This is a genomic window from Shinella zoogloeoides (genome assembly GCF_020883495.1).
GTDB classification, from domain to species: domain Bacteria; phylum Pseudomonadota; class Alphaproteobacteria; order Rhizobiales; family Rhizobiaceae; genus Shinella; species Shinella zoogloeoides.
Window position 1 is genome coordinate 533,299 of sequence record NZ_CP086610.1, and the last position, 226,095, is coordinate 759,393.

General features: G+C 64.8%; 214 protein-coding genes, 1 tRNA gene and 2 pseudogenes (2 of these 217 cut by a window edge). 117 read left to right on the forward strand and 100 right to left on the reverse strand.

Annotated elements, in window-relative coordinates:
- Positions 1-845 carry the end of a conjugal transfer protein TraG gene (locus K8M09_RS02640; protein WP_160787814.1) on the forward strand. 1,144 nt of this gene lie to the left of the window's left edge, so 845 of the gene's 1,989 nt are visible here — the last part of the coding sequence; the start codon falls outside the window, past its left edge; the stop codon is at positions 843-845.
- A 14-nt stretch (positions 846-859) separates the two neighbouring features.
- A complete protein-coding gene (locus K8M09_RS02645) occupies positions 860-1,294 on the forward strand; it encodes a ribbon-helix-helix domain-containing protein (protein WP_160787815.1) in 435 nt (144 codons plus the stop codon).
- Between the two features lie 435 nt (positions 1,295-1,729).
- On the opposite strand, the gene K8M09_RS02650 is transcribed toward K8M09_RS02645, so the two are convergent.
- Complete coding sequence (locus tag K8M09_RS02650; protein ID WP_160787816.1) at positions 1,730-2,602, reverse strand: LysR family transcriptional regulator; 873 nt, start codon at positions 2,600-2,602, stop codon at positions 1,730-1,732.
- A gap of 160 nt (positions 2,603-2,762) precedes the next feature.
- Here K8M09_RS02650 and K8M09_RS02655 point away from each other — a divergent pair, with 160 nt between their 5' ends.
- Positions 2,763-3,482 (forward strand): hypothetical protein, encoded by a 720-nt coding sequence (locus tag K8M09_RS02655; protein WP_160787817.1) that lies wholly within the window; start codon positions 2,763-2,765, stop codon positions 3,480-3,482.
- Between the two features lie 1,009 nt (positions 3,483-4,491).
- Here the strand turns inward: K8M09_RS02655 and K8M09_RS02660 are convergent.
- Positions 4,492-4,908 (reverse strand): winged helix-turn-helix transcriptional regulator, encoded by a 417-nt coding sequence (locus K8M09_RS02660; RefSeq protein ID WP_160787818.1) that lies wholly within the window; start codon positions 4,906-4,908, stop codon positions 4,492-4,494.
- An 85-nt stretch (positions 4,909-4,993) separates the two neighbouring features.
- Between K8M09_RS02660 and K8M09_RS02665 the strand changes: the two genes are divergently transcribed.
- Positions 4,994-5,842: an SDR family oxidoreductase gene (locus K8M09_RS02665; RefSeq protein WP_160787819.1), complete on the forward strand. Its 849-nt coding sequence runs from the start codon at positions 4,994-4,996 to the stop codon at positions 5,840-5,842.
- 322 nt (positions 5,843-6,164) lie between these two features.
- Here the strand turns inward: K8M09_RS02665 and istB (K8M09_RS02670) are convergent, their stop codons facing one another.
- Both istB (K8M09_RS02670) and istA (K8M09_RS02675) read right to left on the reverse strand, forming a co-directional pair.
- Positions 6,165-6,923: an IS21-like element helper ATPase IstB gene (gene istB, locus K8M09_RS02670; protein ID WP_133037269.1), complete on the reverse strand. Its 759-nt coding sequence runs from the start codon at positions 6,921-6,923 to the stop codon at positions 6,165-6,167.
- Positions 6,920-8,416: an IS21 family transposase gene (gene istA / locus K8M09_RS02675; RefSeq protein ID WP_456154551.1), complete on the reverse strand. Its 1,497-nt coding sequence runs from the start codon at positions 8,414-8,416 to the stop codon at positions 6,920-6,922. The genes istB (K8M09_RS02670) and istA (K8M09_RS02675) overlap by 4 nt, the downstream gene beginning before the upstream one ends.
- A gap of 222 nt (positions 8,417-8,638) precedes the next feature.
- Between istA (K8M09_RS02675) and K8M09_RS02680 the strand changes: the two genes are divergently transcribed.
- Complete coding sequence (locus tag K8M09_RS02680; protein ID WP_229342107.1) at positions 8,639-9,274, forward strand: helicase-related protein; 636 nt, start codon at positions 8,639-8,641, stop codon at positions 9,272-9,274.
- On the opposite strand, the gene arcC is transcribed toward K8M09_RS02680, so the two are convergent.
- The 11 genes from arcC to K8M09_RS02735 form a co-directional block, all read right to left on the reverse strand.
- Positions 9,258-10,184 (reverse strand): carbamate kinase, encoded by a 927-nt coding sequence (gene arcC / locus K8M09_RS02685; RefSeq protein WP_040672458.1) that lies wholly within the window; start codon positions 10,182-10,184, stop codon positions 9,258-9,260. The genes K8M09_RS02680 and arcC overlap by 17 nt on opposite strands.
- 1 nt (position 10,185) lies before the next feature.
- The gene (argF, locus tag K8M09_RS02690) at positions 10,186-11,187 is read right to left on the reverse strand and encodes an ornithine carbamoyltransferase (RefSeq protein ID WP_009450513.1); all 1,002 of its coding nucleotides are present in this window, start codon (positions 11,185-11,187) and stop codon (positions 10,186-10,188) included.
- 12 nt (positions 11,188-11,199) lie between these two features.
- Positions 11,200-12,426, reverse strand: a complete 1,227-nt coding sequence (gene arcA / locus K8M09_RS02695) for an arginine deiminase (RefSeq protein ID WP_009450512.1) — start codon at positions 12,424-12,426, stop codon at positions 11,200-11,202.
- An 11-nt stretch (positions 12,427-12,437) separates the two neighbouring features.
- Positions 12,438-13,871: a YfcC family protein gene (locus K8M09_RS02700; RefSeq protein WP_009450511.1), complete on the reverse strand. Its 1,434-nt coding sequence runs from the start codon at positions 13,869-13,871 to the stop codon at positions 12,438-12,440.
- 361 nt (positions 13,872-14,232) lie between these two features.
- On the reverse strand, positions 14,233-14,883 hold the full coding sequence (locus K8M09_RS02705; RefSeq protein WP_009450508.1) for a CBS domain-containing protein: 651 nt from the start codon (positions 14,881-14,883) through the stop codon (positions 14,233-14,235).
- A 37-nt stretch (positions 14,884-14,920) separates the two neighbouring features.
- Positions 14,921-15,961 carry an alcohol dehydrogenase AdhP gene (gene adhP / locus K8M09_RS02710; RefSeq protein WP_040672457.1) on the reverse strand — a complete coding sequence of 347 codons (1,041 nt, stop codon included), beginning with the start codon at positions 15,959-15,961 and terminating at the stop codon, positions 14,921-14,923.
- Positions 15,962-16,046: 85 nt separating this feature from the next.
- Entirely contained in the window at positions 16,047-17,159 is a 1,113-nt protein-coding gene (locus K8M09_RS02715) for an ABC transporter permease (RefSeq protein ID WP_009450506.1), read from the reverse strand.
- A 3-nt stretch (positions 17,160-17,162) separates the two neighbouring features.
- Positions 17,163-19,949 carry a ribosome-associated ATPase/putative transporter RbbA gene (gene rbbA / locus K8M09_RS02720; RefSeq protein WP_009450505.1) on the reverse strand — a complete coding sequence of 929 codons (2,787 nt, stop codon included), beginning with the start codon at positions 19,947-19,949 and terminating at the stop codon, positions 17,163-17,165.
- Complete coding sequence (locus tag K8M09_RS02725) at positions 19,946-21,013, reverse strand: HlyD family secretion protein (RefSeq protein ID WP_160787896.1); 1,068 nt, start codon at positions 21,011-21,013, stop codon at positions 19,946-19,948. The genes rbbA and K8M09_RS02725 overlap by 4 nt, the downstream gene beginning before the upstream one ends.
- Before the next feature lie 440 nt (positions 21,014-21,453).
- A complete protein-coding gene (locus tag K8M09_RS02730; protein WP_160787895.1) occupies positions 21,454-22,488 on the reverse strand; it encodes an Lnb N-terminal periplasmic domain-containing protein in 1,035 nt (344 codons plus the stop codon).
- A gap of 44 nt (positions 22,489-22,532) precedes the next feature.
- Complete coding sequence (locus tag K8M09_RS02735) at positions 22,533-22,925, reverse strand: HdeD family acid-resistance protein (RefSeq protein WP_206366707.1); 393 nt, start codon at positions 22,923-22,925, stop codon at positions 22,533-22,535.
- Positions 22,926-23,326: 401 nt separating this feature from the next.
- On the opposite strand from K8M09_RS02735, the gene K8M09_RS02740 reads away from it, so the two are divergent.
- The 23 genes from K8M09_RS02740 to K8M09_RS02850 all read left to right on the forward strand — a co-directional run bounded on the left by K8M09_RS02740 (position 23,327) and on the right by K8M09_RS02850 (position 46,077).
- Entirely contained in the window at positions 23,327-23,983 is a 657-nt protein-coding gene (locus K8M09_RS02740; protein ID WP_009450501.1) for a TetR/AcrR family transcriptional regulator, read from the forward strand.
- Positions 23,984-24,529: 546 nt separating this feature from the next.
- Positions 24,530-25,657 carry a sodium/glutamate symporter gene (gene gltS, locus K8M09_RS02745; RefSeq protein WP_324256110.1) on the forward strand — a complete coding sequence of 376 codons (1,128 nt, stop codon included), beginning with the start codon at positions 24,530-24,532 and terminating at the stop codon, positions 25,655-25,657.
- Positions 25,658-25,694: 37 nt separating this feature from the next.
- Positions 25,695-26,864: an HlyD family secretion protein gene (locus K8M09_RS02750; RefSeq protein ID WP_009450498.1), complete on the forward strand. Its 1,170-nt coding sequence runs from the start codon at positions 25,695-25,697 to the stop codon at positions 26,862-26,864.
- Positions 26,865-26,873: 9 nt separating this feature from the next.
- Complete coding sequence (locus K8M09_RS02755; RefSeq protein WP_160787894.1) at positions 26,874-27,896, forward strand: FUSC family protein; 1,023 nt, start codon at positions 26,874-26,876, stop codon at positions 27,894-27,896.
- A 188-nt stretch (positions 27,897-28,084) separates the two neighbouring features.
- On the forward strand, positions 28,085-28,702 hold the full coding sequence (locus K8M09_RS02760; RefSeq protein ID WP_229342110.1) for a TetR/AcrR family transcriptional regulator: 618 nt from the start codon (positions 28,085-28,087) through the stop codon (positions 28,700-28,702).
- On the forward strand, positions 28,699-30,480 hold the full coding sequence (locus K8M09_RS02765; protein WP_160787893.1) for a PHA/PHB synthase family protein: 1,782 nt from the start codon (positions 28,699-28,701) through the stop codon (positions 30,478-30,480). Before K8M09_RS02760 ends, K8M09_RS02765 begins: the two co-directional genes overlap by 4 nt.
- Before the next feature lie 7 nt (positions 30,481-30,487).
- Entirely contained in the window at positions 30,488-31,897 is a 1,410-nt protein-coding gene (locus K8M09_RS02770) for a bifunctional enoyl-CoA hydratase/phosphate acetyltransferase (RefSeq protein ID WP_160787892.1), read from the forward strand.
- A complete protein-coding gene (locus K8M09_RS02775; RefSeq protein WP_009450493.1) occupies positions 31,894-33,069 on the forward strand; it encodes an acetate/propionate family kinase in 1,176 nt (391 codons plus the stop codon). Before K8M09_RS02770 ends, K8M09_RS02775 begins: the two co-directional genes overlap by 4 nt.
- 3 nt (positions 33,070-33,072) lie before the next feature.
- A complete protein-coding gene (gene fabI / locus K8M09_RS02780) occupies positions 33,073-33,846 on the forward strand; it encodes an enoyl-ACP reductase FabI (RefSeq protein WP_009450492.1) in 774 nt (257 codons plus the stop codon).
- 118 nt (positions 33,847-33,964) lie between these two features.
- Entirely contained in the window at positions 33,965-35,083 is a 1,119-nt protein-coding gene (locus K8M09_RS02785) for an alpha/beta hydrolase (protein ID WP_009450491.1), read from the forward strand.
- Between the two features lie 48 nt (positions 35,084-35,131).
- Positions 35,132-35,719: an HdeD family acid-resistance protein gene (locus tag K8M09_RS02790; RefSeq protein WP_009450490.1), complete on the forward strand. Its 588-nt coding sequence runs from the start codon at positions 35,132-35,134 to the stop codon at positions 35,717-35,719.
- A 350-nt stretch (positions 35,720-36,069) separates the two neighbouring features.
- On the forward strand, positions 36,070-36,918 hold the full coding sequence (locus K8M09_RS02795) for a universal stress protein (protein WP_009450489.1): 849 nt from the start codon (positions 36,070-36,072) through the stop codon (positions 36,916-36,918).
- A gap of 76 nt (positions 36,919-36,994) precedes the next feature.
- The gene (locus tag K8M09_RS02800; RefSeq protein ID WP_009450488.1) at positions 36,995-37,525 is read left to right on the forward strand and encodes a DUF1269 domain-containing protein; all 531 of its coding nucleotides are present in this window, start codon (positions 36,995-36,997) and stop codon (positions 37,523-37,525) included.
- A gap of 71 nt (positions 37,526-37,596) precedes the next feature.
- Positions 37,597-38,844 (forward strand): Na+-translocating NADH-quinone reductase subunit A, encoded by a 1,248-nt coding sequence (locus K8M09_RS02805; protein ID WP_009450487.1) that lies wholly within the window; start codon positions 37,597-37,599, stop codon positions 38,842-38,844.
- Positions 38,841-39,647 (forward strand): RnfABCDGE type electron transport complex subunit D, encoded by an 807-nt coding sequence (locus tag K8M09_RS02810; protein ID WP_009450486.1) that lies wholly within the window; start codon positions 38,841-38,843, stop codon positions 39,645-39,647. The genes K8M09_RS02805 and K8M09_RS02810 overlap by 4 nt, the downstream gene beginning before the upstream one ends.
- Entirely contained in the window at positions 39,640-40,458 is an 819-nt protein-coding gene (gene nqrC / locus K8M09_RS02815; protein WP_009450485.1) for an NADH:ubiquinone reductase (Na(+)-transporting) subunit C, read from the forward strand. The genes K8M09_RS02810 and nqrC overlap by 8 nt, the downstream gene beginning before the upstream one ends.
- Positions 40,455-41,114, forward strand: coding sequence for an NADH:ubiquinone reductase (Na(+)-transporting) subunit D (locus K8M09_RS02820; protein ID WP_009450484.1), 660 nt, complete (start codon positions 40,455-40,457; stop codon positions 41,112-41,114). The genes nqrC and K8M09_RS02820 overlap by 4 nt, the downstream gene beginning before the upstream one ends.
- Positions 41,111-41,713, forward strand: coding sequence for an NADH:ubiquinone reductase (Na(+)-transporting) subunit E (gene nqrE / locus K8M09_RS02825; protein WP_009450483.1), 603 nt, complete (start codon positions 41,111-41,113; stop codon positions 41,711-41,713). Before K8M09_RS02820 ends, nqrE begins: the two co-directional genes overlap by 4 nt.
- The gene (gene nqrF / locus K8M09_RS02830; protein WP_009450482.1) at positions 41,710-42,930 is read left to right on the forward strand and encodes an NADH:ubiquinone reductase (Na(+)-transporting) subunit F; all 1,221 of its coding nucleotides are present in this window, start codon (positions 41,710-41,712) and stop codon (positions 42,928-42,930) included. Before nqrE ends, nqrF begins: the two co-directional genes overlap by 4 nt.
- 4 nt (positions 42,931-42,934) lie before the next feature.
- Positions 42,935-43,909 (forward strand): FAD:protein FMN transferase, encoded by a 975-nt coding sequence (locus K8M09_RS02835; RefSeq protein WP_009450481.1) that lies wholly within the window; start codon positions 42,935-42,937, stop codon positions 43,907-43,909.
- 162 nt (positions 43,910-44,071) lie between these two features.
- The gene (locus K8M09_RS02840) at positions 44,072-44,467 is read left to right on the forward strand and encodes a CBS domain-containing protein (protein ID WP_009450480.1); all 396 of its coding nucleotides are present in this window, start codon (positions 44,072-44,074) and stop codon (positions 44,465-44,467) included.
- A gap of 31 nt (positions 44,468-44,498) precedes the next feature.
- The gene (locus K8M09_RS02845) at positions 44,499-45,161 is read left to right on the forward strand and encodes a nitroreductase family protein (RefSeq protein ID WP_009450479.1); all 663 of its coding nucleotides are present in this window, start codon (positions 44,499-44,501) and stop codon (positions 45,159-45,161) included.
- A 70-nt stretch (positions 45,162-45,231) separates the two neighbouring features.
- A complete protein-coding gene (locus tag K8M09_RS02850) occupies positions 45,232-46,077 on the forward strand; it encodes a calcium/sodium antiporter (protein ID WP_229342113.1) in 846 nt (281 codons plus the stop codon).
- On the opposite strand, the gene K8M09_RS02855 is transcribed toward K8M09_RS02850, so the two are convergent.
- Positions 46,062-47,281, reverse strand: a protein-coding gene (locus K8M09_RS02855) for an IS3 family transposase (RefSeq protein WP_160788270.1) whose coding sequence is annotated in 2 segments (ribosomal slippage) — positions 46,062-46,939 and positions 46,939-47,281 — 1,221 coding nt in all. Because the reading frame shifts where the segments join, the coding sequence is not laid out codon by codon here. The genes K8M09_RS02850 and K8M09_RS02855 overlap by 16 nt on opposite strands.
- Before the next feature lie 778 nt (positions 47,282-48,059).
- Between K8M09_RS02855 and istA (K8M09_RS02860) the strand changes: the two genes are divergently transcribed.
- The 8 genes and pseudogenes from istA (K8M09_RS02860) to K8M09_RS02895 all read left to right on the forward strand — a co-directional run bounded on the left by istA (K8M09_RS02860) (position 48,060) and on the right by K8M09_RS02895 (position 57,542).
- Positions 48,060-49,556, forward strand: a complete 1,497-nt coding sequence (istA, locus tag K8M09_RS02860) for an IS21 family transposase (RefSeq protein ID WP_456154552.1) — start codon at positions 48,060-48,062, stop codon at positions 49,554-49,556.
- The gene (gene istB / locus K8M09_RS02865; protein WP_229341919.1) at positions 49,553-50,311 is read left to right on the forward strand and encodes an IS21-like element helper ATPase IstB; all 759 of its coding nucleotides are present in this window, start codon (positions 49,553-49,555) and stop codon (positions 50,309-50,311) included. Before istA (K8M09_RS02860) ends, istB (K8M09_RS02865) begins: the two co-directional genes overlap by 4 nt.
- A gap of 155 nt (positions 50,312-50,466) precedes the next feature.
- A complete protein-coding gene (locus tag K8M09_RS02870; RefSeq protein ID WP_229342115.1) occupies positions 50,467-50,739 on the forward strand; it encodes a glycine cleavage T C-terminal barrel domain-containing protein in 273 nt (90 codons plus the stop codon).
- A gap of 22 nt (positions 50,740-50,761) precedes the next feature.
- Positions 50,762-51,511: an electron transfer flavoprotein subunit beta/FixA family protein gene (locus tag K8M09_RS02875; RefSeq protein WP_229341925.1), complete on the forward strand. Its 750-nt coding sequence runs from the start codon at positions 50,762-50,764 to the stop codon at positions 51,509-51,511.
- Positions 51,512-51,533: 22 nt separating this feature from the next.
- Positions 51,534-52,463 carry an electron transfer flavoprotein subunit alpha/FixB family protein gene (locus K8M09_RS02880; protein ID WP_229341923.1) on the forward strand — a complete coding sequence of 310 codons (930 nt, stop codon included), beginning with the start codon at positions 51,534-51,536 and terminating at the stop codon, positions 52,461-52,463.
- Between the two features lie 99 nt (positions 52,464-52,562).
- Positions 52,563-53,090: pseudogene (locus K8M09_RS02885) on the forward strand (formyltransferase family protein); the annotation flags it as partial.
- A 90-nt stretch (positions 53,091-53,180) separates the two neighbouring features.
- Positions 53,181-54,319, forward strand: a protein-coding gene (locus tag K8M09_RS02890) for an IS3 family transposase (RefSeq protein ID WP_229342049.1) whose coding sequence is annotated in 2 segments (ribosomal slippage) — positions 53,181-53,439 and positions 53,439-54,319 — 1,140 coding nt in all. Because the reading frame shifts where the segments join, the coding sequence is not laid out codon by codon here.
- Between the two features lie 97 nt (positions 54,320-54,416).
- The gene (locus K8M09_RS02895) at positions 54,417-57,542 is read left to right on the forward strand and encodes an autotransporter domain-containing protein (RefSeq protein ID WP_229342118.1); all 3,126 of its coding nucleotides are present in this window, start codon (positions 54,417-54,419) and stop codon (positions 57,540-57,542) included.
- 104 nt (positions 57,543-57,646) lie between these two features.
- On the opposite strand, the gene K8M09_RS02900 is transcribed toward K8M09_RS02895, so the two are convergent.
- Together K8M09_RS02900 and prmB are read right to left on the reverse strand one after the other, a co-directional pair.
- Positions 57,647-58,261 (reverse strand): histidine phosphatase family protein, encoded by a 615-nt coding sequence (locus tag K8M09_RS02900; RefSeq protein WP_160787849.1) that lies wholly within the window; start codon positions 58,259-58,261, stop codon positions 57,647-57,649.
- 14 nt (positions 58,262-58,275) lie between these two features.
- Positions 58,276-59,187, reverse strand: coding sequence for a 50S ribosomal protein L3 N(5)-glutamine methyltransferase (gene prmB, locus K8M09_RS02905; RefSeq protein WP_160787853.1), 912 nt, complete (start codon positions 59,185-59,187; stop codon positions 58,276-58,278).
- Positions 59,188-59,280: 93 nt separating this feature from the next.
- Here prmB and K8M09_RS02910 point away from each other — a divergent pair, with 93 nt between their 5' ends.
- The 8 genes from K8M09_RS02910 (at position 59,281) to greA (ending at position 71,922) form a co-directional block, all read left to right on the forward strand.
- The gene (locus tag K8M09_RS02910) at positions 59,281-60,081 is read left to right on the forward strand and encodes a pseudouridine synthase (protein ID WP_160787848.1); all 801 of its coding nucleotides are present in this window, start codon (positions 59,281-59,283) and stop codon (positions 60,079-60,081) included.
- Positions 60,082-60,206: 125 nt separating this feature from the next.
- A complete protein-coding gene (locus K8M09_RS02915; protein ID WP_160787847.1) occupies positions 60,207-61,478 on the forward strand; it encodes an efflux RND transporter periplasmic adaptor subunit in 1,272 nt (423 codons plus the stop codon).
- A gap of 10 nt (positions 61,479-61,488) precedes the next feature.
- Positions 61,489-63,432: a MacB family efflux pump subunit gene (locus K8M09_RS02920; RefSeq protein WP_160787846.1), complete on the forward strand. Its 1,944-nt coding sequence runs from the start codon at positions 61,489-61,491 to the stop codon at positions 63,430-63,432.
- Positions 63,433-63,502: 70 nt separating this feature from the next.
- Complete coding sequence (gene bcsN, locus K8M09_RS02925; RefSeq protein ID WP_160787845.1) at positions 63,503-64,456, forward strand: cellulose biosynthesis protein BcsN; 954 nt, start codon at positions 63,503-63,505, stop codon at positions 64,454-64,456.
- Positions 64,457-64,539: 83 nt separating this feature from the next.
- On the forward strand, positions 64,540-66,708 hold the full coding sequence (gene bcsA / locus K8M09_RS02930) for a UDP-forming cellulose synthase catalytic subunit (protein WP_160787844.1): 2,169 nt from the start codon (positions 64,540-64,542) through the stop codon (positions 66,706-66,708).
- Positions 66,705-69,047 (forward strand): cellulose biosynthesis cyclic di-GMP-binding regulatory protein BcsB, encoded by a 2,343-nt coding sequence (locus tag K8M09_RS02935; protein ID WP_229342121.1) that lies wholly within the window; start codon positions 66,705-66,707, stop codon positions 69,045-69,047. Before bcsA ends, K8M09_RS02935 begins: the two co-directional genes overlap by 4 nt.
- A gap of 159 nt (positions 69,048-69,206) precedes the next feature.
- Positions 69,207-71,384 carry a cellulose synthase gene (locus tag K8M09_RS02940; RefSeq protein WP_160787843.1) on the forward strand — a complete coding sequence of 726 codons (2,178 nt, stop codon included), beginning with the start codon at positions 69,207-69,209 and terminating at the stop codon, positions 71,382-71,384.
- A 55-nt stretch (positions 71,385-71,439) separates the two neighbouring features.
- Positions 71,440-71,922: a transcription elongation factor GreA gene (gene greA / locus K8M09_RS02945; RefSeq protein WP_160787842.1), complete on the forward strand. Its 483-nt coding sequence runs from the start codon at positions 71,440-71,442 to the stop codon at positions 71,920-71,922.
- A gap of 19 nt (positions 71,923-71,941) precedes the next feature.
- Here the strand turns inward: greA and K8M09_RS02950 are convergent, their stop codons facing one another.
- From K8M09_RS02950 to K8M09_RS02960, 3 genes are all read right to left on the reverse strand, one after another.
- A complete protein-coding gene (locus tag K8M09_RS02950; protein WP_160787841.1) occupies positions 71,942-73,198 on the reverse strand; it encodes an amidohydrolase family protein in 1,257 nt (418 codons plus the stop codon).
- A 65-nt stretch (positions 73,199-73,263) separates the two neighbouring features.
- Entirely contained in the window at positions 73,264-74,502 is a 1,239-nt protein-coding gene (locus tag K8M09_RS02955) for a saccharopine dehydrogenase family protein (RefSeq protein ID WP_160787840.1), read from the reverse strand.
- 36 nt (positions 74,503-74,538) lie between these two features.
- Positions 74,539-75,639 carry a carboxynorspermidine decarboxylase gene (locus K8M09_RS02960; RefSeq protein WP_160787839.1) on the reverse strand — a complete coding sequence of 367 codons (1,101 nt, stop codon included), beginning with the start codon at positions 75,637-75,639 and terminating at the stop codon, positions 74,539-74,541.
- Positions 75,640-76,166: 527 nt separating this feature from the next.
- Here K8M09_RS02960 and K8M09_RS02965 point away from each other — a divergent pair.
- Positions 76,167-78,446, forward strand: coding sequence for a heavy metal translocating P-type ATPase (locus K8M09_RS02965; protein ID WP_160787838.1), 2,280 nt, complete (start codon positions 76,167-76,169; stop codon positions 78,444-78,446).
- A gap of 101 nt (positions 78,447-78,547) precedes the next feature.
- Here K8M09_RS02965 and K8M09_RS02970 read toward each other — a convergent pair whose 3' ends face one another.
- Positions 78,548-78,964: a MerR family transcriptional regulator gene (locus K8M09_RS02970; RefSeq protein ID WP_160787837.1), complete on the reverse strand. Its 417-nt coding sequence runs from the start codon at positions 78,962-78,964 to the stop codon at positions 78,548-78,550.
- Between the two features lie 324 nt (positions 78,965-79,288).
- On the opposite strand from K8M09_RS02970, the gene K8M09_RS02975 reads away from it, so the two are divergent.
- Together K8M09_RS02975 and K8M09_RS02980 are read left to right on the forward strand one after the other, a co-directional pair.
- Positions 79,289-80,332 (forward strand): murein L,D-transpeptidase family protein, encoded by a 1,044-nt coding sequence (locus K8M09_RS02975; protein ID WP_206366705.1) that lies wholly within the window; start codon positions 79,289-79,291, stop codon positions 80,330-80,332.
- A 115-nt stretch (positions 80,333-80,447) separates the two neighbouring features.
- Positions 80,448-81,641 (forward strand): amidohydrolase family protein, encoded by a 1,194-nt coding sequence (locus K8M09_RS02980; protein WP_160787836.1) that lies wholly within the window; start codon positions 80,448-80,450, stop codon positions 81,639-81,641.
- A gap of 61 nt (positions 81,642-81,702) precedes the next feature.
- Here the strand turns inward: K8M09_RS02980 and K8M09_RS02985 are convergent, their stop codons facing one another.
- Positions 81,703-84,264 carry a GcvT family protein gene (locus K8M09_RS02985; RefSeq protein ID WP_160787835.1) on the reverse strand — a complete coding sequence of 854 codons (2,562 nt, stop codon included), beginning with the start codon at positions 84,262-84,264 and terminating at the stop codon, positions 81,703-81,705.
- A gap of 184 nt (positions 84,265-84,448) precedes the next feature.
- Positions 84,449-85,018: a helix-turn-helix domain-containing protein gene (locus K8M09_RS02990; protein ID WP_160787834.1), complete on the reverse strand. Its 570-nt coding sequence runs from the start codon at positions 85,016-85,018 to the stop codon at positions 84,449-84,451.
- 64 nt (positions 85,019-85,082) lie between these two features.
- Here K8M09_RS02990 and K8M09_RS02995 point away from each other — a divergent pair, with 64 nt between their 5' ends.
- The 5 genes from K8M09_RS02995 to modC all read left to right on the forward strand — a co-directional run bounded on the left by K8M09_RS02995 (position 85,083) and on the right by modC (position 89,908).
- Positions 85,083-86,219: an aminotransferase gene (locus K8M09_RS02995; protein ID WP_160787833.1), complete on the forward strand. Its 1,137-nt coding sequence runs from the start codon at positions 85,083-85,085 to the stop codon at positions 86,217-86,219.
- 163 nt (positions 86,220-86,382) lie between these two features.
- Positions 86,383-86,529 (forward strand): DUF1127 domain-containing protein, encoded by a 147-nt coding sequence (locus K8M09_RS03000; protein ID WP_160787832.1) that lies wholly within the window; start codon positions 86,383-86,385, stop codon positions 86,527-86,529.
- A 504-nt stretch (positions 86,530-87,033) separates the two neighbouring features.
- Complete coding sequence (gene modA / locus K8M09_RS03005; RefSeq protein WP_160787831.1) at positions 87,034-87,807, forward strand: molybdate ABC transporter substrate-binding protein; 774 nt, start codon at positions 87,034-87,036, stop codon at positions 87,805-87,807.
- A gap of 329 nt (positions 87,808-88,136) precedes the next feature.
- The gene (gene modB / locus K8M09_RS03010) at positions 88,137-88,838 is read left to right on the forward strand and encodes a molybdate ABC transporter permease subunit (RefSeq protein ID WP_160787830.1); all 702 of its coding nucleotides are present in this window, start codon (positions 88,137-88,139) and stop codon (positions 88,836-88,838) included.
- Complete coding sequence (gene modC / locus K8M09_RS03015) at positions 88,835-89,908, forward strand: molybdenum ABC transporter ATP-binding protein (RefSeq protein WP_160787829.1); 1,074 nt, start codon at positions 88,835-88,837, stop codon at positions 89,906-89,908. The genes modB and modC overlap by 4 nt, the downstream gene beginning before the upstream one ends.
- 3 nt (positions 89,909-89,911) lie before the next feature.
- On the opposite strand, the gene K8M09_RS03020 is transcribed toward modC, so the two are convergent.
- Both K8M09_RS03020 and K8M09_RS03025 read right to left on the reverse strand, forming a co-directional pair.
- Positions 89,912-90,271 carry a winged helix-turn-helix domain-containing protein gene (locus K8M09_RS03020; RefSeq protein ID WP_160787828.1) on the reverse strand — a complete coding sequence of 120 codons (360 nt, stop codon included), beginning with the start codon at positions 90,269-90,271 and terminating at the stop codon, positions 89,912-89,914.
- A 59-nt stretch (positions 90,272-90,330) separates the two neighbouring features.
- Positions 90,331-91,668: an aspartate aminotransferase family protein gene (locus K8M09_RS03025; protein ID WP_160787827.1), complete on the reverse strand. Its 1,338-nt coding sequence runs from the start codon at positions 91,666-91,668 to the stop codon at positions 90,331-90,333.
- A 144-nt stretch (positions 91,669-91,812) separates the two neighbouring features.
- Here K8M09_RS03025 and K8M09_RS03030 point away from each other — a divergent pair, with 144 nt between their 5' ends.
- Complete coding sequence (locus K8M09_RS03030) at positions 91,813-92,361, forward strand: cupin domain-containing protein (RefSeq protein ID WP_160787826.1); 549 nt, start codon at positions 91,813-91,815, stop codon at positions 92,359-92,361.
- 46 nt (positions 92,362-92,407) lie between these two features.
- Here K8M09_RS03030 and K8M09_RS03035 read toward each other — a convergent pair whose 3' ends face one another.
- From K8M09_RS03035 to K8M09_RS03055, 5 genes are all read right to left on the reverse strand, one after another.
- A complete protein-coding gene (locus K8M09_RS03035; protein ID WP_160787825.1) occupies positions 92,408-92,590 on the reverse strand; it encodes a YegP family protein in 183 nt (60 codons plus the stop codon).
- Positions 92,591-92,818: 228 nt separating this feature from the next.
- Positions 92,819-93,085: a hypothetical protein gene (locus tag K8M09_RS03040; protein ID WP_160787824.1), complete on the reverse strand. Its 267-nt coding sequence runs from the start codon at positions 93,083-93,085 to the stop codon at positions 92,819-92,821.
- A 10-nt stretch (positions 93,086-93,095) separates the two neighbouring features.
- Entirely contained in the window at positions 93,096-93,620 is a 525-nt protein-coding gene (locus tag K8M09_RS03045) for a hypothetical protein (RefSeq protein WP_160787823.1), read from the reverse strand.
- 23 nt (positions 93,621-93,643) lie between these two features.
- Entirely contained in the window at positions 93,644-94,753 is a 1,110-nt protein-coding gene (locus K8M09_RS03050; protein WP_160787822.1) for a hypothetical protein, read from the reverse strand.
- A 111-nt stretch (positions 94,754-94,864) separates the two neighbouring features.
- The gene (locus K8M09_RS03055; protein ID WP_229342124.1) at positions 94,865-95,977 is read right to left on the reverse strand and encodes a hypothetical protein; all 1,113 of its coding nucleotides are present in this window, start codon (positions 95,975-95,977) and stop codon (positions 94,865-94,867) included.
- A gap of 19 nt (positions 95,978-95,996) precedes the next feature.
- Between K8M09_RS03055 and K8M09_RS03060 the strand changes: the two genes are divergently transcribed.
- The 3 genes from K8M09_RS03060 to istB (K8M09_RS03070) all read left to right on the forward strand — a co-directional run bounded on the left by K8M09_RS03060 (position 95,997) and on the right by istB (K8M09_RS03070) (position 99,653).
- Positions 95,997-97,208 carry an IS256 family transposase gene (locus tag K8M09_RS03060; RefSeq protein ID WP_160788268.1) on the forward strand — a complete coding sequence of 404 codons (1,212 nt, stop codon included), beginning with the start codon at positions 95,997-95,999 and terminating at the stop codon, positions 97,206-97,208.
- Positions 97,209-97,324: 116 nt separating this feature from the next.
- Positions 97,325-98,851 (forward strand): IS21 family transposase, encoded by a 1,527-nt coding sequence (gene istA / locus K8M09_RS03065; protein ID WP_160788247.1) that lies wholly within the window; start codon positions 97,325-97,327, stop codon positions 98,849-98,851.
- Entirely contained in the window at positions 98,841-99,653 is an 813-nt protein-coding gene (gene istB / locus K8M09_RS03070) for an IS21-like element helper ATPase IstB (protein ID WP_160788246.1), read from the forward strand. Before istA (K8M09_RS03065) ends, istB (K8M09_RS03070) begins: the two co-directional genes overlap by 11 nt.
- A gap of 39 nt (positions 99,654-99,692) precedes the next feature.
- Here istB (K8M09_RS03070) and K8M09_RS03075 read toward each other — a convergent pair whose 3' ends face one another.
- From K8M09_RS03075 to K8M09_RS03080, 3 genes and pseudogenes are all read right to left on the reverse strand, one after another.
- A complete protein-coding gene (locus tag K8M09_RS03075) occupies positions 99,693-100,490 on the reverse strand; it encodes a hypothetical protein (RefSeq protein ID WP_229342129.1) in 798 nt (265 codons plus the stop codon).
- 69 nt (positions 100,491-100,559) lie between these two features.
- Positions 100,560-100,739, reverse strand: a pseudogene (locus K8M09_RS23770) (DUF6538 domain-containing protein); the annotation flags it as partial.
- Between the two features lie 54 nt (positions 100,740-100,793).
- A tRNA-Gln gene (locus K8M09_RS03080) sits at positions 100,794-100,867 on the reverse strand.
- Between the two features lie 236 nt (positions 100,868-101,103).
- Between K8M09_RS03080 and K8M09_RS03085 the strand changes: the two genes are divergently transcribed.
- The 3 genes from K8M09_RS03085 to K8M09_RS03095 are packed head-to-tail and all read left to right on the forward strand — an operon-like array spanning position 101,104 to position 103,744.
- The gene (locus K8M09_RS03085) at positions 101,104-102,645 is read left to right on the forward strand and encodes a Ppx/GppA phosphatase family protein (RefSeq protein WP_160785354.1); all 1,542 of its coding nucleotides are present in this window, start codon (positions 101,104-101,106) and stop codon (positions 102,643-102,645) included.
- A complete protein-coding gene (locus K8M09_RS03090) occupies positions 102,642-103,361 on the forward strand; it encodes an RlmE family RNA methyltransferase (protein ID WP_160785355.1) in 720 nt (239 codons plus the stop codon). The genes K8M09_RS03085 and K8M09_RS03090 overlap by 4 nt, the downstream gene beginning before the upstream one ends.
- Positions 103,361-103,744, forward strand: coding sequence for a VOC family protein (locus tag K8M09_RS03095; RefSeq protein WP_160785356.1), 384 nt, complete (start codon positions 103,361-103,363; stop codon positions 103,742-103,744). Before K8M09_RS03090 ends, K8M09_RS03095 begins: the two co-directional genes overlap by 1 nt.
- 4 nt (positions 103,745-103,748) lie before the next feature.
- Here the strand turns inward: K8M09_RS03095 and K8M09_RS03100 are convergent, their stop codons facing one another.
- The gene (locus K8M09_RS03100; protein ID WP_160785357.1) at positions 103,749-105,158 is read right to left on the reverse strand and encodes a DHA2 family efflux MFS transporter permease subunit; all 1,410 of its coding nucleotides are present in this window, start codon (positions 105,156-105,158) and stop codon (positions 103,749-103,751) included.
- A 233-nt stretch (positions 105,159-105,391) separates the two neighbouring features.
- Here K8M09_RS03100 and K8M09_RS03105 point away from each other — a divergent pair, with 233 nt between their 5' ends.
- From K8M09_RS03105 to K8M09_RS03120, 4 genes are all read left to right on the forward strand, one after another.
- Positions 105,392-106,387 carry an MBL fold metallo-hydrolase gene (locus K8M09_RS03105; RefSeq protein WP_160785358.1) on the forward strand — a complete coding sequence of 332 codons (996 nt, stop codon included), beginning with the start codon at positions 105,392-105,394 and terminating at the stop codon, positions 106,385-106,387.
- A 358-nt stretch (positions 106,388-106,745) separates the two neighbouring features.
- Positions 106,746-108,242 (forward strand): IMP dehydrogenase, encoded by a 1,497-nt coding sequence (gene guaB / locus K8M09_RS03110; protein ID WP_160785359.1) that lies wholly within the window; start codon positions 106,746-106,748, stop codon positions 108,240-108,242.
- A 136-nt stretch (positions 108,243-108,378) separates the two neighbouring features.
- Positions 108,379-108,741, forward strand: a complete 363-nt coding sequence (locus tag K8M09_RS03115) for a hypothetical protein (protein WP_160785672.1) — start codon at positions 108,379-108,381, stop codon at positions 108,739-108,741.
- 96 nt (positions 108,742-108,837) lie between these two features.
- Positions 108,838-109,257, forward strand: coding sequence for an MAPEG family protein (locus tag K8M09_RS03120; protein WP_160785360.1), 420 nt, complete (start codon positions 108,838-108,840; stop codon positions 109,255-109,257).
- A 16-nt stretch (positions 109,258-109,273) separates the two neighbouring features.
- On the opposite strand, the gene K8M09_RS03125 is transcribed toward K8M09_RS03120, so the two are convergent.
- On the reverse strand, positions 109,274-109,849 hold the full coding sequence (locus tag K8M09_RS03125) for a GNAT family N-acetyltransferase (RefSeq protein ID WP_160785361.1): 576 nt from the start codon (positions 109,847-109,849) through the stop codon (positions 109,274-109,276).
- Positions 109,843-110,796: a LysR substrate-binding domain-containing protein gene (locus K8M09_RS03130; protein WP_160785362.1), complete on the reverse strand. Its 954-nt coding sequence runs from the start codon at positions 110,794-110,796 to the stop codon at positions 109,843-109,845. The genes K8M09_RS03125 and K8M09_RS03130 overlap by 7 nt, the downstream gene beginning before the upstream one ends.
- A 274-nt stretch (positions 110,797-111,070) precedes the next feature.
- Between K8M09_RS03130 and K8M09_RS03135 the strand changes: the two genes are divergently transcribed.
- Positions 111,071-111,367, forward strand: coding sequence for a DUF1127 domain-containing protein (locus K8M09_RS03135; protein WP_160785363.1), 297 nt, complete (start codon positions 111,071-111,073; stop codon positions 111,365-111,367).
- A 141-nt stretch (positions 111,368-111,508) separates the two neighbouring features.
- Here K8M09_RS03135 and K8M09_RS03140 read toward each other — a convergent pair whose 3' ends face one another.
- From K8M09_RS03140 to K8M09_RS03165, 6 genes are all read right to left on the reverse strand, one after another.
- Positions 111,509-112,357, reverse strand: a complete 849-nt coding sequence (locus tag K8M09_RS03140; RefSeq protein WP_160785364.1) for a DUF937 domain-containing protein — start codon at positions 112,355-112,357, stop codon at positions 111,509-111,511.
- A 148-nt stretch (positions 112,358-112,505) separates the two neighbouring features.
- Positions 112,506-113,879, reverse strand: a complete 1,374-nt coding sequence (locus K8M09_RS03145; protein ID WP_160785365.1) for a glutamate--cysteine ligase — start codon at positions 113,877-113,879, stop codon at positions 112,506-112,508.
- A gap of 135 nt (positions 113,880-114,014) precedes the next feature.
- A complete protein-coding gene (locus K8M09_RS03150) occupies positions 114,015-114,752 on the reverse strand; it encodes a 16S rRNA (uracil(1498)-N(3))-methyltransferase (protein WP_160785366.1) in 738 nt (245 codons plus the stop codon).
- 10 nt (positions 114,753-114,762) lie between these two features.
- The gene (locus tag K8M09_RS03155; protein WP_160785367.1) at positions 114,763-116,265 is read right to left on the reverse strand and encodes an inorganic phosphate transporter; all 1,503 of its coding nucleotides are present in this window, start codon (positions 116,263-116,265) and stop codon (positions 114,763-114,765) included.
- Between the two features lie 69 nt (positions 116,266-116,334).
- Positions 116,335-116,847 carry an NUDIX hydrolase gene (locus tag K8M09_RS03160; RefSeq protein ID WP_160785673.1) on the reverse strand — a complete coding sequence of 171 codons (513 nt, stop codon included), beginning with the start codon at positions 116,845-116,847 and terminating at the stop codon, positions 116,335-116,337.
- A gap of 92 nt (positions 116,848-116,939) precedes the next feature.
- Entirely contained in the window at positions 116,940-117,734 is a 795-nt protein-coding gene (locus K8M09_RS03165; protein WP_160785368.1) for a FadR/GntR family transcriptional regulator, read from the reverse strand.
- Positions 117,735-117,877: 143 nt separating this feature from the next.
- Between K8M09_RS03165 and K8M09_RS03170 the strand changes: the two genes are divergently transcribed.
- On the forward strand, positions 117,878-119,155 hold the full coding sequence (locus K8M09_RS03170) for a DUF3422 family protein (RefSeq protein WP_160785369.1): 1,278 nt from the start codon (positions 117,878-117,880) through the stop codon (positions 119,153-119,155).
- A 6-nt stretch (positions 119,156-119,161) separates the two neighbouring features.
- Here the strand turns inward: K8M09_RS03170 and K8M09_RS03175 are convergent, their stop codons facing one another.
- A complete protein-coding gene (locus tag K8M09_RS03175) occupies positions 119,162-120,058 on the reverse strand; it encodes a LysR family transcriptional regulator (RefSeq protein WP_160785370.1) in 897 nt (298 codons plus the stop codon).
- Positions 120,059-120,222: 164 nt separating this feature from the next.
- Between K8M09_RS03175 and K8M09_RS03180 the strand changes: the two genes are divergently transcribed.
- The 4 genes from K8M09_RS03180 (at position 120,223) to K8M09_RS03195 (ending at position 124,851) form a co-directional block, all read left to right on the forward strand.
- Complete coding sequence (locus tag K8M09_RS03180) at positions 120,223-121,659, forward strand: FAD-linked oxidase C-terminal domain-containing protein (protein ID WP_160785371.1); 1,437 nt, start codon at positions 120,223-120,225, stop codon at positions 121,657-121,659.
- Positions 121,656-122,855: an FAD-binding protein gene (locus tag K8M09_RS03185; RefSeq protein WP_160785372.1), complete on the forward strand. Its 1,200-nt coding sequence runs from the start codon at positions 121,656-121,658 to the stop codon at positions 122,853-122,855. Before K8M09_RS03180 ends, K8M09_RS03185 begins: the two co-directional genes overlap by 4 nt.
- A gap of 180 nt (positions 122,856-123,035) precedes the next feature.
- Positions 123,036-124,334 carry a glycolate oxidase subunit GlcF gene (glcF, locus tag K8M09_RS03190; protein WP_160785373.1) on the forward strand — a complete coding sequence of 433 codons (1,299 nt, stop codon included), beginning with the start codon at positions 123,036-123,038 and terminating at the stop codon, positions 124,332-124,334.
- A 76-nt stretch (positions 124,335-124,410) separates the two neighbouring features.
- On the forward strand, positions 124,411-124,851 hold the full coding sequence (locus tag K8M09_RS03195; RefSeq protein WP_160785374.1) for a hypothetical protein: 441 nt from the start codon (positions 124,411-124,413) through the stop codon (positions 124,849-124,851).
- Positions 124,852-124,905: 54 nt separating this feature from the next.
- Here the strand turns inward: K8M09_RS03195 and K8M09_RS03200 are convergent, their stop codons facing one another.
- Together K8M09_RS03200 and K8M09_RS03205 are read right to left on the reverse strand one after the other, a co-directional pair.
- The gene (locus tag K8M09_RS03200; protein ID WP_160785375.1) at positions 124,906-125,616 is read right to left on the reverse strand and encodes a L,D-transpeptidase; all 711 of its coding nucleotides are present in this window, start codon (positions 125,614-125,616) and stop codon (positions 124,906-124,908) included.
- Positions 125,617-125,791: 175 nt separating this feature from the next.
- Positions 125,792-126,532 carry a L,D-transpeptidase gene (locus K8M09_RS03205; RefSeq protein ID WP_160785376.1) on the reverse strand — a complete coding sequence of 247 codons (741 nt, stop codon included), beginning with the start codon at positions 126,530-126,532 and terminating at the stop codon, positions 125,792-125,794.
- 220 nt (positions 126,533-126,752) lie between these two features.
- On the opposite strand from K8M09_RS03205, the gene K8M09_RS03210 reads away from it, so the two are divergent.
- Complete coding sequence (locus K8M09_RS03210; RefSeq protein WP_160785377.1) at positions 126,753-127,382, forward strand: DNA-3-methyladenine glycosylase I; 630 nt, start codon at positions 126,753-126,755, stop codon at positions 127,380-127,382.
- Positions 127,383-127,541: 159 nt separating this feature from the next.
- The gene (locus K8M09_RS03215; protein WP_160785378.1) at positions 127,542-127,757 is read left to right on the forward strand and encodes a hypothetical protein; all 216 of its coding nucleotides are present in this window, start codon (positions 127,542-127,544) and stop codon (positions 127,755-127,757) included.
- Positions 127,758-127,805: 48 nt separating this feature from the next.
- Here K8M09_RS03215 and copM read toward each other — a convergent pair whose 3' ends face one another.
- Positions 127,806-128,186 carry a CopM family metallochaperone gene (copM, locus tag K8M09_RS03220; RefSeq protein WP_160785379.1) on the reverse strand — a complete coding sequence of 127 codons (381 nt, stop codon included), beginning with the start codon at positions 128,184-128,186 and terminating at the stop codon, positions 127,806-127,808.
- A 69-nt stretch (positions 128,187-128,255) separates the two neighbouring features.
- Positions 128,256-128,594, reverse strand: a complete 339-nt coding sequence (locus K8M09_RS03225; RefSeq protein WP_160785380.1) for a hypothetical protein — start codon at positions 128,592-128,594, stop codon at positions 128,256-128,258.
- Between the two features lie 164 nt (positions 128,595-128,758).
- On the opposite strand from K8M09_RS03225, the gene hisS reads away from it, so the two are divergent.
- The 5 genes from hisS to K8M09_RS03250 all read left to right on the forward strand — a co-directional run bounded on the left by hisS (position 128,759) and on the right by K8M09_RS03250 (position 134,517).
- Entirely contained in the window at positions 128,759-130,273 is a 1,515-nt protein-coding gene (hisS, locus tag K8M09_RS03230) for a histidine--tRNA ligase (RefSeq protein WP_160785381.1), read from the forward strand.
- A gap of 4 nt (positions 130,274-130,277) precedes the next feature.
- On the forward strand, positions 130,278-131,411 hold the full coding sequence (locus K8M09_RS03235; RefSeq protein ID WP_160785382.1) for an ATP phosphoribosyltransferase regulatory subunit: 1,134 nt from the start codon (positions 130,278-130,280) through the stop codon (positions 131,409-131,411).
- Positions 131,408-132,103, forward strand: coding sequence for an ATP phosphoribosyltransferase (hisG, locus tag K8M09_RS03240; protein WP_160785383.1), 696 nt, complete (start codon positions 131,408-131,410; stop codon positions 132,101-132,103). The genes K8M09_RS03235 and hisG overlap by 4 nt, the downstream gene beginning before the upstream one ends.
- A gap of 99 nt (positions 132,104-132,202) precedes the next feature.
- Positions 132,203-133,420, forward strand: coding sequence for an NAD(P)/FAD-dependent oxidoreductase (locus K8M09_RS03245; RefSeq protein ID WP_229342131.1), 1,218 nt, complete (start codon positions 132,203-132,205; stop codon positions 133,418-133,420).
- A gap of 179 nt (positions 133,421-133,599) precedes the next feature.
- Positions 133,600-134,517, forward strand: coding sequence for a glycosyl transferase family 90 (locus tag K8M09_RS03250; protein ID WP_160785385.1), 918 nt, complete (start codon positions 133,600-133,602; stop codon positions 134,515-134,517).
- Positions 134,518-134,570: 53 nt separating this feature from the next.
- Here K8M09_RS03250 and K8M09_RS03255 read toward each other — a convergent pair whose 3' ends face one another.
- From K8M09_RS03255 to groES, 3 genes are all read right to left on the reverse strand, one after another.
- Positions 134,571-135,017: a hypothetical protein gene (locus K8M09_RS03255; RefSeq protein ID WP_160785386.1), complete on the reverse strand. Its 447-nt coding sequence runs from the start codon at positions 135,015-135,017 to the stop codon at positions 134,571-134,573.
- 466 nt (positions 135,018-135,483) lie between these two features.
- Entirely contained in the window at positions 135,484-137,121 is a 1,638-nt protein-coding gene (groL, locus tag K8M09_RS03260) for a chaperonin GroEL (protein WP_160785387.1), read from the reverse strand.
- A 53-nt stretch (positions 137,122-137,174) separates the two neighbouring features.
- Positions 137,175-137,471, reverse strand: coding sequence for a co-chaperone GroES (groES, locus tag K8M09_RS03265; RefSeq protein ID WP_119254427.1), 297 nt, complete (start codon positions 137,469-137,471; stop codon positions 137,175-137,177).
- Positions 137,472-137,793: 322 nt separating this feature from the next.
- Between groES and K8M09_RS03270 the strand changes: the two genes are divergently transcribed.
- From K8M09_RS03270 to K8M09_RS03290, 5 genes are all read left to right on the forward strand, one after another.
- Positions 137,794-138,642 (forward strand): TIGR01459 family HAD-type hydrolase, encoded by an 849-nt coding sequence (locus K8M09_RS03270; protein WP_160785388.1) that lies wholly within the window; start codon positions 137,794-137,796, stop codon positions 138,640-138,642.
- A gap of 19 nt (positions 138,643-138,661) precedes the next feature.
- The gene (locus K8M09_RS03275) at positions 138,662-139,642 is read left to right on the forward strand and encodes a bifunctional riboflavin kinase/FAD synthetase (RefSeq protein WP_160785389.1); all 981 of its coding nucleotides are present in this window, start codon (positions 138,662-138,664) and stop codon (positions 139,640-139,642) included.
- Positions 139,643-139,930: 288 nt separating this feature from the next.
- The gene (ileS, locus tag K8M09_RS03280) at positions 139,931-142,822 is read left to right on the forward strand and encodes an isoleucine--tRNA ligase (RefSeq protein WP_160785390.1); all 2,892 of its coding nucleotides are present in this window, start codon (positions 139,931-139,933) and stop codon (positions 142,820-142,822) included.
- Positions 142,823-142,997: 175 nt separating this feature from the next.
- Complete coding sequence (locus tag K8M09_RS03285; RefSeq protein WP_160785391.1) at positions 142,998-143,612, forward strand: hypothetical protein; 615 nt, start codon at positions 142,998-143,000, stop codon at positions 143,610-143,612.
- A 4-nt stretch (positions 143,613-143,616) separates the two neighbouring features.
- Positions 143,617-144,102: a GNAT family N-acetyltransferase gene (locus K8M09_RS03290; protein WP_160785392.1), complete on the forward strand. Its 486-nt coding sequence runs from the start codon at positions 143,617-143,619 to the stop codon at positions 144,100-144,102.
- Between the two features lie 5 nt (positions 144,103-144,107).
- Here the strand turns inward: K8M09_RS03290 and K8M09_RS03295 are convergent, their stop codons facing one another.
- Both K8M09_RS03295 and K8M09_RS03300 read right to left on the reverse strand, forming a co-directional pair.
- Positions 144,108-144,407: a hypothetical protein gene (locus tag K8M09_RS03295; protein WP_160785393.1), complete on the reverse strand. Its 300-nt coding sequence runs from the start codon at positions 144,405-144,407 to the stop codon at positions 144,108-144,110.
- The gene (locus K8M09_RS03300) at positions 144,404-144,853 is read right to left on the reverse strand and encodes a nucleoside deaminase (RefSeq protein WP_160785394.1); all 450 of its coding nucleotides are present in this window, start codon (positions 144,851-144,853) and stop codon (positions 144,404-144,406) included. Before K8M09_RS03300 ends, K8M09_RS03295 begins: the two co-directional genes overlap by 4 nt.
- Positions 144,854-144,923: 70 nt before the next feature.
- On the opposite strand from K8M09_RS03300, the gene K8M09_RS03305 reads away from it, so the two are divergent.
- From K8M09_RS03305 to K8M09_RS03315, 3 genes are read left to right on the forward strand one after another with little or no spacing between them, the layout of a single operon-like run.
- The gene (locus K8M09_RS03305) at positions 144,924-146,918 is read left to right on the forward strand and encodes a pseudouridine synthase (protein WP_160785395.1); all 1,995 of its coding nucleotides are present in this window, start codon (positions 144,924-144,926) and stop codon (positions 146,916-146,918) included.
- 6 nt (positions 146,919-146,924) lie between these two features.
- Entirely contained in the window at positions 146,925-147,485 is a 561-nt protein-coding gene (rsmD, locus tag K8M09_RS03310; protein ID WP_160785396.1) for a 16S rRNA (guanine(966)-N(2))-methyltransferase RsmD, read from the forward strand.
- 27 nt (positions 147,486-147,512) lie between these two features.
- Positions 147,513-148,382, forward strand: a complete 870-nt coding sequence (locus K8M09_RS03315; protein WP_160785397.1) for a patatin-like phospholipase family protein — start codon at positions 147,513-147,515, stop codon at positions 148,380-148,382.
- Here the strand turns inward: K8M09_RS03315 and K8M09_RS03320 are convergent.
- Positions 148,379-150,166 carry a monovalent cation:proton antiporter-2 (CPA2) family protein gene (locus tag K8M09_RS03320; protein ID WP_160785398.1) on the reverse strand — a complete coding sequence of 596 codons (1,788 nt, stop codon included), beginning with the start codon at positions 150,164-150,166 and terminating at the stop codon, positions 148,379-148,381. The genes K8M09_RS03315 and K8M09_RS03320 overlap by 4 nt on opposite strands.
- Before the next feature lie 110 nt (positions 150,167-150,276).
- Here K8M09_RS03320 and K8M09_RS03325 point away from each other — a divergent pair, with 110 nt between their 5' ends.
- The 6 genes from K8M09_RS03325 to lpxK all read left to right on the forward strand — a co-directional run bounded on the left by K8M09_RS03325 (position 150,277) and on the right by lpxK (position 156,098).
- Entirely contained in the window at positions 150,277-151,623 is a 1,347-nt protein-coding gene (locus K8M09_RS03325) for a TldD/PmbA family protein (RefSeq protein WP_160785399.1), read from the forward strand.
- Between the two features lie 4 nt (positions 151,624-151,627).
- On the forward strand, positions 151,628-152,434 hold the full coding sequence (locus K8M09_RS03330) for a 3'(2'),5'-bisphosphate nucleotidase CysQ (RefSeq protein ID WP_160785400.1): 807 nt from the start codon (positions 151,628-151,630) through the stop codon (positions 152,432-152,434).
- 91 nt (positions 152,435-152,525) lie between these two features.
- Positions 152,526-152,762 (forward strand): DUF4170 domain-containing protein, encoded by a 237-nt coding sequence (locus K8M09_RS03335; RefSeq protein ID WP_160785401.1) that lies wholly within the window; start codon positions 152,526-152,528, stop codon positions 152,760-152,762.
- Between the two features lie 113 nt (positions 152,763-152,875).
- Entirely contained in the window at positions 152,876-154,192 is a 1,317-nt protein-coding gene (gene waaA, locus K8M09_RS03340; RefSeq protein ID WP_160785402.1) for a lipid IV(A) 3-deoxy-D-manno-octulosonic acid transferase, read from the forward strand.
- Between the two features lie 24 nt (positions 154,193-154,216).
- Positions 154,217-154,951 carry an HAD family hydrolase gene (locus K8M09_RS03345; RefSeq protein WP_160785403.1) on the forward strand — a complete coding sequence of 245 codons (735 nt, stop codon included), beginning with the start codon at positions 154,217-154,219 and terminating at the stop codon, positions 154,949-154,951.
- Positions 154,952-155,057: 106 nt separating this feature from the next.
- Entirely contained in the window at positions 155,058-156,098 is a 1,041-nt protein-coding gene (gene lpxK / locus K8M09_RS03350) for a tetraacyldisaccharide 4'-kinase (protein ID WP_160785404.1), read from the forward strand.
- Between the two features lie 115 nt (positions 156,099-156,213).
- On the opposite strand, the gene K8M09_RS03355 is transcribed toward lpxK, so the two are convergent.
- From K8M09_RS03355 to K8M09_RS03380, 6 genes are all read right to left on the reverse strand, one after another.
- Entirely contained in the window at positions 156,214-156,450 is a 237-nt protein-coding gene (locus tag K8M09_RS03355; RefSeq protein ID WP_160785405.1) for a DUF2093 domain-containing protein, read from the reverse strand.
- A 70-nt stretch (positions 156,451-156,520) separates the two neighbouring features.
- A complete protein-coding gene (gene mutL, locus K8M09_RS03360; protein ID WP_160785406.1) occupies positions 156,521-158,314 on the reverse strand; it encodes a DNA mismatch repair endonuclease MutL in 1,794 nt (597 codons plus the stop codon).
- A gap of 188 nt (positions 158,315-158,502) precedes the next feature.
- A complete protein-coding gene (gene apbC, locus K8M09_RS03365) occupies positions 158,503-159,714 on the reverse strand; it encodes an iron-sulfur cluster carrier protein ApbC (RefSeq protein WP_160785407.1) in 1,212 nt (403 codons plus the stop codon).
- A 108-nt stretch (positions 159,715-159,822) separates the two neighbouring features.
- Positions 159,823-160,578 (reverse strand): helix-turn-helix transcriptional regulator, encoded by a 756-nt coding sequence (locus K8M09_RS03370; protein WP_160785408.1) that lies wholly within the window; start codon positions 160,576-160,578, stop codon positions 159,823-159,825.
- 91 nt (positions 160,579-160,669) lie between these two features.
- On the reverse strand, positions 160,670-161,401 hold the full coding sequence (locus K8M09_RS03375) for a helix-turn-helix transcriptional regulator (protein ID WP_160785409.1): 732 nt from the start codon (positions 161,399-161,401) through the stop codon (positions 160,670-160,672).
- A 264-nt stretch (positions 161,402-161,665) separates the two neighbouring features.
- Positions 161,666-162,454: an IclR family transcriptional regulator gene (locus tag K8M09_RS03380; protein WP_206366655.1), complete on the reverse strand. Its 789-nt coding sequence runs from the start codon at positions 162,452-162,454 to the stop codon at positions 161,666-161,668.
- Between the two features lie 118 nt (positions 162,455-162,572).
- On the opposite strand from K8M09_RS03380, the gene K8M09_RS03385 reads away from it, so the two are divergent.
- The 5 genes from K8M09_RS03385 to K8M09_RS03405 all read left to right on the forward strand — a co-directional run bounded on the left by K8M09_RS03385 (position 162,573) and on the right by K8M09_RS03405 (position 166,662).
- Positions 162,573-163,334 (forward strand): SDR family NAD(P)-dependent oxidoreductase, encoded by a 762-nt coding sequence (locus tag K8M09_RS03385; RefSeq protein ID WP_160785410.1) that lies wholly within the window; start codon positions 162,573-162,575, stop codon positions 163,332-163,334.
- The gene (locus tag K8M09_RS03390) at positions 163,334-164,263 is read left to right on the forward strand and encodes a 2-dehydro-3-deoxygalactonokinase (RefSeq protein WP_160785411.1); all 930 of its coding nucleotides are present in this window, start codon (positions 163,334-163,336) and stop codon (positions 164,261-164,263) included. Before K8M09_RS03385 ends, K8M09_RS03390 begins: the two co-directional genes overlap by 1 nt.
- 13 nt (positions 164,264-164,276) lie before the next feature.
- Positions 164,277-164,915 (forward strand): 2-dehydro-3-deoxy-6-phosphogalactonate aldolase, encoded by a 639-nt coding sequence (locus K8M09_RS03395; RefSeq protein ID WP_160785412.1) that lies wholly within the window; start codon positions 164,277-164,279, stop codon positions 164,913-164,915.
- A complete protein-coding gene (locus K8M09_RS03400; RefSeq protein WP_160785413.1) occupies positions 164,912-165,796 on the forward strand; it encodes an SMP-30/gluconolactonase/LRE family protein in 885 nt (294 codons plus the stop codon). Before K8M09_RS03395 ends, K8M09_RS03400 begins: the two co-directional genes overlap by 4 nt.
- Before the next feature lie 200 nt (positions 165,797-165,996).
- Positions 165,997-166,662 (forward strand): PRC-barrel domain-containing protein, encoded by a 666-nt coding sequence (locus tag K8M09_RS03405; RefSeq protein ID WP_160785414.1) that lies wholly within the window; start codon positions 165,997-165,999, stop codon positions 166,660-166,662.
- A 70-nt stretch (positions 166,663-166,732) separates the two neighbouring features.
- Here K8M09_RS03405 and K8M09_RS03410 read toward each other — a convergent pair whose 3' ends face one another.
- The 3 genes from K8M09_RS03410 to K8M09_RS03420 all read right to left on the reverse strand — a co-directional run bounded on the left by K8M09_RS03410 (position 166,733) and on the right by K8M09_RS03420 (position 170,411).
- The gene (locus tag K8M09_RS03410; protein WP_229342132.1) at positions 166,733-167,068 is read right to left on the reverse strand and encodes a PilZ domain-containing protein; all 336 of its coding nucleotides are present in this window, start codon (positions 167,066-167,068) and stop codon (positions 166,733-166,735) included.
- Between the two features lie 115 nt (positions 167,069-167,183).
- Positions 167,184-168,539, reverse strand: a complete 1,356-nt coding sequence (locus tag K8M09_RS03415; RefSeq protein WP_160785415.1) for a putative bifunctional diguanylate cyclase/phosphodiesterase — start codon at positions 168,537-168,539, stop codon at positions 167,184-167,186.
- Between the two features lie 135 nt (positions 168,540-168,674).
- A complete protein-coding gene (locus K8M09_RS03420) occupies positions 168,675-170,411 on the reverse strand; it encodes a response regulator (protein ID WP_160785416.1) in 1,737 nt (578 codons plus the stop codon).
- A gap of 333 nt (positions 170,412-170,744) precedes the next feature.
- On the opposite strand from K8M09_RS03420, the gene K8M09_RS03425 reads away from it, so the two are divergent.
- The 8 genes from K8M09_RS03425 (at position 170,745) to K8M09_RS03460 (ending at position 178,134) form a co-directional block, all read left to right on the forward strand.
- Positions 170,745-171,728: a magnesium transporter CorA family protein gene (locus K8M09_RS03425; RefSeq protein ID WP_380734509.1), complete on the forward strand. Its 984-nt coding sequence runs from the start codon at positions 170,745-170,747 to the stop codon at positions 171,726-171,728.
- 14 nt (positions 171,729-171,742) lie between these two features.
- Positions 171,743-173,644 carry a potassium transporter Kup gene (locus K8M09_RS03430; RefSeq protein WP_160785417.1) on the forward strand — a complete coding sequence of 634 codons (1,902 nt, stop codon included), beginning with the start codon at positions 171,743-171,745 and terminating at the stop codon, positions 173,642-173,644.
- A gap of 299 nt (positions 173,645-173,943) precedes the next feature.
- Positions 173,944-175,104: a cell wall hydrolase gene (locus tag K8M09_RS03435; protein ID WP_160785677.1), complete on the forward strand. Its 1,161-nt coding sequence runs from the start codon at positions 173,944-173,946 to the stop codon at positions 175,102-175,104.
- Between the two features lie 278 nt (positions 175,105-175,382).
- Entirely contained in the window at positions 175,383-175,778 is a 396-nt protein-coding gene (locus K8M09_RS03440; RefSeq protein WP_160785418.1) for an AtpZ/AtpI family protein, read from the forward strand.
- 61 nt (positions 175,779-175,839) lie between these two features.
- Entirely contained in the window at positions 175,840-176,592 is a 753-nt protein-coding gene (locus K8M09_RS03445; RefSeq protein ID WP_160785419.1) for a F0F1 ATP synthase subunit A, read from the forward strand.
- Positions 176,593-176,658: 66 nt separating this feature from the next.
- Positions 176,659-176,886, forward strand: a complete 228-nt coding sequence (locus tag K8M09_RS03450; RefSeq protein ID WP_024270186.1) for a F0F1 ATP synthase subunit C — start codon at positions 176,659-176,661, stop codon at positions 176,884-176,886.
- Positions 176,887-176,976: 90 nt separating this feature from the next.
- Positions 176,977-177,636, forward strand: a complete 660-nt coding sequence (locus tag K8M09_RS03455; protein ID WP_160785420.1) for a F0F1 ATP synthase subunit B — start codon at positions 176,977-176,979, stop codon at positions 177,634-177,636.
- 12 nt (positions 177,637-177,648) lie between these two features.
- The gene (locus K8M09_RS03460; protein WP_160785421.1) at positions 177,649-178,134 is read left to right on the forward strand and encodes a F0F1 ATP synthase subunit B; all 486 of its coding nucleotides are present in this window, start codon (positions 177,649-177,651) and stop codon (positions 178,132-178,134) included.
- A 165-nt stretch (positions 178,135-178,299) separates the two neighbouring features.
- Here K8M09_RS03460 and K8M09_RS03465 read toward each other — a convergent pair whose 3' ends face one another.
- The 3 genes from K8M09_RS03465 to K8M09_RS03475 all read right to left on the reverse strand — a co-directional run bounded on the left by K8M09_RS03465 (position 178,300) and on the right by K8M09_RS03475 (position 180,903).
- The gene (locus K8M09_RS03465; RefSeq protein ID WP_160785422.1) at positions 178,300-178,731 is read right to left on the reverse strand and encodes a DUF4440 domain-containing protein; all 432 of its coding nucleotides are present in this window, start codon (positions 178,729-178,731) and stop codon (positions 178,300-178,302) included.
- A gap of 92 nt (positions 178,732-178,823) precedes the next feature.
- Positions 178,824-179,492, reverse strand: coding sequence for a ribonuclease HII (locus K8M09_RS03470; RefSeq protein ID WP_380734514.1), 669 nt, complete (start codon positions 179,490-179,492; stop codon positions 178,824-178,826).
- Positions 179,493-179,745: 253 nt separating this feature from the next.
- Positions 179,746-180,903, reverse strand: a complete 1,158-nt coding sequence (locus tag K8M09_RS03475) for a PA0069 family radical SAM protein (RefSeq protein ID WP_160785423.1) — start codon at positions 180,901-180,903, stop codon at positions 179,746-179,748.
- Between the two features lie 150 nt (positions 180,904-181,053).
- Here K8M09_RS03475 and K8M09_RS03480 point away from each other — a divergent pair, with 150 nt between their 5' ends.
- Positions 181,054-181,575 (forward strand): glycosyltransferase family protein, encoded by a 522-nt coding sequence (locus K8M09_RS03480; RefSeq protein ID WP_160785424.1) that lies wholly within the window; start codon positions 181,054-181,056, stop codon positions 181,573-181,575.
- On the opposite strand, the gene moaB is transcribed toward K8M09_RS03480, so the two are convergent.
- The 4 genes from moaB to K8M09_RS03500 form a co-directional block, all read right to left on the reverse strand.
- Complete coding sequence (gene moaB / locus K8M09_RS03485) at positions 181,572-182,120, reverse strand: molybdenum cofactor biosynthesis protein B (RefSeq protein WP_160785425.1); 549 nt, start codon at positions 182,118-182,120, stop codon at positions 181,572-181,574. The two genes, K8M09_RS03480 and moaB, sit on opposite strands and share 4 nt — an antisense overlap.
- On the reverse strand, positions 182,107-183,003 hold the full coding sequence (locus tag K8M09_RS03490) for a 4-(cytidine 5'-diphospho)-2-C-methyl-D-erythritol kinase (protein ID WP_160785426.1): 897 nt from the start codon (positions 183,001-183,003) through the stop codon (positions 182,107-182,109). The genes moaB and K8M09_RS03490 overlap by 14 nt, the downstream gene beginning before the upstream one ends.
- Before the next feature lie 4 nt (positions 183,004-183,007).
- Complete coding sequence (locus K8M09_RS03495; RefSeq protein ID WP_160785427.1) at positions 183,008-184,849, reverse strand: tetratricopeptide repeat protein; 1,842 nt, start codon at positions 184,847-184,849, stop codon at positions 183,008-183,010.
- 166 nt (positions 184,850-185,015) lie between these two features.
- The gene (locus K8M09_RS03500) at positions 185,016-186,032 is read right to left on the reverse strand and encodes a polyprenyl synthetase family protein (protein WP_160785428.1); all 1,017 of its coding nucleotides are present in this window, start codon (positions 186,030-186,032) and stop codon (positions 185,016-185,018) included.
- Positions 186,033-186,139: 107 nt separating this feature from the next.
- Between K8M09_RS03500 and K8M09_RS03505 the strand changes: the two genes are divergently transcribed.
- The 6 genes from K8M09_RS03505 to K8M09_RS03530 all read left to right on the forward strand — a co-directional run bounded on the left by K8M09_RS03505 (position 186,140) and on the right by K8M09_RS03530 (position 190,661).
- Entirely contained in the window at positions 186,140-186,361 is a 222-nt protein-coding gene (locus K8M09_RS03505) for a putative signal transducing protein (RefSeq protein WP_160785429.1), read from the forward strand.
- Positions 186,358-187,164, forward strand: a complete 807-nt coding sequence (locus K8M09_RS03510; RefSeq protein WP_229342134.1) for a tRNA1(Val) (adenine(37)-N6)-methyltransferase — start codon at positions 186,358-186,360, stop codon at positions 187,162-187,164. The genes K8M09_RS03505 and K8M09_RS03510 overlap by 4 nt, the downstream gene beginning before the upstream one ends.
- A gap of 78 nt (positions 187,165-187,242) precedes the next feature.
- The gene (locus K8M09_RS03515; protein ID WP_160785430.1) at positions 187,243-188,118 is read left to right on the forward strand and encodes a S49 family peptidase; all 876 of its coding nucleotides are present in this window, start codon (positions 187,243-187,245) and stop codon (positions 188,116-188,118) included.
- A 31-nt stretch (positions 188,119-188,149) separates the two neighbouring features.
- Positions 188,150-188,341 (forward strand): hypothetical protein, encoded by a 192-nt coding sequence (locus K8M09_RS03520; protein WP_160785431.1) that lies wholly within the window; start codon positions 188,150-188,152, stop codon positions 188,339-188,341.
- Between the two features lie 198 nt (positions 188,342-188,539).
- Positions 188,540-189,610, forward strand: coding sequence for a dTDP-glucose 4,6-dehydratase (locus K8M09_RS03525; RefSeq protein WP_160785432.1), 1,071 nt, complete (start codon positions 188,540-188,542; stop codon positions 189,608-189,610).
- Between the two features lie 88 nt (positions 189,611-189,698).
- A complete protein-coding gene (locus tag K8M09_RS03530) occupies positions 189,699-190,661 on the forward strand; it encodes a glycine--tRNA ligase subunit alpha (RefSeq protein WP_160785433.1) in 963 nt (320 codons plus the stop codon).
- Between the two features lie 67 nt (positions 190,662-190,728).
- Here the strand turns inward: K8M09_RS03530 and K8M09_RS03535 are convergent, their stop codons facing one another.
- Positions 190,729-190,926, reverse strand: a complete 198-nt coding sequence (locus K8M09_RS03535; RefSeq protein ID WP_160785434.1) for a hypothetical protein — start codon at positions 190,924-190,926, stop codon at positions 190,729-190,731.
- 185 nt (positions 190,927-191,111) lie between these two features.
- Between K8M09_RS03535 and K8M09_RS03540 the strand changes: the two genes are divergently transcribed.
- Both K8M09_RS03540 and K8M09_RS03545 read left to right on the forward strand, forming a co-directional pair.
- Positions 191,112-191,660: a LemA family protein gene (locus K8M09_RS03540; RefSeq protein WP_160785435.1), complete on the forward strand. Its 549-nt coding sequence runs from the start codon at positions 191,112-191,114 to the stop codon at positions 191,658-191,660.
- Positions 191,661-191,674: 14 nt separating this feature from the next.
- A complete protein-coding gene (locus K8M09_RS03545; protein WP_160785436.1) occupies positions 191,675-193,609 on the forward strand; it encodes a DUF2207 domain-containing protein in 1,935 nt (644 codons plus the stop codon).
- Between the two features lie 8 nt (positions 193,610-193,617).
- On the opposite strand, the gene K8M09_RS03550 is transcribed toward K8M09_RS03545, so the two are convergent.
- Complete coding sequence (locus tag K8M09_RS03550) at positions 193,618-194,715, reverse strand: glycoside hydrolase family 25 protein (RefSeq protein WP_160785437.1); 1,098 nt, start codon at positions 194,713-194,715, stop codon at positions 193,618-193,620.
- Between the two features lie 133 nt (positions 194,716-194,848).
- Here K8M09_RS03550 and K8M09_RS03555 point away from each other — a divergent pair, with 133 nt between their 5' ends.
- Positions 194,849-195,601, forward strand: a complete 753-nt coding sequence (locus tag K8M09_RS03555; RefSeq protein WP_160785438.1) for a TlyA family RNA methyltransferase — start codon at positions 194,849-194,851, stop codon at positions 195,599-195,601.
- Positions 195,598-196,851 carry a class I SAM-dependent RNA methyltransferase gene (locus tag K8M09_RS03560; protein ID WP_160785439.1) on the forward strand — a complete coding sequence of 418 codons (1,254 nt, stop codon included), beginning with the start codon at positions 195,598-195,600 and terminating at the stop codon, positions 196,849-196,851. The genes K8M09_RS03555 and K8M09_RS03560 overlap by 4 nt, the downstream gene beginning before the upstream one ends.
- Here K8M09_RS03560 and K8M09_RS03565 read toward each other — a convergent pair.
- From K8M09_RS03565 to K8M09_RS03635, 15 genes are all read right to left on the reverse strand, one after another.
- Entirely contained in the window at positions 196,848-197,276 is a 429-nt protein-coding gene (locus tag K8M09_RS03565; RefSeq protein WP_206366661.1) for a type II toxin-antitoxin system VapC family toxin, read from the reverse strand. The two genes, K8M09_RS03560 and K8M09_RS03565, sit on opposite strands and share 4 nt — an antisense overlap.
- A complete protein-coding gene (locus K8M09_RS03570; protein WP_160785441.1) occupies positions 197,273-197,527 on the reverse strand; it encodes a type II toxin-antitoxin system Phd/YefM family antitoxin in 255 nt (84 codons plus the stop codon). Before K8M09_RS03570 ends, K8M09_RS03565 begins: the two co-directional genes overlap by 4 nt.
- Before the next feature lie 115 nt (positions 197,528-197,642).
- Complete coding sequence (mcpU, locus tag K8M09_RS03575; protein WP_160785442.1) at positions 197,643-199,733, reverse strand: methyl-accepting chemotaxis protein McpU; 2,091 nt, start codon at positions 199,731-199,733, stop codon at positions 197,643-197,645.
- Between the two features lie 177 nt (positions 199,734-199,910).
- Positions 199,911-200,672 carry a crotonase/enoyl-CoA hydratase family protein gene (locus tag K8M09_RS03580; RefSeq protein WP_160785443.1) on the reverse strand — a complete coding sequence of 254 codons (762 nt, stop codon included), beginning with the start codon at positions 200,670-200,672 and terminating at the stop codon, positions 199,911-199,913.
- Between the two features lie 9 nt (positions 200,673-200,681).
- Positions 200,682-202,454, reverse strand: coding sequence for an acyl-CoA dehydrogenase (locus K8M09_RS03585; RefSeq protein ID WP_160785444.1), 1,773 nt, complete (start codon positions 202,452-202,454; stop codon positions 200,682-200,684).
- Between the two features lie 212 nt (positions 202,455-202,666).
- Positions 202,667-204,586 (reverse strand): 1-deoxy-D-xylulose-5-phosphate synthase, encoded by a 1,920-nt coding sequence (dxs, locus tag K8M09_RS03590; protein ID WP_160785445.1) that lies wholly within the window; start codon positions 204,584-204,586, stop codon positions 202,667-202,669.
- A gap of 259 nt (positions 204,587-204,845) precedes the next feature.
- Positions 204,846-205,250 carry a DUF1801 domain-containing protein gene (locus K8M09_RS03595; protein ID WP_160785446.1) on the reverse strand — a complete coding sequence of 135 codons (405 nt, stop codon included), beginning with the start codon at positions 205,248-205,250 and terminating at the stop codon, positions 204,846-204,848.
- Between the two features lie 15 nt (positions 205,251-205,265).
- The gene (locus tag K8M09_RS03600; RefSeq protein WP_160785447.1) at positions 205,266-205,688 is read right to left on the reverse strand and encodes a DUF1801 domain-containing protein; all 423 of its coding nucleotides are present in this window, start codon (positions 205,686-205,688) and stop codon (positions 205,266-205,268) included.
- 9 nt (positions 205,689-205,697) lie between these two features.
- On the reverse strand, positions 205,698-205,904 hold the full coding sequence (locus tag K8M09_RS03605; RefSeq protein ID WP_160785448.1) for a hypothetical protein: 207 nt from the start codon (positions 205,902-205,904) through the stop codon (positions 205,698-205,700).
- Positions 205,901-206,335 (reverse strand): SRPBCC family protein, encoded by a 435-nt coding sequence (locus K8M09_RS03610; protein WP_160785449.1) that lies wholly within the window; start codon positions 206,333-206,335, stop codon positions 205,901-205,903. Before K8M09_RS03610 ends, K8M09_RS03605 begins: the two co-directional genes overlap by 4 nt.
- The gene (locus tag K8M09_RS03615) at positions 206,332-206,655 is read right to left on the reverse strand and encodes an ArsR/SmtB family transcription factor (protein WP_160785450.1); all 324 of its coding nucleotides are present in this window, start codon (positions 206,653-206,655) and stop codon (positions 206,332-206,334) included. Before K8M09_RS03615 ends, K8M09_RS03610 begins: the two co-directional genes overlap by 4 nt.
- Positions 206,656-206,858: 203 nt before the next feature.
- A complete protein-coding gene (locus K8M09_RS03620; RefSeq protein ID WP_160785451.1) occupies positions 206,859-207,782 on the reverse strand; it encodes a pirin family protein in 924 nt (307 codons plus the stop codon).
- A 98-nt stretch (positions 207,783-207,880) separates the two neighbouring features.
- Positions 207,881-208,129, reverse strand: coding sequence for an exodeoxyribonuclease VII small subunit (locus K8M09_RS03625; RefSeq protein WP_119254494.1), 249 nt, complete (start codon positions 208,127-208,129; stop codon positions 207,881-207,883).
- A gap of 2 nt (positions 208,130-208,131) precedes the next feature.
- A complete protein-coding gene (locus tag K8M09_RS03630) occupies positions 208,132-209,058 on the reverse strand; it encodes a histone deacetylase family protein (RefSeq protein WP_160785452.1) in 927 nt (308 codons plus the stop codon).
- Positions 209,059-209,127: 69 nt separating this feature from the next.
- Positions 209,128-210,078: a zinc-dependent alcohol dehydrogenase family protein gene (locus K8M09_RS03635; protein WP_160785453.1), complete on the reverse strand. Its 951-nt coding sequence runs from the start codon at positions 210,076-210,078 to the stop codon at positions 209,128-209,130.
- 20 nt (positions 210,079-210,098) lie between these two features.
- On the opposite strand from K8M09_RS03635, the gene K8M09_RS03640 reads away from it, so the two are divergent.
- On the forward strand, positions 210,099-210,500 hold the full coding sequence (locus K8M09_RS03640; RefSeq protein WP_229342135.1) for an acyl-CoA thioesterase: 402 nt from the start codon (positions 210,099-210,101) through the stop codon (positions 210,498-210,500).
- On the opposite strand, the gene K8M09_RS03645 is transcribed toward K8M09_RS03640, so the two are convergent.
- The 6 genes from K8M09_RS03645 to K8M09_RS03670 are packed head-to-tail and all read right to left on the reverse strand — an operon-like array spanning position 210,486 to position 215,412.
- Entirely contained in the window at positions 210,486-210,881 is a 396-nt protein-coding gene (locus K8M09_RS03645) for a GFA family protein (protein WP_160785454.1), read from the reverse strand. The genes K8M09_RS03640 and K8M09_RS03645 overlap by 15 nt on opposite strands.
- Positions 210,878-212,071, reverse strand: a complete 1,194-nt coding sequence (locus tag K8M09_RS03650) for a thiolase family protein (RefSeq protein WP_160785455.1) — start codon at positions 212,069-212,071, stop codon at positions 210,878-210,880. Before K8M09_RS03650 ends, K8M09_RS03645 begins: the two co-directional genes overlap by 4 nt.
- Entirely contained in the window at positions 212,049-213,536 is a 1,488-nt protein-coding gene (locus K8M09_RS03655) for a class I adenylate-forming enzyme family protein (RefSeq protein WP_160785456.1), read from the reverse strand. The genes K8M09_RS03650 and K8M09_RS03655 overlap by 23 nt, the downstream gene beginning before the upstream one ends.
- Entirely contained in the window at positions 213,536-214,099 is a 564-nt protein-coding gene (locus K8M09_RS03660) for a biotin transporter BioY (RefSeq protein ID WP_160785457.1), read from the reverse strand. The genes K8M09_RS03655 and K8M09_RS03660 overlap by 1 nt, the downstream gene beginning before the upstream one ends.
- Positions 214,100-214,132: 33 nt before the next feature.
- The gene (locus K8M09_RS03665; RefSeq protein ID WP_160785458.1) at positions 214,133-214,738 is read right to left on the reverse strand and encodes an energy-coupling factor transporter transmembrane component T family protein; all 606 of its coding nucleotides are present in this window, start codon (positions 214,736-214,738) and stop codon (positions 214,133-214,135) included.
- Positions 214,732-215,412 carry an energy-coupling factor ABC transporter ATP-binding protein gene (locus K8M09_RS03670; protein ID WP_160785459.1) on the reverse strand — a complete coding sequence of 227 codons (681 nt, stop codon included), beginning with the start codon at positions 215,410-215,412 and terminating at the stop codon, positions 214,732-214,734. Before K8M09_RS03670 ends, K8M09_RS03665 begins: the two co-directional genes overlap by 7 nt.
- A 146-nt stretch (positions 215,413-215,558) precedes the next feature.
- On the opposite strand from K8M09_RS03670, the gene K8M09_RS03675 reads away from it, so the two are divergent.
- The gene (locus K8M09_RS03675; protein ID WP_160785460.1) at positions 215,559-216,758 is read left to right on the forward strand and encodes a winged helix-turn-helix domain-containing protein; all 1,200 of its coding nucleotides are present in this window, start codon (positions 215,559-215,561) and stop codon (positions 216,756-216,758) included.
- Positions 216,759-216,761: 3 nt separating this feature from the next.
- Here the strand turns inward: K8M09_RS03675 and K8M09_RS03680 are convergent, their stop codons facing one another.
- The 4 genes from K8M09_RS03680 to K8M09_RS03695 all read right to left on the reverse strand — a co-directional run bounded on the left by K8M09_RS03680 (position 216,762) and on the right by K8M09_RS03695 (position 223,215).
- Positions 216,762-217,721 carry a hypothetical protein gene (locus K8M09_RS03680; protein WP_160785461.1) on the reverse strand — a complete coding sequence of 320 codons (960 nt, stop codon included), beginning with the start codon at positions 217,719-217,721 and terminating at the stop codon, positions 216,762-216,764.
- Between the two features lie 85 nt (positions 217,722-217,806).
- Entirely contained in the window at positions 217,807-218,907 is a 1,101-nt protein-coding gene (ribB, locus tag K8M09_RS03685) for a 3,4-dihydroxy-2-butanone-4-phosphate synthase (RefSeq protein ID WP_160785462.1), read from the reverse strand.
- Between the two features lie 10 nt (positions 218,908-218,917).
- A complete protein-coding gene (gene aroC, locus K8M09_RS03690; protein ID WP_160785463.1) occupies positions 218,918-220,015 on the reverse strand; it encodes a chorismate synthase in 1,098 nt (365 codons plus the stop codon).
- A gap of 77 nt (positions 220,016-220,092) precedes the next feature.
- Positions 220,093-223,215: a bifunctional diguanylate cyclase/phosphodiesterase gene (locus K8M09_RS03695; protein WP_229342137.1), complete on the reverse strand. Its 3,123-nt coding sequence runs from the start codon at positions 223,213-223,215 to the stop codon at positions 220,093-220,095.
- 272 nt (positions 223,216-223,487) lie between these two features.
- Between K8M09_RS03695 and K8M09_RS03700 the strand changes: the two genes are divergently transcribed.
- Positions 223,488-223,748, forward strand: coding sequence for a DUF1344 domain-containing protein (locus tag K8M09_RS03700; RefSeq protein ID WP_160785465.1), 261 nt, complete (start codon positions 223,488-223,490; stop codon positions 223,746-223,748).
- Positions 223,749-223,764: 16 nt separating this feature from the next.
- Here K8M09_RS03700 and K8M09_RS03705 read toward each other — a convergent pair whose 3' ends face one another.
- The 3 genes from K8M09_RS03705 to K8M09_RS03715 all read right to left on the reverse strand — a co-directional run.
- On the reverse strand, positions 223,765-224,346 hold the full coding sequence (locus K8M09_RS03705; protein WP_160785466.1) for a histidine phosphatase family protein: 582 nt from the start codon (positions 224,344-224,346) through the stop codon (positions 223,765-223,767).
- Positions 224,347-224,365: 19 nt separating this feature from the next.
- Positions 224,366-225,184: an enoyl-ACP reductase FabI gene (fabI, locus tag K8M09_RS03710; RefSeq protein ID WP_160785467.1), complete on the reverse strand. Its 819-nt coding sequence runs from the start codon at positions 225,182-225,184 to the stop codon at positions 224,366-224,368.
- A gap of 186 nt (positions 225,185-225,370) precedes the next feature.
- Positions 225,371-226,095: the 3' portion of a DnaJ C-terminal domain-containing protein gene (locus tag K8M09_RS03715; RefSeq protein WP_160785468.1), read on the reverse strand. It continues 358 nt past the right edge of the window; 725 of the gene's 1,083 nt are visible here — the last part of the coding sequence; its start codon lies beyond the right edge, outside the window; the stop codon is at positions 225,371-225,373.

Sequence of the window (226,095 nt, forward strand, 5' to 3'; positions counted from 1 at the left end):
TCAATCAGGTCGGACGGCGGTTGACGGAGGAACTAGAAAACTCCGGCAAACGGCACCGCCTCCTGTTGATGCTGGACGAGTTTCCTGCGCTCGGGCGGCTGGATTTCTTTGAATCGGCGCTGGCGTTCATGGCCGGTTACGGCCTGAAAGCGTTCCTGATTGCGCAATCGCTCAACCAGATCGAGCGGGCCTATGGGCAGAACAACGCCATTCTCGACAACTGCCATGTGCGTGTTGCCTTTGCCGCCAATGATGAGCGCACCGCCAAGCGCATCAGCGATGCACTCGGCACGGCGACAGAAATGCGTGATTCTACAAACTATGCGGGTCATCGTCTGGCCCCCTGGCTCGGACATCTCATGGTCTCGCGACAGGAAACGGCGCGGCCGCTCCTGACGCCCGGTGAGATCATGCAACTCCCGCCCACCGACGAAATCGTGATGGTGGCAGGCGTGCCGCCGATCCGTGCCGCCAAGGCGCGCTACTATGCTGATAGTCGGTTTCAGGATCGGGTGTTGCCGCCGCCGGATGTGCAAAAACAGTCGATGAAGATCGTTGCGTCGGCATCAGATGACTGGACGAGCCGCGTTGTTGCAGCCGCGGCCGATCACGAACCTGCGGCAATTCCGTCCGACGGCGACCCGGACAACGCCGGTATCCGCCGTGAACCGGAGCTTCCCGAGCAAGAGGAAGTCCTTCCGCCGCCACCGCCGCCAGCGCAGGAGTTCGACATTCTCGATGATGAGCCGGACGTCGATGCAGCCAAAGCTCGTGCCATGCGCCAACGGATGCGCATGGTGGCGCGACAGGCGTCCCTCGATCCCAATGACGGCATCGAACTTTGAGAAGGCAGACAGGCATGACGACGCGCACCCGCATGAATGTCTACTTCTCCCCCGATCTGCTGAAGCAGGTCGAAGCCCTGGCGCTGCGCCGCAATGTTTCCAAATCCGCCGTGATCGAGGCGGCGGTCGCGTCCTTCCTGTCCGGAGATACGTCCGAACGGCTGGAAGCCGCCATGTCGCGTCGTCTCGGTAAGCTTAGTCGCCAGTTCGACATGCTCGACGAAGATGTCGCCATCCTCGGTGAGACGCTTTCGGTATTCGTGCAATTCTGGTTGACTATGACGCCGCCGCTACCAGATAGCGCGAAACAGTCGGCGCGGATCAAAGGGAATGAGCGATTTGAGGGCTTCATGCAGACCCTCGGCAAGCGTCTTGCCACCGGCGACAGGTTTCTGAAGGAAATCTCGCGCGAGATACCGGGTGGCCTGCAAACCGGCGAATTTGAATAAAGCTACGTCTTCTCCCGACTCCATTGCCGCCGTTCGGAGCGCCGCGTTCGGCGCCCGAAACCTGCCGTTCATTCACTTCCACCCGACGGCAAAGTCGGGGCCGTCTGCTGAAGAGGTCATCAGGGAAATCAAGCGGCTCTTCAAGATTGAAAAGAACCCACCCACTGTTACCCGCGCCGAAGGTCGCCTCACGCGGCGCGGTGGCTTCTTAAAGAGTACGGCCTCGTCACCGACGACTATCACCGCACACAATGGGTGTGGTTCGCTGTGACCTTCACCGCAATCTGGCGCAATTTCTCCAGCGCTAAGTGGCGGATTGCGGGCGAGATCTCGAAGAAAAGTAGAACGGACGTTCGAGCGTGATGCCGCGAAAGTCTGGTCTGAGCCCAAAGTGACGAATGCTGCACGATGGGCGTATGTCGATTACCGACCTCACTACGCCCGCGTTCGCATAATCTCGCGGATCAGATCATTTGTCTCTGGTCTCGTCGTTTGGTGCCTATACCGAAGGGCAAAAACAGTTCTTGATATTTCAAGGCCATCGATGGGTTTCGACACCAGGCCCATGTCCGAAGGAATAGCGGTGGCTGGCAGGATCACCGCACCTGACCCTTGCCGAGCAAGTTCAACTAACCAATCCACGCGATTTGACCGATAGGCCGCGTAGAGTTCGTGACCATGATCCGCGCAGGCCCCATGCAAAACATCCCGCATTTCGCAATTTAGGCGGTCAAGCATGTCAGTTTTAGCAAGAGCCGAAAGAGAGATCGCATTTAGTTCAGACAACGGATGCGACTTTGACACCACGACCTTGTAGTCCTCTTCATAGAGATGGTCTATACGATAGAGGTCTTCACTGACCTTCTCTGCGGTGACTACAACGTCAAATTCACCATCTCGTAACCCGGCAAGAAGCTCGGAGGTTGACGCAACGATCAATTCGATTTCGGCTTGCGGCAATCGCGTACGAGTACGCTCCATAGCTGCCGAAATCCTGTTGTGGCCAATCGTTTCGCCGACACCGACAGAGATTGGAACCCGCTCCAAGCGCATATGACGGACCGCCTGTGCCTTAGCCTGTCGCGTCTCATCGTGAACCTTCTGCAACCTTGGCTGCATTAGTTTACCGAGGGACGTAGGCCTGCATCCCGCACGGTCCCTGACAAACAGGTCACCTCCAAGCTCGTCTTCAAGTTTCTTGATCGCAGTCGTCAAGGAAGGTTGGGAGACATTGGAGGCACTGGCTGCGTGGGTGAAGTTTCGGTGCTCGCAGACGGCAAGAAAATACCTGATCTGGTTCATTTCCATCGCCACATTCTCCGTCACATCTCATTTCAGGCCATCAAAACAAGTTCGATAGTCCACGTCTATCAAAGAATAGAATTTCGGAATTGGGTTCGGGCGCATTCGGCATGGGACAAGAGTGCATCAAAACCAAACCTGAAGCACTTCAAATCAGGAGACGACCATGAAAACGCAAATCCTTCAGACAGTCGCCGCACTGGCGCTGATCACAACTTCTGCAACTGCACAGGACAACCCAATGGTAAATCATACAGCCAGCTACATCGCCATGCCGGCCGCCGAAGGCCAGACCGGAGCTTTCGCGGAGTTTCTGGCTGGTGCCGCAGCGATCGTGCGGGACACAGAGCCGGGCACCGTCCTTTGGTTTGCTCTGCAAGCCGATGACACGCTCGCAATCTTTGACATCTTCGCAGACGAAGAAGCACGCGACGCTCACTTCTCAGGAGCGGTTGCGGCGGCTTTGAACCAAAACGCCGACGCGCTGGTCGACGGCGGATGGGACGACGGTGTTGTCGCGAATATCAACAACTCCGATGTCCTGTCGGTCAAGGCGCCGGTTGATCTCTCCACGGCAACGACCGCAACTTACATCAAGCTCAAAGCTGCTCCAGGTAAAGGCCCCGAATTGGCAGCCTTGCTGACCGCCGCCGGCCCCATCGTCGCAGAAACTGAACCCAAGACATTGTTCTGGGCGGCGCTGCAGATTGACGAGACCAACTTCGCCATCTTCGACATCTTTGCCGACAACTCTGGCCGCGAAGCGCACTTTGCCGGACAAGTCGCCGGACTCCTGAATGAAAAGGCTTCAGAATTGATCTCAGGTGGATGGGACGACGGTGTGGTGGCAAACGTCCACAATTTCGACATCCTCGCTACCAAGTAATCTCGAGGTGACTTGAGAAAGAAGTGCCCGGTGCAACCCATCGGGCGCTTTGCTGTTTGAATTTAGATTCACGCCAAAGCGACCGTGCCGGAACTGGCAAGCGAAACTCGCACTCGCCTCCGGCTTGGAAAGGCCGGCTATCGGCGGAAACATGTCCGCGCCTTCGCCCAACACGCCGAGATCGCGGACAACGCGATCTACATCAAGGGCAGCAAAAAACACTCTATTGAGGACGCCGGTAGCCACCAAAGGAGGGAAGTCGGCGGGAATCGGCGTTCCCGGTTTTTACCAAAGGGGCGGACCGGGTGGGATTCGAACATACTTCGAAGTAGTCGGCTTGCGCTTGGCTACGCCGTGAGCAATGTCGGCTTTCGGGACGCCGCAAGCGGCAGTCGAACGGCCGGAAAGGGGGCGCATTGCGGTCGAAGTACAGTAGCCTGCTCAACGGCCGCTTTCCCGGCTTGGACGCCCAGAAGCGGTCGAGCAGCTTGCCACCCCAAATAAGCCATTCCTTAAGAAGAGGAACAACATGTTTGCCGGAGGCGGAACGTCATGAAAGTGCCCAAAAACCGGGGATTCAAACGTTACATGCACGACTGATGATGTGCCCTGACCTTCGAGCGGTTGTGTCCCAGCCAGGCGCAATGATCTGAATGACTTAAGGTCGGGGCGACCTATCGGTCAGCGTCGGAAAACTAGCCCATCTCTGTCAATCCAAGGTCACGGAAAGCTTCTCGAAAGCCGTCGTTCCAAGCCTCGAAGTAAGTCGCTACTCAGCACCCGGACGGCAGCCCAGCAGAAACGTGCCGGAAAGCTCAATATTGATCGAAACGTATCCCTGGTTCCTGCCGTCGAAACGATTGGCGCAGCAACCGAGCAAACCATCGCATTGGCGTACGTGTGGCTAGACAGGTCTCAGGGCGCTGGCCCGCCCAAGGGGCTCCGAACCGGTGAGGCGGAGGTTTCAGGGCCGAATCTCTGCCTCTATTGACTTTCCGCCAATGGTGGATCAGCGCGGTGCTGCTCCGGGCTTGGCCTCGGCAACGGTCCGGCGTGCGGGAACGCGGTGGAAGTTGACCTCGATCCAGTCGGCCAGAAGCCGCACCTTCTCCGCCACTTCCTCGCCCAGGGGGGTCAATGAATATTCCACATGCGGCGGCACGACGGGAAAGGCGCGGCGAGCCACGAATCCGTCCGTTTCCAGCATTTGTAGCGTCTGCGCCAGCATCCGCTCACTGACGCCGCCGATGCGGCGCCGCAATTCCGAGAAGCGGTGCGTTCCCCGTTGCAACGCGATCAGAACCAGAACGCCCCACTGGCTCGTCACATGCTTGAGCACCTCCCGAGAGGGGCATCCCGCCGACAGAACTTCGCCATGCAGCTTGTCAGAAAGTCCCATTGCGTCGTTTTGTTCGAGATAATCCATACTTACCTTTCTGTGCGTACTTACTATCGGTTAGTTGCAACCTATATCGTGACTTTGGGCTATCAAGACAAGGAGTATGCCAGCCATGACCATCGCCGTAACCGGAGCAACGGGCCAGTTGGGCCGCATGATCATTCAAAAACTGAAGCAGAAGATCGCGCCGGGGGAGATCGTCGCGCTCGCTCGCACCCCTAGTAAGGCGGCAGCCCTTGGCGTTGAGGTGCGCGAGGCCGACTATGAAAAGCCAGAGACGCTCGACCGGGCGCTCAGGGGCGTGGAGACACTGATGCTCGTCTCGTCGAGCGAGGTCGGCAAGCGGGCCAGTCAGCATGCAAACGTCATCGCCGCCGCGAAGGGGGCGGGAGTGAAACGGATCGTCTATACGAGCCTGCTTCACGCTGATACGTCGCCGATGAGCCTCGCCCCCGAACATGTGCAAACTGAAGCTGCCTTGAAGACGTCTGGCATCGCCCACACGATCATGCGCAACGGCTGGTACACGGAAAACTACACTGTCCCGGTTCCGGGCGCGGTGCAGGCCGGCGCATTGGTCGGCAGCGCGGGCGAAGGCCGGATCGCGTCCGCGACCCGCAATGACTTTGCCGAAGCCGCTGTCTCTGTGCTGACAGGCGACGGTCACGACGGCAAGGTCTACGAACTCGCCGGCGACGAGGCCTATACGCTTGCCGACCTTGCGGCGGAGATTTCCAGGCAGACCGGCAAGGACATTCCCTACCGGAATTTGCCGCAAGACGAATATGCCGCTGTGCTGAAGGGCATAGGCGTTCCCGAGGGATTTGCCGGGGCGGTAGCGGCATTTGACATCGACGCTTCCAACGGCGCGCTGTTAGATGACGGGCGCCAGCTCTCGGCGCTGATCGGGCGTCCGACCACGCCGCTGTCGGATGCGGTGGCCGCCGCTCTGAAATCGTAGCTGGGCCATCAGCCTGGGTTCGAGCCTGCGGCTCACGACAAGCGCTGAGCCTCGATTTCGGGCTCGGCGCGATTCGGCCATTTGCGCGTTGCGGCGCGATCACTGGCGCAGAAGAATTATCTATCTGACGAAGATGTCGTGCCATCACTCCAGAGGCGAAAATTCGGATATCAGATGCACGCATCGCGATGTCAACGGCGGAGTAAAAACCGGCCACGGGGCGGAGCAAAAGTCGGCCACTGCGGCGCCGGCCTGAGACCGCCGGGAGGGCTTAAGCCCGAGCGGGGGTCTCGGGCCGGCGTAGCGATTTTTCGGGAGGTTTTCAGCCTGCCTTTCGGGCGCGGCTTTGGGCGAGACGATAGCTGTCGCCGTTCATCTCGAGGATGTTGACATGGTGGGTGATGCGATCGAGCAGGGCACCAGTTAGACGCTCGGACCCCAGGGTTTCCGTCCATTCATCGAAAGGCAGATTGCTGGTGATCAGAGTAGCGCCGCGCTCGTAGCGTTGCGAGATCAGTTCGAACAGCAACTCCGCACCGGTCTTCGACAGCGGCACAAAGCCCAGCTCATCGATGATGAGCAGCTTGTAGGCTGCCATCTGCTTCTGGAACCGAAGCAGACGCCGCTCATCACGCGCCTCCATCATCTCACTGACCAGGGCGGCGGCCGTCGTGAAGCCGACGGACAAGCCTTTCTGGCATGCGGCCAGGCCGAGGCCGAGAGCCACATGCGTCTTACCCGTGCCGCTGGGGCCCAGGGCGATGACGTTCTCGCGGCGCTCGATCCATTCGCATCGGGCCAGTTCCAGCACCTGCATCTTGTTCAGCTTAGGTATGGCGGTAAAGTCGAAGCTATCCAAGCTTTTGACGACCGGGAATTTGGCCGCCTTGATCCGGCGTTCGACCTTGCGGCGATCGCGTTCGATCATCTCCCGCTCGGCAAGCCGGAAGAGATATCCGACATGATCGACACCTTCAGTGGCACATAGCCGGGCCAGCTTCTGGTACTCCCGCTGGAAGGTCGGCAGCTTCAGGGTCTTGAGATAATGGGCGAGCAGGATCTCTGGTGCTTCGGTGCTCATGCCGCTTCTCCCGCATCCGACGACAGGAGGCGCATGTACGCCTTCGCAGAGGTCTTCTCGACCGTCGCCCTTGGCAGGTAGGGATAGATCGCCAGGTCCAATCGCGGCGGCCGGCGCTCGACCCGGCACAGGATCAGATGCTTGACCGCATCGAAGCCGATCGCACCGAGCTGTATCGCCTGCTTTACCGCCGCATGCAGGTCCGCAAGCTCGAAGCTCTCCAGAAGACGGAGAACCTGCACATATTCCCGCCGCCCATGCTTGGCCATGCGGCCTTCCATCAGCCGGCGCAGCGTCGCGAACTCCTCCGGCAGGTCCCAGCCCTGGAGTGGCGCTGCCTGATCCAGCGCATTGATCTTCTGCTCGATCAGCGGCAGGTAATGGACAGGGTCGAATATGACGTCTTCGCATTCCCAGCATCGCGGATGACGCGCGATAATCTCGCCGCGGCAGCCGATCACCACCTTGTCCACATAGCCCCGAACCCAGACGTCCTGATGGCCGTAGGCGACCGGCACGGAATAGTCGTTCGTCTTGTAGCGCACCAGCGACTGGGCAGTCACAACAGCGCTGGCCTGGTCGCAGGCATCAAACGACGACGCCGGCAAGGGACGCATGGCCGCAAGATCGCGCTGCAAGCGCTCGCCGATCGTCTCGCTCTCACCGCGTAGCCTGTCGCGCTGACGTTTGCGGCATTGCTCTTCCAGAAAGGCGTTGAACGCATCCCATGTCGGAAATTGCGGGATCGGCACCATGAAATTGCGCCGGGCGTAACCCACGAGGCCTTCGACATTCCCCTTGTCATTGCCTTTGCCGGGACGGCCGTAGCGATCCCGGATCAGGTAGTGGGACAGGAAGCCACTGAACAGCGTCGCCCGCTTGCGCGTGCCGTCGGGCAGGATCTTCGCCACAAGGCAGCGGTCGTTGTCATAGACGATCGACCGCGGTACGGCCCCGAGGAACGCGAACGCATGGATGTGGCCATCGACCCAGGCTTCGGCCACCGCCGCCGGATAGGCCCGCACATAGCACCCGTCGCTATGCGGCAGATCGAGCACAAAGAAGCGCGCCTTCTGCTCCACGCCGCCAATCACGACCGTCGCCTCACCGAAGTCCGCCTGCGCATGGCCGGGCGGATGCGACAGCGGCACGAACACCTCCTGGCGGCGCTGATCACGCTCGCGCATATAATCCTTGATGATCGTGTAGCCGCCGGTGAACCCGCATTCGTCGCGCAGGCGGTCGAACACCCGCTTGGCCGTATGGCGCTGCTTGCGCGGCACCTTCAGGTCTTCATCGAGCCAATGGTCGATCGTCGAAACGAATGCATCCAGCTTCGGACGCCGGATCGGTGATCGCCGCTGATAGCCGGGCGGCGTCGAATAGGCCACCATCTTGGCCACGCTGTCGCGCGATATGTTGAAATGCTTAGCTGCCTGGCGCTTCGTCATTCCTTCTGAAACAGCCAGCCGAACCCTCAGATAAAGTTCCACGGTGTAGATCCCCTGTCCCCCCTGCACTCGTTGCAGAAAGGAAATAGGTGGCCGGATTTTACTCCGCCCGCAGCAGCATTATGCCGCCGCTACCGTGGCCGACTTTTGCACCGCCGCTCTCAGCGCCATGAGGACGGCAAACAAGACCTTCAATTCGGGGCATTGCTCGAGGCACTTGGTGGCAGGCGGGAAGTTGCGGGCGCTTCCTGGACGGGGCGGGAAATGCTCGGGCTGTTCGAAAAACTGCTCATGGAGCTTGCCGGGGATGATGAAGCAGAGAACAACGATACGCAGAAAGCCAGGCTGGATGCCTGGCTGAACGATTATTCCGGGCGCGAGGGCAACTTCGCCAGGATGATGTCAGGCGCAACCGCACCGCAAACGCGGCGTATGCTGCAATCTGCATTCAACCGGTCGTCCAGTTGGCCGATGGTGCTACTCGCGCAATCCCGCGTCGGGCGTGAGGGCCTGAATCTGCATGAGGCCTGTCGCACAGTGATTCTACTGCACGCGGAGTGGAATCCCGGCATTGTCGAGCAGCAGATTGGGCGTGTGGATCGCAAGAACAGTCTTTGGCTTCGCGAATGGCGGAAATGGAGGGATCATGGTGATGGTCTCCCGCCCCGCATTCGGGTTCACCCTGTTGTCGTCAGTGGCACATACGACGATCACAACTGGCAGGTTCTCAAGGCGCGTTGGCTGGAACTGAGGGCGCAGTTGCATGGCGATGTCCTGCGTCCCGTTCCAGGTCGGTCAGAGGTGATAGATGACAAACGAACCTGCGCTGACCGCGTTCGGCGCGCAGTGCCGGATTTTTCGCCGCCGCTCTCAGCTTGCGATATCAGCTCGCTGGATTGATCGCCTGAAGCGTCACCAACGTGCCTTGCCGCCCTTCTAGAATCCCGCGCGCATCTTCAAGCCGGCCTATTCCAGCAATCCCGCCCGCGTTCGCAAAATCGCACGCCGCTTCGACTTTCGGTCGCATGGACCCGGCCGCGAACATATCGCTGGTCAATTCGGCAGGCGTTACTTTGCGGATCGGCCGCCTATCCACCGTTCCCCACCCCTCATAAACGGCGTCCACGTCGGTCAGCATCAGGAAAGCGTCGGCCCCGAGCGCCCTGGCGAGAAGCCCGGCTGCTTTGTCCTTGTCGATCACCGCTTCCAGTCCCCGAAGCGTCCCATCGGCTTCGCGCATGACCGGGATACCTCCACCGCCGGCGCAGATGACAGTGACGCCAGCCTCCACAAGGAGCCTGATCGTCTCGATCTGGGTAATATGCTGAGGTAGTGGTGACGGGACGACCCGGCGCCAGCGGCCCTGCGCTTCTTCTACCATCGGCCAGCCATATGCCTCTTTCGCCTTTAGCGCCTCGTTCTGCGTGTAGACCGGACCTATCGGCTTTTCCGCGCGAGCGAAGGCGGGATCGTCCCGGTCCACCTCGATCTGGGTCAGCAGTGTCGCGATCCTTGAACCCGCAGGCATCGCATTGGTCAGCTCCTGCTCGACCAGATAGCCGATCATGCCGACGCTCTCTGCACCCAGGACATCGAGCGGATAGGGGTCGACGTCTTTGTAGGCCGCCGCCTGCAAGGCGAGGAGACCGACCTGTGGTCCGTTTCCATGGGCGACCACGATGTCATGGTCGCGCGCCAGATCGGCCATCGCTGCGGCCGCCTTGCGAACGTTGGTGCGTTGCGCATCGGCCGTCATTGGCTCGCCGCGCTTGAGGAGCGCATTACCGCCCAGTGCTATCACGACCCTCATGTCACGACCCCAAGGTTGCGACCAGCAGGGCCTTGATCGTGTGCATTCGGTTTTCCGCCTGGTCGAAGACGATGGACGCTTCGGACTCGAAGACCTCTTCGGTCACTTCCATGCTGTCGATGCCGTATTGCTGGAAGATCTTCTCGCCGACCTCGGTCTCGCGATTGTGGAACGCGGGCAGGCAGTGCATGAATTTCGCATGCGGATTGCCCGTCGCCGCCATGATGCCAGCGGTGACACGATAGGGTGTGAGCAGTTCAATGCGTTCCTTCCAGACCGAGTCCGGCTCCCCCATTGACACCCACACATCGGTGTAGACGAAATCGCAGCCGTTGACGGCCTCGTAAGGATCTTCGGTCAGGGCGATCTTCGCACCGGTCCTGGCTGCGATCTCCTGGCACTGACGCACCAAATGGTCCTCAGGCCAGCAGGCTTTCGGCGCGCCGAGGCGCACATCCATGCCGATCTGCGCGGCGCCTGCCAGCAGCGAGTTGCCCATGTTGTTTCCGGCGTCACCGAGGAAGGCGAAACTTACCTGGGACAGGTGCTTGCGCGTGTATTCCCGCATGGTCAGGAAATCGGCGAGAATCTGCGTCGGATGGAACTCGTCGGTCAGTCCGTTGTAGACCGGAACGCCGGCATAGGCCGCCAAGGTTTCCGCCTGTTCCTGTCCGAAGCCGCGATACTCGATGCCGTCATACATCCGCCCGAGAACGCGGGCGGTATCCTTCATCGACTCCTTCTTGCCGATCTGGGTGCCGGTTGGCCCGAGATAGGTAACGTGGGCGCCCTGGTCATAGGCGGCCACCTCGAAACCCGTGCGTGTGCGCGTCGAATCCTTCTCGAAGATCAGCGCGACGTTCTTGCCTTTCAGGCGTTGCTCCTCGTAGCCGCCATATTTCGCCTGCTTGAGCGAAGCTGACAGTTTGAGCAGGAAACGGATCTCGTCCGGCGTGAAATCGAGCAGCTTCAGGACACTGCGACCTCTCAGGTTAACGGGCATGATAGACCTCCTTTAAACCGGATCCCGGATGAGGGGGCACGTCATGCAATGACCGCCACCCCTGCCGCGGCCGAGTTCGGCGCCCGGCACGGTGATGACCTCTACGCCTGCCTTGCGCAGTTGGGTGTTGGTGTAGGTGTTGCGGTCGTAAGCGACGACGACGCCAGGCTCGAGCGCCACGACGTTGTTGCCGTCATCCCATTGCTCGCGTTCAGCGACATAGGCATCGCCGCCCGTCTCGACCACGCGCAACTGCTTCAGCCCCAGCACCTCGGCCGCGACCTCTACGAGCGGCCGCTCTTCCTTGCGTACATCGATCGTGCCTTCGCGCTCGCCCGGACGAATGGAATAGGGCTCGATCTTGTGGGCGACATCCGCAAACAGCGTCACGAGATCGCGGTCGCAGAAGCTGAAGACGGTGTCGAGGTGCATGGAGGCGCGCTCGATAGGCAGTTTGCAGGCGATCACTCTTTCCGCGCCGCCCTGTGCGAACAGCGACCGCGCGAGCTGACCGACGGCCTGTGGTGTCGTCCGCTCGCCCATGCCCACAAGAACCGTTCCGTTGCCGATCGGCATGACGTCGCCCCCCTCGAGAGTGGCAAGGCCGTGGTCCTTGTCGGGATCGCCCCACCAGACCGGGAAGCCCATGTCGCGGAAATCCGGGTGGAAGCGATAGATGGCGGCGATGTTGACGGTCTCGAGCTTGCGCGCGTTCCAGCGCATCGGATTGAGCGTGACGCCGCCATAGATCCAGCAGGTCGTGTCACGGGTAAAGAGGTGATTGGGAAGCGGCGGCAGGACAAAATCCTCCGGCCGCAGCGTTTCGGCGAGAAGGCCGGCGCTTTTGATCGGTAACTCCGTCTTGCTCAGTCCGCCCAGCAGGATCAGGGAAAGGGCGTCCGCCTCGATCTCCATCAGATGCGCCCTGAGATCATCGGCGAAGCCGACGCCAACCGTGTCGTCATTGACCCGCCGTTCAAGAAGCCATCGGCGAGCCTCGGGAATCTGTAGCGTTTCTACCAGCATCTCGCGCAGAAACACGACCTCGACGCCGCGATGGCGCATGGCGTCCACGAAGGTCAGATGCTCGACGCGGGCCTGCTTGACCCAGATGACGTCGTCGAAGAGCAGTTCGTGGCAATTCGACGGGGTGAGCCGGGCAAGCGCTGCCCCAGGTCGATGGACCAGAACGCGCCGAAGCTTGCCGACCTCGGAATGGACTCCGTAGGCGTGGGGCATGACAATCTCCTTCAGACGATGATGGCGGCGATGCTGAGGCTCGCCATGATGATGACGGTGAGGATCACGAGAAGCGGCCACATGAAGCGCAGCCACCGTTCGTATGGGATGCGACCTATGGCGAGCGCACCCATGACCACGGCGAAGGTCGGATTAATGAGATTCACGATGCCATTCGCCGACTGATAGGCAGTGACCACCAGATCGCGGCCCACGCCGGCAAAATCGGCGACCGGGGCCATGATCGGCATCGACAGGACTGCAAGACCCGACGACGACGGCACGAAGAACGACAGCAGGATCTGAAGCCAGTACATCACGTTGATAAAGGCGACCTTGCCGAGGCCTGCGACCGAACCTTCGGCCCAATGCAGTATGGTGTCGGTAATCTTGCCCTCATCCATGATGACAACGATGCCGCGCGCCAGACCTATGATCAGGGCAACACCGAGAAGGTCGCGTGCTCCGTTAACGAAGGCATCCGTGAAGTTCTTCTCACCCGTTCGCGCAATGACGCCTATGACAATGGCGGAGGCGAGGAAGAGACCGCTCATCTCGCCCATCCACCAGCCGCCCTTGAGCACACCCCAGATCATCACCACGAAGGTGATGCCGAAGACCGCAAGCACGACCTTGTGTACCAGGGTGAAGTCGATCGTCCCCTCGTGATGAGCGCTGAGGAAAAGCTTCTCGTTGTCGGCTTTCATGTCGTAGACGAGCGATTTGCTCGGATCGAGCCGAACCCGTTCCGCATAGCGCATGACGTAGGCAACGCAGGCGAGCCAGCTCAGCCCGAGAATGACGACGCGCAAAACCAGCCCTTGCGTGAACGGCACGCCGGCCGCGTCAGAGGCGATAACGGTGGCAAATGCGTTGACCGTGGACCCCAAGACACCAACGCCTGCTCCAAGGAGGATGATGGCGACGGCGGTAACCGCGTCATATCGCGCGGCGATCATAATCGGGATCAGCAGCATATAGAAAGCGAGCGTTTCTTCGGCCATTCCATAGGTGGTGCCGCCGAAGGCAAACAGCGCCATCAGGAACGGGATCATCCACTTTTCCCGTCCCTTGAGCTTGGCCATAGCGCGCTCGATTCCGGCATTTATCGCGCCTGTCGAGGTGACGACCCCGATGAACCCGCCAATCACCAGGACGAAAAGAGCGACATCGATGGCGTTTGCGGTGCCGGCTGCGGGGTCGTAGAACCCGCGGATTGGCGCCATGATGATGTCGACTATCCCCTGCGGCGCCGGCTCAGCGACCGCATAGGTCCCGGCGACGGGCACTTGCTTGTTCAGGGCCGCATTCTGAACACGGTCGTACTGCCCGGCCGGTATGATCCATGTGAGTGCGGCGACTAGAACGATCAAGCCAAAGAGGATGGTGAATGCGGTTGGGAACTGAAAACGTCGTTCCTCCGGTGCTTCAGAAACAGTGCTCATACCCCCTCCCAGGAAATAGTTGACAAGCTAAGCTGGCATCTGACCGCAAGCGAATGCTCCGGAACAGAGAAAGGCTTCTCCATCGAGCCAAAGTGACCATTGCTTATTTTCTAGGCCAGGGAATTGATCTGAGTCAACAGATGATGACTAGTAGAATTCAACGCTATGGCACTTTCCCGAAGGCTGATTCCTGGGCTGTTGTGTTCAACCAAAGCGTCGGTCAACGATCTCGCGCTGCATTGTCTGCTTGCTGACCGAATTCTGGGAAAGGAGCCGCGCTTCGATATCCGGCGCAGTCAGGTAAGGTATACCGGATGCCAAGCGTAGATATCGATCAACATCGGTTTGGGCGAAGACAATATCAAGTCGGTTTGCCGGAGAAGCTCGCACCCGGTATGCCCTCGATGACACATTTCACGGCCCGGAGTTGAAGATCTGTCAAATGTACTCCGGTGACCGCGACCGTCCCGCCGTGCACGTCGATCTTCAGCCTTTCCGGATCAAATCCGAGGTCATTGCGGATACGCGCCGAAGCTGCAAGCCTGATACCTTCGTCTCCACGCGCAATGTGTTCGATACCCGAAAAGGAGGTCGCCTTTAAAAGGTCGCGGCGGCTGACGATCCCGATAACCGCACGGTCGGACGTTACCGGAATACGCTTGATGTTGCGGCTCAGCATCATCTCGGTCACCGTCGCCAAGGAGGTGGTATCAGCTACTGTCACAACTTCCGGGGACATGACATCACCAACGCGCCAGCTGTTGCAATGAATGTAATTTTTAAGATCGTTCTCATCGGTCATCGGATGGTCCTGCCGATCGAGCAAAGACCTTCCGATCTCCTTGCGGGACATCAGATCGCCTTCCGTAATGATCCCAACGAGCTTTCCGTCGCTATCCGTCACCGGCAGACCGCTGACGCCACGCTCCAGCATGACTGAAACAGCGTGACGCACATGAGCATCCACACTGATCGTGGCAACGTCCCGCGTCATGATGTCGGATGTGATCATGTCTAACCCCTTTTCAAAAACCGCAGCGCCAAACTGATCAGGCTGCCTTGCCTGTCATGTCGAGAACCACACGGCCGTCGACGCGGCCGGCTTTCAGCTCCTGAAATATCCGGTTGATGTCCTCAAGCGGCGCCGGCGTGACCTGAGCCTTGATTTTGCCTTCGGCAAAAAAGGCGATGGCCTCGTCAAGATCCCGGCGCGTGCCGACGATTGAGCCCCGCACGGTTATGCGCTTCAGGACGACATCGAAAATAGGGGTCGCGAATTCGCCTGGCGGCAATCCGACCAAAGCAACGGTGCCTTTTCGTCGAACGAGCTGGAGCGCCTGCGAGAACGCCGGAGGCGATACCGCGGTGACGAGCACTCCGTGTGCTCCGCCGCCTGTTGCTTCGAGGGCCTCGGCGATGGCGTCCGGGGACCGCGCGTCAAGCGCCAGATCGGCTCCGGTTCTTCTGGCCAATGTGAGCTTCTCAGACGCCAAATCCAGTGCAACGACCTTCAGTCCCATTGCTTTGGCGTATTGGATGGCTACCTGGCCCAGGCCGCCGATGCCGGAGATTGCGACCCATTGCCCGGGTCGCGCTTCGGTTTCCTTGAGCCCTTTGTAAGTCGTGACCCCGGCGCAGAGAATAGGCGCGACCGCCGCGAAATCAACGTCGTCAGGCAGTCTTGCGGCGAATGCAGCATTGGCAATCGCGTATTCCGCGAAGCCTCCATCGCAGCTGTAGCCCGTATTGTGTTGATGCTTGCAAAGCGTCTCCCAGCCGGTTTCGCAATGTTCGCACCGCATGCAGGCGTCATGGAGCCATGCGATGCCGACGGCATCGCCGATTACAAAGTCCGTGACACCTGGACCGAGTGCCGCGACGGTGCCTGCTACCTCATGGCCGGGAATGAAGGGCAGGGATGGCTTGACCGGCCAGTCGCCGGAGGCGGCATGCAGATCGGTGTGGCACACGCCACAGGCGGCCACTTTCACCAGCAGTTCGCCCGGGCCGGGTACGGGTATCGGAACGTTTTCGATCAACAGTGGCTTTCCGAATTCATGAACAATTGCAGCTTTCATAAGTCCTTGCATGACGACAAACCTCCCGTTCGAATAAATCGCTGCTGTATTTCGATCGATTACCTGGATAAGGCTGCGCGGATCACCGCGGCCTCACTTATTGCAAGAAGGTTCGGAAGCGGCGGAGCGCAAACACAAAGAGCGCCGCGCCGATCAGCACGAGAGCCAGCAGCTGTGGCCAGACCACATCGAGGCCCGCGCCGCGAAACAGGATCGATTGTGCAAGGATCACGAAGTGGGTGTTTGGCGCCGCGAGCATGATGTCCTGAATGATCTGCGGCATGCTTTCGCGCGGTGTGAGGCCGCCCGAAAGGACCTGAAGAGGAAGCAGGACCAGCATCAGCAGCAGGCCGAACTGCGGCATCGAGCCGGCGATGGTGGCAAGGAAAATTCCCATGCATGTGGTGGCGATGAGCTGCAACGCTGCACCCGCCAGAAAAAGGCCGACGGAACCCTGGATCGGCACCTGAAGAACCCCCTGCACGACGAACACGATCGACACGGCGCAGGCAACAAGCACGACCAGCCCCATCGACCATATTTTGCTCAGCATGATCTCTGTCGGCGTCACCGGCATCACGAGAAGATGCTCGATGGTGCCATGCTCGCGTTCACGTATGAGCGCCGCGCCCGTGAGCACGATCGAAAGCATCGTGATCGATGAGATCACATTGGAAATGGCGCCGAACCAACCCTTGTTGAGCTCCTGGTTGAAGCGAGAACGCAGAGCGAGATCCACAGGAACCTCGGTGGTTCCACGGTAGCGGTCGAGATACTCGTTGACTTCGCTGGAAACGATGGACTGGATATAGCCGCCGCCGCTGAAGGCCTGCGACATGCGGGTGGCGTCGACATTGAGCTGGATCGTCGGCGTTCGACCGGCAAGCAGATCACGCTGGAAATTCGGGGGAATGTCGAGGGCGAAGGTGTCGAGCCCCGCATCCATGCGACTGTCCATCTCATGCTGCGATATGATCTTGGGAATGGAAAAATAAGGCGGATAGAACGCGGTCAGGATCCGGGAGGAGACAGGCGACTGGTCCTCGTCGACGACGGCGATGGCTGCCTTGTTGAGCGTCTCGGGCATCGAGGTCGAGGCCGTGTAGATCGACAGGGTGAAGGCATAGAGGATAAGGACGACAAGCATAGGGTCCCGGGCGAGACCGCGTAGCTCCTTGACGCCGAGTTGAAGGATATTGGCCAAGCGCATGGATCACCCCGCCTGTTTCTTGAGGAGCGCCGCGCTGCTGGCGAGAAGAACCGGGACAGCGATCAGGAGCGGGATGAAGGACGCTGCGAGATCGCGGAACTCCAGCGCTTTGGAGAACGTACCGCGGGCGATTGTGACGAAGTAGGTCGCCGGATAGATCTGTCCGATAAATGCGCCGGCCCCCTCCAGGGAGGAGACCGGATCGATCATTCCGGAATACTGGACGGCCGGAATGAGTGTGATCAGCGCGGTCCCGAAGATCGCAGCGATCTGGCTGCTCATGAAGGTGGAAATGAGAAGTCCCAGCCCGGTCGCCGCCGTGACGTAGAGAAGTGCAGCACCGGTCAGCGTCAGGAAGCTGCCTGTCACCGGCACCCGGAACACGAAGATCGCGAAGGCCGTCAACATGAAGAAGTTGAGCATGGCAAGCGCGGTATAGGGTAACTGCTTGCCGAGGAGGAACTCCACCCGAGTGACGGGCGTCACGTAGAAATTGATGATAGAGCCGAGTTCCTTTTCGCGCACGACGCTCAGAACGGCGAGCATGGCGGGGATCATCATCAACAGCATCGGGATGACGGCCGGCACCATGGCCTTGAGGCTCTCGACGCTCGGATTGTAGCGGTATCGAAGGGCGATCTGGAAGGTGCCGGTGGTTGCCGCGTCGCCATAGAGTTCACGTGCCTTCTGGGTGAGCCATGTCTGATGCATGCCTTGCACATAACCCCGCACAGTCTCGGCCCGCGAAGGCATTGCACCGTCGATCCAGGCGCCGATTTCGACCTTGGTGCCCCGCGCGACATCGCGCCCGAAGCCTGGCGGGATCTCCAGTGCGAGGCTGAGTTCGCCATTGCGCATGCGTCGATCGAGGTCGTTGTAATCGACGATCGGCGCCTTCTCCGTGAAATAGCGGGATCCGGCGATCTGGAGTGTGTAGTCGCGGCTGATCGTGGTGTCGTCCCGGTCGAGCACGGCAAAGGACAGGTTCTCGATATCCATGTTGATGCCGAAGCCCACGACGAACATCAAAATGACGCTGCCGAGAATGGCGAGCGTCGCGCGGATCGGATCCCGGCGCAATTCGAGCGATTCCCGCCGCGTATAGGCGAGCATACGGCGTAGGTTGAAAGTCGAGCTGGCGGATGAAGCCGGCGGGGGCGCGGCGGCTTCATCCGCCTCTTCACGCTGCGCGATTGGGGCGGACGCAGGTGAAGTCTTGTCGCCGATAGCCTCCTCCAGATAGGAAATGAAGGCTTCCTCCAGCGTCCCAGCTGAACGCTTTTCGATGATGCCGCGTGGCGTGTCGCTGACAAGCACTTTGCCGGCATGCATGAGTGAAATACGGTCGCAAAGCTCGGCTTCGTTCATGAAATGGGTCGAAACGAAGATCGTCACGCCATCCTTGCGCGACAGGTCGGAGAGGATCTGCCAGAACCCGTCGCGCGCCACCGGATCGACGCCCGATGTTGGTTCGTCCAGGATCAGAATGTCGGGCGCGTGGATCATCGCTACGGCGAGCGACAATCTCTGCCGGATGCCGAGCGGCAACGCATCCGGCAACGTATCCATGATTTCATCGAGGTCGAAACGTTCGGCCATGTCTGCAATGCGCGCCGGGATTTTATCGGGCGGCAGGTTGAAGAGCCTGGCGTGCAAGTCGAGGTTCTGGCGAACCGTAAGCTCGGTGTAGAGCGAGAAGGCCTGGCTCATATAGCCGACCTTCCGCCTGACCTCGATATCTTTCGGATCGACCTCGTGGCCGAACAGCTTTGCGGTTCCCTCGCTCGCCGGCAGGAGGCCGGTGAGCATCTTCATGGTCGTGGTCTTGCCGCAGCCGTTCGAGCCGAGGAACCCGAAGATTTCGCCGCGCGGAATCTGGAAGCTGACATTGTCGACGGCGGTGAAGTCGCCGAAACGCATGGTCAGGTGTTCGGCTTCGATGGCGAAGTCCGACCCTCCCTCATCGGATCGGGGCGGTATGACCACCTCGTGGTGACCGGAACGCCTTTCTTCAGGAAGAAGGGCGACGAAGGCGGCATCGAGATTGGCCGCTCCGGTGCGGGCGAGCAACTCCTGCGGCGTACCCGTGGCAAGGATCTTGCCGTCATCCATGGCAACCAGCCAATCGAAGCGCTGCGCCTCTTCCATATAGGCGGTCGCGACGACGACGCTCATCGACGGGCGGTCGCGGCGGATATCGTCGATCAGCTCCCAGAATTGCCTGCGTGACAGGGGATCCACGCCTGTCGTCGGTTCGTCGAGGATCAGCAGATCCGGGTCGTGGATCAGGGCGCAGCAAAGTCCGACCTTCTGCTTCATACCGCCCGACAGTTTGCCGGCCGGGCGGTCGGGGAAGGGGGCCAACCCGGTACGCCGGAGCAGGTCGTCGATGCGGAGTTCACGCTCGCGCTTGTCCTGGCCGAACAGGCGCGCGAAAAACTCGATGTTCTCGAACACCGACAGTGTCGGGTAGAGGTTCTTTCCGAGACCCTGGGGCATGTAAGCGATCTGCGGGCAGGTCCGGTCGCGGTGCTTCTTGTCGGCGATGTCGCCGCCTAGCACATCAATATGGCCGTCCTGGATCTTGTGGGCGCCCGCAATCAGGCTGAGCAGACTGGATTTTCCGACGCCGTCCGGGCCTATCAGCCCGACCATGATGCCGGCGGGAATGTCTAGGCTGACAGCATCAAGGGCGCGCGTCTTGCCGTAAGACAGGCTGACGTCCTTAATTCTTACCACTGCGGCAGAGGGCTCCTGCGCGTCGTGCACTCCCGACGACAGGCTGCTCATTTCACCAGGGCCTCGGTGAGATGTGCAGGCCATTCGGCATCCTGCGCAATGCGGACATAGGCCATCCCGGGGAGCCCCGTCTTGACGTACTGAATGTGCTCGCGCAGCAGTTCCGGCGATATTTTCGCCCTGATGCGGAACATCAGCTTCTGGCGTTCCTCCTCGGTCTCGACGGTCTTGGGGGTGAATTGCGCGACGTCCGCCACAAAGCTTGCGGTGGCGGGTATGACGTATTGAGGAGCGGCGTCGAGAACCAGACGAACCTCAGATCCCATCTGAATGCGGCCCGCTTGCTCGGTTGGCAGGAAGAAAGTCATGTAAACGTCGCTCAGGTCGACAATGTTGAGGACGCGGCCTCCCGACGACAGCACTTCGCCCGGCTGGGCTACGCGGTACTGTACGCGCCCTTCGCGGGGTGATCTCAGCGTGCTGTCATTGATATCCGCAACGATGCTTTCGATGGCCGCCTGGGCGGCCACGACAGAAGCTTCTGCATCAGTGATCTGGGCCTTGGCGGCACCGATGGCAGCATCGGAGGCGGAAAGTGAAGCCTTCGCAGCCGCGACGGCTGCCCGTGCTCTCTGTGCCGATGCCCTGTCGTCATCAAGTGTTTGCAGCGATGTCGTATTGGTTCTGATCAGTTGCTCGGTGCGTGCGAGTTTCCGCTCGGCAGCCTCCTGCTCGGCTTCGTGCTGGCCGATGACCGCAGCGGCAGCTTCACGCTCCGCTTGGCGCTGGGACAGAAGGCTTCTTGCGGTATCGACGCTGATGACGGCGCGCTGCAGCGAGGCTTCGGCCTGTTTTTTCTGAGCCTCCAGCTGCTGTGTGTCCATGGTAGCGAGCACCTGACCGGCGCTCACGAATGCGCCTTCCTCGACCAGGATCTCCTTGATCCGGCCCGCGGTCTTCGTGGAGATATCGATTTCCGTGGCCTCGATCCGACCGTTTCCGCCGGCGATCCCGGCCGGCAGCCCCGATGCATCATAAATGCGCAAGCCGTAATAGGCTCCGGCGACCACGGCAATGACGACGATCGCGACTATCCAGTTCTTGAGCGATTTCACGCGCGGACCTCCCCTTGCGGAGCGGCCGCACGAGCGTACCGCGGATGGCTATGGAGACTATCTGAGGTCATCATGCGAAATTTCATTGTCATGGAAAAGACCCTGTGTTGGTCACGGAAAGCGGCGCTCGGGTAAACACGAGACGGTCCCGCTTCCTTTCCCGGGTGCGAACGAGCGATTGATTGCGCGCGATAATCGAGAGAGCGTGGAAGTCGGGTGAGAATGAGCCGTCGCGGCGCTCTGCTGCCTTCGCACGGCCTGCAACTAATCTGCCTTGTGGTCTCGAGATTCAAACCTAATAGAAAGCTCGTCGTAGACGGGTTTTTTTGCACGTTCTTCATGGCTCACCAGAGTGTTTGCGTGAAGAACTGCTACTCGCCCCAGCCTCATCAACGCTTGTCTTGAAATCGCGAGCATATCATCACTCGATGACTAGAATGTCAACGGTGGACGCCGATTTGTCGTGAGCGGATGGTTCGGGAGTAGTCGGCCAAGGAAGAGGTCTGCCGGGCGATGTCGCTGATCACGGCCTCCCGTTTCAGTTCCTGTAGCGGACGATCTGTCCGGATGACCCCGAGATCATGGAGATAGTCGGGAAGATAGCCCGAGAAAAGGATGCGCCAGTCCGTGGGAATGCGCGGCTCCAGAAGCTGTGCCAGCTGGAAGATCACCGTCGTGCAGTTGGTCGTGATCGTGTGGTAGAATCGTGGTTCGGCGGCCAGTTCATTCGCCTTTCCGAGATAGGACAGGAACAGCGCCCTGGCCTGCTCGGGTGTCACCTCGAGAGGGAAAAGGGAAACCTCCTCCTTGCGGATATTGGTGCGCAAGCGGACGATGTCGTTCTCCTCTGCCGCGATCATGACCAGTTCGAACTCGCGGAAAAATCCGCCGATTTCGGAAAACGACTCATGCTCTTCCCGCCGGATCTCGGCAGAGAACACCAGATGCCGGCCGTCGGAAAAGCCGAAGCTGATCAGGGTGTGCGCGATGGCGGGGTTCGCCCATACGGAGCTGATCAGATCAACTTGGCCGATTTCGTTAAGGTCGTAGCGGCGCGTCTCCCAGCGCGGCATGAAGTCCTCGGCGCTACGCCATTCGAAGTTCCGGACGTTGCGGAGCGTCACCTGCGATCCGCTGATTTCGCCGGTCACGCCATGAGCCACATCGGCCGCCCAGTTGCGATCATTCAATGGCGTGATCGAACTCCACCAGACCGCGATGATGAAGACTTCGAGGACGAGCAGGAGCCAGGGCGACAGCCGCCGGCGCCTTCCAACGACAAGGATGGCGAGCGCTGCCGCCGCAGCGGCTGCTAGGGAGGGCCAGGTGAATGGTGGCTCAACCTGATGCCAGATCGCCAGCATCCTCCAGATCGATACCGACATGACGGCGAGGGCCAGCAAGGCACGGCCGACACGCGAGCGTGAGCGGCTTTCGGTCGTGAGGGCGAGGTCTGGCCTGACGCGGTCGCTCATTGTCTCCCCATGGCACGCGCCCTCCCAAAGGTGGCGAAAGAAACTCAAGCGGGTGACTGTGGTCGCCGCCTCAGCGCAAAGGCAAAAATGATCATGGCCAAGCCGTTGAAAAGGAGATCGAACGCCAGCAGCGCCCCGATCAGCCACAGGCTATTGACAGGCCATCCGGCAATCACGATCGCCCCGGCGACGAATGCAATAATACCCGCCGGCACTAGCCAGCCCCATCCTTGCGCGGGTCGCAACGCAAAGCCGGTAACGATACGCATAGCGCCCGCCGTGATGATGCTCAGAGAAAAAAGCAGCGTCAGGATCGTCGAGGCGAGAAGCGGGTTGGCAAATGCGAACAGACCGGCGACGATGTAAAAGGCACCGATCAGCAGCCAGCCGGCGAACTGTCTCCAACCTTTGACGTTGAAGGCGCAGATGACCTGCACGGAGCCTCCGACGAGCATCATCGCACCGACGAAGAAAACTGGCCGTGAGGACATTGGCGAGCGCCAGTACTCCAACTGCCGCAAGGGCGATGCCTGCGCCGCTCAGCACCTCCCATCTCGATCGCAGACGTTCGAGATCGTCCCGAGTGAGCTTCAATGAGTTCAATGCTGCCATGCAGCTCTCCTTATGTCTGTGCGGCGCAGAGCGATTCGCGATCGCCGCACCCAAGCCGTAAACCCCGGATGCAAAACGGTTGAAATTCTATATAAAACAAAGTAAACGAAACCGTATCGTTTAACTAGCCAGCTCGTCAAGGAGCGGCATCTGAAGGAATGTTCCGTCTCCGGAGGCATTCCCTGCCAATCCCTGTTCATAAGGCAACGTAGCAAAAAGCGCTTCAATGACGCCGACCGACAAGATCAATCATGCGCGTGTGGCGAGCCACCACGGCGGACGGCCGACACCGGCGGAGTCTGAACGCATATCGGCCCGGATCATGGCGGCTGCGCGCAAGCTGTTCCTGCGAGACGGGTTTGCGCAGACGAGCATGGACGCGATCGCCGCGGAAATTGGAATTTCCAAGCGGACTCTTTATTCGCGCCATCCAGGCAAGGCCGCACTTTTCGAAGCGATTGTCCTCGATGTTGTAAACACGGGCCTATCGAATATCGTCACGGAGCAGTTGTCGGGCAAGACTCCGCGGGACAAGCTGCTGGCTTTGTCGTTGCGCATTCTAGAAGTAGCGACTGATCCGCTCATCATTTCCCTGGAAAGAGTTGTTGTTGGCGAGTCGTGGCAGTTTCCGAAGTTGGCGAGTCTCGTCGGCCAGTATGGAATGCCGCCGATCCGCGAGGAGGTAATGGCCGTGCTGCGCGACCACGGTGCAAGTGAACCCGGTCTGGCCCGTGATGCGGAGATATTCCTGTCCATCACGATGATACCGCAACTGCGGCAGGCCGTTCTTCAGCGGACGCCGCCGGGGATCGCGGGGATAGACCGGGCCGCCCTTGAACGCACCATCGATATCTTCGTCCGAGGAATTGAGATGGAACTATGAGTGGCATCCACACGATCGGAAAACGCCGCGCAATAACACGCTGGCTGCCTGTTTCGGACTGTGCTTCCCGATCTCAGGACACAATGGTTCCGAGCAGAGCCACGGTTGAAGGCGTCACGCAGGTGGGTGCGCTGGGGGCGGCGACGAGACACGCGAGCATCGATGCCGACGTTGGTCTGGGGGACCACCTCGGGGCGGGGGCGATGCAAGCAGCGCAGACCGTCGGCGTAGCGGCGAGCGTGGCCGTCAGTGCGCCGATCACTGTTTTCGAATCGACTATGCGGCGCAGCATCGGCGAGCAGGTCGAAAGACTTGGCCGCGCGGCAGGTAACGCGCTCGGATCGGCAGTAAGCCGATGACCCGAGCCTCTTCTGCAAACGCATGGAATCGAAAGGCCACCACTGGAATGGGTTGTCTGCGCACGCTCAGGGATGGTCCCGCCAGAAATCAATCAATGGAAGTCCGCCGAAAAAGATGATTCAAGTTAGCCCCTTTCTATCTTTCACGATTGCGGTCCTGCTCCTCATCGTGGGCAAGATCTTGACGATGAACATCGCGGTGCTGCGAAAGTACTCGATACCGGAGCCTGTTGTCGGCGGCATTTTGTGCGCCTTGCTAGTGGCTTTGGCCTACTGGATTGCGGGCTGGAGAATCCAGTTCGAACTCGGCGTGCGTGACCACCTGCTGCTGCTGTTCTTCGCCAGCATCGGTCTGAAGTCGGATACGGCCACCCTTTTGCAGGGCGGCAGGCCGCTCATCGTGCTGCTCGCGCTCGCAACCGCGTTCATGCTCATCCAGAACGTCACGGGGATGGGGATCGCCGCATTGTTCGGGCTCGATCCGAAGGCCGGCCTGATGGTCGGGTCCGTCTCGCTGACGGGCGGGGTCGGCACCACGGTCGCCTGGGCGCCGATCTTCGTCGGGGACCTCGGGATCGCCAACGCGATGGAGCTCGGCATCGCCAGCAACACGGTCGGGCTGATCGCGGCATGTGTGATCGGCGGCCCCATGGCCGCCCTGCTGATCCGCCGCAATGGAATCGTCACCTCGGGCGACGCAGATATCGACGTCGGCGCCGCCCATGAGGAGCCGGAGCCGAAGATGGACTATTTCTGCCTGCTCTGGGCGATCCTGGCGCTCAATGTCGCGGTCATGCTCGGCATGGCGCTCGACTCCCTGATCGCGCTGACGGGCTTCAGACTCCCGACCTTCGTCAGTTGCCTGCTGGCCGGCATTGCAATCCGCAATCTGATGCCGCTGGCAGCCGGGGCGGCCATCACCCGCATCTGGCCCGGCGTGCGACAAGGATTGTCGCTTCTGTCCGACCTCTCTCTCGGCCTGTTCCTGACGATGGCGCTGATGGGCCTGCAACTGTGGCAGTTGAGCGGCGTCTTCACCTTTGTCGTCGCCGCGCTCGCGGTGCAGATCGCGCTCACGATCGTCTACACGGTTTTCATCGTCTTTCCCGCCATGGGGCGTGACTACGAAGCGGCCGTGATATCTGCCAGCTTCGGAGGCATCACGCTCGGATCCACTGCCACTGCCATCGCCAACATGACGGCCGTCACCCAGCAATATGGCGCGGCGCACAGGGCCTTCATCGTCGTGCCGCTCGTCTGCGGCTTCTTCATCGACCTCGTCAATGCGGTCGTGATCGCCATATTCGCAGGATAGCGCCGGCTACGTTTCGTCCGAACCCCAAGAGAAAAAAATGGATGATAAGAACCAACATGACCTGCCGACAGGCTCTTCTGAGGACAGGCCCGCCGACCGTGCCCCCGAAGCGTTGGCTGACGCTCCGGTCGAGGCGGGGCCGACCAGGACGGGAGTCCGGGTCGGCGTGCTCGTTATCGGGCTCATGGTCGCCTTCGTAGCCTGGTACGCCGTTTCCGACAAGCTCGCCCCCTATACCGACCGCGGCACGGTCAGCGGCTACATTGCCCGACTAGCGCCCCGTGTTTCAGGCCCGGTAATCAGCGTCCACGTTGAGGACAATACGATTGTCCAGGAGGGCGATCTTCTTTACGTGGTCGACCCGCGCCCGTTCGAGATCGCGGTCCAGCAGGCGGAAGTCGAACTCGAACAGGCGACCCAGTCAATCAACGCCTCGTCGGCGGCGCTGATCGCTGCACAGGCCAAGGTGTCGCAGGCCAGGGCCAAATTCGAAAACGCCAAGACCTCGAACGCCAGGACGCAAAGCCTTGTACAGCGTGGTGTTGCCGCGCGGAAGCAGGAGGAAGCATCTCGCGCGGAACTCGAGGTCGCGCAGGCGGAGGTCGATGCGGCGGAGGCTGATCTGTCTAGCGCGGAAGCCGAGTTGGGGGCGGCGGGCGCCAGCAATCCGCGCATCAAGGCCGCTCGACTCAAGCTGGAAAGGGCGCAGCTCGACCTGATCTACACACGGGTCGTGGCACCGACGCTCGGCGTGGTCACGAATCTCGATCTAGCAGTCGGCCAGTACGTGAGCGCGGGTTCGGCCGCTCTCACCTTCATCGACGGAAGGGGAGCCTGGATCACGGCCGATATGCGCGAGAACCAGCTCGCCAATATCGAGCCGGGCAACAAGGTGGGCCTGCTTTTCGATGCCTTGCCGGGGCAGATTTTTACCGGGACCGTACACAGCGTCGGCTGGGGCATCGATACCGGACGGACCGCATCCAGCGGTCTGGTGCAGAACGAGCCGGAAACGCGCTGGTTCGAGCCGGCCCGCCGGTTTCCCGTGCGCATTGAACTCGATCGAGCGCTTTCGGAATGGCCTCGCACCGTCAGGGTGGGCGCGAAGGCCACCGTCGTGGTCTACGCCGCAGGCGAAAGCAATCCGTCAGCGTGGATCGCAATGGCCCTGCACCGCGCCCAGTCGCTTCTGTCCTATCTGTATTGAGGTGGGGCCATGTATGTTTCGCCCCGGCCGAGCTTTCGCGACGACCCAAATTTTCCTTTGCGCATGGCGCTGCTTGCGGTGATCTCGGTGGGCGCGATACCCTTTGTCATGCCCTCTATGCCGGCGCTGATGGCGGCCCTGCCGTTTGGCCTGATGGCCGGCATGCGCAAGGCCTTCGATCCGAAGAAAGCCATAGGAGGTCCTCTGGCGCTCATCATGATGATTTGGTTGGCAAGCGGCGTGCTCACCCTTCTCATGTCTTGGCCGGTGGCGTTCCTGATCGCGGTCGGCAGCCTCTATTTCGTCGCGTTCTATCTCATCCAGAGCACCGGCAACCCGATGGGGATGCTGATCCTGGTGTCCGTTGGCCTCGCCTCTATCCTGGGTATGAACTCCATCACTGCGCTCGACGCCCTAAGTGATTCGGTGGTCGAGGCGGGCATCCTCGCATTGATCGCGATTCCGGTCCTTTACCTCCTCATTCCGCCGGCTACCCAGGAGAAAATGATCGACGAATATACGCCCGCACCGGGCAATCACGTGCGATCGGCGCTCATCCGGGCGGTCGTCCTGCTCGGGCTCAGCTTCTGGCTCTACAGCTTCATCGATATGTCCAACATGATGATGGCGATCGCCGCGATATTCGTGCTGTGTTTCCCGACACGCGAGCAGTTGTTTGCAGAGGCCCGGGAACGGATCTTTGCGACGGTGCTAGGTGCATCCGCAGCGGGTGTCGCCCTGTTCCTGATGACCCTGAACGCCCATTTCTTCATGCTGGTCGGTCTGGTCTTTCTCACGGTGCTATATTTCGCCACCATGATGATGATCGGCCGCCATCCTCCGATGGTCTACCAGTTCAGCGCATCGGCCGCTCTGTCACTGATCGTTGGTGCCCTTACCACGCAGGAACCTTCCTATGCAGCGTTAACCCGCCTGGCACTGACCTTCGTCGGAACCGCAGTCGCAGCGCTGATGACGGCGACGCTCGAAAGCATGGCCAATGCGTGGGAACGACCAACCCGGCGGCGCTGAACGAAAGCAAGGGTTTGAACATTTTTAATGACTCGCGATCAAGCGCTCCTCTCTCAAGGTAATTTGGCGCGATTACTCCGAGTTTGTGAAAAAACGCGAAACGAAGAGCACATCACAGCGTCGGTCATCGGCTGTTGACTGCCTTTCGTTGCGCCGATAGACTGGACAACCGTTTATTTGGAGAAATTATGCCCAACCGAATGATCCGGCCCGTCCCGGAAGACACCACCCGTGAGCGCATCCTGAAAGCCGCGATACTTCGCTTCTCCACCCACTCCTATGAGGAAACCGGGTTGCGAGACATTGCCGCCGATGTCGGTGTCGACATGGCCTATGTTCATCGTTCCTTCGGTTCGAAGGAGAAGCTGTTCCGGGAGGCTGTCAAGGCAATCGTTCGTCCCGAGGTCTGGCTGGTCGGCGAGGCGAGTGAGTTACACGTAACGTTGGCAAAAGAGGTTCTAGCCGAGAAGGGCGCCAACGAGATCCGATCTTTTGACGTCCTCGCTAGATCTTTTTCCAGTCCCGAGGCTTCGCGTGTTTTTCGCGAACTCATTGACGAGGGGCTCGTCAAGCCAATGGCTTCCAAATGTCCGGTTGTGTCCGAACAGCGCGCCTCCATGGTCGCCGCGTTCCTGGCCGGCGTCAGCATCCTTCGTGACGTCATCGGTACGCCAGCGCTGCAGAGTGGTGGAAATGATCGTGAACTGATGGCTCTGGTCTCCCAGGTCGTCGAGTTCATCATGAACGAAGACAAGGGATGTCAAACCATGACGACCGCCGTGCCGATCAGTCGGGAGCCGCAATGAATGATTTGAGCCGGCGAGACATCAAGGCGGCGGACGCCCGCCACGACACTTTCGACACGGAAACCTACCGCGCAATCGATCGGATGCGCGAGGCGCTGAGCGCGCGGATGACTGGCGGGCTTTCTCCGGCGGCACTGGCGCTGGCCTTGTTCGACTGGTCGATCCATCTGGCCTCGGCGCCTGGAAAGCGTCTGGAACTTACCGACAAGGCCGTGCGGAAAAGCGCCCGGCTGTCGGGTTATCTCTGCGCCGCCAGTCTCGATGACGACACTCCATGCTGCATCGAGCCCTTGCCGGGCGACTACCGCTTCACCGGGGAGGCGTGGAAGGAACTCCCCTATGCGGCCTATGCTCAGGCGTTCCTGCTCGCCCAGCAGTGGTGGCACAATGCGACACGGGAGGTGCCAGGCGTCGCTCCTCACCACGAGGACGTGGTCTCCTTCGCCGCGCGGCAAGTGCTCGACATGTTCTCGCCATCCAACAATCCGTTCACCAATCCCGAGGTGATCAACAAAACCATCGCCACTGGTGGGGCAAACTTCCTCGCGGGGTTTCAGAACTGGTTCGAAGATATCAACAGGCTTGCGGGCGGTCGCCCGCCCGCGGGCACGGAAGGGTTCGTACCGGGGCGGGATGTCGCGGTCACTCCCGGAAAGGTCATCTTCCGAAACCATCTGATCGAACTGATCCAGTACAGTCCCACAACCGACACCGTTATGGCGGAGCCGGTGCTGATCGTGCCTGCCTGGATCATGAAATACTACATCCTTGACCTGTCGCCGGAGAATTCCCTGGTGCGCTATCTGGTCGGGCAGGGGCACACGGTCTTCGCCGTTTCCTGGCGAAACCCTGGGGCAGACGATCGCGATCTCACGCTGGACGATTATCGCCGTTTGGGTGTCATGGCCGCGCTCGACGTGATCGCCGCCATCGTTCCCGACAGCAGGATCCATGCGACGGGCTATTGCCTGGGTGGCACGCTTCTCGCGATCGCGGCGGCTGCGATGGGGCGCGCCGGCGACGGGAGGCTGGCAACGCTCACCCTTTTCGCAGCCCAGACGGATTTTTCCGAACCCGGCGAACTGGCGCTCTTCATCGACCCGAGCCAGATGCATTTCCTCGAAAGCATGATGTGGGATCGGGGTTATCTGTCGGCGGACCAGATGGCGGGTGCCTTTCAGATATTGAAGAGCAACGACCTCGTCTGGTCGCGACTGGTCCACGACTATCTCATGGGCGAACGCACGCGGATGAACGACCTTATGGCGTGGAATGCCGATTCCACGCGCATGCCCTATCGGATGCATGCTGAATATCTGCAACGCCTCTACCTCGACAACGAGCTTGCAACCGGCCGCTTCATGGTCGATGGCCGTCCGGCGGCGCTGCAAAATATCCGCGTGCCGATGTTCGTCGTGGGAACGGAACGCGATCATGTCGCGCCATGGAGATCGGTCTACAAGATCCACCAGCTAGCCGATACCGATGTTACCTTCGTTCTCGCCAGCGGCGGGCACAATGCAGGCATTGTCAGCGAGCCGGGCCATCGCGGTCGCCGTTATCGCATCGCGACCAGACTGGCAGTCGACATCTGCCTTGGCCCCGGCGAATGGGCAGCAGAGGCTGAGGCCCGGAACGGTTCCTGGTGGGAGGCCTGGCTGCCGTGGCTTGCCGCGCACTCAGGTAAGGTTCGGGTAGCCCCGCCTCAGCTTGGTGCCGCCGAGAGGGGCTTTCCTGCTATTGCCGAGGCGCCCGGTGCCTACGTGTTCCAGAAGTGAGAGTGCGATGGCGGAAAAACTACTGACAAATCATACCTTCGCCGATTTACAGGTTGGCGATACCGCAAGCCTCACACGGGTGGCAGGTGATACCGACATCGATCTGCTGGCAGCGATGCTCGGCAAAAGGCCGGCAGTTGGTGACGGGGCAGCGGAGGCAACGACGTTCTTCAACGATATCGTTGCCAACGGGCTTTGGACAGGCGCGCTGGTCTCTCTGGTGATCGGCACAAGGCTTCCGGGGCCAGGGACGATCTATCTGGGACAGGATTTTCGCTTCGTGAAGCCGGTCGCCTCCGGCGACACGATCACGGCAACCGTGCGGGTTGTTCGCAAGAACCCCGAAAACCGGACGGTTGCGCTGGAGACAATCTGCGCCAATCAAACAGCGGAACTTGTCCTGACTGGTAACGCCATGGTGATCGCGCCCGACAAGTTGGTCGAATGGACCGCAACACCCTCCGTCGCATTGCAGGATACACGGCGAGCAAGCCGATATGAAGCTTTTGTTGCCGAAGCTCGTCGCCTCCCTCCGGTTCGGGCCGCCATCGTCCACCCATGCTCTGCCGGAGCAATCCTGGCTGCGGTCGAGGTCCGCCAACAGGGCCTGTTCGACCCGCTGCTGGTCGGGCCGGAAGCGAAGATCCGCGCCGCGGCCGAAGCCGCAGGGATCGATCTCGGCGACATGGCGATCGAGGACGTTCCCCATAGTCATGCCGCAGCCGCGCGCGCTGTCGAACTTGCGGTCGGCGGCGCGGTATCGGTTCTGGTCAAGGGCAGCCTCCATACCGACGAGCTTCTAGGCGCCGTCCTCGCCACCGGGTCCGGTCTCAAGACGGAGCGGCGCATCAGCCATGTCTTCGCGTTCGACGTCCCGGCCTATGGTAAGCCGCTTATCGTCACGGATGCCGCGATCAACATCCAGCCGACACTCGACCAGAAACGCGACATCTGCCAGAACGCGATCGACCTTCTTCGCGCTCTCGGCGTCGATGAGCCCCGAGTGGCGGTGCTCGCAGCGGTCGAGACCGTCAATGCGAAGATGCCGTCGACTCTCGACGCCGCCGCGCTGACAGTGATGGCGGCGCGTGGTCAGATCACGGGCGGGCGTGTCGATGGCCCGCTTGCCTTCGACAACGCCATCGACCTTGATGCGGCGAAGACGAAGGGCATTGTCTCCCCGGTCGCGGGTGAGGCCGACATTTTGCTCGTGCCGGATCTTGAAGCCGGCAACATGCTCGCCAAGCAACTGATTTATTTCGCGGGGGCGACGGCGGCTGGCATCGTGCTCGGCGCCCGTGTGCCGATCGTACTGACCAGTCGCTCCGATCCGCTTTCGGCACGCATCGCCTCGGCAACGCTCGCAAGACTGCTCGTCGCCCGCAACCAGGTGCCCGGGGCGGGGGCCATCTCATGAGCCGGCAACTGCTTGTCACCTTCAATGCCGGCTCCTCCACGGTCAAGATCGGCCTGTTCGCCATTGAAGGCGGTGGCCTCACGCGAGTCGGCAAGGGAATGATCGATTTCCGCAAGGCCCCGTTGCGCTTCGAGCTTTCCGAAGGCCCGGATCGCTTCGATGTCGAGCTGGAAGCCAAAGCGGAGGAAGAATTGGACGAGGTCTTGCGCGAAGCGTTCGATCGGCTGTCCTGGCACTATGATTTGTCCGGCATCGCCGCTATCGGCCACCGCGTTGTGCACGGCGGTGACTTGTTTGACGGACCGGTGCTCATCAACGATCAGGCGATGTCGCAGATGGAAGCGCTGATACCGCTTGCGCCGCTCCATCAGCCCCAGGCGCTGCGCCTTGTCCGGGCGATCGCGCGCCTTCGTCCGGAAATCAGGCAGACCGCCTCCTTCGACACGGCTTTCCATCGCACGCATGCCGAGGTCGTCCGCCGCTTCGCCCTGCCGAGGCGGCTCTACGAAGAGGGTATCAAACGCTATGGCTTCCACGGCCTTTCTTATCGATCGATTGCCAACCAGCTTATCAGCAAATGGCCGGAGCAGGCGGCGGGCAAGGTCATCGTCGCCCATCTCGGTTCCGGCGCCAGTCTTTGCGCGATGCACAACTGCGTCAGCCGCGACACCAGCATGGGTTTCTCGACGCTGGACGGGGTGCCGATGGCGACGCGTTGCGGGGCGCTCGACGCCGGCGTGGTCATACACCTCTTAAAGGCCGGGCGAGATCCCGGCGAAATCGAGGATCTCCTCTATCACCGTTCGGGTCTGCTGGGCGCTTCCGGCATCAGCGCCGACAGCCGCGTGCTTCTGGAGAGTGATGAGCAGCAAGCCAAGGAAGCAATCGAGCTGTTCACCTTCAGGGTCGCCGGTGAGATTGCCCGGCTTGCCTCGACGCTGGGCGGCCTCGACACTCTCGTATTCACCGCCGGGATCGGCGAGCATCAGCCGACGATCAGAGCTGATATCTGCACCCGGCTGATGTGGCTCGGCATTGATCTCGATCCTGGAGCGAACGCCGGGAGCGGTCCCGTCATCAGCAGTCCTGCCAGTCGTCTTACCGTCCTTGTCATCCCGACCGATGAGGAGCAGGTGATCGCCACTGACGCCTTGAGAATCTCGGGAGGCTGAGCGATGGCTGCGATCGTTGATATATTCGGAAGACGTGGCCTCGTCGTCGGCATCGCCAACGATTCCTCCATCGCAGCCGGCTGTGCAACCGCGTTCAAGGCTGCCGGCGCCGATCTGGCGGTCACCTATCTCAACGATAAGGCTGTCCCGTTCGTACGCCCGGTCGCCGATGCCCTGGGCGCGTCGCTGTTCATGCCCTGTGACGTTCGCATTGATGGGCAGCTCGAGGCGGTTTTCGACACCATAGCAAATGAATGGGGCCGCCTCGATTTCTTGCTTCATTCGATCGCCTTCGCGCCACGACAGGACTTGCAGACGAGCATCGTCAACTGCTCCGCTGACGGTTTCGCGCAGGCCATGGATATATCGTGCCATTCCTTTATCCGAATGGCGCGGCTCGCCGCCCCGCTGATGAAGGAAGGCGGATCCTTGATAACCGTCAGCTTTTTCGGGGCTGAGCGCGTCGTCGACAACTACAATCTGATGGGACCGGTGAAGGCGGCCCTGGAAGCAAGCGTACGCTACCTGGCCGCCGATCTCGCAGCGCGGGACATCCGCGTCCATTGCCTGTCCACCGGGCCGATCGCCACCAGGGCAGCTTCCGGAATCGAGCGTTTCGATGAGCTCATCGACACGGTGCGTGAGAGAACACCATCGCGACGCCTCGTGAGCATCGCTGAGGTTGGGCGTATCGCCGCATTCCTGGCAAGCGAGGCGGCAACGCCTCTGTCGGGGTCGGTGGTATACGCCGACAACGGTTTCCACATCACGGCCTAGCCAGAAGGCGGGCTGATGCAAACTAAGTCGGGGTCGCCGCTCGCGCGGCGACAGGGTGAACTCTGTCATATCGAGAGCGCGATGCTTCGAATGCATAAGTAAGAAATCGGTTCAGTCAATGCGTGAATTCAGTCTACGCCTTACGCTACTTCTTCTCACAAGCCTGCTTGCAGCCTGTGCCGGCCGCCCCGGCCCGGAACTGCTCGCCCAGAGGGCCGAAGCCGTTCCGGGGGCCAAGCTCACGACGGTTTATGTGGCGACCACGCGCAAGCGTGATGAGAACGGTATCTACACGTCGGGTCGTAGCCGCGAGGTTAGCTATATCCGCTACAGGGTCTCCATCCCGCCAGGTCACAAGACGGGCAATGTCGAATGGCCGAAATCGAAGCCGAACCCGAAGACGGATTTTGTCACCGTCGACCAGCACATTCTCGACGCGGCGACATTCGAGGCGGAAGTCACGCGTAAACACAACGGCAAACCGCCGAGTGTCGGCGTGTTCGTGCATGGCTACAACACCAATTTCACCGAGGCCGTGTATCGCATAGCCCAGATGACAGCTGACGCCGGCGTCGATGCCGCCCCGATCCTGTTTGCCTGGCCGTCCGAAGGCGCTTTGAGCGGCTACGTCGCCGACAAGGACGCGGTGACGTTCTCGCGGGACCAGTTGGCGGATCTGCTCAGCACCCTGGCGCGCAAACAGACCCAGGGTCCCATCACGCTCGTCGGCCACAGCATGGGGGGATGGCTGACGACGGAAGCCGTGCGCCAACTGCGGCTTACCGGCAAGGACGCGGCGATCCGTCGACTGCAGGTCGTGCTTGCGGCGCCCGATATCGATGTCGACGTGTTCCAGGCACAGCTTGCGACGATCGGGACACTGAACCCGCCGATGACAATCCTTGTTTCCAAGGATGACAGGGCGCTGAAGGTCTCGGAATTTCTATCCACAGAACGTCAGCGCCTGGGCAGGATTGACGTGACGGATCCGAAAATCGAGGAGGCGGCGCGCAGGGCGAATGTGCAGGTGATCGATATATCGGATATCGAGGCCTCAGACAGCTTCCGCCACAATCGTTTCGTCGGTCTCGCTGCCTACTATCCGAAGCTTTCGGGCCGGGATGGAACGAGCGACCCCCGAAATCTCAGGCAAGCCGGAGCGTTTGTATTCAATTCGGCTGGCGCGGTCCTTTCCAGCCCGTTTGTCCTTGCCGGCAAGATCGTCGGCGGAAACTGACACGACGCGAAGCAGCTTTCTTCACGCAACTATCGCAGGAGAATACTTATGATATTCAATTACACCGCAAGCCTCGACGCCGCCGACCTGCAACTGTTGCGATCGCGATGGCGATGGCTGCTGGTCGCCGGCATCGTGCTCGTGTTGATAGCTCTTGTCGCCCTCTCCAACCTGTTGCTGGCCACGGTCGTTTCCGTCCTCTTTGTCGGTGTCACGATGCTACTGGCGGGTGCGGCGCATATCGTCTTCGCATTTCAGATGAAGCGATGGGGCCAAACTGTCGGTTTGCTCGTTGTCGGTGTGCTTTATGTCGCGGCCGGTGTGATGACATTCTGGAACCCGGTCCTGGCATCCACTTTCCTGACACTACTGATGGCTCTCAGCATGCTCGTCGCAGGCATTGTCAGGACTGCCGCCGGTCTGGCGATCCGCCCGGCTTCCGGTTGGCTATGGCTCGCGGCGGCCGGCGCCGCGACGGTGCTTGTTGCACTTGTCATCCTTGCGGGCTGGCCGGTCAACAGTTTGTGGATCATCGGCGCACTGCTGGCGATCGACGTCATGGTGACCGGCTGTGCCCTGAGCGCATTGGCGCTCGCGCTGCGACGGTCCCTCAGGATCGACCGCAATCACGAATAAGAACCGGAGGTTGGAAACGACAATGAAGCAAACAACACCGTTCACCGTGGAGGTCCGAAAGAAACGCCGGATGCAACAGCACGAACTCTCTCCAAGCCGCGCCCTGAAAAAGACAGACGAGACCAGATCCGCGCCGGAAGGGGAAAACACAGCCCCGAATGAAATCACGCCTCAGAACGACCCTGCGGCCCACCGTCCCCGCACACGGTAAGGCTGAACGCTGGCCCGCCGGACTCCCTGACACAATCGTGAGGCACAAGAAAAAGGATTTTCGCCCTCTCAATCATCAGCTGTTGACTCACGGAGTATGTTCATTAGGGTAAAGCTGATGTTTGGTGACGAGGGGGGGAATGAAGACGCCAAAAGATATTGTCGTTTATATCGATACAGCCGATGTTTCTGTTTGTCGGGTTTATATTGATTATGCTGTCTCACTCGCAAGCGCATGGGATGCGCATGTCGTTGTGGCCTTCGTGCCGGAAGATTTAATCGCCACTCCCTCCCATGGCTTCGCCCGAGGGCAGGCGATCAACAGCATGATAACCTCCTTCGAAGGGCGCCGGCATGACGCCGAAGAGCAGCTGCGGGGGCTCCTTTCGGATGTAGCGTCCGCTACCGGCGTGAATTGCGAGCTTCGCATATGTTCCGGTGAAACGGGCGAGGCGCTGATGCTGCACGCCCGCCACGCAGCCTTGGCGATCGTCGGAACGGGGCGTGACCCGGACCGCGCTGAGACGGCTCTCACCGTCTCGGAGGATATCATCTTCGCCTCCGGTCGCCCTTCGATCCTTTTGCCCACATTCTGGCAAAGCGATGGCGCCGTGCCCGAGACGATCGTGGTTGGATGGAATGCCAGCCGGGAAGCGGCCCGCGCCATTGCCGATTCGATGGCGTTCCTGGCCACCGCTCGCGCCGTCCACGTCGTCGTTGTTCCCGAGCCCAAGGTCGCGCGGCTTCTGGGGGAGGACCCCGGAAGCGATATCTCTCTCCATCTCGCGCGCCATGGGATCAGGGTGACGCTTGACCGCCTGGAAGGCAGCAATGCCGGTGATCTGATCCTGTCGCGCGCGGAAGAGGTTGGCGCCGACCTGGTGGTCATGGGCGCCTATGGGCAGTCCCGGATCACCGAGTTCGTTTTCGGCAGCGCAACACGCACCATTCTGGCCAATCCGAAAATCCCGATCTTTCTTTCGCGATAAGACGTGATCGTCCAACAGGGTGGGTGGGCCCCGCAGGCCGTCGGCAAAAAGAGATTACAACACAGGAGAAGAAAACATGTCCGATCTGGTCGTCGTCGGTTTCGATACGGTTGATGAAGCCGACAAGGTGCTTCTCAAGCTCGCTGCTCTCAGAAAAGAATATCTGGTCGATCTGGAAGATGCCGTCGTCGTCGTTCGTGACGGCGAAGGCAAGGTCCATCTCAAGCAGAGCCTTAACCTGGCGGCTCTCGGCGCCACATCGGGCCTTCTCTCGGGAACGATCTGGGGCGGCCTTGTGGGCCTGCTCTTTCTCAATCCGCTTGCCGGCATCGCCATTGGCGGCCTGACGGGAGCGGGTGTCGGCGCCTTGTCCGGCTCCCTTGCCGACTATGGCATCGACGATACGTTCATCAAGTCTCTGGGCGAGACCATTCCAAGCAATTCGTCTGCGCTGTTCGTTCTTGTCCGCAAGGTCCAGCCGGAAAAGGTGCTGGCGGAGTTCGAAGGCCTGCGTGGTCGAGTTCTCAAGACGTCCCTGTCGCCAGAGCAGGAAGAGAAGCTGAGGATCGCCTTGTCCGAAAATGTAACCGGGTCAGGCAACGCCTAGGTGGCCACGCCCGGTTGATGTCCGATCGGGAAGGGAAACGTCCAGCATCGCTTACGTGGGAGGGGTATTTTTTGCAGGTACATATCAGGGGCGGGATCGATCTTCGATGGGAAGGCAAGCCGATAGACACGATTGAAGATGCGGTCGTGGCTCGCTCGGTTGCGCTTATGGGAGAAGATTACCCGCGCCTGCGCCCGGTTATCGATGTCGCGATCGGACAAGCCGTGCGAGCCGGCGAGCGGCTGTTTACGGATCGTCACCGCCCTCATCTGACGTTTACAGCCCCTGTTGCTGGAACAATCCGCGCAATCTCGCGCGGCGCGCGTAGAAGCCTCGATTCCATTATTATCGACGTCGAGGACGAAGCCGCCGTCGAATTCGACAGGCCCTCACGGCCAGATCGCATGACCATGCAGTCGCTCCTGCTCCAAAGCGGTTGCTGGCAGTCATTTCGCACCCGGCCATTCGGTCGGCTCGCCGATCCCCGGCAGGCTCCTGATGCGATTTTCGTAACAGCCACCGATACCGCGCCGCTCGCAGGTGATCCGGCCCCCGTCATAAGGCGCTTCGAATCATGGTTTCGTCTCGGCGCGGAGGCGCTGCGTCACCTGACCGACGGTCCCGTTTACGTCTGTCACGGGGCCGATGCCTCCCCGGCCGTTCCCGAAGCCGTCAAGGCTGTCTGTTTCGCGGGCAGGCATCCGGCGGGTCTGGTTGGAACCCATATCCATCATCTCAATCCTGTCGGTGTAAACAGGATGGTTTGGCACATCGGCTATCAGGACGTAATCGCGCTGGGATGCCTGCTCGATACGGGCCGGATATGGACACGGCGCGTCGTTGCGCTGACCGGACCGGGGACGTGCAGTCCGCGCCTCGTTGTCGCTCCCGCAGGCGCGAATCTGAAAGATCTTTTCGGCGCCTCGCTCACCGGTCCCTCGGTTCAGTTGCTTTCGGGCTCTCCGCTCGGCGGAACGGTCGAGCATTTCCTGCGGCGTTATGACGTGCAGGCCACCGCCATCCCACACAGGCATCCGCTCCGGCGCTCCTTTCTCATGCGCTACCTGACCTCATTCAACGAGCAATTTCCGGCGCCGCTCATTCCCAATGCCGTTCATGAACGGGCCGCGCCTTGCGGGATCCTGCCCGCGCCGTTCCTGCGCGCCATCAGCACGGGCGATGTGGAAACCGCCGCGAAACTTGGTGCGCTGGAACTTGTGGAAGAGGATCTGGCGCTCCTGAGCCATGTCGACGGGTCGGGCACGGATTATGGCGCCCTGTTGCGTGCGACGCTCGATGAGTTGGAGGAAGCGATATGATCGCCTTCTTCCATGACCTGCAGGCGGGCCGCGTCGGCCGCACCTTGTTGTCCGACAGCGCCACGCCCGCGCTGCTCGGCGTGATCGTCCCGGTCGTGTCCGCGCTTGTCGCAGATACGGAACAGTTCGCAGCGCGGCTGCTGATCTCTGTCAGCCTGACCCTTGCGTGGCAGCATGTCTTCACACGTGTCCGGGGTCTCAGGCCGGGACTTGACGGTATTGTCGCCGCCACGCTGATCGCCCTTCTTGTCCCGGCCGATGCGCCGCTCTGGCAGCTCGCTTTGGGCGTCAGCTTCGGCGTGGTGATCGCCGAACAGGTGTTCGGTGGGCGCGGGCGCAATTTCGTGCATCCTGCCGTCGCCGCCCTTGCCTTCGTGATGTTCTCCTTCACTGAAATCGACTATCGAGCCGGGCCAAACATTCCTCTGGCGGCATTGCTTCCGGCTTTGGTTCTCCTGCTCCTCAGCGGCCAGGCGTCATGGCGATTGCTGCTTGCGGCCTACTGCACGATGGCCCTCATGGTTTGGGCGCAGGGAAGCGATCCGTCGGTCAACCTGCTTTCGGGTGCGATCGGCTGCGCGATCCTCTTTCTGGCGGCAGATCCTGTATGTTCCTGCACGACAAATCCAGGTCGTTTTGCACAGGGCATTCTGACCGGCGTGCTCATCGGCCTGTTCTCGCAGGCCGGATCGACTTTTGGAGCCGCGATCTTCGCGATCCTGATGAGCAGCATTTTCGCACCATTGATCGATTACGTGGTCGTGGCGATCCATGTAAGGCGGAGGGCAAGGCGACATGGCTGACGCTCGTCCTCCCAGCCCGCGCCCGGGCATGTGGCGCCGCTTTCTGAACCGTCCGAACACCGATGGCGTCAAGACGATCGGCATGTCGCTTCTGGTGGCCATTGGCTGCGGCTTTACCGTCTCCATCGCAGCGGTCGTCCTGCGGCCGATCCAGCAGGCCAATATCGTCGCCCAGCAACAGGGCCGCATGGTGCAGATGCTGGAAAACGTTCCGGGCATCGGGGAGATATTGAAGGAATCTGGCGCAAGCGGCGTCGAAACGCTCGTCATCGACCTCGCAAGCGGAACGGTCGCCGCCGATGTCGATCCGGGAAGCTTCGATCAGCGAGCGGCGGCGGCGGACGCAGAGCGAAGTTCGGCCCTGCCGCGCGCTGACGACCTCGCTGGTCTCAGCCGCCGCGAAAACCACGCGCTTGTCTATCTTCTGCGCCGCGGCGAGGAACTGGCGCTCGTTGTGCTTCCGGTCCGCGGCGCCGGCTACCAGTCGACCATCCGGGCCTATCTGGCGCTGGAGGCCGATCTCGACACCGTTGCCGCCTTCACGGTTTATGAGCAGGGTGAGACGCCCGGCCTCGGCGCCCGCGTCGCCGAGGACGGTTGGCAGGCGCAATGGGCAGGCAAGCGCATCTTCGACGATGGCGATTTCGCCATTTCCGTGGTGCGCGGCAATGCCAGCGGCCCCAATGAAGTCGACGGCATCTCCGGCGCCAGCGTCACGAGCTATGCGATCTCGGACATGCTCGAATTCTGGATGGGCGAGCACGGCTTCGGGCCGTTTCTCGACAGGCTGAAGAAAGGCGAGATCGAATGACTATCCCTTTCCGCAACCTGACAGATCCGCTCATCGACAAGAACCCCGTCACCGTCCATATCCTCGGCATCTGCTCGGCACTGGCGGTCACGACATCGATGTCCACCGCTCTCACCATGTCGATCGCCCTGACCGTCGTGCTCGGCCTGTCGGCAGGCGTCATCAGCGCCATCCGCCGACACATCCCGTCCTCCGTGCGCATCATCCTGCAGATCACCATCATCGCCTCGCTGGTCATCGTCGCCGACCAGATGTTGCAGGCTTTTGCCTATGAGATGAGCCAGCGGCTGACGGTGTTTGTCTCGTTGATTGCCACGAACTGCATCGTGCTCGGGCGCACCGAAGCCTATGCGCTGCACAATCCGGTCGTTCCCAGCATCGTGGATGGCGTCGGCAATGCACTCGGCTACAGCCTGGTGCTGCTCACTGTCGCCGCCATCCGCGAGTTGTTCGGCGCCGGAAGCCTGTTCGGCGTCGGCCTGCTGCCACTCGTGGCCGACGGTGGCTGGTACCAGCCACTCCGTCTTATGCTGCTCGCGCCGAGCGCATTCATCATCCTTGGCCTTCTGGTCTGGGCTGTTCGCAGCCTGCGCCGGGGCCAGAGGGAAGCGCCTGAATTCGAGTTGCGCGAGCAGCAAAGGACGACTGAGACATGATCGAACTGTTCCAGCGCTCCATTTTCGAAGAAAACCTCGCGCTGTCCTTCTTCCTCGGCATGTGCACCTTCCTCGCCGTCTCCAAGCGCGTGGAAACAGCCTTCGGCGTGGGTGTTGCGATGATCGTCGTGCAATCGCTCAGCGTGCCGGTGAACTACCTGCTGCACGCCTATATCCTGAGTGCCGGGGCGCTCGCGTGGATGGGGCTGCCGGATGTCGATCTCGGTTTCATGCGGCTGATCACCTTCATCGGCATCGTCGCGGCGATGGTGCAGATCATCGAGATGCTGCTCGATCGTTACGTGCCCGCCCTCTACGGCGCGCTTGGCATCTACCTGCCGCTGCTCGCCATCAACTGCGCCATTATCGGCGGCAGTCTGTTCATGGTCGAGCGGCAATATGATCTCACTGAAAGCACGGTCTATGGGATCGGCACCGGGATCGGCTGGGCGCTGGCCATCGTCGCGCTCGCGGCGATCCGCGAGAGGCTGCGCTATGCCAATGTCCCCGAAGGATTGCAGGGCCTCGGCATTGCTTTCATCGTCACCGGTCTCCTGTCCATGGCGTTCTCCGCCTTTGTGGGAGTGCGCGTGCTATGACGGAGATCCTGCTCGGCATCGGCTTCATTTCCTTGCTGCTCGTCGCGCTGGCAGCCGTTGTCCATAAGGTTCGGGAGTATCTGCTGCCGTCGCGACCCGTGGCGGTCACCGTTAACGGCGGGCGTGAGATTGGCGCTCTGGCGAATTTCAAGCTTCTCGATATTTTGAATTCCAACGGCATCGCCGTGCCCTCGGGCTGCGCCGGCGCGGGAACGTGCGGCCTGTGCCGCGTCAGCGGCGTCACGGGTACGGGAGAGCCGTTGCCGACGGAACGCGCCCGGCTTTCTCCTGCCGACGTTCGGGCTGGAATGCGGCTCGCCTGCCAGATCGTGGTGCGAAACGACCTCGCCGTCACCGTCCCGGACGAGGTGCTCGGCATCACCACGATGAACTGCCGCGTGGCATCGTCGCGCAGTGTCACGCCTTTGATCAAGGAAATCGTGCTCGCCTTGCCGGAGGGCGCGGAATTCGACTTTCGTGCGGGCAATTTCGTGCAGGTCACCGCACCGGCCTATCGTCTCGACTTCTCCGGCATCGCGCTTGAACCGCAGCATGCCGCCGAATGGAAAAAACTCGGAATTGACAAGCTCTCGTCGCAAAGCCCTCAGCCCGTCTCTCGCGCCTATTCGGTTGCCAGCCGACCCAAGGATGTCGGCATGATCGTGCTCAACATCCGTCTGGCCACGCCACCGCCAGCCAAACCGCATGCACCTCCCGGCATCGTCTCGTCATGGCTGTTCGGTCTGCGCGAGGGCGACCCGATCGAAGTGGCGGGCCCGTATGGTCACTTCGGGGCGCAGGATACCGGGCGCGAGATGGTGTTTATCGGCGGCGGCGTCGGCATGGCGCCCTTGCGCGCCATCATAACGGACATGCTCGAGCGTCAGGGAAGCCGCCGCAAGATCAGCTTCTGGTACGGCGCGCGAAGCCGTGGCGAACTGTTCTACGCCGACGAATTCGACGAGCTTGCCCGGCGTCATGAGAACTTCCGCTGGGTGCCAGCCCTCTCCGAACCAGCCAGAAACGACCCCTGGGACGGTGAGTTAGGCTTTGTCCATGATGTCGTCTTCCGCGCCTATCTGAAGGATCACCCGGCGCCGGAGGACTGCGAATATTATCTGTGCGGCCCTCCGCTCATGATCGAGGCCATCTACGCGATGCTCGATGAATGCGGTGTGGAGAGCGAGAGCATCTTCAATGACGATTTCGGGATCTAGGAGCATGACGACAAGGCGCGAGATCGTATTTGGACTGGGAGCCCTGGCCGGACTGATGTCCTTGCCGTCTTTGGCCCGAGCCGGTGCCGATGATCTCACGCGCATCTCCGGGCGCGCTTTCGGCACACGATGGCAGGTCACCGTTCCGGCCGATGCCGATGCCCGCAAGATTGGCGCGGATCTCCGGCACTTACTGGCCGGGATCGATCATTCGATGAGCCCGTTTCGTGCGGGTTCGGAGCTTTCGCGCTTCAACAGCCGTTCGGAAATCACACCGTTCGCAGCCTCCGAGCCGCTTCGGACGGTTGCTAGCAAGGCACTCGAGATTGCGCGATTGACCGGCGGCGCGTTCGATCCGGCCGTCGGGCCCGCTGTCCATCGTTACGGTTTCGGGCCGATCGCTGCCGGGCGGTCCGGTCGCTACACCGCTTTTGCCGTCAGTGCCGAAGGCCTCTCCAAAGCAGAGCCGGAACTTTCGCTCGATCTGTGCGGCATAGCCAAGGGCTACGCCGTCGACCGGCTTGCAGGACACCTGAGAGATCAAGGGCTGCCGAGTTTCCTGATCGAGGTGGGTGGCGAAGTCTATGGTTTCGGTGCGCGCCCTGACGGCCGTCCATGGCGCGTCGGCATTGCGGACCCGCTTCGCACCGGTGTCCACACGACGCTTCCCCTGACAGGCGTGGCGATGGCGACCTCGGGCGATGCGATCAATGCCTATGAGATCGCGGGCCGCCGCTACAGTCATACGATCGATCCCGCAACCGGAGAGCCGGTTCGCAACAGCGTCGCCTCGGTTTCCGTTCTGGCCCCGACAGCGCTGGAGGCCGACGCGTTTGCGACCGCCCTTCTGGTAATGGGTCCTGAAGGCGGCCTTGCATTCGCCTCCGCCAACCGTCTGCCCGCGCTTTATCTGCTTCGCGAGGCGGGAGGTCTTAAGGCCAGAGCCAACAGGTTGTTCATCGACCAGGGGAGGGCATAAAGCCATGCAGACCATTTTCGCCGCTGTTCTTCTGACCGGGCTTGCCATGCTCGCGCTGGCCGCCGGCCTTTTTGCCGGCCGCGCACCGCTCAAGGGATCGTGCGGCGGCGCGGCCTGCGGCGGCAAATGCCATGCTTGCGAACGATCCGAAGGAAGCGGGACATGAAACTCGACACGGTCGCCGATCATATGCGCACGGACCTGATCACGCTAACGCCGGACATGGAGATAGTACGGGCCGTGTCCGTGCTCATGCAAAACGGCGTGTCGGGTGCATGCGTCATCGACGGCGCCGGCGATCTCGTCGGCGTTCTGTCCAAACGCGATTGCCTGAAGGCCGCACTCAACGCCTCCTACTACAAACAATGGGGTGGCAGTGTCGCCGACTATATGAGCACCGAACTCGAGACGCTCGATGCGGGTATCGACATCGTCGAAGCGTGTGAGCGCTTTGTCGCAAGCTCGTACCGGCGGTTCCCCGTCACCCGCCATGGCCGACTTGTCGGCCAGATCAGCCGTACCGACGTCCTCAACGCCCTTTCACGGCAGTGGACATAACAAAGCCCCGGAAAAGAAAAGGACCGATATCATGACACGACAGCTCTCCAGAAGATTGTTTCTCGCAGGAACCAGTGCGGCAGCGTCCGCAGGTATCGTCGGGACAGCCAATGCGCAGGTGGCCTCCGGCGGCGCTGCAACCGTCTCCGTGCAGGAAGCCCTGAAACAGCGCCGCTCTACCAAGCGCTTCGGGCGTGGTGACGTTGCGCGCGAAAAGGTGCTCGAAGCACTGTGGGCGGCCAATGGTGTCAACCGCGCGGACGGTGATGGACGCACAGCGCCCGCCTGGCACGGTGCGAAGAACGTCGATATCTACGTCGCGCTGGAAGATGGCGTCAGTCTCTACGACCCCGTGGCAAACGCTCTCAACAAAGTGGCCGATACAGATATTCGCGCGGATGTCAGCCCCACGGCTTTCGTACGCAGGGCGCCCGTGGTGCTGATCTATGTCTCTGATGCCGAGAAACTTGCCGCTGCCGCCGGTGACCTGGCCAAGTCTGCGCCCGAAGAACTGGTTATCGCCGCACGCGTCAACTCAGCCATCATGGCCCAGAACGTCTATCTGTTCTGCGCTGCCGAAGGGCTCGGCACATGCCTCCTCGGTACGGTGGACCGCGAAGCTATTAAAACAGCGCTGAAGTTCCCGGATCATCTTTCGGTGACATATATCCAGCCCTTAGGCGAAATCGGCTGATCCGGAGCGTGGTCATAGAGCGGCATGCAGGCCTTGCCGCATATCCGGTGCTTCTGCAGAGACACAAGCCTTGACGGCCGCAATTCTCTGGTGCGCGCTTGGCCTCCTCGCTTTGGTCGGCGGAGCGGATATACTGGTGCGCAGCGGGTCGACGCTCGCGCGCCGGCTGAGCATATCCCCGCTCGTCATCGGGCTCACATTTGTTGCGATCGGGACAAGCACACCTGAGCTGGCGGTGGGCATCAATGCCGCGTTGACGGGAGAAGGAGGGTTGGTCGTCGGGAACATCGCCGGCACCAACACCTTCGGTCTGCTGTTCATCCTTGGACTATGTGCTATCGCTCGGCCCGTTGTTTTGGAACCGGTCTCCGTTGGGCTTGAACTCCCTGCAATGATAGCCGCCGCACTGGCGTTCTGGGTGTTTGCAGCTGATGGTTATCTGTCGAGAGCCGAGGGCCTTGTGTTCCTGCTTGGTGGTATCGGCTATATCGTCCTGGTCGTTCGAAGCGCGCGCTTAAGAAGTTCGCCACCCGACAAAGAGTTGCCAGTCCTGCCACGCCCGATGCGCGACGCTCCGCGGAGCGGATGGTTGAACGTCGCCGTCATGATTGGTGGTATTGCGGTCATCACAATAGGCGCGGATTGGCTCGTATGGGGATCCTCCGATCTTGCTCGCAGGTTGGAGGTCTCCGAAGCTCTTATCGGACTGACCATAGTTGCAATCGGCACATCGAGCCCTGAACTGATCACGACAATCGTCTCGACCGTACGCAATGAGCGCGAGATCGCGGTAGGCAATCTTTTGGGCAGCAGTGTCTATAATATTGCAGTCATTCTTGGGCTGACGATGCTGGTTCCGAGCGAAGCGATCTGGAGTTGCCCCATAAAAACCGGCCAGGATCAGATTTCTGTTTGACGGTTTAAGAACTCACGCGGGGATCGATATCCCAAAGCCTTGTGCGGGTGAAGGGTGTTATAGTGCTCGAACCACAATGGCAGTTGGGCGATGACGGTTTCTGCGTCGGGAATGGGATTGACCGAGACGTAGTCGCGCTTGAATGTTTTGACAAAGGCTTCGGCCATTCCGTTGGACTGAGGGCTGCGAACCGGCGTCGTGCAAGGCTCCATTCCGATGTCCATCAGCAGCGATTTAGTGTCCTTTGCAATGAAGCACGAGCCGTTGTCGGTGAGCCATTCAATCGGCTTGGGAAGGGTGTTGATGCGACCGAAGCGGTTCTCGACTGCTGTGATGACAAGGTCCTGAACGTCTTCGCTCTTGATGCCTTGGGTGGTTGCGACATGGGCGATGGCTTCACGATCACAGCAGTCGAGAGCAAAGGCAACGCGGACCTTCTCTCTGTTGTCGCAGCCAATTTCGAAGCCGTCGGAACACCAACGCAGGTTCGAGTGCTCCACGGCAACACGGCCGTCATGGCGACGGCTATCAATGGCACCTGTGTGGCGTTGGAGAAGCATGCCGTGCACCTTCATCACCCGATAGACGCGTTTAGCGTTCGGCCATGGGCGGCTTTCGCTGCGGGCTCTACGACGTAAGATCGCGTGAACCCGGCGATATCCGTAGGTCGGCATCTCGGAGATGATCGCTTTGATTTCATCAACGAGATCATCATCCGCGAGCGGCGGCCGACCACGGGCTTTGGAAGGACGCTGTTTCACTCGCTCAGCCATGTTTGACCGGGCAACACCAAAAGTCTCGCACACAGCAGTCATCGGGAACTTCCCTTCGGCAACGACAGCGAGCGCAACAGGTGTTTTTTTGGGCCTGTGGCGATCTCAAGCGCCTCTTTGAGAATCTCGCCTTCCATCGTCTTCTTACCAAGCAGACGCTGCAACTCTTTCACCTGGTTTTGAAGGGCACGATATTCGGACGCCGGGACAACATCCTCCTCCGCAGCCGTGGCCGTCAGAGCGCCTTGAGTAGCGAGCTTACGCCAGGTGAACAACTGGTTCGGCTGAATGCCATAGCGGCGAGCAACAATGCTCACCGTAGCATCCGGCTCATATGTCTCCTGAATGATGGCAAGCTTCTCTGCCGTCGACCAGCGACGGCGGCGCTCAGGACCGGACAGGACTTCCATCTTCGGATTGTGACTAGTCATAATGGGCACATTACCTCGCACACTTACTAAGTGGGAGATCCTGTCCAGATATTTATGGGGCCATTACACGATCACCGTGGAAAGAACGCTCATCGCCGTCGACATTCCTGTTATGGCTGCGGCAACTGTGCTTTGCGTTCCAGCCTTCCTCACGGGCAGAACTCTGTCGCGGGCCGAAGGGGCAGCATTTGTCGGTTGCTACATAGCTTACTTCGCCTACCTTATGCTCGCTCGGACTTAACTCTGGCGCAGGCAGGGTAATGAAACTGGACGCATCGATTTGCTCCGCGAAGGTTGTCGCTTCCGTTCGAAAAATTGACGGATACAGCGCGCAATAGGTCACCCACGAGTAGGTTATGCAGCTGTTTCGAATAGCAAGTTATGATGGCTGCCCGTCCCCGCAACCATCTTTACTTGCTCGGGCAGCAAGTAAAGATTAGATCCTGCCCCCGCAACCAAACAAACAAAAGCCCCCGATGCAGAAATGCTCGGGGGCTTTTGGCGTTCTACCAATAGCCTCAGAATGCCCGCGAGGCCGACCTCAACGTCGCCACCCTTTACACGTCGCGTGTAGTTGTCGACGAAATCCGCACGTGTGGAATCCCGTCATCGAGGCAAGGATCGTTGCGAGACGGTTGTGGATCGTCAGGCCCGCCTGAGAGCGGCGGTGGAAAAGTCGGCCACGGTAGCGGCGGAATAATCCAGCCGCGGGCGGAGTAAAATCCGGCCACCTATTTCCTTTCTGCAATGATCGCAGGAGGGACAGGGGATCTACACCGTGGAACTTTATTTGAGGGTTCGCCTGGCTGTTTCCGAAGGGATGACGCAGCGTCAGGCAGCAAAGCATTTCAACATATCGCGTGACAGCGTTGCCAAGATGGTGGCCTATTCGACACCGCCCGGCTATCAGCGACGAACACCAATCCGACGGCCGAAGCTGGATGCGTTTGTGTCAACGATCGAGCAGTGGCTGGAAGCTGACATTGTGATGCCGCGCAAGCAGCGGCATACTGCCAAACGGGTATTCGACCGGCTTCGTGACGAGTGCGGCTTCACCGGCGGCTACACGATCATCAAGGACTATATGCGCGAGCGGGATCAACGCCGCCAGGAGGTGTTCGTGCCGTTGTCGCATCCGCCGGGCCATGCGCAGGCCGATTTCGGCGAGGCGACGGTGGTGATCGGCGGCGTCGAGCAGAAAGCTCGCTTCTTCGTCCTCGATCTGCCGCATAGCGACGGCTGCTACGTGCGGGCCTATCCGGCGGCGGTGGCTGAGGCCTGGGTGGATGGCCACATCCATGCGTTCGCGTTCTTTGGAGCCGTGCCGCAGTCGATCGTCTACGACAACGACCGTTGCCTGGTGGCAAAGATCCTGCCCGACGGCACACGCAAGCGGGCAGCGCTGTTCAGCGGCTTTCTGTCCCACTATCTGATCCGGGATCGCTACGGTCGTCCGGGGAAAGGCAACGACAAGGGGAATGTCGAGGGTCTCGTGGGCTATGCCCGTCGCAACTTCATGGTACCGATCCCACAGTTCCCGACATGGGATGCGTTCAACGCTTTTCTGGAAGAGCAGTGCCGCAAACGCCAGCGCGACAAGCTGCGGGGCGAGAGCGAGACGATCGGAGAACGGCTGCAGCGCGATCTTGCGGCCATGCGTCCCTTGCCGGCGTCGTCGTTTGATGCCTGCGACCAGGCCAGCGCTGTTGTGACTGCCCAGTCGCTGGTGCGCTACAAGACGAACGACTATTCCGTGCCGGTCGCCTACGGCCATCAGGACGTCTGGGTTCGGGGCTATGTGGACAAGGTGGTGATCGGCTGCCGCGGCGAGATTATCGCGCGTCATCCGCGATGCTGGGAACGCGAAGACGTCATATTCGACCCTGTCCATTACCTGCCGCTGATCGAGCAGAAGATCAATGCGCTGGATCAGGCAGCGCCACTCCAGGGCTGGGACCTGCCGGAGGAGTTCGCGACGCTGCGCCGGCTGATGGAAGGCCGCATGGCCAAGCATGGGCGGCGGGAATATGTGCAGGTTCTCCGTCTCCTGGAAAACTTCGACCTTACCGATCTACATGCAGCGGTGAAGCAGGCGATACAGCTCGGTGCGATCGGCTTCGATGCGGTCAAGCATCTGATCCTGTGCCGGGTCGAGCGCCGGCCACCGCGGTTGGATCTGTCGATCTATCCCTACCTGCCGCGGGCGACGGTCGAGAAGACCTCAGCGAAAGCGTATATGCGCCTCCTGTCGTCTGATGCGGGAGAGGCGGCATGAGCACCGAAGCACCCGACATCCTGCTCGCCCACTATCTCAAGACCCTGAAGCTGCCGACCTTCCAGCGCGAGCACCAGAAGCTGGCCCGGTTATGCGCCACCGAAGGCGTCGATCATGTCGGATACCTGTTCCGGCTTGCCGAACGGGAGATGATCGAACGGGACCGCCGCAAGGTCGAACGTCGGATCAAGGCGGCTAAATTCCCGATCGTCAAAAGCCTCGACAGCTTCGACTTCACAGCCATCCCCAAGCTGAACAAGATGCAGGTGCTGGAACTGGCCCGCTGTGAATGGATCGAGCGCCGGGAGAACGTCATTGCGCTGGGCCCGAGCGGCACGGGTAAGACGCATGTCGCGCTCGGTCTCGGCCTGGCCGCGTGCCAGAAAGGCCTGTCCGTCGGGTTCACGACAGCGGCCGCCCTGGTCAGCGAGATGATGGAGGCCCGCGACGAACGGCGTCTTCTTCGGTTCCAGAAACAGATGGCCGGCTACAAGCTGCTCATCATCGACGAGCTGGGCTTTGTGCCGCTGTCAAAGACCGGCGCGGAATTGCTGTTCGAGCTGATCTCGCAACGCTACGAGCGCGGGGCCACCCTGATCACCAGCAATCTTCCATTTGACGAATGGACGGAAACCCTGGGGTCCGAACGATTGACCGGCGCTCTGCTCGATCGCGTTACCCACCACGTCAACATCCTCGAGATGAACGGCGACAGCTATCGCCTCGCTCAAAGTCGAGCCCGAAAGGCCGGCTAAAACTACTCTCAAAAAATCGCCGCGCCGGCCTGAGACCCCCGCTCGGGCTACGCCCTCCCGGCCGTCTCAGGCCGGCGCCACAGTGGCCGACTTTTGCTCCGCCCCGTGGCCGGTTTTTACTCCGCCGTTGACAGGTGCGCCAGCAGCAGGAGGGCGTGAAACAGCGCTCAGTGACGATCGCCATCGATACGGAGGATGCAAGCTCCCTGATCCACGAGGGCGTCTATCATGACGGCAAACTCGTCGGGCGCATCACCTCCGGCAGCTATGCCTATACGGTCGGCCACGACATCGCCTTCGCGCTGCTGCCGGTCGAGCTCGGCACGCCCGGAACGGAGCTGGAAGTACCGATCCTCGGCGAGCGGCGCAAGGCGCGCGTCATCGCGGAATCGCCCTACGACCCGGAAGCCCTGCGCGGCCGCATGTAACGAACCGAAGAGGAGTTGAGCCATGAAGATCTTGGTCCCAGTCAAGCGGGTCGTTGACTACAACGTAAAGATCCGCGTCAAGGCGGACGGCTCGGGTGTCGAGCTTGCCAATGTTAAGATGTCGATGAACCCGTTCGACGAGATTTCGGTCGAAGAGGCGCTGCGTCTGAAGGAAGCGGGCAAGGCCGAGGAAGTGGTCGTGGTCTCCATCGGCCCGGCCAAGGCCGAGGAAACGCTGCGCACCGCGCTCGCCATGGGCGCCGACCGCGCCGTTCTGGTCGAGACGGAAGACGCCGTCGAGCCGCTGGCCGTCGCCAAGATCCTCAAGGGCGTGGCCGAAGCCGAACAGCCCGGCCTCGTCATCGTCGGCAAGCAGGCCATCGACGACGATTCGAACCAGACCGGCCAGATGCTGTCGGCCCTGCTCGGCTGGGCGCAGGCGACGTTCGCCTCCAAGGTCGAGATCGGCAACGGTTCGGCTCAGGTCACCCGCGAAGTCGACGGCGGCCTGCAGACCATCGACGTGAAGCTCCCGGCGGTCGTCACCACCGACCTTCGCCTCAACGAGCCGCGTTATGCCTCGCTGCCGAACATCATGAAGGCGAAGAAGAAGCCGCTCGACAAGAAGTCGCCGGCCGATTTCGGCGTCGACACCGCCCCGCGCCTGAAGGTGCTGAAGACCGAGGAACCGTCGGGCCGCAAGGCCGGCGTCAAGGTCAAGTCGGTCGCCGAGCTGGTCGAAAAGCTCAAGACCGAAGCCGGCGTGCTGTAAGCAGGAAAGGGAGAACACGACAATGGCCATTCTTCTTCTGGCAGATCACGACAACGCACACCTTTCCGACCAGACCGCCAAGGCGCTGACGGCAGCGGCGAAGATCGGCTCCGACGTGCATGTGCTCGTCGCCGGCAGCAATGCCAAGGCCGCGGCCGAACAGGCTGCCAAGCTCTCGGGCGTGACGAAGGTCCTGCTCGCCGACGACGCAAGCCTTGCCAACAACCTTGCAGAGCCGCTGGCCGCGCTCATCGTGTCGCTCGCCGGCAACTATGACGCCATCGTCTCGGCCGCGACCTCGGTGGGCAAGAACGTGCTGCCGCGCGTCGCCGCCCTGCTCGATGTCGCGCAGGTTTCGGAAATCGTCGAGGTCGTCTCGGCCGACACGTTCAAGCGTCCGATCTATGCGGGCAATGCCATTCAGACGGTTCAGTCCACGGACGCCAAGAAGGTGATCACCGTTCGCACGGCGTCCTTCGCCGCAGCAGACGAGGGCGGTAGCGCGCAGGTCGAGACCATCTCGGCCGCTGCGAACCCGGGTCTTTCCACCCACGTCAAGGATGCCCTGTCCTCGTCCGACCGTCCGGAACTGACCTCGGCCAAGATCATCATCTCGGGCGGTCGCGCGCTGGGTTCGTCCGAAAAATTCCAGGAAGTGATCCTTCCGGTCGCCGACAAGCTCGGTGCTGCCGTCGGCGCCTCCCGCGCTGCCGTCGATGCCGGCTATGCGCCGAACGACTGGCAGGTCGGTCAGACGGGCAAGGTCGTCGCGCCGCAGCTCTACATCGCCTGCGGCATTTCGGGTGCGATCCAGCATCTGGCGGGCATGAAGGACTCCAAGGTGATCGTCGCCATCAACAAGGACGAGGAAGCGCCGATCTTCCAGGTGGCCGACTACGGCCTCGTCGGCGATCTCTTCGAAATCCTCCCGGAGCTTCAGAAGGCTCTGTAAATCCGGGTGTTACGCCCGATATTCGCCTCCCAAGCGACGGATGGCGCGGTTCGCAAGGCCGCGCCATTCTTCTGCCTTCCAGCCTCCGGAGATCGCCGTATGAAAAGCCACGTCCTGACCGTAACCTGCCAATCGACCCGCGGCATCGTCGCTGCGATCACCGGCTACCTCGCCGAGAAGGGGTGCTACATCTCCGATTCGTCGCAGTTCGACGATCTGGAGACGGGCCTGTTCTTCATGCGCCTCACCTTCCTGTCGCAGGAAGGCGTGTCGGAAGACGACATCAAGTCGGGCTTTGCCCCGGTCGCCAAGAAATATGCGATGACATACCGCTTCAACGACAGCGACGAGCGCATGAAGGTGCTGCTCATGGTCTCGCGCTTCGGCCATTGCCTCAACGACCTGCTCTACCGCTGGAAGATCGGCGCATTGCCGATCGACATCGTCGGCGTCGTCTCCAACCACTTCGATTACCAGAAGGTCATCGTCAACCACGACATCCCCTTCCACCACATCAAGGTGACGAAGGAGAACAAGCCGCAGGCTGAGGCGCGGCTGATGGAAGTGGTCGAGCAGTCCGGCGCCGAGCTGATCGTTCTCGCCCGCTACATGCAGGTTCTGTCGGATGCGGTCAGAGCTGGCTCGGGAAATCTGCACAGCGGGGATAAGTGGAGTTTCTGCCTGACTTCGGCTTAGATGCCGGGAACAGGAGAGACCATGACGAGACGACCGCGCCGGAACCATAGCCCGGCTTTCAAGGCGAAGGTGGCACTTGCCGCCATCCGAGGTGAGCAGACGCTGGTGGAGTTGTCCCAGCAGTTCGATGTGCACGCCAACCAGATCAAGCAATGGAAAGACCAGCTCCTTGAGGGGGCGACAGGTGTGTTCGGCGATGAAACGAAAGCGGAGCCGTCGGGTCCGACCATCGATGTCAAAACGCTGCACGCGAAAATCGGCGAACTGACACTGGAGAACGATTTTTTATCCGGTGCGCTCGGCAAGGCGGGATTGCTGGGCGGAAAGAAATGATCGACCGCGAGCACAAGCTATCCGTCGTGCGCCAGGCGAAGCTTCTCGGCTTCAGCCGTGGCAGCGTCTACTATCTGCCTCGTCCGGTGTCTGACGGCGATCTGGCCCTTATGCGCCGGATTGACGAATTGCATCTCGACTACCCCTTTGCCGGAAGTCGGATGTTGCAAGGGCTCTTGAGAGGAGAAGGTCTGGAGACCGGGCGGCGACACGTCGCCACGCTGATGAAGAAGATGGGCATCGAGGCGATCTACCGCCGCCCGAACACCTCGAAACCAGCGCCAGGGCACAAAATTTATCCCTACCTCCTACGAAAGCTGGCAGTCACCCGGCCCAATCAGGTCTGGGCAATGGACCTGACCTACATCCCCATGGCGCGGGGATTTGTCTATCTGTGCGCCGTCGTGGACTGGTTCAGCCGGAAGGTCTTGTCATGGCGGTTGTCGATCACGATGGAAGCAGCCTTCTGCATCGAGGCGGTGGAGGAGGCACTTGCCCGTCATGGCAGGCCGGAAATCTTCAATACCGACCAGGGATCGCAGTTCACCTCCATCGACTTCACCGCCGTGCTGAAGAGGTCACAGATCGCCATCTCGATGGATGGCAAGGGTGCGTGGCGAGACAATGTCTTCGTCGAGCGGCTCTGGCGTTCGATCAAATACGAGGAAGTCTACCTCCATGCCTACAAGACTGTGTCCGAGGCACGCGCTGGCATCGGCCGATATCTGAACTTCTACAACACCAGACGCCCACATTCATCCCTTGACCGGCGGACGCCGGATCAGGCCTACTTCAACGCGCTGACACCAATGATGGTGGCGGCATAATCGAGGCGGAAATCCACTTAGCGAAACGCCCGAAGCTGTTCAGACAAACCGAGCCACCTCTTCCGGCGGTGGCTCGATCGTTGCCGATCAGTTCTATGTGGGGCGTGTCAGCGGCGGCGTTGGTGTGGTGCGTGTCCAGTCCGGCAGTTCGCTCACCGTGAACAACACAATGTTCTCGACCTATCTCGGCTTTGCCGCGGGAGCGAGCGGAAGCCTCACCGTCGACGGTACGGGCTCGACGGCGACCCTGACGAAAGGGCTGGTCGTCGGCAACAATGGCGGCACCGGCACGCTGGTCATCTCGAACGGGGCCAAGGTATCCGGCGGCGTGGCCGCCATCGCCTACAGCACGGACAGCAATGTCAGCACGGGAACGGCGACCGTTTCAGGCGTGGGCTCGACCTGGGCCAGCAGCCAGCATCTGGCGGTCGGCAGTTCGGGCGTGGGATCGCTCACTATCTCCGACGGCGGACTGGTGACCGACGCGACCGGTTATCTCGGATATGCCGCCGGCGCCACCGGCACGGCGACGGTCACGGGGCAGGGATCGACATGGGCCAGCACCGGCCTCATGTGCGTCGGATATGGAGGTGCCGGTATCCTGCAGGTGATGGATGGCGGCAGCGTACGCAGCAATGGTGCGCGCATCGGCGACAGCAATGTCGGAACGGTCAACATTCAGGGGGCGGGCAGCAACTGGGTGAGCACCGGCGCATCCCTTCAGGATGCGTGGACCTATGTCGGCCTTTCGGACAGCGGGCAGCTTGCCGTCTCCGACGGCGGCCTCTTCAGCGGTTCCGGCCTGTGGCTGGGCGTCAACGCGGCCGGATCCGGGACCATGACCGTGGACGGACAGGGCTCGATGCTCCAGATGGAAAGCTCCGCCATGATCGGACGGGACGGAACCGGCGCTCTGACCGTGTCCGATGGCGGCACGGCGACTACCGGTCTGGCTGGCATCGGCGTGAATAGCGGCAGCTTCGGCTCGGTATTGCTGACGGGGGCGGGATCCCGATGGGATGTGGCGGGGGACCTGTTCCTTGGCGGCATTCTCGACAATGTCGTGAACGGCACGTCGGGCGGCACCGCGATACTGACCCTGGCGGATGGCGCCGTTCTCTCCACCGCCGGCGGACTGATCACGCCGCTGAACGGGAGTGCTTACGAGAGCACGTCGACGGTCTATCTCGGCGCCGCCAGCGGCTCCTCCGCCACGCTGAATATCGGCGCGGCAGCGGGAAATGCCGCCGCGACGCCGGGCACGCTGGCGGTTGATAACGTCGTGTTCGGCCCGGGGGTAGGGACGATCAATTTCAATCACACGGCGACGGACTATCTGTTTTCACCGGCAATTTCCGGCGCGGGTACGATCAATGCGCTGGCCGGCACAACGATCCTGACGGGGGATTCGTCCGGCTTTTCAGGCAGTACGGCGATTGCATCGGGCGCAACGCTGCGGGTCGACCATGGCGGCGCGCTCGGCGGCAATGTCACCAACAGCGGCGGCATCGTCTTCAATCCTTCCGGCGTTGCGTCCTATGCCGATTCGATTTCCGGCATGGGTACGCTGGACATGGCGGGGTCCGGCACGCTGAACCTGACGGGGGATTCTTCGTCCTTCACGGGCGCGACGACGGTCCTTGCCGGCGAACTGAAGATCAATGGCTCCCTGTCAGGATCGGCGGTCACGGTGGCATCCGGCGGCAGTCTTTCCGGTGCGGGTGTCGTCGGCGATCTGGTGACCCAGTCCGGCGCGACGGTGACGCCCGGCAACAGCCCCGGGACGCTCACCGTGAGCGGCAACTACACCGCCCTGACCGGTTCGACCTATGCCGCCGAATTCGTCCCCAGCTCCGCCATTTCCGACAGGATCGACGTCAGCGGAACCGCGACGATCCAGAACGGTGCCGTTCTCCAGGCTCTCAAATACGGTTCCGGCGTCATCCTGCCGGGTGTCCGCTATACGATCTTGACGGCGGCCGGTGGCGTTACCGGAACCTACACGCTGGCCGAGGGAGGCGCTGTCTCGGCCTTCTATTCCCTGCGCGACAGCTACGACGCCAACGCCGTCTATCTCGATGTTGCCCAGACCCGCTCCCTCTCGGATGCGGCGCAGACCCGCAACCAGCGGGCCACCGCCTCCGGCCTGACAAGCCTGCCGATCGGCAGCATCTTGCGCGGCACGATCGGGACCCTGCCGGATGACGAAAGTGCGCGGGCGGCATTCGACCACCTTTCCGGTGAGGTCCATCCGTCCGTCACGGGCGCGCTTGTCTCCAATACCTCGCTCTCCCGCATGGCTGTCCTTGAGCGCATCGGCGCGGCGTTCAGCGATCGTCCGCAGCCCGGAACGACCTGTATCGGCGGAATCCGGCCGCTTGTCGGTTGCCCGGTCATGTGGATGCAGGGCCTCGGCGCCCGGGGTCGAAACGGCGGCGACGGCAATGCGCAGGCCGCAGACCATGAGACCGGAGGGTTTCTTGCCGGTGTCGATGCGCCGGTCTTCGACAATGGCCGCTTCGGCCTGTTCGCGGGATATCAGCGAACCACGCTCGACGGCGCGCGCTCCGCCTCCAGCGTGATCGAAACGCCCGTCTTTGGCGTTTATGGCGGAGCGCAATGGGGAAATCTCGCCTTGCGCGCGGGCGCGTCCTACGGCTGGAACGATATTGCGACCAGCCGTGCAGCCTCCTATCCCGGCTATACTGATCGCCTGTCCGGGAAATACGCCGCCGGCACGGCGCAAGCCTTCGGCGAAGTCGACTATCGCATCGGCCTGCCGGCCGCCGGCCTGTTCCAGACGGCCGCGCTTCACCCCTTTGCAGGCCTCTCCGGGATCCTCGTCCGCACCGATGGCTTTTCCGAAGAGGGGCAAGCCGCCGCCCTCATCGGACGCGCAGAGGATACGTCTGTCCTGCTTTCGAGCCTTGGCGTGAGAGTCACGTCCGATTTCACCCTTGCGGGCTTCGAAACCAGCGCGACCGCCACCCTCGGTTGGCGCCACGCCATGGGCGACACAACCCCGAAAACCACCATGGCCTTTGCCGGCAGCGACGATTTCGTCATCCACGGCACGCCGCTCGACCGGGAGACCGTTTTCGGCGGCATCGGCCTCTCCGCCAGGGTTGCTTCGAACGCTGCCCTGTCTGTCGCCTATAGCGGCGAGGCCGGGCGGCGCACGCGTACTCAGGCCATTCGCGGAAGCATCGGCTGGCGCTTCTGACTTTGTGGTAGGGGGACGGTTTGTTGGCACATGATCGGTCATGGCCGGGATATGAAGGGAATCTGCGGGAACAGAATTACCAAGCAGCTTGAACAGATCCCGTTCTAGCCGAAAGCCAGCGGCGAGCCGAAGAAGCGCAGCGCCCAGCGTTGGCCGTTGCTGGTTAGCGTCAGCGCGCCGAGCGGTTCGACATCGGTGCGCCAGATGGCCTGAAGCGGCGCATTGAGCACATGCGCAAGCATGAGCTTCAGGACGGTGGCGTGGGTGATCGCCAGTAGATGGCCACCCGCCGCGTGCCGGCCGTCGAGCCAGGTTGTGCAGCGCGTCCGTGCCGCCTCGAAGCTTTCCCCGCCATGGGGCGCGGCGGCGGGGTCCGATAGCCAGTGCTGGAGGTCGCGCGGGTTTTGCGCGGCGATATCCTCCAGGGCAAGGCCGCTCCATCGGCCGTAGTCCATATCGCGGAGCGGCTCGGCTATCGTCGGGGGCAGGCCGAGCAGGGCGGCGGTTTCCCGCGCGCTGGTTTCCGGTGCGCAAAACACTGCGTCAACGGCCGGCAGAAGAGGGGCAAGGCGCTCGGCCCGTTCCCGCTCCCTTGCCAGAAGCGGCTCGTCGCAGGAAAGGCGGGACAGCCGGTTGGCGGCGGTGGCGCCGCGGCACAGCAGTGTGAGGCGCGTCGCGCGCGCCGGCTTTTGTCCTGTCTCTCGCGTTTCGTCGCTCAAGATCGGGGCCGCTCCTACGCCACGCCGAGCGCTTCGGCGGAAATCCAGAAGACGGCGTCCTGGGATTCGGCCGTTTCCAGCCAGACGAAATCGAGATGCGGGAATTCCTCCTCGAGGATTTCCCGGCCCGAGCCGATCTCGCAGATCATGCCGCCTTCGGGATTGAGGAAGTTCGGCGCGTCATTGAGGATGCGGCGCACGAGGTCCAGCCCGTCCTCGCCGCCGTCATGGGCCATTTCCGGCTCGGCGCGGAATTCCGGCGGATAGAGGTCCAGCGCCTCGTGGTCGACATAGGGCGGGTTGGTGATGATGAGGTCGTAGCGACGGCCGGAAAGCGGGGAGAAAAGATCGCCCTCGAAGAGGTTCACCTGCCCGGCGACGTCATGTTCGGCGATATTCAGTTCCGCGACCTCCAGCGCATCGGCCGAAAGGTCCACGGCGTCGACCGTGGCGGCGGGGAAGAATTTCGCTGCGAGCACGGCAAGGCAGCCGGAGCCGGTGCAGATATCCACGGCGCTCTCGACGGACATCGGGTCCGGCAGGAAGGACGAGCCGTTCTCACCGAGATATTCGCTGAACAGGATTTCGCCGATATGCGAGCGCGGCACGATCACCCGCTCGTCCACATGGAACCGTACGCCCTGGATATAGGCCCGGCCGGTAAGGTAGGAGGAGGGCTTGCGGGTGGTCACGCGCGCCTCGATGCGCTCGGCCAGCAGCCGCCGCTCGGCCGGCAGCAGGCGGGCGTCGAGGAAGGGATCGAGCGCATCGATCGGCAGGTCGAGCGTGTCGAGCAGCAGGAAGGCCGCGTCGTCGCCGGCCGTCGTGGTGCCGTGACCATAGCTGAGGTCGGCCGCGTTGAAGCGGGAGATCGCATAGCGCCAGTAATCGCGCAGCGTCACGAGTTCGTTGGTAATGTCTTCCATGGTCAACGGCGTCTCACTTCGGGCTTGCGGATTTGGCTGGACGACCCCGGCTTTAGAATGGCAAGGGCCTTTGGGTCAACCAAGGACGGCGAGATGAAGGGCACCCGCAAACCGCAGACACCGAAAACCGGCAGCAAGACCCGTCCGCCCGAAGGCGGCAAGCGGGCGACGCTGGCGCGCGCGCTCTCCAAGCTCGGCTTCTGTTCGCGCACGCAGGCGGAGGCGCTGGTGCGCGCGGGGCGCGTGACGGTCGGCGGACGTATCGTCACCGATACCGAGACCTGGGTCGACCTTTCCGCCGCGGTGATCGCGGTGGACGGCAAGCGGGTCGCGGCGCAGCAGCGTGTCTACCTGATGCTCAACAAGCCGCGCGGCCTCGTCACCACCCGGCACGATCCGGAGGGCCGGCCGACGGTCTTCGATTGCCTGCAGCATCTCGACCACGCCCATCTCTCCCCGGTCGGCCGCCTCGACAAGGCGAGCGAGGGACTGCTGCTCTTCACCAACGACACGGAATTCGCCCAGGCGCTGCTCGATCCCGAGACCCATGTCGCCAAGACCTATCACGTCCAGATGGACCGTAAGCCAACCCCGCAGGTGCTGGACGCGATGGTGCGCGGCGTCGAGCATGACGGGGAGCTGCTGCGGGCGACGGCGGTGCGCGCCGTGCGCGAGGGCGACAGGAATTCCTGGATCGAGGTGGTGCTGGACGAGGGCCGGAACCGGCAGATCCGCCGCATGCTGGAGGCGCAGGGCATCGAGTGCCTGCGCCTCGTGCGGGTCTCCATCGGCGACCTCGCGCTCGGCGATCTGGAGAAGGGCGCCGTGCGGGCGCTGACGGAGGAGGAGGTCGCCGGCCTTCGCCGCCGCATTGCCGCGCGGCGGGCCGGATAAGTCGAGTTTTTCGGCAAACATTACGGAAATATAATGATCCCAAGGGCTTCTCCTCGGGGGCGTGCGATGTCACATGTCAATGGAAGGAACGTGAGAGAGGCCCGGCCTCGACCAGTGGGACGCCGATGACCAAGACCGCACGACCGAAAACCGACGAGAAGGCCGCCGACGAAAGCGGCCGCGCGAATGTCACCTTCATGCCCGGAGCGGCCCCGCCGGCGCGGCGCAGGCGGCGTTCGCGCGCATGGCTGTGGCTGCCTGTCATCGCGGCGCTTGGCGGCGCGGGCTATTACGGCTGGCGCGCCTATGCGCCCACGGAGACGGCGACTGCGATCATCACCCAGCCCGTCACCCGCGGCGATATCGAGAACGCGGTGACGGCCGTCGGCACGCTTGAGGCGTTGAAATCCGTCGATGCGGGCGCGCAGGTCTCCGGCCAGCTCAAGGCGCTGCATGTCGCCATCGGCGATACGGTGACGAAAGGCCAGCTTCTGGCCGAGATCGACCCGGCGACCATCGAGAACCGCATGGAGATCAACCGCGCGGAACTCGCCAATCTTCAGGCCCAGCTCGTTTCCAAGAAGGCCCAGCTCGATTTCAAGCAGGCCAACATTACCCGCCAGCGCAGTCTCGTGGCCGGCAACGCGGCTGCGAAACAGGCGCTCGACCAGGCCGTGGCCGATCTTGCAGCGGCCGAGGCCGACGTCAACGCCACCGAGGCGCAGATCCGCAAGCAGCAGGCGACGCTGGGCGGCGACGAGGTCGACCTCGGCTATACCAAGATCTATGCGCCCATGGCCGGCACCGTCACCGCCAATCCGGTGAAGGAAGGCCAGACGCTGAACGCCGTCCAGAGCGCGCCCACCATCGTCACCATCGCCGACCTTTCCACCATGACCGTGCGCGCCGAGGTTTCCGAGGCCGATGTCGGCCGCCTCAAGGTGGGCATGGAGGCCTATTTCACGCTGCTCGGCCAGCCGGGCAAGCGTTTTGCCGGCACGCTCCGCCAGATCGAGCCGTCGCCGACCGTCGAGAACAATGTCGTGCTCTACAACGCCCTGTTCGATGTGCCCAACCCGAACGGCGAACTGATGATGTCGATGAGCGCGCAGGTCTTCTTCGTGCAGGCGGCGGCGCGCGACGTGCTGGTCGTGCCGGCCGGCGCGGTCTCGGCAAAGCGCGGCGAGGGCGGCAAGGCCGAGGTGACGGTCGTCACGGCTTCCGGCGCGCAGGAGGTGCGGCAGGTCGAGACCGGCATCCGCAACCGGGTGAGCGTGGAAGTCAAGAGCGGCCTTGCCGAAGGCGACAAGGTTGTCGTCAGCGCGGGCGGCGGCAAGGCTTCCGGCGGCGGCAGCCGCAATTCGGGGCGCGGCATGCGCATGCCGCCGATGTTCTGAGGAGCCGGCCATGACGGCGCTCATCTCGCTTCGCGACGTCACCAAGACCTTCCACAACGGCGATTTCGCCGTGGAGGTCCTGCACGGCATCTCGCTCGATATCGCGGCGGGGGAGTTCGTGGCGATCATCGGCCAGTCCGGTTCGGGCAAGTCGACGCTGATGAACATCCTCGGCTGCCTCGACCAGCCGACGTCCGGCGACTACCTGATCGACGGCGAGCCGGTCGCCGGTTTCGAGAGCGACGAGCTTGCGGCGCTGCGCCGCCGCACCTTCGGCTTCGTCTTCCAGAGCTACAATCTCATTCCCACGGCCAGCGCCCGCGAGAATGTCGAGGTGCCGGCGATCTATGCGGGCCTTCCGGCGCGCGACCGGCAGGAGCGGGCGGAAGCGCTGCTCGGCTCGCTGAAGCTCGGCGACCGGCTGGATCATCGCCCGAACCAGCTTTCCGGCGGCCAGCAGCAGCGCGTCTCCATCGCCCGCGCGCTGATGAACGGCGGCCGCGTCATCCTTGCCGACGAGCCGACCGGCGCGCTCGACAGCCAGAGCGGCGAAGAGGTCATGGCGCTGCTGCGCCGCATGCACGGCGAAGGCCATACGATCATCCTCATCACCCATTCGCGCGAGGTGGCGGAGGCCGCCGACCGGCTGATCGAGATCCGCGACGGCCGCATCGTCTCCGACCATGCCCGCAAGGCGCGCCCGTCCACGGAGGCCGCCGCCGGCCTGAAGAAGGCCGTCAAGGAAGGCTCGGCGGCTATCGCGGACGTGTCCGAAGCCGTCAAGATGGCCTTCCGCGCGCTGCACGCCAATCTTTTCCGCACGGTGCTGACGCTGCTCGGCATCGTCATCGGCGTCGGCTCGGTGGTGGCGATGCTCGCCATCGGCACGGGCGCGCAGAATTCCGTGCTCGACCGCATCTCCGCCATGGGGTCCGACCTCTTGCTGGTGCGCCCCAGCATGGCGAATTTCCGCGGCGGCAGCGGCAGCTTCCCCGTGACCCTCGTGCCATCGGATGCGGACGCCATCCTCGACGTGCCGAATGTTGTCTTCGCGGTGCCGGAAATGACGAGTTCGGTCACCGTGCGCTACGGCAATATCGACTACCAGACGACCGCCAACGGCACGGTGCCGGCCTTTCCGCGCGCCAAATCCTGGGGTCTCGCATCCGGCGAGTTCATCAACCAGGACGACATGGACGCCTATGCGCCGGTCGCCGTGCTCGGCCAGACGGTGGCGAAGACGCTGTTTCTCGATGGCGCCAGTCCGCTCGGCCAGTATGTGCTGGTCAACAAGATTCCCTTCCAGGTCATCGGCGTGATGGCAGAGATGGGCGCAAGCGCCGGCGGCAACGATCAGGACGACGTGATGCTGGTGCCGCTCTCGACCGGCAGCATGCGGCTCTTCGGCCAGCGCAATGTGCGCACCATCACCGTGCAGGTGGAGGATGCCTCGGCCATCGATCTGACGCAGGACGCCATCCAGTCGTTGCTCGACGAGCGGCACAAGGCCGAGGACACGCAGATCACCAACATGTCCTCCGTGCGCGAGGCCTTCACCGAGACGTCGAACACGATGAAGCTGTTCCTCGGTTCGGTCGCCGCCATCTCGCTGCTGGTCGGCGGCATCGGGGTGATGAACATCATGCTGGTGAGCGTGCGCGAGCGCACCCGCGAGATCGGTGTGCGCATGGCGACGGGCGCGCGGCGACGCGATATCCTGCTGCAATTCCTCATCGAGGCGCTGGTCGTCTCGGCCATCGGCGGGGCCATCGGCGTGGTGCTGGGCCTGTCCGTCGGCGCGCTCGCGCAGGCGTTCGGCATGCCGGTCAGCTTCACCGCCGGTCCCGTCGCGCTCGCCTTCGCCTGCTCGTTCCTGACAGGGCTCGTCTTCGGCTACCTGCCGGCGCGCAACGCCTCGCACCTGCAACCGGCCGTGGCGCTCGGCGCGGACTGACAGGCCTTCCCAAAGGCTATCGCAATATCTTGGGATTCCTATTTGCGTCCTGTCGAAATATGACTGCGACATGGATGATTCGGCGCTGATTCGTTTTTTCCGCCGTAGCGGCCCGGTGCTTCGCAGCGCATCGCTGCTGACGGCGATCGCGGCAACGGTGCTTGCCGGCTGCGCGGCGCGTCCCGGCGCCGGCGTCGCCACGCTGTCGACCACCGTGCCGGCCTCGAGCGCGCTCGTGCTGCCCGCACCGGGCACGCAGTCGATCGTCAGCGTGATCCAGCGGCAATATACCAATGCGATCGAGCAGCAGATCGCGCTCTCCACCTCGGCGGCGACGCCCGGGCAGAATTTCATCAGCATACAGGCCTTCGGCCCGGCCGAGACGGTGGCGATGCCCGGCGGCGCGCTGGCCTTCCGGCCGGTGCAGCACCGGGCGATCCGCTCGGAAATCCGCACCTATTTCCCCGGCCGAACGCTCGCGATCTCCAGCAATTTCGTGCGCAATACCTACGGCCCCTTCGGCTATGCCTATGGGCGCGGAGCGGGCGACGACGGCTGCCTCTACGGCTGGCAGCAGATCCGCTCCAACGTGGCCGAGCGCGACCGGATGCGCGATCTCGGCATGTTGCAGATCCGCCTGCGCGTCTGCCAGGCGGGTGCCTCTGAGGCCGAGCTGGTCGAGCTGATGTACGGCTACACCATCGTCGGCGGCTTCTCCGGCGAGACCTGGAACCCTTATGGCGCGCCGGCCTCCGTCGACAGCCAGATCGGCGGCGGCGAGCCGCTGCGGGTGCCGGTGGCGGAGCGCCGGGTGCCGGCCGTCGTGCCGGTGGAAAAGGCGCGGCCCGTTCCGGTGGCCCGCCGCGCGGCCGAAAAGAAGGTCGTTCCCGCGGTGGAGGCGAGCGGCGACGTGGTCATCGTGCCCTCGCCGACAAGCGGTTCGCCGGCCTCCGAAGGGGAGGCGGTCGTCGTGCCGTCGCCCGTCTGCGTGACGTCCCCCTCCGGCTCTGCGACATGTGATTGAACGGGCGGGAAGACGCCTAATTTTTCCTTAAGGGTATGGCCGTAAGGTCGGGTCCAGCGCGCTATGACGGCGAAGGACGGCGTATGAAACATACCGGCACGATCATTCTGTGGGCCCTCGTGTCTGCCCTCGTGATTCTTGTGATCACGCTGCCCATCAATGTCCAGACGCAGCTTATCGCCAGTATCGCTGTGGTGACCTTCATGGCGGTGATCAAGGTGCTGCGCGCGGAGGGCATCTGGCGGCTCATCGCGCTTGCCTTCGGCACGGCGGTCGTGCTGCGCTATGTCTACTGGCGCTCGACGAGCACGCTGCCGCCGCTGAACCAGCTCGAGAACTTCATTCCCGGCTTCCTGCTCTACCTTGCCGAAATGTACAGTGTGATGATGTTGGCACTCAGCCTCTTCGTCGTCGCGATGCCCCTGCCGCCGCGCAAGAGCCGCACGGCGGGCGAGGGCAGGCTGCCTTCGGTGGACGTCTTCGTGCCCACCTACAACGAGGACACGGCGCTTCTGGCCAACACGCTCGCCGCCGCCAAGGCCATGGATTATCCGGCCGACCGCTTCACCGTCTGGCTGCTCGACGACGGCGGCACGGAGCAGAAGCGCAACGCTGCGGCCGTGATCGAGGCCCAGACCGCCGAGGCGCGGCACCGCGAGTTGCAGGCGCTCTGCCGCGATCTCGGCGTCAACTACCTCACCCGCGCCCGCAACGAGCACGCCAAGGCCGGCAACCTCAACAACGGCATGCAGCACTCGACCGGCGACCTCATCGCCGTCTTCGACGCTGACCATGCGCCCGCGCGTGATTTCCTGCGCGAGACCGTCGGCTATTTTTCCGACGACCCGAAGCTGTTCCTCGTCCAGACGCCGCATTTCTTCCTCAATCCCGACCCGCTGGAGCGCAACCTGCGCACCTTCGAGACGATGCCGAGCGAGAACGAGATGTTCTACGGCATCATCCAGCGCGGCCTCGACAAGTGGAACGCCGCCTTCTTCTGCGGCTCGGCCGCCGTGCTGCGCCGCGCCGCGCTCAACGAGGCGGGCGGCTTCAGCGGCCTTTCGATCACCGAGGACTGCGAGACGGCGCTGGCGCTGCATTCGCGCGGCTGGAACAGCGTCTATGTCGACAAGCCGCTGATCGCCGGCCTTCAGCCCGCCACCTTCGCCAGCTTCATCGGCCAGCGCAGCCGCTGGGCGCAGGGCATGATGCAGATTCTGCGCTTCCGCTTCCCGCTCCTGAAGCGTGGCCTCTCCCTGCCGCAGCGCCTCTGCTACATGTCGTCCACGCTGTTCTGGCTGTTCCCGTTCCCGCGCACGATCTTCCTCTTCGCGCCGCTCTTCTACCTCTTCTTCGACCTTGAAATCTTCACCGCCTCGGGCGGCGAGTTCCTCGGCTACACGCTCGCCTACATGCTGGTGAACCTGATGATGCAGAACTATCTCTACGGCTCGTTCCGCTGGCCGTGGATTTCCGAACTGTACGAATATGTGCAGAGCGTGCATCTGCTGCCGGCCGTCATCTCGGTCATGCTCAACCCGACCAAGCCGACCTTCAAGGTCACGGCCAAGGACGAATCGATCAAGGTCGCGCGGCTTTCCGAGATCAGCCGGCCGTTCTTCGTCATCTTCGCCGTGCTCTTCGTCGCCTTCCTGATGAGCATCTACCGCTTCTACGCCGAGCCCTACAAGGCGGACGTCACCTTCGTCGTCGGCGGCTGGAACCTGCTCAACCTCATCATCGCCGGCTGCGCCCTCGGCGTCGTTTCCGAGCGCAGCGAGCGGGCGGCGAGCCGCCGCGTCACGGTCAAGCGCCGCTGCACCTTCATCGCCGAGGGGCGGGAATATCCCGCAACGCTCGAGAACGTGTCGGCCAACGGCGCGCGCGTGCAGGTCTTCGGCCTGGAGGGAAACCTTGCGGAAAGCACGCGGGGAGAGCTGCGCTTCAAGCCCTACGGTTCCGATGGCGAGGAGACCCTGCCGGTCGAGATCCGCAATACCGAGCACCTCGGCAGCGTCGTCGCCGTCGGCTGCCGCTTCATGCCCGAGGCGGCGCATCATCACGCGCTCGTCGCCGACCTCATCTTCGCCAATTCCAACCAGTGGAGCGATTTCCAGGTCTCGCGGCGCTACAATCCGGGCCTGCTGCGCGGAACGCTCTGGTTCCTCGGCGTCGCCGTACACCAGACGGGCCGCGGGCTGCTCTATTTCCTGCGCAGCCTCGGCGGCAGCAAAAAGGAGGCCGCGTCGTGAGGCTCCTTTCGAAACAGGCCGCGATCCTCGGCCTCTCCCTTGCCCTTTCCGCTTCGAGCGCCCTGGCGCAGGCCGTGCCCTTCGACATGTCCGGCGAGCGCGGCCCGACGGTCGAGACGAAGCCGGCGGAAGGCGGCGGCAAGCCCGCGACGGTCGAGACCCGGCAGCCGGAACAGAAAGCCAAGACACCCGATCCGATAGCGCGGCGCTATATCGTGTCGGCGCCCTCCCTCCTGCTGGAGGGCGAGATTGACAGCCGCTCCTTCCCGATCTTCCTCACCAAGCAGCAGGCGGGCGGCATCGCCTCGCTCAGCCTCGGCTATTCCAACGCCGTCGTGGTCGCGCCGGAATCCTCCCGCCTCACCGTCATCGTCAATGACGTGAAGGTGGGGGACGTGCCCGTGCAGTCGGCGGAAGGCGTCAAGGACATCTACTTCGACCTGCCGGCCGGCCTGCTCCGGCCCGGCGGCAACCGCGTGACCTTCCAGGTGGCCCAGCGCCACCGGACCGACTGCACCATCCGCTCGACCTTCGACCTGTGGACCGCCATCGACCCCGCGCGCACCTTCCTGACGATACCGGCAGAGGCCGACGGGCGGCTTGCGACGGTCGACGATATTCCGGCCATCGGCCTTGGGCCGACCGGCCAGACGACCTTCACCATGGTCGTGCCGGAAATGGGCCAGCCGGCCGCCACCAATGCCCTCATGCGGCTGAGCCAGGGCCTTGCGCTGATGGCGAAGATGCCGAACCAGATTTTCGACGTGGTGGATGCCCTGCCGGCGAAGACAGGGCCGGGCGAACTGGCGGTGCTGGTCGGCACGGCGGGCGATATCGCGCCGCTGCTGCCGTCCTTGCCGGCGTCGGCGCACAGTTCGGCTGTAGCCGCCTTCGCCGATGCGCCGGCCGGCGATCACAAGGTCTTCGTGGTCAGCGGGCCGGACTGGCGCTCCGTCGAGGAGGCGGTCGAGGGCCTCGTCGCGCCCGTCGACCGGCCGCTCGGCATCACGCGCGAGGCGCTCAGCGTGCGCCAGCGCAATGCGGCGGACACGCCGCTCGTGGCGGGCGCGGCCTCGCTGACCTTCGCCTCGCTCGGCGTGCGCACCGGAGAGTTCAGCGGCCGGCGCTTCCGCACCGGCTTCGATATCGGCATCCCCTCGGATTTCTTCGCCGACGCCTATGGCGAGGCGACGCTGCTGCTGGATGCGGCCTATTCGCCTGAAGTACTGCCGGGCAGCCACATAGACATCTACGTCAACGGCAACATCGCCTCCACCGTGCCGATCACCAGCCGGAACGGCGGCATTTTCCGCCATTTGCCGATCCGCGTGACCATGCGGCATTTCCGTCCCGGCCCGAACCGCATCGATATCGAGGCGGTGCTGATGACCCAGGCGGACAAGATCTGCGCGCCCGGCGCTAGCGCCTCGCACGAGCCGCGCTTCGCGCTGTTCGATTCCTCCGAGTTGCGCGTGCCGCGCTTCGCCCGCATGGCGCAGCTCCCGAACCTGGCCGCCCTGTCGGGCACCGGCTTCCCCTATAACGGCCAGACCGAGCCGGCGGCGCTCTATCTCGACCGGCTGGACGCCGACATGCTCTCGGCGAGCGCGACCTTCCTCGGCAAGACGGCGGTGGCGAGCGGCCGGGTCCTGCAGGTCCGGCCGGAGGCCTCGGCGCTGGCGATCGGCGAGCGCAATGCCGTCCTCGTCGGCACGATCTCGCAATTGCCGCCGGTGGTGCTCGACCAGACGCATATCGCCGTCGAAAGCGCCTCCTCGTGGGGCGCGACGGCCGGCGACGTGCAGGGCGGCGCGACGGAGGAGGCCTTTGGCGAGTGGCAGTCGCGCGTCAGGGGCGGCTCCTGGCGCGGACAGATTTCCGCCTTCGAGGCCTGGCTCCAGCGCACGTTCGATATCTCGCTTTCCTCGCTGCGCCTGCTGCCCGGCGCGGAGCAGGCGGTCACGCCCGGCGAGGACGCGCGCTTTTTGATCGCGCAGGGCGACAGCCCTGAGCGCACCGGAACCTGGACGGTGCTGTCCGCCCCGACCGGCGCGGACCTGCGGGCGGGCATGAACGCCGTGGCGCAGGAAGAGCGCTGGCGGGAGGTCGCCGGCTATGCGACCCTCGAGGGCAAGGGCATGGAGGAACTGGACACGCGGCCGGTCAGCAGCGCCCGCTTCGTGGCCACCCAACCGCTCAGCTTCGCCAATCTGCGCCTCGTGGCGGCCAACTGGCTTTCCTCCAATATCCTCGCCTATGCGGTGGTGTTCTGCCTCCTGTCGATCCTGCTCGGCATCGCGACATCGGGCCTGCTGCGCCGCTTCGGGCGGGAGAGTTGAGCGGTCGTTTACCGTCCGTTAACCCTATCGCGCTTTTATCGGCGCTGGTTGGCTCTTCCTGGGGGACATGGCGACATGTTCCGGCATTGATGGCGCATGCGGGCGTCGCGGTCCAGGCCGGAGCTGTATGTGATGAACGAGCACCGAGGGAAGTTCGGGATGAAGTCGATCCTTGTCGCGGTCGTCCTCGCCTCAGCCGGGGCAGCGGGTGTCGCCGGTCTTTCCCTCGGCGTTGCCGGCAATCCGATGAAGGGGCTGGCCTATCCCGATGCCGGTTCGGACGAAGCGCAGGACGCCGCGCCGGCGGGTAAACGCGCCCGCGTCGAATTCGCCCAGCTTCAGGCCGGCGAGAAGGATGCCAGGCCGGGCCAGACGGCGGAAGCGGCCGCGAAAGGCGCGAATGCGCCGGCGGTCGACGAAAGCGCCCTGCGCTATTTCGCGGCGCGCGGGGATACCGCCCGCCTCAATGCCGAGATCGCCCGTCTGCGCGCGCTCTACCCGACCTGGACACCGCCGGAAAATCCGCTCGCCGTTCCCGTCAACGAGGACCGGCAACTGGAAGAGATGTGGGCGCTCTACAGCCAGTCGCGCTACGCCGATGTGCGCGCGGCGATCGCCAAGCGCCAGAAGGACGATCCGCAATGGACCCCGCCCGCCGATCTCATCGAGCGTCTCGATGTGGCGGAAAAGCGCGCGGCGCTCGTCGCCGCCTCGAACACCGGCAAGAGCGAGGAGGTCGTGCGCATCGGCGCGGAAACGCCGAGCCTGCTCACCTGCAGCGATCCCGACGTGCTGTGGCGCGTGGCCGAGGCCTTCGTCAAGACCAAGCGCGTGCAGCGCGCCAAGGATGCCTTCGGCTACATGCTGGACAATTGCGAGGATGCTCCCGTGCGCGTGGCGACCGTGCAGAAGGCGTCCACCGTGCTCGGCTATGCCGACATGCAGGGCCTTCTTGCCCGTGAGCGCACCGGCGCGGACGGTGTGAAGGAATTCGATGCGATCCGGGGCGACCTCGCCCGCCGTTTCGTTGGCGAGGGCGATGCCGATCCGACGCTCACCGTCGATCCCGCCTATCTGAGGATCGTCGAGAAGCTGGCGGCGGACGAGGGGCTTGCCTCCGACGCCCTGCTGCTCGGCTGGTATCACCTCCGGCGCGACCAGAACGCGGCCGCCGAGCCCTTCTTCCGCAAGGCGCGCGCCATCGAGGATTCGGCCTCCGCCTCGCAGGGCCTCGCCCTCATCCTGCTCGCCCGCAAGCTGCCGGCCGAGGCCGAGGATGTGATGTATGCCTGGCGCACGAGTTCCGACCAGGCGATGGAGACCTATCTGGCGGCGACCGCCAACCTGCTCGCACTCGACCCGCTGGTGCGGATCGAGCCGAAGGTGCTGAACCGCATCGCCGCGGTCACGCTGGAGAAGAAGCATCCGGAGACCGGCGAGCAATTCGGCTGGTATGCGCTGGCCATGGACCAGCCGCGCACGGCCAGCGAATGGTTCTCGCTGGTGCTGCAATGGAAGGCGGACTACGAGCCTGCCGCCTATGGTCTCGGCGTCGCGCGGCTGCGGCTGGAGGACCTTGCCGGTCTTGCCGCCGTCAAGCAGGCCTGGGCCGGCCGTTCGGAGCGCATCGCGCGGCTCGGCGAAGTGGATACGAGCGAGGACGCCGCGCCGCTGCACCGCCTGCGCCAGCCGAAGGTCGTCGAGGCCGAGCATGCATTGCCCGTCCGCGAGACCGTCGTGTCGGAACATGCGCAGGTCGCCGAGGACGTTGCCGCAAGGCCGCGGCGGGTCGCCCGCACGGCGCGGCGGGCGCAGGACGCCACCGTCAATTGCCGCACGACGCAGGATCCGGCGGGCCTGTCGCCGGCCGGCGCGCTGTCGCTCGGCTGGTGCCTGATGGAAATCAACCGGCCGATGGAGGCCGCACGCGCCTTCGAGGCCGCTCTTGCCGGCAGCGGGCACACCCGCAGCGATGCGGCCTATGGCCAGAGCCTTGCCTATCTGCGCGCCGGGCTGACCGCCGACGCGGCCGTGGCCGCCACGCGGGCGGAACTCGACGGCAGCCGCACCGCCGAATTGCAGACGGCGATCCTCACCGACCGCGCCGTCGCCAGTTTCCGCGCACGGCGCTACCGCGAGACCATCGGTTTCCTCGACCAGCGCCGCCAGTTCCACACCGAGCCGACCGACCTGATGGTGCTGCGCGCCTATTCCTACAAGAATCTCGGCCTGCGCGCCGATGCCCTGCGCCTCTTCGAAGCGCTCGGCGAGACCGGCCGGCAGGACGCCATCCGGGCGCTCGCCGAAATGCGCACCGAGCAGAAGATGCGGCGGTAGCAATCGGGCGCGAAGTTTCCTAGATATCGAACCCGGAGACAAACGGAGTTCGAGCGTGAGCGTCGCATTCGTCAAGGAAGAAAGTGCGGAAACGGCAGCGGAGACCCAGCTTCCGGACCGCCCCATCTCGCCCCACCCGAATCTGGTGACGGAAGCGGGCCTGAAAGCGCTGGAACGCCAGCTCCAGGAGGCGCGCGCCGCCTTCGAGGCCGGCAACGGCGTCGAGGACATCAACGAGCGCCGCCGCCAGACGGCAGGTCCGGCGCGCGATATCCGCTATCTCGTCGAGCGCCTGCGCACCGCCCAGCTCATCGCCCCGCCCGCTTCGAACGACGTCGTCGCCTTCGGCAGCACCGTGACGTTCAACCGGGACGACGGGCGCGTGCAGACCTACCGCATCGTCGGCGAGGACGAGGCCGACCCCAAGGCGGGGTCGATCTCCTATGTCTCGCCGGTCGCCCGGCTGCTGATGGGCAAGAGCGTCGGTGATGCGGTGACGGTCGGCGGGCAGGAACTGGAGATCGAGAAGATCGTCTAGGCGCGCCGGCCTTTCCGTATCAGGTCCCGGCCTTCTCCACGCTGCCCGAAACGAGGCGGCCCTTGTGGAAGGTGGCGGTGCGGGCCGGCAGGCGCGCGACGGCCTCGGCGGTGCAGCTTGCCGGGGCAAGCGAAAAGCCGGCTTCGTCGCCAACCTTCGGCCAGACGCGGTTGCCGTCGTCGTCGAGCGGCAGCACGCCGCCGGTCGAGATGGCGAGCGAGCGGGAGAGGCTGTATTCGTCCGAGCCGCGATAGAGCTGGGCGTAGAGATTGGCCTTTTCCAGCATGTCGCCGCTGCCGAAGGGCGACCAGTGGTCGATCACGCTGTCCGTGCCGGTCATGACGGCGACGCCCGCCTCGCAAAGCTGCGCCAGCGGCATGACCATTCGGCCGATCGGAACGGTCGAGGCGATGGCAACACCGTTTTCGGCAAGGCGCGCGGCGGTCTGCGCAAGCTGCTCCGGCCCGAGATCGGCCAGCGCGAAGGCGTGGCTGATCGTCAGCCTGTTCTTCAGGGCGGGGGTCTTTTCCACCATGTCCAGCATGTAGTCGATGGCGGCGATGCCCGAAGGGTTGCCCTCGTGCAGGTGGATATCGACGCCCTTACCTGTGTCGAGCGCGATCTGGAACATGGCGTCGAGCGATTTTTCCATCGCGCCGTCGATATTGGTCGGGTCGAGACCTCCGACGAAGTCGACGCCTATTCCCATCGCCTCGCGCATCAACCCCTCGACCCTGGAATGGAGGAGGCCATGCTGCGGGAAGGCGACGATCTCGCAGGCGAAATCGTCGGTATGCTTCTCCAGCGCGCGCTTCAGGTGTTCGAGGCTCTTCAGGCCGCTGACGGGATCGATGTTGCAATGGCTGCGCGCGACGGTGCTGCCTTTGGATTGCAGGAGGGCGATCAGGCCCTCGGCGCGCTCGACGGAGGTCGGCAGGAGTTGCGGCAGCAGCTTCTCCTCCAGCGCGATCATGTCCATGATCGTCTTGCCCTTGCGCGGGCGCGGGGCCTGCCAGGGGCCGCCATAGAAGGTCTTGTCGAGGTGGATGTGCATGTCGCGCAGGGTGGGCAGCGCGAGCTGGCCGTTCGCCCGGTATGTGGGCAGGCCGGCGGGAAGGAGGCTGCCAGCGGCATGCAGCGCGGCGATCCGGCCATCGCGGATTTCCAGGGTGTAAAGCGCGGTGCGGGTCGCGACGATGACGTCGCCGTCCCTCTCGAAGCCTTCCTCCAGCCTGACGTCGGCGATGAGATAATGGGTGTCCTTCACAGACGTCACGGCGCTGTCCTTTGCATTCGATTGGCAACCGGCCGCGCGTGAGAGCGCGGCCGGCGGTTTCGGTCTTAGAAGCTGACGGCGCGGTCGCCGTTCTCGTCCTGAATGCGGGTCGGCAGGCCGATGCGGTTCAGGAGGTTGATGAAGGGCTTCGGCGGCAGCTCTTCCACGTTGGCCATCTTCTTCACGTCCCACTCGCCGGTGGCGACCAGCATCGCGGCGGCGACCGGCGGAACGCCGGCGGTGTAGGAGATGCCCTGCGAACCGACTTCCTCATAGGCTTCCTTGTGGTCGGCCACGTTGTAGATGAAGACGGTCTTTTCCTTGCCGTCCTTCAGGCCCTTCACATAGTCGCCGATGCAGGTCTTGCCCTCGTAGCCGGGAGCGAGCGAGGCCGGATCGGGCAGAACGGCCTTGACGACCTTGAGCGGCACGACTTCCTGGCCTTCGGCGGTCTTGACCGGCTGCTCGGAGAGCAGGCCGAGGTTCTTCAGCACGGTGAAGACGTTGATGTAGTGATCGCCGAAGCCCATCCAGAAGCGCACATTCGCGCCGTCCATGTTCTTGGCGAGCGAATGCACCTCGTCATGGCCGCACAGATACGCGCGGCGCGTGCCGACGACCGGCAGGTCGTAATCCTTGCCGATTTCGAACATCTTGTTCGTCTGCCACTGACCGTTCTGCCAGGAATAGACGACGCCGGTGAATTCACGGAAGTTGATTTCCGGGTCGAAGTTCGTGGCGAAGTATTTACCGTGGCTGCCGGCATTGATGTCGACGATATCGACGTCTGTCACCTTGTCGAGATATTCGTCCTTGGCGAGCTTGGCATAGGCGTTGACGACGCCGGGGTCGAAGCCGGCGCCGAGGATGGCGGTGATGCCCTTCTCGGCGCATTCGGTGGCGCGCTTCCACTCGTAGTTACCGTACCACGGCGGGGTCTCGCAGATCTTGCCCGGCTCCTCGTGGATGGCGGTGTCGATATAGGCGACGCCCGTATCCATGCAGGCGCGCAGCACCGACATGTTGAGGAAGGCGGTGCCGACATTGATGACGATCTCAGACTTCGTCGACGTGATGAGCGCCTTGGTGGCCTCGATGTCGAGCGCGTCGAGGGCATGGCCTTCGAGCACGCCCGGCTGCTTCATCGCCTTCTTCTCATGAACGGACGCGATGATCTTGTCGCACTTCGCCTTGGTGCGCGAAGCGATGTGGATGTCGCCGAGCACGTCGTTGTTCTGGGCGCATTTATGCGCAACGACCTGTGCAACGCCGCCGGCGCCGATGATGAGCACGTTCTTCTTCATGTCCCGGAATAGCTCCTTCTGGGGTTGATGAGGGGATTAGGAAAGGCTTGCTTCGTAGTCCGCGTAATCGAATTCGCGGACGGTGCGGATGCTGCCATCGAGTTCACGGATGGCGATCGCCGGCATTTTCACGCCGTTGAACCAGTTCTTCTTGACCATGGTGTAGCCGGCCGCATCCTGGATGGAGATGCGGTCGCCGACCTTCAGTGCCTGCTCGAAATTGAACTCGCCGAAGATGTCACCGGCAAGGCAGGACTTGCCGCACACCATGTAGCGGTGCGGCCCGGTATTCGGGGAAAGCTTGGCGCTCTCGCGGTAGATCAGGAGGTCCAGCATATGCGCCTCGATGGATGAGTCCACGATGGCGAGGTCCTTGCCGTTGTTCAGCGTGTCGAGCACGGTCACTTCCAGCGAGGTGGACTTGGTGATCGAGGCTTCGCCCGGCTCCAGATAGACCTGCACGCCGTATTCGCCGGCAAAGCGCTTCAGCCGCTCGGCGAATTTTTCCAGCGGATAGTTTTCGCCGGTGAAGTGGATGCCGCCGCCGAGGCTCACCCATTCGGCCTTCTTCAGGAGGGGGGCGAACTTCTCCTCGATGGTGCCGAGCATGCGGTCGAACAGGTCGAAATCACCGTTCTCGCAGTTGTTGTGGATCATGAAGCCGGAGACACGATCCATGACCGGCTCGACCTTTTTCACATCCCATTCGCCGAGGCGAGAGAAGGGGCGGGCCGGGTCGGCAAGGTCGAAGCTGGAGGAGGAAATGCCGGGATTGAGGCGCAGGCCCCGCACGATGCCGGAGGCCTTGTCGGAAAAGCGGTCGAGCTGTCCGATGGAGTTGAAGATGATCTTGTCGGCGTGGCTGATGACCTCGTCGATCTCGTAATCGGCATAGGCGACGGAATAGGCGTGCGTTTCCTTGCCGAAGCGCTCGTGGCCGAGGCGCACTTCGTTCAGCGACGAGGAGGTCGTGCCATCCATGTAGTCCCGCATGAAATCGAAGACCGACCAGGTGGCGAAGCATTTCAGCGCCAAGAGCGCCTTGGCGCCGGAAATCTCGCGCAGCAGCGCGATCTTTTCCATGTTGGCGAGAAGCTTCGACTTGTCGATCAGGTAATAGGGCGTGTTCAGGGACATGGAAGACCTGTCTTCTTGCGGTGGATCGCGCGCCGGCCGGTGCCGGAACGCGAGGAATCGCGGCAGAAAGAGGCGTCAGCCTCCCGCTCCGCCTGGGCTCAGGGAAGGAACCGGCTGTACGGTATCGTCGTGCGGACACGGCGATGTGACAGCGCCTTGGCGCTGTTCGCCCGGTCGGCATATCGCGTGAAATGGAGGACGGGCAGGCGCGGTGTCTTCACCGGCCGCACGGGGCCGGAGGGCGTAACGGCGTCTAAGCCAGACCGTGCCGCGATGGCACGCATCGAAAAGCGTTCTTCCGTTCGGGGGGCATCTACCGAGCCCATCCCCGATTGGAAGAGGGCGTCGCAAGACATGGCGTCCTCCCCAACCAGCAGATGAAACCTGCAATAAGTGGCGGCTCTCTAGCACAGGCCGGCGGCACAATTCAATGCGGTACTTTTGCCGATTTTTTTCGGAAACGGCTCTTGCACCTCTAGTCGCTAGAGGTCGTAGAACATTCTCGACAGACTGAAGAGGATGATGCGATGTCCGATGTGAAAGAGACGCGGTTCCGGGTGGAGGGCATGGATTGCGCCTCCTGCGCCAGCAAGATCGATACGGCCGTGCGCCGCATGCCGGGGGTGGCGGACGTGTCCGTATCCGTGACGGCCGGCACCATGCGCGTGCAGCACGATGTCACGAGCGATCTGGAGGCAATCCGCCGCAAGGTCTCCGGCCTCGGCTATACCGTCACGCCGGGCGCGGCGCTCGCGGCGGAAAAGCCGGCCGGCAAACACGAGCATGGCCCCGGCTGCAATCACGACCATGGGCATAACCATGGGCACGGTCACGATCATGCACACGATCACGACCATCACGATCACGCCGGCCATGGCCACGACGCCAAACCGCAGGCTGCGGCCATCGAAGGGCTGCACGGTCATGACCATGGTCCTTCCGAAGGCCCGTGGTGGAAGGGCAGGAAGGGCCGCCTCACCATCTTCGCCGGCGCGGCGCTGGTCTTCGCCTATGGCATCGGCCATCTTTTCCCGTCCATCGCGACCTATGCCTTCATCATCGCCATGGCCGTCGGCCTCGTGCCGATCGCCCGCCGCGCCATCATGGCCGCGCTCGCCGGCACGCCCTTCTCCATCGAGATGCTGATGACCATCGCCGCCGTCGGCGCGGTGATCATCAACGCCACGGAGGAGGCCGCCGCCGTCGTCTTCCTCTTCCTCGTCGGCGAATTGCTGGAAGGCGTCGCAGCCGGCAAGGCGCGCGACAGCATCCGCTCGCTCTCCGCGCTGGTGCCGAAGACGGCCTTGCTGGAGGACGCGGAGGGCCGCACGAAGGAGGTGCCGGCCGAATCGTTGGCCGTCGGCGCCGTCATCCTCGTGCGCCCGGGCGACCGCATCTCCGCCGATGGCACGATCATCGAGGGCGAGAGCGCCATCGACGAGGCCCCCGTCACCGGAGAAAGCACGCCGGTGCGCAAGGACGTCGGCGACACGGTCTTCGCCGGCACGGTCAATGGCGATGCGGCTCTGCGCATCCGCGTCACGGCCGCTGCGGCCGACAACACCATCGCCCGCGTCATCAAGCTGGTCGAGGAGGCGCAGGAATCGAAAGCCCCGACCGAGCGCTTCATCGACCGTTTCTCGAAATATTATACGCCCGGCGTGGTCGTCGTCGCCGCGCTCGTCGCGCTCGTCCCGCCGCTGTTCTTCGGCGGCGACTGGAACGCGTGGGTCTACAAGGGCCTCGCCGTGCTGCTGATCGGCTGCCCCTGCGCGCTCGTTATCTCCACGCCCGCCGCCATCGCCGCCGCGCTGTCGTCCGGCGCGCGTCGCGGCCTGCTCATGAAGGGTGGGGCGGTTCTGGAAGGCCTGGGGAAACTCACCGCCATCGCCTTCGACAAGACCGGCACGCTGACCGAGGGCAAGCCCAAGGTCACCGATGTCGTCGCCTTCTCCCAGCCGGCGGCTGAGGTCCTGCGTCTCGCCGCCGCGCTGGAGACCGGCTCCAGCCATCCGCTGGCGCTCGCCATCCTCGGCAAGGCCGCCGAAGACGGCATCGTTCCCCCGGTTGCCACCGGCTCGCGGGCGCTGGGCGGCAAGGGCGTCACCGCCACGGTCGAGGGCAGGGATGTCTTCCTCGGTTCGCCCAAGGCTGCCGCCGAGCGGGTCGCGCTTTCCGAGGAGGTGCAGGCCGCCACCACGGCGCTCAACGACGACGGCAAGACCGTCTCCATGCTGATCGTCGACGGCGTTCTCGCCGGGGCCATCGCCATGCGCGACGAGCCACGCGCCGATGCCGCCAGCGGCCTGAAGACCCTGCGGGACGCCGGCATCAAGACGATCATGCTGACCGGCGACAATGCCCGCACGGCAAAAGCCGTCGGCGCCGAACTCGGCATCGAGGTGCGTGCCGAGCTGATGCCCGAGGATAAGCAGCGCATCGTCGGCGAACTCCAGCGCGAGGGCTTCGTCGTCGGCAAGATCGGCGACGGCATCAACGACGCCCCGGCGCTCGCCGCCGCCGATATCGGCATCGCCATGGGCGGCGGCACGGATGTGGCGCTGGAAACGGCGGACGCCGCCATCCTGCACGGCCGCGTCGGCGACGTCGCGCTGATGGCGGACCTCTCGAAGCGCACCATGCGCAACATAGTGCAGAACATCGTCATCGCGCTCGGCCTCAAGGGCGTCTTCCTGGTGACGACCGTCATGGGTATCACCGGCCTGTGGCCGGCGATCCTCGCCGATACCGGCGCGACCGTGCTCGTCACGATGAATGCGCTGCGCCTGCTGCGGCCGATCCGCTAGAGCCTTTGCAGCCGAAGCGGTTCCGCTTCGGCTGCAAAGGCGGCAAAACAGGAATCCGGAGCATTTCGGTGAATCGGAATTCACCGAAATGCTCCGGGGCCTCAGTCGTGCTCGTCCGCGCAGAGATCGTGATTGGCCAATGCGCGGATGACGTAGCAATCGCTGATCTGGTCGGAATGGCAATGGCTGGTGATGCGCTCCAGCTCGGCTTCCAGCTTGCGAAGCCGGGCAATCTTGCGCCGCACGGTGGCAAGCTGCTCTGCGGCGATGCGGTCGGCGTCGTGGCAGGGGCGTTCGGGATGCTGGCTGAGGTCGATCAGCTCGCGGATGGCGTCGATGGTCAGGCCGAGGTCGCGGGCGTGGCGGATGAAGGCAAGGCGGTCGCGTTCCTCACGGGAGTAGCGCCGCTGGTTGCCTTCCGAGCGCCCGGCATGGGAGAGCAGCCCCATCTGCTCGTAATAGCGGATGGTCGGAACCTTGACGCCCGTTTCCCTGGAAAGATCGCCGATCGTCAGCATTGCTTCGCCTCATCAATGAACCGCCCAAGAGATGTGCCGTGCGCCGCCGCAAATCAAGCCTTCTCTTCCGGGGCCGGCCCGGCGCAAGCATCTGACGATATTTTGACCTCGTCGTGATCGCTGACGAAAGAAAGCCGCAAAGCTGGTCTTGAAGCTCGGGGAGCGTCAGGCTTTAAGCTCTGGCCGGAAACGAGGCATGATGCCGCGCCGGGCCGATGAAGGCCACAAGATTAACGAAGTTCTAAGCAATCGCTAGGACTCTGAAGCTTCGATGCGTCGCGGGGACTGCGGCGCGCCACGGACCTCGAAAACCGAAACCGACCCATGTTTGCGCTTCGCCATCGCCTTTCTTCTGGAACCGCCCGCCCGCGTCTTTCGCTTTTCGCGCGGCTTGCCGCCGCGGCCGTTGCCGGCAGCCTGCTCGCCGGCTGCATGGCCATGGACGTCGCCTCGCTCGCCGAGACGCCCAAGCTTTCCAGCAAGGTGAAGGCGGAGATGTCGAAGAAGAAGATGCGGCCGGAAAGCCCCGTGCTCGTGCGCATCTTCAAGCAGGAAAGCGAGCTGGAGGTCTGGAAGGTCGATACGAGCGGCAAATATGCGTTGTTCAAGACCTATCCGATGTGCCGCTGGTCCGGCAAGCTCGGCCCCAAGACGAAGAGCGGCGACCGCCAGGCGCCGGAAGGCTTCTACCATGTCTCCGCCGGCATGCTGAACCCGAACTCGCAATATTACGTCTCCTTCAACCTCGGCTATCCGAACAAGCTGGAATCGGCGCTCGGCTATACGGGCGAGGCGCTGATGGTGCATGGCGCCTGCTCCTCCTCGGGCTGCTACGCCATGACCGATCAGGGCGTCGGCGAAATCTACGCCATCGTGCAGAAGGCGCTGGAAGGCGGGCAGGAGCGGTTCCAGGTGCAGGCCTATCCGTTCCGCATGACCACGGAGAACATGGCCAAGCACAAGGACGACCCGAACATGTCCTTCTGGCGCACGCTGAAGGAGGGCTACGACGCCTTCGCCTTCACCAGGCGCCAGCCGAAGGTCTCCGTCTGCGGCGGCCGCTACGTCTTCAACAAGGACTTCGCGGATGGCGAGCCGGACGACCCGCTCGCCCAGTGCCCGGCCACCGTCGATGGAGCCGATGGCGAGCTGATGGCGAAGATCGGCGCGGAGCAGAAGAAGCTGGATGCGGCCTTCGCGGGCGCCGCGCCGGTCTCCAGCTTCTCCTATTCGGACGGCGGCATGCATCCGAGCTTCCGCACGCTGCTCAAGCAGGAAGGCGCAAAGGGCATGGCCGCGCGCATCTCGCGCACGAAATACCCCGTCAGCCGGCCCGAGGCGGCGCTTGCCGACCCCTACGACGATTGACGCAAGAGGCGGCCATCGCGGCCGCCTATTGACTGTATACGATTTTATCACATTATTGCGCGCAATTTGATCCGCCCAGCCGGCGGATCGATCCATGGACATATGGAGGCGCGACATGACGGAAACTCTCTTCACCAATGCGAAGCTGGCGGACGGTTCGCTGAAGGACATCGGCGTGGCCGGCGGCCGCATCGTTTCCATCGCACCGGCCGGCGCTGCCTCGGATACGGCTTCGATGGTCGATATTGCCGGCGCGCTGCTGGTGCCGGCTTTTGTCGAGGGGCATATCCATCTCGATACCAGCTTCTACGGCGACAAGTGGATTGCGCACAAACCCTGCACCAACGGCTTCGACGTGCATGAGCGCGTCGCCTTCCAGGCGGAAAACATGGCGGGGGCCGCGCCGATGGCCGAGCGCGCCCGCAACCAGCTCGAACTGTGCGTTTCCAACGGCTCCCTCCAGATGCGCAGCCATGTCATGGTCGATGGCTCCGTCGGGCTGAAGTCGCTGGAGACGATCCTGGCCGTCCGCGAGGCGTATCGCGATATCATCGACATCCAGCTTGTCGCCTTCCCGCAGAGCGGCATCCTGAAAAGCCCCGGCACGCCGGAACTGCTGGACGAAGCCATCGCCATGGGGGCCGATCTCGTCGGCGGCCTCGACCCGGCGAGCTTCGACCGTGATGTGCAGGGCCATCTCGATGTCGTCTTCGGCGTTGCCGGCAAGCATGGCGTCGGCGTCGATATTCACCTGCACGATTTCGGCACGCTCGGCGCTTTCACCGTGGAGGAGATCTGCGCCCGTACGGTCGCGCTTGGCATGCAGGGCAAGGTGGCGATCAGCCATGCCTACGGCCTCGGCAATCTCGACCCGGACGCCGCCCGCCGTATCGGCGCGAAGATTGCCGCCGCCGGTGTCTCCATCATGACCAATGCCCCGGGCGACCACGCCTTCCCGCCCGTCGCGCTCCTGCGCGGGGAGGGCGTCAACGTCTTTGCCGGCAGCGACAACATTCGCGATTCCTGGTGGCCTTACGGCGATGGCGACATGCTGGGCCGCGCCATGATGATCGGCTACCGCTCCGGCTTCTACACCGACGAGGAGCTTTCCGCCGCCTTCGACGTGGTGACCGCCGCCGGGGCGAAGGCCCTCGGCCTCGAAGGTTATGGCATCGCGGTCGGTGCGAAGGCCGATTTCGTGACGCTGGCCGCCGCGCATGTGCCGGAGGCCGTGGTGGCGTTGCCTAAGGGCCGCCGGGTGTTCAGGGCTGGTCGGCTGGTCGCGGAGAACGAGGCGATGGTCCGCTGAACGGAAAAGGGCGCGCCAGTCTCCACCGGCGCGCCCTTTTATTTGATCTCCTCGAAGCCGCTTATGTGCGCGGCTTCAGGTTCTCGGGGTCGTACAGCGGCTTGTAGCCGATGCTGACCACCTCGACCGGGTAGCTCTCGTCGAAATATTCGATGTTGAGCTTGCGGCCTTCCTGGCAATAGGCGTGCGGCAGGTAGGCGAGCGCGATGTTCTTGCCGATGGTCGGACCGAAGGCGATGGAGGTCGTGTAGGAGCGACGGCCGAGCTCGTCGATCAGGATTTCCCCCGTCGCCGGGTCCACGACCGGCAGATTGCCGAGCGGGTAGCGCTTGACGCCGTTCCGGTCCGTATTCTCCGTCATGAGAAGCGTGCAGAGCATGGCGGGCTGGTGGTCGCGCGCCTTGTATTCCAGATGCTTCGCCTTGCCGCGGAAATCGGCTTCCTTGACCTTGGGGCGGGCAAGGTCGGCCTCGATGAGGTTGTACTGGGTGAGAAGGTCCGCGTTCTGCAGGCGCAGGCTCTTTTCCATGCGGCGCGAGTTGGCATAGGTCTCGACGCCGACCGCCATGACGCCGGTGGAGCGCAGCGCATCCCACACGGCAAGGCCGTCCTCGTACTTCATGTGCAGTTCCCAGCCCTGCTCGCCGACATAGGAGATGCGGAAGGCGGTCACGTTCTTGCCGGCGATCTCGATCTGCTTGATCGCGGCGAAGGGGAAGTTCTCGATATCGAGGCCGGCCGGGTCCGCGACCACCTTCTTCAGGTTTTCGCGGGCGTTCGGGCCCCAGATGCCGATGGTGATGAACTTCTCCGACGTGTCGGTGATGGTGACGTCGAGGCCGCGATCCTCGGCCACGCGCTTCATGTAGTGGAAGTCGCGCGGGCCGGCATCGGCGCCGTTCACGAGGCGGCAGCGGTCGGCCATGCGGAAGACGGTGAAGTCGGCGCGCACCATGCCCTCGTCGTCGAGGAAGTGGGTGTAGATGCCCTTGCCGATATTGCCGTCGCCGCCGATTTTTGCCGCGCAGAGCCATTCCAGCAGATCCACATGGTCGGGGCCTTCGATGTCGACCATGTGGAAGTGCGAGAGGTTGATGATGCCGCAATCCTCGCTCAGCGCCAGATGCTCGGCATTGGAGACGCGCCAGAAGTGGCGGCTGTCCCATTCGTTCTCGCGCACCGGAACGCGGTCGCCGTATTTTTCCAGCAGGTGCTCGTTGGCCTTGTAGCCGTGCGCACGCTCCCAGCCGCCCAGTTCCATGAAGTAGCCGCCGAGTTCCTTCTCGCGCTCATGGAAGGGCGAGCGCTTGGCGCCGCGGCCCGAGGCATAGGGTTCGCGGTTGTGGACGGCCGGGAAGTAGATCTTCTGGGCGGCCTCGTAGCAGCGGCCCTCGATGAACGTCTCTTCGAGCTGGTGCGGATAGAAGCGGGAATAATCGATGGAGTTGTGGTCGATCTCGGTGCGGCCGTCCGTCATCCAGTCGGCGATGAGCTTGCCGTAGCCGGGGCCGTCCTTCACCCAGATGGCGACGCAGTACCATAGACCGCGCACCTTCTGGCTCTCGCCGCAGGACGGGCCGCCGGCGGCGGAAACCTGAAGCAGGCCGTTGAAGGAATGGCCTTCGTTATAGCCGAGTTCGCCGAGGATCGGCGTCAGCTCCATGGCCTTTTCCAGCGGCTCGAGGATTTGCTCCATGTCGAGGTCGCGCTGCGAGGGCGAAAGGCGCGCCTCGTGCTTTTCGAGAATGTCGCGCGGGTGGCAGAGGCGCGGATTGGTTTGCTCGTAATAGCCCCATTCGATCTGGCCGCCCTCGGTGGTCTTCGGGTCGCCGGTGTCGCGCATATAGGCGGAGTTGCCCTGGTCGCGCAGCAGCGGGAAGCCGATTTCCTTGCCGGTGCCTTCGAACTCGTTGTACGGGCCGAAGAAGGTCAGCGGATGGTCGACCGGCATGACGGGCAGGTCCTCGCCGACCATTTCGGCGATCAGGCGGCCCCAGATGCCGGCGCAGACGATGACATGGTCCGCCATGATCGTGCCGCGATGGGTGACGACGCCCTTGATACGGCCCTTCTCGACGATGAGCGCGGTCGCCGGCGTGTTGCCGTAGACCTGCAGCTTGCCGGACTTTTCGGCGGCGTCGACCAGCTTGCCCGCAACGGTCTGCGAACGCGGCACGACGAGGCCGGCATCCGGGTCGAACAGGCCGCCCATGACCTGATCTTCCTCGATCAGCGGGAACATCTGCTTGATTTCGGACGGCGAGACATAATGCGCGCGGGTGCCGAAGGCGCGGGCGGAGGAAAGCTTGCGCTTGATCTCTTCCATCCAGCTATCGTCGCCCGTGCGGGCGACTTCGAGGCCGCCGATGCGCGCGTAGTGGCCCATCTTCTCGTAGAAATCGATGGAATACTGGGTCGTCCAGACCGAGAGATAGTCGTGGCTGGTCGTGTAGCAGAAGTCCGAGGCATGCGCCGTCGAACCGATATCGGTCGGGATGCCCGACTTGTCGATGCCCACGATATCGTCCCAGCCGCGCTCGATGAGATGATGGGCGATAGACGCGCCCACGATGCCACCCAAACCGATGATGACGACCTTCGCCTTTTGCGGAAACTCTGCCATGCTCATAGACCCCGATGAGAAATTTCAGCCGATTTTAGGGCCTCGGCCGATGTCAGTGCAGCCTGTCTGCGACTCGTCCGCGACCAGTTCCGACAGTCCTCCGAAGCGGTGCCCTCAGCCGGTGGCGCGACCCTAGCGGATCGCGCGGGGCGTGCAACGCCTTTCGCCGCGACGGGCGGCCGGTTCAGGCAACGACATTGCGCACGAAGCGGACGACGCCTTCGCCGGGATTGGCATAGGCATAGGCCCGGTCGGTGGCGTAGACGGCGAAGCTGCCGGCCGGATAGTCCTTGGCGACGCCGGAAAGCTCGAGCCGCAGCGTGCCCTCGGTCACGAAGATCATTTCGTGCCAGCCGGCCGGGTCCGGTTCGGCCTCGTAGCGCTCGCCGGGGCCGAGCGACCAGAGCCACATCTGCGCCTCCGTCGCCGCCGGGGCCGAGCCGAGCAGCACGGCGGCGCTTTCGGGGCCTGTCCCGCGCCAGGTTACCTCGTTGATCTCCGCCGAGGGTGCGCGGGCGGGGTCGCGCACCAGATCGACGAAGCCGACGCCCATGGCGGCCGCCAGCTTGTCGAGGCTCGACAGGCTGATATTCGCATCGCCCCCTTCCAGCGCCACGATCATGCGGCGGCTGATGCCGGAGGCCTCCGCCAGCGCCACCTGACTGAGCCCGGCGGCCAGCCGGAAGCGCCGCAGGTTACCGGAAACATGGGCGAGCACGTCGCCGCGTTCTTGACTGTGCAATATGTTGCTCATATCGTTTCGTTATCGAAGGGGCGGCCGCGCCGCATCCCGCCTTCTAGCCCGAAAGGAGCCAGCCATGAAGATACGCGATTTCGGCGTCGAGATCTGGATGAACCGCTACGAGAACGATTGCGAGCTGAATCTCGCGGAAACCTGCGTGGAATCGCTGACGGTCGCCGAGCTTCTCGACATGGCCGGCAAGCGCGACGATATCCTCGCCGAACTCTTGCCGATGAAGCTCACCTATGGCGCCATCGAGGGCAGCGACCGGCTGCGCGGCCTGATCGCCGGCCTTTATGAACGGCAGGCGGCGGAGAATGTGGTCGTCACCCATGGCGCGATCGGCGCCAATGCGCTGGTGCATGAGACGCTGGTGGAGCCGGGCGACCGGGTCATTTCGGTTCTCCCAACCTACCAGCAGCACTATTCCATTCCGGAGAGTTTTGGCGCGGATGTCCGGATATTGAAGCTGACGGAGGCGCACGGCTTCCTGCCGGACCTTGAGGAGCTGCGCCGCCTCGCCGCGCCCGGCACCAAACTCATCTGCCTCAACAATCCCAACAACCCGACCGGCTCGCTGATGGATCGGGACTTTCTCTTGCAGGTCGTGGAGATCGCGCGCGGCTGCGGCGCATGGGTCCTCTGTGACGAGGTCTATCGCGGCACGGACCAGCAGGGCGACGGCATGACTGCTTCCATCGCCGATCTTTACGAAAAAGGCATCAGCACCGGCAGCATGTCCAAGACATGGTCGCTTGCCGGCCTGCGTCTCGGCTGGATCGTCGGGCCGAAGACGCTGCTGCATGCAGTCTCCATCCACCGCGACTACAATACGATCAGCGTCGGCATGCTCGATGATCACTTCGCCGCCATCGCGCTGGAGAACCGCGACAAGATTCTTGCCCGCAGCCATGCGATCACCCGGCGCAACCTCGCGATCCTCGCCGAATGGGTGGAGGATGAGCCGTTGATCGCCTGGGTAAAGCCGCAATCCGGCACGACGGCACTCCTGAAATACGACCTGCCGATAAGCTCCGAAGCCTTCTGCACGACGCTGTTGGAGCGCACCGGCGTCATGCTGACGCCGGGCAGCGCCATGGACATGGAGGGTTACCTGCGCATCGGCTATGCGAACGGGGAGGCGATCCTGCGCGAGGGGCTGAAACGCCTGTCCGTCTTCCTGCGGGAAGAGCAGGCGGCACGCGCCGCCTGAGGTTGTTCGTTAACGGAAGCTTACCGGACCCATGCGTCTTCCGCATGGGTGACGTGCTGGCTTGTCGCTGTACTGCATTGCAGCATAAGCCTATAAAGCGGTCATCGAAAGACGCGGCGCCACGGACCGGTGCCGAACAGAGAGCCTCTGAAAGGGGATCATCATGAACATGGCACGTTCCTTCAACAATTGGCGCAAGTACCGTCAGACCGTCAACGAACTCGACCGCATGAGCGCGCGTGAACTGCGCGACCTCGGCATCGAGCGCTCGGAAATCAAGACCGTCGCCCGCGCCGCCGTCGGCTTCTGACCGACGCGCCGGAAACGGCGGAATTCGAAGACGCCCGCCCTCCGGCGGGCGTTTTTGCACGTGCGAACGAATCGCCTGCGTCTGCCTTAATTCAACGGAATTGAGATATACGTCACGCGCATAACGCATAGCTGCCTTGCAAAACGATGCCTATCGAATAATCAGGAATCGGATATAGTCATATTTATCGAAGCAACGTACCTCCTCCCACGAAGCTTCGATGGATGCAGAAGGCCCACTCCTCCTCCCAGGGCCGACTGCTGGAATGGCGGCACTCCTCCTCCCAGTCGCCATTCGGTTCTATCGGAAAGCCTGCCGCACCTCCTCCCGCGGCAGGCTTTTCCATTTCTGGACCTCTTTTCCCACACGACGATATCGAAACCGGCCGATCCGCTTAGGCAGTTTCATTGTGTTTTTGAAAATATAGCGCTGGCAAAGGCCTATGTGCCGCTATATTCAAAAGGATATCACGCTGCCGGCAAGGCAGGAAAAGGGAGAATAGCCATGAACCGTCGCCTGCTTCTGAAACTCGTCGTTGCCGCGCTTGCGGCCCTGCCGCTTGCCCTGCCGGCCGCCGCCGCGGACAAGGTCACCGTCTTTGCCGCCGCCAGCCTCAAGAACGCGCTCGATGCGGCCAATGCCGCCTGGCAGACGGAAAGCGGCAACGAGACGGCGGTCTCCTATGCCGCAAGCTCGGCGCTCGCCAAGCAGATCGAGGCGGCGGCCCCCGCCGATCTCTTCATCTCGGCAGACCTTGCCTGGATGGATTACGTCGCCGAGAAGAAGCTGATCAAGGACGACACCCGCGTGAACCTCCTCGGCAACCGCATCGTGCTCGTCGCGCCCAAGGACAAGGCTTCGACGGTCGAGATCAAGGACGGTTTCGACCTCGCCGGCCTCGTCGGCGACGGCAAGCTTGCCATGGGCGCCGTCGACAGCGTGCCGGCCGGCAAATACGGCAAGGCGGCACTTGAAAAGCTCGGCGTCTGGTCCTCCGTCGAAGGCAAGGTCGCCGGCGCGGAAAGCGTGCGCGCGGCGCTCGCCCTCGTCTCGCGCGGCGAAGCGCCCTACGGCATCGTCTACCAGACGGATGCCGCCGCCGATCCGGGCGTCGCCGTCGTCGGCACCTTCCCGGAAGACAGCCACCCGCCGATCATCTACCCGGTCGCGATCCTCTCTGAATCCAAGAGCGCGGCCGCCGGCGCTTATCTCGACTTCCTGAAGTCCGACAAGGCCGCGCCCTTCTTCACGGAGCAGGGCTTCACCATCCTGAAGTAAGTGAGGCTCGCGACAGGCCGGGATGATAGCTCGGGACTGTTGTGTGAGAGACCCCCTCTCCACAAGGGGAGGGCAATCGCCTATGGAATTCGGCGATGCAGCTTTTTCCCTTCTCCCCTCGGGGAGAAGGTGGCCCGAAGGGTCGGATGAGGGGGCACCCACAGGGCTCGATTTTTCCCGCCTTCGGCACCCCCCATCCGCCTGCCGGCACCTTCTCCCCGCTGGGGAGAAGGAAGATGGGGCGAGCGTTCCGTTTCATATGCGTTCGTTCTGCCCTAGTGGTGCGCGCGGGCAGGCAGAGAGGGAATCGGCAGCAATGAGGAAACCGCGTGGACTGGCTTGCCCTGAGCGATGAGGAATGGACGGCGATCCGGCTCAGCCTTCGGGTCGCGTCGGTGGCCGTCCTCTTCAGCCTGCCGCTCGGCATTTTCGTGGCGCTGGCGCTGGCGCGCGGCCGCTTCTGGGGCAAGTCGCTGCTGAACGGCCTCGTCCACCTGCCGCTCATCCTGCCGCCGGTCGTCACCGGCTTCCTCCTGCTCATTCTCTTCGGCCGGCGCGGTCCCATCGGCGCGCTGCTCGACGAATGGTTCGGCATCGTGCTCTCCTTCCGCTGGACCGGCGCGGCGCTCGCCTGCGGCGTCATGGGTTTCCCGCTGATGGTGCGCTCCATTCGCCTCTCCATCGAGGCGGTGGACCGCAAGCTGGAAGAGGCGGCCGGCACGCTCGGCGCAAGTCCTCTCTGGGTCTTTTTCACCGTCACCCTGCCGCTCATCGTCCCCGGCGTGCTCGCCGGCATGATCCTCGCCTTCGCCAAGGCCATGGGCGAATTCGGCGCGACGATCACCTTCGTCTCCAACATTCCCGGCGAGACGCAGACGCTGTCCGCCGCCATCTATACCTTCACCCAGGTGCCCGGCGGCGATGCCGGGGCGATGCGCCTCACCCTCGTCGCCATCGCCATCTCCATGGCGGCGCTGATCGCCTCGGAATTCCTCGCCCAGCGCCTCGGCCGCAAGGTGCATCTCGAATGAGCCTTACCGTCGAAGCAAGGCACCGGCTTGGCCATTTCTCGCTGGAAGCCGCCTTCACCTCCGAAGGCGGCGTGACGGCGCTGTTCGGCCGTTCCGGCTCGGGCAAGACCTCGCTCATCCGCATCATCGCCGGCCTGACGCGCCCGACGGAAGGCCGCGTCGTGCTGGATGGCGACGTGCTGGCCGATACGGCGCGCCGCATCTTCCTGCCGCCGCACCGTCGCCGCTTCGGCTATGTCTTCCAGGAGGCCCGGCTCTTTCCGCACCTGACGGTCCGCCAGAACCTCCATTACGGCCGCTGGTTCTCCCCGAAGGGCGCACGCACGGAAAACCCGGACCGCATCATCGGCCTGCTCGGCATCGGCGACCTGCTGGATCGCCAGCCGGCCAACCTTTCCGGCGGCGAAAAGCAGCGCGTCGCCATCGGCCGAGCGCTTCTCTCGTCCCCGCGTCTGCTGCTGATGGACGAGCCGCTCGCCGCGCTCGACGACGAGCGCAAGGCGGAAATCCTGCCCTATCTGGAGCGCCTGCGCGACGAGGTTGGCATTCCCATCGTCTATGTCAGCCATTCCGTGGCCGAGGTCGCCCGCCTTGCCGACAAGGTGGTGCTGATGGCCGATGGCCGCATCGCCGCCGCCGGCCCCGCCTCGGATGTGCTCGGCGGCGCGCGGCTTTCCTCCGCGCTCGACCGCCGCGAGGCGGGCAGCGTGCTGTCCGGCCGGGTGGAGGCGCGCGACGCCGCCCATGGCCTTGCCACCATCCGCCTCGATGGCGGCGCGGCCGTCTTCGTGCCGGGTGCGGCCGTCTCGCCCGGCGAGGCGGTGCGCCTGCGCATTCCCGCCCGCGACGTGCTGGTGGCGACGGTGCGTCCCGAGGGCATCAGCGCGCTCAACATTCTCGAAGGTGTGGTGGAGACGGTGGAACCGGACGGGGAGGGCATGGCGAACCTGCGCATCGCCTGCGGCGGCGATCACATCCACGCCCGCATCACGGTCCTGTCGGTCGAGCGTCTCGGCCTTGCGCCGGGCCTGCCGGTGCATGCGGTCGTCAAGACGGTGGCGCTGGAATAGGGGTCAATCCGCCAGATTGGCGACGATCCAGCCGATATCGTTGGAGAGCGCCGCACGCGCCTTTTCTTCCATCGCCTGATAATGGGCGATCAGCGCCTCGCCGAACGGCGTCACGACGGCCCCACCGCCCTGCTTGCCGCCGCGCTGCGATTCGACGACGGGCTGCTTGAACAGCCGGTTCATCTCGTCGACCAGCAGCCAGGCCCGCCGGTAGGACATGTCCATCGCCCGTCCGCCGGCCGAAATCGAGCCGGTCTCCCTGATATGCGAGAGAAGCTGGATCTTCCCCCGCCCGATCCGGTTGTCCTGATCGAACTGGAGGCGGAAGATGAGCTTCGGCGCGGTCTTGCTGGCTGCTGACATGAAACTGGGCCCGTAATGATACGGGCCCAGATATAACAGCGTTTCCCGCCGAGGGAAGATTAGGCGGCGCGCTTCAGCGCATCGCCGAGGATCGAGACGATATCCTCGAAGTGCTTCTTTTCGGCGATCAGCGGCGGCGAGAAGGCGATGATGTCGCCAGTGACGCGGATCAGCAGGCCCTTCTCGAAGCAGTCGACGAAGACGTCATAGGCGCGTGCGCCCGGCGCGCCGTCGCGCGATGCCAGTTCGATGCCGGCGATGAGGCCGATGGTGCGGATGTCGATGACATGCGGCAGGCCCTTCAGCGAATGCATCGCCTCGTACCAGTCGTCCTGCAGCTCGGCGGCGCGGGTCAAAAGGCCCTCGTCGCGGTAGATGTCGAGCGTCGCGATACCGGCGGCGCAGGCCACCGGATGGCCGGAATAGGTATAGCCGTGGAACAGTTCGATGGCGTTTTCCGGCCCATGCATCAGCGCGTCGTGCACCTTGCGGCTGGAGAACACCGCGCCCATCGGGATCGCGCCGTTGGTCAGGCCCTTGGCGGTCGTCACGAGATCCGGCGTCACGCCGAAATAGTCGGTGGCGAAGGCGGCGCCCAGGCGGCCGAAGCCGGTGATCACTTCGTCGAAGATCAGGAGGATGCCGTGCTTGTCGCAGATCGCGCGCAGCTTTTCGAGATAGCCCTTCGGCGGAATGAGAACGCCGGTGGAGCCGGCGACAGGCTCGACGATGCAGGCCGCGATGGTTTCCGCGCCGTGCAGCGCGACCAGACGTTCCAGATCGTCCGCGAGGTCCGCGCCATGTTCCGGCTGGCCCTTCACATAGGCGTTCCTGGCAAGGTCATGCGTGTGGCGCAGGTGATCCGAGCCGTTGAGCTGCGGGAAGACGCGGCGGTTGTTGAGGATGCCGCCGACAGAGATGCCGCCGAAGCCGACGCCATGATAGCCGCGTTCGCGGCCGATGAGGCGCGTGCGCGTGCCCTGGCCGATGGCGCGCTGGTAGGCGATGGCGATCTTCAGTGCGGTATCGACCGATTCGGAGCCGGAGCCGGTGTAGAACACGCGGTCGAGCTTGGCGCCTTCCGGGCCGGGAGCGATTTCGGCAAGGCGTTCGGCGAAGTCGAAGGCGATCGGGTGGCCCATCTGGAAGGAGGGGGCGAAGTCCATCTGCGTGAGCTGGCGCTCGACGGCGGAGGCAATCTGGCGGCGGCCATGGCCGGCATTCACGCACCACAGGCCCGCGGTGCCGTCGAGAACCGTGCGGCCGTCCGCGCTGGTGTAATACATGCCTTCGGCGCTCGCGAGCAGGCGCGGCGCGGCCTTGAACTGGCGGTTGGCGGTGAAGGGCATCCAGTAGCTGTCGAGCACCGGAGCGTTGGGTTTGTTGTGGGCGTTCATGGGAGGTCTCCTCTGGTTGAGGCGATAGACGCCATGATTTGCCATGCCGAACAAGTCCTTTTCTTGTTGACGTCAAGCATTTGAAAATAAAGGATGGAGGAGGGGCGGTTTTCGCTATTTCGAACATCTGAAACAGGAAATGCCATGTCGGTCGATATCGGAGGCAGGCTGCGCCATCTGCGCATGGCCCATAATCTGTCCCAGCGCGAGCTGGCCAAGCGTGCCGGCGTCACCAATTCGACGATTTCGCTGATCGAATCGAACGCCTCGAACCCTTCGGTCGGCGCGCTGAAGCGCATCCTCGACGGCATCCCGATCGGCCTTGCCGAATTCTTCGCCTATGAGCCGGATCGGCCGAAAAAGGCCTTCTACCGGGCGGACGAACTGGTGGAGATCGGCAAAGGCCCGGTTTCCTTCCGCCAGATCGGCGACAACACCTTCGGCCGCAGCCTGCAGATTCTCAAGGAATGCTACCAGCCCGGCGCGGACACGGGAAAGGTGCCGCTGGTTCATGACGGCGAGGAAGGCGGCATCGTGCTTTCCGGCCGCCTCGAAGTGACGGTCGACGACGAGCGCCGCATCCTCGGCCCCGGCGACGCCTATTATTTCGAAAGCCGCCGCCCGCACCGCTTCCGCTGCGTCGGCCCGGTGCCCTGCGAGGTCATCAGCGCCTGCACCCCGCCGACCTTCTGAAAAAGAAAAAGCCCGCCGGGGGCGGGCTTTCGGGAAACACGGCGGATCAGGCCTGCGTATTGTCCTCGACGGGCGCGTCCGGGCCATTCTTCTTGATGGAATCGATGGCGTTCTGCGCGCTGGCCTTGCTGGTGTAGCCTTCCGTGGAGAACATGATCTCGCTGTTGTACTTGAAGCGAACACGGAATTCGCCGGCCTTGTCCTTGTAGATCTCGAACTTGTGCGCCATGGGCTTTCCTCCACGAGGGTGTGAATCAGACAGGCGCAACGTGCCAGCAGCGTAAACCTCTGGCAAGGCGCAAACATCTGTTTTCAAGGAGAAAGTTTGGCTGGGGAACCTGGACCCTGCACGGCCGGCTTTTCAGCCCGAAAACCTCAATGAAATCAGCACATCGCGATAGGAAATGGTTTGAAGATTGTAGCAGTCGATTGGATCGCTGCAAGAGGCTCCGCATCGCTATCCCAAGGGCCTTGCTCCCTTGTCGTACAGGTAGACGGTGACGGCAAAAGGCCAGTCTCGTTCGGCTCTCAGCAGGGCCTCGCGCACCGTCGTATCGACCGAATCCAGCACATGGAAATAGGCAGGATCGGCCTCCGCCTCCTCCAGGACGAACCAGGGACGCCCGTCCGGGCGTCTGGCATTGTCATGGGCGGACGGCTCGAAGACGGCATCGCATTCGGGGATGCTGTGGTCTGTTCGGTGATCGATGATGTTGCCGAGCATAAAGGCTGACCTACTGGAGCGGAACGGGTGAAAGATCGGAAACAATCGTCAGGATAAACTGGACGACCTCCTCGTCCGACACCGTGACCCGGTTATAGGCCATGCTCTCGATCCCGGCAGCGGGGCCATTGAAGACACCGATAACCCTTCCGTCCTTGACGGGACCGTCCAGAGCCACAAACTGGATGGCATATTCTTCGTTGTGGCGCGTCAAGGCATCGTTGCCGCTGGCGCGCATGACGAAGGTATCGACATCAATGGCCTCCCACGCAATCTCGTAGTTGAGCCGCTGCAAGTAGTTCGTAAGCTGGCCCAGCGTGATCTGCGCGCTGACAAAAGGTCGGGCAGCGGCGACTTGCCGGTCGAACATATCCTGCGTCGGCTGACCGCCCGGCAGCAGGCGGGACATTCTGGCCTGCGCAATGCGCGTTGCCGTGTCGGGGCCGAAGATGGCCTTATACCCGGAAACACCAACGGTAACGACGGCGGCGATGAGCAATGCCCCGCGCCAGGACTGAAAAAACTGGGCGTTCATGGAAAATCCTGTGATGAAAGAGGTCAGGTGGAAATTGGTTTCCAGTGGTTGATACGAAGCCAGCGATTGCCGGGAATGCCTTTGGTCGCGGCCCGTCCGCTAAAGCGGGTGCCATCGCTTGAGCGCGCCTCGACGGTGTAGATGACCAGAAAGTCCCCGTCGAAATAGACGTCGTAAGCCTCGACCAGCCGGCCGGCGCCGGATGGAACGCTGTCGATTTCCTTTCTCGATGGCGTGGTTTCGACGTACTCGCGGTCCATGACGGTGGTGCCGATGCCGGATATCGTCACCTCAAGCAACTCGATCTCCGTGGCATTGGCGAGGTAAAGCGGCACATAACCGTGCGTCCATTGCTTGCCGAAATACAGGGCGACGGGGAACGGGCAATGATCCAACGGGATCGTCTCCGGCCATTCATAGGCTTTCCGATAGGCGACCTCATAGGGAACGTCAGTGAAATCCGGCGTGAATACCTCACCGTCTCCGATGGCATCCGTCGTGCCGATGAAAAGCCGTGCCTTCTTTTCACGGCAGAGCGCAAGCGCCTGTTGAAGCTGCGGGCGCTCTGCCGAAAGAAGCGGCTCGGTTTCCACAAACTCGGCCAGCACGTTGGCGGATCGCAGCATCTTGCCGATTTCTCGGCGTTGCTTTTCCAGAAGGGCTTGCGCTTCCTCGGGGCCGGCGAGTGCGCGAAAATAGACCACGACATTCCGGGATCGCGCCCAGCTTTCACGGTCGGCCTCGTCCGGGTCTTCCAGGCGGACGATTTCCAGCCCGTCTTGCGAAATGGGCGCGAAGCGTTGTCCGGCGAGTGCCTTGGTCGTGGCGATCAGCACAGCGGCTCGCTCCCGGCCCGCTGCCTCCCGGGCAGCGCCATAGGAAGGGCGGCGGCCTGAGCCATCCTCCATCTCCATAAACGACGCGACGACAACACCCCGCTTTTCCTTCAGCCACCGATTGACAGACTGAAGCTGGACAAGAATTTCCGGTGCCGCATCGGCTATCGCGTCCATATCGAACTGGCTGAACAGGGGAACGGGCTGTTCATCCTCGTCTTCGGTCCAATGGGTGATGAGCGGATATGTCCCGGCGGTGGTTCCTCCTGCCTGACGAAAATAGACGACAACTTTCATGGGCTCCCCATCGTGATTTCTCATGATGCGGCTCCCTCGGGCGATGAACCGCCCCACGTATTCACGTCTGCCTCGTTTGAATTGCCCCGAATTCGCAAGAAAGTCCCACTGTTACCGATTGAACACAGTCGTCCGGGTCGGATTGCCGATGGCCCTTACCCGTCCCGGTATCGCAGCCTGGAGCTTGGCGAGATGTTTGCTCCAGGCGGGATCGTCTCGCTGCGCCTTGTCGAACCCGTAGATAATGAGATGGGGAAGCGTGTCGATAACGGGTGCTGATCCCGTCTCGGCAATCTGACGGATCGCCGGTGCAATGCTGCGGCCGGCGCTTTCTCCGAATGCCCGTATGCGCATGTCGTTGAAGCGAAGCAGCGCCCTTGCCGTCTCGACATACCCTGCCGAAAGCTCGGCCCGGTAGGCTTCCAGCGCCTTTTCGTAATCCGTGATCTGACGAACCACATCGGGAAGATTGTCGCCGCTGGCACGCAAGGCCGAATTGGTGAAATGCTTGGCTTCGTAGAAGCGGATTGTAGGCACGTCGTTTTCTAGGACCGCAATCGCCGCATCGATACGATCCTGCCTGCGGTCGGATGAGCCGGCCTCCTCCTCGCCATCGTCCTCCGGCGAGGATAGGCGCGTCAGGGCGATCTCGGCATCGATCACATCGGCATTGCCGGCAAGCATGGGATGAATGCCGGCTTTCTCCGCACCGGCATAGCGAGATGCGGCCCTGCACATCTCGTTCAGGGTCTCCATGCCCAGATACGTCTTTTGAAGCACGTCTCGGGCGTCGAATTGGAATTCACCGCGTTCCAGGGCAACATAGGTCTGTGCTTGCCGAACAAGATATTTCGCGTGGGTGAACGGGATCACCTGGCCCGGTTTCCAGCCGATGCGAAAGATGGAAGCGCCTCTATAATAGGCATTGATGGAGTTGCGTCGAACGGCGAGAACGAGGTCGGTATGCCGAAGCACATCACGCCACCAATTGCCGGCGCTATCGTTCGCCAGTTCCTCTAATGCATCCAGGAATGTTGATTGCCACTGAGAACTGACCCGGCGTGGCCTGATATTTCCATTGAGAATTGAGGTAGCGTCCGCGCACGTGGTGTAATTTCGGAGGCGCATTGAGGTGGAAACGGCGGTGGAGAATGAGCTGCCGAATTCGTTGAGCGCAAGGTGGGCACCGGGCCTGTCGGAGAAGGTGGAGTTGCAAAGCTTCAACCAGCCGAAAGGAACCCCGATGACCGACGACAGATTAGCTCTTTCCGAGCTTGCCGCGAAGAGTGGCGATAGCGATTTTCTGCGCACGATTGCCGAAAGCGTGCTGCAACTGATCATGGAAGCCGATGTTGATGGCCTGATCGGCGCTGGGCGCTATGAACGTGGCGACAGCCGCCAGACATGGCGCAACGGCTACCGCGACCGCTCGCTCGACACCCGGCTCGGCACGCTGAACCTGAAGATACCGAAGATGCGACAGGGAGCCTACTTTCCCGGCTTTCTGGAGCCGAGGAAGATGGTGGAGAAGGCGCTGGTGGCCGTGATCCAGGAGGCGTGGATCAACGGCGTCTCGACGCGCAAGGTCGATGAGCTGGTGCAGGCCATGGGCATGACCGGCATCTCCAAATCCTCCGTCTCCAAGCTGTGCAAGGATATCGACGAGCGGGTGAACGCCTTCCTCAAGCGCCCCCTTTCCGGTGACTGGCCATACCTCTGGCTCGACGCCACCTATCTGAAGGTGCGTGAGGGCGGTCGCATCGTGTCGGTGGCGGCGATAATCGCGGTGGCGGTCAACACGGACGGGAAGAGGGAGATTGTCGGCCTGCACATCGGCCCCTCCGAAGCCGAGCCGTTCTGGACGAGCTTCCTGCGTGATCTGGTCCGCCGAGGCCTCACCGGCGTCAAGCTGGTCATCTCCGATGCCCATGAAGGGCTGAAAGCGGCCATTACCCGTATCCTCAGCGCGACATGGCAGCGCTGCCGTGTTCATGCGACACGCAATGCGCTGGCCTACGTTCCCAAGGGCCAGCACACCATGGTCGCCGCCGCGATCCGTCAGGCTTTCATCCAGCCCGACCATGACAATGCCGTGCAGACCTGGCGGCATGTCGCCGACCAGCTCCGCGCCAGATGGCCCAAGCTCGGTACCTTCATGGACAATGCCGAAGCCGACGTGCTGGCCTACATGGCCTTCCCCGCCCAGCACCGCACGAAATTACATTCAACGAATCCACTCGAACGCCTCAACAAGGAGGTCAAGCGCCGTGCCGATGTCGTCGGCATCTTCCCCAACGAGGACAGCATCGTTCGCCTCATCGGCGCGGTTCTGCTCGAAGCCAACGACGAATGGCAGCTCCTGAGCCGATACATGCAGGTCGAGGCAATGGCCGAGCTAAACCCACCAACAATCGAAGAGGAAACTACACTTCAGATTACACCCAGAGCCGCCTGATCATGACGGCCCGGTCCTACACCCGAAATTACACCAACTTGACGGACGCTATCAGAATTGACCCATGTTCCAACCTTCCCTCGCATGTTTTCAGCGGGGGCTATGGAGTGATCGACATGGCGTTATTGAGCGTGATCCGACGCTGGCATTTTCGAGAAGAACTATCGATCCGGGAGATTTGCCGCAGGACTGGCCTGTCCCGGAATACCATCCGCAAATACCTGCGCCTGGACGGCGTGGAGCCGAAGTTCAAAGTCCCGGAGCGGCCAAGCAAGCTTGATCCTTTTGCTGATCGGTTGTCTGCCTGGCTGAAGAGCGAATCCAAGAAGAACCGCAAGCAGAAGCGGACGATGAAGCAGTTGCATGCCGATCTGATGAGCCTTGGCTACGAGGGCTCCTACAATCGGGTTGCGGCATTTGCTCGGGAATGGCGTGATGATCGGCAGAGAGAATTGCAGACGACGGGCCGCGGGACATATGTGCCCCTGGCGTTTGACCCCGGCGAAGCCTTCCAGTTCGATTGGTCGGAAGATTGGGCCATCATCGGCAATGAGCGCACCAAACTGCAGGTGGCGCACACGAAGCTGAGCTACAGCCGCGCCTTCATCGTTCGGGCCTATCTCCTGCAGACGCATGAGATGCTGTTCGATGCCCATAATCATGCATTCCGGGTCTTCGGCGGCATCCCCGGCCGCGGAATCTACGACAACATGCGCACGGCGATCGACAAGGTCGGCCGCGGGAAAGAGCGCGACGTCAATGTCCGTTTCCTGGCGATGGCCAGTCACTACGTATTCGAGCCGGAGTTCTGCAATCCCGCGTCTGGTTGGGAGAAAGGGCAGGTCGAGAAGAATGTTCAGGATGCGCGTCATCGCTTCTTCCAACCTGTTCCGCGCTTTCCATCATTGGATGCCCTGAACGACTGGCTGGAGCTTCGGTGCAAGGAATTCTGGGCAAAGACCCCACACGGACAGATGCGCGGCACCATTGCCGACATCTGGGCTGAGGAAGCTTTGGCATTGATGCCTGTTACCCGTCCGTTCGACGGCTTCGTGGAGTATACGAAGCGGGTCACGCCAACCTGCCTCGTCCATCTGGAGCGCAATCGCTACAGCGTGCCGGCATCCTTCGCCAATCGACCGGTGAGCCTGCGGGTCTATCCGGATCGTGTCGTGGTTGCTGCGGAAGGCCAGATCGTCTGCGAGCATCGTCGCGTCATCGATCGCTCTCACGACCGACCGGGACAGACGATCTACGACTGGCGGCACTATCTGGCGGTCGTGCAACGCAAGCCAGGCGCGCTTCGCAACGGTGCACCCTTTGCCGAGCTACCGGACGCGTTCCGGACCTTGCAGCAATACCTCCTGAAGAAGCCGGGTGGCGACCGCGAGATGGTCGATATCCTGGCCCTTGTTCTCCAGCACGACGAACAGGCCGTGCTATCGGCGGTCGACATGGCGCTGAAGTCCGGCGTCCCCACGAAGACCCACGTGCTGAACCTGCTGCATCGCCTCGTCGACGGCAAATCCTTCACACCGCCCACCATCGATGCACCTCAGGCCCTGACGCTCGTCAACGAGCCCAAGGCCAATGTCGAACGATACGATGCGCTGAGAAAGACGGAGGCCCGCCATGCGTCATAATCCAGCAAGCGGCGCTGTCGTCATCATGCTGCGGCAACTGAAGATGCACGGCATGGCCCAGGCCGTCGGCGAACTCACCGAGCAGGGATCGCCGGCATTCGAGGCGGCAATCCCGATCCTGTCGCAGCTCCTCAAGGCGGAGACCGCGGAACGTGAAGTTCGATCGACGGCCTACCAGCTCAAGACGGCACGCTTTCCAGCCTATCGTGACCTGAACGGCTTCGACTTCACCAGCAGTGAGATCAACGAGGCGCTGGCCCGTCAGCTTCATCGCTGCGACTTCCTGGACGACGCCAACAACATTGTCCTGGTCGGCGGTCCCGGCACGGGCAAGACGCATATCGCCACGGCCATCGGTGTCCAGGCCATCGAACATCATCACAAGCGGGTTCGGTTCTTCTCGACCGTGGAACTGGTCAACGCGCTCGAGCAGGAGAAGTCCCAAGGTCGCTCAGGCCAGATCGCCAACCGCCTGGCACACTCCGATCTCGTCATCCTCGACGAGCTCGGTTATCTGCCGTTCAGTGCTTCAGGCGGTGCGATGCTGTTCCATCTGCTGAGCAAGCTCTATGAGCACACGAGCGTCATCATCACCACCAACCTGAGCTTCAGCGAATGGGCCAGTGTCTTCGGCGATGCCAAGATGACAACCGCGCTGCTCGACCGGCTCACCCATCATTGCCACATCCTCGAGACCGGCAACGACAGCTTCCGCTTCAAGAACAGCTCCGCGCACGACACCAAAACGACAAAGGAGAAAACGAGGAACTTGACCACGACCGCAGAGCCGAAACATACCTAATAAGCGGGTCAATTCTCGGTGGAAACGCCGGGTCAGTTCTCAGTGGCAATCAACAGCTTCGCTCCACATGGCGGAAAGAGCGGAGAAATGGCGCTTGATGGTCTTCTGTGTCAACAGAGGCTGTTTCCGGTTGTCCGGCAGCTTTTCATGGGCGCGGATGATTTCATCGGGTGTGAAGGTTTTGTAGGCGGAAGCCTTGCCGTAGTCGGAAGGCAAACGCTCCGCCGTTGCGCGGAATTGTCCGGCATCCGCCCGCGTATACCGGCTTACCGGCTTGTCCCCGCAGTTCTGGATGAAAAGCCGGTACGTGGCATCGGCCTGGTTGCCGGTTTGCTGTTTCCACTCTTTGCGCCGGAGCTGGCCTTCGATGTAGCTCGGGTAGACCGTCGAAAAAAGCGGCTCCGACTGCACATCCGATTGCCGCGCCGGCACGGGAGCCGACGTTACGGGGCGTGCCTCGGCCAAGGTCTGGCGGAGGAGCTTGCTTTTCGGTTCATAGTCGAAGTCGCCTTCATAGCGAGCTTTCAGTGCTTCCGCGAGATCGATGCCGGCGCGGTGAACCGCTTCCTTGCACTGATGGCGTTCTTCCTCGTCAAGCGAGGGCCAGGACAAGCCAGCCATCTGGGCAGCGGCCTGTGATGCCCAAAGTCCGGTGTCGAGCGTATTGCCGCCAAGGGTTTTCCGCGTCTGCTCGGCAACGTCGGACCAGAATTTGGCGCGTGCGGCGCGCGCATCTTCTTCGAGATAGGCGCCGGAAGCGCGACCGGCGTGCTCCCTTGCCAGAATATGGTTGTAGAATTGCTGTGCGAGGCGGGTGATTTCATCGTCGGTAAGCATGGGATTTGCGCGGGCTCTCTCGAAAAGTTTTTCGGTGAGCCGATATAGTTCGTCCGCTCGCAGTCGCGCTGTCCTGGGGGAACAGGCTCCCAAGGTGCGCACGAACTCGCGTCGTTTCAGCCTGTCGCGCAAATCGGCGGGAACGACTCTTCGGAAATGAAACATGCGTCCGCGCCGGACGACGTTGGAAGGAACTGCCAAGCTGCTTCGCTCGCCTTTGTAGCGGCGGTTTGTAGCAAAGCGCTTCATCCCGCCGGAGGTGGCGCGATGTTTGCAAATGATTTCAATGAGTTAGGAGGAAATTGGCTGGGGAACCTGGATTCGAACCAAGATTAACGGAGTCAGAGTCCGTCGTTCTACCGTTGAACTATTCCCCAGCATGGCTGGTTCCGGCGTGGCCGGGGCCTGTGAGGCGGGCTTATAAACAAAAGGCGGCGCGTTGCAAATGGTTTTTTTGGAAAAAATCACACCGGCCCGTTTGACGCACGCCGTCGTGGTTCCGTCACAAAAAGAATTTGGCGAACGGGCCGGGCGCTGGTAATGTCGCGCCAACGAAGATCGAGAGAGCGCCTGCTTGCAGCCCAAGGCTTTGCGCGGCGCCATAGGCAGTAACGTGAACGACCCCGACAGCGGCGAAAAGCCGTCCGTTTCCGGGGCGCGAGATGCGGGCAATGCGGGGCGGCCGAAGCGGTCGCGCCGTCGCAAGGGAAAGCAGAAGGGCGCGACCAGCCCCTCTGCCGTTTCCGTGCCCGCAGGCCAGGCGGCCGGTTCGCCCGAGCCCGCCGAGCGCCCCCAGGCCGCAAACAGCGGCATCAATGCGCGCCGGAACAAGCGACGCAGGCACGGCAAGAATCCGGGCGGCGAGAATGTGCGCCCGCTCGCGCCTGTCGGTCAGCGCGAAGCGCCCCATGAACAGCGTCAGGCGGACGGCCACAAGGCTCGCCGCAAGCATCGCGGCAAGAAGTCGGCCGCGCGCGCCGCGCCGGCCGTGGCGGAGGCTGCGGGCCTTCTGCCGACGATCGACCTGATCGCGGAACAGCGGCCGCCGCAGATGGCCGAGCCGCGGCGCGAAACCGCGCCGGCGCACCGCATGGCCGAGCGCGAGCATTACGATGCGCCGCTCTATGCCGCGCTCGACCTCGGCACCAACAATTGCCGCCTGCTCATTGCCCAGCCGACCCGGCCGGGCCAGTTCCGCGTCGTGGATGCCTTTTCGCGCATCGTGCGCCTCGGCGAGGGACTTGCGGCGCGGGGGCGGCTTTCCGACGAGGCGATGGACCGCTCCGTCGAGGCGCTGAAGATCTGCGCCGCCAAGCTGAAGAACCGCAATATTCGCCGCAGCCGCCTCATCGCGACGGAAGCCTGCCGCGCGGCGGAGAACGGCGAGACGTTCCTCGAGCGCGTGCGCGAGGAGACGGGGCTGGAACTCGAAATCATCAACCGCGAGACCGAGGCGCGGCTTGCGGTCTCCGGCTGCTCTTCGCTGGTCGGGCGCGAGGCGAAATCCGTCGTGCTCTTCGATATCGGCGGCGGCTCCTCGGAAATCGCGGTCATCCGCATCGGCGACAACCGCTCCAGCCGGCTTGCCAACCACATCACGCACTGGACCTCGCTGCCGGTGGGCGTCGTCACGCTCTCCGAGCGCCATGGCGGGCGCGACGTGACGCCGGAAAGCTTTGCCGGCATGGTCTCGGAAGTCGAGGGCATGCTGGCCAATTTCGACTGCCCGGGCGAGAGCGCCCATGCGCCGGAGGATTTCCACCTTATCGGCACGTCCGGCACGGTGACGACGCTCGCCGGCGTCCATCTCGACCTGCCGCGCTACGACCGCCGCCGGGTCGATGGCGTGTGGCTTTCGGACGATGAGGTCACGGCCATGCAGGCGCGGCTTCTCTCCTGGGATTTTACCGCCCGCGCGGCCAATCCCTGCATCGGGCCGGACCGGGCGGACCTCGTTCTGGCCGGCTGCGCCATCCTCGAGGCGATCCGCAAGCGCTGGCCCTCGCGCCGCATGCGCGTCGCCGACCGCGGCTTGCGCGAAGGCCTGCTCACCGACATGATGGCCGATGACGGCGTCTGGCGCCGTGGCCGCCACCGCCGCAACCATCGCGGCGGCCACCGCAATCCGGCAAAGCCCGAAGGACAGGCGTCATGACCAAGACCCCCATCGGCCGCAAGCTCGGCCAGAAGGTCAAGAAGGGCAAGCTCAAGGCCTCGTCCCGCCGCTGGCTGGAGCGCCATATCAACGATCCCTATGTGCAGCGCGCCAAGCTGGAAGGCTACCGCGCCCGCGCTGCCTTCAAGCTGCTGGAGATCGACGAGAAGCACAACATCCTCAGCGGCGCCCGCCGCATCATCGACCTTGGCGCGGCGCCCGGAAGCTGGTCGCAGATCGCCGCCAAGGTGACGGGCTCGACCGACACGGACCCGCGCGTCGCCGCCATCGACTTCCTGGAAATGGATCCCCTGCCGGGCGTGCATATCCTGCAGATGGACTTCCTCGATCCCGATGCGCCGCAAAAGCTCATCGAGGCCGTCGGCGGCACGCCAAACCTCGTGATTTCCGACATGGCCGCGCCGACCACCGGCCACCGCCAGACGGACCACCTGCGCACCATGCATCTGTGCGAGGTCGCCGCGCATTTCGCCGTCGAGGTGCTGGCCGAGGGCGGGCATTTCCTCGCGAAAACCTTCCAGGGCGGCACGGAACGCGACCTGCTCAACATGCTCAAGCAGAATTTCAAGCAGGTCATCCATGTGAAGCCGGGCGCCTCGCGCGCCGAATCGGTGGAGATGTTCCTGCTCGCCAAGGGCTTCAAGGGCCGCAAGGCGAGGGATGACGAGGCGGCGGAAGCAGGCGAGGAAGCCTGATGCTCCTCTACACCACCGTCGGCACCAACGATCTTGACCGCGCCGGGCGCTTCTACGATGCGGTCCTGTCTGCCCTCGGCTATGTCAGGCAGAAGGAAGCGCAGGGCGAGATCGGCTATGCGGCGGATGGCGATGTGCGCTGCCGCTTCTGGGTCGTCGAGCCCTTCAACCGCGAACCGGCGACCTTCGGCAATGGCGTCACCATCGCCCTCGTCGCCCCGAACCGCGCGGCTGTCGACGCCTTCCACGCCGCAGCGCTTGCCGCAGGCGGCACGGACGAGGGCGCGCCCGGCCTGCGCCCGTTCCATGCCAGCTTCTACGCGGCCTTCGTGCGCGACCACGACGGCAACAAGCTCGCGGCCGTCTGCGAAAAGCCGGAATAGTCCTTCACTTCACCGCGGTCGTTTCCGCTTCCGGTGCCGCCATGCGGTGGCCGGAAACCGTTGCGCCCGTGTTCTTCGCCATGGCGAGGAAGGGGATGGCGGCGGTCAGCGTGAGGGCGGAGATGATCATGAACGCGGTCTGGAAGTCCTGCAGCTCAAGGTGCGTGCCGCTCAGGGAGGTCTCGATCTCGAGGATGGTGCCGGCGGCGGCGACGCCCAGCGCAAGGCTCATCTGCTGAAGCACGGCGCTCATCGAGGTGGCCTTGCTGGCGTCCTCGTCGCCGATATCGGCGAAGGAAAGGGCGTTCACGCTGGTGAAGAAGAACGAGCGCACGAAGCCGGCGATCAGCAGTACGCCCGCCATGAACCAGAAGGGGGTCGCGGGCGTGAAGAGGCCGTTCACGAAGGTCAGCGCCGCGCCGAAGATGCTGGCGGCGATCAGCGTCGTGCGGAAGCCGGTGAAGCTGAGCACGCGTTTTGCGATGAACTTGGTGGTGATTGCCCCGATCGCGCCGGTAAAGGTGACGAGGCCGGACTGGAAGGGCGACAGGCCGAAGCCGACCTGCAGCATCAGCGGCATCAGGAAGGGCACCGCGCCGACCGAGATGCGGAACAGCGTGCCGCCGATGGCGGCGGCGCGGAAGGCGTCGTCATGGAAGAGTTTCAGGTCGAGCAGCGGCGCGGGGTGACGCCGGGCGTGGCGGACATAGAGCACGGCGCAGAGCAGCCCGATGAGGGTCGAGGCGATGCCGATGATGGGCGGCAGGGCGGGGAGGCTGACGACCGACAGGCCGAACATCGTGCCGGAGGCGGCGACGGCGCTGAGGAGGAACCCTTTCCAGTCGAGCGGCGGCGGCGCGGCGGCCTGGATATCCGGCAGGTAGATGCCGGAAAGCACATAGCCGACGATGCCGACCGGGACGTTGATGAGAAAAATCCAGTGCCAGGAGAAATAGGTGGTGATGAAGCCGCCGAGCGGCGGGCCGGCGAGCGGGCCGACCAGCGCGGGGATCGTCAGCAACGCCATGGCCGAGACCAATTCGGAGCGCGAGGTGCTGCGCACCAGGACGAGGCGTGCGACGGGCGTCATCATCGCCCCGCCCATACCTTGCAGGAAGCGCGAGACGACGAAGGCGAGGAGGCTGCCGGAGATGGCGCAGAGAATGGAGCCGGCGACGAAGACGAGGATGGCGAACCGGAAGATGCGCTTGGCCCCAAAACGGTCCGCCATCCAGCCGCTCAGCGGAATGAAGGTGGCGAGCGACACCATGTAGGCGGTCAGCGCCAGCTTCAGCGTGATCGGCCCGACGCCCAGATCGGCCGCGATAGCCGGCAGCGAGGTGGCGATGACGGTGGAATCCATCTGCTCCATGAAGAGCGCGACGGCGAGGATCAGGGGAACGATACGGTTCATCGGCAAATCGGTGTTGCAATTCCAGGCGAGCGAAGCGGAACTGCGGGAAACGGAAACGCTGCTGCGCGGGGCCGGCCGTTTTCTGCGCCCCTCTCTGGCATCTGTCAAATCGGCAGGTGCCGCTTTGAGGATCACAAGCCCGTGATGCGGCGGGACGAGATCGTGACAGCGCCCTAGATTGGGCCGTGTCATGCTGTTGCCGATGCAGCCATTCGAGAAAGAGGGTTAGCCCCATGGGAGACCGTTCCACAATCTCGCGCCGCTCCTTGTTCCTGGCCGCGGGCGCCGCCACAATGGCCGCCCCGCTGGTGCTGAACCGCGCGGCCGCCCTTGCACAAACGGAAAGCGACGCCACCGACATGCGCGTAAGACCGCTGGAAACCCGCAGCCTCAAGCTCGGCAGCTTCCGCATCCTGACGGTGCGCGACGGCATGCGCGCCTCCGGCGCGCCGAACGAGACCTTCGGCACCGACCAGTCCGCCGATGCGGTCGGCGCGCTGCTCAAGGAGAATTTCCTGCCGGGCGACACCTTCGTCAACAGCTTCACCCCGGCGCTGGTGGATACCGGCGCGGAGGTCGTTCTGTTCGATACGGGCATGGGCGAGGGCGGGCGCGACGCCGGCATGGGTCGGCTCGTCGAGGGCCTGAAATATGCCGGCTACACGCCGGACCAGATTTCCGTCGTCGTCATCACCCACATGCACGGCGATCATATCGGCGGGCTGATGGAAGGCGGCAAGCCTGCCTTCCCCAATGCGCGCTACGTCACCGGCCGCACGGAATACGATTTCTGGGTCAATCCCGCGCGCATGGGAACGCCGGCCGAGCAGGGCCATCAGGGCGTGCTCGCCAAGGTGCAGCCGCTCGCCGAGAAGCTCACCTTCATCGAGGACGGGGGCGAGGTGGTGCCGGGTATTACCGGCCTCAATGCCTTCGGCCATTCGCCCGGCCACATGATCTTCCGGATCGAATCGGAGGGCAGGGCGATGATGCTGACGGCCGATACCGCCAATCACTTCGTCCTCTCGCTGCAGCGTCCCGACTGGGAGGTGCGCTTCGACATGGACAAGGCGCAGGCGGCCGCGACGCGCAGGAAGGTGTTCGACATGATCGCCACCGACAGGCTCGCCTTCATCGGTTATCACATGCCGTTTCCGGCCGCCGGCTTCGTGGAAAAGGCCGGAGAGGGATATCGCTTCGTGCCGGTGAGCTATCAGTTCGATTTGTGAGAGACGGGTTCCGGCGGAGGCGATGGCCCCTCATCCCGCTGCCGCGACCTTCTCCGCGCAAGCGGGGAGAAGGGGCATCGCCGCTCTGTTTTCATCCCTTTTGGCAAGACATTGATACAATTCCCTTCTCCTCGCTTGCGGGGAGAAGGTGCCGGCAGGCGGATGAGGGGGCGGTGCCCTGCCGTGCCTGTTCAGAAGCCGCCCCCTGAAGCGATTCCGGGCTTTTTGCTATTCCCAACCTGTCATGAACGTGTTACCAGCCCTCGCCAACTTCCAAGAATTTCTTGCAAGCGACCGAGGCGGACAGCTCCCAAAGTCCCCCTTGGTGCGTAAGCTTTACCCTAGAGGAACTTGGCCCATGGCGCGCATCATTGAAACTCCGACAGGTCTCGAAGCCCTGACCTTCGACGACGTTCTTCTCCAGCCCGGCCACTCCGAGGTCATGCCGGGTCAGACGAACATCGCGACCCGCATCGCCCACGATTTCGAACTGAACCTGCCGATCCTCTCCTCCGCGATGGACACCGTCACGGAAAGCCGCCTCGCCATCGCCATGGCGCAGGCCGGCGGCCTCGGCGTCATCCACCGCAACCTGACGCCCGCCGAACAGGCAGAGGAAGTCCGCCAGGTCAAGAAGTTCGAGAGCGGCATGGTCGTCAATCCGGTGACCATCGGCCCGGACGCCACGCTTGCCGACGCGCTGTCGCTGATGAAGTCGCACGGCATTTCCGGCATTCCGGTCGTCGAGAACGGCGGCAATGCCAAGGCCGGCCGCCTCGTCGGCATCCTGACGAACCGCGACGTGCGCTTCGCCTCCGATCCGGCGCAGAAGATCTACGAACTGATGACCCGTGAGAACCTCATCACAGTCAAGGAGAACGTCGACCAGCAGGAAGCCAAGCGCCTGCTGCACCGCCACCGCATCGAGAAGCTGCTGGTGATCGACGGCGACGGCCGCTGCGTCGGCCTCATCACGGTCAAGGACATCGAGAAGTCGCAGCTCAACCCGAACGCCTCGAAGGATGCGCAGGGCCGCCTGCGCGCCGCCGCCGCCATTTCCGTCGGCGATGACGGCTTCGAGCGCGCCGAGCGCCTCATCGATGCCGGCGTCGACCTCATCGTCGTCGATACGGCGCACGGCCATTCGCAGCGCGTTCTCGATGCCGTCGCCCGCGTGAAGAAGCTGTCGAACTCGGTTCGCATCATGGCGGGCAACGTCGCCACGACCGATGGCACCAAGGCGCTGATCGATGTCGGCGCGGATGCCGTCAAGGTCGGCATCGGCCCCGGCTCGATCTGCACGACCCGCATCGTCGCCGGCGTCGGCGTGCCGCAGCTCGCGGCCGTCATGGCGTCGGTGGAGGCCGCTCAGGCGGCCGATATCCCGGTCATCGCCGATGGCGGCATCAAGTTCTCGGGCGATCTTGCCAAGGCGATTGCCGCAGGCGCTTCCGCCGTCATGGTCGGCTCGCTGCTCGCCGGCACGGATGAGAGCCCGGGCGAAGTGTTCCTCTACCAGGGCCGCTCCTTCAAGGCCTATCGCGGCATGGGTTCCGTCGGGGCCATGGCCCGCGGCTCGGCCGACCGTTACTTCCAGGCCGAGGTGCGCGATACGCTGAAGCTCGTGCCGGAAGGCATCGAGGGCCAGGTGCCCTACAAGGGGCCGGTCTCCGGCGTTCTGCACCAGCTCGCCGGCGGCCTGCGGGCCTCGATGGGCTATGTCGGCGGCAAGGACATCAAGGACTATCAGGAGAAGGCGACCTTCGTGCGCATCTCCGGCGCGGGCCTGCGCGAAAGCCATGCCCATGACGTGACGATCACCCGTGAAAGCCCGAACTATCCGGGCGCTCTCTGATCAGTCGCACCGCTTCGAGATGCCCGGCTTGGCCGGGCATTTTCGTTTTCGCGGCTCTGCGATTTCCATTCCGTTTTTCCGCGCCTGTGCATAGGATGGAAAGGACCGGCAATCTCGCCGGCTCATCCGGGGGGATATCATGAAGAAGATACTGGCCGGTGCCCTGCTGGGCCTGGGACTGATCGCGCCTGCGCAGGCGCAGACCGTCAATGCCGGAACCTACGCCGTCGAGGGCACGAATCTCGACGGCTCGGCCTACAAGGGCACGGCGACGATCGAACTGACCAGCGAGACGACTTGCGCCATCGAGTGGAATACCGGCGGCACCACGTCCAACGGCATCTGCATGCTCTATGACAACGCCTTTGCGGCTGCCTATGTGCTGGGCGATGCGGTCGGCCTCATCGTCTACGAAGTGCAGGACGACGGCTCGCTGCACGGGGCCTGGACGATCAGCGGCAAGGACGGCTCCGGCACGGAGGTGCTGACGCCGGAATGAGGCGGAGCCTTCGGCTTGCCGGGCGGCGGTTTCCGGTTGAGGCTTCCGCCGCGAACGCCTATTCAGAAGGCTGAACCCGCAAGCCGAAGGATTGTCATGTCTCCCACGGAAGCCACGATCTGGCCGATGATCGCGCATGTCGCGCTCGTCTTCTGCCTCTACCTGCTGCTCTCCTCGCGCCGCATGGGCGCGGTGAAGGAGGGGCGGGCGCGGCCCGACCAGTTCCGCGAGAACCGCGAGGAGCCGGCCGAAAGCCTCGTCGTCAAGAATGCCATTGCCAACCAGTTCGAACTGCCGGTGCTCTTCTATGCGGTGAGCATCCTTCTCTATCTCGTGGATGCCGACAACACGGTCACGGTGGCCGGCGGCTGGCTGTTCGTGGCGCTGCGCTACGCCCATGCCTATGTGCATGTCACCAGCAATCGCCTGCGCTATCGCCGCCCGCTCTTCATCGCCGGCCTGCTGGTCGTCATGCTGCTGTGGATCTGGCTCGGCGTCTGGCTCGCCATGACCTGACGAGCGGGAAGGCGCTTCAGGTCGCCGGTAGCGTGAGCCGCATGGCGCAGCGCGTGTCGCGCGGCAGGCCGTGTCCGGCCTCCGCCTCCAGCACGCCTGCAAGGCGCGGGGAAAGCCCGGCCTCGTCGAGCAGGCTGAAGCCGAGCCGTTCGTAGAACGGGCAGTTCCAGGGAATGGTGCGGAAGGTGGTGAGCGTGACGGCCGCAAGGCCCCGCGCCTGCGCTTCCGCGACGGCATGGCGGATCAGTTTCCGGCCGATGCCGAAGCCCTGGTGCAGATGGTCGACCGAAATCTCCCAGATGTGCAGTTCCGGTCCGGCGATCTCGGCGCTGAGGAAGCCCACGGGATCGTCGCCGTCTGCGGTGGCCACCCAGTTCGTGCCCTTGCCGATGAGGTCGAGGTGCCGCCCGGCGTCCTGCACGTCGCCCGTGGCGATCCAGGACAGCGCCTCGATCAGCCGGAAAGCCTGCGCGGCGGACCGCTCGATCCGCTGCAGCGCCTCGACTTCATCCTTGCGGGCGGGCCTGATCGCCACCGTGGATGGGCCGGGCCTGCCGAGGGGCGCGCCATCCACGGGAATGAGGGTCACCATCCGGGCAGGATCTGCCCGGGCCTAAGCCGCGGCATGCGCGGGAAGACCTTGACCTCCGCCTCGGGCAGATCATCGGCCGCCGTCAGCGGCGTGATGTTGTCGAGGCAGGCGGTGATGTGGCTGGTGATGGCGTTGGAAAGCGAGGGCGAAAGGCCCGGTCGGCGCATGATGCCGATCTGCACCGGCGCGAGCGGCGGAAAGCCGTCCGCCTGCGTCAGCACCTTCATGCCCGGTCGCAGCGCCGATTCCGGCAGCACCGAGACGGCCATGCCCGCCATGACGGCGGCGGCGACGACGGTGGAGGACCAGCTCGTGAACAGGACCTGATAGTCGCGCCCGACCGAATCGAGCGCCGCGCAGGCGATCTGCCGCCACTGACAGTCCCGCCGCCCGACGGCGAGCGGCACCGGCGCGTTCTCCGGCAGCGGATGGTTGGCGGACATGACCCAGCACAGCGGCTCGGTGCGAACCACATCCGACTGGCGCTGGCGCGGATTGTGCGTGACGAGCGCGATGTCCAGCTCGCCCTTGGCCATCTTTTCCGCCAGGTCCACCGAAGGCTCGCAGACGATGAACAGCTCGACATTGGGATGCGTCTTGGCGAAGCGCATGATGATCTCGGGCATGTAGCGGTCGGCATAGTCGTCGGGCGTGCCGATGCGCAGCATGCCTTCGAGGCGGTTGTCGTCGAAGGCGGCGATGGCCTCGTTGTTGAGGCGCAGCATGCGGCGGGCATAGTTAAGCAGGCGCTCGCCCTCCGCCGTCAGCCGGTTGCCGCGCCCGTCCTTCATGAAGAGCTGCTTGCCGATGCGCTCTTCAAGGCGCCGCATCTGCATGGAAACGGCCGACTGGGTCTTGAAGACCCGCTCCGCCGCCCGCGTGAAGCTTCCGGTATCGGCAATCGCAACGAAGGTCTGGAGCTGGTCTATGTCTAACGGAGCGGACATAACGATACCCATAAGATTGTTTGATTGATACTATTAGAAACATTCGTTGGACTGATCAATGGGATTCTGCGAAAAAGCAATTGTTGAACGATAACCCGTCCGCCGGTCAACGTTCTTCGGAGAATGCCGTCTCGCCGCAGACCTCCCGGTGAGCGGCCCCCGTTTGAAACCAGCCCCCGAACCGCCGCCCGTTTTCGTGGGCGGTAACGATCACAGGTATCGCGTGAACCCCATCGAGGACGATGGAGCGCGAAGCCGGAAAGGAGAAAATGCCATGCGCATGATCGACCGTAAGATGGAAATCGATATTCTCGCGACGCGCCGGCCGACGCCGGGCCTCTTCGCCCGCGCCCGCAGCGCCGCCTCCAGATTTATCCGTGCATGGCAGAATCGCCGCCTGATCAACCGGCTGGGCGAGCTGGAGGATTACCAGCTCTTCGACATGGGTCTGTGCCGCAACGATGTCCGGGATGTGCGCGCCGCGTCCTACTTCTCCGATGCCGGCCTGCATCTGACGATCGCGGCCCGTGAGCGCGCCCGCCGTCACCTGCGCAGCGGCCGCACGGACTGATATCCTCCGGTGCCGTCCTGCCTTTCGGGACGGCACGAGACTTCCCCGCAGGGTGAGAGCCAATAACCCTGCCGCTTGCCCGGCGTGCGATCCCCAAGGTCCGCGCCGGGCTTTTTCATGGATGGAAAGCCGCGCCCGGCCTCAGCCCTTCTTGCCGCCGTCGGTTTCCATGCCGTTGCGCATGGTCTCGAAGATCGACTCGATGTTGCGCTGGTAGTCCTTCTGCATCTCAAGGCCCGTGTCGAACATCGTGTTGACGAGGGTCTTCAGCGAATCCGCCGGCGAGCTTTCGGGCGCGCTCGGCTTCCCGTTTGCGGCCTGCTGGCCGCCCATGCCCGCCATCATGTCCTGGAAGGCTTTCGCGAAGGGATTGTCGGTGAAGGGGTTTGCCGGCGCATCCTTCTTCGTGCCGAAGAATTCCTGCGCGGCCTGCGTGAAGGGGTTGTCGGTGAAGGGATTGGCCGGTTCCTGCTTCTTGGCGAAACCCGTCGCCTCGGCCCATTGCTGCATCATGTCGGCAAGCGGATTGGCCTGCGCCGTGCCGCTCGCACCCGCGCCGGGGAAGAACGGGGCGAGGGACTGCTTGAAGATGCCGCCCATCAGCGCGCTCGCCATGGCCGGCAGCATCTGCTTGTAGATTTCCTGGCCGATGCCGGTCATCTGCGCCGCCTGTGCAGCGATGGCGCGCGAGACGTCCTTGTTGCCGAAGAGGTGGCCGAGAATGCCGTTGCCTTCCGCCAGACCCTGCGGCGTGAAGGCCTTGCCCATGTCCTCGAAATATTTCGCATGGTCGCCGGTGGTCAGCGCCTTCATGAAGGCGGCCATGTCGTAGGGATTGGAAGCGTTGCGCTTGAAGCCCTCGGAAAAGGCCGGCATCAATGCCGCAACCGCCTTCGTCGCCTGTTCCTGCGCAAGGCCGAACTGCCGCGCCATGACCTCGGCGGCATTGCCGTTCTGAGCCTGCATCATCATGTCGTAAAGCGAAAGCATCGCGAACCCCTTCCCCTAGAGCGCTTCTGTGCAATTGCCGACGCAAAACCGCTGCGCGCTTTTGCCGGCATTGCTCCGGCAGGCACATGCATGTGCCTGCACTATAACGGCAATTTCAGCCGCGCAAACCGCTTTCTTGTGGGCAGGCTCAGTACTGGTATTCGGCAAAGACCGGCTCGATCGAACCGTTCCAGCGGCCGTTGTAGAGCGCCAGCATGTCCTCGGCCAGCGTCGCCTTCTTGGCCAGAACCTCGTCGAGCGGGGCAAGGAAGACCGTCTCGTCGACGCCGTCGCCGTTGAGGCGCGCCCGGGCGGCAAGGCCCTGGCGGGAAATCGCGACGACCTCGCGGGCGACGTCGAGCAGCGGCTTGCTGCGGAAATCGGCCTTGAGGCCCTGAGCCGGCACGGCATTGCGCAGGGCAGAGACTTCCTCGACCGTCCAGTCGCGCGTCAGCGCCTCGGCGGCGTCGAGCGCGCCGTCGTCATAGAGCAGTCCCACCCAGAAGGCCGGCAGCGCGCAGATGCGCCGCCACGGGCCGCCATCGGCGCCGCGCATTTCGAGGAAGCGCTTCAGGCGCACATCCGGGAAGAGGGTGGAAAGGTGGTTCGTCCAGTCGCCGAGATTCGGCTCGTAGTCGGCGACCTCGCCCTTCAGCGCGCCGGCCATGAACTGGCGGAAGGTGACATGCGTGCAGTCGTGATACTTGCCGTCGCGCACGATGAAATACATCGGCACGTCGAGCGCCCATTCCACATAGTTCTCGAAGCCGAAATCCGGCTCGAAGGCGAAGGGGATGAGGCCGGCGCGGTTGTTGTCCGTGTCGCGCCAGATGTCGCCGCGCCAGGAGAGCAGGCCGTTCGGCTTGCCCTCGGTGAAGGGCGAGGAGGCGAAGAGCGCGGTCGCCATGGACTGGAGCTTCAGCGACACCTGCATCTTGCGGCGCATGTCGGCTTCCGAGGAGAAGTCGAGATTCACCTGGATCGTGCAGGTGCGGTACATCATGTCGAGGCCCTGGCTGCCGACCTTCGGCATGTAGCGGGTCATGATGTCGTAGCGGCTTTTCGGCATGCGCGGCGTTTCGGCGAAGGACCATTTCGGGCTGCCGCCCATGCCGAGGAAGCGGATGCCGAGCGGTTCGGCGATCTCGCGCAGCGTGGCGAGGTGCTGGTTGGATTCCTTGCAGGTCTGGTGCAGGTTTTCCAGCGGCGCGCCGGAAAGCTCGAACTGGCCGCCCGGCTCCAGCGAAATCGCGCCCATGCCCGACGGCTCGGCAAGGCCGATGATGTTGCCGGCGTCCATGATCGGCTCCCAGCCGGTCTTGGCCTGCATTCCGTTGAGCAGCGCGGAGATGCTCGCCTCCCCGAAATAGGGGACGGGGCTGTTGTCCGCCGTAAAGAAGACGAATTTTTCGTGCTCGGTGCCGATGCGGAACTTCTCCTTCGGCTTGTTGCCGTCGGCGAGATAGTCCGCCATGTCCGCAACGGAGCGGATGGGCGTCTGGTCGGTGGTGTCACGGGCCATGGGCGTCTTCTTCTGAACGGATGGCGCCCGGCGGAAGGCCGGGCCTTGGAGGGTGCTTGGACCGGAATTAGATGCGGTGCAAGCGAATTCCTTTCAAGGCAGATTCAAAATATCCCACTCGACTTTTCGAAAAAATTATTCCCAGTCGCCGATGGCCGCCTGGATGATCGCCATCGCCGCCACCGCCGCCGTGTCGGCGCGCAGGATGCGCGGGCCGAGCGGAATGGGCGTCACGAAGTCGAGGCTGCGCAGCAGTGCCCGCTCCTCATCGGAAAAGCCGCCCTCCGGGCCGACCAGCAAGGCTAGCTTGCGTTCCTTGATCTCCCGTAGCGCCGGAAGCGGGTTCTGGCTGCCGTGTCCCTCGTCGCAGAAGACGATGCGGCGCTCGCGCGGCCAGTCGGCGAGAAGGTCCTCCAGCCGGCGCGGCGCGGCGACGCGCGGAATGGCGAGGATGCCGCACTGTTCCGCTGCCTCGACGGCATTGGCCTCCAGCCGCTCCATGCTGGTGATCTTGCCCTGCACATGCTGCGTCATGACGGGTTGCAGCACGCCGGCCCCCATCTCCACGGCCTTCTGCACGAGATAATCGAGCCGGCCGACCTTCAGCGGCGCGAAGAGATAGTAGAGGTCCGAGGGGGCGGGTTGCGGCCGCGTCTGCTCGACGGGCGTCAGCAGCAGGCGCTTGCGCGTGGGGAAGGAAAGCTCGGCCCGCCATTCGCCGTCGCGCCCGTTGAACAGCAGCACGGCGTCGCCTTCCGCCATGCGCAGCACATTCGTCAGGTAGTGGAAATGCTCCTTGGCGGCCTCGAAGGCCACACCTGCCTGAAGGGCGTCCGCTACGAAGAGGCGCTGCATCCGGTAATTGGCGCGCATGGTCTGCCTCTCAGGTGAAAAGCGTGTTGAGGGCGAGGAAGACGAGGGCCGAGAGCGCGGCCGAGACCGGCAGCGTCACGATCCAGGCCGAGACGATCGTCATGAAATGCGAGCGGCGCACGAGGTAGCGCCGGCGGGTCTCGTCCGGGTTGGCCACCGGCTCCTCCGAGGCGACGCGGTTGCCGCGGCTGCGGATATAGTCGATGCGCCGCTGGGAATTGCGCGTGTACCATTCGCGGAACAGCCCGACGCCGAACACCGCGCCGACGGCGATATGCGTCGAGGAGACGGGAATGGCGAGCGCCGATGCGGTCAGTACGGCGACGGCGGAGGAGAGCGCCACGCAGAAGGCGCGCATCGGATTGAGCTTGGTGATCTCGTTGCCGACGATGCGGATGAGGCGCGGGCCGAAGAGCAGTAGGCCGAGCGAGATGCCGAACGCGCCGATGACCATCACCCAGAGCGGGATAGCCGCCTCGCCGGTGGCCGCGCCTGCCCTGAGCGCCGAAACCACGCCGTAGAGCGGGCCGACGGCGTTCGACACGTCGTTGGCGCCATGGGCGAAGGAGAGCAGCGCGGCCGAACAGATCAGCGGCAGGCGGAAGAGCGTGCGCAGCGACTGGTTGCGGTTGTCGAGGCCTTCCGCATGGCGGCGGATGATCGGCCGCGTGACGATATAGGTGAGAAGGCCGAAGCCGACGCCCACCAGCAGCGCCTTGCCGAAGGAAAGATCGTAGAAGCCGTTCGTGCCGCCATTGGCGAGGAAGGCGGCGAAGGAACCGGCCATGAGCGCGACGAGCACCGGCACCCAGGTCTTGGCCGCGTCGATCTTGTCCTCGCGGTAGATGATGAATTCCTTGATGAAATAAAGGAACGCCGCCGCGATCACGCCGCCGAGGATCGGCGAGACGGTCCAGCTCACCACGATGACGGCGATGGCGTCCCATTGCACGCTCTGAAAGCCGCTCGCCGCCGCGCCCGCGCCGATGACGCCGCCGATGATGGCGTGGGTGGTGGAGATCGGCGCATTGGCGAGCGTTGCGATATTGATCCAGATCGCGGCCGAGACGAGGGCGGCCATCATCGCCCAGGCATAGGTTTCGGGATTGGGGAAGATCGCCCGGTCGACGATGCCGGAGGCGACCGTCTGGGCGACGCCTTGGCCGGCGAGCAGCGCCCCGGCGATCTCGAAGATCGCGGCGATGACGAGGGCGACGCCCATGCTCATGGCGCGCGCGCCGACGGCCGCGCCCACATTGTTCGTCACGTCGTTCGCGCCGATATTCATGGCCATGTAGGCGGCGAGCGCCGCCGTGACGGCGATGACCAGCACGCCCGGCGTGCCGGTGGCGAAGGAGCCGGCGACGGTCATGGTGATCAGCAGGAAGACGAGCGAAATCCCGACACCCGTCCACGACCGCAGCACGAAATGCGTGGCCTGTTCGGTGAAGGTCAGTTTTTCAAGATCCTTGTCCAGCGTCGGCTTGCCGAGCCGGACCTGAGAATTCGCCATTCATGCTGCTCCGTTTTGCCGCAAGGCACTATCGCCTCATGGCATCGGCGGCAATATGACAAAGGCCTGTCAGGCGCCGGCGGTGCCGTTTTTGGCGTCGGGGACGGTCTCGCCGAGGATTTTCCGCTCGAAGGCGAGGAGAAGCGTCTTCAGGCCCGGTTCCTGCACGCGGCTGGCGGCCTCCGCGCAGTCCACCCACTCGGCGCGCCGTTCGCCCTTTTCCGGAAAGTTCTTGCAGACATCGTCGACGGCGAGCGGGAAGACGCGCACCCGGCAATCGACCTTGAGGCCATGCGGCAGGCCCTTCATGTAATGATAGCTGCCGACCGGCTCCGCGCCGATCGTGCCCTTCACGCCGGCCTCTTCCCAGGCCTCGCGCGCGGCGGCGGCCGATGCGCTCTTGCCGTCCATCGGCCAGCCCTTGGGAATGACCCAGCGGCCGGTGTCGCGGCTCGTGATGACGAGGACCTCGACCGTCGGGCGCTTCTTCTTCACCCGGTAGCACAGCGCGCCGTACTGTTCACGCACGGGCCGGCGGAACATGAGATGGACGTCGCTGACGATGCGGTTGAGAATGTTCAAGGTCTTCTTCATTCCTCTTGCCGGCCTCTTGCCGGAAAACGCTCGCTGAGTCGTTATCGGATATCTTGCTTGCGCGAGATTTGCGGCGCAAGTCAGGCTTGCGGGGGCTGGCCGCGCTTTTGCAGGCGCAACTGGGAAATCCTCTGCCATTCCCCGCTGCGCGCCGCCTCGCGGATCGCGGCGGCAATATAGTCCATATGCGCCTGCGCCGCGCGGCGCGCGGCCTCTCCGTCGCCCGCCATGATGGCGGCGTGGATGGCCTCGTGCTGGGCCAACAGGTCCGCGCGCGCCGCCGGCGAGGAGAAGACGAGGTGGCGGTGGAAGAAGATGCCCTGCGTGAGCAGCCGGTAGCAGGCGCGCAGCGTATGCAGCAGCACGATATTGTGCGCCGCCTCGCCGATGGCGTTGTGCAGGTCGACATCGGCCTGTAGCTCGGCTTCGAAGGAGCCTTGCGCATGGGCCGCGCGCATCGCCTCCATGATGCGCGTCAGCGTCTGCCGGTCGTAGTCCGTCGCCCGGCGGGCGGCGAGGTCCGCCGTGATGCCCTCCAGCTCGCGGCGATATTCGATGTAATCTTCCGTCGCGCGCTGGTGGCGGGCGATGAGGTCGACCACGGGGCGGGAGAAGACCTGGCCGATGATATCGGCGACATAGGTGCCGTCGCCATGCTGGCTGACGAGCAGTCCCCGGTTCTCCAGCTCCTTCAGCGCCTCGCGCAGGATCGGGCGGGAAACGTCGAGGCGTCTGGAAAGCTCCCGCTCGCCCGGCAGCTTGTCGCCGTCGCGCAGCACCCCTTCGAGCAGCAAAAGCTCGATCTGCCGCACGACCTCGTCCGAGGTCCGGCTGTGGCTGATGCGGGAGAAAAGGTCGAAGTCGGTGTCGCTCACCCGTCGATACTACCCAGGCGGGCGGAAACTGGTCAACAATCTTGTCCAGTCCACGCCTTTCGGCCTGCGTCAATGCGCCCTATCGGCGCATGCCTGACATTTGTTAAGACTATGCCGTTGCGCATGAGGGGGAACGTGCAAACATGGCAAAAGGCAGCTTCGCCTTTCCGCAGGCGACCGCGCGTGCGCAGGCGCTCGGGGAAATTCACGCAAGACCGTATGCGCTGGTGCCATCGCCGCGCGTCATCTTCCAGCTCGCATTCCTGACGGAAGGCGGCTCGGCCGTCGACCATGCCGTGATGGCGGAACTGTCGCGCTCGCGCGGCATCTCGCCGCCCGGCCGCGATTCCAGCCACCACGCGCTGAGCTGGGGGCAGGGCACGCTGCGCTGGGAGCGGCATACCGAATTCTCGACCTATTTCTGGGATGCGCCGGTGCCGGAGAAATTCGGCGGCGACGTTCCGGTCCATCCCTTCGGCGACAGCTTCTCGCCGCCCGGCACGCTGATCTCCGGCATCCGCCTCGAAATTCGCCCGGATTCGCCGGAAACGCGCGAGGCGATCGCCGCCTTCGATCCGACGAGCCTCTGTTACAGCGAAATCAAGAACGGCCAGGGCGTCGTGCTCACCGACTTCCGCCAGAACGGCGACGGGCTGACGCAGATCCTCGTCATCGACCGGGGCATGACCGAGGCCGGGCGCGGCGCGCTCGTCCAGCGCCTGCTCGATATCGAGACCTACCGCACGCTCGCCATGATGGGCCTGCCGCTCGCCCAGTCGCTCTCGCCGGAAATCCGCCGCATCGAGGACGGGCTGACCGGCATCACCAATGCCATGAAGCAGCATGCCCGCGACAGAGCCGATGCGCTTTTGACCGAAATCACCCGCCTTGCCGCCGAGCTGGAGGCCAATGCCGCGCTCAGCCTCTATCGGTTCGGCGCGAGCCGCGCCTACTACGGCATCGTGCAGGAGCGTATCCGCACGCTGGCCGAAACGGCGGTGCCGGGCTATGAGACGCTGGGCTTCTTCCTCGAACGCCGGCTGGCGCCCGCCATGCGCACCTGCCAGTCCGTCGAGGAGCGGCAAGCGAACCTGTCGCGAAAGCTCGCTCGCGCCACCGCCCTTCTGAGAAGCTGGATCGACGTGGAGCTGGAGCAGCTTAATTCGACATTGCTCAACTCCATGGACCGGCGCGCGAAATTGCAACTTCGCCTGCAGCAGACCGTCGAAGGCCTATCGGTGGCGGCGATCTCCTACTATGTCGTCGGTCTTTTCGGCTATGTGGCCAAGGCCGCGCACGGCCTCGGCGTGCCCATCAAGCCGGAAACGCTGACCGGCGTCGCCGTGCCCTTCGTCATTCTCGGCATGTGGCTGCTCGTCCGCGCGATCCGTCACCGGCACGCGGAAGAGGATCGGCACTGATCGCGCTCAGCGCTCCCAATAGGGAAGGGGGCCGAAGAGTTCGGCGAGGTAGTCGATGAACAGCCGCACCTTGACGGGCAGGAACTGCCGGCTGGGATAGACCGCCGACAGCACCACATTGCGCGAGCCTTCGTAATCGGGCAGCACCTGCACCAGTTCGCCGTTTTTGAGCGCCGGGCCGACATCCCAGGTCGAGCGCAGCGCAATGCCCATGCCCGAGGTCACCGCCTCGCTCACCACTTCCGAGGAGTTGGTGTAGAGCGGTCCGTGCGGGCGATAGGTGACGCTGCCGTCCGGCCCTTCCAGCCGCCAGACGTCCTGGGTATGCGGCGGCAGGCAGACGTGCTGGGCAAGGTCTTCCAGCGTGGCCGGCACGCCGCGGCGGGCAAGGTAGCCGGGCGAGGCGCAGAGCACGCGGCGCACCGGGGCGAGCCTGCGGGCGACGAGGGAGGAATCCGACAGTTCGCCGATTCGGATCGCCAGATCGAAGCCGCCGCCGACGATGTCGGAGAAATCGTCGGTCAGGATGAGGTTGACGACGAGTTCGGGATATTTGTCCATGAAGCCCTTGAGATGGGGCGCGATATGCATGCGGCCGAAGGAGGTGGGCGCGGAAATCCTGAGCGAGCCGCGCACCACGCCGGACCGGCCGGACACGAAGGCCTCCGCCTCCTCGATGCCGGCGAGGATGCCGACGATGCGCTCGTAGAAGCCCTGTCCAGCCTCCGTCAGCGAAATCTGCCGCGTCGTGCGCTGGAAGAGCCGGGTGCCGAGGCGTTCCTCCAGTCTTTTCACGCGCTTGGAGACGACGGCGGGGGAAAGTCCGAGGGCGCGGCCCGCAGCGGACATGCTGCCCATGGCGATGACGCGGGAGAAGATTTCGAGGTCGCCGAGATTTGTCATGCAGTCGCGTCCATTGTTTCCGAAGCGGACAAAATGCTTAGCATTTGCGGCGGGTAATAGGAAGTGGTAAGAAAAATGGACCACTTTGCATGTGCCCGAAAAAGGGCATAGTGCTTTTGCATCCGGTGTCGTGCATGCAGACAGAAGCAGGGGGAGGCGAGGATATGGATCAGATCGGGTTTCTGGAGCCGCGCGCCGCTGTGCTCTCCCGCCGCCGGGAAATCGTCGTAGATCTGCTGGACCTGCTGCCGGAAGGCTGCCTCGTGCATGAGCCGCGCGAGCTGGTGCCCTTCGAGACGGACGCCTTCGTTTCCTATCGCCGCCTGCCGCTCGCCGTCGCCCTGCCGGAAACGACGGAGCAGGTCGCGGCGGTGCTCAAATACTGTCATCGTTATGGTGTGCCGGTCGTGCCGCGCGGGGCGGGCACCTCGCTTTCCGGCGGCGCGATCCCGCAGGAGGATGCGGTCGTCATCGGCCTTTCCAAGATGTCGCGCATCCTCGAGGTCGATTACGCCAACCGCACGGCCACCGTTCAGGCCGGCGTCACCAATCTGGCGATCTCCGATGCCGTGTCCGCCGACGGCTATTTCTATGCGCCGGACCCCAGTTCCCAGCTTGCCTGCACCATCGGCGGCAATATCGGCATGAATTCCGGCGGCGCGCATTGCCTGAAATACGGCGTGACGACCAACAACCTGCTGGGCGTCAGGCTGGTGCTGATCGACGGCACGGTGGTCGAGCTTGGCGGCAAGGCGCTTGATGCCGGCGGGCTGGACCTTCTCGGCGTCGTCTGCGGCGGCGAGGGCCAGCTCGGCATCGTCACGGAGGCGACGGTGCGTCTGATCGCCCGGCCCGAGGGCGCGCGCCCCGTGCTCTTCGGCTTCGACAGTTCGGAGGCGGCGGGGGCCTGCGTCGCCGATGTCATCGGCGCGGGCATCATCCCCGTCGCCATCGAATTCATGGACAAGCCCGCCATCGAGATCTGCGAGGCCTTCGCGCAGGCCGGCTATCCGATGGATGTGGAGGCGCTGCTGATCGTCGAGGTCGAGGGGTCGGAGGCCGAGATGGAGGCGATGCTCGCCAGCATCATCGATATCGCAGGGCGTCATGGCGTGAAGGTCGTCAAGGAAAGCCAGTCCGCGACGGAGGCGGCGCTGATCTGGAAGGGCCGCAAGTCCGCCTTCGGCGCGACGGGCCGCATCGCCGACTATATCTGCATGGACGGCACGGTGCCGCTCGGCCAGTTGCCGCATGTGCTGCGCGGCACGGCGGAGATCGTCGCGAAATACGGCCTGCGCGTCGCCAATGTCTTCCATGCCGGCGACGGCAACATGCATCCGCTCATCCTCTTCAACGCCAACGACCCGGAGGAGGCCGCCAAGGCGGAAGCGGCCGGCAACGATATCCTGAGGCTGTGCGTCGATGCCGGCGGGTGCCTGACCGGCGAGCACGGCGTCGGCATCGAGAAGCGCGACCTGATGCGCCACCAGTATTCGGATGTGGACCTTGCACAGCAAATGGCGGTGCGTGCCGCATTCGATCCGCAATGGCTGCTTAATCCCTCCAAGGTCTTCCCGCTCGAAGGGCGCCCCACCGCATGACGCCAATGCATCAACCGCTCTCCGAAGAGGCCGCCGCCCGCCTCATCCAGGCCGCCGCGCTGTCGAAAACGCCTCTCGCCATCCGGGGCGGCGGCACGCGCAGCCTGCATGCCGCGCCGGAGGGTGTGGAATCGCTCTCCTCGCGCGGCCTTTCCGGCATCCTTGCCTATAACCCGGCCGAAATGACCATGACCGCCCGCGCCGGCACGCCGCTGGAGGCGGTGGAGGCCGCGCTTGCCGAAAAGCGCCAGATGCTCGCCTTCGAGCCGAACGATCTGCGCGGCGTGCTCGGCACCTCGGGCATCCCCACCATCGGCGGCGTCTTCGCCACCAATGCCTCCGGCCCGCGGCGCTTCGTGGCGGGCGCGGCGCGCGACAGCCTGCTCGGCCTGCGCTTCGTCAATGGCAGGGGCGAGGTGGTGAAGGCCGGCGGGCGGGTGATGAAGAACGTCACCGGCCTCGATCTCGTCAAGCTCCTCGCCGGCTCGCACGGCTCGCTGGCGTTCCTCACCGAAGTCACCTTCCGCCTGCTGCCGGTGCCGGAAACCGCCGTCACCATCGTCGTCTCCGGCCTCAACGATGCGGAAGCCGCCGCCGCCATGGCGACGGCCATGTCCATGTCCGTGGAGGTCTCCGGCGCGGCCCATCTGCCGGAAAGCGTGCGCGGGCGTTTCGCCGGCGGCGCGCTGCCCGATGGCGCGGCGACCGTGCTGCGCCTTGAGGGCCTTGCCGCCTCCGTCACCGTCCGTGCGGAAAAGCTGGTCGCCGCCCTGGCCCGCTTCGGCGCGGTCTCCCGCCTCGATTTCGAAACGACGCTCCGCCTCTGGCGCGAGATTCGCGACGGCGCGCCCTATGCGGACGGCACGCCCCGCCCGCTCTGGCGCGTCTCCGTGGCCCCGACCGCGGGCCAGCAGCTCGTCGCCGCGCTGCGCCTCGAAGCGGGCGTCGACGCCTTCTACGACTGGCAGGGCGGTCTCGTCTGGCTGCGCATGGAGGCCGATCCCGAGGCCGCGCTGCTGCGCCGCTACGTCAAGGCCGTGGGCGGCGGGCACGCGACCCTCCTGCGCGCCCGGCCGGACGTGCTGGCGGCGGCGCAGGCGTTCCAGCCGCAGGCCGAGGCCGTGGGGCTGCTGCAGGCGCGGGTGAAGGCGAGTTTCGATCCGGACGGGCTGTTCCGGTCGCGGATGGCGGGGTGAAGGGAAGATGGTTGCTTGCGTGATGGCCCCTCATCCCCCTGCCGGGACCTTCTCCCCGCAAGCGGGGAGAAGGAGGAAAACGGTGCGCCCAGCGCTCCTCGCCCCGCTTGCGGGGAGAGGATGCCGGCAGGCAGGTGAGGGGCAGCGGCGTCAAGGCCGGCATGAAAGGGATGTTCGCTGATGCAAACCAATTTCACCGCCGAACAGCTCGCCGATCCCCATGTCGCGGCTTCGGAAAAGATTTTGCGCAAATGCGTGCATTGCGGCTTCTGCACCGCGACCTGTCCCACCTATGTCACGCTCGGCAACGAACTGGACAGCCCGCGCGGCCGCATCTACCTCATCAAGGACATGCTGGAGAACGGCCGCCCGGCCGATGCCGAGGTCGTCACCCATATCGACCGCTGCCTCTCCTGCCTTTCCTGCACCACCACCTGTCCCTCCGGCGTCGACTACATGCACCTCGTCGACCATGCGCGCATGCATATCGAGGCGACCTACAGGCGCCCCTTCTGGAACCGGCTGACGCGCGGCGTGCTCGCCGCCGTGCTGCCCCATCCGGGCCGCTTCCGTCTCGCATTGAGGCTGGCGGCGCTCGGTCGCCCCTTCGCCGGCCTCTTCAGGCGCTTCAAGCCGCTGGAACCCTTCGCCGCCATGCTCGGCCTTGCGCCGCGCAGCCTGCCGAAGGCCTCGCGGAGCGCCATGCCCGGCACGCATCCCGCCGCCGGCCCGCGCCGTGGCCGCGTGGCGATCCTCTCGGGCTGCGCCCAGCCGGTGCTGAAGCCTGAGATCAACGAGGCGACCATCCGCCTCCTGACGCGGCTCGGTGTGGAGGTCGTGGCCCCGGCGGGGGAAGTATGCTGCGGCTCGCTCGTCCACCATATGGGCCGGGAAGAGCAGGCGCTGGAGGCGGCGCGGCGCAATGTCGACGTCTGGCTCGAGGAGGTCGAGCGGGGCGGGCTGGATGCGATCATCGTCACCGCCTCCGGCTGCGGCACCACGATCAAGGATTACGGCTTCATGCTGCGCCTCGATGCCGCCTATGCCGGCAAGGCGGCGCGCGTCTCGGCCCTTGCAAAGGACGTGACGGAATATCTGTCGACCCTCGACCTGCCGCAGCAGGAGGCGAAGGGGCTGACGGTCGCCTATCACTCGGCCTGCTCCATGCAGCACGGCCAGAAGATCACCATGGCCCCCAAGACGCTTTTGAAGAAGGCGGGGTTTGCGGTGCGCGATCCGGCCGAGGGGCACCTGTGTTGCGGCTCCGCCGGCACCTACAACATCCTCCAGCCGGAGATTTCGGCGCAGCTCAAGGCGCGCAAGGTCAGGAACATCGAGGCGCTGCGGCCGGACGTCATCGCCACCGGCAATATCGGCTGCATCACCCAGATCGCGACGGGCACTGAGGTCCCGATCCTGCATACGGTGGAACTGCTCGACTGGGCCTATGGCGGAACGAAGCCGGCCGTGCTTTCCTGATCCTGTCACGTGCGAAACAGCCGCCCGCCCGGCATTCTGCCAGGAAGGCGGCGTTCCAGCCCGTCCGGAGATCGCCATGCGCCGCATCCTCTTGTCTCTCGCCGTTTTTGCCGCCCTGTCCTCGACCGCCCTTGCGACGGGCGGGTTCAGTTGCGCGGTGAAGGATGCGAACGTGACCTTCGAGGGGGAGGCGGGGTTCAGCTACAGCCTCGGCGGCATCCTGAATTTCCGCGGCATGCTCGCGCTTCCCGCCGATCTGGCGCAGAAGGGACTGGAGACGGTCACGCTCGACCAGTCTTCGCTCACCCATCACTGGCTGCACGATGGCGAACTGCGCCTTCTCGTCCATGCCGAATCCGGTGAGAACCAGCCGTTCGCGGCCCTCGACTTCGTGATGCTGACGACGGCGGACGAGGAGGGCCTGAACTACGAGGGCACCTATGTGCTGAAGGTGGAAGGCGCCGATCTTGCCGAGCCGGTCCGGCGCAGCGGCAAGGTTGCCTGCTCGGTGGGCTGAAACGAAGATGCCGGCGCAAGGCCGGCATCGTGAAGCGCATGTCGTGGCGGCGGCTCAGCCGCCGAAGCCGAAGAGCGTGCCGAGGAAATCGACGCCCCGGTCGTTGTAGTTGATCGCGCCCTGCTTGTTGCCGGGGCCGACCACGATGACCTTGGTGCCGACATCGGCGCGGGCGTAGAGATGCTCCACGTCCTTGTTCATCATGCGGATACAGCCGGACGACATGTTCTGGCCGATCGTCCAGGGCTGGTTGGTGCCGTGGATGCGGAAGATCGTGTCCTGACCGCCCTTGTAGAGATAGAGCGCGCGCGCGCCGAGCGGATTGTCCTCGCCGCCTTCCTGAACCACCGGCAGGATACGGCCTTTCTTGGCCTCGCGGCGGCGCATCTCGGCCGGCGGGGTCCAGCTCGGCCATTCCGCCTTGCGGCCGACCTTCACCACGCCCGACCAGCCGAAGCCGTCGCGGCCGACGCCGATGCCGTAGCGCGTGGCGCGGTTGTTGCCCTCGACATAGTAGAGATACTTGTTGTTCGTATCGACGATCACGGTGCCCGGCGCCTGGTCGGTCACGAAGCGCACCTTGCTGCGCTTGTATTTCTGGGCGACCTGTTTCTTGCTCTGCGGCTGGGCGACGAGCGTAACCGTCGACGTGGTCGCTACCTGGCTGCCCTTCGGGGCGCCGGGGAAGGCGTTCGCCGACGTGACCGGCATGATCGCCGTGACGGCGAAGGTGGCCGCCAGCAGCAGCGATGCGTGTTTGCGCATGGTGATTTCCCTCTCAATCCTCAATTCCGCGAGGCTAGCCGAGTCTCGACCGATTTCAAGCCTTGCGAGCAACAAGACGGGCGGGAGGGCGGATTTCTTCGCGGGGGTGTGCCGGAAATGCGCGCGTTTCCGGCCCTGCCGGACCGGAAACGCCGCAAATTCCGTGGCGGCTGCGTCAGATCACGATGACCCGGGTGCCGACCTTCACGCGGTCGTAGAGATCGACCACGTCCTCGTTGCGCATGCGGATGCAGCCGGAGGAGACCGCATAGCCGATCGTCCAGGGCGCATTCGTGCCGTGGATACGGTAGAGGGTGGAGCCGAGATACATGGCGCGCGAGCCGAGCGGATTGCCCGGACCGCCCTCCATATAGGCCGGCAGGTAATGGCCCTTGGCCGCCTCGCGGCTGATCATTTCCTTCGGCGGCGTCCAGCCCGGCCATTCCGCCTTGCGGGTGATCTTGTGCGCGCCGGCCCATTCGAAGCCCGGCTTGCCGACGCCGACGCCGTAGCGCCGCGCCTTGCCGTCGCCGAGCACGAGGTAGAGGAAGCGGTTGTTGGTGTCGATGACGACCGTGCCGGCCTTGTGCTGCGTCTCGTAGGAGACGATCTGCGGCAGGTATGTCGGGTCGAACTGGGTGCGGACCGGCTTCTGCGCCCGGCCGGTCGCCGAGACCTGTTCCACGCGCGCCACGCCGTCCTGGCGGATGACGCGGCGCTGCTCGACGCGCTGGCGCTGGACGATGCGGCGCGTGCTGACGGCCGGCTGCACGCCGTCGCCGGTAAGCTGCATCAGCCACGGCGCGGTTAGGTCGGGACTGACGATGACGGGCGGCCGGCTCGCATAGCGCTCGCCCGCATGGGCGGCGGTCGTGGTGGCCAGAAGGGTTGCTGCAAGAAGGGTGCGTATCAACATCGGACGTACTCGCTACTGATCGTCGCCGGGATGCGCCGCCGGATTTGGGAGATGCGGCGCCGGTTCGGATGAGATGCTTGCACCCTTCGATGAAGCGAAAGGTAAACGCCCGTTCATTCAATATGCACGATGACGGGAAAGCTTTGAGTAGGGTTATTGCCGGCTTTCCAAAAGTGGTTGATGAGTGGTAAATCGGAACAAAAGGAAAACGGAGACGGTGATGACGGGACTTGGACTTGTGGTGGGCGAGGACGGGCGCACGCGCTGCGCATGGCATGGCGGCCTCGATGACTATCGGCGCTACCACGACGAGGAGTGGGGCCACCCCGTCACCGGCGACCACCGCCTGTTCGAGAAGATCTGCCTCGAAGGGTTCCAGTCGGGCCTGTCTTGGCTCACCATCCTGCGCAAGCGCGAGGGGTTCCGCGCCGCCTTCGCCGGCTTCGACTTCGACAGGGTCGCCGACTTCGGCGAAGCTGACATCGAGCGCTGCCTTGCCGATGCCGGCATCGTGCGCCATCGCGGCAAGATCGTCTCGACCATCAACAATGCCCGCCGGGCGCAGGCGTTGCGCGAGGAGTTCGGCACGCTGGCGCGTTATTTCTGGAGCTTCGAGCCTAAGCCGAAGGAGCGGCCGGCGCGCGTGGACTGGGAGACGATCCGCGCCAATCCGACGACGCCCACCTCCGTGCGCCTGTCGAAGGACCTGAAGAAACGCGGCTGGACCTTCGTTGGCCCCACCACGGTCTATGCCTTCATGCAGGCCATGGGCCTCGTCAACGACCATGTGGAAGGTTGTTTCTGCCGCACGGAAGTCGAAACGAAGCGAAATCTGCTCCAGCGGCCATGATTTGCGTATTGCCGCGGCAAATAGTTGTTTGATTCTACAACGAATCATGTAGCTTAAGGTTGAGCGGCAAATTCATACATCGGTAAGTTCTGGGGTCGACGCGCGCATGCGCAGTCGCGATGTGCCGCTTTGTGCTGAATGATTTGGCATGAGGGGAACATGACGCCAAATGCATCTACCATCGAAGACAATCGTCTCAAGTCCTGGGCCTGTGACAAGGCGCAGGAGATCATGCTGCGGGAGGGCTTCCGTCTGATCCGGTCCGCCCGTACCGGCAGCAACACCGAAATCCGTGAAACGAGCCTGATCATGGCCCGCGTCATCGCGGCCTCGCTCGTCGAGGCCTCGTCCGCGGGAAGACCGGCGGGGGAATAGGCCGGGACCAAGGCCCGCCGGCAGGACCGGCGGGCCCGTTATTCGGGCTTACTTGGCGTTCTTCGACAGCCAGTCTTCCATCATCTTGATCTCACCCTCCTGGGCGCTGATGATGCCCTCGGCGAGCTTGCGCAGCTCCGGGTCCTTGCCGTGTTCGAGCTCGACCTTGGCCATGTCGATCGCGCCCTGGTGATGGGCGATCATGCCGCGCACGAAATCGACATCGGCATCGCCGGTGAAGTCGATCGCCATTCCTTCATGCATCTTGTCGTTGGCCGCGATGAAGGCCTTGGTGGAGGCGCTCTGGTCGGCCGCCGGTTCGCTCATGGTCATGCCCTGATGCGCCGAGTGATCGGCTTCCTGGGCGAGGGCCGGCAGGGTGAGGGCGAGCGAAAGGGCTGCGCCGAGAAGCATGGTCTTTGCGTTCATGGTGTTTTCCAGTTCTCAATCGTGTTCGAGAGCCGGGGCGAAGGCCCCGGGGACATTCGTTCGACGCGGTCAGAACCGGGGAGGGGGATTGAGCGGGCGCAGCGCAAGGCCGGCAAGCTGCGGCGTGACGGCCGGCAGGCGGCTCGAAAGGGTGGAGAAGCGGGCCGGCGTTTCCAGCCGCTCGGCCTCGATTGCGAAACAGGCGGCGCAGGCCACGGGATGCGCCATGGGCTTGGTCTTGCCCTTATCCATGCCTTTGTCCGCCGACGTGTCGCCGGTTTCCCCGGTCATGGCGTGCATGGCATGCATGCCCGACGGCTGGGCGACCGTCATCGCCGCCGCCATCGCCGGAATCCATCCGGCAAGCACGGCGCCCAGAAGGGCGAGGACGAAGAAAATCTGTCTCATGGCGCAAGAGATAGGGGCAGCCCGCGCGAAAGAAAAGGGGGGCCTTGTGCTTCTCCCGTTGGCGCGGCGCAAAGGGTGGCGGCGAAGACGCCTGCGCCCTTGCCGCTGCCCGTTCAATCCGCTAGGGAAACCACAACGGAAATACAGGAATTTCGGGTATCCCGATGAGCGAAAAGCAGAAAAAACCGCAGAAGCTGAAAGCCCGCCTGCCGCGCGGCTTTGTCGACCGTGACGCCGCGGACATTCGCGCCGTGAACGAGATGACCGCGCGTATCCGCGAGGTCTACGAGCGCTACGGCTTCGACCCGGTCGAAACGCCGCTGATGGAATATACCGACGCGCTCGGGAAATTCCTGCCGGACAGCGACCGTCCCAACGAGGGCGTGTTCTCGCTGCAGGACGACGACGACCAGTGGATGAGCCTGCGCTACGACCTGACGGCGCCGCTCGCCCGCCATGTCGCGGAGAATTTCAACGAGATCCAGCTTCCCTACCGCACCTATCGCGCCGGCTACGTCTTCCGCAACGAGAAGCCCGGCCCGGGCCGCTTCCGCCAGTTCATGCAGTTCGACGCCGACACGGTCGGTGCGGCCGGTGTGCAGGCGGATGCCGAAATGTGCATGATGTTCGCCGACACGATGGAAGCGCTGGGCATCAAGCGCGGCGACTACGTGATCCGCGTCAACAACCGCAAGGTTCTCGACGGCGTGCTGGAGGCCATCGGCCTCGGCGGGGAAGACAATGCCGGCGCGCGCCTCACCGTGCTGCGCGCCATCGACAAGCTCGACAAGTTCGGCCCCGAAGGCGTCCGGCTGCTGCTCGGCGAAGGCCGCAAGGACGAATCCGGCGACTTCACCAAGGGAGCGCGCCTCAATGCCGACCAGATCGAGAAGGTGCTCTTCTTCGTCGGCATCAAGGACTATGCGCAAAGCGCCGCCGATCTCGCAAAGCTCGTCGAGGGCAGCGCGCGCGGCAGCGAGGGCGTGGAGGAGCTGAACCAGATCGGCCATCTCGTCACGTCCGCCGGCTACCGGCCGGACCGCATCAAGATCGATCCTTCCGTCGTGCGCGGCCTCGAATATTACACCGGCCCCGTCTTCGAGGCCGAGCTGCAATTCGCCGTCACCAACGAGAAGGGCGAAAAGGTCGTCTTCGGTTCCGTCGGCGGCGGCGGTCGTTATGACGGTCTCGTCTCGCGCTTCATGGGCCAGCCGGTGCCGGCCACGGGCTTTTCCATCGGCGTCTCGCGCCTGATGACGGCGCTGAAGAACCTCGGCAAGCTCGGCCAGTCCGAGGTTGTCGCGCCTGTCCTCGTCACCGTCATGGACGGCGATATCGAGAGCATGGGCCGCTACCAGCGCTTCACGCAGGAACTGCGCGCCGCCGGCATCCGCGCCGAAATGTATCAGGGCAACTGGAAGAAGTTCGGCAACCAGCTCAAATATGCCGACCGCCGCAACGCGCCCATCGCCATCATCCAGGGCGGCGACGAGCGGGCCGAGGGCGTTGTCCAGATCAAGGACCTCATCGAGGGCAAGCGCCTTTCCGGCGAGATCGAGGACAACACGTCCTGGCGCGAGGCGCGCGTGGCGCAGGTTTCCGTGCCGGAAGCCGAGTTTGTCGCAAAAGTCCGCGAAATCCTCGAGGCGCAGGCCGAAGACCGGGCGCGGGCCGTCTGACGCCATGCCGCTCGCAAACCTCCCCGCCTTCGCCTCCGACCTGATCGCCGCGCTGGAAGCGCTCGGCACGGAGCGAGTCGACACGCCGGTCATCCAGCCGGCCGAACCCTTCCTCGACATGGCGGGCGAGGACCTGCGCCGGCGCATCTTCATGACGGAGAGCGAGACGGGCAAGAGCCTGTGCCTCAGGCCCGAATTCACCATTCCCGTCTGCCTGCGCCACATCGAGACGGCGACCGGCACGCCGAAGCGCTACGCCTATCTCGGCCAGGTCTTCCGCCAGCGCCGCGAGGGGCCGAACGAATTCTACCAAGCCGGCATCGAGGACCTCGGCGAGCCGGATGTCGCCCGCGCCGACGCGCGCGCCGTCCGCGATGCGCTTGCCGTCCTTGCGAACGGCCTGCCGGGCGTCGATCTTGCCATCGTGCTCGGCGACCAGTCGGTCTTCGAGGCGGTGGTCGCGGCCTGCGGCCTGCCGGCCGGCTGGCAGAAGCGGTTGGTCCATGCCTTCGGCAACCAGGTGCGCCTGCAAAAGCTGATGGCCGATCTTTCCGATCCCGCGCCCTCGGGCGTCTTCGGTCCGGAGGTCGACCGCCTCGCCATTCTCGGCACGCTGGAGGACGAGGCGAAGCTGGTCGCCCATATCGACGCGACCATGGAGGCGACCGGCTATTCCACCAATGCTAGCCGCAGCCCCGCCGATATCGCCCGCCGCCTGCGCGAGAAGATGGAGCTTGCCAATACCCGTCTCGACCACCGCACGCTCACCCTGCTCAAGGAATTCCTGGCGCTGGAGCTGAGCCTTGCCGATGCGCCCGCGGCGCTTGCCGCCTTCGCGGACAAGGCCGGTCTTTCGCTCGGTTCGGCGCTGGCCGGCTTCGAAAGCCGCGTTGCGGCGCTGCGCGAGATCGGCGTCGATCCGGCGGGCATCACCTACCGCGCCGCCTTCGGCCGTCCGCTCGATTATTATACCGGCCTCGTCTTCGAGATCGCGCCGGTGGGCGGGGATCTCGTGCTTGCCGGCGGCGGCCGCTTCGACCGGCTGCTGACGCTGCTCGGCGCGAAGGAGCGCATTCCCGCCGTCGGTTTCTCGCTCTGGCTCGACCGTATCGAAAGCGTGAAGGAAGCGGCGGCATGACCATCACCATCGGCCTTCCCTCCAAGGGGCGCATGAAGGAGGACAGTTCCGCCATCCTCGCCCGCGCCGGCTTTCCCGTCACCGCCGTCGGCAACGACCGCTCCTATCGCGGCCGTGTCGAGGGGCGCGACGATATCGAGATCGCCTTTCTCTCCGCCTCCGAAATCTCCCGCGAGATCGCCAACGGCACGGTCGATTTCGGCGTGACCGGCGAGGACCTCGTGCGCGAGGGGCTGGCGGAAGCCGATGCCCGCGTCGAGTTCTGCGCCCGCCTCGGCTTCGGCCATGCGGATGTGGTCGTCGCCGTGCCGGAAATCTGGCTCGATGTCGACACCATGGCCGACCTCGGCGACGTCGCCGCCGATTTCCGCGCCCGCCACGGCCGCCGTCTCACCATCGCCACGAAATACTGGCGGCTGACGCAGCAGTTCTTCTCCGGCAACCACGGCATCCAGCTCTACCGCATCGTCGAAAGCCTCGGCGCGACCGAAGGCGCGCCGGCCTCCGGCTCTGCCGATATCATCGTGGACATCACCTCGACCGGCTCGACCCTCGTCGCCAACCATCTCAAGATCCTCAACGATGGCGTGATCCTGAGGTCTGAAGCCTGCCTCGTGCGCGCCCGTAAGCCGGAGCATACGGGCAATGCGACGGTGGCGGAGATCGTCGAGGCCGTGCGCGCCGCGCTTTGAGGGACGCAAACGAAGGCCCCGGCGGCGCGGCCATGCGTTGACGCCATGCGCCGGGGCGCGCTACCTCTTTTACGAAACAAGAGACGGGACGGAGCTATCGTGACGGGAAGACTGGTTGTTGTGGGCGGCGGTCAGGCCGCATTCGCCCTCGTTGCCAAATTGCGCGCGCTGAAGGACGAGCGGCCGATCACCATCGTCGCCGCCGAGGCGAGCTATCCCTACCAGCGCCCGCCGCTCTCTAAGAAATACCTGCTCGGCGAGGCGGACCTGTCCCGCCTGATGTTCCGGCCGGAGAACTGGTACCCGGAAAACGACGTCGATATCCGCCTGTCGACCGAAGTCACCGCCCTCGACCGCGCCGCAAAGACGGTCACGCTCAGCGACGGGTCGACGCTGCATTACGGCGTCCTCGCCTTTGCCACCGGCTCGACGCCGCGCCGCCTGCCGGCCGAGATCGGCGGCGACCTCGACGGCGTCTTCACCGTGCGCGATTATCGCGATGCCGACCGTCTCGGCCTGGAAATGCAGGAAGGCCGCCGGGCGCTGGTCGTCGGCGGCGGCTATATCGGCCTCGAGGCGGCGGCGGTTGCGCGGGGCAGGGGCCTCGACGTGACGGTCATCGAGATGGCCGACCGCATCCTCGCCCGCGTTGCCTCCCCGGCGACGGCGACGATCCTGAAGGCGATCCACACTGCGCGCGGCGTCGATGTGCGCGAGAAGACCGGCCTCGTGCGCCTTCTCGGCGAAAACGGCCGCGTGACGGGCGCGGAGCTTTCCGACGGTTTCGTGCTGCCGGTGGACCTCGTGATCGCCGGCATCGGCGTGACGGCCAACGACCGGCTTGCCCGCGAGGCCGGGCTGGAGGTCGCGAACGGCATCGTGGTCGATCACCATGCCCGCACCTCCGATCCGTCGATCTTCGCCATGGGCGACTGCGCGGTGCTGCCCTTCGAGGGCAACCGCGTGCGGCTCGAATCCGTGCAGAACGCGGTCGATCAGGCCGAGGCGGCCGCGGCCGTCATCGCCGGCGGCGACGCGCCCTATGAGCCGAAGCCGTGGTTCTGGTCCGACCAGTACGATGTGAAGCTGCAGATCGCCGGCTTCTGCATGGGCTTCGACGACACTTTCGTGCGCCCGGGCCAGCGCGAAGGCGCCGTCTCAGTCTGGTATTTCCGCGATGGCCGGCTGATCGCCGTGGACGCCGTCAACGACGCCAAGGCCTATGTGGTCGGCAAGAAACTCATCGAGATGGGCCGCACGCCCGACCGCGCCACGCTGGAGGACCCGGCGGCCGACCTCAAGGCGCTGACGCTCTGAGGGTTGGTGCGGTGGCTGCGCCAATACCGGCGCAGCCGCGGGTGGAGAGGGCCAACGCGCCTCGCCATCCCGGGAAGACATATGCGTGAAAAACGCCCATCACGGACTTTTACATGAAACGGCCCTTCGACCGCACAGGCAAGACCCTGAACAGGCTTTGGTATTACGCGGCAGGGGCAATGCGTCATGCAACGCCCGCCGTGGTCTTCGGCCGGCTTCGCGAGGATATCCTGCGGGCCGTCGACAGTTCGGCAGAGCGCGAGGACCTGTTCGCGCGGGTGAATTATTATAACAAGCTGACGCCCGGCATCGCGGATATGCCCGGCGTCCCGCTGGGCAAGGTCGACCGGTCGAAAAGCCGGTACTTCATCGATCTTCAGGAGTACCTGAAGTATTTTCCGCAGTCCCTTCGCGTGGATTATTGCTTTGGCGACGTCACCTGGGTTCCCGAGGTTCCGTCGGTGGTAAAGAGCCGGCCGGTCGCGGGCGAGAACCGGAATTCGGTCGTGCTCAACCTGGACAAGCTGCGCCACTTCCAGGTCCAGCGCGACGCACACCCTTGGTCCAGCAAGCTGCCCAGAGCGGTCTGGCGCGGCAGCCTCAACAATCCGCTTCGGGCGGCGCTCGTCGCGCGTCATCGGGACAGCCGGTTTGCGGATGTCGGCCATATCGGGGCCGCGCATGACGGTATCGCCGCCAAGCCCTTCCTGTCGCCTGCCGATCAGTTGGCCTACAGGTATATCCTGTCGATCGAGGGCTGCGATGTGGCGACAAACCTGAAATGGATCATGGCGTCCGGCAGCCTGTGCCTCATGCCGAAGAGCCGGTACGAGACGTGGTTCATGGAGGGCCGGCTCCAGCCGGGGCGGCATTTCATCGAGGTGCGCGACGACTTCGCCGATCTCGAGGAAAAGATCGACATGCTCGAAAGCACGCCCGCATTGGCGGCGGAGGTGGTTCATAACGCGAACCGTTATGTCGCGACCTTCCGGAGCAGGGCCAGGGAGCGGCTTACCTCGCTGCTGGTGCTGCAGAAATATTTCGAGGCGACCGGGCAGCTTCCCGCCTCGGCCTACACCGCTCGATTCTTCGCCTAGAAAGCCGCCTGCTGGGGGCCGGCGCGCATCGCGCGCGGGCCGCTACCGGCCTCCTACTGCCGCTTGAAGCGGCGGCCGGTGAGGTCGATCTGGAAGCGTGGGAAGATGAAGACGCTGATGATCGTGCCGGAGAACCGTTCCTCCAGCCCGGTCGATTCTCCCACGCAGAACACCGGCTGGCGCGGCGCGCCGTCGAGGTGAATCGTCGTGGAGAAACAGAAGGACGAAGAGGAGGCCGCGGCCTGCTCGAAGAGTTCCAGCACGCGGGTGCGGTCGAGCGGTTCATAGCAGCGGATGAGGTTGAGCAGGCCGCAATTGCGCTGCGCCAGGCCATGCGCCTGCGCCGCCTTCTCACCGAGCGTGAAGAGGCCGCTGGAAAGATCGCCGGTCCAGCGCTCGGTCACGCAATATTGCGTCAGCAGTTCGTTATCGGTCTCGTCGAAATTCGTCGAGCCGGGCAGGAAAGGCGACGAAAGATCCGTCTTGATTATCTTGAACACCTACGACCCCAGGGCAGTTGCTCGAATTTACTCGGCACGTCCCGCCCTTGCGGGCCGTGACATGCAACAAAACGGAACTGGCTGACATCCTTCGAAGCCCGCCGAACCGCTTTCCCTTGTACTGAACTGCGTCCGGCGCCTACGACGACGTAGCGGATCGGACGTACGCGCTGAAACCCGCGGATCGTCCGCCGGTCTCATGAACTCGGGAATTCCGGCGACGCAGCCGATTGGTGCGCCAAGAACCGGCCCCTGAACTCCTGAGGAAACATAAAGTTCCCTTTCGGCGTCTTTATAGTTGGTTTTTTTAGGCCAGCAACGGCTTTTTGATAATTATTGTACAATTGGAAAAATTCTTTTCACGGAAACGATACAGGTCCCCGCCGCCGCGCAAAGAAAAAGGGCGGTCCGAAGACCGCCCTTTCATGACTGAACCGGATGGCTCAGATGTGAAGGCTTTCGCCTATCACATCATGTCCATGCCGCCCATGCCGCCCATGCCGCCCGGCATTGCCGGAGCGTCCTTCTTGGGCAGTTCGGCGATCATGGCTTCCGTCGTGATCAGCAGCGAAGCAACCGAAGCGGCGTTCTGCAGGGCCGTGCGGACAACCTTGACCGGGTCGACGATGCCGAGCGAGATCAGGTCGCCGTATTCGCCGGTCTGGGCGTTGTAGCCGTAGTTGTCTTCGTTCTTGTCGAGGATCTTGCCGACGACGATGGATGCTTCGTCGCCTGCGTTTTCCGCGATCTGGCGAACGAGGGCCTGGAGGGCGCGGCGGATGATGTTGATGCCGGCTTCCTGGTCGTCGTTTTCACCCTTGGCGGTGATCTTCGTGGAAGAACGGAGCAGGGCTACGCCGCCGCCCGGTACGATGCCTTCCTGAACGGCAGCGCGCGTCGCGTTGAGGGCGTCGTCGATGCGGTCCTTCTTTTCCTTCACTTCGACTTCCGTCGAGCCGCCGACGCGGATGACGGCAACGCCGCCAGCGAGCTTGGCAAGACGTTCCTGCAGCTTCTCGCGGTCGTAGTCGGAGGAGGTTTCTTCGATCTGGGCCTTGATCTGCGCGACGCGGGCTTCGATTTCGGCCTTCTGGCCGGCACCGTCGACGATCGTCGTGTTTTCCTTGGAGATCGAGACCTTCTTGGCGCGGCCGAGCATGTCGAGCGTGACGCTTTCCAGCTTGATGCCGAGGTCTTCGGAGATGACCGTGCCGCCCGTCAGGATGGCGATGTCTTCGAGCATGGCCTTGCGGCGGTCGCCGAAGCCCGGAGCCTTGACGGCAGCGATCTTGAGGCCGCCACGCAGCTTGTTGACGACGAGCGTAGCAAGGGCTTCGCCTTCGACGTCTTCAGCGACGATGACCAGCGGCTTGCCGGTCTGGACGACGGCTTCGAGAACCGGCAGCATGGCCTGGAGGTTCGAGAGCTTCTTCTCGTGCAGGAGAACGTAAGCGTCTTCGAGGTCTGCGACCATCTTTTCCGGGTTGGTCACGAAGTAGGGCGACAGGTAGCCGCGGTCGAACTGCATGCCTTCGACGACTTCGAGTTCGGTTTCGGCGGTCTTGGCTTCTTCAACCGTGATGACGCCTTCGTTGCCGACCTTCTGCATGGCTTCGGCAATGTCGAGGCCGATCTGGCGCTCGCCGTTGGCCGAGATCGTGCCGACCTGTGCGACTTCTTCCGACGTATTGATCTTCTTGGCCTTGGCCTGGAGATCCTTGACGACTTCTGCGACGGCGAGATCGATGCCGCGCTTCAGGTCCATCGGGTTCATGCCGGCGGCAACGGCCTTGGCGCCTTCGCGAACGATGGCCTGGGCGAGAACCGTTGCGGTCGTCGTGCCGTCGCCGGCGATGTCGTTGGTCTTGGAAGCGACTTCGCGAACGAGCTGGGCGCCCATGTTCTCGAACTTGTCTTCCAGTTCGATTTCCTTGGCGACGGAAACGCCGTCCTTGGTGATGCGCGGAGCGCCGAAGGACTTGTCGATGACGACGTTACGACCCTTCGGGCCGAGCGTTACCTTCACGGCGTCTGCGAGGACGTCGACGCCACGCAGCATCTTTTCGCGCGCGGTGCGGCCGAACTTTACTTCTTTGGCTGCCATTGTGAGAACTCCTGAAGAGATATCAGCTAGATTGGAAAGGGATTACCGGCAGATCAGCCGATGATGCCCATGATGTCGGCTTCCTTCATGATCAGAAGGTCTTCGCCGTCGAGCTTGACTTCGGTGCCCGACCACTTGCCGAACAGAACGCGGTCGCCAGCCTTGACGTCGAGCGCGACGACCTTGCCGGATTCATCACGGGCGCCGGAGCCGACGGCGACGACTTCGCCTTCCTGCGGCTTTTCCTTGGCGGTATCCGGAATGATGATCCCGCCCTTGGTCTTTGCTTCGGACTCGACGCGACGAACGACGACGCGATCGTGAAGCGGGCGGAAGGTGGTGCTTGCCATTGTCTTATCCCTCGATCGAATGACATTGCGGATCCCGAAATGGATGGACCCGATGGATTGATGTTAGCACTCACTGTTCAGGAGTGCTAGCGATGCCGAGATAGGCGGCGGCGGGGTTGGAGTCAAGAACGACGCCACGAATTTATTTCGGCCGGAATGGTTACCGCAGCCGGCAGATGGGAGCGCCATCGCACGCCATCAAGGCAGGCGCGTGAAATTTCGTCCGTTTGCCTGTGGATGGGGCAAATTTGCGGGAAGAGGCTTGTTTTCTTGGCTTTGCTTTGCAATGTCAGCCGGGCTGAATTCGATACGGGACCCCCTGATGGCTCAACGCATCCAATCCTTCCGCGATATCGCCGCGCACTACGACGTGGTGCTCTGTGACGTCTGGGGCGTCCTGCACAACGGCGTCGAGGCCTTCGCCTACGCCTCCGAGGCCTTGGCCGAAGCCCGCGCTGCGGGCCTGACGGTCGTGCTCATCACCAATTCCCCGCGCCCCCATCCCGGCGTGAAGGTGCAGATCCGCGGCCTCGGCGTGCTGGATGGCGCCTATGACCGCATCGTCACCTCCGGCGACGTCACCCGCGCGCTGATCGAGGAGGCGCCGAAGAAGATCTGGTTCATCGGCGCGGACAAGGATCATCCCCTGCTCGACGATCTCGGCACCGAACAGGTCGGGTTGGACGAGGCCGAGGTCGTGGTCTGCGCGGGTCTGCGCGACGACGAGGTGGAGGCCATCGAGGATTACCGCGAGGAACTGACGGCGCTTGCCGCCCGCAAGCTGCCCTTCATCTGCGCCAATCCCGATCTCGTGGTCGAGCGCGGCCACAAGCTCATTCCCTGCGCCGGTGCGATCGCCCAGCTCTATGAGGAGCTTGGCGGTGCGACCCGCATCGCCGGCAAGCCGCATCGGCCGATCTACGAAAAATCGCTGGCCGAGGCGCGCGCGGTGCGCGGCGATTTCGACCTGTCGCGCGTCATCGCCATCGGCGACGGCATGCCGACGGATGTGCGCGGCGCCGAAGCCTTCGGTCTCGACGTGCTCTACATTTCCGGCGGCATTCATGCGCAGCACTATGTCGAGGGCGGTCGCACCGACGAGGGCAAGCTCGCCGCCTTCCTCGCGGAAGAGAACGCCCATCCGAAATGGTGGATACCCCGGCTTCAGTGACGGGACGGAGACGGTCGTCATGACGGTATTTCACAGGAACGAGACCAAACAGCCGTTGCCCGAGCACCTGCGCGGCGGCGTCATCGCCATCGGCAATTTCGACGGCGTGCATCGCGGCCATCAGGCCGTGCTGCAGCGCGCGCTCGACATCGCGGCGACGCGCGGCATTCCGGCGCTCGTCCTCACCTTCGAGCCGCATCCGCGCACCGTCTTCCGCCCGGAGCGTCCCGTCTTCCGCATCACGCCGGCCCCGCTGAAGGCCCGCATCCTCGAGGGCATGGGCTTTTCCGCCGTCATCGAATACCCGTTCGACCGCGGCTTTTCCGAAATCTCCGCCCATGACTTCATCCGCGCCGTCCTGCTCGACTGGCTGCATGCCTCCGAGGTCGTCACCGGCTTCGATTTCCATTTCGGCAAGGGCAGGGAAGGCGGTCCGGCCTTCCTGATGGCCGCCGGCCAGGAAAACGGTTTCGGCGTCACGCTGGTCGACGCCTTCCGCGACGAGAACGCCTCGGTCATCTCCTCCAGCTTCATCCGCTCGTTGCTCCACGAGGGCGAAGTCGCGGAAGCCGCGGGCCAGCTCGGCTACCGCTATACGGTCGAGGCGGAAGTGATCGGCGGCAAGCAGCTCGGCCGTACGCTCGGCTATCCCACCGCCAACATGCAGCTTCCGCCGGAAGCGGAACTGCGCAACGGCATCTACGCCGTCCGCTTCCGCCGCCCCGACGGCAGCCTGCACGACGGCGTCGCCAGCTACGGCCGCCGCCCGACGGTCGACACGGACGGTGCGCCGCTGCTGGAAACCTTCCTCTTCGATTTCTCCGGGGATCTCTACGGCGAGGTCTCCGCCGTCACCTTCTTCGGCCACCTGCGCGACGAGTTGAAATTCGACGGCCTCGATGCGCTCGTGGTGCAGATGAAGCGTGACGAGGAGGAGGCGAGGGCGCTGCTGGCCGGCGTGCGCCCGCTCGGGGATATCGACCAGCGCCTCTGTTTCTGACGATGGCGCGAGCGGGCCGTCTTCACCCTTGCCCCGCGAGCAGGGAGACGGTGGCCGGCAAGGGATGCCCAAATATACGCCCGCCGTCTTTTCAAAACGCCCAAAAGGCCGTAAGACCGCGCGCATGATGCTCCACCGGCTGACCATCGATCTGCGAATTAGTGGCCCGGCCTTCCGCGCGCTCTGAGCGAGGCCGGAAGGTCCGGGATTTCGGGCGTTTTGCAAACGCCCCCGCCGTCAGCACCTGACATTCTTTCCCGCACGCGCGAAAAAGCGATAGCCATATCCATGACCGATACACCTGAAAAAGTCGATTATTCTTCCACGCTCTACCTGCCGCAGACGGATTTCCCGATGCGCGCCGGCCTGCCGCAGAAGGAGCCGGAAACGGTTGCCCGCTGGCAGAAGATGGAGCTCTACAAGAAGCTGCGCGCCTCCGCCGCCGGCCGCGAAAAGTTCGTGCTGCACGATGGCCCGCCCTATGCCAACGGCAACATCCATATCGGCCACGCGCTGAACAAGATCCTGAAGGACGTCATCAACCGCTCGTTCCAGATGCGCGGCTACGACGCCAACTATGTGCCCGGCTGGGACTGCCACGGCCTTCCGATCGAATGGAAGATCGAGGAAAAGTACCGCGAGAAGGGCAAGAACAAGGATGAGGTCCCGGTCAACGAATTCCGCCAGGAATGCCGTGATTTCGCCAGCGGCTGGATCAAGATCCAGACCGAGGAGTTCAAGCGCCTCGGCATCGAGGGCGATTTCGAGAACCCCTACACGACGATGAACTTCCATGCGGAAGCCCGCATCGCCGGCGAACTGCTGAAGATCGCCAAGAGCGGTCAGCTCTACCGCGGCTCCAAGCCGGTCATGTGGTCAGTCGTCGAGCGCACGGCGCTGGCCGAGGCCGAAGTCGAATATGCCGATGTCGAGAGCGATATGATCTGGGTGAAATTCCCAATTGTCGAAGGCCCGGCCGATCTCAAGGACAATTTCGTCGTCATCTGGACGACCACGCCCTGGACGATCCCCGGCAACCGCGCCATCGCCTTCTCCTCGCGCTACCCCTACGGCCTCTACGAGGTCGAGAGCGCTGAGAACGATTTCGGCCCGCAGCCCGGCGAAAAGCTGATCTTCGCGACGCGCCTTGCCGACGAGGCCGCCGCCAAGGCGAAGCTCACCTTCAAGTTCGTGCGTGACGTTGCGCCGGAAGAACTGGCCGCCATCACCTGCGCCCATCCGTTGAAGGGCCTCGGCTACACCTTCCCCGTTCCGCTGCTCGACGGCGACCATGTCACCGACGACGCCGGCACGGGCTTCGTGCACACCGCGCCCAGCCACGGCCGCGAGGACTTCGACGCCTGGACGGCGAAGGCACGCGAACTGGAAGCGCGCGGCATCTCCTCGAAGATCCCGTTCCCGGTCGACGACGCCGGCTTCTACACCGCCGACGCCCCCGGCTTCGACGGCGCGCGCGTCATGGACGACAACGGCAAGAAGGGCGACGCCAACGAGCGCGTCATCAAGGCGCTGATCGCCGTGAACACGCTCTTCGCCCGCGGTCGCCTGAAGCACTCCTATCCGCATTCCTGGCGTTCCAAGAAGCCGGTCATCTTCCGCAACACGCCGCAGTGGTTCGTCTATATGGACAAGGAACTGGGCGACGGCACCACGCTGCGCTCGCGTTCGCTTTCGGCCATCGACGACACCCGCTTCGTACCCGCCGCCGGCCAGAACCGCCTGCGCGCCATGATCGAGGGCCGCCCGGACTGGGTGCTCTCGCGCCAGCGCGCCTGGGGCGTGCCGATCGCCATCTTCGCAGACGAGAACGGCGAAGTGCTGGTCGATGACGCCGTCAATGCACGTATCCTCGAGGCCTTCGAGAAGGAAGGCGCGGACGCCTGGTTCGCCGAAGGCGCCAAGGAACGCTTCCTCGGCAAGGAACATGACGCGGCCCGCTGGACGCAGGTCATGGACATCCTCGATGTCTGGTTCGACTCTGGCTCGACGCACACCTTCACGCTCGAAGACCGCCCGGACCTGAAATGGCCGGCCGACGTCTATCTCGAAGGCTCCGACCAGCATCGCGGCTGGTTCCACTCGTCGCTGCTCGAAAGCTGCGCGACGCGCGGCCGCGCGCCCTACAACGCCGTCGTCACCCATGGCTTCACCATGGACGAGAAGGGCGAGAAGATGTCGAAGTCCAAGGGCAACGTCGTCTCGCCGCAGGACGTGATGAAGGAATCGGGCGCCGATATCCTGCGCCTCTGGGTCATGACGACGGACTACTGGGAAGACCAGCGCCTCGGCAAGACGATCATCCAGACCAATATCGACGCCTACCGCAAGCTGCGCAACACGGTGCGCTGGATGCTGGGCACGCTGGCGCACGACACGGGCGAGGAGATCACCCATGCCCACATGCCGGAGCTGGAACAGCTCATGCTGCACCGCCTGTCGCAGCTCGATGTGCTGGTGCGTGAAGGCTACGACGCCTTCGACTTCAAGAAGATCGCCCGCGCGCTCATCGACTTCTCCAACGTCGAGCTGTCGGCCTTCTACTTCGACGTCCGCAAGGATGCACTCTACTGCGACGCTCCGTCCTCGCTGAAGCGCCGCGCCAGCCTCTGCGTCATCCGCAAGCTGTTCGAGTGCCTCGTCTCCTGGCTTGCGCCCATGCTGCCCTTCACGATGGAAGAGGCATGGCTTTCCCGCAAGCCGGACGCCGTCTCGATCCATCTGGAGCAGTTCCCGGCGGTGCCGGCCGAGTGGCGCAACGATGCGCTCGAAGCCAAGTGGGAAAAGATCCGCGACGTGCGTTCGGTCGTCACCGGCGCGCTGGAGATCGAGCGCCGCGAGAAGCGCATCGGCGCCTCGCTGGAAGCGGCCCCGGTCGTCCATATCGGCGATGCGGAGCTTCTGAAGGCGCTGGAAGGCCAGGATTTTGCGGAAATCTGCATCACCTCGGCCATCGCCATCGTCGCCGGCGAAGGCCCGGCCGATGCCTTCCGTCTGGCCGAGGTCGCCAAGGTCTCCGTCGAGCCGAAGCTGGCCGAAGGCGTCAAGTGCGCGCGCTCCTGGCGCATCACGACCGATGTCGGTTCGGATGCGGATTACCCGGACGTTTCCGCGCGCGACGCCGCGGCGCTGCGTGAGATCGGCTTCCGCCGCGCGGCCTGAGCGGCCGCCTGTTGACGGCCGGTGCTTTCCGGCCGTCGATTTGCCCGGATGAATTGCGCTTGGGCGGATCATCCGGTAATGCTGCCTGAAAATGGTCGGATTGTTCCGCCATGGCACGGCGGACTTTTGCCGCGCGACAGGTTTTCGGCGTACCGGCTCTGCTGGAAGGGTATTCATGGGAATGACGCGAAATATTCGGGTGCGTACCGGCCTTCTCGGCCTTCTCGGCGGCAGCCTCCTTCTCACCGGCTGCATGGGCCCGACCTACGGCACGGACAAGACCGCCGGCGAACAGTTGCTCGACGACCTCGGCAACGCCGTCATGATTCAGCCGGACAACAAGGCCGCCAAGAAGATTCGCTACCAGCCGCGCGGCAGCCTCGTCGTGCCGAACGACCGGGCCGCCCTTGTCAGCCCGCAGCAGTCCGTTGCTTCGAAGGACAATCCGGAATGGCTGGAAAACCCCGAGGACATGCGCGAGCGCCTGCGTGAAGAGGCGGACGCCAACACCAACAATCCGGGTTACCGCTCGCCGCTCGTCAGCCAGAATTCGAATGCCCAGCAGCTCGGCGCTGCCTCGCAGACGAAGGCCTATCGCGAAGCCCGCCGGTTGCAGATGGGCGCCTATTCCGACAAGCGCCGCTACCTGAGCGATCCGCCGGTCGACTACCGTCGCATGCCGGAAGAGGCGCAGGCCGATCTCGGCGAGCCGGAAAAGCAGAAGGAGCGCCGTCGCAAGAAGGAAGCGAAGGCGGCCAAGCAGGGCAAGTCCGGCTGGTGGCCCTTCTGATCCCATGACGGCTTACCGCATCCGTCCCGCGAGTGCGGCCGATGCCGCCGTCATCCTGCGCTTCATCCGCGAACTGGCGGAATATGAAAAAGCGCTGCACGAAGTCGCCGCGACGGAAGAGACCGTCGCCGCCTCGATCTTCGGCGAAGGCTCCGTTACCCGCGCCGTGATCTGCGAAACCGTGGAAGGCGAACCGGCCGGCTTCGCCGTCTGGTTCAAGAGCTATTCCACCTGGCTTGCGAAGAACGGCCTCTATCTCGAAGACCTCTACGTGACGCCGAAGCACCGTGGCGGCGGCGTCGGCAAGATGCTGCTGCGCCATCTGGCGCGCGTTGCCGTCGAAGAGGGCTGCGCCCGTTTCGAATGGAGCGTTCTCGACTGGAACGAGCCGGCGATCCGTGTCTATGACGCCATCGGCGCGGAGCCGCAGAACGAATGGATCCGCTACCGCCTGACGGGCGAGAAGCTGAAGCGCTTCGCCGAGGGCTGAGGCGCTTATCCGCCGCGTTTCGCTAGCAGGCGGAGATGCAGCGCATGCGCGCCGATGAACGCGGCCGCGACGACCAGGAGTGCCGCGAACGGCTGGCCGCCAAGCGCAAGGGCTGCCAGCAGGATCGTCGCGAGGGCGGGCATGGCGGCGAGCGCCAAGCCTCTCGGCAGGCTCCAGTTCGGTTTTCCATCCAGTCCCCATTGCATCGTCAGCCGCGCCTTGCCCGGCGCGATGCGCCGCGCGGCGAAGGCCGACAGGAGGCCCATGACGGCAAGGGTGGCGCAAACGAGGAGCGTTTCCGTCATGTCTCGCGCCTTTCCCGGAAGAAGTCCTTGAGAATATCCGCCGCCTCCGTGCCGCCGATGCCGGAATAGACATCCGGCGCATGATGGCAGGTCGGCTGGGCGAAGAAGCGCACGCCATTGTCCACCGCGCCGCCCTTCGGGTCTTCCGCGCCGTAATAGAGCCGGCGGATGCGGGCGAAGGAAATGGCGGCGGCGCAGAGCGTGCAGGGCTCCAGCGTCACATAGAGGTCCGCGCCCGCCAGCCGTTCCTGCCCGAGCGCGCGGGCGGCCGCGCGGATGACGGCGACCTCGGCATGGGCGGTCACGTCGTTCTCCGCCCGGGTGCGGTTTCCCGACCGCGCGACGACCTTACCGTCCAGCACCAGAACCGCGCCGACGGGCACTTCGCCCCGCTCTCCGGCGGCGCGCGCTTCGGCAAACGCGATCTCCATGAAGCGATTTGTCATGCGCGGCACGAATTCCTCTTAACCCCGGACGCCTGACCTGATAGGACACGGCAAAACGCAGGCAGCACAAATGACATTCAAAGACAAGCCAAAACGGCCGGGCGGCAAGCCCTCGGGCCGCGATACCAAGCCGCGTGGCGCCGCATCGGCGGCCGCGGGCAAGAAATCTTTTGCCGGCGGCAAGCCCGAAGGCAAGAAGCCGGGCGGCAAGCCGTTCGCCGGAAAGTCCGCCCCGCGTGACGACCGGCCGGCCCGCGCGGCAAAGCCCGCGCCTGCCGAGGCCGCCAGCGCGGAGCTTGCGCCCGAGCGCATTTCCAAGCTGCTCGCGCGCGCCGGCGTCGCCTCGCGCCGCGATATCGAGCGCATGATCATGGAAGGCCGCATCAGCGTGAACGGCAAGGTGCTGGAGACGCCGGTGGTCAACGCCACCTTCGCCGACCGCATCGAGGTCGACGGCATGCCGGTGCGCGGCATCGAGCGCACGCGCCTCTGGCTCTACCACAAGCCGGCCGGCCTCGTGACGACGAATGCCGACCCGGAAGGCCGCCCCACCGTCTTCGACAACCTGCCCGAAGACCTGCCGCGCGTCATGTCCATCGGCCGCCTCGACATCAACACCGAAGGCCTGCTGCTGCTGACCAATGACGGCGGCCTCGCGCGCATGCTGGAGCTGCCGACCACCGGCTGGCTGCGCCGCTACCGCGTGCGCGCCCATGGCAAGATCGAGCAGGCCGATCTCGACAAGCTGAAGGAAGGCATCGCCGTCGACGGCGTGCTCTACGGCGCGATCGATGCGACCCTCGACAAGACGCAGGGCTCCAACGTCTGGCTGACGCTGGGCCTGCGCGAAGGCAAGAACCGCGAAGTCAAGAACGTGCTCGGCGCGCTCGGCCTCGACGTGAACCGCCTGATCCGCATCTCCTACGGCCCGTTCCAGCTCGGCGAGCTGCCGGAAGGCCACGCCCAGGAAATCCGCGGCCGCACGCTGCGCGACCAGCTCGGCCCGCGCCTCATCGAGGAATCCAAGGCGAATTTCGACGCCCCGCTCTTCGACCATGTGGCCGACGAGGACGAGAAGCCCGCGAAGAAGGCGCGCAGCGAAGCGCCCGGCTGGGGTGACAAGCCCGCCGAGCGCCGCGAAAAACCCGGCGACCGCCGCGAGAACGCCCGCGCCCGCCTCGACACCAAGCGCGACGACCGCTTCGGCGACAAGCCGCGCGGTGGCCCGCGTGATCGCGACCGCGACGACGACCGTTTCGACAGCAAGCCGAAGCGTGAGCCGGCGACCCGCGCCCGCAAGTCCAATGTCTGGATGGCCCCCGGCGCGCGTCCGGTTGCCGAGAAGAAGGCGGAAGACGCCGAGGGCGTGAAGCGCGAGCCGCGCGAACGTCCCGAAGGCGCGCCCAAGTCCAAGCGCTATGGCCGCACGGCCGACGGCGCGCTGACCCGCTCCGCGAAGAAATTCGACCCGGACCGCAAGGGCGCCGCACGCGGCCGTCCCGGCGACGACCGGGCCGACAAGCCGCGCATCCTGAAGACGCGCGACGAGGACGGCGAGTGGATCCGCGCCTCCGAGCCGGAAGCCCGTGACGAAGGTCGCGGCGGGTTCGGCCGCAACCGCTCCGGCGCCGGCGACGACCGCGCCCCGCGCGGTTTCGGTGACCGTCCGCCGCGCGGCGACCGTTCCTTCGGCGACCGCAAGCCGCGTTCGGAAGGGGATCGTTCCTTCGGCGACCGCAAGCCGCGCTCGGAAGGGGACCGTTCCTTCGGCGACCGTCCGCCGCGTGGAGATCGTCCCTTCGGTGATCGCAAGCCCCGTGCGGAAGGCGAACGCTCGTTCGGCGACCGTCCGGCCCGTGGCGACCGCCCCTTTGGTGGCCGCAAGCCTCGCGCAGAGGGTGAACGCTCCTTCGGGGATCGTCCGCCGCGTCGCGATGGCGGCAAGCCTTTCGGTGGCAAGCCCGGCGGCAAGTCCTTCGGCGGCAAGCCGGGTGGGCGTCCGGGTGGCAAGCCCGGTGGCGGCCGTCCCGCAGGCGGTAGCCGTCCGCGCGGCAAGGGGAAGTAACGCAACGTGCGCATCGTCGGCGGAGAGTTTCGCGGCCGGTCGCTCGTAACGCCGAAGTCGGACGATATCCGCCCGACGACGGACCGCACGCGTGAAAGCCTTTTCAACATCCTGTCCCATGCCTATCCCGAGGCGCTGGACGGCACGCGTGCGCTCGACCTTTTCGCCGGCACCGGGGCCGTTGGCCTCGAAGCCCTGTCGCGCGGCGCGCGCGCGGCGCTCTTCGTCGAGCAGGGTGTCGAGGGCAGGGGGCTTCTCCATTCCAATATCGAGGCGCTCGGCGTGATCGGCCGCGCCAAGATCTTCCGGCGTGACGCGACCGCGCTTGGCGGCATCGGCACGATGGAGCCGTTCCACTTCCTCTTCGCCGATCCGCCCTATGCCAAGGGGCTTGGCGAACGCGCGCTCGACGCCGCCCATCGCGGCGGCTGGCTGGTCGATGGCGCCCTTGCGATCCTCGAGGAGCGGGCCGATATTCAGCCTGCCGCCGTCGATGGCTACGAGCTTCTCGAAGTGCGCACCTTCGGCGACACGCGCATGCATTTCTACCGCTACCGCTCCGGCTGACATCGGCTGCCGCAGGAGACCAGAGCTATGTCCGGTGCCCTCGTTTCCGCATCCACCCCGCAGGCAAACGGCCCGACCGTCGCGCTCGCGCTCGGCGGCGGCGGCGCGCGGGGCCTTGCCCATATCCATGTCATCGAGGTTCTGGACGAACTCGGCATCCGCCCGGTGCTGATCGCCGGGGCCTCCATCGGCACCATCATGGGCGCGGCGATGGCGGCGGGCATGACGGGCCGGGAAATCCGCGAGCATACGCTCGCCACCGTCGGCCGCCCCGGCCAGATCATGAACCGGCTCTGGAGCCTGCGCCCCGCCGGCCTTTCCGAAATGGTGGCCGGCGGTTTCAAGGTCAGTCAGTTCAATCTGGAGCGCGTGCTGAAGGCCTTCCTGCCGGATCGCCTGCCGGAGACCTTCGAAGAACTTTTCATCCCGCTGAAAGCCGTCACGTCGGACTATTACGCCCAGTGCGAATGCGTCTGCGATAGCGGCCCGCTGCTGCCGGCCATCGCCGCCTCCGCCGCCCTGCCGGCGATCTTCCGCCCGGTGGAATTGAATGGCCGCGTGATGATCGACGGCGGCCTGTGGAACCCCGTGCCCTTCGACCATCTCGCCGGCAAGGCGGATATCACCATCGGCGTCGATGTCGTCGGCCAGCCGCCGGCCGGTACGGCGGGCGTTCCGAACAGCATGGACAGCCTCTACGGCGCGACCCAGCTCACCATGCGCTCCATCGTCACCTTGAAGCTCGAAAAGGGCGCGCCGGATATCTTTCTGCGGCCCGAGGTCGGCCGCTTCCGCGTGCTCGATTTCCTCAAGGCCGAGGAGGTGCTGGCCGCCTCCGCCGGGATTCGCGACGAGCTGAAGCGGGCGCTCGACGAAAAACTTTCGGCGCTCGCCTAAACGCTCTCCTCCTCGTCGGCCTGCGTCTTCTTCTTCGGTTTGACCAGCGGCTCCGGCCTTACCGGCGCGGAATGCAGCATGTGCCGCCCGGCCGTAAGCCCCTCGGCGGCCTGAAGCTCCAGCCGTGCCACGTCGCGGCGGCGGATGTCGTCGCTGATCGCCAGCGCGTCGTCGCTCTCCACGCCCAGTTCCTCCAGCGTTTCCCGGCCGAAGACGAGGGCGGATTCGAAGGTTTCGCGTACGTCGTGCTGCACCCCGCGGGCGCGCAGCGAGAGGGTATGCACCCGGTCGTAGGAGCGCACGAAGAGCGTGGCGTTGGGATATTCGGACTGTATGAGATCGACGATGCGGTCGGTGCTGGCCTTGCCCTGCGTGCAGATGGCGACGATCTTGGCGCGCTCGATGCCGGCCGCGCGCAGCACGTCCTTGCGCGTGCCGTCGCCGAAATAGATGCGGAAGCCGAAATTCGCGGCCTGCCGCACGCGGTCCGTGGAATGGTCGATGACCGTCACCTCGCGCCCGCCGGCAAGCAGGATCTGCGCGGCGATCTGGCCGAAGCGCGAGAAGCCGATCATCAGCACGTCCGCCCCCGCGCCCTCGAAATCCTCCTCCATCTCCTCCTCCGGATCCTCGACCAGAAGGAAGCGGGAGAGGGCGGCGGCAATCGGCGTCAGCGCCATGGAGATCGTGACGATGGCGATGAGCTGCGAGGCGAGATCGCCGGAGAATATCCCGGCGGCGGAGGCGGCGGTGAACAGCACGAAGCCGAATTCGCCGCCCTGCGGCAGCACGAGCGCGATGCGCACCGCATCGTTATGCGGCGAACCGGTGAAGCGGCAGAGGCCGTAGATGGCAAGGCTCTTCACCAGCATCACGGCGGGGGTGGCGATGAGGATGGTCAGCCAGCTCTTGAAGATGACGTCGAGATGCAGGGAAAGGCCGACGGCCATGAAGAAGAGGCCGAGCAGGATACCGCGAAAGGGTTCGACATCGGCCTGCAATTCATGGCGGTAGGAGGAATCGGCCAGCAGCACGCCGGCGAGGAACGCGCCCATGGCCATGGAAAGGCCGGCCATTTGCAGCAGCATGGCGGCGGCGAGCACGACGAAGAGGGCGGCGGCGATCATCGCTTCGCGCGCGCCGGTGCGGGCGATCACCTGGAACAGCGGATTGAGCAGATAGCGGCCGGCGACGAGCAGCGCGGCGATGGCCGAGAGCGCGATCAGGAAGTCCTCGAAGGCGCCCGTCGTGTCCTCCGGGGCCTGTTCGGCAAGTAGCGGGATCAGCGCCAGCAGCGGCACGATGGCAAGGTCCTGCAGCAGCAGCATGGAAAAGGCGCGCTGGCCGTAGCGCGTGTTGGTGTCGCCGCGCTCGTCGAGAATCTGCATGGCGAAGGCGGTGGAGGAAAGGGCGAGGCCGAAGCCGATGATCAGCGCGCCGTCCCATTCCTCCAGCCCGAAGCCGAAGGTCAGGCCCGCCAGCGCAAGGCCGGTGACGGCGACCTGCGCGATGCCCAGCCCGAAAATATCGTGGCGCATGGTCCACAGGCGCGAGGGCTTCAGTTCCAGCCCGATCAGGAAGAGCAGGAAGACCACGCCGAGTTCGGCAACGCCCAGCAGTTCCTCGCCGTCGCGGATCTGGTGCAGGATCGGGCCGATCACGATACCCGCCGCGAGATAGCCAAGAATGGTGCCCAGCCCCAGCCGCTTGAAGATCGGCGCGGCGAGCAGCGCGCCGCCGAGCATCATCAGGACCTCGTTATACGGGCTGTGGGTATAGGGCATGCGGAAGGCTTTCTGCTGAGGGATGCCGGTGCGCGTGGCAAAAAAGGAGCGGCCTCCCTTGATGCCCGTGCCGGCGCACAATAAATGGGGCATCAAAGAAAGGCCATGTCATGTCAGAGACGATCGAAACCGCAAGCCTTCTCGCGCGCGCCGGCGAACTCATCGACCGCGCCATTCAGGCGGGGGCGGATGCGGCCGATGCCGTCGTGGTGCGCGGGCGTTCTTCCTCGGTCAGCGTGCGGCTCGGCAAGGTCGAGGGCACCGAGGCCTCGGAGAGCGACGACTTCTCGCTCCGCGTCTTCGTCGGCAGGCGCGTCGCCAGCGTCTCGGCCAATCCCGGCTTCGACCTGAAGGTGCTGGCCGAGCGCGCCGTCGCCATGGCCAAGGCCTCGCCGGAAGACCCCTATGCGACGCTCGCGGCCGAAGCCGATCTTGCGAAGGACTGGCCGGACCTCGACCTCTACGACCCGACCGAAGTCTCCGCCGACCAGCTCACAGAAGCGGCGCTCGCCGCCGAGGCCGCCGCGCTCGCCGTTTCCGGCGTCACCAATTCCGGCGGCGCGGGCGCATCCGCCGGCATGGGCGGGCTGGTGCTCGCCACCTCGCACGGCTTCTCCGGCGCTTACAGCGCCAGCCGCTTCGGCCGCTCCGTCAGCGTGATCGCGGGCGAGGGCACGAAGATGGAGCGCGACTACGACTTCGACTCGGCCCTCTATTTCGCCGATCTGCGCGATGCCGATGAAATCGGCCGCGAGGCCGCCGCGCGCGCCGTGCGCCGGCTCAATCCGCGTCAGGTGCCGACGGCGAAGAACGTTGCCGTCGTCTACGATCCGCGCGTGGCGCGCGGCATTGCCGGCCATATCGCGGGCGCCATCAACGGCGCCTCCGTCGCCCGCAAGACCAGCTTCCTGCGCGACCGCATGGGCAAACAGGTGCTGAAGGCCGGCCTTTCCGTCACCGACGATCCGCTGATCGTGCGCGGACCCTCCTCACGCCCGTTCGACGGCGAGGGCATTACGGGAAAACGCCTCGCCATGATCGAGGACGGCGTGTTGCAGCACTGGTTCCTCTCCACCTCGACCGCCAACGAACTCGGCCTCAAGACCAACGGCCGCGGCGTACGCGGCGGCACCTCGGTCAATCCGGCCTCGACCAACCTTGCGCTGGAGCCGGGCGATATCGCGCCGGAAGAGCTGATCCGCTCCATCGGCACGGGCCTCTACGTCACCGAACTGATCGGCCAGGGCGTCAACATGGTGACGGGCGAATACAGCCGCGGCGCGTCCGGCTATTGGATCGAGAACGGCGAACTGACCTTCCCCGTCTCGGAGGTCACCATCGCCTCCAACCTCACCGACATGTTCCTGCGCATCACGCTGGCAAACGACATCGACCGCAGCTTCGGCGTCGCCGCGCCGACGCTCGCCATCGAAGGCATGACGCTTGCCGGAAAGTGAGACCATGCCCAGCCCCGCGACCGCCTGGACCGCCGATCTCGACCTTCTGGTCGGCGCGGCGAAGCTGGCGGGCGCAAAGGCGCTGGATTTCTTCCGCAAGGGGCCGGAAGTCTGGTGGAAGAACGGCGGCCGCTCGCCGGTGAGCGCGGCCGATTTTGCCGCCAACGACATCCTCAAGAAGGAACTGCTCTCCGCAAGGCCGAATTACGGCTGGCTGTCGGAAGAAACGGATGACGACGCCGGCCGGCTCGATTGCGAGACGGTCTTCGTCATCGACCCCATCGACGGCACGCGCGCCTTCATCGCCGGCAAGGACATCTGGTGCGTCAGCGCCGCCGTCGTGCATCGCGGCCGGCCCGTCGCGGGCGTCCTCTTCGCCCCCTCGCTGGACGAGCTGTTCACCGCCTCGGCCGAGGGACCGGCGCTGAAAAACGGCAAGCCCATCGCCGCCACCGAAACGGACGCCGCACGCCCGACGCGCATCGCCGCTCCCGAGGACATGGCGCACGGCATCGACCGGCACATGCTCGGCGGCGTGCATCGCATCTCCCATGTGCCCTCGCTCGCCTATCGCCTCGCCATGGTGGCGGACGGGCGCATCGATGCGACGCTGGTCAAACGCAATTCGCACGACTGGGATCTGGCGGCGGCCGACCTCATCCTTTCGCGCGCCGGCGGGGCGCTCGTGACGCTCGATGGCGAGCCGCTTTCCTACAACCGGCCGACCGTCAGCCACGAGACTCTGGCGGCGGCGGGTTCCTCCCGGCTTTCCGGGCTTGTGGAGGCCGCGCGGCACCTTGCCGGCCATTGACCTTTCCCGCGGAATACCGCAAACCGTCTGCCGAAATCGGCACGCTGAAGCAACTCCGGATGGAATTGCGAAAGAACAAGAAGAGAGCATCATGACCGACTCGAACGAACCCAAGCAGCTTCTTCATCTCGTCTTTGGCGGCGAGTTGACGACGCTCACGGACCTGCAGTTCCGCGACCTCAACGACCTCGATATCGTCGGAATCTTCCCCGATTATGCGAGCGCGCTGACGGCCTGGAAGTCGAAGGCCCAGCAGACCGTGGACAATGCGCATATGCGCTATTTCATCGTTCACATGCACCGTCTCCTGGACCCGCAGAACGGCTGATCGCCTCGACCGAAAACGCCCCGCGCGGCAAGGCCGCGCCGGGCAGAAAGATGGACTTCCATGATGCCGAACAGCCGGAACAGTGCGGGAAGACGAATGCAGGCGGTCCGCCCATGAGCAGACGGCTCGCCCGCGCCGCGCTTTCGCTCTATCGCTGGGGCGGCTTCGCGCTTTACCCGGCCGTTGGCCCCTATCTCGCGTTGCGCGTGGCGAAGGGCAAGGAAGAACGCTCCCGCCGCCGCGAGCGCTACGGCATCGCCAGCGTTGCGCGGCCCGCCGGCCCCCTCGTCTGGTTCCACGCGGCCAGCGTCGGCGAAACCAACGCCATCGTGCCGCTGATCAAGGAAGTGCGCCGCCGCGGCATCGCCGTGCTCCTGACGACCGGCACCATCACCTCCGCCAAAGTGGTGCAGGACCGCCTCGGCGCGGACGTCATCCACCAATACGTTCCGCTCGACCTGAAGCCGGCCATCAGCCGTTTCCTCGAATACTGGCATCCCGACCTTGCCATCATGGCGGAGTCGGAAATCTGGCCGATGACCATCCTGGAACTCGGCAAGCGCCATATCCCGCAGGTGCTGGTCAACGGCCGCATCTCGGACCGTTCCTTCCCGCGCTGGAAGCGTCGCCACGCCATCGCCGATGCGCTCTTCGAGAACTTCGCGCTCGTTATCGCCCAGTCGGAGACGGATGCCGAACGCTTCAGCGCGCTGGGCGCGCTGCCCGTCATGGTCTCGGGCAACCTGAAGGTCGATACCGATGCGCCGCCGGTCGATCCGGCCGTGCTGAAAACCTATCTCGACCAGATTCCGAGCCGCCGCACCTGGGCGGCCATCTCCACCTTCGAGGGCGAGGAGGCGGCCGCCGGCAACGTTCACCGCGCCCTCAAGGAGCGCACGCCGGGCCTTCTCACCATCATCGTGCCGCGCCATCCCGAGCGCGGCGACGCCGTCGCCGACATGCTGACGGCGCGTGGCCTGAACGTGGTGCGCCGCACCTCCGGCGAGCCGCTGACGCCCGATACGGATATCTTCCTCGGCGACACGATCGGCGAAATGGGGCTTTACCTGCGCATGACGGAGATCGCCTTCGTCGGCCGCTCGCTCTTCGCCGAGGGCGGGCAGAACCCGCTGGAGCCGGCCATGCTCGGCTGCGCGGTGCTGTCCGGCGGCAATGTGCAGAATTTCCGCGAGGCCTACCAGCAGCTTGCCCGCAACGGCAGCGCCAAGATGGTGCGCGATGTGGAAATGCTGGCCAAGGGCGTGCATTATCTGCTCGCGAACGATGAGATGCGCCGGCAGATGATCGATGCGGGGCAGGAGACCGTGCAGGAAATGCGCGGCGCCCTGCGCGCCACGATCAAGGGGCTGGAGCCTTACATCAATCCGCTCACCGTGAAGGCGCGGCTCCACCCGCGCCAGACTTCCTGAAGAGACCTCCTGAAAGGACAGGGCATGACCAAGGCAGCGACGATCTCCGGCATCCTCTTCGACAAGGACGGTACGCTGCTCGATTACGCCAAGAGCTGGGTGCCGGTGAACTACGAGCTTGCCCGCATCGCCGCCGCAGGAGACGAGGCCCTTGCCCGCAAGCTGCTGGTGGCGGGCGGCATGGACCCGGATACCGGCTACGTTACCCCGGACAGCCTGCTTGCTGCCGGCAATACCGTGGAGATCGCCGAAGGTCTTGTCGCCGCCGGCGCGCCCTTCACGGTCGAGGCGCTGGCCGAGCGCTTCGACGGCCTCTTTGCCAATTCCGCCCAGCTCGCCGTCGCCGTTACGGACCTTGCCCATTTCTTCGCCACCATGCACGAGCGCGGCTACTGGCTCGGCGTCGCCTCCAGCGACAACGAGGCCTCCATCCGCGCGACGGCAAAGCGCTTCGGCTTCGATGGCTACCTGCACTATGTCGCCGGCTACGACAGCGGCTTCGGCACCAAGCCGGAGCCGGGCATGGTGCTCGGCTTCTGCGCTGCGACGGGTCTCGAGCCGCATCAGGTCGCCGTCGTCGGCGACAACAACCACGACCTGCATATGGGCCGCAATGCCGGCGCGGGCCTCACCGTCGCCGTGCTGACGGGAACCGGCTCGCGCGCCTCCCTGTCGGACGCCTCCGATCATTGCCTCAACGACATCACCGAGCTTCTGCCGCTCCTTCCGGCCGCGGCGGTGGCGCGCCCGGCGGCGTGAGCGCCTGTCCGTGGCCGGCGATGCGATTTCCAGCAGTTGATTTTCCTCAAGTTCTCGCGTTTCTTGGGGCCCACTGGACCGGGCAGGGACGCCCGCGGGGGATCGAATGGTAAGTGAAGCGCCACCCTTCTGGTGGACGAAGCCGGACTGGCGGGCCTATGCGCTCTGGCCCGTCTCGCGGCTCTACGGCCTCGTGGCCGGGCGGCGCATGCGCAAGGCCCGCCGCGCCGATGTGCCGGTGCCGGTCATCTGCGTCGGCAATTTCACGGTGGGCGGTGCCGGCAAGACGCCGACCGCCATCGCCATAGCCCGCGCCGCCAAGGCGCGTGGCCTGAAACCCGGTTTCCTCTCGCGCGGTTACGGCGGCACGCTCGACGTGACCACCGTGGTCGATCCGCATCATCACCGCGCCCGCGCCGTCGGCGACGAGCCGTTGCTGCTCGCCCGCGAGGCGCTGACCGTCATTTCGCGCAAGCGCGCCCGGGGTGCGATGAAGCTGGTGGAGGAGGGGGCCGACCTCATCATCATGGATGACGGCTTCCAGAGCGCGCAGCTCACCTTCGATTACGCCCTGCTCGTCATCGACACGCGCCGCGGCATCGGCAACGGCCATCTGGTGCCGAGCGGCCCGGTGCGCGCCCCGCTCGGCGAGCAGATGCGGCAGGCGAGCGCGCTGCTGGCCATCGGCGACGGCGACGCGGCGGACCGGCTGATCCGCCAGGCGGCGCGCGCCGGCAAGGCGATCCACCCCGCAACGCTCGTTACCGTCGGGGCGGAGGACCTGCAGGATCAGGTCGTCATGGCCTGGTCGGGCATTGCCGATAACGAAAAATTCTTCCGCACGGTCAACGAGACCGGCGCGCATCTCTACGTCACGCGCAGCTTCCCCGATCATCATTATCTCAGCGACGACGAGGTGGAGGAAATCCTCGACCATGCCGAAGCGCTCGGCTACCAGCTCCTGACCACGGCGAAGGACAGCGTGCGGCTCGGCGGCGGGCACGGGCGGTCGGAGGAGCTGAGGGAGAAGAGCCGGGTGATCGAGGTGGAAATCCGCTTCGACGATCCGAAGGGCCCGGATGCGATCATCGACGCGGCGATCGACAATGCAAGGCGGCGCAAGCTGCGCCGGCTGGCGGAGAAATGAGGGGGTAGGCAATAGGCAGTAGCCAATAGGGTTGACGCCTTGGCTGTTTCGGACAGCATCTACTGCCTACTGCCTACTGCCTACTGCCTACTGCCTACTGCCTACTGCCTACTGCCTACTTCTTCTGGTTCGGCAATACGCCCGCGCGCTTTTCCGCATCCAGCGAGGCGGCGCAGCTCACATAGGCTTCCTGCCGGGCGACGCTCCAGTAGCGCAGCTCATCCACCGGCACGGTCTCGCCGGTCATCGCGCAGATGACATGGGTGCCGGGCATCAGGATCTGGAAATCGCCGTCGAGATAGCGAATCTTCGCTTCACGGCTGCCGCCGCGGCCTTCCAAACGGTTCATCATCGATCTCAGTATCCGCCTCAAAAACGTCTCGCCCTGCAATATCGCGGTAAGGCCTAAATTTCCAGCCTTTTCAGCTTCGGCCGAACAGCCGCTCGATATCGGAAAGCTTCAGCTCGATATAGGTCGGCCGTCCATGGTTGCACTGGCCGGAGCCGGGCGTCGCCTCCATTTGGCGCAAGAGTGCATTCATTTCCTCGGGCCGCATGCGCCGGCCCGAGCGCACCGAGCCGTGGCAGGCCATGGTGGCAGCGAGATATTCGAGCTTGGCCTTGAGGCCGCTCGCCGTGTCCCATTCGGCCAGCTCGTCGGCAAGCTGGCGGATTAGGCCGGCCGCATCCATCTCGCCCAGCATGGCCGGCGTCTCGCGCACGGCGACCGCGCCGGGGCCGAAACGCTCGATGCCGAGGCCGAGCGTCGCGAATTCTTCCGCATGGGCGACCAGCCGGTCGCAATCGTCTTCCGGCAGGTCGACGATCTCGGGAATGAGCAGGGCCTGCGCCGGCACGGCGCGCGAATGCAGCGCATTGCGCATGGCCTCGAAGACCAGTCGTTCATGGGCGGCATGCTGGTCGACGATGACCAGCCCGTCCTCCGTCTGCGCGACGATATAGTTCTCGTGAAGCTGCGCGCGCGCCGCGCCGAGCGGGTGGCGCTGCGGCGGTTCTTCCTCGCGGGCGGAGGGCGTGAAGGTTGGTTCGCTGCGCGCCGAGGGGGCGGCGAATTCGGCAAAGCCTGCCTGTGTTTCACGCAAGGGTGCGGGGGAGGCGGCCTCGAAGGGGCGGTAGGGCGAGGCGGAGGGCGTCCAGGGCGCGGAAGGGCGCTGTGCCTCCGGCCGGAAGGCGCGCATCAGGCCGCTTGCGCCCGTGGTGGCCGCCCGGTCGCCCTCGCGAGCCAGCGCCTCGCGGATCGCGCCGATGATGAGGCCGCGCACGAGGCCGGGGTCGCGGAAGCGCACATCCGATTTCGCCGGATGCACGTTGACGTCGACCAGCGCCGGATCGATGGCGATGGACAGCACCGCGACGGGATAGCGCCCGTGCGGAATGGTCTCGGCATAGGCGGCGCGCAGCGCGGACCAGATCAGCTTGTCCTGCACCGGCCGCCCGTTGACGAAGGCGAACTGGTTGAGGCTGTTGCCGCGATTGAAGGTCGGCACGCCGGCAAAGCCGGTCAGCCGCACGCCTTCCCGCTCGGCGTCGATCTCGATGGCGTTGTCGCGGAAATCGCGGCCGAGTACCTGCGCGATGCGCGCCAGCCGGTCCTCGCCGGTCGCGGGGAATTCCAGCGTCGTGCGGTCGGAGCCGGACAGAACGAAGCGCACATGCGGGAAGGCGATTGCCATGCGCCGCACCACGTCCGAGATCGCCGAGGCTTCCGCCTTCTCGCTCTTGAGGAACTTGAGCCGGGCAGGGGTGGCGAAGAAAAGGTCGCGCACCTCGACCACCGTGCCGCGATTGGCGGCGGCCGGGCGCACGGGCGCAACCTTGCCGCCCGTCACGCTGATTTCCGCCCCTTCGCTTGTCTCCGCCGTGCGGCTGAGCAGCGAGAGTTTTGCCACCGAGCCGATGGAGGGCAGGGCCTCGCCGCGGAAGCCCAGCGTGCGGATATCGAGCAGGTCCGTATCGAGCTTGGAGGTGCAGTGCCGGCGGATCGCCATTTCCAGATCGGCGGGGGCCATGCCGCCGCCATTGTCGGTGACGCGCAGCAGGGTCTTGCCGCCGCCGGCCGTGGCGATCTCGATGCGCGTCGCACCGGCGTCCAGCGCGTTCTCGATCAGCTCCTTGGCGGCGCTGGCCGGCCGTTCGATCACCTCGCCGGCCGCGATCTGGTTGATGAGGGTTTCGGAAAGCTGCCTGATGCTCATGGCGTCATTTTCGCGGATTCGCCCGCCGCCCGCCAGTGGGGGCGGCAGCTTATGCAGGGGCAATCCGGTCACAATCCTCTCTTCCGTCATCCTCGGGCTTGTCCCAAGGATCCACCCACGTCTCCGTTTCCGATGCGCCGGCAGATCCTCGGGACAAGCCCGAGGATGACGGAAAGTGAGCGTGGAGGTTACTCGAACACGATGGCCGGCGCTTCGCGCGCACCCTTGCCCTGCACCGCCTCAAGCTCCTGCCAGACGCGCGTTGCGATGGCGCGGTAGACCTTCGCCGCCGCGCCGTCCGGGTTGGAGACCACGACCGGCGTGCCGGCATCGGAGGTCTCGCGGATATCCATGGTCAGCGGCACTTCGCCGAGGAAGGGCACGCCGATGCGCTCGGCCTCCTTGCGCGCGCCGCCATGGCCGAAGATGTCGTAGCGGTTGCCGGTGTCGGGGGCGATGAAATAGCTCATGTTCTCGACGATGCCGAGCACCGGCACCTCGACCTTGCTGAACATGTTGAGGCCCTTGCGCGCGTCGATGAGGGCAAGATCCTGCGGGGTGGAGACGATGACGGCGCCGGCGAGCGGCACCTGCTGGGCCATGGTGAGCTGCGCGTCGCCCGTGCCCGGCGGCATGTCGACCACCAGCACGTCGAGATCGCCCCAGGCGACCTCGCGCAGCATCTGCATCAGCGCCGACTGGATCATCGGCCCGCGCCAGATCATCGCCACCTCCTCGTCGACGAGGAAGCCCATGGACATGACCTTGATGCCGTAGTTCTCCATCGGCTTGATCATGCGGCCTTCGAGCTGCTGCGGCCGGCCGGAAATCTTCAGGAGCCGCGGCATGGAGGGGCCGTAGATATCGGCGTCGAGAATGCCGACGCGAAGGCCGTTCGCCTTCAGTGCCAGCGCAAGATTCACCGAGGTCGTCGACTTGCCGACGCCGCCCTTGCCCGAGGCGACGGCGATGATGGCATTGACGCCCGGAATGCCGGATTTCGCGCGCTGCTGCGGCTGGCCGGGGGCTGCATGGGCGTGGCCGGCATGACTATGGCCCGCGTGATTGTGGCCGGCATGGCTGTGCGCCTCGCCGCGACCGGGCGGCGGCGGGGCTGGGGCGAGGGCGGCGGCGGGGCCAGAGGCGGCGCGCTTGTCGGCCGTCAGCGCCACCATGGCGGCCTTGATGCCGGGGATTTCCTTGACGACGCGCTCGGCGGCGGCGCGCATCGGGTCCAGTTCGCGGGCGCGCTCGGCCGGCACGGTGATGGAGAAATAGGCCTTGCCGTCGGAGATGAAGACATCCGAGACGAGGCCGAGATCGACGATATTGCCGTCCATATCCGGCCCGCGCACCGTGCGCAGCCGTTCCAGCACCTGTTCCTTGCTTACATCCGTCATGAAACCCTCGAATAGCCTGTCGCGGGCACGCGCCCTATCCCGTAGATAGTGTACGGGAGAGCCGACGCCAAACGAATTTACCTGTGACGGAAAGCAGCGGTGGAGCGGTCAGGCGATGAGGCCGCGGCGGATGGCCTTCACCACGGCCTGGGTGCGGTTGACCGCCTCCAGCTTGCGCGTGACCTGGTTGAGATAGTGGTTCACCGTATGCTCGGACAGGCCGAGGATTTCGGCGATCTCCAGGCTCGTCTTGCCCGCCGCCGTCCAGGAAAGGCACTGGATCTCGCGGTCGGTGAGCACCACCTGGCCGGATTTCCAGGCCGAGCCGATTTCGGCCAGCCGGTTGAAGAGATGGACGGAGATCATTTGCAGCATCAGCCGCTCGTCGCGGCCGAGCGCCGCGCTGTCCCCGCCCCAGACGACCGCGCCGCGATTGCCGAGCGCATCGTGTACCGGGAAGAAATGGCCGACCAGCATGCCATGAGTGGTCAGGAGGGTGAGCAACTCGCTGAAATCGGCCTGCTCGGAGGATTCGCCGATCCATTCCCGCATGTCGTAGGAGAAGGGCACCGTGGTCAGCCGCAGCTTGCGGATGCCGGCGCTGTGGCGGACCATACGCAGCGCGTCGTATTTGGCGAGGACTTCCTGCGGCCAGTTGCTGACGATGGAATAGGCGGACAGCTTTTCCGCCTCGAAGCCGGGCAGGGTGAAGACGACGAAATATTTGAGACCGTATTCCTCGCATTTGCGCCGCATGTAGCGCACGATGTCGAACTGCGTCTCCAGGGCGGCGATTTCCGCGCCCTCGTCCTGAAGCTGGTTCTCGCTCCTGCTGGTCTCGTCGGCGGTCATGGTGCCCCGCATCGGTTATTCCTTGTTTTCATGCAACTGGAGCGAGACCGCACACATTCCAGCAAATGGCTGGCCAGAAAATGGCTGGGTTCATGCGTATGCATCAGTTCAATAGTCCGGCGCGGATCGCCTTGGCGACCGCCTGGACCCGGTTGACCGCGTCGAGCTTGCGCGTCGCACGGTTCAGGTAGTGATTGACGGTATATTCGGAGAGGCCGAGGATTTCGGACATCTCCATGCTGGTCTTGCCGGCCGACGCCCAGGACAGGCACTCGATCTCCCGGCGGGACAGCGAGACGGTCTGGCGGTCGCCCGCGCGCAGTTCGAGGACCTGGGTGAAGACGGTGTTGGCCAGCGCGTTGAGCTCGGCCATCTCGCGCGGGGCCAGCGTCTCGCGCGTGCCGCCGAAAGCGAGCGCGCCGCGCAGGCCCGCCGAATTGTGCGCCGGGAAATAGGCGCCGCGCGACAGGCCGTGCCGCTGGAAGAGATCGGAGGCGATGGCCGCCTTGCCGTCGGCGCGGCGGCGATTGGTGCCGTCCGCGTCGTAGGTGAAGGGATTGGTGCTCTGGCGCAGGCGCTCGATGACCGGGCTGCCGAAGATGAGGCCGGCATGGTCGTAGGTTTTGAGCATTTCGTCCGGCCAGGACGTCAGCAGGACATTGGAGGAGAAGTCCGTGGAAGTCTCGGACGGGACGTTGATCAGGAGATAGCCGCGCAGACCGTGACGCCGGACCATGCCGTCAAGGGCCTCGACAATGTCGTCCTCCGAGCCGGAGGCGCCCGAACTCCAGGTCTTCGGGAGTCGCGCCGATGTCGTGTGGAATCGATCCGCCATATTCAACTTCCTTCAGCAATGCAGGCGACCGCGCGGCAGAGTCTGCCTGCACAATGCACTTGCCCGCCTCAGGAACCCCCGTATCCCAATGCAAGTCTTTTCGAAAACCGCGCCTCAAGTCCGCGGAGCGCGACGCAGCCCGCAGGCCGGTCACGCAGAAAGCTAATGGCGGCCCCAACCCACGTCCAGTGTGATTTTCTAATTTACCGTAAAATCGCCGGGGAAGACAACTTCGCGGACGGAATGCCCGCTTCCCCTATCACCCTAGCGTTGCGGGCCGAGCCTTGCGGCCAGTTCGCCGGCAATGGCTTGCGCGGCATGGCGCACATGCGGCGCCCATGCCGCAAGCTGCTCCGGTCCCACCCGGTAGGCCGGTCCCGTCACCGATACGCCGGCGGCAAGCGCGTGGCCCGGATCGACGATCGGTGCGGCGACGCAGCGGATGCCCGGCTCGTGCTCCTCGCGGTCATAGGCGACGCCGTCGGCGCGGATATCGGCCAGTTCTGCAAGAAGCGCGGCGCGGTCGGTGATCGTCTGCGGCGTGAAACGGCGGAATTCCAGCCCGTCCAGCAGCGCATCGAGCGCGGCGGGAGCAAGCGCCGAAAGCGCGGCCTTGCCGACGCCGGTGCAATAGACCGGCGAGGCGTTGCCGATCTGCGAATTCATGCGCACGGCCTGCCGGCTCTCCACCTTGTCGAGATAGATGATCTCGCGCCCACGCAGCACGCCGAGATGCACGGTCTCGCCGGTCTCCCGGTGCAGCGCGTCGAGAAAGGGTGCGGCGACGGTGCGGAACTCGTTGCGTGCCCAGCTTGCCGAGGCGAGCTTCAGGAGACGCAGGCCCGGCACATAGGTATGGTCGGGGCGCAGCTCCAGCAGGTCTTCCTGCACGAGATGGGAGAGCTGACGGTGCAGCGTGCCGCGCGGCTGGCCGCTGACGGCGAGCACGTCGGTAAAGCGCATCGGCCGGTCGCAAAGCGCCACCGTTTCCAGCACGGCCATGGCCTTGCCGAGCGTGCCGGTGCCGCCGTCCTCTTCCGTTTCCCTGCGCATGGCATCGCTCCGCCGCTCTCTTGACAGGGACGTATCCTAGCGAAATAATTCCGAATAATCAAACTGTGTTCCAAATATTGGAACATCAAGCATTGAAACACTTGTCGGGAGACAGGCGATGGCGGGCCGCTATCCGGACCTTGCGGGAAAAGGCGTGCTCATCACCGGCGGCGGCTCGGGGATCGGCGCTGCGCTTGTCGCGGGATTTTCGGCCGAGGGCGCGCGCGTCGCCTTCCTCGATATCGCGGAGGCGGAGAGCCGTGAGCTTGTCGCCTCGCTCGACGGCAAGGTCGAGCACCTCCCGGTCTATATGAAGACGGACCTTCGCGACATCGACGCCCTGCGCGCGGCCGTCACACACGCGGCTGCGGCGCTCGGCGGCATCGGCGTGCTGGTCAACAATGCGGCGCGCGACGACCGGCACGATTTCGAAAGCGTCGAGCCGGACTATTGGGACGAGAATCATGCGGTGAACCTGCGCCATCACTTCTTCGCCGCGCAGGCCGTCGCGCCGCATATGCGCGCGGGCGGCGGCGGGGCGATCGTCGGCTTCTCCTCCATCGCCTACCTGCTCAACATGGGCGAGCTGCCGGCCTATGCCACCGCCAAGGCCGGCATTGTCGGCCTCACCAAGTCGCTCGCCGGCCGCCTCGGCCCGGACAATATCCGCGTCAACGCCATCCTGCCCGGCATGGTGCTGACGGAACGGCAGAAGCGCCTGTGGGTCGATGGGGATGCCGCCGCCGAAGGCATCGCCCGGCAATGCCTGAAGCGCTCTCTGCTTGCCGAAGACATGGTCGGCCCCTGCCTTTTCCTGGCGTCGGATGCGTCCGCCGCCATCACCGCGCAAACGCTCATCGTCGATGGAGGCATGCTCTGATGACACGATCCGATCCCCACCCCGCCTATGTCGCGGTGGACTGGGGCACGTCCAGCTTCCGCCTCTGGCTGATCGGCCAGGATGGCGGCGTGCTTGCCGAGCGCCGCAGCGCCGAGGGCATGACGGTCGCCGCGCGCACCGGCTTTGCCGGGGTGCTGGCAAGCCATCTCGCCGCGATTTCCGCGCCCGCCGGCCTGCCGGTCCTGATCTGCGGCATGGCCGGCGCGAAACAGGGCTGGGTGGAAGCCGGCTATCTCGATACGCCCGCCGCGCTCGCCGCCATTCCGGCCGCCGCCGTGCGCATTCCCGGGGTCGACGCGGATATCCGCATCCTGCCGGGCCTTGCCCAGCGCGATGCCGCCGCCCCGGACGTGATGCGCGGCGAGGAGACGCAACTGCTCGGCGCGGCCGGCGAACTCGGCAGCGGCGACCATCTCGTCTGCATGCCCGGCACGCACAGCAAATGGGTGCGGCTGTCCGGCGGCCGGGTCGAGGGGTTCTCCACCTTCATGACCGGCGAACTGTTCGACGCCATCGCGAAGAACACCATCCTCAGCCACGCCATCGCCGAGGCCGGCGCGGTCCAGGGCGACAATGCCGCCTTCCGCGCCGCCGTGAAGCGCATGGTGGACAATCCGGCGCTGGCGACGAGCCAGCTCTTCTCCGTGCGCGCCGGCTCGCTGATCGCCGGCCTTTCGCCCGACGATGCCAAGGCGCGGCTGTCGGGCACGCTGATCGGGCTGGAGATCGCCGGCGCGCTGTCGATGGTGGCCGAGGGCACGCCGGTGGCGCTCGTCGTCTCGGGCGGGCTCGGCGCGCCTTACAGGCAGGCGCTCGCCGCTGCCGGCCTGTCGCCTTTCGTCATCGATGCCGATACCGCCGTGCGAAACGGCCTTGCCGCGGGCGCCAGGGCGCTCTGGTCCCTCTGAGAAAGCGAGAACAATGAGCCGCATTCCCTTCCCCCCGATGAAATATCCCCTGATCGCCATCCTGCGTGGCCTGAAGCCCGCGGAGACCGAAGCGGTCGTCGGTGCGCTGATTGAAACCGGCTTCACCGCCATCGAGATTCCGCTGAATTCGCCCGAGCCGTTCCAGTCCATCGGCATCGCCGCGAAGATGGCGCCCGAGGGCTGCCTGATCGGCGCCGGCACGGTGCTGACGGTCGCGGACGTGAACCGGCTCGACGAGGTCGGCGGCCGGCTGATGGTCAGCCCGAATGTCGAGCCGGAGGTCATCTCCACCGCCGCCGCGAAGGGCATGGTGACGATGCCCGGCGTCTTCACCCCGACCGAGGCGCTCGCCGCCGCGCGCGCCGGCGCGACGGGCCTGAAATTCTTCCCGGCCAGCGTGCTCGGCCCGGCCGGCATCCAGGCGATCCGCGCGGTGCTGCCGGCGGAACTGGAGATCGCCGCCGTCGGCGGTGTGTCGGACAGGAATTTCGGCGACTATGCCGCCATCGGCATCCGCAGCTTCGGCCTCGGCTCCAGCCTCTACAAGCCGGGCATGGACGCCGCCGAGGTCCGCGCCCGCGCCAAGGCAACGCTCGAAGCCTATGACGCCGTCTACGGAGCGGGCCGATGACCGAGACCCATTCCTTCGCCGGCCGCACGCTCTGCGACGTCGATTGCCAGCTCGGGGAAGGCCCGACCTACGATCCGGCGAGCGGCAAGGCCTTCTGGTTCGATATCAAGGGCCAGAAGCTGCACGAACTCCACCTTACCACCATGGCGAAGGCGGTGCATGACCTGCCGTTCCTCGGCAGCGTGCTGGCCGTCATCGATGCCGGCCGCCAGCTCATCGTCTCCGACCGGGGCCTGTTCGTCCGCACCGTCGCCGATGGCGCGCTTGCGCCCTTCGTCACGCTGGAGGACAAGGCGGTCAACCGCTCCAACGACGGGCGCGTGCATCCGTCCGGGGCGCTCTGGGCGAGCACGATGGGGCGCAACGCGGAAAAGCATTCCGGCGCGATCTACCATGTCGCGGGCGAGCGGGTGACGAAGCTCTTCTCCGACATCACGATCCCGAACAGCATCTGCTTCTCGCCCGATGGCGCGACCGGCTATTTCATCGATTCGGACGTCAACCGACTGATGAAGGTGGCGCTCGATCCGAAGACGGGCCTGCCTGTCGGGGAACCCGCCATCCTCAGCGATGAAAGCGGAACGCCGGGCGATGTCGACGGATCGGTCTGCGATGCGGACGGGCTGATCTGGAACGCCCGCTGGGGCGCGGGCGCCGTCGAGGTCTACAAGCCGGACGGCACGAAGGTGGCGCGCTATCGCGTGCCGGCCTCGCAGTCGAGCTGCCCGGCCTTCATCGGCGAAAAGGCCGACCGGCTGCTGGTGACCTCCGCCTGGGCGGGCATGGACGCGGCGGCGCGCCTTGCCGATCCCCATGCCGGCCAGACTTTCGAGCTGGGCGTCACGGTCAAGGGGCGCTTCGAGCCGACTTTCGCGCTCTGACATTCCTGCATGGTTGAAAGGCGCGGCATCCCGGTTTTCCTGGGAAGGGCCGCGCCTTTTGCATGGCTGCGATCAAAAACAGGGCAATTTTCATCGGAACCAAAGCCGGATGTCGCCGTTCCTTGTTCATCAACCGGCGCGGACGAGCGCTTTCACCGCCGCCGCGCCTTGATGCCAACGAGACGAAAGGCAGGTTCAAAATGACTAGGACATTTCTTACTTCCGTTGCCGCTGGTGCACTTTTCCTCGGCGCCGCCATGGCGCCGGCGGTTCATGCGCAGGATGCCAGCCAGCCGGCCGCCGGCCAGACCATGGAGCAGCCCGGCATGACGGGCGATGCCGCCAAGGGCACGACCCCGGACGATACGGCGCAGGCCCCGGCGGCCACGCCCACCGAGGACACGGCCCAGACGCCGGCGACGCCGAGCGAGGATACCGCGCAGGCCCCGGCCGGTGACGGCACGTATCTGACGGCCCAGTCGGACGAGCAGATCAGCGCCAACACCTATATCGGCCAGTCGGTCTACAACAGCGCCGACGAGAGCATCGGCAAGATTTCCGACCTGATCATGGCAAAGAGCGGCGGTATCGACGCAGCCGTCATCGGCGTCGGCGGCTTCCTGGGCATCGGCGAGAAGTGGGTTGCGGTGCCGTTCGAGAAGATCGCCATCACGCAGGTTCCGGAGTCGGACGACGTCAAGCTGACGACCACCGAGACGGCGGAAAGCCTGCAGGCCGCGCCGGAATTCAAGACCCGGGCGCAGCAGGTCGCCGAGCGCCAGGCCAATACCCCGGTCGACACTTCGACGACCTCGTCGACGACCGACACGGGCACGGCCCCGGCCACGACCCCGCCGGCCGAATAACCCGGCGGTCTTCTGACCTCCAGCCCGGTGGCGATCCCTGCGCTGCCGGGCTTTTTTCGCTGCAAAGGCTCTAGCGGCGCAGGACCGGCCGAACCTCTTCGTGGAAGAAGCGGAAATAGGAGGAGATCTGCGCCAGCGCATTGGTGGACAGCTTGTACTGGATGCCGAGGCGGCCGTTGGAATACCAGCGCACGGTGCCGCTGAGACGGCCCAGTTCCTCGCTCTCCACCGTCACGATCTGGCCGGGGGAGATCTGGATCGGCTTCTCGATGTCGAAAGCCATCCCGGTTGGGGAGAGATCGACGACGCGCGCGCGCGTCGACTGGTGCATCACCTTCACCGTTGCGAAAATACGGACCCTGGAACGGTCGGTTGCTCGAACGGGCATATCCTTGATGGTCTGCATTTCCGGCTCCATCCCTGAAACAATGCCATGGAACGGACAATAGCAGGCACTCTTTGCCGGATGGCTAAACGGATCGGTGCAAATTTAGTGAATTGGCATATTAAGGCACAGGCCGTCAGGACGCGGCGCGGCCTTCGACGCTGATATAGCGGTCGGCAAGGAAGCGCAGGGTCGCGACGGCGTCGGCCGGCTTGCCGTAGAAATAGCCTTGCCCCATGCCGCAGCCGAGCGCCTTCAGCTTCAGCGCCTCGGAGAAATCCTCGATGCCTTCGGCCACCACGGCAAGGTCGAGGCCCTCGCACATGGCGACGATGGCCTTGATGATATGCTCGGAGGCCTTGTCGTTGGAGATGCGCGAGACGAAGGCGCGGTCGATCTTCACCTTGTCGAAGGTGAAGTCGCGCAGGCGCCCGAGGCTCGACTGGCCGGTGCCGAAATCGTCGAGCGAGATGCGCACGCCCGCCGCCCGCAGTTCCCCGACGATCTTCTGCGCCGTGTCCGCATCGGTCATCACGGCCGTTTCGGTGATTTCCAGCTCCAGCCGGCGCGGATCGAGGCCGACGCGGTTGAGGATCGCCAGCGTGTTGAACGCCGTCTTCGGGTCCATCAACTGGGCGGAGGAGAGGTTGAAGGAGAGGAAGAGTTCCTTCGGCCAGGACAGCGCCGCCTCCGCCGCCTTGCGCAGCAGCGTGTCGGACAGCGCGTCGATGAAGCCGCGCTCCTCGGCCAGCGGCACGAAGACGGCGGGCGAGACGTAACCGAGGTCGGCGTCGCACCAGCGCGCCAGCGCCTCGAAGCCGACCACCGTATCGTCGCGCAGGCTGACGATCGGCTGGAAATGCACGTCCACCTCATTGGCGATGATGGCGTTGCGCAGCGCCTGTTCTAGCTGCGTCGCCCGCTTCATCTCCAGCGCGATTTCCTGCGAGTAGACGGTGATCTGGCCACGGCCGCGGCGTTTCGAGCGGTAGAGCGCGGTGTCGGCGCTTTTCAGGAGCTCGGTGAAGTCCTCGCCGGCGAAGGGATAGATGGCGAAGCCGAAGGAGGCGGAGAGCCGCACGTTGCGGTCGCCGAGGTCGAAGGGGGCGGACAGCACCTCGCGCAGCATCTGGCCGATCTTCTCCGCGCCCTTGCGCTCGAAGACCAGCGGCAGCACGAAGGCGAATTCGTCGCCGCCATGGCGCGTCACGGTCGCGCCGTCGGGAATGCAGGCCTTCAGGCGGTGGGCCACCTGGCAGAGAATCTCGTCGCCCGCGCGCGGGCCGAACAGGTCGTTGATGGGTTTGAAGCCGTCGAGATTGGCGATGCCGATGGCGAAGGGCGCCGGGTCTTCCTCGCGCTCCTTGGCGATCTGGCGTACCTTATCGCGCAGCCGGTAGAGGTTGCCGAGCCCGGTGAGCGGGTCGGTATAGGCCATGGCATGAAGGTCAGTCTGGGAAACGTCCAGCGCCGCGTGGTCAGCAGACTTCATCAATGATTTCCCGTACTTGCCCTGCTTTAGACGACAGCCCAAGATGCGACATGACCGTTAACAAATGCATAGCGGGCGATCCCCAGACCTGCCCCCCGCCTCCCCATTTTTAGGGGGTTGACCGTCCGTTTCCGGTCAGGCGACGATTTTCTCCAGCCGTGCGGCGGCATAGCGGCGGTAGATGACTTCGATCATGTCGGGGCTGACCGGCTTGGTGATGTAGTCGTCCATGCCGGCATCCAGGCAGTTCTGCATGTCGGCATTAAGCGCCTGGGCGGTGACGGCGACGATGGGCGTGTGGGTTCCCGTCAGCTTCTCCGCCGCGCGGATTTCCAGCGTCGCGTCGATGCCGTTCATGACGGGCATGGAGATGTCCATCAGAACGAGGCGCGGCTGGTGCTTGCGCCAGAGCGTGACCGCTTCCTCGCCGTTCTCGGCGATGCGGTGCGAGATGCCCATGCTTTCGAGGATCTGCGAGAAGACGAACTGGTTGATCTGGTTGTCCTCGGCGACCAGCACCTCCACGTCGCCCAGCGCCGTCGGCGGCATGCTGGTGATGTCGGTCGCGATGTACCAGTCGTCGGAAAGGGCGGGGGAGGTGACGATGTCGCCGAGCGGCGATTCGTCGTTCGACAGCAATTCGTGCGCCTCGACGAGCGCGGGCATGAAGTCCGGCCCGATGCCGTCGGGCTTGACCAGGCGGGTCGCGACGCCGAAGCGGCTTTCCCCGCCGCCATGGCCGGGCAGGTTGTCGTCGATGACGACGAGATCGACCGCAAGACCGCGCGCTTGCGCAAGGGTGAGAAAGGCGTCGTGCTCGGGCATGTCGCGCACCGCGCAGCAGTCGGCGCTGCGCACCTTGAACTCGCCGACGAGGATGTCGGCGATCCGCGGGTTGGGCGAGACGACGAGGACGCGCCCGCCCTGGGCGGCCCGTAGGTCCTCCGGGGGAATCTGGTCCAGCAAAAGGCGGCGCTCGGCGTCGCGCACGGGATCGAAGCAGTTCTGCGCCGCCACGAAGCCGCCCGGCACGCGCAGCAGCGTGTCACCCGCGTCGGCCATGACCTGTTCGCCCGCCGCGTAGGCCGTCATGTCCTCCATGATGGTCACGATGGCGTGGTGCCCCGGCGCGCCGATCCGGTACTTGTGGGTGATGACGTAGAGATCGGAGCCGTCCGCGCGCACGATATGCTCGGCGAGCGTGAAGGGTTCGCCCGTTTCCAGCACCCCGCGGTCGCTCGCCTCGATGCGCCCGGAGCTTTCGGCATCCGCCAGCGCCCAGACCGAGCGGCCGAGGATAGCGTCGGCCGCCGTGTCGTAGATCGCGCAGAAGGCCTTGTTGACGGCGATATAGGTGAGGTTGCGGTCCTTGATGACCATCGGCGACGGCAGGGTCTCGAGGATTTCCTCGGTCAGGGCGATGCGCTCGAGATCGAGGCGCCACTGTTCTTCCTGCTTCTTCTGCTCGGAGACGTCGACGAGGGTGGTGATGTTGTAGCCGTTCGGCAGGCGGCGCTTGCGGAAATGGACCCAGCGGTCGCGCCCCAGGCGCTCGACGGCGTCGTGCAGTTCGCGCCAATGGGCGGAAATGCGAGTGGAGATCCATTCCTCGCGGTTGGGGGCCTTGCCGCGCTGCTCGGGCGCGAGGCCGTAGCGCACGCCGCTGTCGAAGATCGCGCCCAGCACGTCGCGCAGCCGCGTTCCGGGTTGCAGCATCTCGGGGGGAAGGGGGAAGTAGCGCGGGACCTGGCGGCTGGCGAAAACGAGGCGGTCGTCCTTGTCATAGACGATCACGGCCGCGGCGAGGATGTCGCACGCCGCCTCGAACATTCCCAGCCGGATGTGCGCGTCTGACGACGCTACATCATTCATTATGGCAGTCCTCGCCTGTCTCTGGCATTCCGAAAACATGCTGATCGGCACGGATCGCGCCTTGGGACACGGGAATGACAGCGGCCAGCGACGCTGAAATCGTCCACCGGAGGGACCGGCAGGCTTGTGCTCATACAAGCGCTACGGCACGTTCGCAGCATTTTATTAAAGCCTGATTAAACATGTCGAAACGGCGGGCGCGCGGGCCGGCACGGGGCGGCTTGCAGCGCGATCTTGATTTTTATGTTGCGCCGCGCAATATGCGCGGCCGGCCGGTAAAGGCGGTGTCCAATCAGGAGTGTGAGCGATGGTCCGTTCCGGAGCCACTCGCCGGTGATCACGGTTTTCCGTTCCAATGGCGAGGCGCGCACCCTGCCGGCCGAAGCCGATTCGGCCGCCGCCGAGGCCATTGCCGGCGCTGTCTGGATCGATCTCGTCGAGCCGCGCCGCGACGAGGAGGCGCTGATCGAGCGGGTGCTCGGCATCGAGGTGCCGACGCGTGACGAACTCAAGGACATCGAGCCGTCGAGCCGCCTCTATACCGACGGCAACGCCGCCTACATGACCGCCTCGCTGATGGTGCAGGCCGAAAGCGACCTGCCGCACCTGACGGATGTCGCCTTCATCCTGACCGCTGGCAAGCTGCTCACCGTGCGCTATGCCGAGCCGCGCTCCTTCGCCCTTTTCAGGAACAGCATGCACCGCATTCCGGGCGGCTGCTCCTCGCCGACCGTCATGATCACCCGGCTTCTGGAAACGGTCGCCGACCGCACGGCGGAAATCCTGGAGATCGCCGTCGCGCGCGCCGACAGGCTGTCCCTGGAAGTGTTCGGCGACAACAGGCACCTGTCGCGCCGCCCGCCGCGCTATCTGGAGGATCGCGTGGTGCAGGTCTCGGCGCTGCACCGCCTCGTCGCCAAGACGCGCGACAGCCTGATGTCGCTGTCGCGCGTGCTGACCTTCCTGCATGCCCTGCCGGCGCTGCAATCCGACCGCGAGAGCCTGGAACTCTGCCGCACGGTGACGCGCGACGTGCAGTCGCTGTCCGAACATGCCGGTTTCGTCGCCGGCAACATCACCTTCCTGCTCGACGCCTCGCTCGGCCTCATCAACCTCGAGCAGAACGCCATCATCAAGATCTTCTCGATCGCTTCCGTCGTGCTGCTTCCGCCGACGCTGATCGCCTCGATCTACGGCATGAACTTCGAATTCATGCCGGAACTGCATGTCGACTACGCCTATCCGCTGACGCTCGCGGCCATGGTGCTGTCGGCCATTCTCCCGTTCTTCTTCTTCCGCTGGAAAGGCTGGCTCTGAAGCCAGATCGCCCGATGCAGTCACAAGCTGGTAGCGCACCGAACACCCATAGCCGGCAGCGCGCGCTGTTCCTCCTCGCCCTCGGCTCCGTCGGCGTCGTCTATGGCGACATCGGCACCAGCCCGCTCTATGCCTTCCGCGAGGCGCTGCGGCCCGTCGCCCATGACGGCATCGAGCGCGTCGAGATCATCGGCCTCATCTCGCTGATGATCTGGACGCTGACGATCATCGTCACGCTCAAATACGTGCTCTTCCTGCTGCGCGCCGACAACCACGGCGAGGGCGGCACGCTGTCCCTTCTGGCGCTGCTCTCCAAGACCGCCGGCCGACACGCGCCCGTTCTGTTCTTCCTCGGGGCCATCGGCGGGGCGCTCTTCATCGGCGACGCCATGATCACGCCGGCGCTGTCGGTCCTGTCGGCCGTCGAGGGCCTGAAGCTGGTGACGCCGACGCTCGGCGACTATGTGGTGCCGATTTCCGTCGTCATCCTCGTCATGCTGTTCGCCGTGCAGTCGCTCGGCACGGCGGCGGTGTCGAAGTTCTTCGGGCCGATCACCGCCGTCTGGTTCATCGTCATGGGTCTTGGCGGCATCAGCCATATCAGCGACGACCTCGGCATCCTCTCGGCCTTCAATCCCTATTACGCCGCGCGCTTCATGCTGACCGAGGGCTATGTCGGCCTCGTCGTGCTCGGCGCGGTCTTCCTCACCGTCACCGGGGCCGAGGCGCTTTATGCGGACCTCGGCCATTTCGGCCGGCGGCCGATCCAGTGGGCCTGGTTCTGCCTGGTGTTCCCGGCGCTGACGCTCAACTATCTCGGCCAGGGCGCGCTGGTGCTCGCCCACCCGGAGACCATCGACAATCCCTTCTTCCTGATGTTCCCGAAATGGGCGCTGCTGCCGGTCGTCATCCTCGCGACGGCCGCCACCATCATCGCCAGCCAGGCGGTGATCACCGGCGCCTTCTCGCTGACCCGCCAGGCGATCCATCTCGGCTTCCTGCCGCGCATGGAGATATTCCACACCTCCGAAACCCAGACCGGCCAGATCTATCTGCCCGGCGTCAACACGGTGCTGCTGCTCGGCGTCATGCTGCTCGTCTTCATCTTCGGTTCCTCCGAAGCGCTGGCGACCGCCTACGGCATCTCCGTCACCGGCGCGATGGTGGTGACGACCGTACTCGCCTTCGAGTTCCTGCGCGCCCGCTGGCGCTGGACGCCGCTCGCCGCCGCCGCCGTTCTTGCGCCGCTCTTCCTGCTGGAACTCACCTTCCTCGGCGCAAATCTTCTCAAGGTGCATGACGGCGGCTATGTGCCCGTCACCATCGCCGCCGCCGTCGTCGTGCTGATGTGGACCTGGACGCGCGGCACGCGCATCCTGCGCGAGAAGACCCGCCGCATCGAAGTGCCGCTGCCGGCCTTCGTCAAGTCGGTGGAAAAGCAGAGCGCCCATGCGCCCGTCCAGGTCACCGGCACGGCCATCTTCCTGACCAGCGACCCGGATTTCGCCCCGGCCGCCCTATTGCACAACATCAAGCACAACCACGTGCTGCACGAGCAGAACTTTATCCTGACCGTCAAGACCGCCAACACGCCGCGCGTCATCCCGGCCGAGCGCTTCACGGTGGAGCGCATTTCCGACCGCTTCTCGCGCATCGAGCTGCGCTTCGGCTTCATGGAGACGCAGAACGTGTCGCAGGCGCTGGGCCTCATGCGCAAGGCGGGCCACAAGTTCGACATCATGTCGACCTCGTTCTATCTCGGCCGCCGCAAGCTTGTTCCCGATGCGCAGTCCGGCATGCCCATGTGGCAGGACCGCCTGTTCATCGCGCTCGCCAACCTCGCCACCGACCCCTCCGACTACTTCCGCCTGCCGACCAACCGCGTGGTGGAACTGGGCTCGCATGTGGTGATCTGACGAAAACGTGAAGGGGAGACGAGGGCCTCCCCCGACCCGGTTTATCAGCATTAACCAACCATCAAGGTTAATGCTTCATTTTACCCTGCGAACGAGCCGCTTCAGGCCCGTGCTTCGGTGCGGCAGGCTCCCTACGAACATTTCCGGGCAGGACGGCCCGCCGGGTGTTTTTCGGCGGAAGGGCCTGCGCGCGCATCAGGGTGCGGAGTAGTCAGTTGCGTAAGCGTAGCAGTCGTCATGCCGGTGCAGGCCGCTTTTTCGTATCCCTCCTGCAGTTCCAGCAAAAGTTTGCCGCGGCCATGCCGATGGCATTGCGCGAAAAGTCCCGGGAATGGAAAATTCCCCTCGCCGTCGGTCTCGGCCTCGTCGCCGGCTTTCCGACGCAGGCGGCCCATACGGACCTTGCCACCTATCTCGCCGGCCTCAACCGCAAGGGCGGCAACCAGACCATGGTGCTGACCCGTTCGCCGGCCGGCTCCGTGCATGAGGTCGAGATCGCCTTCGCCGATGCGATGACGACCGGCGGCGTGGAGAGCGGGGCAGGGGTGGAGCTTCCCGGCGGCGTCAAGGCGGCGCTGCGCAGCGAGCACAAGGGCGAGGGCGCGATTCCCGACGAGGACCGCATCAACCGTCGCGACAAGAAGGGCCGCATCGTCGCCGTGCTGCCCGTCACGCCGCCCAAGGGCTTTGCGGCCGGCTCGATCCTGGAGCGCACCAGCTCGCTGCTTTCCCCGACCTTCGACAGCGGCGAGCGCATGGCCTTCGCCAAGCCCGACATCAAGGGCAAGGAGATTGCCATCGCGACGGCCTTCTACAAGAAGAAGCCGGTTCACAAGGATCCCGGCGTCTCGCCGATGATCGCCAGCCTCGTCACCAACGACAAGGCCGATATCCTGGCGACCGCCTATGCGCGCGTCGAGCCGGACTATGCCCGGGAATCGCCCTTCGATTCGATCCTGAAGCCGAAGGAAGAGACCGGCCGCTTCATTCCCGAGATATCGCCGGAGGATCACGCCTGGGTCGCGACTGCGCTGCCGGCCGAGGTCTTCACCGCCAAGGAGCAGAAGTGCCTTGCCGAAGGCATCTATTTCGAGGCGCGGGGCGAGGAGGTGAAGGGGCAGGCCGCCGTCGCGCAGGTCATCCTCAACCGCGTGCGCAACCCCGCCTATCCGAAAACCATCTGCGGCGTCGTCTACCAGAACGAAAACTGGCGCGGCCGCTGCCAGTTCTCCTTCGCCTGCGACCGCATTCCGGACCTGATCCTCTCGCCCTGGCACTGGAAGACCGCCAAGGAGATCGCCATGGCCGTCACGGCCGGCAAGATCTGGATCGACGACGTCGGCTCCTCCACCCACTATCACGCCACCTACGTGAACCCGCCATGGGGCCGCACGATGAAACGCGTCGCCAAGATCGGCAAGCACATCTTCTACCGCACCTATGGCGGCGGCTGGAGCTGAGGGCTTCCGCCGGGAACTTGCAAGCGAGCAGTGAGTCCGCGCCGAAGGCCGCGCGATTCCCGGGGCAGAGAGTCGCGCTCGACGGTCGATTCTTGATAATTAGTTGATTTTATTGCATATTTTTGGTGTTGCGCAAAGCTTCGCCATGCCTTGACTATGCTGGCACCTAAAACTATGTTGCGGCCGACTTCGAAAGGGGTCGGATATGGCTTGAATCCTAGCCTTCAATATGTCCGCAATGGGGCGAAAGCGCCGCGGAAAGAGAACGGGAGAGCGCCATGGCCGACGATCAGAAGACAAGTCTGGAAGACCGGCTGAAACGCCTGGACGCGGAACTCGCGGAACGGCGCAAGGACGACGGGGCGGAAGCAGCCGCCGAGGCACGGGCATCGGAAAGTCGCAAGGGCTACGCCGTCGCCATGAAGCTCTCGAGCGAGTTCGTCGCGGCCGTCATCGTCGGGGCGCTTCTGGGCTATCTTTTGGACCATTTTGCGGGTACAGGGCCTTGGGGAATGATCGTTTTCCTGCTCCTTGGCTTCTGCGCCGGCGTTCTGAACGTCATGCGCGCGGCTGGCATGGTGGCATCGCCCCACCCGGTCGACAGGCTGGCGGGGCGAGAGCCCGGCAAGGCCGGCGGCGGACGGGATGAAACCGAGACGAAGGACGGCGCCTGACGGCGCGGTTCGAATAGTGGGTGACTTCCGCCGCAAGGCGGGCAAGCGAGAGAGATAAACGGTGTCAAACGATCCGACCCATCAGTTCCTGGTCAACAAGATTGTTCCGATCGAAATCGGCGGCATCGATTTCTCGTTCACCAATGCCTCCCTGTTCATGGTCGCCACCGTCGCGGCCGCAGCGGGCTTCCTCTATTTCACCACGGGCCAGCGCGGCCTCGTGCCGAGCCGCATGCAGTCGGTCTCGGAAATGTCCTATGAATTCATCGCCTCGATGCTGAGGGAAGGGGCGGGCAGCCACGGGATGAAGTTCTTCCCGTTCGTCTTCTCGCTCTTCATGTTCGTGCTGACGGCGAACCTGCTCGGCATGGTGCCCTACTTCTTCACGGTCACCAGCCAGATCATCGTCACCTTCGCCCTTGCGCTTCTCGTCATCGGCACGGTCGTCTTCTACGGCTTCTACAAGCACGGTTTCGGCTTCCTGAAGCTCTTCGTGCCGTCGGGCGTTCCCGGCGCGCTTCTGCCGCTGGTCGTCTCGATCGAGGTCATCTCGTTCCTCTCGCGTCCGATCAGCCTCTCGATCCGTCTCTTCGCCAACATGCTGGCGGGTCACATCACGCTGAAGGTCTTCGCCGGCTTCGTCACCTCGCTGAGCGCGCTTGGCGCCGTCGGTGTCGCCGGTTCGATCCTGCCCCTTCTCATGACCGTCGCCCTGACCGGTCTCGAATTCCTCGTGTCGTTCCTGCAGGCTTACGTCTTCGCAGTTCTGACATGCATGTACCTCAACGATGCCGTGCATCCGGGTGGTCACTAAGGAAAAAGTCGCCGACGCCCTCGGGCGTCGCTCATAAGCCGCAACAACCCATTCAAGGAGTTCAACATGGAAGCGGAAGCAGCAAAGTTCATCGGCGCAGGTCTTGCCACGTTCGGTCTCGCCGGCACGGCTCTCGGCCTCGGCAACATCTTCGGCAACTACCTGGCCGGCGCTCTTCGCAATCCGTCTGCTGCTGACAGCCAGTTCGGCCGTCTCGTATTCGGCTTCGCCGTTACGGAAGCTCTGGGCATCTTCTCGCTGCTCATCGCTCTCCTTCTCCTCTTCGCCGTCTGATATCGGCCGAGGACTGGACCATGGCCCGATGAGGGCCGTGGTCCACCGTACGTTCCGTACATGATCTGAGAGTGCCCCCTGGAGGTGAGCATGTCTGTGACCCCGGCATCTGCCGAGTCCACCCCTTTTGAAGTCGCCCAGGCGGAAACTCCTGCAACCGCGCACGAGACCCCTGCGGACGCGCATGCGGCCCAGCCGGCAGGCGCAGGCGAAGTGCACACCGAGACGGGTGTCGCCCATGGCGAGGAAGCCGGTTCCGGCGTGTTCCCGCCTTTCGACCAGACCACGTTCGCATCGCAGCTCCTGTGGCTCGCGATCACCTTCGGTCTTTTCTACCTTCTCATGTCGAAGGTCGTCATTCCGCGTATCGGCGGCATCCTCGAGACGCGCCATGACCGCATCGCGCAGGACCTCGATGAAGCCTCCCGCCTGAAGGCGGAAGCCGACGCCGCGATCGCTTCCTACGAGCAGGACCTCGCAAGCGCCCGCGCCAAGGGCAATGCGATTGCCTCGACCGCCCGCGAAGAAGCCAAGGCCAAGGCCGACGCCGAACGCGCCAAGATCGAAGCCTCGCTGCAGGACAAGATCGCCGGCGCCGAAACGCGCATCGCCGAGATCAAGGCCAAGGCCCTTGCCGATGTCGGCTCCATCGCCGAGGAAACCACGGCAGCCGTTGTCGAGCAGCTCGTCGGCGCCAAGGTCACCAAGGCCGAGATCGCCGCCGCCGTCAAATCGGCCGCAGGCGAGTAAGGAGAGGGTTCGATGCATTTCGACGCAACATTCTACGCCTTTGTCGGCCTCATCCTGTTCCTGGCTCTCATCGCCTACCTCAAGGTTCCGGGCATGATGGCAAAGGGTCTCGACGCCCGCGCCGAGAAGATCCAGAACGAGCTGGCCGAAGCCAAGCGTCTTCGTGAGGAAGCCCAGCACCTGCTGGCCGAATACCAGCGCAAGCGCAAGGATGCCGAGGCGGAAGCCGCAAGCATCGTCGCTTCCGCCGAACGCGAGGCAAGCGCGCTGACCGCCGAAGCCAAGCAGAAGACGGAAGAATACGTCGCCCGCCGCACGGCGCTTTCCGAGCAGAAGATCAAGCAGGCGGAAGCCGACGCGATCAATGCCGTGCGCGCCGCCGCCGTGGACCTCGCTGTCGCAGCCGCCGAAAAGGTCATCGCCTCCAAGGCCGATGCCGCCACCGGCAAGGCGCTGTTCGACAACGCCATCAGCGAAGTGAAGGCCCGCCTCAACTGAGGCTGCCTCACGGATAGATTTGAAAAGGCCGCCCACGGGGCGGCCTTTTTGCATTGGCGGAGCCTTCGCCGGTTGTCGGGGCCGCTGGTTGTCGGGGCCATTGCGAAATGCCGAGCCTGGAACATCTCCAGCGGAAGCGGGCTCGCTTCGGCGTCCGATAGGGCTCTAGGTGATGCCATGCTTTTTCAGAAGCGCCTGCTCGTCGCCCGATATCCAGCCGAACACTCTCGGTTCCCCAGCTAGCATCTGGATCAGGTAGTGGACCTCGAAATCGACCGCCGTGTCCGGCCGATCCATCCGCGCATAGGTCGCGGTCCAGGAAACATGGGCGAGGCAATGAAGCGGGTCTATCGGAGAAAGGTGTATGTCGCGCAGGCGCATTTCCTTCGTTCCCATGGCGCGATAGTGCTCGTAGCCCTGCGCCATGGCTTGCCGGAAACCGTCGTCGTTCCGTCCGGCTCGCACGCCGGCGGGACCGGCGCCTATGAATTCGGTCGCGTATAGTGATGCGAGTTCCTCCGCATCGAATTCGCTGACAAGGGAACGGTTGAAGAAACGCTCGTATCGCTCGAAAAATTGCCTGACGACCATCTCCATATGCGTTCCTCCGGGGTGCTTTCCGCATTCAGCCTACGCGCTGAACACACCGTACGGAAAGGGCCCGGCCGAAGAACGAGCCGTTCGAGGTGTCAATCCTGGCGCAGCGGGCGGAAACTCATGCGGTGCAGGGGGCAGGGGCCGAGGGCGGTTATGGCCTTGCGGTGGACTTCCGTGGCGTAGCCGGCGTGGATGGCGAAGCCGTAGCCGGGGAAGGTCTCGTCCGCGCGCGCCATCATGCGGTCGCGCGTGACTTTGGCGACGATGGAGGCGGCGGCGATGGAGAGGGAGCGGGCGTCGCCCTTGACGACGGCGCGGCCCTCGCAGGCCAGCCCCGGCGGCACGTCGCGGCCGTCCGTGAGCACGAGTTTCGGCGCGACCTCAAGGCCGGCGACGGCGCGGCGCATGGCGTCGAGGCTGGCCTTGCGGATATCGATGGCATCGATCAGGCGCGCGGAACTGGAGGCGATGGAGACGAAGGCGCTCGCAAGGATCAGCGTGAACAGCGCCTCGCGCTTTGCCGCGCTGAGCTGCTTGGAATCATGCAGGCCCGGGGGGATGTTGTCCGGGTCGAGCACCACCGCAGCGGCGACGACGGGGCCGGCGAGCGGCCCGCGCCCGGCCTCGTCCGTGCCGGCGACCGGCCAGAGACCCTTGCTGCGGGCGGCGGTCTCCATCGAGAAGTCCGGCCCCTCGGGCATGTCGAAAAGAAGGCGGGAATCGGAGGATGCGCGCTTGGCCATGGCGGCGACCATGCACATCCGTCCGATTCCCTGCAAGTCCTCCGACGCATGCGGCGGGTCGGAGGAGCGTCCGGAGCGCCCAGGGGATGGCGCGGGCCGGAAAGCGGTTTTGTCGATGCCCGGGCCGGTGTCGGCCGGGATAGGTGTGGTTCAAAGCGCCGTCGTGCGGAGCCGCATGGCCCCCTCATCCGCCTGCCGGCACCTTCTCCCCGAGGGGAGAAGGGACTGTGGGGCGAGAGGGCTTCCATGCGTCGATGCCGCCGCGTGGGCTTTACAACAGCGAGAGTTGCACCCCGCTGCCGGACGGTGGGACGAACTGGTCGAGGGCGAGCGTGCGGCGGGTGCGAGTCAGTTCCAGCCGCTTCGTCGCCATTTCGAAGCGGCGGGCGATCTGCCAGGCATAGGGGCCGGCGCCCTTCATGCGCTTGCCGAACTCCGCGTCGTAATCCTTGCCACCGCGCATTGAGCGCACCAGCGACATGACGTGGCGGTAGCGGTCCGGGTAGTTGCGCAGCAGCCAGTCGCGGAAGAGGGGGCTGACCTCCAGCGGCAGGCGGAGCAGCACGTAGCTCGCTTCCAGCGCGCCCGCCGCCTTGCCCGAATCCAGCACCCGCTCGATCTCGTGGTCGTTGAGGCCGGGAATGATCGGCGCCATCATGACGGCGGTCGGGATGCCGGCATCGGAGAGTGCGCGAATCGCCTCCAGCCGGCGCGGCGGGGTCGCGGCGCGCGGCTCCATGGTGCGGGCGAGCTTGCGGTCGAGCGTGGTGACGGACATGCCGACCCAAGCAAGGCCCCGCGCGGCCATGCGGGAGAGGATGTCTATGTCGCGCATGACCAGCGCCGACTTGGTGACGATGGAGACCGGGTGGTTCGCCTTGTCCAGCACGTCGAGGATCTGCCGCATGATGCGCCATTCCTTCTCGATCGGCTGGTAGGGGTCGGTATTGGTGCCGATGGCGATGACGCGCGGCTTGTAGCCGGGCCTGGAAAGCTCCCGTTCCAGAAGCCGCGGTGCATCGGGCTTGGCGAAAAGCTTCGCCTCGAAATCGAGACCGGCGGAAAGGCCCATGAAGGCATGGCTCGGCCGGGCGAAGCAATAGATGCAGCCATGCTCGCAGCCGCGATAGGGATTGATCGAGCGGTCGAAGGGGATATCGGGCGATTCGTTGCGGGTGATGATGGTGCGCGGCTTTTCCACCTGCACTTCCGTGCGGAAGGGCGGCAGCTCCTCCAGCGTCTGCCAGCCGTCGTCGAATTCTTCGCGCGTCTGCGGCTCGAAACGGCCGGTGAAGTTCAGTCCCGCGCCGCGTCCGCGTCGCCGGTCCACCTCGACGCGCATGCCCGACTGCGCCATCAGGGCGTCGGCAACGTCCTTCGTGTGGCCGGGCGCAAGCGCGCCTTGCCTGAGGCTGGCAATATCGTTCATGGCTGTCTCCGGCGGGGCCGTTCACCCCGATTCCAATGACTATATTCCTATCGCCGGAATGAGAACAATGCAAGAACAAATTCGTGGGTGCCCTTCACCATGCCGCTTATCGGTCGTGGCAATCCATGCTGCGATGCGGTATGGGGAGGGATGCTGACGATCATCATGGAATGCCGGGACGACGAGGCCGAACTGGCGCAGACCCTTTCGGCGCTGGTTTCGGGCGCTGTCGAGGGCATCGTGCGCGACGTGATCGTGCTCGACCACGGCTCGCGCGACGGCTCCTCCACGGTGGCCGATGCCGCCGGCTGCCGTTTCCTGACGGTATGGGATATGCCGGAGGTCCTGCGCTCCGCCCGGGGCGACTGGCTGCTGCTGCTGGAGCCGGGCGCGAGGCCGATGGCGGGTTGGGTGGATGCGATCGTCGATCATGTGGCGGTCGATCCCGGTCCGGCCCGTTTTCGCGGCGTGCGGGGCTATCGGCGGCCGTTCCTTCAGCGTCTTTTGCGCGGCGCGCCGCCGCTGGAGCGGGGCTATCTCGTCAGCAAGCGGCAGGTGGGCGCGGTAGCGCGGCCGGGCATGGCGCTTGCGGATATCGCGAAGGGCGGGAAGGCGCGCGATCTCGGCGCGGAGATCGTTCCGGCCTGGGTGGTCAGGGCGATGCGGTCCTAACCCGCCGAGCGCTTCAGGTGTTCGTCGAGGCGCGGCATGATTTCCACGAAATTGCAGGGCATGTGGCGATAGTCGAGCTGCGCCTTCAGGATGCCGTCCCAGGCGTCCTTGCAGGCGCCGGGCGAGCCGGGCAGCACGAAGATATAGGTGGCGTTGAGCACGCCGCCGGTCGCGCGCGACTGGATCGTCGAGGTGCCGATCTTGTCATAGGAGATGCGGTGGAAGACCTCGGAGAAGCCGTCCATGCGCTTTTCGAAGATCGGCTCCAGCGCTTCCGGCGTCACGTCCCGGCCGGTGAAGCCCGTGCCGCCGGTGGTGATGACGACGTCGATGGCCTCGTCGCGCGTCCAGGCTTCCACCTGCGCGCGGATCGCGGGAATGTCGTCTCTGGCGATGGCGCGGGCGGCGAGGCGATGGCCGGCTTCCGTGATGCGGGCGACGAGCGTGTCGCCGGAGCGGTCGGTCTCGGGCGTGCGCGTGTCCGAGACGGTGAGCACGGCGATGCCGACCGGAATGAAGGGTCTCGTCTCGTCAATGCGCGCCATCGTCAGCTCCCAGCGTGCGGGTGGCGGTGAAGAACCAGTGCGGATGCTGCTGCGAGAGCAACGCCGCCGCCGCTTCCGCCGCTTCGTCGCTCCTGTATAGCGCGAAGCAGGAGGCGCCGGAACCGGACATGCGCACCACGTGCGCATCGGTCGCGGCAAGGGTTTCCGCAAGCGCGGAAATATCCGGGCAGAGCGCGTGGGCTGGCGGTTCGAGATCGTTGCGCAGGCGGCCGATGGCGTCCAGCCAGTCGGCCGGGGAGGCGTCGAGGGCGAGCGGCGGATTATGCCGGGAGGCGAGCGCCTTGAAGACGGCGGGCGTTGAGACGCCGACGAGCGGGTTGGCGAGCACCATCGGCAGCGAGGGCATGGCGACGGGGGTGATTTCCTCCCCGACGCCGCGTGCGATCAGCGGCCGGCCGGCAAGGCACATGGGCACGTCGGCGCCGAGGCCGATGGCGATGGCGTCGAGCGTGGCTTTCGGCAGGTCGGCCCGCCAGAGGGTGAGCAGGCCGCGCAGCGTTGCGGCTGCATCCGCCGAGCCGCCGCCGATGCCGGAGGCGATGGGCAGGTTCTTTTCGAGATGGATATGGACGGGCGGGGCGGCCTGCCCGTCTGCGTCGAGCGCGGCCCGCAGCCGGTCACGGGCGCGGGTGACGAGATTGTCGCTCTCGGCGGCAAGCGTTTTGGAGAAGCGGCCGGAAAGCGTGAACAGATCCGCTTCCGCCGGCGACAGGCCGATGCGGTCGCCGAAGGCGGTGAAGGTCACGAGGCTGTCGAGGAGGTGGTAGCCATCCTCGCGCCGGCCGGTGACGGCGAGCGCGAGGTTGATCTTGGCGGGCGCCGGCTCGAGGACGGCAAAGCCCGAAAGGCTGTTCGTCGGCATCCGGTCAGGACTTGCGGTCGGCGGCCTTGGCTTCCGGCGAGGTGTTTTCCGCCGGCTTGTCTTCCTTGGCTTCGGCGGAGGCCGGCTCGGTCTTCTTCAGCTCGGGCAGGCCATTTTCGATCTTCAGCTTGATCTTCGGGATTTCCGCCTCTTCCGGCTTCAGGCCGAGCGCGCGGTTCCACTGGAAGGTGGCTTCCAGCTTGCGGCCGACGCGCCAGTAGGCGTCGCCCAGATGGTCGTTGATCGTCGGGTCGCCGGCGCGCAGTTCCGCCGCGCGCTCAAGCTCGGCCACCGCGTCGTCGTAGCGGCCCATGCGGTAATAGGCCCAGCCGAGCGAATCGACGATATAGCCGTCATCCGGCTTGAGGCTCACGGCCTTGCGGATCATGTCCAGCCCCTCGTCGAGGTTCATGTTCATGTCCACCCAGGAGTAGCCGAGATAGTTCAGCACCTGCGGCTGGTCAGGGTTGAGTTCCAGCGCCTTGCGGAAGTTCGGCTCGGCCTTGTCCCATTCCTTCAGCCGCTCATGGGCGATGCCGCGCTGGAAGAAGATGCTCCAGTGGTTGCGGGTCGGAACCGCGCCGATGACGTCGGCGGCCCTGTCGTAGAGCGCCGCCATGGCCTTGTAGTCCTTGGCGTCGGAAAGCACGCTGCCGAGCGCGAGATAGGTGCGCAGGTCCGAGGGGTCGGCGTCGATCAGTTCCTGGAGATGCTTCTTGGCTTCCTCGACCTTGCCCGTATCGTTGAGGTTGAGGCCGAGCTGCAGCTCGGAAATGCGCCGCATCGGCGATTTTTCCGGCACGGCGCGGTAATAGTCGATGGCGCGTTCGGGCTTCTTCTGGTTCTCGGCCAGGCCGCCGAGCAGCACCAGAACGTCGTCGCTATCCGGGTCGAGCGCGCGCGCGGCCTGGAGATAGAGCGAGACGATGTCTTCCGCGCCCTCGCGGTTCAGCGCGCCGCCGATGGAGAAGAGCACGGCGGCCGCGCCCTGTGCGGCGGTGCGGACCTGCTGTTCCTGCTTCTCGCCGGCCTCGATGCTCTGGCGCAGCGCCTTCAGCGGCGCATAGCTGGTGATGAAGCCGTCGCCGACGGAAACCGCGTCCAGCGCCTTCTGCTTGTTGCCTTCGCGCGCTTCCAGGCGCGCCAGTGCCATTACGGCGCGCAGGAACGTGTCGGGCGCGGCGCTCGCGCCGTTGCGGTCGAGGATCGCGTCGTTGAGGCGCGCACGGGCCGTCGCCTTGTCGCCCGCCGCGGCGGCGAGCGCGCCGGCATGGTAGTTCTTGAAGATCGCCAGCCACTCCGGACCCTGCATGCCGGTGATGAGCTTGATCGCTTCCTTCGGCTTGCCGTCGCCGTAGCGCGCCCAGGCAAGCAGCAGGTCGTTCATCATGCGGTCGAGATCGTTCGGACCCTTGTAGGTGAGGATCTTTTCGGCGCTCTTGTATTCGCGCTTGCGGATCGCCTCCATGGCGCGGACGGTGGAGGTGATGCGCTCGACGGCGGGGTCGTTCTTGAGCGTATCGGCGAGCTTGACGCCATCCTCGAACTCGCCGTTCATCAGCAGCGTCACCATCAGGCGCTGCTTGACGTCCGCATTGGTCGGGTCGAACTGCAGCGCGATCCTGTAGAGCGCGACGGCGGTCTCGTAGTCCTTGTCGAAATCGGCGGTGCGGGCGGCGAGGAACGCGCCCGAGAAGGTGTTGACGTCCAGCGGGTCGAACGGCGTTTCCTCGGCGGCGGCCGCTGCGGGCTTATCCTCCGCATATGCCGCAAGCGGGCTGGCGAGCGCGATGCTGGCTGCAATCGCCACGCCGGAGAGAAGCCGAAGGAGAAGGGAATGCCGCATCAAAATGCCTTTCGCCGCAAATAGGGAATCCGCCCCGGAACCGCGCGTGACAGATCGTGTCACGACCGCGCCCAAATCAGTCAGGACTCATGACGGCAGAGAATGGCTTTTTTGGCGCGGTGCGGCAAGAAAATCCTGCCGGACCGAAACGGGCCGTCCTTGCGGATCAGCTCACGCGGGAGATGCAGAAGTCGATGACTTCCAGCAGCGCATCCTTCCACGGCGTCGCCGGCAGCGGCGCGAGCGCGTCGCGGGCGATCATGCCGTAGTGCTGGGCGCGGGCGATGGTGTCCGTCAGGCCGCCATAGCGGGTGATGAGGCCGAGCGCGTGGTCGAGATTGGCGTCGTCGCTCTTGCCGCCTTCGATGGCCTCGCGCCAGAAGGCGCGGTCTTCCGCCGTGCCGCGCCGCCAGGCGAGGATGACGGGCAGCGTGATCTTGCCCTCGCGGAAATCGTCGCCGGTGTTCTTGCCGAGATCGGCCGCCTTGCCGCCATAGTCCAGCGCATCGTCGACGAGCTGGAAGGCAAGGCCGAGATTCATGCCGTAGGATTTCAGCGCGTTGCGCTCCGCCTTGCCGGTATTGGCGACGATGGGGCCGACTTCGGCGGCGGCGGCGAAGAGCGCGGCCGTCTTGGCGCGGATGACCTCGAGATAGTCGTCCTCGGTCGTCTCCATGTTCTTGGCGACGGAGAGCTGTAGCACCTCGCCCTCGGCGATCACGGTGGCGGCGGTGGAGAGCACGTCCAGCGCCTCCAGCGAGCCGACCTCGACCATCATCTTGAAGGCCTGGCCGAGCAGGAAGTCGCCGACGAGCACGCTCGCCTGGTTGCCCCAGATCATGCGGGCCGTGGACTTGCCACGGCGCAGGTCGCTTTCGTCCACCACGTCGTCATGCAGCAGCGTCGCCGTGTGCATGAACTCCACGCTGGTGGCGAGCTTGACGTGATGGTCGCCGTCATAGCCGAACATCGAGGCGGCCGCGAGGGTGAGCATCGGGCGCAGGCGCTTGCCGCCGGAGGAGATCAGGTGGTTGGCGACCTCCGGGATCATCTGCACGTCGGAACCGGCTTTCGACAGGATGAGCTGGTTCACCCGCTCCATGTCGGCTTTTGTAAGGTCGACGAGCGGCTTCACCGATGCCTGTTTGTTTTTGCCTTCTTCAAGCGGTATCACGACGCCCAAATGCCCGGACTCCTGTTCATTTTTGTTGAAAGACAATAGAAAGCGGGGCCTTCTGCGGCAAGAGGCGAATTGTCCCGCCCTCGGAATTAAGGCTGGAAAAGACCGGAATGATCGAACTGATCCGTACCAACGACGCCGTCCTGCTCTCCTTTGCGGAAAGCCTGATGAAAGAGGCGGGCATTCATTGCCTCATCGCCGATCAGGGCATGAGCATCCTCGAAGGCTCGCTCGGCATGCTGCCGCGCCGTTTTCTGGTGGAGGGCGACAGGGAGACCGAGGCGCGACGGATATTGAAGGATGCCGGGCTGGAAGCGGAACTCAGGCCGTGACCGACGCCGCCCCGACGCCGGAAAAGCCGGTCACCGAAACCGTCGACGCCTTCCACTACGGCCGCTTCCATCTTGTCCAGCCGAAGGGCGTCGGCCATCGCTCGGGCATGGACGCCATGCTGCTCGCCGCGCTGGTGGCGGGCGAGGGGCCGATGCGCGTCGCCGATCTTGGGGCCGGGGCCGGGGCCGCCGGCCTTGCCGTCGCCGCGCGCATCGAAAAGGCCGAGGTGCTGCTGGTCGAACGTTCGCCGCTGATGGCGGGTTTTGCCCGCAAGTCGCTGGCGCTGCCCTCCAACGCCGCCTTTGCGTCTCGCGTCTCGGTGCTGGAGGCGGACGTCTCCCTCTCCGGCAAGGCCCGCATCGAGGCCGGCCTTGCCGACGACGTCTACGACCATGTCATCATGAACCCGCCCTTCAACGACCGCATCGACAGCCGCACGCCCGACGCCCTGAAGGCAGAAGCCCATGCCATGGAACATGACCTCTTCGAGCGTTGGATCAAGACGGCGGGCGCCATCATGAAGCCGGGCGGCCAGCTCTCGCTCATCGCCCGCCCGCAATCCATCGCCGAGATCATTGCCGCCTGCGGCCGTCGCTTCGGCGGCGTCGAGATCACCGCCTTGCACGCCCGCGCCGGCGAAAGCGCCCTGCGCATCCTCGTCACCGCCATCAAGGGCTCGCGCACCCGCCTGTCGCTGCGCATGCCGCTCGTCATGCACGAACCCGGCCAGCACGACTTCATCCCCTTCGTCGACGATCTCAACAACGGCCTTGCCGCCTATCCGCGCCTGCCGCGAACCTGATTTTTCAGGCCCGCCATTGCGTTTTCGCCCGCCATGCATACATCAGCCGGGCAACCGAACAGGAAACAGGATCGCCCGATGGCCGGATTTTTGAAGAGGCTGGTACCGAAGAGGTTCCGCAAGGAGGGCGTCGTCGTTCCGGTGGTCCGGCTGCATGGGGCAATCATGGCGGGCGGCAGCCAGTTCCGGCCGGCGCTCAACCTTTCGGCCGTCGCCTCGGCGCTGGAGAAGGCGTTTTCCTACAAGGAAGCGCCCGCCGTCACCATCTCCGTCAATTCGCCCGGCGGCTCGCCGGTGCAGTCGCGGCTCATCTTCCAGCGCATCCGCGATCTGGCGGCCGAGAAGAACAAGCATGTGCTGGTCTTCGTCGAGGATGTCGCGGCTTCGGGCGGCTATATGATCGCGCTGGCCGGCGACGAGATTTTCGCCGATCCCACCTCCATCGTCGGTTCCATCGGCGTCGTCTCGGGCGGTTTCGGCTTTCCCGAAATGCTCAAGAAGATCGGTGTCGAGCGGCGCGTCTATACGGCCGGCACCAACAAGGCGATCCTCGATCCGTTCCAGCCGGAGCGGGAAAACGAGATCGAATACCTGAAATCCCTCCAGCTCGAAATCCACGAGGTCTTCATCGACATGGTGAAGGCGCGCCGTGGCACAAGGCTTAAGGACGATCCCGATCTTTTCTCGGGCCTGTTCTGGACCGGAACGCGCGGCCGTGCGCTCGGCCTCGTCGACGGCCTTTCCGACATGCGCTCGGAGTTGAAGCGGCGTTACGGGCCGACGACACGGCTTGAGCTCGTCTCGGCGCCGAAGGGGCTTTTCGGCCGCAGGTCGCCGGGCGTCGGGGGGCTTTCCGGGGACATGGCGGAGCGTATAGGCTCGGCGGGCGTTGCGGCCGTGGCCGGGCTTGCCGAGGAAAAGGCGCTGTGGGGCCGCTTCGGCCTTTCGGGGTAAGAAGAACAAGAGAAACAATGGGGGAGGGGCGATGGCCCAGATCATCTTTCTGCTGCTGGTCGTCGGCGTCGCGTGGTGGGGCTACCGCAAGTTCGTCGCCGATGCCGAGCGGCTGAGCCGGTTGCGCAAGCGCTCCGAGGAGGAGCGCCGCACCGGCGCGACGGGCACGCTGGTGAAGGACCCCGAGACCGGCGAATATCGCGTGCGCCGCGACGACGAGTAGCGTTGCGAAACGGTTTCGCGCCTTCGCGGGACCGGCGCAAAGGCCGTTTCGTGCCAGTCCGGCACATTAACCACGCCCCGTAAGGTTAATGCCATATTTATCCGTGCGCTTGCCGGCGGCGCGGTTGCGCCCGCGCGTGGGAGGTCCGATCTGTGAGGCATGGGTCGCATGATGCGGCCGCGAAGAACGGAGTAGATCATGGCCTCGCTCGACCTCGACCGGATTCGCACCATCGTCGTGACGGGTGGCGCCGGCTTCGTCGGCTCGCATATCGTCGACGACCTCCTGGCCCATTGCCCGAATGCCCGCATCCGCGTGCTAGACGCCTTCACCTATGCCGCCGACATGTCGCATCTCGACGCGGCCTTCCGCACGGGCCGCGTGACGATCCAGGAAGGCGATGTCGGCAATCTCGACCTCGTGACCGAGATGCTGAAGGATGCCGACCTCGTCGTGCATGCGGCCGGCGAAAGCCATGTCGAGCGCGCCTTCGCCGTGCCGGAGCGCTTCACGGTGGCCAATGCGCTCGGCACGCAGGTGCTGGTGGAGGCGATGGGCCGCCGCCGCGTGCCGCTGATGATCCATGTCAGTTCCGCCGAGGTCTACGGCGCCGGCAATGGCGCGCCGATCGGCGAGCTTGCGCCGCTCCTGCCCGACAATCCCTACGGCGCTTCCAAGGCGGCGGCCGAAATGCTGATCTCCGGTCTCGTGCGCTCCTATGGCCTCGATATCCGCGTGCTGCGGCCGGTCAATATTGTCGGCACGCGCCAGAACACGGAAAAGCTCCTGCCGCGCTTTCTGGAAATGGCCGCCATCGGCCAGCCTTTGCCGGTGCATGGCGAGGGCGCGCAGGTCCGCGCCTTCGTCACCGTCGCCGATTTCTGCGCGGCGCTGCGCACCGTCGTGACGCGCGGGGCCGAGAACGCCACCTATAATGTGGCGGGCGAGGATATGCTCGATGTCCTCTCCGTCGCCCGTCTGGTGCTGGAGGCCGCCCAAGGTCCCGTTTCCGGCATCGGCTTCGTTGCCGGGCGGCCGGACGACGCCAGCCGCTCGCCGCTCGATACCGGCGCGCTGCAGGCGCTCGGCTGGCGTGCGACGGGCACCTTGCGCCGCGTGTTGCCGGGCCTTGCCGCCTGGTATGGCGCGCGCGTGCCGGACAGTGCGCGCCGCCGCGTGCTGCAGGTGCCGGAGCTTGCGCCGCAGCGCATGCAGGCCGTCACGCAGACCGCCGGCTCCGGCCTCTTTCGCTCGCTGGAGCGGCATTGAGGGGCGGGCGGCCACCCGAAACCCTTGACCCCTCGGGCGCATCGTGGCACCAGTCCGCCAGCTTTCAAAGAATGCCGGATAGATGCCGATGACCTCCGCCGCCCTGCCTGACCATATGAACCCGACCCGCTCCTTCCAGGGGTTGATCCTGACCCTGCACAATTACTGGGCGGACAAGGGCTGCGCGGTGCTGCAGCCCTATGACATGGAAGTGGGCGCGGGTACGTTCCATCCGGCGACGACCCTGCGCGCGCTCGGTCCGCGCCCGTGGCGCGCCGCCTATGTGCAGCCTTCGCGCCGACCCTCGGACGGCCGCTACGGCGAGAACCCGAACCGCCTTCAGCACTATTACCAGTATCAGGTCATCCTGAAGCCGAACCCGTCGAACCTGCAGGAACTCTACCTCGGCTCGCTCGCCGCCATCGGCCTCGACCCGCTGCTGCATGACGTGCGCTTCGTGGAGGACGACTGGGAAAGCCCGACGCTCGGCGCCTGGGGCCTCGGCTGGGAGTGCTGGTGCGACGGCATGGAAGTCTCGCAGTTCACCTATTTCCAGCAGGTCTGCGGCATCGAATGCTCGCCCGTCGCAGGCGAACTGACCTATGGTCTCGAACGTCTCGCCATGTATGTGCAGGGCGTCGACAATGTCTACGACCTCAATTTCAACGGCCGCGAGGGCGACGAGAAGATCACCTATGGCGACGTCTTCCTGCAGGCCGAGCAGGAATATTCCCGCCATAACTTCGAATATGCCGACACGGCCATGTTGCACCGCCACTTCATCGACGCCGAGAAGGAATGCCAGGCGCTGCTGGCCGCCGGCGCGCCGGGCGATGCGGAAAACAAGCGCCTGCACAAATGCGTGCTGCCGGCCTACGACCAGTGCATCAAGGCGTCCCACGTCTTCAACCTGCTCGACGCCCGCGGCGTTATCTCCGTCACCGAGCGCCAGAGCTATATCCTGCGCGTGCGCACGCTGGCGAAAGCCTGCGGCGAGGCCTTCCTGCTGACGGATGCCGGCGGAGTGAACTGGAACAGGGACGCGGCCTGAGCGATCGGGTCCGCCTCAGGCGAAAGAAAGCCATCCGGTCACCCGGATGGCTTTTTTGTCGGGAGGATCAAGCCAGCGCCGAAGCCTTCACGCCAAGTTCCCATACGGGCTTCAGCGTCGGCATCGTGCCGGTCGGAAGCTGGCCGGCATAGGTCTGGAGCGCCCGGCGCACACCCGACGGACGGTCGACCGCCGCGCCCATCGTGTAGGCGAGGAAGAGGGCGGAAAAGCCGATGACGTTGATGGTGAGGGCGAAGGCTTTCATGGCGGTTGCTTCAGGTTCGTGTTGTCGATGAAGCGAGTATCGGCCAGCGCGCGCGGCGGCGCGGTTCCCCCGGTGACAACAGGGTGACAACGGGGGGCGACAGGGGAAAGCCGCCGCCGGGGGCTTTCCTGCGGCGCGGCGGATGCTAAATTCAGGACGAACGCGAACAGGGAGCGCAGTACGCCATGATCGGTCTTGCAATCGCGGCAGTCGTCGTCATCTACGCCATCGTCATCTACAACGGCCTCGTGCGGGCGCGGCAGGTGAAGGAGGAGGCCTGGTCCGGCATCGACGTGCAGCTCAAGCGCCGCGCCGACCTCATTCCCAACCTCCTCGAAACCGTGAAGGGCTATGCCGCGCACGAGCGGGAGACGCTGGAAAAGGTCGTGGAGCTGCGCAACCGGGCGCAGGCGGTGCCGGCGGGCGATGTCGCCGGGCGCGCGGCGGCCGAGGGCATGCTGAGCCAGGCGCTCGGCAAGCTCTTCGCGCTCGCCGAAGCCTATCCGGACCTCAAGGCCAACCAGAATTTTGCCGAATTGCAGCAGACGCTGGAGACCATCGAAGGCGAGATCCAGATGTCGCGGCGCTATTACAACGGCGCGGCGCGCGATCTCAACGTCAAGGTCGAGAGCTTCCCCTCGAACCTCGTCGCCTCGGTCTTCAAATTCGTCAAGGCGCCCTATTTCGAGATCGACAACCCGGCCGACCGGGCCGTGCCGACCGTAAAATTCTGATCCGGGAGGTCCCGATGCCGCGGATCGCCGCCCTCCTGACGCTCTGGCTCTGCCTTCTGGTCGGGAGCGCGGCGCGGGCCGAGGAATATTTCGACCGCTACCATTCCGATATCGCGCTGTCGAAGAACGGCGCGATGACGGTGACGGAGACGATCCGCGTCCATGCGGAGGGCAACGCCATCCGGCGCGGCATCTACCGCGACTTCCCGCTCACCTTCGCCGATGCCGAGGGACGGGAGAAGGAGGTCGGCTTCAGGATCGTCGGCGTCGCGCGCGACGGCCGGCCGGAACCCTACCGCACGGAGACCATCCGTCGCGGCGTGCGCATCTATTTCGGCTCCTCCGATGTGATGCTGGCGCCGGGCTTTCACGAGTATCGCCTGACCTACGAGACGACGCGGCAGATCCGCTTCTTCGACAGCCATGACGAGCTGTTCTGGAACGTCACCGGCACGCAATGGGCCTTTCCCATCCGGCAGGCGAGCGCGACGGTGCGCCTGCCGCCGGGCGTCCGCGCCGAGGCGCTCACCTATTTCACCGGTCCCATGGGCGCGACCGAGCGGAATGCGCGGGCCGAGAACCGGGGCGATACGGCCACCTTCGAGACGACGCGCGGCCTTGGCCCGCACGAAGGCCTGACGATCGGCGTGAAGATGCCGGCCGGCAGCATCGCCCGGCCGACGGCGGCCGAGGAGCGCGCCTATTTCCTCAAGGACAACCGCAATCTCTTCCTCGCCTTCGGCGGGCTGGCGCTCGTCCTCGGCTATTATGTCTGGGCCTGGCTTGCGGTCGGGCGCGATCCGCCGGGCGGCGTGGTCGTGCCGCGCTGGGATGCGCCGGAGGGCATCTCGCCGGCGCTCGTCAACTACATCGACGAGAAAGGGTTCGGCGGGCAGGGCTGGACGGCGGTCTCCGCCGCCTTCCTCAACCTTGCGGTCAAGGGCCTTGTCGAGCTTTCGGACCTTGCGACATCCATCACCGTCACGCGCACCGGCAAGCCGGCCGAGGGCGCTTTGCCGACGGGGGAGGCGACCCTGCTTGCCGCCGTGCCCACGGCGGGCAGCCACTTCACCATAGAGAAATCCAACGGCAAGCGCGTGCAAAGGCTTGGTGCCGAGTTCCGCGGCGCGATGGAGAGGGAGCACCGGCGGAAATACTACCTCGCGAACTGGCCGCAGGTGATAAGCGGCATCCTGCTGTCGCTTGCCTGCCTCGCGGCGCTGGCGATCTTCGGCTCTCTGCCGGAGGAGGGGCTGGTGCTCGTCATCCTGCCGGTCTTCGCCTCGGTCTTCGTGTCGATCTTCGCCCTCGCGCTCGGCCGCAATTTCCGGCAGGCGAAAACGCTCGGCGCGCGCATCATGGCCGTCGTCATCATGGCCTTCGTCGGCTCCGTCTTCGTCACGGTCTTCGGCGGCATCGCCACCGCCATCGTGACGGAGGGCGCGGCGACCGGGCACCTGCCGCTGTTCGCCGCCGTCGGCGGCATCGTGGTGACCAATCTCGTCTTCTTCTTCCTGATGGGCGCGCCGACGCCGCTCGGCCGCCGGATGATGGACGGCATCGCGGGCCTTCGCCAATACCTGACGCTCGCCGAGCAGGACCGGATGAACATGGCCGGCGCGCCGGAAATGTCGCCGCGCCACTTCGAGACGCTGCTGCCCTATGCCGTGGCGCTCGGCGTGGAAAAACCCTGGTCGGAAACCTTCGACCGCTGGCTGCTGACCGCAGCGGCGGCGGGCGCGGCCGCTGCCTACCAGCCCGGCTGGTATCGCGGCGACAGCTTCGCCTCCAGCCGCTTCGCCGATCGCGTGGGCGGCTTTGCCGGCTCCATGGCGCGGTCCATGACGGCCTCGCTGCCCGACCCGCCGAAAAGCTCTTCCTCCGGCTTCTCGTCCGGCGGCGGCTCCTCCGGTGGGGGCGGCGGCGGTGGCGGTGGGGGCGGCTGGTAACCGCCCGCTCAGAAGTCCTGATAGTTCAGCGGCGTGACCTCGACGACACGGTTGCCGGGCGTGACCGTCGCATGGCCGGTCGCGGCCACGCCTGCCTGGACGTCGGCCGTGACGCGGATGGGGAACGCGGCGACGGTGCCGGAGGCGAGCGTGATCGCGCCCGTCGTCTGCGCCTCCGCGCCGGTGGAAACGCTGGCCTCCACGGTGGCCGTCAGCGCGCCGGAGGCGGGGATGGAGGCGGTGAGGATGGTGTCCACCGGCTCCAGCGGCTTTTCCGGCAGGAGCGTGCCGAAGGCCCAGACCTTGCCCAGCTCCGCCTTCGTCATCGGCGCGACATTGACGTCGATATCGTTCTCCGCGCCCTTCACCCGGTAAGGGCAGCGCCGTTTCGAGCAATTGGCGGCGGCGGAGAACTGCCAGAGCGCGTAATTGTCCCAGTTGCCCATGGGGAAGCTGCCCTTGATGCCCGGCCTGTAGCGGGCATACCAGAGCGGCAGGCGCGAGAGGATGCGGTAGGTGTCGCGGTTGGCGGCGATATGCCGGGCGGTCGCGTGGTTGGTGTAGAGCACGGGATAGCGGCCCGTGCGGGTCTTGATGTGCCCGGCGAAGACCTGCGCATCGGCCAGCGACATGTATTTGTCCGGATCGAGGCCTTCGATATCCAGCACCATCATCTCGTCGTCCTGCGGCTTGGCGTAGTCGAGGAAATGGTTGGCCTGGTCCACCGGGTTTCCGGGGCGGGCGAGGTGATAGGCACCCCACAGGAGACCCTTGGAGCGGGCAAGCAGCCGGCGCGTCTCGTAAAGCTCGCGGCTCACCGCATATTTGCGCCACATCGTCTTGCAGTGCTCGACGGTGTCGCCGTTGTGGTCGCCCTTGCAGCTATAGCTTTCCGGCAGCCCGTCGGAGGCCTTCGAGATGAAGCCGGCGATGCGTCTGTCGGAGAGCATGTCCGACCAGTCGATCTCGTTCAGTTCGTAGGCGTCGATGACGATGGCGTTTTCGGATTTCTTCCAGGGCTCCACATCGGCCGCGCGAACCGGCACGCTGAAGGCCGCCGACAGGAGAAGGGCGGCGGCAAGTCCGGAAAGCTGCTTGAGTTGCATGGACGCTCCTTCGCGAATCGCTGATCCTGTGCAAGCGGCGATGGTGCGCCCGGCATGGTTAACGGCCGGCTAATGCGCCGGCCGGGCCGGAGCGGGGCTTGCCTCTTTGCGCCCGAAGCGGCATGAGAGGCGCATGTCCCATTCCACAGAAACCCTCCGCCTCGACCAGCTCCTGCTGAATGCCGGCCTCGTCGCCAGCCGGTCGCGGGCGCGCGATGCGATCGCGCGCGGCACGGTCACGGTGAACGGCCGTATCGTCACCAAGCCGAGCGCGAGCTTTCCCGCCTCGGCCGTCCTTGCCATCGACGACCCGGCGCAGGCCTATGTCTCGCGCGCGGCGCTGAAGCTGACGGCGGCGCTCGATCGGTTCCAGCTCGATCCCGCAGGTCTCGACTGTCTCGATATCGGCGCCTCCACCGGCGGCTTCACGCAGGTGCTGCTGGAGCGCGGCGCGGCGCATGTCGTTTCGGTGGATGTCGGCCACGACCAGATGCATCCGCGCCTTCGCGCCGATCCGCGCGTCACCAATCTCGAAGGGCTGAATGCGCGGGCGATGAGCCGGGCCGACCTCGATGGCCGCGCCATCGGCGCGGTGGTCTCCGACGTCTCCTTCATCTCGCTGAAGCTCGCCTTGCCGCCGGCGCTGACGCTTGCCGAGCCCGGCGCTTTCTGCGCCCTGCTGGTCAAGCCGCAGTTCGAGGCGGGCCGTGAGGCGATCAGCAAGGCGGGGCTCCTGAAGGACCCGGACAGCGCGCCCACTGTCGCGGCGGAACTGGAACGCTGGCTCGTCGAGGAGATGGGCTGGCAGAGCCTCGGGCTTGTGCCGTCGCCCATCACCGGCGGCGACGGCAATCACGAATTTCTTCTTGGAGGGCGAAAGCCATGACGACGGAAACCCTCACCATCGCGCGGCTCGGCAGCGGCGGCGACGGCATCGCCGAAGCGCCGGGCGGCCCGGTCTACGTGCCCTTCACGCTGCCCGGCGAGACGGTCGCCGTGGCGCGGGTGAAGAACCACGGCACGGTCATGTCCATGTCGGTCGCCTCGCCCGAGCGCGTGGAGCCGCCCTGCGCCCATTTCGGTCCCGATGGCCGCAACGGCACCTGCGGCGGTTGCACGCTGCAACATGCGAGCGATGCGCTCTATCATGATTTCAAGCGCGGCCTCGTCGTCAACGCCCTCAAGAGCAAGGGCCTGACGCCCGACGTCGCCCCGCTGGTCATCGCCCGCCCCGGCGAGCGCCGCCGCGTCGCCTTCACCGCGCGCAAGACGGAAAAGGGCATGCTGCTCGGCTTCAACCAGGCCGGCAGCCACCACATCGTCTCCGTCGATCACTGTCCCATCGCCAGCGACGGCATCGTTTCCCGGCTGGAGGATATCCGCCGCGTCGCCTCGGCCATCGCGACGTCGAGCGAAGCCTTCCGCCTGACGGTGCTGGAAACCGCGACGGGTCTCGACCTCGCCTTCGAGGGCGTGAAGAAGGTGGGCGACAGGGAGCGGCAGGCCGTCACCGCCTGCATCCTTTCGCTGCGCGGCATCGCCCGCGTTTCCAATGACGGGGAAATCCTCATCGAGCCGGTCAAGCCGGAGATCGATTTTGCCGGCGTGCGCGTCTTCCCGCCGGCCGGCGGCTTCACGCAGGCGACGAAGCCGGCGGAAGAGGCGATGGCGGACCTCGTTCTGGACGCGCTCGGCAAGGCCAGGCGCGTCGCCGACCTCTTCGCCGGCTCCGGCACCTTCGCGCTGCGCATCGCGCGCAAGGCCAAGGTCCATGCGGTGGAGGGCGACGAAAAGGCGATCAAGGCGCTGGACCACGCCGCGCGCAACACGCAGGGCCTCAAGCCCGTGACGGCGGAGCGGCGAGACCTCTTCCGCCGCCCGCTCATGGCCTCCGAACTGAAGGTCTACGACGCCGTGGTCTTCGACCCGCCGCGCGCCGGCGCGGAAGACCAGTGCAAGGAACTCGCCCGTTCCGGCGTCAAGACCATCGTCGCCGTCTCCTGCAACCCGGTAAGCCTCGCCCGCGACCTTTCCATCCTCACCGCCGCCGGCTACCGCATCCGCCTCGTCACGCCCATCGACCAGTTTCTCTGGTCGGCCCATGTGGAAGCGGTGGCGGTGCTGGAGAAGGTTTAGGACGCTGCAATCCACGGGTTGAGAAGGGTAACGCCCATGGGGGCGAAGTCCGCAACGTTGCGCGTCACGAGCGTCATGTCGTGGACGAGCGCGCTTGCGGCGATGAAGGCGTCCCGCTCGGGCCGGGGATCGGGCACATGCAGCCGGGCGCAGGCGAAGGCGACAGCCTTGTCGACCGGCACGATGCGTTCGGAAAACTCGGGAAGAACGTAATCCTCCATCCAGGTGCGCAGGCGCGCGCCCTGCGCCGGGTCGCGCCGTTCCATCAGCAGGATGCCGAGATCCAGCTCCATGAGCGTGACGGCCGAGACGTAGCAGGCCGCCGCATCCTGACGGGAGAGCCACGCGACGACATTCGGGTCCGCCTTACCGCCGCCTGCCTTGCGCAGTTCGGAAACGACATTCGTATCGAGCAGGAACATCAGGAAAGATCGGCCGGCCGGGGCAGGGTGTGCCCGCGGGGAATCTCCAGCTCGGTATCCTCGAGGCCCGGCATCGACAGCGCCTCGACGATGCTGCGCCGCCCGCCCGTGATCCGCTGGTATTCCTCGTAGCTCAGCAGCACATGCGCCGTCCGGCCCCGGTTGGTGATGAAAACGGGGCCGCTGCGCGCGGCTTTCTGCGCCTGATTGGCATTCTGCTGGAACTCGCGGCTCGACACGGTCGTGATCGTCATGGCGCACTCCATCAAAAATGATGTTGGCACATTAGAACATTTGCCCCGATATGACAACGCCGCCCCCCGGATCAGGAATCCGGAGGGCGGCGCAAGGTTGGATAGTTTTACGCTATCAGGCCGCGCGGCGCGACGGGGTGTCGGCCTGGGCGGCGTGCTGGGCCAGTTTGAACTGCGCCAGCAGGGCGTTGAGCGCGGCCGCCTCGGAGGCAAGGCCGTGGCTGGCGGCGGTCTGTTCCTCCACCATGGCGGCGTTCTGCTGCGTGCCCTGGTCCATCGTGTTGACGGCGGTGTTGATTTCCTGGAGGCCGGTCGATTGCTCGCGGGCAGCCAGAACGATGGCGTTCACGTGGCCGTTGATCTCCTGCACCTCGCGCACGATGGCTTCAAGGGCCGCGCCCGTCTCGTCGACCAGCGCCACACCGGAGCGGACCTGATCACCCGAGGTGGTGATCAGTCCCTTGATCTCCTTGGCGGCCTGCGCCGAACGCTGGGCAAGCTCACGCACTTCCTGCGCCACGACGGCAAAGCCCTTGCCGGCTTCGCCCGCGCGGGCCGCTTCCACGCCCGCATTGAGGGCGAGCAGGTTGGTCTGGAAGGCGATCTCGTCGATCACGCCGATGATGTTGGAGATTTCATGCGAGGACTTTTCGATGCCCTGCATGGCCGCGACGGCGCGGCGAACCACTTCACCCGACTTCTCGGCCCCGGTGCGGGTGCGCGAGACGAGCGAGCCGACTTCCTCGGCGCGGCGGGTGGAGTCCTTGACCGTCGTGGTGATTTCCTCCAGCGCGGCGGCGGTTTCCTCGACGGAGGCGGCCTGCTGTTCCGTGCGGCGGGCGAGATCGTCGGCGGCGGAGCGGATTTCCGTCGCGCCGGCGTCGATGGCGCGGGCATTCTGGCCGACGGTCGCCATGGCCGTGTGCAGCTTGGTCAGCGAGTGGTTGAAGTCGCTGCGCAGGCGGTCGAGATGGCCGGCGAAGGGCGCATCGATGCGGTGGGCGAGGTCGCCCTCGGCAAGACGGCCGAGGCCGTCCGCCAGCGCTTCGACGGCGTGCTGGATTTCGGCAGCCTCGCGGGCCTTGACGGCCTCGCGTTCGCGGCGCTCGCTTTCGGAAAGCACACGGCCCTCCTCGGCGGCGTTTTCGAGGCGGCTGCGTTCGATGGCGTTGTCACGGAACACGGCGACGGCTGCGGCCATCTGGCCGATTTCGTCGGTGCGGTCCTGGCCGGGGATTTCGGCGGTCACGTCGCCCGAGGCGAGCTTGGCCATGGCGGTCGTCATGTCCTTGACCGGGCGAACGACGAGGCGCGACAGCACCGTGGCGAGGAAGCCCATCATGACGATGACGGCGAGGACCGTGGCGATCGTCGCGGCGATGCGGAACTGGTCGATGGCGGCGAAGGCCATGCCCCTGTCGATGGTGAAGCCGAGATACCATTCCACCGACGGCAGGCCGGTGACCGGCACGAAGGAGACGAGCACCGGCTTGCCGGCATAGGTCGTGTGGGCGATGCCGCCGCCGATGGCGGGCGTGCCGTCCGGGAAGGCGTCGGCGAGCGTCTTGGTGACGAGCCCCTTGTCCTGATGCACGAGAATCTGGCCGTCCTTGCTGACGAGGAAGGCGAAGCCCATGCCGCCGAGGTCGACCGAGTTGACCATGTCGACGAGGGACTTCAGCGAGAAGTCGCTGCCGGCGACGCCAAGCAGCTTGCCGTCCTGCTTGACGGGCGTGGCGGCGCTGATGATCAGGTCGTTGGTGGAGGCGTCGATATAGGGCTCGGTCAGAACGGGGCCGCCCGCCTTGATCGCATCCTGATACCAGGGGCGCTGGCGCGGGTCGTAGCCTTCCGGCATTTCCGACTTCGGCCATTGCGTGAAGACGCCCGCCTCGTCGCCGACATAGGTCGTCATGAACTGGCCGACCAGCACGTCGTTCTGCAGCACGGCCTCGATGCCGGCCGGATCGGGGGTCTTGGCGGTGGCGTTGGCGGCCATTTCCGTCAGGGCGACACGGGCGTTCAGCCAGTTGGAAATGCTCTGGGCGGCCTGCTTGCCGGAGCTGTCGATGCTTTCCTCGATGGAATTGGTCAGCACGCTGCGCTGCAGGCTGTCGATATAGACGGAAAAGCCGGTGAAAGCGGCGACGACGACGAGGGACGCGACGACGAGAATGCGCGTCATGAGATTGGAGCGCTTGGACATGGGGCGCGATATTCCTTCGGGCACGCCCGCCAAAAGCGGGGGTGCGATGCTGAACGGCATGCCGGAGGGCGAAGATCGGACGCATCATGCGACCGCCGGCAAGACTGCCGGAGAATGGTCGCACCATAGGAACGCGTGTTTAAGGTCCTCTTAAAATTGATGGACCACAACTTGTACTCAGCTTTTTCCGCGCGCCATGAAGGCTTCGAAGGCCGCGCGGGCTTCCGGGCTCTTCAACTGCGCCGAGAAGTGGCTGGCCTCTTCGTCGATCCGCGCCGCAACGTCGGCGCGCGCGCCGCGAATGAGGCTACGGGCGATGGACAGCGCCTTCGGCGGCTTGGCGGCGAGACGCCGCGCGGCGGCAAGCGCCTCATCCTCCACGGTGGCCGGGTCAACGACGGTGTAGACGAGGCCGGCATCGCGCGCCGCGGCGGCCGAAAAGCCCTCGCCGGCGGCGAGCAGCGCGAAGGCGCGCTGGTGGCCCATCAGGCGCGGGGCAAGCAGGCTGGAGGCCGCTTCCGGCACCAGCGCGAGGTCCACGAAGGGCGTGCGGAATTCCGTGCGGGTAGAGGCGTAGGTAAGGTCGCAGTGCAGGTGGATCGTGGTGCCGATGCCGATGGCGAGGCCGTCGACGCCGGAAACGAGCGGCTTCGTATGCGCGGCGAGCGCATGGAGGAAGTCGATCACCTCCCGGCCCATCGTGCCGCCCATGGCGAAGGCGAGGAAGTCGTTCATGTCGTTGCCGGCGGAGAAGCAGCCTTCCGAGCCGAGGATGAGCGTCGCCCGGACGCTCTCGTCCGTATCGCCCGCCTTCAGCGCGTCGGTCATCGCCTGGTACATGGCGCGGGTGATGGCGTTCTTCTTTTCCGCGCGGTTGAGGCGGATCACCTGGACGCCGGGGGCGCTTTCCGGGCGCTCGATCAGGATATGGTCGGTCATGATTTTTCCTTAGCCCAATACTGCCCGCGCGGCCTCAAGGCTCGCTGCACCGCTGATGACACGCTCGCGCAATGCCGCCGTTTCGCCGATCACGTTCTCCGCCGCGAAGCGGCAGAGCGCGGCGCGCTCGGCGTTGCGGCCGTCGCCGCCGTCGGCAAGCGCGCCCTTGGCGAGATAGGCGCCCGTCAGCACGAGGCCGAAAAGGCGCTGGTAGGGCGTCGCGCCGGCGAGCGCCTCAGCCTGCTTTCCTTCGGCAAGCGTCGCCAGTAGCCATTCGGTGGCCGTTTCGAGGTCGGCGATGCTGGCGTCCAGCCGGTCGCCGGTCTCGCCGAGGGCAGGGGCGTTGGCGGCCCGCGCCCTGGCGGCGATGTCGCGCAGCTCGGCGATGAAGCCGCGGATGTGGTTGCCGTCGGAGAGCGGTAGCTTGCGCGTCACGAGGTCGATGGCCTGGATGCCGTTGGTGCCCTCATAGATCGGCGCGATGCGGGCGTCGCGATAGAGCCGCGCCGCGCCCGTCTCCTCGATGAAGCCCATGCCGCCATGCACCTGCACGCCGAGCGAGGCGACGTCGACGCCGGCATCGGTGGCGAAGCTCTTTGCGACGGGGGTGAGCAGGCTCGCGCGCTCGGCCCAGTGCCTGGCTTCCTCGCCATGCGACAGGTCGACGGCGTGGGCGCAGGCATAGGTGATGGCGCGCGCGCCCTGGGTCAGCACCTTCATGGTCAGCAGCATGCGCGCGACGTCCGGGTGCTCGATGATCGGGCTCATGCCGGAGCCTTGCCAGCCGGGCGCCTTGCCCTGCGTGCGCTCCCTTGCATAGGCGATGGCCTTCTGCGTGGCGGCCTCGGCAATGGCGACGCCCTGCATGCCGACGGCGAGGCGGGCATTGTTCATCATGGTGAACATGCAGGCAAGGCCGCGATTCTCCTCGCCGATCAGCCAGCCGATGGCGCCCGGCTCGTCGCCGAAGCGGCCGTCGCCGTAGATCATGGTGCAGGTCGGCGAACCGTGGATGCCGAGCTTGTGCTCGATGGAATGGCAATGGGCGTCGTTGCGTGCGCCGAGCGAACCGTCTTCATTCACGAGGAACTTCGGCACGAGGAAGAGCGAGATGCCGCGCGTGCCGGCCGGCGCATCCGGCAGGCGCGCGAGGACGAGATGAACGATATTGTCGGTGAAATCGTGCTCGCCATAGGTGATGAAGATCTTCTGGCCGAAGATGCGGTAGGTGCCGTCGCCGCGCCGCTCGGCGCGGGTCTTCATCACGCCGAGATCGGAGCCGGCATGGGGTTCGGTGAGGTTCATCGACCCCATCCATTCGCCCGAAACCATCTTCGGCAGATAGGTGTTCTTGAGGTGATCGGAACCGTGCGTCGTCAGGGCCTCGATGGCGCCGATGGTCAGCGTCGGGCCGATGGCGAAGGCCATGGAGCCGCTGTTCCACATTTCCAGCGCGGCGACATGCAGCATGTGCGGAAGCCCCTGTCCGCCGAAATCGGGCGAGGCCGTCAGCGAGTTCCAGCCGCCTTCCGCCCAGGCCTTGTAGAGCGCCGGCCAGCCATCGGGCATCTTCACCGCGCCGTCGACGAGGCGCGCGCCCTGTGTATCGCCGATCGCACCGAGCGGGGCGACCTCCTCGCTGGCGAAACGGCCGGCTTCGGAGAGGATGGCGTCGACAAGGTCGTCCGTCAGGTCGCCGAGATGGCCGCCTTCCAGTGCGGGACCAAGCCCCGCCACGTGCTTCAGCGTGAACGCAATCTCTTCGACCGGCGCCTTGTACATGTCATCCTCCTCCATCGCGCTGCGGGGGAGCGCAGCTTGTTGGCGGACAGATTATTGATTTTTACGTAAACGTCAATGTTTGGGCGCGCGTATCCGCAAGGAAACCGGCCGGCCCGTTTCGGGAGATGATCGCTTGTCGATGGAAACGCCGCTTCAAATCCCTTCTCCCAGTGAGGAGAGGGGAAGAGGCGGCGATTTCATGCCATGGCGGCTCAGCCCGCCGCGCCCACGTCGACAGCCTTCTGGCCGAGCGCCTGGAAGACGGTGGAGACGATGCCGGCGCGGTCGAGGCCGGCCTTGGCGTACATGGCCTCGGGCTTGGCCTGCTCCATCCATTCGTCCGGCAGCACCATGGGGCGCACCTTCAGGCCGCTGTCGAGCAGGCCTTCCAGCGCCAGGAACTGCAGCACATGGCTGGCGAAGCCGCCGACCGCGCCTTCCTCGACGGTGATGAGGACGTCGTGGTTGCGGGCAAGCTGGCGGATGAGGTCGTGGTCGAGCGGCTTGGCGAAACGCGCATCGGCGACCGTGGTCGAGAGGCCGGCGGCATCGAGGTCTTCGGCAGCCAGCAGACAGTCGGCAAGGCGGGTGCCGAAGGAAAGGAGGGCGACCTTGCTGCCTTCCTTGACCACGCGGCCCTTGCCGATCTCAAGGATTTCGCCGCGGGCCGGCAGGTCCACGCCGACGCCTTCGCCGCGCGGATAGCGGAAGGAAATCGGGCCGGCATCATAGGCGGCGGCGGTGCGCACCATATGCTTCAGCTCCGCCTCGTCGGCGGCGGCCATCACCACAAAGCCGGGCAGGGTGGCGAGATAGGTCGTGTCGAAGGAGCCGGCATGGGTCGGCCCGTCCGCGCCGACGAAACCGGCGCGGTCGATGGGGAAGCGCACCGGCAGGCCCTGGATGGCGACGTCGTGCACCACCTGGTCGTAGCCGCGCTGCAGGAAGGTGGAGTAGAGCGCGCAGAACGGCTTGTAGCCCTCGGCGGCAAGGCCGGCGGCAAAGGTCACGGCATGCTGTTCGGCAATGCCGACATCGAAGGTGCGGTCCGGGTAGACGCTGGCCAGCTTGTCGAGGCCGGTGCCGGCGGGCATGGCGGCGGTGACGCCGACGATCTTCTCGTCGAAGCCCGCTTCCTGCACCAGCGCATCGGCGAAGACGGAGGTATAGGCGGGCGCGTTCGGCTTGGCTTTCGCCTGCGCGCCGGTGATGACGTCGAACTTGTTGACGCCGTGATACTTGTCGGCCGCCGCTTCCGCCGGAGGATAGCCCTTGCCCTTCTGGGTGACGACATGGATCAGCACCGGACCCTTGGAATTGTCGCGCACATTGCGCAGCACGGGCAGAAGGTGCTCGAAGGAATGACCGTCGATGGGGCCGATATGGTAGAAGCCCATCTCCTCGAACAGCGTGCCGCCGGTGACGTAGCCGCGCGCATGTTCCACGGCGCGGGTGATCGCCCGGTCGACCTTCTTGCCGAGATAGGCCGTCAGCTTTTTGCCCAGTTCCCGGAAGCCCATATAGGTGCGGCCCGAGGCGAGGCGCGCGAGATAGGCGCTCATCGCGCCCGTCGGCGGGGCGATGGACATGTCGTTGTCGTTGAGGATGACGATGAGGCGCGCATCGAGCGCGCCGGCATTGTTCAGCGCCTCATAGGCCATGCCGGCCGACAGCGCGCCGTCGCCGATGACGGCGATGACGTTGCGGTGCTCGCCGGAAAGGTCGGCGGCGACCGCCATGCCGAGGCCGGCGGAAATCGAGGTCGAGGAATGGGCGGCGCCGAAGGGGTCGTATTCGCTTTCGGCCCGGCGGGTGAAGCCGGAAAGGCCGTCTTCCTGGCGCAGCGTGCGGATGCGGTCGCGCCGGCCGGTGAGAATCTTGTGCGGATAGCACTGGTGACCGACGTCGAAGATCAGCCGGTCCTTCGGCGTGTCGAAGACCTTGTGAATGGCGATGGTCAACTCCACCACGCCGAGGCCCGCGCCGAGATGCCCGCCGGTGCGCGAGACGGCATCGACCATCTCGGCGCGCAGTTCCGCCGCCAGTTGCGGCAGGTCGCGGTCGTCCACGGCCTTCAGGTCCGCCGGAATGCGAACCGTGTCGAGCAGGGGGGTGGCGGGTGCTTGTGTCACTCTCGTGCCTCGTTGTCGCGCCCGCTGGCCATGGCTCCTTCGTGGAGGCACGGCCCGGGCATTCGGTCTCTATACCGCTAGCCTGTCACATGCAGAATGCGGCGCGCGATTTCAACCGTTTCGACAAGTCTAGAGCGTATTTCGCCGGATTGATACCTCGCAAACCGACGCATGCACCGAGTCCTGCGGGGGAAATGGGGCATTTTGCGGACACGGTATCGTGACCGCAGGACGTGATTCCCGGTGCTGCCGGGCGGCTCTACGCCTTCTTCTTGGCGCGGGAGGACTGGTTGAGCGCGACGGCGGCGCGGATCAGCGCCTTCAGCGCATCCTCCCTGATGGCCTCGCCCTCGCGAAAATCGATGGCCCGGCGCGTATTGCCCTCAAGGCTGGAATTGAAGAGGCCGGTCGGATCCTCCAGCGACGCGCCCTTGGCGAAGGTCATCTTCACGACGGCCTTGTAGGTCTCGCCGGTGCAGAGGATGCCGTCATGCTCCCAGACGGGAACGCCGCGCCATTTCCACGCCTCGACGACATCGGGATCGGCCTGCCTGATCAGCGCCCGCAGGCGCGCGAGCGTCTCGCCGCGCCAGTCGGCAAGCTCGGCGATCCGGCCGTCGATCAGGGTGGAAGGGGATTGCGTGTCGCTTTGCATTCCAGCCATGGCCGTCTCCGTTCGTTACATGCGCTCGCCGGGAAGCCCGCTTGCCTGCCGGATCCAGTCCGCAAGCAGGGCCTCGTCCAGTTCATCGCCTTCGTTGATATGGAAATAGCGGGTTTCCGGCGTCCTGGAGGCGACCGGCGGCACGGGATCGAGCGAGGTGCCGCGAAAGAAGGTCAGCTTTATGTATTTCGCAAAGCAATGGTAGCTGAGAAACCACCCGTCGCCCTCCATACCATAGAACGGCGAGTTCCACTTCACCGCCTTGCAGACGCCGGGCACCGTCTTTTCGACCAGCGCATCCAGCCGACGTCCGATATCGCTCTTCCAGCCCGGCATCGCCGCGATATAGGCCTTGACCGGGCCGTCGCCGTATTCCTTGGCGATCTGCGGATTGCCGCCTGAAAGCAGGACGGGCTTGCCGGTCTTCTCGCCGCCCATCGCGCCCTCCTAGCCGTGCCGCAGCCGCGCGGCATAGGGCAGCGCGAAGAGGTAAAGTCCGCTTGCGAGAAGCAGGATGAGTGGGAAGAGGGCAAGGAGGCCGACCCAGACGGGCGGCTGCCCCTCGGTCATCGCCGCGATATTGACGAGCACGGCGAGCGTGAAGAGGATCGAAAGCCAGCGGTGAAGCTGGCGGATTTTCAGGGTCCAGTTCATTGCGGTCCTCCCTGTTCCAGCCCCGCCAGCACCCGCTCGAGATTCGTGAAGTGCTGTTCCCAGCCATAGCGCGCGCCGCCGAAGGCCTGCTTCTGCTCTGGCCGGAAGCCGGTCTGCTCCATGCGCAGCAGCGTGCCGGCAGCCGTCGGCGTCAGCGTGAAGCTGACCACGCTCCTCAGATCGAAAGCTGGGTCGGCATGGGCGTGATTCCAGGTGTAGGTTAGGGTTTTCCCAGGTTCGACCGTCAGCACGTCGCATTCGACGCTGCCCCAGTCTCCGCTCAGCGTGAACCTGTGGCCGACGACCGGTGAAAAATCGTTGCGCATCAGCCATTCGGCGATCAGGTGCGGCTGCGTCAGCGCGCGCCATAGCTTTTCCGGCGGATGCGCGATCTCGCGCTCGACGACGACCGAGCGTATCTCCGTGTTCATTGATCCATTCTCCTGAGCAGATTTTCGAGATCGTCGAACCGCGCCTCCCAGAATCGGGCCATCTGGCTGGTCCAGTCGACCAGCGGCGCAAGCGCGCCGAGCTGCGCGCTGTAATGGGTCTGCCGCCCCTCGTGGCGGTCGCGCACGAGGCCGGCCTGCTTGAGAAAGCCGAGATGCTTGGAGACGACCGGCTGCGAAACGCCCGCCTGCGCCGTCAGCGCCCCCACGGTCTTCTCACCCTCGCGGCACAGCCGCTCGAAAAGCGCCCGCCGTGTCGGGTCGGCCAATGTGCGGAAGAGGATGTCGTGCGGCTCGGTCAAAATCCATACCTCGATAGCTATGGATTTTTATATAGCTGAATGGCTATGAGTGAGTCAATGGCGGATTTCTCTGGAAATACGCAAACCTCTCCGCTGCCTTGCAAGGGGCAAGCCTGAGCATGAGGGTCTGCGGGGAATGGCTCCCGCATGAGCGGTAGGCCCGCCACCCATGCGGTCAAAACATATGCTTTGGAAGCTATGAATCATCCCGCCGGCAGCGGCACGAACTCTTCCTCGTCGCCCGGCACGATATCGAAGCGGCCGGTGCGCCACTCTTCCTTGGCCTGCTCGATCCGTTCCTTGGAAGAGGAGACGAAATTCCACCAGATGTACCGCTTGGAGCCGAGCGCCGCGCCACCGAAGAGCATGATGTGACAGCCCTCCGGCCCCGCCTTGAGGGTGATAGGGTCGCCTGCGCGGAAGACGAGCAGCCGGTCGGCCGCAAAGACGTCGCCCGCCACATCCAGCGTGCCGGAAAGCACATAGACCGCGCGCTCCTCCCAGTCCGCCGCCAGCGGCGCGGTAGCGCCGGGGGCAAGCATCAGGTCGGTATAGAGCGTATCGGTCGGCACGCTGACGGGCGAGGCATGGCCTTCATACTTGCCGATGATCGTGCGCCCGGTAATGCCGTCGGCGGAGAAGGCGGGAAGCTCGGCCGCCGTCGTATGGGAGAAGACCGGGGCCGATTCCTCCAGATGGTCGGGCAAAGCCAGCCAGGTCTGGAGGCCGGAGATCGATTGCGGCTTGCCGCGCAGGTTCTCCGGCGAGCGCTCGGAATGCACGATGCCGCGCCCGGCCGTCATCAGGTTCACGTCGCCGGGGGCGATGACCATCTCGGTGCCGAGGCTGTCGCGATGCTTGATCTCCCCGTCGAAGAGATAGGTGACGGTGGAAAGCCCGATATGCGGATGCGGCTTGACGTCGATCGCCTCGCCCGCGCGCAGCAGCGCCGGCCCCATCCGGTCGAAGAAGATGAACGGCCCGACCAGCCGGCGCTTGGCCGTCGGCAACGCCCGCCGCACCTCCAGCCCGCCGATATCGCTGGTGCGCGGAATGATCAGGTTCTCCAGCGCATCGCACGCCGCCGCATCCCCGGCCTCGGGGTCCTGTCCCGGAAAGAAGCTCATTGCGCCCTCCTGTCGTTGGTTCGTGCCCGCATGCTAGCGGGCAGGGAGGGGCGTGGATAGGGTCGCGGCTGTTGACGGTGTGATCACCGTCGCGGGGCTTACGCCCCGTCGAGCGGCTCGGTGCCCTGCGGCTTGCCGGCGCGGTCGAGGCGGATTTTCTCGATGCGGTTCTCGGCGGCCGAAAGCAGCGTCTCGCAATGCTTCTTCAGCGCCTCGCCGCGCTCGTAGATCTCGATGGAGCGGTCGAGCGGTACATCGCCGCGTTCGAGGGCGGCGACGATCTTTTCGAGTTCTTCGACGGCCTGTTCGAAGGAGAGGGCGGAAACGTCGGGGGCGGTAGCGGTCATGGTCAGCCTCTCATCAGGCGGTAGATATGGGTGGCGGCGGATTCGGCAAGGCCTTGCAGGTCGTAGCCGCCTTCCAGCAGGCTGACCACCCGGTTGTTCGCCGATTTTTCGGAAAGCTCCATCAGCCGGCCCGTTGCCCAGTCGAAATCGTCGGCGACGAGGTTGATCTGGGCGAGCGGATCGCGGTGATGTGCGTCGAAGCCGGCGGAGATGATGATGACGTCGGGCCGGAAATCGGCGACGCGCGGCAGCACGCGCGATTTGAAGGCCTCGCGAAAATGGTCGCTGCCGTCATTGGCCGAAAGCGGCGCGTTGACGATGTTGCCCGCGCCCGTCTCGTCCTTGGCGCCGGTGCCGGGATAGAGCGGCATCTGGTGCGTCGAACAGAACAGCACGGAGGGGTCGTCGAAGAAGATATCCTGCGTGCCGTTGCCATGATGCACGTCCCAGTCGACGATGGCGACCCGTTCCGCGCCATAGGCCTTCTGCGCATGGCGGGCGGCGATGGCGGCGTTGTTGAAGAAGCAGAAGCCCATCGCCTTCTCGCGCTCGGCATGGTGGCCGGGCGGGCGGGCGGCGACGAAGGCATTGTCGGCCTTGCCGGAAAAGACGGCATCGACCGCCGCGATGGCGCCGCCGATGCCGGTCAACGCCGCCTGAAAGCTGGCGGGGCTGGCATAGGTGTCGGCCTCGACCTGGTTGATGCCTTCCTCGGGCATTGCCGACATCACGGCGCGCAGATGGCTTTCCGGATGGGCAAGCAGCACGAAATCCTCGTTGGCCTGCGGGGCCTTCTCGCGCACCAGCGGCAAGAAGCGCTCATGCTCCAGCGCAAGGTTCAGCGCCCGGATGCGGTCGGAACGCTCCGGGTGGCCCTCGGGTGTGTGGTGCTCGAGGAAGATCGGGTTCTCGAAGAGAAACGTCGTCATGGTCGGAAGCTACCCATTGCGGTTGGCGAGGTCCACGGGAAATGGGCCACCGTCCACCCTTTTCAACCGTCAGGGCGCAAGGAGAAGCTTTCCGTTCCGCGCCGGATCATCTTGCCGGGCGAGAGCTGCGGGCAGGTCGGAGAGGGCGAAGATGCTGTCGACATTCGAGCCGAGAACGCCGTTGCGAATGCCGTCAAAGCTGCGCGCGAAGGCAGCCTCGATGGCAGCGCGTGGGGCCGAATGCACCCAGTTGCGCAGCCAGAGGAAGGAGAAGGCGACCTCTTGCCTGCGCGCCGTCACCAGTGCGGGATCGAGCTGCGCGCCGGAAAGCGCGCCATACTGGATGAAGGCCCCGCCGGCGCGGATCTGCCGGAACAGCGCATTGCCCGGCTCGCCGCCCACCGCATCGAGCACGCCATCGAGCGGCGCTGCCGGCTGGACGGCGATCTCGCCGGCAAAGGTTTCGCCAAGCCGCGCTGCCGTCGCGGCGCTGCGCACCAGCGCGACGGGGCGGAAGCCTGCCTCCGTCAGCAGCGCCAGCAGCATCCGCCCGATGGCGGAGGCCGCGGCGGTGACGCCGATCCGCTGGCCGCCCGCCTTGCCGAAATGCACCTCGACGGCATCGATCAGCCGGAAGGCCGTCAGCGGGTTCACATAGGCCATGGCGGCATCGTCGTCGGAAAGGTCGTCCGGCGCGGAAAAACACCATTCGGCGGGGCGGACGAGATAGTCCTGCCAGAGGCCGCTTGCGCCGATAGGCAGCACGCGCCGGCCGACCGCAAGCCCGCTCACGCCCGCGCCGAGGCGCGCGATTTCCCCGACGCCCTCGAAGCCGGGCACGAAGGGCAGGGCGGTGCGGCTGCGATAGGCCCCGGTGACGGGAATGAGGTCGGAAGGATTGATCGCGGCGCGGCGGATGCGGATTTCCACCTCGCCCGGGCCGGGGGCCGCGCGCTCCGCCTCTTCGAGGCCGATCACTTGCCGGGGATCGCCGAACGCTCTAACAACGGCACGAAGCATGATTGACCTCGGGGCAGGACGTGGAACAGACGGCAGACATCACGGTCAGCGATGTCCGGATACCGTTCCGCGATATAGACATGCACGGCCACATGCACAATGCCGCCTACTACGCCCATGCGGAGGCCGCCGTCGCCAGCCTCTGGCGTCATCGGCCGGAAGGGGGGAGCGATCCCGTCTATTTCGTCCGCAAATCCGGCTGCACCTTCCATCGCGGCCTGAAGCTCGACGATCTTGCCCGCTTCAAGGTCGCGGTGACGCGCATCGGCGCGACCTCGCTGACCTTCACGGTGGCGATCTCGGCCGAAGGCCTGCCCGTCGCCGATCTGGAAATCGTCTGGGTCGCCGTCGATCCGGCAAGCCGCCAGCCCGTCAACGTGCCGCAGGCGGTGCGGGACTGGCTGAAATCATTCCTCGCCTGAGGCGGTCTCGACGCGCAGCCAGCCCGGCCGGCAATCCTCGAAGGAATGATATTCGGGCGTGAAGGCGGGATCGGCCGGATCGTCGAAGCCGCCGATGAGCAGGGCGACGACCGGCTCGTCGTCGATGGCGCCGATGGAGGAGCCGCAGGCGGGGCAGAAGGCGCGGCTGGAGTAATCCGACGAACGCCATGTCGATGGCCTGCCGGCGGTGCCCGTCCAGGCGATGCGCCCGGCGGGGAACTCCACCCAGGCGGCGGTCGGCGCGCCGGTATGCTGCTGGCAGAAGCGGCAGGAGCAGGTATGCGGCTTTTCCGCCGGCCCCGTCGCCTCGAAACGCACGGCCCCGCACAGGCAGCCGCCGGAATAGATCCTGTCGCTCACACCGTTTCCCCCTGTTTACGAAACAGCGTCGCAATTCCCATGCCGCCGCCGATGCCCATCATGGCGAGCGCCTCGGTTCCGGCATCCGCATCCCGCATCTGGGCAAAGAGCCGGGTCACGAGGATCGCGCCGGAGGCACCATAGGGATGGCCGAGTGCCAGCGCACCACCCTCGCGATTGACGATTGCGTGATCGATGCCGAGCGCATCGAGGCTCGCAAGCACCTGCGAGGCGAAGGCCTCGTTGAACTCGACGAAGGGGACGTTTGCGGCCTCCAGGCCGGGATTGCGCGCGGCGAGCTTCTGCATCGCCGGCACCGGGCCGAGGCCGAGCAGGTTCGGATCGACGCCCGCCACCGCACTGTCCACCACCTCCAGCAACACTGTCAGGCCAAGCCGTTCGGCCTCTGCAAGCGAGGTGACGAGCACGACCGAAGCCCCGTCATTGACCGGGCACGCATTGCCGGCCGTCACCGTGCCGTCCGGCCGGAAGGCGGGCTTCAGCGCGGCGAGCTTTTCCAGCGAGGTGTTTTCGCGCGGGCATTCGTCGTGCGAGACGAGGCCGGCGGGTGTCTCGATAGGCACGATCTCGCGGTCGAACCGGCCGGCCTTGCGGGCCGCCACCGCGCGGCGGTGGCTTTCGAGCGCGAAGGCATCCTGCCGCGCGCGGCCGATGCCGGCATGGGCGGCGACATTTTCGGCAGCGATCCCCATATCCGGGTCGCCGATGGCGTCCGGGGCCATGCGGGCGCGGCGCACCGGCTCCGCCGCACCGCCGGGTTCGGTGGATGGGCGCAGGCGCAGATGCGCGCGGCTGGTGCTCTCCACGCCGCCGGCCAGATAGAACCGGCCCGCACCCGCCTGCACCAGCCGCGCCGCAAGCGCGATCGCCTCCAGCCCGGAGCCGCATTGCCGGTCCACGGTCATGCCGGGCACGCTGACGGGAAGCCCGGCCTCCAGCGCTGCAAGGCGTGCGAGGTTCCCGGCGCTGTTGGCGGCATTGCCGAGGATCACGTCGTCCACGGCCTCCGGCGCAAGCCCGGTTTCGGCGAGGATGCGGCGGATGGGCGGGGCGGCAAGAACCGCCGGCTCGATGGTCGCGAGTGTTCCGTTGACGCGGCCGATGGGCGTGCGCAGGGCAGCCGCGACGACGGGGATGCGGGCGGGATCAGACGAACCGTTCGAGCGCATCGCTTGCCTCCACCACCCATTGCCGCACCGTCTTGGCCTCCACCTTGCCGGAGGGCGTCACCGGCATGGCGCGGCAGCGCCAGATGCGCCTTGGCTGCTTATAGCGCGGCAGCACGCCTGCCATGGCGGCCAGCAGCGTTTCCGCCGTCAGGTCCGGCCCGGCCGGTTCGATCACCGCGACCAGCTCGCTGCCGAGATCGGCATGTTCGACGCCGAAGACATGGGCCGCGCGCACGCCGGCAAGGCCAAGAAGCGCCGCCTCCACCTCGGAGGGATAGATGTTGTTCCCACCGGAAAGCACCATGCCGCCGGAGCGGCCGAGAAGATGCAGCGTCCCGTCCGCCTCGAGGAAGCCGAGATCGCCGACCGTCGCAAGGTTGCCGAAGCGGGCAAGTCCCGCCCCGTCGCCCGCGCCGAGATAGCCGGTGGCGACCAGCGGGCTTTCGACGAAGATCGCGCCGGTCTCGCCCGTTGCCATCGCCTTGTCGGCATCGTCGAGAATGGCGAGCCGCACACCCGGAAACGCCTTGCCGACGGCGGTGGAGGAGGCCGGATCGCCCGGCGTGGTCACCGTTATGAAGCCGAGTTCCGATGCGCCGTAATATTCGCGCAGCGCCGCCTTCGGGAAATGTTTGGCGCAGAGCGCGTGGTCCGCGGCCGTCAGCTTCGCGCCGGCCACGGTGATTGCCTCGACATGCGCCATCGGCGCGCCCTCGCAGAGCCGGCGCAGCATGGTCGGCACCAGCACGAGGCGGCGGATCGTTTCGGTCTGGATCGTTGCGCGTGTCTCGGCCGCGTCGAAATGCCGGGCCGAATGGAAGAGGCCGCCGGCAAGCAGCGTTTCGGTCATCGCATAGAGCGCAAGGCCGTGGGCGAGGGGGCCGGGGGCGCAGGTGCTCGTCGAGGGGCCGATGCCGAAGAAGGGCGCGCCCGTGGCAAGGCTGATGCGCCAGGAGCGCCGGTCGCGGATGATCGGCTTGGGGTCGGCGGTGGTGCCGGAGGTGAAGACGATCAGGAACGGGTCGGCGTCGCCGCCTTCCGGAAGGGGCGGGGCAGTGGGCGTGTCCCCTCCGGCCGTGATGATCGTTGCCCCGGTGCGGGGATTTTCGAGGAGGAGGCCGTCGCCCTCGGCGGTAACGACGATATCGGGGGCGAGGCGGTCGATCATCCGCCGCCGTGCGGCTTCCGGCAGATGCGGATCGATCAGGGCGGCGCAGGCATTGCCGGTCGTCGCCGCAAGAAAGGCGGCGGGGAAGAGCGCATGGTTGCCCGTGGATATCGCGACGAGGCGGTGCCGCGCGCCGATGACGCTTCGGCCCTCCGGCGCGAGCGCGGCGAAGGCCGCATATAGCCGCCGCGCGGCCGCCGCGAGGTCTGCGTAGGAGAGAACCCGGCCCTCCAGTCGGAAGGCCGGGCGTGCGGGGTCGGTGGCGGCGTGCCGTTCGATGGCGCCGGAAAGCGGCATCAGGCGCGCTGGGGCAGCAGCGGATAGCCGGCCAGCACCGCGCGGCCGGCCAGCATGGCGACGAAGGCCTTGATGAGGTCGCCGGGCAGGAATGCGGCGGAAGCCTTGGCCGCGTCGAGCAGCGTCAGGCCGCCGACATGGGCGAGCCACGGAATGCCGAGAAGATGGATGACGCCGACGCCGCCGATGACGGCCGCGGCGAAGAAGGCGACGAACTGCGCGCGTTCCGCCTGGTTCTCGCGCACGAAGCGTTCGGCGACGAGGCCGCAGACGAAGGCCCCGGCGATCCAGCCGGCGATGTAGCCCGCGCCCGGGCCCGCCAGGATGGCAAGGCCGCCGCGTCCGCCGGAAAGCACCGGCAGGCCGATGGCGATGAGCAGGACCATGAGCAGCATGGCCAGCGCCCCGCGCCGCGCGCCGAGAATGCAGCCCGCCAGCATCGGCCCGAGCGACTGCGCGGTGATCGGCACGGGAATGAAGCCGAGCGGGATCGGCGGCAGCAGGCCGAGCACCACCGTGATGGCGGTGAAGAGAGCGACGAGGACGATGTCTCTGGTGGTCATGTCGGGTTCCCCGGATGGACGATAGGTTGGCGTTTAGTGCCGCCGAAAGCCGCGGGCGTCAATCGCCATGGCGATGGTGTCCGCATCCTTCAGCGTCAGGATGATGAGCGGTGCGAGCGTGGTGAGCGGGCGCACCGGCAGGCCCCGCGCCCGGTGCGCGTCGGTTATGTCCCGATAGCGCGCGAAAATCTCCGGCACGAAGCGGATGACGAGGCCGACGGCAAGGCTCACATCCGCCGCCCGCACGAAGCCGAAGCGCTCCAGCGGCGTAATGAGCCGGGCGATCTCGTCCATGAAGGCGGAAATGCCCGTCGTCGCGGTGACGGCGGCGGCGAGGAGGACGAGCGCTGAAAGTCGGCAGAAGACGGCGAGCGCCTCCATCGGCGAATGAACGAGCCAGTTCATCGCCGCCACGAGCAGCACCGTGAAAAGCACGAACCGCGTGCGGCGGTAGGCCTCGGCAAGGCCGATGCCGGTGGAAAGATAGATAAGCGCGGCAAGGAGGAACGCCGGCGCGAGAAGCCGCAGGTCGGACAGGAGGAACAGCCCGATTGCCGCCACGAAAAGCAGGACGAGCTTGCCGCGCACCGGCATGCGGTGCAGCGGCGAAGACCCTTCGATATCCAGCCCGTTCAGCATGCCGCGAGCTCCCGGTAGGCGCGGATCGCCGCTGCCGGGCGGTCGTCCGCCGCAAGCCGGCCTTCGTGGAAGACGAGCACCCGGTCGAAGCCATCGAGCAGGGCGAGGTCGTGCGTGATGACGAGCACCTGTTCCGGCAGGCCGGCGACGGTGCGCTCGATCAGGGCGCGGTTCTTCAGGTCGAGCTGGTTGGTCGGCTCGTCGAGGATCAGGAGGTCCGGGCCGGTGACGAGCACACTGGCGATGGCGCCGAGCTGCGTCTCGCCGCCGGAAAGCTCGTGCACGCGCCGCCGCGCAAGATGCGATATGCCGAAGCGCGCAAGGATGGCCTCCGTGCGCCCGGCGATCTCCGCCTTGTCGATGCCCCGGTTCTTCAGGCCGAAGGCGATGTCTTCGGCAAGGATCGGCAGGATCATCTGGTGCTGCGGGTTCTGGAAGATGAAGCCGGTCCGCCCCCGCGCGGCCGCCTCGTCCTTCACCGTATCGAGGCCGCCGACCGTCACGGTGCCCGCCGTCGGCTTGACGAGGCCGTTGATGAGCCGGGCCATGGTCGTCTTGCCGGAGCCGTTGAGACCGACGACGCCGATGCGCCGTTCGCCGAGCGTCAGGTCGAGCGGGTGAAGGGCCACGCGTCCGGCATAGCTCACCGTGGCGGCGGTAAAGACGATATCCAAGAGCGGGGTCCCGGTTCGAAGAAAATCGGGGGGAACTATAGCACGGCGCGGGGCAAAGGGAACCGCGGGGTGGTTGCATTTGGCCGGAGGCGGGATCGCGCAGAAAACGGGTGGAACAAACCAAGAATATATGCCTATCATCCGCCATGACGATTCTTCTCTCCAACGCCGAGGCCCGGCGTATCTTTCTCGCCCGGCAAGGCCTGAGCGCGCGCCCCGACCGTCTTCTCGGCAAGGAAGGGCTGCTGCGGCTCATCCACGATATCGGCTTCGTGCAGGTGGACAGCATCGCCACCGTCGAGCGGGCGCATCACCAGATCCTCTTCTCGCGCAACCAGACCTACCGGCGCGAGCATCTGACGGACCTTCTGGAAAAGGACGGCGAGCTTTTCGAGAACTGGACGCACGACGCCTCGATCATCCCGAGCGCCTTCTTCCGCTACTGGAAGCACCGCTTCCGCCGCGAGGACGCGACGATCATCGAGCGCTGGCGCAAATGGCGTGAGCCGGGTTTCGAGGCGGCCTTCGAGGAGACCTACCAGCGCATCGTCTCCGGCGGCGCGGTGCTGTCGCGCGAGCTCAAGGCGGACGATCATAAGTCCGGCGGCTGGTGGAACTGGCATCCGAACAAGACGGCGCTGGAATATCTCTGGCGCACCGGCAAGGTCGCCATCGCCCGGCGGGAGAATTTCCAGAAGGTCTACGACCTTGTGGAACGCGTGCTGCCGCCGCACCATCACGGGGAGGATGTGGAGCACGACGCCTTCGTCGACTGGGCCTGCCGCAGCGCGCTGGAGCGCCTCGGCTTCGCCACCCACGGCGAGATCGCCGCCTTCTGGGACCTGATCTCGCCGGATGAGGCAAAAGCCTGGGTGGAGGCCCATCGCGACGAATTGCGCCCCGTCCTGATAGAGCCTTCGGACGGCGGCAAGCCGCGCGCCTCCCATGCCTTCGCCGATTTCCCGGCCTGCCTCGGCAATGTGCCCGAGCCGCCGAACCGGCTGCGCGTGCTCTCGCCCTTCGACCCGCTGATCCGCGACCGCAACCGCACCGAACGGCTTTTCGGCTATTTCTACCGCATCGAGGTCTTCGTGCCGGAGCCGAAGCGGCAATACGGCTACTACGTCTTCCCGCTGCTCGAAGGCGACCGCCTCGTCGGCCGTATCGACATGAAGGCCGACCGCAAGGCCGGCACGCTCGACGTCAAGCGCCTCTGGTGGGAGCCGAAGGTGCGCGCCGCGGCGGGGCGGCTGGAGAAGCTGGAGGCGGAGCTTTCGCGGCTGGCGAAGTTTTCCGGGGTGGAGGAGGTGCGCTATCTCGACGGGTGGCGCGGGGAAGGGGCGTAGCCGCTACGCCACCGCCTCCCGCCCGCCGAATGCGCTGCGCGCATTTTCCGTCAGCGAGCGGAAGGTCTCGGAAGCTCCCGTCAGCTTGGCGTCCCATTCCGGGTCCGGCACCTGGCCGCGGACCGTGTCGAAATAGACGGCCATCAGCGCGGCGATGGCGAAGGGCTCCAGCACGGCGGCCTTGAAGGCCCAGGCGAAGACGATGGCGACGACGAAGCTGAGGCCGGCGATCTCGCCGGGGAAGGCGTAGAGGATCGCGGCGGCGGGCGCGAGCGCCAGCACGAAGACCAGGATGGAGAGCACCCACAGGAAGATCGAGAGCCAGACGGCGTTCTTCACCATCTTCAGCCCGTTCTGCGCGTAGAGTACGAGGCCGCGGCGCGCGCTTTCCCAGGCATTGTCGCTGTTGGTGCGGATATTGTAGCCGAGGATGATCTCGTCGACATAGGTCAGCGACAGGCGGATGACGGTATTGGCGAAGCGCGCGATGCCGTCGAGGCCGGGAATGGGCAGGAAGGCGGCGATGCCGCCGATAAGCCCGGTGATGACGGCGACCACGCCCTTGATGAGCTGGTCGAGGGCGAAGAGCGCGTTCGCCTCGCCGAAGCGGGCGGCGACGACCTCGCGGCCATAGGCGACCTGTCCCTTGCCGTCCGGCAGGGCCTCGCCGTCGATCAGCTTGACGATGACGGCGATATGGGCGGCCTTGACCATGTAGAGCAGCCATTCGCGCGCCCAGTAGACCGCGACGCCCACGAAGCCCATGCCGAAGATGCCGCCCCAGATGGCGAAGGATTCCGGGCTGTCGCTGAGCGAGCCGACGCCGTAGCCGATGCCGGCCCCGGTGCCGGAGGCGAGGATGAAGGCGAGCGTGATGACGAAATAGATCGCCATGCGCGTCAGGATGAAGGGCATCGTCCGTGCGAGGATGCCGATGGTTCTGCCGATGCTGAAATCCCACATGCCGTCACGCCCCCGGAAGCGGGCAAGAAAAATCCCGCAACCGCGAGACGTTTCACGGATGCGGGATATTCGGCGTGGCCGGAATTCAGCAGAGGTCGGTGGCGCTGATTGCGATACCGAAGCCCTCGAGGCCGACATAGTGGCGTTCGCGCGAGGCCATCAGGCGGATCGAGGCGATGCCGAGGTCCTTCAGGATCTGCGCGCCAAGGCCGATTTCCAGCCATTCGCTTTCGCGCGCCTGCGCCTCGTCGTGGCCCTCGCGGTCGTGCATGCCCTTGCGGGCGGTGGAGGACTGCCCGACGCCGACCGAACCTTCGCGCAGGTAGACGATGACCCCGCGACCCTCACCGGCGATGCGCTTCATGATGGCGTCGATCTGGCGTCCTGCGCCAAAAACGTCACCGCCGACATTTTCCAGATGCAGGCGCACCGGAATGTCGACGCCGTCGCGGATGTCGCCGAAGACGACGGCGAGATGCTGCATCGGATCCCAGGGCAGCGTGTAGGTGAGGGCCTTCGCCTTGCCGTAGGGCGTGTCGATATCGAAGCTGCCGACCTGCTCGATCAGCGTTTCCTTGCGCTGGCGATAGGCGATGAGATCGGCGACGGAGACCTGCTTGAGGCCGTTCTTTTCCGCGAAGGCGGCGACCTGCGGGCCGCGCATCACGGTGCCGTCGTCATTGACGAGTTCGCTGATCACGCCGATCGGCGGCAGGCTGGCGAGCTTGCAGAGGTCGACGGCCGCTTCCGTATGGCCGGAGCGCATCAGCACGCCGCCCTCGCGGGCGACGAGCGGGAAGATATGGCCGGGGCGCACGAAATCCGTCGGGCCGACATTGGGGTTGGCGAGGTTGCGCACCGTCAGCGTGCGGTCGTCGGCGGAAATGCCGGTCGTCGTGCCGTGCTTGAAGTCGACGGAGACGGTGAAGGCGGTGGTGTGCGCCGAATCGTTCTCGGCCACCATGGCGTTGAGGTTGAGGCGCTTGGCCTCCTCGCGCGGCATGGGCGTGCAGACGATGCCCGAGGTGTGACGCACGATGAAGGCCATCTTCTCCGGCGTGCAATGCACGGCGGCGACGATGAGGTCCCCTTCGTTCTCGCGGCCGTCGTCATCCATGACGACGACGATCTCGCCGGCCTCGAAGGCGCGGATGGCGTCGACGACGCGTTTCTGGTCATAGCTCATGGGTCGTGTCCTATTTCAGGCGGCCGGTCTGGCCGCGATCTCGCAGATAGTGGTCGGCAATGGCGCAGGCGACCATCGCCTCGCCGATCGGCACGGCGCGGATGCCGACGCACGGATCGTGGCGGCCCTTGGTGCGCACGTCGACATTGTTGCCGTCGGCGTCGATGGAGCGGCGCTCGGTGAGGATCGAGGAGGTCGGCTTGATGGCGAAGCGCGCGACCACCGGCTGGCCGGTGGAAATGCCGCCGAGGATGCCGCCCGCATGGTTGGACAGGAAGATCGGGTTGCCGTCGTTGCCCATGCGCATCTCGTCGGCGTTCTCCTCGCCGGTGAGTTCGGCCGAGGCGAAGCCCTCGCCGATCTCCACGCCCTTGACGGCGTTGATCGACATGAGGAGCGAGGCGATGTCCTGGTCGAGCTTGCCGTAGATCGGCGCGCCGATGCCGGCCGGAACGCCCTCGGCGACGACTTCGACGACCGCGCCGATGGAGGAGCCGGCCTTGCGGATGCCGTCGAGATACTCTTCCCAGACCGGAACGATGGCCGGGTCGGGGGCGAAGAACGGATTGTCGTTCACCACGTTCCAGTCCCAGTTGCGGCGGTCGATCTTGTGCTTGCCGATCTGCACCAGCGCGGCGCGAACCGTCAGCCCCGGCACGACCTTGCGGGCAAGCCCGCCGGCGGCCACGCGCGCGGCCGTCTCGCGGGCGGAGGAGCGCCCGCCGCCGCGATAGTCGCGGATGCCGTATTTGACGTCATAGGTGTAGTCGGCATGGCCGGGCCGGTAGCGGCGGGCGATCTCGCCGTAATCCTTGGAGCGCTGGTCGGTGTTCTCGATCAGCATGGAGACGGGCGTGCCGGTGGTGATCATCGTCTCGCCGTCCTCGTCCAGCATCACGCCGGAGAGCACTTTCACGAGGTCGTCCTCGCGGCGCTGCGTCACGAAGCGCGACTGACCGGGCTTGCGCTTGTCGAGCCAGGCCTGGATTTCGGGAAGGGTGAAGCGGATGCCGGGCGGGCAGCCGTCCACCACGCAGCCGAGCGCCGGCCCATGGCTTTCGCCCCAGGTGGTGACGCGGAAAAGATGACCGAAAGTGTTGTGCGACATGAGCGGAACCGGACCCGATAGAAAGTGGGTTCCCTCTTAGTGGAAAACCGAGGGGAGGGACAAGGGGCAGTCCGCGCCTAGGACGCGATCTGCCACCGCATCTCCCGCCCGAAGGCGAGGAATGCCTCTCGCGAGAGCGGCTTGGCGAAGGCATAGCCTTGCAGGAGGTCGCAGCCGAGCCGGTGCAGCATGTCGGCATGCTCCATCGTCTCCACGCCCTCCGCTACGATCTCGATGCCGAGCGAGCGGCCGATCTCGATGATCGAGCGCACCAGCGCCTGCTCGTTATGCGAGGCGAGGATGGGGGCGACGAGCTGGCGGTCGATCTTCAGCCGCTTGGGCTTCAGCTTCAGCAGGCTGACGATGGAGGTATGGCCCGTGCCGAAATCGTCGATCTCGATATCGATGCCGAGCGCCTTGATGCGTTCGAGATTGGCCAGCACCACGTCGTCGCTCTCGTCGAGGAAGATCGATTCCACCAGTTCGAAGGCGACCTGGCCGGGCTGGATGGAAAGGCCGGTGAGGCTGTCGATCAGGCTCTCGTCGCGCAGCCGCCGGGCGGAGACGTTGACCGAGATTTTCGGCATGATCAGGCCCTGCGCCGCCCAGCGCGCGCAGTCGATGAGCGCCTTTTCAAGCACGATGCGGTCGAGTGTCGCCATGACGTTGAGGTCTTCGGCGATCCTGAGGAAACGGTCGGGCGTCAGCAGCCCGTCGCGCGGGTGGTTCCAGCGGATTAGCGCTTCCGCGCCGGCGAGCCTCAGCGTGCCGGCCTCGACCTGCGGCTGGTAATAGGGCACGAACTCGTTGTTCTCGATGCCCGCCAGGATGTCGTCGGCGATGCGCTTGTTGGAGATGATCTCGGCCTGCAGCGCCTCGGTGAAGAATTCGTGGCGGTTCCGCCCGAGCGCCTTGGCGCGGTAGAGCGCAATATCGGCATTGACGAGCAGCCGCGCCGTATCCACCGAAAGGCCTTCGGCGAGCGCGACGCCGATGCTGACGCCGAAGCGGCACAGATGCCCCTCGTATTCGATGGGCTGCTGCATCTGCGTGATGATGCGGCGGGCGAGCGTGGCAAGATAGGCCTGGTCGGCGGTATCGGTGACCACGATGACGAATTCGTCGCCGCCGATGCGGGCGACGAGGTCGCCCTTGCGCGTGGAGGCGCGCAGCACCTGCGAGGCATGCACCAGCAGCGCGTCGCCGGCGGCATGGCCGAGCGTGTCGTTGATCTGCTTGAAGCGGTCGAGATCGATATGCAGGATGGCGACCCGCGCCGGCGTCCGGGCGCTGCGCTCGGCGATGCGCGTCAGCTCGTCGTCGAGCTTGCGGCGGTTGCCCAGCCCGGTCAGCGGATCGTGCAGCGCGTTGTGCTCGATGCGGTCCTTGGCCTGTTCCAGCTCGGCGTTCTTGGCGTCCGCCTGTTCCTTCGCCGTCTTCAGGTGCTCCTTGAGCAGCACGTCGCCGGTCACGTCGAAGGCGAGGCCGATCAGCTTGCGCCCGCCGTCCGGGCTATGCTGGATCTTGCCGACGGAGCGCACATGGCGGGTCTCTCCGGTCGACAGCAGGATTCGCGCCTCGTGCACATAGGGCAGGTCCTGCTCGATGCAGTGCCCGACATTCTCGATGATGACCGGACGGTCTTCGGGATGGATGGCCCCGAGCCACCGCTCGCGGGTGACGATGCCGTCCGAATAGGCCAGGCCATAGAGCTGGTGCATGCGCTCGTCCCAGAGCGTCACGCCGGTGACGAGATCGGCCTCCCAGAGGCCGCACTGGTAGGAATCGAGCGCGAGGTCCAGGCGGCGGGTCAGCACGGCAAGCTCGGCGTTCTGCACCTCGGCATGCTCCTTGGCGCTGGTCAGCGCCTGGTTGAGCATCACGTCCTCGGTCACGTCCCAGCTTATGCCGGTCAGCTTGTCCTCGCCGTTCGGCCCGGTCAGGCGCGAGCCGACATTGCGGATATAGTGCCAGCTCCCGTCGGGCATGAGGATGCGGTACTGCGACTTGTAATCGCTGCCGCCCTCGCGGATCACGTCCATCTCGGCCTTGGCGACGGCGACGTCGTCCGGGTGCAGCACGGAGCGCCATTGATGGTCGTTCGGCGTCTGGCCTTCCGGGAAACCGTGCAGGCGATGCATCTGGGTGTCCCAGTTGCGCATGCCGGTCGCAAGCTCGACTTCCCAGATGCCGATCTTGGAGGCGTCGAGCGCGATATCGAGGCGCTGCGACAGGGACTGGACCTGCCGTTCGCGGGCGCGCAGGCGCGCGATGTTGCGCTGGCGCTCGTTGACGAGACCGCCGGTCAGGAAGATGGGCACGATGATGACGAGCGCCGCGGCGAGCACGATCAGGCGGATCTGCGTGCGGTTTTCGGGCGGGTGATACCAGCCCCGGGTCGGCACGGCGGCCATCTCCCAGCGTCCGCCGGGAAAATCGAGGAGCTGGATCACCGGCTCGTTCTCGAAAACCGCCGCCTCGCCGAAGAACGGATCGACCACATTGTCCGGCACGGAGACGTCGCGGATGGCGATCTCGATATCGGCGGTGTGCTGCGGCATGCCGTGGCTGGGCTGGTGGTCGGGATCGATCAGGCCGGCATCGGTGAAAAGCCTGCGCTCGTCGATCAATCCGTCGACATAACCCCAGAAATAGTGCCGCGCGTCGATATTGGTGAAGACCGGCATGAAGAGGTTGAAGCCGCGCCCGCCCTTGGCGAACTCGACCGGGCCGAACATCAGGGGACGTCCGCGCGAGCGGTCGGTCTGGGCGGCGCGCTTGAAGGAGGGGAAGCGGTTGAAGTCGGTGCCGACATGGCGGTCGCCGTTGCGGGGGAAGGCCTGGCTCACCTTGCCGCCGGGCGCCACGCCGATGCGGCGGAAATGGGCGTTCTGCAACAGCAGCTTGCGGGCGAAGGTATCGAATTGCAGGGCGGCCTGGTCCGGGGCCATCGCGAACATGTTGGCGACGCTGCGCAGCGCCGCCACATTGCCGTTGACCTCGTTCTGCAGCCGTGCGGCGGCGAGCGTCAGGTCTCCGGAGACATGGCCCTGCAACTCCGTCCGGTAGAGGCTTTCGTTCTGCCGCTCGTAGAGAACGCCGGCCGCAAGGATGACGCAGCCGGCGATCGTCGCGGGAAGCAGCGACGGTCGCGCCCATTCTGCGATGGACGCCAGATGGCGGCGTGTTGCGGCTCTCACGGACAAGAATAAGGGTTCCCGGTTGTAGCGGAACGGTACGGGGCGCTTCCTTAAAATTGCATTTATAAGCGACTGAAATACTTGTGCTTATGTCGCCTGTCTCGATCCCGCGCGCGACAATCCGGGGGATGATGCCGCCCCATGCCTTGATTCGAGGGGGCTTTGCGTCCATCCATTCCACTCTTCATCGCGCGACGGGCGAATTTCGCCATATTTGGGGGGCATCTGACATGGCCAGCAAAAAGACTGATTCATTCCCAGGGGTTCGCAAGATGCGGTTGCTCATCGCTGCACTGATGGCCACGGCTGTCTTCCTTTCGCCGCTCGCCGCGTCCGCCGAAAGCGCGGATGTCGAAGCGGTGATCACCAATGTCGACACGACCAATCTCAGCCTCTCGCTCGATGACGGCAAGAAGTACCAGGCGCCGGAAGAGTTCAATTTTGAAGGTCTGGAGCCGGGCGTGAAGGTGCTGGTCTTCTATACCGAGGTCGACGGCAAGCGCGTCATCAACGACCTCGAAGTCCTCCAGTAAGAACCGGCGGTTTCCGTCAGAGCCAGTGCATGCCGGCGCCGTCCAGCCGCAGGATACGGTCCTGGTGGATCGGCGTGTTGGCCGCCTCTTCCTCATCCATGCCATTCAGCCGGAAGGCCGCGCGGAAAACGCCGCCATGGCTGACGCAGACCGTCGGCCGCGTCGTGTCGCGCAGGAACGAGCCGATGCGCCAGCAGAGGATTTCGTAGCTTTCGGCGGCCTCGCCCGGCGGGATGAAGTTCCACTTGGCCTGGGCGCGCTCTTCCACGCGCTCGGGGGTCTCCACCTTGAGTTCCGCGAGCGTATGACCTTCCCAGTCGCCGAAGGAGACTTCGACGAGGCGCGGATCGGTGCGGTAGGCGAGGGGAGGAAGGCCCATGGCGCGGCGCAGGATTTCCATCGTCTCGCGCGTGCGCCCGAGCGGGCTTGCCACGAAGTCGAAATCGGAAACGGTGTCGCCAAGAATGCCCTTGAGGGCGTGGCCGTTACCGGCCGCCTGGCTGCGGCCGGTGTCGTTCAGCGGAATGTCCTTCTGGCCCTGCAGTCTGCCCTCTGCATTCCACGCGGTCTGGCCGTGTCGGATCATGTAGATGAGCAAGGCGGGTCCCTGAAGTTCGTCAGTCCTTGATGACGGAAATGTCCGGCGCGTCCACGGCCTTCATGCCGATGACGTGGTAGCCGCTGTCGGCATGGTGCGTCTCGCCCGTGACGGAGCGCGACAGGTCCGACAGGAGGTAGAGGCCGACATCGCCCACCTCCTCGATGGTGACGGTACGGCGCAGCGGCGCGTTGTACTCGTTCCACTTGAGGATATAGCGGAAGTCGCCGATGCCGGAGGCGGCCAGCGTCTTGATCGGGCCGGCCGAGATGGCGTTGACGCGGATGTTCTTCGGGCCGAGGTCGACGGCGAGGTACTTCACGCTCGCCTCGAGCGCGGCCTTGGCGACGCCCATGACGTTGTAGTTCGGCATGACCTTTTCCGCGCCGTAGTAGGTCAGCGTCAGCATCGCGCCGCCGTCGGTCATCAGCTTTTCCGCGCGCCGGGCGACCGACGTGAAGGAATAGACCGAAATCTGCATCGTCTTGGCGAAGTTGCCGGGCGTCGTGTCGACATAGCGGCCCGTCAGCTCGTCCTTGTCGGAGAAGCCGATGGCATGAACGATGAAATCGATCTTGCCCCACATCTTCTCGACATTGTCGAAGACCGCATCGATGGACGCTTCGTCGGAGACGTCGCAGTCGCCGGCCAGCACGGCGCCGATTTCGGCCGCCAGCGGCTCCACGCGCTTCTTCAGCGCTTCGCCCTGATAGGTGAAGGCGATCTCGCCGCCCTGCGCGTGGATGGCCTTCGCAATGCCCCAGGCGATGGAACGATTGTTTGCGACGCCCATGATGACGCCGCGCTTGCCCTTCATCAGACCGGATGCCTGAACCATGGTTTGCCCCCTGATACCTAGAGCACTTCCGCAAAGGCCGGAAACGGCCTCGCAATCGGAACTGCATGAAACAAGTCGGGATTGCCTATGGCATAGCCCGCAATGCGGTTCAAGCGCGCGCAGCTTCAGGAACTGTTAGCATTCGTAACAATGGGTGCATGTTTCACCCGGGCGTCATACAATCGATTAAAGATAAAGCCCTTCGCGCTGCGAGCGCATCAGGTCGATCATCCTGGCATCCGGCTTTTCCCACAGGAGAAGGCGGATTTCCGCGATCAGGTCGCCGCGCTCGCCGTTCTCCTTCGTCAGGCCCTCGCCCTCGATGCGGATCGTCTGGTCGGAACCGGACCAGGCCGGCACGGTGACGGAGAGGGGACCGGCCGGTCCTTCGATCGTCGTCTCGCAGCCGAGCACAGCGTTCTCGATCGTCACCGGCAGGTCGACCTTCAGATCGAAGCCGTCGACGCGGAAGCGGCCGGGCGCGACGCGCACGGTGACGACGGCGTCGCCGCGCTTGAGATTGTCGATGCGGTATCCCGCTTCCTTGAGGCGGATCACCTGGCCGTCGGTCGTGCCCGCGCCGATCGGCACGCGGATCGTCTGGCCCTCGGGCGTCTCGATGGTCGGCCGCACCCGGTTCAGGATGTCCTCGACCGTCACCGTGATCTCGGTCGCAAGATCCGGGGCCTTCTCGACCTTGGCGCGGCTGCCGCGGATGCGGCGGATGATGGCGGAGATGAGCGCTGAGGCCGGCGCGCTGGCCCGGGCCGACGCGGTCTCCTCGGATACCGGGTCCTCGACGGCCTTGCGGGCGTCCTGGGCGGGGGCGGCGCTCGCTTGAGCCTGTGTCTGCGCTTGGGCCTGGGCCTGAGCCTGAGCCTGAGCCTGCGGCTGGGGGCGGGCCTGCGGCT

Bases quoted from the DNA above. Each gene is read 5' to 3' on its own strand.
- K8M09_RS02645 (WP_160787815.1), top strand. From the start codon at position 860: ATGACGACGCGCACCCGCATGAATGTCTACTTCTCCCCCGATCTGCTG.
- K8M09_RS02650 (WP_160787816.1), bottom strand. From the start codon at position 2,602: ATGGAAATGAACCAGATCAGGTATTTTCTTGCCGTCTGCGAGCACCGA.
- K8M09_RS02655 (WP_160787817.1), top strand. From the start codon at position 2,763: ATGAAAACGCAAATCCTTCAGACAGTCGCCGCACTGGCGCTGATCACA.
- K8M09_RS02660 (WP_160787818.1), bottom strand. From the start codon at position 4,908: ATGGATTATCTCGAACAAAACGACGCAATGGGACTTTCTGACAAGCTG.
- K8M09_RS02665 (WP_160787819.1), top strand. From the start codon at position 4,994: ATGACCATCGCCGTAACCGGAGCAACGGGCCAGTTGGGCCGCATGATC.
- istB (WP_133037269.1), bottom strand. From the start codon at position 6,923: ATGAGCACCGAAGCACCAGAGATCCTGCTCGCCCATTATCTCAAGACC.
- K8M09_RS02680 (WP_229342107.1), top strand. From the start codon at position 8,639: ATGCTCGGGCTGTTCGAAAAACTGCTCATGGAGCTTGCCGGGGATGAT.
- arcC (WP_040672458.1), bottom strand. From the start codon at position 10,184: ATGAGGGTCGTGATAGCACTGGGCGGTAATGCGCTCCTCAAGCGCGGC.
- argF (WP_009450513.1), bottom strand. From the start codon at position 11,187: ATGCCCGTTAACCTGAGAGGTCGCAGTGTCCTGAAGCTGCTCGATTTC.
- arcA (WP_009450512.1), bottom strand. From the start codon at position 12,426: ATGCCCCACGCCTACGGAGTCCATTCCGAGGTCGGCAAGCTTCGGCGC.
- K8M09_RS02700 (WP_009450511.1), bottom strand. From the start codon at position 13,871: ATGAGCACTGTTTCTGAAGCACCGGAGGAACGACGTTTTCAGTTCCCA.
- K8M09_RS02705 (WP_009450508.1), bottom strand. From the start codon at position 14,883: ATGATCACATCCGACATCATGACGCGGGACGTTGCCACGATCAGTGTG.
- adhP (WP_040672457.1), bottom strand. From the start codon at position 15,961: ATGCAAGGACTTATGAAAGCTGCAATTGTTCATGAATTCGGAAAGCCA.
- K8M09_RS02715 (WP_009450506.1), bottom strand. From the start codon at position 17,159: ATGCGCTTGGCCAATATCCTTCAACTCGGCGTCAAGGAGCTACGCGGT.
- rbbA (WP_009450505.1), bottom strand. From the start codon at position 19,949: ATGAGCAGCCTGTCGTCGGGAGTGCACGACGCGCAGGAGCCCTCTGCC.
- K8M09_RS02730 (WP_160787895.1), bottom strand. From the start codon at position 22,488: ATGAGCGACCGCGTCAGGCCAGACCTCGCCCTCACGACCGAAAGCCGC.
- K8M09_RS02740 (WP_009450501.1), top strand. From the start codon at position 23,327: ATGACGCCGACCGACAAGATCAATCATGCGCGTGTGGCGAGCCACCAC.
- gltS (WP_324256110.1), top strand. From the start codon at position 24,530: ATGAACATCGCGGTGCTGCGAAAGTACTCGATACCGGAGCCTGTTGTC.
- K8M09_RS02750 (WP_009450498.1), top strand. From the start codon at position 25,695: ATGGATGATAAGAACCAACATGACCTGCCGACAGGCTCTTCTGAGGAC.
- K8M09_RS02755 (WP_160787894.1), top strand. From the start codon at position 26,874: ATGTATGTTTCGCCCCGGCCGAGCTTTCGCGACGACCCAAATTTTCCT.
- K8M09_RS02760 (WP_229342110.1), top strand. From the start codon at position 28,085: ATGCCCAACCGAATGATCCGGCCCGTCCCGGAAGACACCACCCGTGAG.
- K8M09_RS02765 (WP_160787893.1), top strand. From the start codon at position 28,699: ATGAATGATTTGAGCCGGCGAGACATCAAGGCGGCGGACGCCCGCCAC.
- K8M09_RS02770 (WP_160787892.1), top strand. From the start codon at position 30,488: ATGGCGGAAAAACTACTGACAAATCATACCTTCGCCGATTTACAGGTT.
- K8M09_RS02775 (WP_009450493.1), top strand. From the start codon at position 31,894: ATGAGCCGGCAACTGCTTGTCACCTTCAATGCCGGCTCCTCCACGGTC.
- fabI (WP_009450492.1), top strand. From the start codon at position 33,073: ATGGCTGCGATCGTTGATATATTCGGAAGACGTGGCCTCGTCGTCGGC.
- K8M09_RS02785 (WP_009450491.1), top strand. From the start codon at position 33,965: ATGCGTGAATTCAGTCTACGCCTTACGCTACTTCTTCTCACAAGCCTG.
- K8M09_RS02790 (WP_009450490.1), top strand. From the start codon at position 35,132: ATGATATTCAATTACACCGCAAGCCTCGACGCCGCCGACCTGCAACTG.
- K8M09_RS02795 (WP_009450489.1), top strand. From the start codon at position 36,070: ATGAAGACGCCAAAAGATATTGTCGTTTATATCGATACAGCCGATGTT.
- K8M09_RS02800 (WP_009450488.1), top strand. From the start codon at position 36,995: ATGTCCGATCTGGTCGTCGTCGGTTTCGATACGGTTGATGAAGCCGAC.
- K8M09_RS02810 (WP_009450486.1), top strand. From the start codon at position 38,841: ATGATCGCCTTCTTCCATGACCTGCAGGCGGGCCGCGTCGGCCGCACC.
- nqrC (WP_009450485.1), top strand. From the start codon at position 39,640: ATGGCTGACGCTCGTCCTCCCAGCCCGCGCCCGGGCATGTGGCGCCGC.
- K8M09_RS02820 (WP_009450484.1), top strand. From the start codon at position 40,455: ATGACTATCCCTTTCCGCAACCTGACAGATCCGCTCATCGACAAGAAC.
- nqrE (WP_009450483.1), top strand. From the start codon at position 41,111: ATGATCGAACTGTTCCAGCGCTCCATTTTCGAAGAAAACCTCGCGCTG.
- nqrF (WP_009450482.1), top strand. From the start codon at position 41,710: ATGACGGAGATCCTGCTCGGCATCGGCTTCATTTCCTTGCTGCTCGTC.
- K8M09_RS02835 (WP_009450481.1), top strand. From the start codon at position 42,935: ATGACGACAAGGCGCGAGATCGTATTTGGACTGGGAGCCCTGGCCGGA.
- K8M09_RS02840 (WP_009450480.1), top strand. From the start codon at position 44,072: ATGAAACTCGACACGGTCGCCGATCATATGCGCACGGACCTGATCACG.
- K8M09_RS02845 (WP_009450479.1), top strand. From the start codon at position 44,499: ATGACACGACAGCTCTCCAGAAGATTGTTTCTCGCAGGAACCAGTGCG.
- istB (WP_229341919.1), top strand. From the start codon at position 49,553: ATGAGCACCGAAGCACCCGACATCCTGCTCGCCCACTATCTCAAGACC.
- K8M09_RS02875 (WP_229341925.1), top strand. From the start codon at position 50,762: ATGAAGATCTTGGTCCCAGTCAAGCGGGTCGTTGACTACAACGTAAAG.
- K8M09_RS02880 (WP_229341923.1), top strand. From the start codon at position 51,534: ATGGCCATTCTTCTTCTGGCAGATCACGACAACGCACACCTTTCCGAC.
- prmB (WP_160787853.1), bottom strand. From the start codon at position 59,187: ATGGAAGACATTACCAACGAACTCGTGACGCTGCGCGATTACTGGCGC.
- K8M09_RS02910 (WP_160787848.1), top strand. From the start codon at position 59,281: ATGAAGGGCACCCGCAAACCGCAGACACCGAAAACCGGCAGCAAGACC.
- K8M09_RS02915 (WP_160787847.1), top strand. From the start codon at position 60,207: ATGACCAAGACCGCACGACCGAAAACCGACGAGAAGGCCGCCGACGAA.
- K8M09_RS02920 (WP_160787846.1), top strand. From the start codon at position 61,489: ATGACGGCGCTCATCTCGCTTCGCGACGTCACCAAGACCTTCCACAAC.
- bcsN (WP_160787845.1), top strand. From the start codon at position 63,503: ATGGATGATTCGGCGCTGATTCGTTTTTTCCGCCGTAGCGGCCCGGTG.
- bcsA (WP_160787844.1), top strand. From the start codon at position 64,540: ATGAAACATACCGGCACGATCATTCTGTGGGCCCTCGTGTCTGCCCTC.
- K8M09_RS02940 (WP_160787843.1), top strand. From the start codon at position 69,207: ATGAAGTCGATCCTTGTCGCGGTCGTCCTCGCCTCAGCCGGGGCAGCG.
- K8M09_RS02955 (WP_160787840.1), bottom strand. From the start codon at position 74,502: ATGAAGAAGAACGTGCTCATCATCGGCGCCGGCGGCGTTGCACAGGTC.
- K8M09_RS02960 (WP_160787839.1), bottom strand. From the start codon at position 75,639: ATGTCCCTGAACACGCCCTATTACCTGATCGACAAGTCGAAGCTTCTC.
- K8M09_RS02965 (WP_160787838.1), top strand. From the start codon at position 76,167: ATGTCCGATGTGAAAGAGACGCGGTTCCGGGTGGAGGGCATGGATTGC.
- K8M09_RS02970 (WP_160787837.1), bottom strand. From the start codon at position 78,964: ATGCTGACGATCGGCGATCTTTCCAGGGAAACGGGCGTCAAGGTTCCG.
- K8M09_RS02975 (WP_206366705.1), top strand. From the start codon at position 79,289: ATGTTTGCGCTTCGCCATCGCCTTTCTTCTGGAACCGCCCGCCCGCGT.
- K8M09_RS02980 (WP_160787836.1), top strand. From the start codon at position 80,448: ATGACGGAAACTCTCTTCACCAATGCGAAGCTGGCGGACGGTTCGCTG.
- K8M09_RS02985 (WP_160787835.1), bottom strand. From the start codon at position 84,264: ATGGCAGAGTTTCCGCAAAAGGCGAAGGTCGTCATCATCGGTTTGGGT.
- K8M09_RS02990 (WP_160787834.1), bottom strand. From the start codon at position 85,018: ATGAGCAACATATTGCACAGTCAAGAACGCGGCGACGTGCTCGCCCAT.
- K8M09_RS02995 (WP_160787833.1), top strand. From the start codon at position 85,083: ATGAAGATACGCGATTTCGGCGTCGAGATCTGGATGAACCGCTACGAG.
- K8M09_RS03000 (WP_160787832.1), top strand. From the start codon at position 86,383: ATGAACATGGCACGTTCCTTCAACAATTGGCGCAAGTACCGTCAGACC.
- modA (WP_160787831.1), top strand. From the start codon at position 87,034: ATGAACCGTCGCCTGCTTCTGAAACTCGTCGTTGCCGCGCTTGCGGCC.
- modC (WP_160787829.1), top strand. From the start codon at position 88,835: ATGAGCCTTACCGTCGAAGCAAGGCACCGGCTTGGCCATTTCTCGCTG.
- K8M09_RS03020 (WP_160787828.1), bottom strand. From the start codon at position 90,271: ATGTCAGCAGCCAGCAAGACCGCGCCGAAGCTCATCTTCCGCCTCCAG.
- K8M09_RS03025 (WP_160787827.1), bottom strand. From the start codon at position 91,668: ATGAACGCCCACAACAAACCCAACGCTCCGGTGCTCGACAGCTACTGG.
- K8M09_RS03030 (WP_160787826.1), top strand. From the start codon at position 91,813: ATGTCGGTCGATATCGGAGGCAGGCTGCGCCATCTGCGCATGGCCCAT.
- K8M09_RS03035 (WP_160787825.1), bottom strand. From the start codon at position 92,590: ATGGCGCACAAGTTCGAGATCTACAAGGACAAGGCCGGCGAATTCCGT.
- K8M09_RS03040 (WP_160787824.1), bottom strand. From the start codon at position 93,085: ATGCTCGGCAACATCATCGATCACCGAACAGACCACAGCATCCCCGAA.
- K8M09_RS03045 (WP_160787823.1), bottom strand. From the start codon at position 93,620: ATGAACGCCCAGTTTTTTCAGTCCTGGCGCGGGGCATTGCTCATCGCC.
- K8M09_RS03050 (WP_160787822.1), bottom strand. From the start codon at position 94,753: ATGAAAGTTGTCGTCTATTTTCGTCAGGCAGGAGGAACCACCGCCGGG.
- K8M09_RS03060 (WP_160788268.1), top strand. From the start codon at position 95,997: ATGACCGACGACAGATTAGCTCTTTCCGAGCTTGCCGCGAAGAGTGGC.
- istA (WP_160788247.1), top strand. From the start codon at position 97,325: ATGGCGTTATTGAGCGTGATCCGACGCTGGCATTTTCGAGAAGAACTA.
- istB (WP_160788246.1), top strand. From the start codon at position 98,841: ATGCGTCATAATCCAGCAAGCGGCGCTGTCGTCATCATGCTGCGGCAA.
- K8M09_RS03075 (WP_229342129.1), bottom strand. From the start codon at position 100,490: ATGCTTACCGACGATGAAATCACCCGCCTCGCACAGCAATTCTACAAC.
- K8M09_RS03090 (WP_160785355.1), top strand. From the start codon at position 102,642: ATGACCAAGACCCCCATCGGCCGCAAGCTCGGCCAGAAGGTCAAGAAG.
- K8M09_RS03095 (WP_160785356.1), top strand. From the start codon at position 103,361: ATGCTCCTCTACACCACCGTCGGCACCAACGATCTTGACCGCGCCGGG.
- K8M09_RS03100 (WP_160785357.1), bottom strand. From the start codon at position 105,158: ATGAACCGTATCGTTCCCCTGATCCTCGCCGTCGCGCTCTTCATGGAG.
- K8M09_RS03105 (WP_160785358.1), top strand. From the start codon at position 105,392: ATGGGAGACCGTTCCACAATCTCGCGCCGCTCCTTGTTCCTGGCCGCG.
- guaB (WP_160785359.1), top strand. From the start codon at position 106,746: ATGGCGCGCATCATTGAAACTCCGACAGGTCTCGAAGCCCTGACCTTC.
- K8M09_RS03120 (WP_160785360.1), top strand. From the start codon at position 108,838: ATGTCTCCCACGGAAGCCACGATCTGGCCGATGATCGCGCATGTCGCG.
- K8M09_RS03125 (WP_160785361.1), bottom strand. From the start codon at position 109,849: ATGGTGACCCTCATTCCCGTGGATGGCGCGCCCCTCGGCAGGCCCGGC.
- K8M09_RS03130 (WP_160785362.1), bottom strand. From the start codon at position 110,796: ATGTCCGCTCCGTTAGACATAGACCAGCTCCAGACCTTCGTTGCGATT.
- K8M09_RS03135 (WP_160785363.1), top strand. From the start codon at position 111,071: ATGCGCATGATCGACCGTAAGATGGAAATCGATATTCTCGCGACGCGC.
- K8M09_RS03140 (WP_160785364.1), bottom strand. From the start codon at position 112,357: ATGCTTTCGCTTTACGACATGATGATGCAGGCTCAGAACGGCAATGCC.
- K8M09_RS03145 (WP_160785365.1), bottom strand. From the start codon at position 113,879: ATGGCCCGTGACACCACCGACCAGACGCCCATCCGCTCCGTTGCGGAC.
- K8M09_RS03150 (WP_160785366.1), bottom strand. From the start codon at position 114,752: ATGCGCGCCAATTACCGGATGCAGCGCCTCTTCGTAGCGGACGCCCTT.
- K8M09_RS03155 (WP_160785367.1), bottom strand. From the start codon at position 116,265: ATGGCGAATTCTCAGGTCCGGCTCGGCAAGCCGACGCTGGACAAGGAT.
- K8M09_RS03170 (WP_160785369.1), top strand. From the start codon at position 117,878: ATGGCAAAAGGCAGCTTCGCCTTTCCGCAGGCGACCGCGCGTGCGCAG.
- K8M09_RS03175 (WP_160785370.1), bottom strand. From the start codon at position 120,058: ATGACAAATCTCGGCGACCTCGAAATCTTCTCCCGCGTCATCGCCATG.
- K8M09_RS03180 (WP_160785371.1), top strand. From the start codon at position 120,223: ATGGATCAGATCGGGTTTCTGGAGCCGCGCGCCGCTGTGCTCTCCCGC.
- K8M09_RS03185 (WP_160785372.1), top strand. From the start codon at position 121,656: ATGACGCCAATGCATCAACCGCTCTCCGAAGAGGCCGCCGCCCGCCTC.
- glcF (WP_160785373.1), top strand. From the start codon at position 123,036: ATGCAAACCAATTTCACCGCCGAACAGCTCGCCGATCCCCATGTCGCG.
- K8M09_RS03195 (WP_160785374.1), top strand. From the start codon at position 124,411: ATGCGCCGCATCCTCTTGTCTCTCGCCGTTTTTGCCGCCCTGTCCTCG.
- K8M09_RS03200 (WP_160785375.1), bottom strand. From the start codon at position 125,616: ATGCGCAAACACGCATCGCTGCTGCTGGCGGCCACCTTCGCCGTCACG.
- K8M09_RS03205 (WP_160785376.1), bottom strand. From the start codon at position 126,532: ATGTTGATACGCACCCTTCTTGCAGCAACCCTTCTGGCCACCACGACC.
- K8M09_RS03210 (WP_160785377.1), top strand. From the start codon at position 126,753: ATGACGGGACTTGGACTTGTGGTGGGCGAGGACGGGCGCACGCGCTGC.
- K8M09_RS03215 (WP_160785378.1), top strand. From the start codon at position 127,542: ATGACGCCAAATGCATCTACCATCGAAGACAATCGTCTCAAGTCCTGG.
- copM (WP_160785379.1), bottom strand. From the start codon at position 128,186: ATGAACGCAAAGACCATGCTTCTCGGCGCAGCCCTTTCGCTCGCCCTC.
- K8M09_RS03225 (WP_160785380.1), bottom strand. From the start codon at position 128,594: ATGAGACAGATTTTCTTCGTCCTCGCCCTTCTGGGCGCCGTGCTTGCC.
- hisS (WP_160785381.1), top strand. From the start codon at position 128,759: ATGAGCGAAAAGCAGAAAAAACCGCAGAAGCTGAAAGCCCGCCTGCCG.
- K8M09_RS03235 (WP_160785382.1), top strand. From the start codon at position 130,278: ATGCCGCTCGCAAACCTCCCCGCCTTCGCCTCCGACCTGATCGCCGCG.
- hisG (WP_160785383.1), top strand. From the start codon at position 131,408: ATGACCATCACCATCGGCCTTCCCTCCAAGGGGCGCATGAAGGAGGAC.
- K8M09_RS03250 (WP_160785385.1), top strand. From the start codon at position 133,600: ATGCGTCATGCAACGCCCGCCGTGGTCTTCGGCCGGCTTCGCGAGGAT.
- groL (WP_160785387.1), bottom strand. From the start codon at position 137,121: ATGGCAGCCAAAGAAGTAAAGTTCGGCCGCACCGCGCGCGAAAAGATG.
- groES (WP_119254427.1), bottom strand. From the start codon at position 137,471: ATGGCAAGCACCACCTTCCGCCCGCTTCACGATCGCGTCGTCGTTCGT.
- K8M09_RS03270 (WP_160785388.1), top strand. From the start codon at position 137,794: ATGGCTCAACGCATCCAATCCTTCCGCGATATCGCCGCGCACTACGAC.
- K8M09_RS03275 (WP_160785389.1), top strand. From the start codon at position 138,662: ATGACGGTATTTCACAGGAACGAGACCAAACAGCCGTTGCCCGAGCAC.
- ileS (WP_160785390.1), top strand. From the start codon at position 139,931: ATGACCGATACACCTGAAAAAGTCGATTATTCTTCCACGCTCTACCTG.
- K8M09_RS03285 (WP_160785391.1), top strand. From the start codon at position 142,998: ATGGGAATGACGCGAAATATTCGGGTGCGTACCGGCCTTCTCGGCCTT.
- K8M09_RS03290 (WP_160785392.1), top strand. From the start codon at position 143,617: ATGACGGCTTACCGCATCCGTCCCGCGAGTGCGGCCGATGCCGCCGTC.
- K8M09_RS03295 (WP_160785393.1), bottom strand. From the start codon at position 144,407: ATGACGGAAACGCTCCTCGTTTGCGCCACCCTTGCCGTCATGGGCCTC.
- K8M09_RS03300 (WP_160785394.1), bottom strand. From the start codon at position 144,853: ATGACAAATCGCTTCATGGAGATCGCGTTTGCCGAAGCGCGCGCCGCC.
- K8M09_RS03305 (WP_160785395.1), top strand. From the start codon at position 144,924: ATGACATTCAAAGACAAGCCAAAACGGCCGGGCGGCAAGCCCTCGGGC.
- K8M09_RS03315 (WP_160785397.1), top strand. From the start codon at position 147,513: ATGTCCGGTGCCCTCGTTTCCGCATCCACCCCGCAGGCAAACGGCCCG.
- K8M09_RS03320 (WP_160785398.1), bottom strand. From the start codon at position 150,166: ATGCCCTATACCCACAGCCCGTATAACGAGGTCCTGATGATGCTCGGC.
- K8M09_RS03325 (WP_160785399.1), top strand. From the start codon at position 150,277: ATGTCAGAGACGATCGAAACCGCAAGCCTTCTCGCGCGCGCCGGCGAA.
- K8M09_RS03330 (WP_160785400.1), top strand. From the start codon at position 151,628: ATGCCCAGCCCCGCGACCGCCTGGACCGCCGATCTCGACCTTCTGGTC.
- K8M09_RS03335 (WP_160785401.1), top strand. From the start codon at position 152,526: ATGACCGACTCGAACGAACCCAAGCAGCTTCTTCATCTCGTCTTTGGC.
- waaA (WP_160785402.1), top strand. From the start codon at position 152,876: ATGAGCAGACGGCTCGCCCGCGCCGCGCTTTCGCTCTATCGCTGGGGC.
- K8M09_RS03345 (WP_160785403.1), top strand. From the start codon at position 154,217: ATGACCAAGGCAGCGACGATCTCCGGCATCCTCTTCGACAAGGACGGT.
- lpxK (WP_160785404.1), top strand. From the start codon at position 155,058: ATGGTAAGTGAAGCGCCACCCTTCTGGTGGACGAAGCCGGACTGGCGG.
- K8M09_RS03355 (WP_160785405.1), bottom strand. From the start codon at position 156,450: ATGATGAACCGTTTGGAAGGCCGCGGCGGCAGCCGTGAAGCGAAGATT.
- mutL (WP_160785406.1), bottom strand. From the start codon at position 158,314: ATGAGCATCAGGCAGCTTTCCGAAACCCTCATCAACCAGATCGCGGCC.
- apbC (WP_160785407.1), bottom strand. From the start codon at position 159,714: ATGACGGATGTAAGCAAGGAACAGGTGCTGGAACGGCTGCGCACGGTG.
- K8M09_RS03370 (WP_160785408.1), bottom strand. From the start codon at position 160,578: ATGCGGGGCACCATGACCGCCGACGAGACCAGCAGGAGCGAGAACCAG.
- K8M09_RS03375 (WP_160785409.1), bottom strand. From the start codon at position 161,401: ATGGCGGATCGATTCCACACGACATCGGCGCGACTCCCGAAGACCTGG.
- K8M09_RS03380 (WP_206366655.1), bottom strand. From the start codon at position 162,454: ATGCGCAGGGAAACGGAAGAGGACGGCGGCACCGGCACGCTCGGCAAG.
- K8M09_RS03385 (WP_160785410.1), top strand. From the start codon at position 162,573: ATGGCGGGCCGCTATCCGGACCTTGCGGGAAAAGGCGTGCTCATCACC.
- K8M09_RS03390 (WP_160785411.1), top strand. From the start codon at position 163,334: ATGACACGATCCGATCCCCACCCCGCCTATGTCGCGGTGGACTGGGGC.
- K8M09_RS03395 (WP_160785412.1), top strand. From the start codon at position 164,277: ATGAGCCGCATTCCCTTCCCCCCGATGAAATATCCCCTGATCGCCATC.
- K8M09_RS03400 (WP_160785413.1), top strand. From the start codon at position 164,912: ATGACCGAGACCCATTCCTTCGCCGGCCGCACGCTCTGCGACGTCGAT.
- K8M09_RS03405 (WP_160785414.1), top strand. From the start codon at position 165,997: ATGACTAGGACATTTCTTACTTCCGTTGCCGCTGGTGCACTTTTCCTC.
- K8M09_RS03410 (WP_229342132.1), bottom strand. From the start codon at position 167,068: ATGCAGACCATCAAGGATATGCCCGTTCGAGCAACCGACCGTTCCAGG.
- K8M09_RS03415 (WP_160785415.1), bottom strand. From the start codon at position 168,539: ATGAAGTCTGCTGACCACGCGGCGCTGGACGTTTCCCAGACTGACCTT.
- K8M09_RS03420 (WP_160785416.1), bottom strand. From the start codon at position 170,411: ATGAATGATGTAGCGTCGTCAGACGCGCACATCCGGCTGGGAATGTTC.
- K8M09_RS03430 (WP_160785417.1), top strand. From the start codon at position 171,743: ATGCAGTCACAAGCTGGTAGCGCACCGAACACCCATAGCCGGCAGCGC.
- K8M09_RS03435 (WP_160785677.1), top strand. From the start codon at position 173,944: ATGCCGATGGCATTGCGCGAAAAGTCCCGGGAATGGAAAATTCCCCTC.
- K8M09_RS03440 (WP_160785418.1), top strand. From the start codon at position 175,383: ATGGCCGACGATCAGAAGACAAGTCTGGAAGACCGGCTGAAACGCCTG.
- K8M09_RS03450 (WP_024270186.1), top strand. From the start codon at position 176,659: ATGGAAGCGGAAGCAGCAAAGTTCATCGGCGCAGGTCTTGCCACGTTC.
- K8M09_RS03455 (WP_160785420.1), top strand. From the start codon at position 176,977: ATGTCTGTGACCCCGGCATCTGCCGAGTCCACCCCTTTTGAAGTCGCC.
- K8M09_RS03460 (WP_160785421.1), top strand. From the start codon at position 177,649: ATGCATTTCGACGCAACATTCTACGCCTTTGTCGGCCTCATCCTGTTC.
- K8M09_RS03465 (WP_160785422.1), bottom strand. From the start codon at position 178,731: ATGGAGATGGTCGTCAGGCAATTTTTCGAGCGATACGAGCGTTTCTTC.
- K8M09_RS03470 (WP_380734514.1), bottom strand. From the start codon at position 179,492: ATGTGCATGGTCGCCGCCATGGCCAAGCGCGCATCCTCCGATTCCCGC.
- K8M09_RS03475 (WP_160785423.1), bottom strand. From the start codon at position 180,903: ATGAACGATATTGCCAGCCTCAGGCAAGGCGCGCTTGCGCCCGGCCAC.
- K8M09_RS03480 (WP_160785424.1), top strand. From the start codon at position 181,054: ATGCTGACGATCATCATGGAATGCCGGGACGACGAGGCCGAACTGGCG.
- moaB (WP_160785425.1), bottom strand. From the start codon at position 182,120: ATGGCGCGCATTGACGAGACGAGACCCTTCATTCCGGTCGGCATCGCC.
- K8M09_RS03490 (WP_160785426.1), bottom strand. From the start codon at position 183,003: ATGCCGACGAACAGCCTTTCGGGCTTTGCCGTCCTCGAGCCGGCGCCC.
- K8M09_RS03495 (WP_160785427.1), bottom strand. From the start codon at position 184,849: ATGCGGCATTCCCTTCTCCTTCGGCTTCTCTCCGGCGTGGCGATTGCA.
- K8M09_RS03505 (WP_160785429.1), top strand. From the start codon at position 186,140: ATGATCGAACTGATCCGTACCAACGACGCCGTCCTGCTCTCCTTTGCG.
- K8M09_RS03515 (WP_160785430.1), top strand. From the start codon at position 187,243: ATGGCCGGATTTTTGAAGAGGCTGGTACCGAAGAGGTTCCGCAAGGAG.
- K8M09_RS03520 (WP_160785431.1), top strand. From the start codon at position 188,150: ATGGCCCAGATCATCTTTCTGCTGCTGGTCGTCGGCGTCGCGTGGTGG.
- K8M09_RS03525 (WP_160785432.1), top strand. From the start codon at position 188,540: ATGGCCTCGCTCGACCTCGACCGGATTCGCACCATCGTCGTGACGGGT.
- K8M09_RS03530 (WP_160785433.1), top strand. From the start codon at position 189,699: ATGACCTCCGCCGCCCTGCCTGACCATATGAACCCGACCCGCTCCTTC.
- K8M09_RS03535 (WP_160785434.1), bottom strand. From the start codon at position 190,926: ATGAAAGCCTTCGCCCTCACCATCAACGTCATCGGCTTTTCCGCCCTC.
- K8M09_RS03540 (WP_160785435.1), top strand. From the start codon at position 191,112: ATGATCGGTCTTGCAATCGCGGCAGTCGTCGTCATCTACGCCATCGTC.
- K8M09_RS03545 (WP_160785436.1), top strand. From the start codon at position 191,675: ATGCCGCGGATCGCCGCCCTCCTGACGCTCTGGCTCTGCCTTCTGGTC.
- K8M09_RS03550 (WP_160785437.1), bottom strand. From the start codon at position 194,715: ATGCAACTCAAGCAGCTTTCCGGACTTGCCGCCGCCCTTCTCCTGTCG.
- K8M09_RS03555 (WP_160785438.1), top strand. From the start codon at position 194,849: ATGTCCCATTCCACAGAAACCCTCCGCCTCGACCAGCTCCTGCTGAAT.
- K8M09_RS03560 (WP_160785439.1), top strand. From the start codon at position 195,598: ATGACGACGGAAACCCTCACCATCGCGCGGCTCGGCAGCGGCGGCGAC.
- K8M09_RS03570 (WP_160785441.1), bottom strand. From the start codon at position 197,527: ATGACGATCACGACCGTGTCGAGCCGCGAGTTCCAGCAGAATGCCAAT.
- mcpU (WP_160785442.1), bottom strand. From the start codon at position 199,733: ATGTCCAAGCGCTCCAATCTCATGACGCGCATTCTCGTCGTCGCGTCC.
- K8M09_RS03580 (WP_160785443.1), bottom strand. From the start codon at position 200,672: ATGACCGACCATATCCTGATCGAGCGCCCGGAAAGCGCCCCCGGCGTC.
- K8M09_RS03585 (WP_160785444.1), bottom strand. From the start codon at position 202,454: ATGTACAAGGCGCCGGTCGAAGAGATTGCGTTCACGCTGAAGCACGTG.
- K8M09_RS03595 (WP_160785446.1), bottom strand. From the start codon at position 205,250: ATGGCTGGAATGCAAAGCGACACGCAATCCCCTTCCACCCTGATCGAC.
- K8M09_RS03600 (WP_160785447.1), bottom strand. From the start codon at position 205,688: ATGGGCGGCGAGAAGACCGGCAAGCCCGTCCTGCTTTCAGGCGGCAAT.
- K8M09_RS03605 (WP_160785448.1), bottom strand. From the start codon at position 205,904: ATGAACTGGACCCTGAAAATCCGCCAGCTTCACCGCTGGCTTTCGATC.
- K8M09_RS03610 (WP_160785449.1), bottom strand. From the start codon at position 206,335: ATGAACACGGAGATACGCTCGGTCGTCGTCGAGCGCGAGATCGCGCAT.
- K8M09_RS03620 (WP_160785451.1), bottom strand. From the start codon at position 207,782: ATGAGCTTCTTTCCGGGACAGGACCCCGAGGCCGGGGATGCGGCGGCG.
- K8M09_RS03625 (WP_119254494.1), bottom strand. From the start codon at position 208,129: ATGACCGCTACCGCCCCCGACGTTTCCGCCCTCTCCTTCGAACAGGCC.
- K8M09_RS03630 (WP_160785452.1), bottom strand. From the start codon at position 209,058: ATGACGACGTTTCTCTTCGAGAACCCGATCTTCCTCGAGCACCACACA.
- K8M09_RS03635 (WP_160785453.1), bottom strand. From the start codon at position 210,078: ATGCTTCGTGCCGTTGTTAGAGCGTTCGGCGATCCCCGGCAAGTGATC.
- K8M09_RS03650 (WP_160785455.1), bottom strand. From the start codon at position 212,071: ATGCGCTCGAACGGTTCGTCTGATCCCGCCCGCATCCCCGTCGTCGCG.
- K8M09_RS03655 (WP_160785456.1), bottom strand. From the start codon at position 213,536: ATGCCGCTTTCCGGCGCCATCGAACGGCACGCCGCCACCGACCCCGCA.
- K8M09_RS03660 (WP_160785457.1), bottom strand. From the start codon at position 214,099: ATGACCACCAGAGACATCGTCCTCGTCGCTCTCTTCACCGCCATCACG.
- K8M09_RS03665 (WP_160785458.1), bottom strand. From the start codon at position 214,738: ATGCTGAACGGGCTGGATATCGAAGGGTCTTCGCCGCTGCACCGCATG.
- K8M09_RS03675 (WP_160785460.1), top strand. From the start codon at position 215,559: ATGACGATTCTTCTCTCCAACGCCGAGGCCCGGCGTATCTTTCTCGCC.
- K8M09_RS03680 (WP_160785461.1), bottom strand. From the start codon at position 217,721: ATGTGGGATTTCAGCATCGGCAGAACCATCGGCATCCTCGCACGGACG.
- ribB (WP_160785462.1), bottom strand. From the start codon at position 218,907: ATGAGCTATGACCAGAAACGCGTCGTCGACGCCATCCGCGCCTTCGAG.
- aroC (WP_160785463.1), bottom strand. From the start codon at position 220,015: ATGTCGCACAACACTTTCGGTCATCTTTTCCGCGTCACCACCTGGGGC.
- K8M09_RS03700 (WP_160785465.1), top strand. From the start codon at position 223,488: ATGCGGTTGCTCATCGCTGCACTGATGGCCACGGCTGTCTTCCTTTCG.
- fabI (WP_160785467.1), bottom strand. From the start codon at position 225,184: ATGGTTCAGGCATCCGGTCTGATGAAGGGCAAGCGCGGCGTCATCATG.